Consider the following 227,723-nt stretch of genomic DNA (forward strand, 5'->3'; position numbering starts at 1 on the left):
GTGCAGGAGTGGGCGCGGTGGGCGGGCAGCATCCCGCACACCATCGTGACCGGCCTCGGCGCACGCGTGCAGAGGAGCGTGGCATGACGACGAAGGTGCTGGTCATCGGCGGAGGGCAGAATCCCGAGCACGAGGTCTCCCTGGCATCCGCAGCGGCGGTGGCCGCGGCGCTGCGGATGGGCGATCACGACGTCACGTGCGTGACGATCGACCGCGACGGGATCTGGCGCGTCGAGGGGCGCCCGAACGGGGGATCGCCGGCCGAGTCGCTCGCGCTCGCGCTGCCGCTGCTCACCCGCACCGACGTGGTGTTCCCCGCCGTGCACGGTGCGTTGGGGGAAGACGGAGCGCTCGCGGCGCTGTGCGCGCTCGCCGGAGTGCGCGTCGTGGGGTCGGGGCTGCGGGCGGGGGCCATCGGCATGGACAAGTGGACGACCAAGCTCGTGGCGGATGCCGTGGGTCTCGGCACCGCCCGCGGCCGTCTGGTCGCCGCCGACGACATCGGCGACGTGGAATTCGAGGGGGAGGTCGTGGTCAAACCGGTGTCGGCGGGCTCGAGCCATGGAGTGGGCCTCGTCACGGAAGAGGGGCAGCTGCTCGCGGCGCTCGAGGAGGCGGCGGGCTTCGATCGGCGCATCCTCGTCGAGGAGGTCGTGCGGGGGCGTGAGATCGACGTGGCGGTGCTGCGCGAGAAGGGCGGCATCCGGTGGGCGGCGCCGCCGCTGGAGATCCACGCGACCGGGCTGTTCGACACGGCCACCAAGTACGACGGCAGTGCGCGGTTCACGGTGCCGGCGCAGCTCGATGCTGCCGAGGCGGCCGCTCTCAAGCGGGCGGCGATCGCCGTGTTCGATGCGCTCGGGTGCGATGGCGTCGCGCGCATGGACTTCTTCCTCACCGAGCGGGGGCCGGTGCTGAACGAGGTCAACACGATGCCGGGGCTCACCGCCGCCTCGCAGGTGCCGCGGATGTTCGCCGCGGCGGGCGTGACCTACGTCGACCTGGTCTCGCGACTCGTGCGCGCGGCCTCGTGACCGCGCCGGCGCCACGGGTCGGATGGCCGGATGTCGCGAAAGGCATCTGCATCCTGCTCGTCGTGCTCTGGCACGTGGTCACGAAGGTCGCGGTCGGTATCCCGGGCGCGGGGCCGGTGACGGATGCCTGGGTGATGCTCAACGCGCAGCTGCTGCCGCTGCGTATCCCGCTGTTCTTCCTGGTCTCCGGGATGTTCGCGGCGCGGGCGGTGTTCGCCGCGAGCGGTGGCTCCTGGCGGCGTCGGGCCGGGCGTCTCGCGCTGCTCTACCTCGTGTGGGTGCTCATCCAGACCGTCGTGCTCGCGCTCACGCCGGAGTTCGACACAGCCCGGGCGACCAGCGGGTGGGAGCTGCTCGCGCAGCTCACCATCAGTCCGACGAACCTCTGGTACCTGCTCGCGCTCGCCGTGTATCTCACGGTCGGGCGGCTGACGCGCGGGCTCCCGACCGTCGCCGTGCTGTCGGTGGCATTCGTGATCGCCGCGGTCGCCGGGGCGGGTCTCCTTCCTGATCTCGGCAACCTGTGGCAGCTGGTGCAGAACCTGTTCTTCTTCCTCGTCGGGCTGCGGCTGCGGGCGATCGTCGAGCGCTTCGCGAGGCTGAGTGGCGTGGGCGTCGCGGTCGCGCTCGCCGCCGGGTACGCAGGGGCACTCGCCGTCGTCTCGGTGCTCGGCATCCGGCTCGTTCCCGGTACATGGCCGCTGCTCTGCCTGGTCGCGGTGGCATTCGGGGTTTCGCTCAGCGTGCTCCTCGACCGGCACGTCGAGGTTGTCGCGCGACCGCTGCGGTGGATCGGCCGACGGACCCTGCCGATCTACGTGCTGCACATGATGCCGCTGGCACTGATCGACGCGGGGCTGCATGCTGCCGGGTGGCGGACGACACCGGTGCTCGAGGCCGTCGGCCCTCTCCTGCTGACGGCGGTGGTGGTCGCGATCTGTCTGGCCCTCCACGCGCTGCTCGTGCGCTGCGGTCTCGCGGCGCTGTTCGATCCGCTGCGGGTGACCGACCGGCTCACGGCCCGCATCCGTCGATGAACCCCTCGACAACCGCGGGGCGACGGCGGACCATGGAGTCATGGCGGCCTTCACAGCGGACAACGCATTCAGCGGTTTCAGCGTCGACGACATCGACGCGGCGAAAGAGTTCTACGGCACGGCCCTCGGCCTCGACGTCGAGGTCAACGCGATGGGGTTCCTCGACCTGCGGCTGCCCAGCGGCGGGTCGATCCTCGTGTACTCGAAGCCGAATCACACGCCGGCGAGCTTCACGATCCTGAACTTCCCGGTGGCGGATGTCGACGCCGCGGTGGACGAGCTCATCGCGCGGGGCGTGCAGACCAAGATCTACAGCGACGACGAGTTCCCCTCCGATGCGCGCGGCATCGTCCGCGGCAACGGACAGGGGCCGGACATCGCGTGGTTCCGCGACCCGGCCGGCAACGTGCTCGCGGTCATGCAGGCCTGATGCAGGCAATGCGCTGAGAGGTGACACTCCCGGGCGGAGAACTCCCCCTCGGGAGGTGATTCTCACGCAAAGCATCCGCCCGTGAGGGAGATGCCCGCCCGAGGCGTTCGCGAGCGGAGGCTGCTACAGCCGGTCCACACCCGTCACGGTCACGACGGCCTGACCGGCTTCGTCGGACGCGGCCAGGTCGATCGTCGCGGTGATGCCCCAGTCGTGGTCGCCGGCGGGGTCGTCGAAGATCTGCCGTGCGGTCCAGGAGGTGGCGCCCTCGGTGAGGATCAGCAGCTTCGAGCTGCGCGCATCCCCGCCGGTGAGGATCTCGTCGTGGTCGCCGTAGTACCCGTCGAGGGCGTCGGACCAGGCGTCGGCGCCGAAGCCCGGGTCGAGCTCGGCCAGCGCGGCCACGTCTTCTCGCGCCGCGAGCTGCACACGACGGAACAGTTCGTTTCGCACCAGGATGCGGAAGGCGCGGATGTTGCTCGTGAGGCGCTTCGGTGCGGGCGGCACGATCGGCTCGTCGGGGGCGTGCGGATCGAAGCGGCCGTTGTCGACGCCGGCGATCAACTCTTCCCACTCATCGAGCAGGCTGGAGTCGACCTGACGGACGAGTTCGCCGAGCCACTCGATGAGGTCGCGCAGATCCTCGTCCTTCAGCTCTTCCGGGATGGTCTGCGAAGCGGCGCGGTAGGCGTCGGAGAGGTAGCGCAGCACCACGCCCTCCGAGCGCGCGATCTTGTAGTAGGCGACATATTCCCCGAACGACATGGCCCGCTCGTACATGTCGCGCACGACCGACTTGGGGTGCAGCTCGAAGTCGCGGATCCAGGGCTGGGCGGCACTGAAGGTCTCGAAGGCCGCGGTCAGCAGCTCGTCGAGCGGCTTCGGGTGCGTGATCTGCTCGAGCAGTTCCATCCGCTCTTCGTACTCGATGCCCTCCGACTTCATCGCCGCGACCGCTTCACCGCGGGCCAGGAACTGCTGCTGGCTGAGCACGGGGCGCGGGTCGTCGAGCGTGGCCTCGACGATCGAGATCATGTCGAGGGCGTAGGAGCGGGTGCCCGTTCCAGCGGCCGGGTCCGGGTCGAGCAGCTCGAACGCGGCGAGGGCGAAGGGCGACAGTGGCTGGTTGAGTGCGAAGTTCGGCTGCAGGTCGACCGTGAGGCGGATGTCGCCCTCCGGAGTCTTCTCGACGATGCCGGATTCGCGGAGGGTGCGGTAGATGCCGATGGCTCGAAGCGCGAGCTCGCGCTGCCGTCTCCGCGGCTCGTGGTTGTCGTATACCAGGGAGCGCATATTGGCGAAGACGTCGCCGCCGCGGGCGATCACGTTGAGCATCATGGCGCTCGTGATCTGCATGTGCGAGGTCAAGGTCTCGGGTACCGCGTCGATGAGCTTGCGGAACGACGGCTCGCCCCACGAGACGAAGCCGTCGGGCGCCTTCTTGCGCACGATCTTGCGCTTCTTCTTCGGGTCATCACCCGCCTTCTTCACGGCAGCGACGTTCTCGCTCTCGTGCTCCGGAGCCTGGGCGACGACCGTTCCGGCGGTGTCGTACCCCGCTCGACCCGCCCGCCCGGCGATCTGATGGAACTCGCGGGCGTTCAGCTGCCGCATCCGGGTGCCGTCGAACTTCGTGAGTGCGGTGAGCAGCACGGTGCGGATCGGCACGTTGATGCCGACGCCGAGGGTGTCGGTGCCGCAGATCACGCGCAGCAATCCGCGTTGCGCGAGCTGCTCGACCAGGCGCCGGTACTTGGGCAGCATGCCGGCGTGGTGCACGCCGATGCCGGCACGCAGGAAGCGGGAGAGCGTTTTGCCGAATGCGGTGGTGAAGCGGAACTCGGCGATCAGCGCCGCGATCGCATCCCGCTGCTCGCGGGTGGCGACCTTCGTGCTCGACAGCGCCTGCGCCCGCTCCATCGCTGCGGCCTGCGAGAAGTGCACGACGTAGATCGGTGCCTGCCCGGTGTTCAGCAGGTCGTCGATCGTCTCGTGGATCGGGGTCGTCTCGTAGAAGAAGTGCAGCGGGACAGGGCGCTCGACCCCGGTCACGGTCGCCGTCTCGCGACCGGTGCGCCGGGTGAGGTCGGCGGCGAGCTCGGTGACGTCGCCGAGGGTCGCCGACATCAGGATGAACTGCGCCTGCGGCAGCTCGAGCAGCGGCACCTGCCACGCCCAGCCGCGGTCGGGGTCGGCGTAGAAGTGGAACTCGTCCATCACGACCTGCCCGACGTCGGCATCCGTACCCTGGCGCAACGAGAGGTTGGCGAGGATCTCGGCCGTGCAGCAGATGATCGGGGCGTCGGCGTTGACCGCGGAGTCACCCGTGACCATGCCGACGTTCTCGGCGCCGAACACGTCGACCAGTGCGAAGAACTTCTCGCTCACCAGGGCTTTGATGGGTGCTGTGTAATAGCTGCGGCGTCCCGCGACGAGGGCGGCGAAGTGTGCGCCGATCGCGACCAGCGACTTGCCGGTGCCGGTGGGGGTGGAGAGGATCAGGTTGTTGCCGGAGACGATCTCGATGACTGCTTCATCCTGCGCGGGATAGAGGCTGATGCCGGTCGACTCCGCCCACTCGACGAAGGCGAGGTAGACGGTATCCGGGTCCGCGGCGTCCGGAACGAGGGCGGGATCGAGCCGCGGTGGGGAAGTCATGGTCTCTCGATCATCCCATCCGCGAGGACAGGTCCGACGGGCCTAGGCCGAGGTGGCGGCGCGCAGGGCGATGCGGATCATGTCGCCGAAGGTCTGCTCGCGCTCCTGCGCCGTGGTCTCCTCGCCCGTGACGATGTGGTCGCTGACCGTGCAGATGGCGAGCGCGCGCCGCCCGTAGTACGCCGCGAGGGTGTAGAGCCCGGCCGCCTCCATCTCGACGCCCAGGATGCCGTGCTGCACGAACGGCTCCGTGAGCTCGGGGCGGGTGCTGTAGAACTGGTCGCTCGAGAACAGCTGCCCGACATGCACGGTCGACTCGAGGTCTTCCGCCTCGCTCGCCTCCACCGCCGCGCGCAGGAGCCCGAAATCCGCGACCGGCGCGTAGTCGAGTCCGTGGAAGCGCACGCGGTTGATGCCGGAATCCGTGGATGCGCCGTTGGCGATGATGATGTCGCGCACCTTGACGCGTTCGGTCAACGCCCCGCACGATCCGACCCGCACGATCGTCTGCACGTCGTAGGAGTCGAACAGCTCGTTCGCGTAGATCGCCATCGACGGCTGGCCCATGCCGGAACCCTGCACCGAGATGCGGTGCCCCTCCCACGTGCCGGTGAAGCCCAGCATGCCCCGCGTCTCGGTATACAGCTGGGCGTCGTCGAGGAACGTCTCGGCGATCCACTTCGCTCGCAGCGGGTCGCCGGGGAACAGGACGACGGGGGCGATCTGGCCGGGCTCTGCGGCGATGTGCGTGCTCATGGCCCCAGCGTAGCCAGCGACCCCATGCCTCAGCCGGGGGTTCCGGCGAGCCCCAGGGCGGTGATGAGTTCGTACGCTGCCGAGCGTGCCTGCACGATGACGGTGCCCACCTGGACGCCGGCCGCCGACACCGACAGGAGCAGCTGGCCGTACGGCGCGAGCACGAAGCTGAGCAGCGAGAGTTGGCTCTGCCCGATCGACACCGACACGACGGCCGACAGGCTCGGTTCCGCCCCGCCGGAGATGATCTCGGCCTCGGCCCTGGCGACGCCGAACAGCGAACCGTTGATCGCCGCCAGCCGCTCTCCCGTCTCGTCCGGGGTGCCGACGGAGGCGATGTGCAGGCCGTCGGCGGTCGAGAGGACAGCCGTCGTCAGCTCGGGGAAACGCTCTTGCAGATGACGTAGTCGGGTGAGCGCGGCCTGGCTGACGACGTTCGACCAGAGCGCCCAGTGGGCCGCGATCTCGGGATGCATGAGCACGGGGTCGCCCGCATAGGTCGCGTCGTCCCGGTGTGCGGCGTCGTTCGCGAGTGGGGGGTGGTCTGTTCGGTTGTGTGTGTTCACGACTCTTCTTCCGGAAGGTCAAGGGCCACGCAGGCGACTCGCATCACGCTGTCGCGATCGCGGGCGTCGGCGGCATGAACGCGGTTCGTGGGGATCCCGTATCGCGCCAGGACCTCGGCGAGCTCCTGGCGCACCGTGCTCAGCGCGTCTTCTGCGCAGTGGCTCACCGCGATGACCATTCGATGGCTGTCACCCGCGAACCGCGGTATCCAGGCGGCGGCGTCGGCGGCGAGGTGTGGCCGGTCGGCACGCAGCCAGAGCAGGATGCGCGTGTCTGCCGTTGAGGATCGGCGTCGGGCGGGCGCGAAGCGGTCTTGCCCCGGAACCCCTATGAGCGTGACGGCGATCTCGGGCGTGGGTTTCCACGCGCCGTAGTCGAGGCCCACCGTGGTGGTGGTCTTCTCGCCGTCGCCGTACTCCGCTGATCCGGCCGAGATCGGAACGTCGGTGTCGACCGGCGGGATGTCACTCAGTGCCCGGACGGCGGTCGTCTTCCCTGCCCCGACCGGCCCGGCGAAGATGAGCCGGTAACGGTTCGGCAGATTCACGTGCCGCCAGCGCGCGCGCCGCATCGGTGTCTCCACCGACGCGGAGCGCACCCACGAGATCTCCTCGAGGCCGTCGCTGCGCACGGCCTCCCTGGTCAAGCGTTCAGGGCCGCCACGTGGCGGTTGACGGCAGAGCGGAGAAGCGCGAGGTTGGTCGCCTGGCGGTCGGCAGCGAGATAGATGAACATCTCGGGGGTGATCATCTTGAGCAGGTGGAGCTGCGTGTCGAGCGTGAGCAGCATGTCTTCGAAGGTCGCGTCGAGACCGAGCGCCTCGATCGTGCGCATCTTGTTCTTGACGATCTCGCTGTTGTAGGCGCTGGCCACGTCGAGGTCGAAGTCCGGTCGGACCGAGCTCGAGGCGAGCGGCATCCCGGACTCCAGATCGACGACCGATGCGCCGATGAAGCCGTTGATGTCGTGCGCGATGTCGGCGATGAGTGTGTTCAGGTCGTCTTGCGTGGTCATGATGCTCCCCAGGTCGTGTCGCGCGCGGCAGAGACCGCCCCATGCGATCACCCCAGAGCCCCCGCGACTCATAAAGTGTATAACGTTACTGGCTCAAAATGCGGAATCGTGGCGGGACACGCCTGCCGGTCACCGAGGCGGATGCCGGGCCCGCCCGTTCCGAAGGAGAACTCACGCAATGAAGGAGCGGATGCCGGAGGGTCTCCTTCAGAGCGTGAGATCTCCTTCGCGCCAGGTGGGTGGCAGCACGCAGCAACCCTGAACCAGCTCAGCCTTCGAGGCGCCGCACGAGCTCGCCGATCCACAGCGGGGCGAACGGCGAGGTGCAGCCGGGGGCGGTGGGGTAGTCGGCCAGGACCTGCAGGCGCTCGCCGATCTCCAGCGCCCTCGCGCGGTACTCCGGGTGGTAGATGCCGATGTTGGCGAGGGTCTCGTTCATCGCCCACTGCAGGCGCGACGGAGCATCCTTCATATCGCGCTCGATCAGGTCGAGCAGATGCGGCAGGTCCAGGCCGTCGGCGTCCTTCATCACACGCACGGTCGTGAGCGACCAGGCGGCCGCCGCCACAGTGGGGTCGGCGTCGTCGAACCAGCGCAGCCGCAGCTCTTCCGCGAGCGGGGTCTTCTTGGCGACGTAGTTGACGAACCAGTCGTTGACCTTCGGCGGACGGGTCTCTCGCAGCATGGCGTCGAGCTCGTCGGCGGTGAAGTCGCGGGGGCGGCAGATCAATAGCGCCAGCAGTCGCGCCGGGGTCTCGCCGGTCGCCCACAGCTCCTGCGCGAGCGGCTGGTCGGTCTTGATCCGCTTCGCGAGCGCGCGCATCCGGCTGAGGTTGATGCCGTGGTCGTCGCCGCGTTTCTCGTTGGCGGCGCGCATCTTCGGATCTTCCAGTGCGGCGAGCTCGCCCAGCGCCTCCGCGACGGTCATGTCGGACATGCCACCAGCGTAGGCGGAGTCGGTCAGTCCTCGTCGAGCAGTTCGCCCCGGATGCGGCGCAGGTCTTCCATGAGCGAGCCGATCAGGATCCAGTGCTGCGACGACGGCGGCCGGATCACGAGTGGCGCGGTGAGCGCGGGGATCGCGCTGGTCATCGTGTCAGGCTCGGGCGACGCCTCGGCGATCTGCACGGCCAGGCGCACGTCGTGCCCGGCTCGCCGCAGCTGCTCGGCGATCGCGGTGACGGCGGGCTCTTCACCGATCGTGTCGTCGTAGTGGTCGAAGTACGCGCGGGTCATGCCGATCGTCTGGGTCACGATGGGCGACAGACGCTCGAGCAGCTCCCGCATCTCCTTCAGCTCGCTGCGGTGGGTCGAGCGCCGCGGGTTCAGGGTGAGCGACTCCTCGCCCGCGGCGATGGAGGCGTCGGCGGCATCCTTCATCGGACGCAGCAGTCGCACCTCCAGCATCAGCTCCTGCAGCTGTGCGGCCGTCTGCGGCTGCGGCAGCGCGACGGCCAGGCGGTCGAGGCTGGCGGCGAGCTCCCGCCCGAGCAGTCCGACGGCGCGCCGCGCGGGGGCGACCAGCACCGGAGGCACGATCAGCGCGTTCACGACGATGCCTATCACCACGCCGATCAGGGTCTCGACGATGCGCGCGAACGCATACTCGGGGCTGGACGATCCGAGCGCCAGCACGAGCATCGCCGAGATCGCGACCTGGTTGCCGGTTCCGGGGGAGGCCCGGAAGATCCACGCGACCAGCATCGCGACGACGATGGCGAGCAGCACGATCCAGCTCGGCGACCCCAGCAGCAGCCCGAGCGCGACGGCGATCACGACGCCGGCGATCACCCCGATGCTGCGCTCGAGCGCCTTCGACAGCGACTGATTCACGCTGGGCTGCACGACCAGGAGCGCGGCGATCGCGGCGAACACCGGGAGCTGCGCGGGGAACACCCATCCCGCGATGAGCCACGCGGCGATCGTCGCTGCGGCCGACTTCACGACCTGCAGCAGCGGAGAGCGCTGGGAGGCGCGGATCGCGGCGGGGATGCGCATGTCCTCAACGGTAGTCCCGTGGTGTCGCGGATGATCGTCGTCCGACGATGCGGCTGTCAACCCCGTCGCCGATCCTCGTCGCAGCGGGCTGAATGGGACGACACGAACGACGAGAAGTGAGGAGCATCACATGGTGCAGATCATCGAGACCATCGACGTCGACGTCCCCGTGCGCACGGCGTACAACCAGTGGACGCAGTTCGAGAGCTTCCCGAAGTTCCTCGACGAGGTCGAGTCGATCACTCAGATCGACGACACCCACACGCATTGGAAGGTCAAGGTCGGCGGCGCGACCCGCGAGTTCGACGCCGAGATCACCGAGCAGCACCCGGATGAGCGCGTCGCGTGGAACAGCACCGGCGGCGAGACCGAGCACGCGGGAGTCGTGACGTTCCACAAACTCGACGACACGTCGACCCGTGTGACCGTGCAGCTGGACTGGGCGCCGGAGGGCCTGCTCGAGAAGCTCGGCTCCCTCGTCGGCGCGGGCGGTCACGCCGTCAAGAAGGACCTGCAGAACTTCAAGGAGTTCATCGAGGGTCGCGGCGTCGAGACCGGATCCTGGCGCGGCGACGTCGACGCCTGACGCGAACCGCACGTGAGGCCCGGATGCAGCTCCTGCATCCGGGCCTCGCTGCGTCATCGTTGTACGATCGCGCCATGACGAAGACCACATTCAAGCCGGGTGACGAAGTCATCACTCCGCGTTCGCGGGGAAGGGTCATCGACATCTGCGCGACGCCCTCCGGGCAGTTCATCTTCGGCATCGAGGACGAGACCGGAGAGGTCACCTACTTCACCCCCAAGGCTCTGCAGCACGCCTGACGGGCCGGCCAGGGCTCGAGTCGCGAGGCCGGGTGCGCGGGATCTTCCGCGCGTCCGAGGGGAGTGCTTGCATGGGCTCATGGAGCGGGACGAGAAGCTGCGCGGCGAGACGAGGGCCGTCTGGGCGACCGCGGTCTGCTTCGTCGTCGGTGCCGTCGCGGGCATCCTTCTCCTGGGCGGGGATGCGCGCCCGCTCACCGGTCCCGGGTCGGTGGCGCTGCCGGTGGCGGCGATCGCCGGGATCGTCGCCGCAGCCGCGTTCCTCGTCAGCACGCTGAGGCACCGTCGCGCGGAGACCGGACCGATGCCGCGCTGGCAGGCTGTGGTCTCCGACCTCTCGACCGTCGCGCTCACCGTCGCTTTCGGAGCGGTCACCGTGATGGGGGTCCTGCTCACGGCCGAGATCCTCGCGGTCGGCCTCCAGGGTCTGCAGCTCGCGGCGGTCGGCGGCGGCCTGCTCGCGGGCGTCGCCTCGGCCGTCGGTGGTCGCTTCGCGTTCGGTGCCGGCATCGGTCTGCGCACCGCCGACCTCTCCGCGCTCCTGTTCGGATTCCTCGTGATCGGCACGCTCTTCGCCATGGTCACCTCGGCCGACCCGCGCTGGTGGGAGCAGAACTTCTCGCAGCTCGGGTCGGGCTGGGCCTTCAACGGCACGCTCGTCGTCGCGGGCCTCCTGATCGCGGCCGTCGGCTCGTACATCGGCCGCGACCTGCACCGGATGCTCGGCGACTCCGCTCTGCGGCGCATCGCCGTGGTGGTCGCGCTGTGGGCGGCGACCGGTGTCGCGCTCGCGGCCGTCGGTCTGCTGCCGCTGCACCGGGCGCCCCTTCCGCACGACATCGCCGCGCTCGCGACGCTCATCCTGTTCCTCGGATCTGCGGCCGCGACCGTGGCCGCCATCCCCGCTCCTCCCCGTGCGCTGCTGATCACGTCGATCGGCGTCGCCCTGCTCATCGTGGTGGCCGTCGTGCTGTGGGTGCCGTTCGGCCTCTACTCGGCCACGGGGGTCGAAGCCGTCGTCGTCGGGCTCGGACTGCTGTGGATGGCGACGCTCGTGCGGGTGCTGGCGATCCTCGTGCCGGCGCAGTCCCGCCCCTCGGCCCGTCGGTCGCCGCTGCGCGCCGAGTCTCCGCAGGCCTAGGCATCGCGATCCCTAGACCGCGGCATCCCTAGACATCGGCGGCAGAAAGATAGGGAATCCGTCCGATGTCGGCGGGGCACCTCAGAGCGGAGTGTAGGGATACCGCACACCGCCGAGGAGATCCCATGTTCGAGCACACGTTCTTCACCGAGCAGTACACCGGCTACCAGCAGGAGGAGATGGAACGCGCAGCCGCGCGGCGGCGCATGCTCGTCGAGCACGCCGACCAGATCGTTCCCCGTTCCCCCGGGGCGGTGCGTCGGACGCTGACGCGCATCTTCCGTGGATCGACGGCCAGCACTGTGGGTGCACGCGACGCGGGCCGCAGCGCCACGAACGCGCGTCCCGGCGTGGGACACGCGGCCTCGGAGCGGGCGAGCTCCGGATGCGAGCCGACAGCGGCACCCGCACGGTGAGCATCGTCGTCGCGGAACGCGCCCCCGGTGTCGGTGGAGGGTGGGACGATGAATCCATGCCTTCCTCCGCACCGAGCGCCGCGATGGTCGGCCGTGCGGCCGAGCTCTTCGAGGTGCGCCGGCTGTTCGAGGGTGTGCGCGAGGGCGTTCCGGCGGCGCTGCTCGTCGAGGGCGAGGCGGGGATAGGCAAGTCCCGGCTGCTGCGCGAGTTCACCACCGAGATCGAGCACACCGCCGACGTCCATGTGGGCTGGTGCCTCGACCTCGGGGCCTCCCGCACTCCCTATGGCCCGCTCACCGGCATCCTCCGCTCGATCGTCACGCGCATGGGCATCGAACGGGTGCGTGAGTCGGTCGGCGTGGGCGCCGAGGCGCTGGGGATGCTGCTGCCCGAGCTCGTCGACGCTCCGACCGATCGCGAGCGCACCAGCCCCGAGCGCCTCCGCGACGCCATCGCCTCGCTCATCGAGGCGGCAGCCGAACGGGCCCCGCAGGTTCTCGTGGTGGAGGACCTGCACTGGGCCGACGATTCGACGCTCGCCATCCTCTCTTTTCTCCTGCGCGCGCTCGACCGCGGGCGCATTCTGCTTCTCCTCACCTGCCGGAGCGATGACGTGAGGCGCGGGGATGCCGTGAGTCGCTTCATCGGCGAGGCCACGCGCGCGCGTCTGCTCGAGCGCCTCACGCTCGCCCGGCTCGACGAAGCCGCGGTGCGGGAACTGGCCGAGCAGATCACCGGCAGTCCGCTCTCCGAAGCCGCCTTCGACCGCATGCAAGAGCGAGCGGAGGGCGTGCCGTTCTTCGTCGAAGAGATCGCGGGATGCTCGAACGGCCCTCTTCCCGACGGCCTCCGCGACCTGCTGCTGGCCCGATTCGATCGGCTCGGCGACGCTGCGCAGCATGTCGTCAAGGTCGCCTCCGGTGCCGAGCGACCGCTGTCGCATCCGCTGATCACCCGTCTCGTCGATGTCCCGGAGCAGCAGCTCGACGAGGCGATCCGCGAGGCGACGCGCAGCGGCATCCTGGTCGTGGTCGACGACGACTACCGCTTCCGGCATGCCCTCCTTCGTGAGGCTGTGCACGACGATCTGCTCCCGGGTGAGCGCGCCCGGCTGCATCGCGCCTATGCCGAGTCGCTCGAGGCCCAGGGGGCGGGCAGGGACACCGGCGACGCTGCCGCGCTCGCGTACCACTGGCAGCTGGCGCAAGACGACCGCAAGGCGCTCGTCGCCGCCGCCGATGCGATGCGCCACGCGAAGTCGCAGTACGCGTTCGCGACCGCCGCCCGCTTCGGTGAACTCGCGCTGGAGCTGTGGCCGCTGGTCCCCGATGCGGCTGCTGCGGCGCGCGTCGAACGCCTCGATCTGCTTCTCGTGCTGGGGTCGATCCTCCGCAACGCGGGCGACGGTGAGCGGGCGCTGGCCGTCGCGAACCTCGCGCTCGCCGAGGTCGACCCCGAAACCGTCGATCCGCGTCTGCACGCGCGACTTCTGCGCAACAAGGCGCTGTATCTGGTCAACCTCGGGCGTCTCGGCGCGATCCCGCTGCTGCAGCAGGCCCTGGCCATCGCCGAAGAGCACGTCGACGACGAGGTCTTCCGCGCCGAGCTGCTCAACCAACTCGCGAGTCGCCGCATGATCGCGGGCGACCGTGAAGAGGCGATCCGCCTCGCGGATGAGGCCGAGCGCGGGGCCGCAGGGGCGCAGTCCACGGATCAGCTGTCGATCGCGGCGAACGTCCGCGGCGGCTCTCTCGCGCACCTGGGCGAGGTCGAGGCGGGCGTGCGCGAGTACGAGCGCGCACGGGAACTCGCGACGGGTTCGAACGCCGAGATGCGCTACCGCGTCAACTATTCCGATCTGCTCACTCTGCTCGGCCGCTACCGTGAGGCCGTCGAGGTCGCCGAAGAGGGGCTGCGCCGGGCGCGCGAGCTCCGCGTCGAGCGCACGTCGGGGTCGATCATGGCGCAGAACATGGTGGTGCCGCTGCTCGAACTGGGCGAGATCGACCGGGTCGAAGAGATGCTGTCGCGCGACTTCGTGCAGGGCACTCTGCGGGTGTTCCGCATGTACATGAGCATGACCCATGTGCGGGTGCTGGCCTGGCGCGGCCGGTCATCCGAGGCGGCGGAGATGCTGCAGAGGTGGCTGCCGGCGTTCGAGGAGACCGGCATCTCGGAGCGGCAGATCTGGTACGACCGGGTCATGATGACGGTCGCGGTCGCCGAGAGCGCGGGCGACCTTCGCGGTGCGCTCGACACGATCCTCGAGATGCTGCGCGATGAACGGCCGGCACTGCTGCACCAGCGGCGACTGATGCTGCAGGGCGGGGCACTCCTCGCCGAGCTGCGGGCAGAGGGGTCCGAGGTCGCCGATGCGGCCGAGGTGATTCGCACCGCCTGGCTCGCGCAGCCCGCGCAGCTGCAAGACGACGCCTGGTCGACGATCCTCGTGGCCCTGCTCGACCCGCAGTCCGACTCGCTCGATGCGGCGCTGCTGTGTGCCGACGGCGACGACGTTCCGGTCACCTTCCGCGTCGTGCTCCGGCTCGAGCAGGCGCGGATGCGGGTGCACGACGGCGACCGTGCGGGTGCGTCGACCGTGCTGGCCGAGGCGGCCGAGATCGCCGAGGCCCTGGGGCATGCGCAGCTGCAGGCCGCCGTCGCCCGTTTCGCGACCGATGCGGGGCTCGGGCTCCGCCTCGTCGCGGAGCCTTCCGCCGGCACCGACCCGCTGACCGCGCGGGAGAAGCAGGTGCTCGAGCTCATCGCCGAGGGGCTGAGCAACCGCCAGATCGGCGAGCGGCTGTTCATCAGCGTCAAGACCGTGAGCGTCCATGTGTCCGCCGTACTGCGGAAACTCGGGGTCAGCACACGCACCGAGGCGGCTCTTCTGCAGAAGAATCCGTCGCACAGTGCTTCTGGTCAGCCTGCCGTGGTAGCGTGACTGTGCGCGCGTCTCGGATGTTCCGATTCGGCGTAGGCCGTGTAAACGGCTAAGTCAACAGAAAGTAGAAACACATGGCCACTGGCACTGTGAAATGGTTCAACGCGGAAAAGGGCTTCGGCTTCATCGCTCCCGATGACGGCTCGGACGACCTTTTCGCCCACTACTCGGCTATCGCCGGCTCCGGTTTCAAGGAGCTCCGCGAGAACCAGAAGGTCGAATTCGACGCTGAGCGTGGCCCCAAGGGCATGCAGGCGGCGAACATCCGCGCTCTCTGAGCGCGCGCTGACTTCCTGAAGCCGGCCGGATCCTCACGGATCCGGCCGGCTTTTTCTGTGCCCGCAGCTGCGCGGGGTACCGGGACTCGAAGTGAGGTCGCCCTAACCTCCGTGTTAGATTAGGCCAGGCTTACCAAAGGCTGGGCGCACCTCTTGCGCCGCCCCCTCACCCCGAACCCCGAAGGGAACGCCTGTGCGCACCTCTCGAATCCTCGCCATCGGCGCGGCCGCTGCACTCGCAGTCGGCCTCTCCGCCTGCGCCTCCTCCGCGCCGGAATCGACCGGGACCGCCGGTGGCAACCCGGCCTCGGCGGATGCCTTCCCCGTCACGGTGGAGCACGCCTACGGCGAGACCACCATCACCGAGAAGCCCGAGCGCATCGCGACCGTCGCCTGGGCGAACCACGAGGTGCCGCTGGCGCTCGGCATCGTCCCGGTCGGCATGAGCAAGGCCTCCTGGGGCGACGACGACGACAACGGCGTGCTGCCGTGGGTCGAGGAGAAGCTCGACGAGCTGGACGCCGAGACGCCGGTCCTGTTCGACGAGACCGACGGCATCGACTACGAGGCTGTGGCCGACACCGAGCCCGACGTGATCTTGGCCGCCTACTCCGGTCTCACCCAGGAGGAGTACGACACCCTCTCCAAGATCGCCCCGGTCGTCGCGTTCCCGGAGGTCCAGTGGGGCACCTCGGTCGACGACATGATCGAGATGAACTCGAAGGCACTCGGCCTCGAGGATGAGGGCGAAGCGTTGATCGACGAGCTGCACGCCGACGCCGAGGCCGCGCTCGAGGCGAACAGCGAACTCAAGGACAAGAAGGTCCTGTTCGCGTACCTCGACCCGGCCGACCTGAGCCAGATCGGCTACTACACGGCGATCGACACGCGCCCCGGTTACCTGCACGACAACCTCGGTCTGCCGTTCCCATCGATCGTGGAAGACACCGCAGACACCGAGAAGTTCGACCTGACGGTCAGCGCGGAGGAGGTCGCGAAGTTCGCCGACGTGGACGTGTTCGTCACCTACGGCGACGACGCGCTCATCGCTCAGCTCCAGGCCGACCCGCTGCTGTCGAAGATCCCGGCCATCGCCGAGGGGCGCATCGCGATCCTCCCCAACGCGACGCCGGTCGCCGCATCCGCGAACCCGTCGCCGCTGTCCATCCCGTGGGGCCTCAGCGACTACCTCGCACTCCTGGCTGCGCCGCTGTCGAAGTAACCGTTCGATCCGCATCAGCGGAGTGAATCCCCCGTGACCTCAGCAACCGTCATCGCCCCCGCACCGGGAGCCGCAGACCTGCGGCGCCCGGTGCTGGTGCGCACCCTCTGGCTGCTCGTGGGGCTCGTGGTCCTGGTCATCCTCAGCATCCTGTCGATCTCGTTCGGCGTGCGCGCGGTCTCGTTCGACGACATCGTCGCGGCCCTCGGCGGCCACACCGACACGATCTCCCAGGCCGCGATCGTCAAGCGCATCCCGCGCACGGTCCTCGCCCTCCTCGTCGGCGCCGCGCTCGCCCTCTCCGGTGCCACGATGCAGGCCGTGACCCGCAACCCCATCGCCGATCCCGGCATCCTGGGCGTCTCGAACGGCGCCTCGCTCGCGGTCGTCTGCGGCATCGCCTTCTTCGGGCTCAGCAACCCCTACGGGCAGATGGGGTTCGCGATCGCGGGGGCCGGGATCGCCGCCGTCTTCGTCTACACGGTCGGCTCCCTCGGACGCGGGGGCGCGACGCCGCTCAAGCTCGCCCTCGCGGGGGCGGCGACCTCGGCGGCCTTCGCCTCGCTGATCAGCGCGGTGATGCTGCCCCGCGTCGACCTGCTGCAGACGTTCCAGTCCTGGCAGATCGGCGGCGTCGGCGGTGCGGAGTGGCCCCGCATCGCGCTCACCGCACCGGTGCTCGCGGTCGGCGCCCTCATCTGCTTCCTGAGCTCGCGCGGCATGAACTCCCTCGCCCTCGGCGACGACATGGCCAAGGGCCTCGGTGAGCACGTGTTCCGCACGCGCATGATCTCGGCGCTCGGCGCGGTGATCCTCGCGGGAGCCGCGACGGCCATCGCCGGGCCCATCGGCTTCGTCGGCCTCATCGTCCCGCACATGTGCCGGATGCTGGTGGGCACCGATCACCGCTGGCTGCTGCCGTTCTCGGCCATCGCCGGTGCCGCGCTGCTGACCGCGAGTGACATCATCGGCCGCGTGATCTCGCCCTCGTCGGAGGAGATCCAGGTCGGCATCATCACCGCCATCATCGGCGCCCCGTTCTTCATCTGGATCGTCCGTCGGCAGAAGGTGCGTGAGCTGTGAGCACGACCGAGCACACCGAGCACACCCTCGACCGCGCCGACGAGCCGGCATCCGCGCGGATCGCACGCATCGTCGCGGGACGTCGCGCGCGCCACCGCCGCCACGCGATCGCGACGATCGTGCTCGGCATCCTGTTGCTCGTGCTGTTCACGGTCGCCCTCATGGTGGGCAACACGTTCTACCCGCTCGACGAGGTCATCCGCGTGATCCTGGGCGAGACCGTGCCCGGAGCGTCTTTCACCGTCGGCGATCTGCGGCTGCCCCGGGCGATCCTGGCCGTCCTCACCGGCATCGGCTTCGGCATGGCGGGCGTCTGCTTCCAGACGATGCTGCGCAACCCGCTCGCCTCTCCCGACATCATCGGCATCTCGAACGGCGCCGGGGCGGCCGCGGTCTTCGGCATCGTCGTGCTGTCGGTGAACGGGCCGGTGGTGTCGCTGCTCGCCCTCGGCGGTGCGGTCGTGACGGCCTTCGCGATCTACCTGCTCTCGATCAAGGGCGGCTTCGCCGGCACCCGCCTGATCCTGATCGGCATCGGCGTCGCCGCGATGCTGCAGAGCGTCATCTCGTACATGCTGTCGCGCGCCGCGAACTGGGACATCCAGACCGCGATGCAGTGGCTGACCGGAAGCCTCAACAACGCGTCGTGGGAGCGGGTGCTGCCGATGGCGATCGCCGCGGCCGTGATCGTGCCGCTGATGCTGTCGCAGGGCCGCGCGCTCGGCGCCCTGCAGCTCGGGGACGACTCGGCGGCCGGACTCGGGATCCGGGTCAACGCCACGCGCCTGCTGCTCATCCTCGGAGCGGTCGCGCTGCTCGCATTCGCGACGGCGGCCACCGGTCCTATCGCGTTCGTCGCGTTCATGGCCGGACCCATCGCCGCCCGCATCACGGGGCCCGGTGCCAACCTGCTCCTGCCGTCGGCGTTCGTCGGGGCCGTGCTCGTGCTCGGCGGCGACCTGATCGGCCAGTTCGCCTTCGGCACCCGGTATCCGGTGGGCGTCATCACCGGCGTGGTCGGCGCTCCCTACCTGATCTACCTGCTCATCCGCACCAACCGCTCCGGGGGTTCGCTATGACCGTCTCGCACAGCCTGTCCGCCGAAGGCGTGAGTCTGGCCTACGGCGACCGCACCGTCGTCGACGGCCTCGACCTGCAGATCGCCCCCGGCCGCATCACGACCATCGTCGGGGCCAACGGATGCGGCAAGTCGACGCTGCTGCGCTCGCTCGCCCGCCTGCTGTCGCCGACCGAGGGCCAGATCGTGCTCGACGGAAAGTCCGTGCACGCCCGGCCCACCAAGGAGGTCGCCCGCATCCTCGGCCTGCTGCCGCAATCGCCCGTGGCACCGGAGGGCATCGCGGTGGCCGACCTGGTCGGGCGGGGACGGCACCCGCACCAGAAGATGCTCGCGCGGTGGAGCACTCACGACTACGAGGTGGTGGCGGATGCCCTCGACGCCACCGGCATCACCGACCTGGCCGACCGCAGCGTCGACGAGCTCTCCGGCGGGCAGCGGCAGCGCGTCTGGATCGCGATGGCCCTCGCGCAGGAGACCGACATCCTGCTGCTCGACGAGCCGACGACCTTCCTCGACGTCGCGCACCAGGTCGAGGTCCTCGACCTGCTCACCGACCTGAGCGTCTCGCGCGGCACCACCATCGTCATGGTGCTGCACGACCTCAACCTCGCGGCCCGCTACGCCGACGAGCTGGTCGCGATGAAGGACGGCCGGGTGCACGCGACGGGCGCCCCGCAGGACATCGTCACCGCACAGCTCGTCGAAGAGGTCTTCGGCCTCGCCAATCAGATCACCATCGACCCGGTCTCCGGCAAGCCGATGGTCACACCCATCGGGAGGCATCATGTCCGCTGAGACGACCACCACCGAGCGTCCGACCTACATCCTCACCCGCGCCGAGGTGCGCGCCGTCGTCCGCGTCTCGCCCTCGTTCGTGCGCGTGACATTCGGTGGCGACGACCTGTTCGAGTTCGGCACGCCCGGCGAGGTGTTCGACAGCCGCATCAAGCTGGTCTTCCCGCCGGCATCCGGCATCCTCCCCGAACTCGATCGAGCCTCGGACAACTGGTGGCAGTCGTTCCTCGCGGTGCCGGAGGAGGAGCGCGGCTCCATGCGCACCTACTCCGTGCGCGAGCTGCGGGTCGATCCCGAGACCGGCACCGAGGTGGACGTCGACTTCGTGCTTCACCTCGAGCCGGGGCTCACCGGACCCGCGTCGCTCTGGGCGAGTCAGGCCGCGGTCGGGCAGGAGCTCTACCTGGTCGGACCGCGGCGGGGCGTGGACGTGGATGCCCACGGCGGCGCCGAGTTCGCGCCGGGCACCGCGGCATCGGTCGTGCTCGCCGGCGACGAGACGGCGGCTCCCGCCATCGCCCGCATCCTGGAGGACGCGCCCCGCGACCTGCGCGGAGTGGCCTTCATCGAGGTGCCGTCGCCCGCCGACATCCTGCGCATCGACGTGCCGGCCGGTGTCGAGGTGCACTGGCTGCCGCGCGACGCGGGTGACCCGCACGGTCTGCGCTTGATCCCCGCGGTGCTCGGCTACCTCGGAGACGCCGACGCCGCCGAGGAGATCCGGGTGAAGGACATCGACGGCGAAGATCTGCTCTGGGAGACGCCGGACTACTCCGGCCTCGGGGAAGAGATCGACCGGGCGGATGCTCCGGCCGAGCGCTACTTCTGGATCGCGGGGGAGAGCGGCGTGGTCACTACCCTGCGCCGCCACCTCGTCAAGGACCTCGGCGTCGACCGCGGGCAGGTCGCGTTCATGGGCTACTGGCGCCGCGGCGTCGCGATGCGGGGCTGACATGACGACGACAGCGCCCCACGCCCTGCAGGGCGAATCCCTCGTGCTCGGATACGGCCGAGCCCGGGTGGTGCACGACGTCTCGCTGCGCCTCGCGCCCGGACGGGTCACCGCCCTCATCGGACCGAACGGCAGCGGCAAGTCGACCGTCCTGCGCGCCCTCGCCCGCCTGCACCGCATCGAGGCGGGGAGGGTCCGCATCGGCGGCGACGAGACGCGTGACGCGGCCGCCCTCTCGGCGAAGGAGTTCGCCAAGGCCGTCGCGATGCTCTCGCAGTCGCGGCCGCATCCGTCCGGGATCGAGGTCTCCGACGTCGTGGCGTACGGCCGCCATCCGCACCGGGGCCGTTTCTCTGGCGTCAGTGACGCCGACCGCGCCGCCGTCGCGCGGGCGCTCGAACTGACCGGACTCCGCACGATGGCCGCCCGCCCCGTCGACCAGCTCTCGGGCGGCGAACTGCAGCGCGTGTGGCTGGCGACCGCGCTGGCGCAGGAGACGGGCGTGCTGCTCCTCGACGAGCCGACCAACCACCTCGACCTGCGCTACCAGGTGGAGACGCTCGACCTGGTGCGCGAGCTCGCCGACGACCACGGCACCGCCCTCGGCGTCGTGCTGCACGACCTCGACCACGCGGCATCCGTCGCCGACGACGTGGTGCTGCTGCACGCCGGTCGAGTGCACGCGGCGGGCACCCCCGCCGAGGTGCTCACGGGCGAGAACCTCTCGCACGTGTACGGCCTGCGGATCGACACCGAGATCGACGAGGAGACCGGCCTCGTGCGTGTGCTCCCGCGCGGTCGTCACCACGGTCGGCACCGCGCCCGCGCAGCATCCTGAACCCCCTCACACCTCCCGGAGGAAGAACCGAATGAAGAAGAAGCCCCTCGCCCTGATCGCCCTCGGCGGCGCGCTCGTGATGGCCCTGGCCGGCTGCGGCACCACCCGGGCCCCCGCCGCCTCCGACTCCGATGCCTCGGCCTCGACGAGCGCGGGCTGCGGCGACGACACCACCGCGACCTCGACGGGTGCCGTGTCGGTCACGGACGACCTCGGCCGCACGGTCGAACTCGACAAGCCCGCCGAGCGTATCGCGGTGCTGGAGTGGCAGCAGATCGAGGATGCGCTGTCGCTGTGCGTCACCCCGGTCGCGGTCGCCGACGCCGAGGGGTACAGCACGTGGGTCACCGCGGAAGAGCTCCCGGAGGGTGTGACCGATGTGGGCACCCGCCAGGAGCCGAACCTCGAGACGCTGTTCGGCACCGAGCCCGACCTGGTGATCGTCGAGGTCAGCGCCGCGGACGACCCCATCGTCTCCCAGCTCGAGGCCTACGACGTGCCCGTGCTCGCGACCATCGGTGCGGATGCCGCCGACCCCATCGCGAAGATGCTCGGCACGCTCGACCTGATCGCCCAGGTGACCGGCCGCGAGGAGCGCGCCGAGGTCGTCGCCGACGAGTTCCAGGCGCACCTCGACTCGGCATCGGCCGAACTCGCGGATCTCGACCTGCCCACGAAGGAGTTCGTGTTCTTCGACGGCTGGGTCGACGGCGGCAACGTCGCGCTGCGCCCGTTCGGTCAGGGCTCACTGGTCGGTGAGATCGGCGAGAAGCTCGGTCTCGAGAACGCCTGGACCGGCGAGGTCGACCCCACCTACGGCCTCGGCCAGACCGATGTCGAGGGCATGACGACGGTCGGCGACGCCAGCCTGTTCTACACCGGCACCGAAGACCCCGAGTCGGAGAGCTTCATCGACGCGCTGCAGGACAACCCCGCCTGGACCTCGCTGCCCGCCGTGGCCGATGACCGCCTGACCGCGTTCCCCGCCGGGATCTGGACGTTCGGCGGACCGCGCTCCACCCAGCAGATCATCGACGGCTACGTCGAGGTGCTCTCGAAGTGACGGAAGCCCTTCGCCTCGACGACGCGGCGGCCACGACGGAACCGGCGCGCCCGGCTCCCGGCGTCGCGCCCGACGGGGCGGAGGGACGCCGGCCGGGCGCTCTGCTGACGGGCATCGGGGTGCTCGTCGCCCTCGCGGTCGTGCTCGTCGCCGTCGCCTGCTGGCATCTCACCCAGGGCACGAGCGGCGCCGTGTTCGCCGATACCGAGGTGCTGTGGGGGTCTCGGGTTCCACGCCTCGCCGCGGGCATCGCCGTGGGGGTGGCGCTCGGCGTGGCCGGCATCCTCCTCCAGTCGCTCGCCCGCAACGCTCTGGCCTCGCCGGACACGCTGGGCGTGACCGCGGGAGCCTACCTCGCAGTCACGGCCCTCGCGGCGTTCGGCATCGCGGTGCCGGTGTGGGCCTCGGGGGCTGTCGCGTTCGCCGGCGGCCTCATCGCCGCGGGGATCGTGCTCGGCCTCGCCGGTGGCGCGGGGTCGTCGACCACGCGGCTGATCCTCGCGGGCACGGCGCTGGCCCTCGCGTTCCAGGCCGGCACCTCGACCCTGCTCATCCTCTTCGACGAGGAGACCAAGGGTCTGTTGGCGTGGGGAAGCGGCAGCCTGTCGCAGCTGGGGCTGACCGCGTTCCTGCAGGCGGCACCGGTCGTGGTCGTGGTGACGGCGGCGGCCCTGCTGCTCGCGCGGCGGTTCGACATCCTGGCGCTCGGCGACGACACGGCATCCTCCCTGGGTGTGCCGATCCGCTCGACGCGGGCCATCGGCATCCTGCTCGCCGTCACGCTCACCGCGGTGTCGGTGACGCTCGCGGGGCCGATGGGCTTCGTCGGGCTGTGCGCGCCTGTGCTCGCCCGCCTGCTGACGCGGGTGGTGCCGAGTCTGAACCGCCACCTGCTCCTGATCCCGGCGGCAGGTCTTCTCGGCGCGATCGTCGTGATCCTCTCGGATGCTCTGCTGCGGGCGATCATCGGGGCCGAGGCGGCGATCCTCATCCCGACCGGTGTCGCGACCACGCTCCTCGGAGCGATCGTGCTCGTGCTCATGGCGCGGCGCCTGCGCGATGCCGGGCCGACGCGAGAGCCTCCGCGGGTGCGGTTCGGCGTGCGCAGCCGACTCCGCTTCCGCATCACCATGGCGATCGTCGTGCTGGGGGTGATCGGGGTACTGGTCCTCGGCCTGCTCGCCGGGCACACCTGGCTGCTCACCGGCGACATCGCGCTGTGGCTGCAGGGTGAGGCTCCGCCCGCGATCGCCTTCGCGCTGGACGAGAGGGCGCCGCGCATCGTGGCCGCGGTCGTCGCCGGTGGGGCGCTCGCGCTGTCCGGCGCCATCATCCAGGGGGTCAGTCGGAACCCGCTCGCCGACCCGAGCATCCTCGGCGTCACGGGCGGCGGCGGCCTCGGCGCGGTGCTCGTGATCACGAGTGCCGTCTCCTCCACCGCGGGCATGATCGCGGGTGCCATCGCCGGTGCGCTGTTGGCCTTCGCCCTCGTGTACCTGCTGTCGTGGCGCGGCGGCTTAAACGCCGACAGGTTCCTGTTGATCGGCATCGGCGTCTCGTACTTCACTGTGTCGCTCACGACCTTCTTCCTGCTGAGGTCGAACCCCTGGGACACCCCGAAGATCTACACCTGGCTGTCGGGCACCACGTACGGCCGGGTGTGGGAGCAGGTGCTGCCGCTGGCGATCGTGCTGGCCATCGCGCTGCCGTTCGTGGTGATGAGCCGTCGCGAGCTCGACGTGCTGTCCCTCGACGAGGACACCCCGCGCCTCGTCGGCATCCGCCTCGAGCCCGTGCGCCTGACGCTGCTGGTCGTGGCGGCGGTGCTCGCTGCCCTCAGCGTGACGGCGATCGGCGTGATCGGCTTCGTCGGACTCGTCGCCCCGCATGCGGCACGGGCCCTCGTCGGCGCCAGGCACGCCAGGGTGATTCCGGTCGCGGTGCTGCTGGGCGGTCTGCTCGTCGGAGTCGCGGACACCATCGGGCGTACGGTCATCGCGCCCGCGCAGCTGCCGGCCGGACTCGTGGTCGCGCTGATCGGAGCCCCGTACTTCGTCTGGCTGCTCTGGCGATCGCGCGACGCCTGAGGGCGGCCCGGGACGCCGCAGCGACGAGCCCGGCATCCGTGTGGATGCCGGGCTCGTCGGCGCGAACGGGGTTACTTGGCGAGGAAGTCCTTCAGCGCGGCGTTGACCTCGTCGGCGTGGGTCCAGAGCAGGCCGTGCGGGGCGCCCTCGACCTCGACGTAGTCGGCATCCGGCACCGCCTGGTGGAAGCGGCGCGCGGTCGCGTCGATCGGGAGGATGTTGTCCTTCGTGCCGTGCAGGATCAGGGTGGGCTTGGCCGCGGCACGGACAGCCTCGACGTCGCCACGGAAGTCCTCGATCCAGGCCGAGACGACCGCGTAGGCGGCGACGGGTGCGCTGCCGATCGCGACGTTCCAGCTGCCGGTCACGGCCTGCTCGCTGATGCGCGAGCCGAGGTTCTCGTCGAGGTTGTAGAAGTTCTTGTAGAAGTCGGTGAACCACGCGAACCGGTCGCCCTTCGCCGCGGCCTCGATGCCGTCGAAGACCTCCTGCGGCACGCCCTCGGGGTTGTCGTCGCGCTGCACCAGGAAGGGCTCGAGCGAGGCGAGGAAGGCGAGCTTCGCGACGCGGTCGTGGCCGTACTTCGCCACGTAGCGGGCGAGCTCTCCGGTGCCCATCGAGAAGCCGACGAGCACGACGTCGCGCAGGTCGAGGGTCTCGAGCACGGTGTTCAGGTCGGCGGCGAACGTGTCGTAGTCGTAGCCGGCGTTGACCTTGGAGGAGCCACCGAAGCCGCGGCGGTCGTAGGTGATGACGCGGTAGCCCTGGGCGAGGAGCTCGCGGGTCTGACGCTCCCAGCTGTGGCCGTCGAGCGGGTAGCCGTGGATCAGGACGACGGGCTGACCGGAACCCTGGTCTTCGTAGTAGAGCTCGATCGGGGTGCTGTTCTCGTTTCCGACGGTGATGTAACCCATGATCCTGGTCCTTTCGGTTGCGGTGAGAACGACCGTTCTCTCTCGATATGAACAATCTAGAGAACGTTCGTTCTCATGTCAAGTAAACTTCTGGGTATGACCGAAGACGACGCCAGCGAACGCATCCTCGCCGCTGCCGAGGAGCTCTACTACCGCAAGGGATTCGCGGCGGTGGGCATGGACGAGCTGCGGTCGGCGGCCGGCGTGTCGCTGCGCCGCCTCTACTCCCTCTTTCCCGCGAAGACCGACATTGTCACCGCCGTCCTCGCCCGCAGGCACGCCCAGTGGGAGTCGGGGCTGTCGACGGCGGTGACGGATGCCGGCGACGACCCGCGCGCCCGCCTCCTCGCGGTCTACGGGTACCTTGAGAACTGGTTCTGCGCCGACGACTTCCGCGGCTGCGCGTTCATCAACGCGTTCGGCGAGCTCGGCGGGACGAACCCCGAGGTCGCCGAGATCGTGCGCACGCACAAGGCGTCGTTCCAGGAGTACATGGCGGGCCTGGTCGCCGACACGGGCGCGCCCGCGGCGCTCGCCGCACAGCTGTCGATCCTCGCCGAGGGGGCACAGAGTACGGCGGCGATCTCGAAAGACCCCTCCGTGGCCGTGCAGGCGCGCGGTGCGGCCGAGGTCCTGATCGACGCGGCCTTCACCCGGGCCTGAGGTTTTTCCTAACCTGGTTAGCGAAAACCTCGGCGGGTGTCAACCCCGATGCGCACCGGCCGTCTCACGCCGTATGGTCGCGACCATGGACTCACGAACGAAGGGCATCGGCCGGCAGAGCCTGATCATCGCGGCGGCATCGTTCATGCTGATCGCGGCCGCCGTGGGCGCAGGAGCCTTCGGCGGAGCATCCGTCGACGACCTGCAGGACGGCGCGCTCTCGGCGCAGGGGTCATACCTCGCGCCCGCCGGCCCCGCCTTCTCGATCTGGTCCCTGATCTACATCGGGCTCATCGCGTACACGGTGTGGCAGGCGCTTCCCGCACAGCGGCAGGATGCTCGCCAGCAGGCCGTGGGCGGATGGATCGCTGCGTCGATGGTGCTGAACGGGCTGTGGCTCGTGACTGCACGGTATCTGACGCTCTGGCTCACGGTCGTGGTGATCGCGCTGCTGCTGGCCGTGCTCGCCCGGGTGATCGTGGTGCTGGGGCGCTTCCCGGCACGCAACCTCGCCGACCGCATCCTCACCGACGGGGCGAACGGTCTGCACTTCGGCTGGGTGACGATCGCGACGGTCGCGAACACCGCGGCCTGGCTGACCCAGATCGCGCCCGAGAGCTGGGCACAGGCGGCGGATGCCTGGGCGATCGCCGTGCTGGTCGTCGTCCTGGTGATCGGTGCCGCTGCCGCGTGGGCGACAGGTCGCATCGCCCCCGCTCTCGCGACGGCCTGGGGTCTGGCCTGGCTCGCGGTCGGCCGTCTCACCGGGGAGCCCGAGAGCACCCCCACCGCGATCACCGCGGTCATCGTGGCCGTGCTGCTCGTCGTCGTCGGCATCGTGGCGGTGGTGCGACGCCGTGCACGCGCAGCTCAGAGCACGAGCCGGTAGCCCATCCCCGCCTCGGTGAGCAGATGCACCGGCGCGGCCGGCTCCTGCTCGAGCTTCTTGCGCAGCTGCGACATGTACAGCCGCAGGTAGCCCGAGTCGGAGACCTGCTCGCTGCCCCAGATCTCCTTCAGCAGATCCTGCCGGGTGACCAGGGCTCCCGGATGCCGCGACAGGTGCTCGAGCATCCGCCACTCGGTCGGCGTCAGGTGCACGCGGGTGCCGGCGCGGGTGACCGTCTTCGTCGCGAGGTCGACCACGACGTCGCCGAACACCACCGTCGACTCCCCGTTCGCCGGCATCGACCGGCGGGAGAGCGCCCGCAGCCGGGCGAGCAGTTCGTCGATCTGGAAGGGCTTCGTCACGAAGTCGTCGGCGCCGGCATCCAGCGCCTCGACCTTGTCGGCAGACCCGGTGCGGCCGGAGACCACGATGATCGGCACGTTCGTCCATCCGCGCAGCGCCTGGATGACCTCGATGCCGTCGAGCCGGGGCATGCCCAGGTCGAGCATGATGAGGTCGGGGTGCGTCTGCGCGGCGGCGGCGACCGCGGCGGCACCGTCGGCCGCCACGACGACCTCGTATCCGTGGGCGGCGAGAGTGATCCGCAGCGCCCGCACCATCTGCGGGTCGTCGTCGGCGATGAGGAGCTTCACTCCGTCTCCTCCGTGTCGTGATGCCCTGCGCCGAGCGGCAGGGAGATGACCATGGTGAGGCCCCCGCCGGGGGTGTCCTCGGGTGTCAGGGTACCGCCCATGCCCTCGGCGAACCCGCGCGACAGGGCGAGCCCGAGCCCGAGGCCCGTGGTGTTGTCGGTGTCGCCGAAGCGCTGGAACGGCTGGAAGATGCGGTCCCGCCGCTCGGGCGAGACGCCGTCGCCGCGGTCGATCACCCGGATCTCGGCGCGATCGCCGAGGGTGCTGGTCGAGACGATCACGCGGCTGCCCTCGGGCGCGTGGCGGTGCGCGTTGGCGAGCACGTTCACCAGCACCCGTTGCAGCAGCACCGGGTCGGCGAACACCGGCGGCAGGTCGGGGTCGAGGGCGAGCTCGACGTCGGCCGGGCCCAGCCCGAGTTCGTCGATGGCGGCGAGCACCGTGCCGGCGGCATCCATCCGCGACGAGGAGACCGCGAGCACCCCGGCCTGCACGCGACTCACGTCGAGCAGGTCGGTGACCAGGGTCGACAGGGTGGCGAGGCTCTCGTCGGCGGTGGCGAGCAGCTCCGCACGGTCGGATGCCGAGAGCTCGTGCGCACCACGGAGCCCGCCGATCGCCGCGACGGCCGAGGCCAGCGGGCGCCGCAGATCATGGCTCACGGCCGACAGCAGCGCGCTGCGCACCTGGTCGGTCTCGGCCAGGGCCTCGGCCTCGCTGGCGGTCGCCCGCAGGTCGGTGTGCTCGAGCGCGGCCGACAGCTGTGCGACGATCGCGTCGAGCAGCCGACGCTCGGGCCCGGCCAGCGGTTCGCCGTTCAGTTCGAGCACCGCGCGCGGGCCGCCGCCGGGGCGTGAGCCGACCGGGATGTTCGTGGCGCGTCCGTCGGCGACCGGCTCCCCGTCGCTCGCGAGCACGTCGCCGTCGGGGGAGAGCACACGCACGCCGCTGAGCCCGAACGCCTCCCGGGTGCGGCTGGCGAGGGCCAGCACCGCGTTGTCGCCCCGCAGCACATTGCCGGCGACAGCGGCGAGCAGCTCGGCTTCGGCGGTGGCGCGCTGCGCGGTGCGGGCGCGTCGGGCCGCCTGGTCGACGATGATGCTCACCAGGATCGCGATGAGCACGTACAGGGCGAGGGCGAGCACGTGCAGCGGATGCGCGATCGTGATGGTGAACAGCGGCGCGACGAAGAGGAAGTCCAGTGTGACGCCGGACAGCACCGCGGCGAACACGGCAGGACGGATGCCGCCGATGAGGGCGACCACGACCACGAGCAGCTGATACGCGAGCACCTCGGCCGTGATCGACTCGGGGCTGCGGAAGGTGAACATCAGCCACGACAGCAGGGGTCCGAACACGAGGGCCACCGCGAAGCCCAGCAGCTGCCGCCGCCAGCCGAGTGCCCCGCCGGTCATCCGTGGCAGGGCGAGTCGCCCGCCCGCGGCGGCGTGGGTGACGATGTGCACGTCGATGTCGCCCGAGCGACGGATCACCTCCGATCCGATGCCGGGACCGGTGAGCGCGGCGGCGAGTCGACTGCGACGGCTGACCCCGATGACGAGCTGCGTGGCATCCACTCCCTGTGCGAACTCGACCAGGGTGGCGGGGATGTCGTCGCCGACCACCTGGTGGTAGCTGCCGCCGAGAGACTCCACGAGGGTGCGCTGCGCGGCGAGGGCGCCCGGGGTCTCGTTGCGCAGTCCGTCCTGGGCCGAGATGTGCACGGCCAGCAGCTCTCCACCGGCCGAGCGGGCGGCGATCCGCGCACCGCGACGCAGCAGGGTCTCGCCTTCGGGGCCGCCGGTCAGCGCCACGACCACACGCTCTCGCGCCTGCCAGGTGCCCTCGATCCCCTGCTCGGCGCGGTAGGTGCGCAGGGCGCTGTCGACCTCGTCGGCGAGCCAGAGCAGGGCGAGCTCGCGCAGTGCGGTGAGGTTGCCGAGGCGGAAGTAGTTCGACAGGGCGGCATCGATCCGTTCGGCCGGGTACACCAGCCCCGCGGAGAGTCGATCCCGCAGCGACTGGGGCGCCAAGTCGACGACCTCGATCTCGTCCGCGGCCCGCACCACGGCATCCGGGATCGTCTCCTGCTGCGCGATGCCGGTGATCTTCTCGACCACGGCGTTGAGCGACTCGATGTGCTGCACGTTGACGGTGGTGACGACGTCGATGCCGGCGGCCAGCAGGTCGTCCACGTCTTGCCAGCGCTTCGGATGCCGCGAGCCGGGGGTGTTCGTGTGTGCGAGCTCGTCGACCAGGGCGATCTCGGGAGCCCGGGCGAGCACGGCGTCGAGGTCGAGTTCGGTCAGGGCGACGCCGCGGTGGTCTTCGACGCGGCGGGGCACCTCCGGCAGCCCGACCGTCTGCGCGAGGGTGGCCGCGCGCTCATGGGTCTCGACGATCGCGATGACGACGTCGTGTCCCTCTTCGCGCAGGCGCCGCCCCTCGGCGAGCATCTCGAACGTCTTGCCCACGCCGGGAGCGGCGCCCAGCAGCACCCGGAGGCGGCCGCGACGGGGGTGCTCCGGTGCCGGGCGATGCGTCCGATCTGCGCTCATTCGCCCTCCTGGTCGTCCAGCGCGAGGTTGAGCTCGGCGACGTTGATGCGCTCCTCGCCGAGGAATCCCAGATCCCGCCCTTGAATCCTAGACTCCACGAGGTCCTCGACCTGCTGTTCCGGGAGCCCGCGCGCCTCGGCCACGCGCGGCACCTGCAACAGGGCGTAGGCGACGCTGATGTGGGGGTCGAGGCCCGATCCGGAAGCCGTGACCGCGTCGGCCGGCACCTCGGACACCTTCACACCCTCGCGCTCCGCGATCGCGGCCTGGCGGTCGGCGATGGACGCGACCAGGTCGGGGTTCTCCGGGCCGAGGTTGCTGCCGCTGGAGCCTGCGCCGTCGTAGCCGTCGCCGGCCGCGGAGGGGCGGGACTGGAAGTACTCCGGCAGGGCCTCGCCGTCGGCGTTCGTGAACGGCTGGCCGATCAGTGAGCTGCCTCTGTCGTCGGGGAGGGGTGAGCCGTTCGCCTGCCAGGGGAGGGCGAGCTGCCCGATGCCCGTGACCAGGAGCGTGTAGCCGACACCGAGCACGAGGGTGAGGACGAGCATCGCGCGGATGGCGACCCCGGTGGTGCGGGCCGCGGTGCGTGTGGAGGACATGTCTGGATTCCTTTTCCGAGCCGGGTCAGAAGCCCGGGATGAGGCTGACGACGAGGTCGATGATCTTGATGCCGATGAACGGGGCGATCACACCGCCGAGTCCGTAGATGAGCAGGTTGCGCTGCAGGATCTGCGAGGCGCTCGCCGGGCGGTACTTCACGCCGCGCAGGGCGAGCGGGATGAGGAACACGATCACGATCGCGTTGAAGATGATCGCGCTGGTCACGGCGGACGCCGGCGAGTGCAGCTGCATGACGTTGAGCGCCGCGAGTCCGGGGAACACCCCCATGAACATCGCCGGGATGATCGCGAAGTACTTCGCCACGTCGTTCGCGAGCGAGAACGTGGTGAGAGCGCCCCGGGTGATGAGCAGCTGCTTGCCGATGCGCACGATGTCGATCAGCTTGGTCGGGTCGGAGTCGAGGTCGACCATGTTGCCGGCCTCCTTCGCGGCCGAGGTGCCGGTGTTCATGGCGACGCCGACGTCGGCCTGCGCGAGCGCGGGGGCGTCGTTCGTGCCGTCGCCGGTCATCGCGACCAGGCGTCCGCCCTCCTGCTCGCGGCGGATGAGGGCTAGTTTGTCCTCGGGCGTCGCCTCGGCGAGGAAGTCGTCGACCCCGGCCTCCGCAGCGATCGCCTTCGCGGTCAGCGGGTTGTCGCCCGTGATCATCACCGTGCGGATGCCCATGCTGCGCAGCTCGTCGAACCGCTCGCGCAGACCGTCCTTGACGATGTCTTTGAGGTGCACGACCCCGAGGACGCGGCCTTCCGCGCCGGGGGTCGTCACCGCCACCACGAGCGGGGTCCCACCGCTTTCGGCGACGGTGTCGGTGCGGGTGGTGAGCTCCGCATCCTCGGCGTCGAGCCCGAGCCACGCCCGCACCGCGGAACCTGCGCCCTTGCGGATCTGCGTGCCGTCGGCGAGGTCGAGTCCCGACATGCGGGTCTGCGCCGTGAACGGCACGACCACGGCATCCTCCGGAGCGATGACGCGGATGCCGCGGGCGGCGGCGAGCTCGACGATCGAGGCGCCCTCCGGGGTGGGGTCTGCGAGCGACGACAGTGCCGCGACCCGCAGCAGCTCGTCCGCATCGATGCCCGGGAGAGGCAGGACCTCGTGCGCACGGCGGTTGCCGTAGGTGATGGTGCCGGTCTTGTCGAGCAGCAGCGTGGTGACGTCGCCCGCGGCCTCCACGGCGCGCCCCGACATGGCCAGCACGTTGCGCTGCACGAGTCGGTCCATCCCGGCGATGCCGATGGCCGAGAGCAGTGCGCCGATGGTGGTCGGGATCAGGCAGACGAGCAGGGCGATGAGCACCGGAATGCTGACGGGCGACGCGGCGTACGAGGCGATCGGGTTGAGGGCGAGCACCACGACCACGAAGATGATCGACAGGCTGGCGAGCAGGATGTTCAGCGCGATCTCGTTCGGGGTGCGCTGGCGGCTGGCGCCTTCGACGAGGGCGATCATCCGGTCGACGAACGTCTCACCGGGCTTCGAGGTGATGCGCACCACGATCCGGTCGGACAGCACGCGCGTGCCGCCGGTGACGGCGCTGCGGTCGCCGCCCGACTCGCGGATCACCGGGGCGCTCTCGCCCGTGATGGCCGACTCGTCGACGGTCGCGATGCCCGCGATGATGTCGCCGTCGCCGGGGATCAGCTCGCCGGCTGCCACGATCACGACGTCATCGCGCTGCAGTTCGGCGGACGAGACCTCGAGGGTCTCGGCGCGCTCGGCGACAGCATCCGAAGCCGCGTCGTATCCGACCACCCGGCGGGCCATCGTGCTGGTGCGGGTCTTGCGCAGGCTCGCGGCCTGCGCCTTGCCGCGGCCTTCGGCGACCGACTCGGCGACGTTCGCGAACAGCACCGTCAGCCAGAGCCACACCGCGATGCCCCAGGTGAACGGCGCGGGGACAGGAGTACCACCCGAGTCGGCCGGACCGCCGAGGAACGGCTCGGCGATCGCCAGCACGGTCGCGAACGCGGCACCGACCCAGACCAGCAGCATCACGGGGTTGCGGACGAGGGCTGCGGGGTTCAGCTTGCGCAGGGCGCCGGGCAGGGCCGCGACGAGCTGCGACCAGCCGAAGGAGCGCGTCGGCTGCGCGGGGGCGGATGCCGCAGCATCCTGCTGTTCGGACGGGGATTCAGAAGGCGTGGTGATGAGGGTCATGGTCAGACGAGTCCTTCGGCGAGGGGTCCCAGTGCGAGCACGGGGAAGTAGGTGAGGGCGGTCACGACGACCGTCACGGTGAGGAGGAGGCCGACGAACTGCGGCCGGTGGGTGGGCAGCGTGCCCGAGGTGGCGGGCACCCGCTCCTGGGCCGCGAACGATCCGGCGAGAGCCAACACGAGCACGATGGGGAGGAAGCGTCCGAGCAGCATCGCGACGCCGAGAGCGGTGTTGAACCACGGGGTGTTGGCGGTGAGTCCGGCGAAGGCCGAGCCGTTGTTGTTCGCGGCCGAGGTGAACGCGTAGAGCACTTCGCTCATGCCGTGTACGCCCGGGTTCAGGATGCTGGTGGCCTCCACGTCTTCCCGGATGCCGGGGATCGCGAAGCTCAGGGCCGTACCGCCGAGGACCAGTGCCGGGACGACGAGGATGTAGAGGCTCGCGAGCTTGATCTCCCGCGGACCGATGCGCTTGCCGAGGTACTCGGGGGTGCGTCCGACGAGCAGTCCGCCGACGAACACGGCGATGATCGCGAGCACGAGCATGCCGTAGAGGCCCGAGCCGACGCCGCCGGGGGCGACCTCGCCGAGCATCATGTTCAGCATCGGCATCATGCCGCCGAGTGCCGTGTACGAGTCGTGCATCGAGTTGACCGCACCGGTCGAGGTGAGCGTGCTGGCGCTGCCGAACAGCGTGGAGCCGAGGATGCCGAAGCGCACCTCCTTGCCCTCCATCGCCGCTCCGGCGAGCTCGGGTGCGCTGCCGCGGCCGGCCAGCTCGAGCGCCGAGAGGGCGAACGTCGAGATCAGGAAGATCGTGCCCATGACCGCGGCGATCGCGTAGCCCTGTCGGTGGTCGCCGACCATACGGCCGAACGTGCGAGGGAGGGAGAACGGGATGACGAGGATCAGCAGCACCTCCAGCAGGTTCGTGAACCCGGTCGGGTTCTCGAACGGATGCGCGGAGTTGGCGTTGAAGAAGCCGCCGCCGTTGGTGCCGAGGAGCTTGATCGCCTCCTGCGAGGCGACCGGTCCGCCCGGGATGGTCTGGGTGCCGCCCGACACGGTGGTGACGTCGGTGAAGCCCGCGAAGTTCTGGATCACGCCGCCCGCGAGGAGGGCCACCGCACCGATCAGGGCGATCGGGAGGAGGATGCGGCCGAGACCGCGGATCAGGTCGACCCAGAAGTTGCCGATGGTCGCCGAGCCCCGGCGCGCGAGGCCGCGGATCAGCGCGATCGCGATGGCGAGTCCGACCGCCGCCGAGACGAAGTTCTGCACCGTGAGGCCGGCGAGCTGCACGGTGTAGCCCATGGTCTGCTCGGGCGAGTACGACTGCCAGTTGGTGTTCGCGACGAAGGATGCCGCGGTGTTGAATGCGAGTCCTTCGGGCACGGCGGGCAGCCCCAGAGACTGCGGCAGGAACGCCTGCAGCCGCTGCAGCCCGTAGACGAGCAGCAGCCCGACGACCGAGAACGCGAGCACGCTGCGGGCGTAGGCGCGCCAGGTCTGCTCGGAGGAGGAGTCGACGCCGATCAGCCGGTAGACGCCGCGCTCGACGCGCAGGTCCTTCGCCGAGGAGTACACCCGGGCGATGTAGTCGCCGAGCGGGCGGTAGAGCAGCACGAGCACGACCACGACGGCCGTGAGCTGCAGGATGCCGAACCAGATCGCCGCGCCCATCAGAATCGCTCCGGGGCGACGAGCGCGACCACGAGGTAGACGACGGCCGCGACGGCGACGACGGCCGCGATGATCTCGAAGACGATCATGCGCGGTCCACCGCCTTGGCGACCAGGGAGACGAGGGCGAACAGCGCGAGAGTCAGCGCGATGTAGATGATGTCGAGCACGGATCCGATACAACTCCCGTGCGCGGGCGGATCCGTCGATCCTCACGGTTCCCCTACACCCCCGCCGAGGATGCATACGGGTTGCTCACGGTTCGGCCCTATGCTCACGAGGTGGGGATCAGGAAGCTGCGGATCGGGGCCGGGACGTGGGTCGTCGGCGCACTCGTCGTGGTCGCCCTCGTCTGCGTGCTCACCGGGTTCCTGCCGCGCTCCGATGCCGGGGCGCTCGGCGAGCGGACCGCCCCCGTTCTGGGTTTCGTCGTCGCGATCACGATCGTCGCCGAGCTCGCCCGTGACGCGGCCGTGTTCGACGTCGTCTCGCAGCAACTCGCCCGCTGGGGTCGAGGACGGGTGCTCGCGCTGTGGGCGCTGGTCGTGGCGCTCGCCGTGGTGAGCACGGTGTTCCTGTCTCTCGACACGACCGCCGTGATCGTCACTCCGGTGGTGGTCGTCCTGGCGCAGAGCATCGGCGTCTCACCCCTTCCGTTCGCGCTGGCGACCGTGTGGCTCGCGAACACGGCATCGCTCGCGCTCCCGGTCTCGAACCTCACGAATCTGCTCGCCGCCCCGGCCATCGGCGACGGGCCGGGGGCGTTCTTCGCGCTGAGCTGGGCGCCCACGCTCGTCGGCATCCTCGTGCCCGTCGCGATCCTCACCATCATGCATCGGCGCACGGTCTTCGGCGCGTATGAGACGCCGGTGCCACGGCGTCCCGCCGATCCGGCTCTGTTCTGGAGCGCCACCGGCGTCCTTCTCGTCCTGATGCCGTTGCTCGCTCTCACCCACGATGTCTGGATCCCGGCCGCGGCCGCTGCCCTCGCGCTGATCAGCCTGTTCGCGGTGCGGCGACGGCGGGCGCTGCGCCTCTCGCTCGTCCCGTGGCAGGCGCTCGCTCTCGCGGCGTCGCTGTTCGTGCTGGTCGAGTCTGCGCACGCGCAGGGGCTCTTCGGCTTCCTCACCTCGCCGACGGCGACCGGCGACGCTCCCGGTGACCTGTTCCGACTGGCCGCGCTCGGGGCCGTGAGCGCCAACGCGATCAACAACCTCCCGGCATATCTCGTGCTCGAACCCGCGGCCGGTGACCCCGTCGCGCTGATGGCGCTGCTGATCGGCGTGAACATCGGCCCGCTCATCACTCCGTGGGCCTCGCTCGCGACCCTGCTCTGGCACAACCGGATCGTCGCGCTGGGGGTGACGATCCGGTGGAGCCGCTTCCTGCTGTGGGGAGTGGTGGCCGCTGTGCCGACGGTGCTCGCCGCCGTGCTCGTGCTGTGGCTCGTCTCGGGCTAGCCACGCGACCGGGGGAGCGGGTGCCTGTCGGTCAGGCGGTCGCGAGCGAATCCAGGAACACGCGGGTCTGTGCCGCCAGCTCGGGCGACTCCGTGTGGTGGAGGTAGTGGCCGCCGTCGATCCCGACGACCTCGCCACGGTCGACACTCGCGGCCTGCGCCTCGTGCAGCTCCCGCCAGCCGGAGACCTCGGCATCCTCGTCGACGATGAACAGCAGCACGGGAAGGTCACTGGGGAAGGTCGTGCCGCTGACGGCGGCGAAGTTCGAGGAGGCACGATCCATCTCGTCGAGCAGCGTCGGTGCGGCCGCGTTCCGGGCGCTGAGCACCCGCATCCGGTCCTTCGTCTCGTCGTCGTACGGCAGGCCCTCGTAAGGATCGGGAGCGATCGCGCTCAGCACCCGCGTGACTCCGAGCCCGGAGAGCGTGGCGATGGTCGACGTGGGGATGGGATCGTCCCACCCCGGCTGGTCGGGCACGCTGCTGTCGATGCCGATGAACGCCGTGACCTCGTCGGAGTAGGCGGCGGTGTAGGTGAGGGCGTAGATGCCGGAGATCGAGTGCCCCATCAGCGCATACCGGTCGATGCCCAGCTCCTGCAGCGCCTCGTGCACCTCGCGGGCGATGTTTTCGCCGGTGCGTGGGACATCGGTCTGGTCGCTGAGCCCGGTGCCGAAGGGCTCTACCGCGACCACCCGGTAGTCGTCCTGCAGCTCGGCGATCAGCGGTTCGAAGTCGAGCGCGGGCGCGGCCGTGCCGAGTCCGGGCAGCAGCACGATGGTCTCGTCACCCTCCCCGGCCACGACGACGTTCATGGACTTGCCGTCGACCGTCACCGGCTCGCCGTACGGCGTGAATGCGGTTGTCTCGACCTGCATCGCGATCACGTTGCCGATCGCTGTGGAGGCGATGGCGAGCACGGGCACCGCCACGATGACTCCGAGGGTGGTGAGGACGACTTTCCAGGGCTTGCGCATGAGGCTCTTTCTCGATCAGCGGATCGGGTTCCGCGTCTGTACCCAGTCCATCCGACCGCCGGATTCCGCGGAAGTGTCGCCCCGTCACGACCTGGGGTGACTAGCGTCACGGCAGCTCGAGGTCGGCGCGGCCTGGCAGGATGTCGAGCATGAGTGTGATCTACGACTACTTCTCCGCCGCATCCGACGAAGAGGCCGTGAGGGTCCTCGACGTGGAGGGCGGGCCGACCGCGACGGACTCCGGTTTCGACGCCGGCACGCTCGGCGGTATCGATCCCGTCGTGCAGCTCGGCACGCTCGAGGCGCTGCTCACGGGCACCCCGTACGACGACGTGACCGAAGACCCCCGCGCCGGCCACAACCTCGCGATGAGCGAAGACTACGACCGGATCGTCATCACGGTGACGGATGCTTTGGCATCGGCGCTCGCCGCAGCCGACGACGCGCGCCTGGCCGAGGTAGCCGAGCCGTGGTCGCAGACCGAGGAGCTCGAGGGTGCAGATCCGGCGCAGTTGGCCGCGTTCGCGCGCGACCTCGCCGCTCTCGCGCGTCGCGCCGCCGCATCCGGCCACCGCGTGTACTGCTGGGCCTGCATCTAGAGACCGATCACGGTCGTTCCCCGCTGACCCGCCGCATCTCCGACGCGAGTGCGCTGTTCGTCTCGGCGAACCGCGCGGTGATGTTGTCGCGCACCTCGGGCGGCTTGTTCTGGCTGAGCTTGGCGCGCGCGTCGAAGCGCGCGACGCGCATCCGCAGGCCGACGGTTCCCTTCGCTGCTCGACGGGTGCCCGGCTCGTCCTCCGACAGATGCCGACCGTGGTCCTGCCCGTTCTCGAAGTGGTCGGTCAACTGCGTGAGCATGGCGTAGTTCTCCTCCTCGCTGAGGATCTCTGGGGTGCCGTAGAGGTGCGCGGTCACGTGGTTCCACGTGGGGACCAGGTCGCCCGGCGCATACAGGCTCGGTGAGACGTAGTCGTGCGGCCCCTGGATGATCACGAGAACCTCGTGCCGACCGAGTTCGTGGAGCTCATCGTCGGGCCGTCCGAAATGGCTGGCGATCACGATGCCCTCCTCGTCCTCGATGAGCAGCGCGGGGTAGTGCGAGGCGACGAGTCCGGTGCTCGTCGGGGAGACGAACGCCGCCCACGGGTTGCCGCGGATGAGGCGCTTGACCTCGTCGGGGTCGGTCATCAGATAGCGGGGTGCGTGGCGCATCAGGACTCCTCTTCTCGGGGCGGCCGTTCGGTTCGGGGGCGGTCTTTCAGGCGGGTGCGCACCGCGAGTGCGGCGCAGGCGATGACCGCGAGACCTCCGACGGCGGTGGCCCAGCCGATCGGCTCGTGCAGCAGGAGGGCGGCCCACGCGATGCTCATCACGGGCTGGACGAGCTGGATCTGGCTCACCTGCGCCATCGGTCCGATCGCGAGTCCGCGGTACCAGGCGAAGAATCCGAGGAACATGCTCACCGCGGCGAGGTAGGCGAAGGCGAGCCACTGCACGGGGCTCGCCGCGGGTGGCTGCTGGATCGCCGACACCATGGTCAGGACGCCCATGAGTGGGGCGGCGGCGATCAGCGCCCACGACACCGTCTGCCAGGAGCCGAGCTCGCGGGCGAGCAGACCGCCCTCCGCATAGCCGATCGCTGCGGCCAGCACGGCTCCGAACAGCAGCAGGTCGGCAGTGGTGAGGGATCCGAGTCCGCCGTTCTGCAGGGCGGCGAACACGACGGCGGCGACCGCGCCGACGATCGCGAAGATCCAGAAGGAGCGGTTCGGGCGCTCGCCGGTGCGGACCACCACGGCGACGGCGGTCGCGGCGGGCAGCAGGCCGATCACGACGGCGCCGTGACTGGCGGGGGTCGTGGTCATCGCGAACGAGGTGAGCAGCGGGAATCCGGCCACGACTCCGCCGGCGACGATGGCCAGTCGCCCCCACTGCACTCGTGTGGGGATGCGCTGCCGTGTCGCGGCCAGGGCGATGCCTGCGAGGAGGGCGGCGACGACCGCGCGCCCTGCGCCGATGAACAGCGGGGAGAGGCCGTCGACGGCGATCCGTGTGAACGGGAGGGTGAACGAGAAGGCGGTGACGCCGAGTAGCCCCCACCAGAGGCCGGCGCGCGTCGATAGCACTGTCGATCCCGGAGCGATAACGCTACTCTCTACTTTCATGAGTCAGGATAGCAGTGACCGGATCGTCGCCGGTGTCCGCGCATGGGTCGCCTCGGCATCTCCGGGGGCGCGCGTGCCGTCGAACCGGGCGCTCATGGCGGAATACGGGGCGAGCCCGGTCACGGTGCAGAAGGCGATGCAGCAGCTCGTCCGGCTCGGGCTGGTGGAGTCGCGTCCGGGCGCCGGCACCTTCGTCCGCGCGATCCGCGCCGCCCGCTCGGCGGACTACGGCTGGCAGACCGCAGCGCTCGGCACGGCGCCCTCGGGACTCGTGGGCCTGTCGTCCACGCAGCGCACGGTCTCCCCGGAGGCGATCGGGCTCCACTCCGGCTACCCCGCGGTCGAACTGCTGCCGGCGCGGCTGGTGCGGCAGGCGCTCGTGCGCGCCGCGCGCACCGATGAAGCACTGACCCGCTCGCCCGCCGCGGGGCTGCCGGAGCTGCAGGCCTGGTTCGCGGGAGAGCTCGCCGCCACCGCACCCGCCGGCGTCACACCCGCATCGGCGCGGGATGCCCTCATCATCTCGGGCAGCCAGAGCGGGCTGAGCTCGATCTTCCGTGCGGTCGTGGGCCCAGGACAGCCGCTGCTCGTCGAGTCACCCACCTACTGGGGTGCGCTGCTCGCCGCCGCGCAGGCGGGTGTCGTGCTGGTGCCGATCCCCTCCGGGCCCCAGGGCCCCGATCCGGATGACGTGGAGCGGGCGTTCGCGCAGACGGGAGCCCGAGCGTTCTACGCGCAGCCGACGTTCGCCAACCCGACCGGCGCGCAGTGGTCGACCGCGACGGGGGAGGCCGTTCTCGAGACCGTGCGCCAGCATGGGGCTTTCCTGATCGAGGATGACTGGGCGCACGACCTGGGGATCGATGCCGAGCCGCGACCGATCGCCGCATCCGACGACGACGGCCATGTCGTGTACCTGCGCTCCCTCACCAAGAGCGCCTCGCCCGCGCTGCGCGTCGCGGCCGTGATCGCCCGGGGGCCTGCGCGGGAGCGGATCCTGGCCGACCGTGCGGCGGAGTCCATGTACGTGAGCGGGCTGCTGCAGGCCGCCGCGCTCGACGTGGTCACGCAGCCTGCCTGGCGCACGCACCTGCGCGGGTTCCGCGAGCACCTGCGCGCGCGCCGCGACTTGCTGGTCTCGAGCCTGGCCGAGCACGCCCCGTCGGCGCAGGTCGAGGGCATCCCGGCAGGCGGCCTGAACCTGTGGGTGCGGCTCCCCGAGGGGACGGATGTCGCACAGGTCGTCCGCGACTGCGAGGTGCGCGGTGTGATCATCGCCCCCGGGTCCGAGTGGTTCCCCGCCGAGCCCTCCGGCTCGTACGTGCGGCTCAACTACGCGAATGCCGACCCCACCCGCTTCGCCGAGGCCGCCGGCATCCTCGGTTCGGTTCTCGCCGGAGTGTGACGAGAGCTGCGGCGTCTACTCCTGCGGCGGACCCCCGGGCCGGTGCGCGCGGCGTCCGTTCACGACCACGGGGCGACCTGCGCGTTGCTGACCCGGCAGCGGACGGGAGCGGCGGCCGTAGATGAGCTCCGACGAGTCGAGCAGCCAGGGCACGAGGGTGATCGACACCCCGTGGACGAGCATCAGCTGGTTCGCGAGCCGGCGGGCGCGACGGTTGTGCAGGAACGACTCCCACCAGTGCCCCACGATGTACTGCGGCAGGTATACCGTCACGACGGAGGAGCCGTGCTTCTCGCGGTACTGCTTGATGAACTGGGTGACCGGCTGCGCGAACGAGCGGTACGGCGACTCGACGATCACGAGCGGGATGGGCACGAGGTGGTCGGCCCACTCCTGCTGCAGCGTGGCGGCGTCGTCGGAGGCCACGGCCACGTGCACCGCGAGGGTCTTGCCGTGCTTGGCCGCGATCGCATAGTCGATGGCCTTCACGACGGGCTTCTGCAGTCGGTTGACGAGCACGATGGCGAGGTCGCCGGTCGCGCCGAACTTGGTGGTGTCGTCGATCGCGATCTCGTGTTCGACGTCGCGGTAGTACCGCTTCACGCCCAGCATCAGGAAGGCGAGGACGGGGATCGCGAAGAACACCAGGTAGGCGCCGTGCGTGAACTTGGTGATCGTCACGATGAGGAGCACGAGCACGGTCATCACCGCGCCGGCCGAGTTGATGACGAGACCGATCTTCGCCGAGCGGCGGTCGGATGCCGATGCCCCGTCGATACCGGATCCTGCCTTGCTTTCGACCGGCCCGCGCAGCACACGCCGCCAGTGCCGCACCATGCCGATCTGGCCGAGCGAGAACGACACGAAGACGCCGATGATGTACAGCTGGATCAGGGTGGTCAGCTTTGCCTGGAACACCACGAGCACCGCGATCGCCGCGATCCCGAGCAGGATCATGCCGTTCGAGAACACCAGGCGGTCGCCGCGGGTGTTGAGCGACTTCGGGGCGTAGCCGTCGCGGGCGAGCACGGCGCCCAGCAGCGGGAACCCGTTGAAGGCGGTGTTCGCGGCGAGCAGCAGCACGCACGCGGTCGCGGCCTGCACGATGAAGAAGGCGATGCTGCCGCCGCCGAACGTGGCCGAGGCGATCTGCGCCATCAGGCTCGGTTGCGGGTTCGTGCAGTCGAACCCGATCAGGTCGCACGGGTTCTCGGCGTAGTGCACGCCGGTGATGAGGGCGAGGGCGGTGAGTCCGGCGAACAGACAGGCGGCGATCGACCCCATCAGGACGAGCGTCGACTGGGCGTTGCGCACCTTGGGCGCCCGGAACGCGGGAACCCCGTTCGACACGGCCTCGACGCCGGTGAGGGCGGAGCATCCGCTCGAGAACGCGCGCAGGATCAGCAGGATCACCGCGGCCTGGCTGAGACTCTCGGCCTGCACGGAGAAGTCCGCACTCGAGGCCACGGGAGCATCGCCCAGGAAGGTGCGGATCAGGCCGGTGACGATCATGATGCCGACGGAGGCGATGAAGACATACGTCGGGATCGCGAAGACGAGAGACGCCTCGCGAACCCCGCGCAGGTTCACGACGATGATGAGGATCACGAAGCCGACCGCGAGTTCCACGCGGAACGGGTCGAGGCCGGGCACCGCCGAGATGATGTTGTCGACGCCGGATGCGACCGACACGGCCACGGTCAGCACGTAGTCGACCAGGAGGGCCGCGGCGACGATCACGCCGGGGATCTCGCCCAGGTTCTTCGACGCGACCTCGTAGTCGCCGCCGCCCGAGGGGTAGGCCTTGATGAGCTGCCGGTAGCTGAGCACGACCACGATCAGCAGCACCACGACCGAGATCGCGACGAGCGGCGTGAAGGAGAGGAAGGTGAGCCCGCCGATCAGCAGGATCATCACGAGTTCCTGCGGCGCGTAGGCCACGGAGCTCAGCGCGTCCGACGCGAAGATCGGCAGTGCCATGCGCTTGGGGAGCAGCTGATCGTCGACCTGCTGGCTCGTCAGCGGTTCCCCGATGATGATGCGCTTCGCGCGCGGGGGCGCGTCCGCGCTCTCCCTGTTTTCGTTGGACACGTCCGGCGACACTACGCCTGCTGACGGCATCCTCACGCGATCCTCACGGAATCCCTACGGTCGGATGCGGGTCCCTCACGGAATCCTTACGGCCGCGGCTACACTGGCACGCTGTGGAAGATCAGGTGCTGCTCGGGTTCATCGCCATCGCGATCGGAGTGGCTTTCGGCATCCTCCTGTTCGTGCCGTTCGTGGCGATCAGCTACCGGCGGCGCGGGCGGCTCGGCCTCGGGCGCACTCTGCTCTGGCTGTCGGCCCTGATCTACTTCTGGGCGATCTGGACGTACACCCTGCTTCCCCTGCCCGACCCGGATACGATCCGCTGCGTCGGGGCGATCACCGATCCGATGTCGGTCGTGCGCGACGTGCAGAAGGCGTTCGCGGCGCCGGGCAACCCGCTGCGGCAGCCGGCCCTGCTGCAGCTGGTGTTCAACGTGCTGCTGTTCCTGCCGCTCGGCTTCTTCGTGCGGGTCCTCGCCGGTCGCGGCATCCTGGTGGCGCTCGCCGCCGGATTCGGACTGTCGCTGCTGATCGAGACGACGCAGCTGACCGGGGTGTGGGGTGTCTACCCCTGCGCGTATCGCTTCTTCGACGTGGGTGATCTGATGACGAACACCCTCGGTGCTGTCGTCGGCTGCACCCTCGCTCTCGTCGTCCCGCGGTCGCTGCGCGGCGCGGAGGCGCGCCCCGACGCCGACCTTCCCCGTCCGGTCACCCGCGGTCGCCGCGCCCTCGCGATGCTGTGCGACTTCCTCGCCTACGGATTCCTGAGCATGGGCGCCGGCGTGACCGTGCAGGTGTGGCTGGAGTTCGTCGTGAAGGATCGGGCCGCGGTGCTCGACGGCACTCTCTCTTCCGCGGCGGCCACGATCGTCCCGTCCGCACTGTTCCTGGTGCTGACCCTGATCGGCGGGCGTTCGATCGGTGACGTCGCCGTGCAGCTCCGGTACACGGGGTCCCGGCTGCCGGCGCCGTTCGCGCGCCTCCTGCGCTGGGCGGGCGGTCTCGGCGGGATCAGCGCTCTTCAGCTGCCCGGCGGGATCTTCGGATTCGCGTCGGCCGTGCTGTTCCTCGTCGCGGTCGTCCTGCTGTTCACGACCCGCTCCGGGCGTGGCCTGCCCGGCGTCCTCTCCGGGCAACAGCTGGTCGATGCGCGGACGGACGTCGCCTCCCCGCTCCCCGGAGTCCGCCGCATGTGAGTCGTGAGGACATCGGGTATCCACAGCGGTTTCCGATCACGAACGCGTAACGTCGATGCCATGTCGACCGTTCACGTCACCGAGGACACGATCAACCAGGCCCGCGAGCTGCGTGACGAGCTGCAGCGGTTCCTGCGCGAGTACGAGTTCGGGATGCGCGAGGTCGAGACCAAGATCTCGATCCTCCGTGACGAGTTCACGCACGATCACGCGTACAACCCGATCGAGCACGTGAAGAGCCGTCTGAAGTCGCCGGACAGCATCGTCGAGAAGCTCGCCCGCAAGGGCATCGACGAGCCCGACTTCGACCGCATCCGCGCCGAGATCACCGACATCGCCGGCGTGCGTGTGACCTGCAGTTTCGTCGCCGACGTGTACCGCCTGTTCGATCTGCTCACCGCGCAGGACGACGTCACGGTGCGCACCGTCAAGGACTACATCGCGCACCCGAAGGACAACGGCTACAAGAGCCTGCACGCCATCATCGAGGTGCCCGTGTTCCTGTCGACCGGCGCGCTGGCGGTGCCGGTCGAGGTGCAGTTCCGCACGATCGCGATGGACTTCTGGGCCAGTCTCGAGCACAAGATCTATTACAAGTTCTCGAACCAGGTGCCCTCGCACCTCGTCGACAGCCTGTCGGATGCCGCGGATGCCGCCTCCGAACTCGACAGCCGCATGGAGCGCCTGCACCGCGAGGCGCACGGCGTGCCCCAACGTCAGCTCGCTCCGCCGCCGCCCCCTGCGCCGCGCGCGACACCGCCCGCCCCCGTCGACCCTCGGGTCGTCGGGGTCTAGCCCCGCGGCGCCTGTCTACGTCGTCGCTGCTCGCGCCCGCCGCGGCCAACCGCACTTCCCGCGCACGTTTCGTGGCAGTACGTCCGGCTGGAGCGCGATTCACCGACGGAAGTGCGATTCACGCTCGCACGAGCGGGCCGCCTCAGCCCTCGGTCTCCCGCCGCTCAGCCGAGCTCTGACGGGTGGGTGAGCCGCCACCACTCGGACGGCGGGTCGACGTTCCCCTTGATCTCGACCGGGGCAGTGACGGTGTGCGGGCCGGCGGTCCAGGTGACGCTCCCCACGACCGAGCCGTCGCGGTAGGTCGGCGGGGTCTCGATGTCCATCGTCGCGACGATCGGAGTGTCCGACCAGGTGAAGACCGCTGCGTCCTCGCCGATGACCAGCTGGGCGGTGGAGCCCCAGGGTGTCGTGATCGTGCCGACCTCCTGTCCGGATGTTGCGACGGGCACCTCGTGGAAGCCGGTACGGATGCTGTCCAGGGTGGCGAGCACGCTGCCGTTCACGGACTCGCGCGTCGGTCCTCCGAGGATGACGCCGGTCACCGCGAGTGGTTCGTCGGCACCCACGACGAGAGTCGCGGTGTACAGCAGGCTGTACGTGCCGTGGCCCAGGGTGCCCGTCTTCATCCCCGTGATCCCGCTCGTTCCGAGCAGGCCGTTGGTGTTGTACAGCTGGCCGGCGCCGGGGAGGGAGATCGACGGGGTCGCGACGATCTGAGCGATCGTCGGATTCGCCGCGGCCAGCTTCCCGATGGCCAGGAGGTCGGCAGTCGTGCTCGTATTGCGCGGGCTGATGCCGGTGGGCTCGGTGATGGTGGTGCCTGTCAAGCCGTGGGCGGAGAGCCAGTCGCGAGTCGCGCCGAGGAACGCGTTCTGCGATCCGAAGATGTGGGAGGACAGTGCCTCGGCGTAGTTGCTCGCCGAAGGGATCAGCATGGCGGCCAGGGCATCGTGCAGTGACATCGAGGTGCCTGTGGGCATGGGGGCGATGGTGGCGCCCAGCACGTAGTACCGGTCGTAGAGGTCGTTGTCGGACTCGCTGAAAGTGATCGTGGGCCCGGGGTCGTCAGCGGAGGCGAGCGGGACGGCGTCGAGGATGACCAGCGCGGTGATGAGCTTGGTGATGCTCGCGATGGGGAGAGGTTCGCCGGTTCCGCTCGACGACCAGATTCCGCTCGCCCCCTCACCCAGGTATTCGTCCGCGCCGGAGATGCTGATCGCCGAAGCGCCCGCGGGAACCGCCGCGATGGACGCGGCACCGCCGACCGGCACCGGGGGTATCTGCGTCGTCACCGCCGGCGGTTTCACCGGCGCGGTGAGAGCCCACGCGATGTACCCTCCGGTCGCAGCCAGCAGCAGCACCACGCAGGCGGCGGTGATGAGAAGCCCCCGGCGTCGGCCTCGCCTGTGGGCCTCCGGATCGAGATCGCGAGAGGAAGCGAACTCCTGCTCGCGGGTTATCAAATCCGCGAAGTCGGAGAGATCGTCCGTGGGTTGATTCGGCGCGGTCAACGACAGGGCCCGTCACCGATGGCGTACGGCATGAGCACGAGGTACCTCCAGGAAAGTCCGCTCCGACCTCGAGGCAGAGCCCTTCCGAGGAACCATCCCGTCATCATGGCGGACATCCGATGCGCGGCGCTATCGGCCATTCGGGGGACACGCGCTCTCTCGCGCCGCGCCGGCCGCGGAGATCCGCACTTCTGTCGGCCATTTCCCGCCCGAAAGTGCGACGGGAGCGCGTTTCTCCGACGGGAGCGCGACCCCGTCAGCCGAGCCGAGCCCGCGGGTTCAGCCGAGGAACTCCCGCGCCGCGGCCGACAGTGCCGTGACGCCGACTTCGATCGTCGGGTGGATCTCGGGGGCGAAGAACGGGGAGTGGTTGGTCGGGATGTCCTTCTCGAGGCGCCCGGCCGCGCTCGCCTCGGCGAAACGGACCGGGTCGATGCCGCCCCAGAACCAGAACACCAGCGGCGCTCCGGCATCCCGCGCGAACCACGAGACGTCCTCGCTGCCGGTGAACATGCCGGGGTCGATGACGGATGCTTCGCCGAGGGCACGCTGCAGTGCTGCGGTCACCCGCGCCGTGGCATCCTCGTCGTTGATCGTGGCGGGAAGGGTGTGGTCGGTGCGGATCTCGGGCTCCCGCTCGGCGCCGGACGCCGCGGCTTCGGCGCGCACGATGCGCTCGACGCTCGCGAGCACCTTCTCGCGCGCCTCTTCGTTCGGGTAGCGCAGGCTGAGTTCGAGCTTCGCCTCGGCGGGGATGATGTTGTTCTTGAGCCCGGCGTGGATCGAGCCGACCGTCACGACGGCCACGCCCTGCGGGTCGATCTCGCGCGATGTGATGGTCTGCAGGCGCATCACGGTCGCCGCGGCCATGACCACCGGGTCGATCGTGGCGTGCGGGCGGGAGCCGTGACCGCCGCGCCCGTGCAGCGTCACGGTCAGTCCGTCGGATGCCGCCATCTGGGTGCCGCTGCGCACGCCGATGATGCCGGCGGGCAGCGGGGTGACGTGCTGCCCGAGCACGATGTCGGGCTTCGGGTAGCGGTCGAGGATGCCGGCGTCGAGCATCGCCCGTGCGCCCGCGCCGTACTCCTCAGCCGGCTGGATCACCACGACGAGAGTGCCCGACCACTGGTCGCGCTCGGCGACGAGCTTCTCGACGGCGCCGATCATCGCCGTGACGTGCATGTCGTGGCCGCAGGCGTGCATGACGGGGACGGTCGTCCCCGCAGGGTCGACGCCGTGCGCGGTGCTGGCGTACGCGAGCCCGGTCTGCTCCTCGACCGGCAGCGCGTCCATGTCGGCGCGCGCCCACACGACCGGCCCGTCGCCGTTGCGCAGCACGCCGATGACGCCGGTGACGCCCACACCTTCTTCGACCTCGAGACCGAGATCGCGCAGATGCTGGGCGGCGATGCCGGCGGTGCGCGTCTCCTGGAACGAGAGCTCCGGATGCTGATGCAGGTCGATGTACAGCGCTTCGAGGTCGATCGTCATGGCCCGAGCCTAGCGGTGACGCCCGGTCGGATCAGGGGTGGCTGTAGGTCGACAGCTCCGGCCCCGGATGCAGCACCGCGTTCACGATCGCCCGGATCGCGAACTCGCTCGCCCCGCCCAGCTCGACGGTTCCGGGGTGCAGGAGCCACTGCAGCTGCAGCCCGTCCATCACGGCGAGGATCGCGGCCGCCGCGTCGGCGATCGTGTCGGGATCGCGCACGCCCTCCTGGGCGCACAGCTCGTGGAAGGCGGCGGTGACCTCGCGCCGGAGGGTCGTGTACCGATCCTCGAAGTACTCGCGGCCGGGGTGGTCGTCGGTCACGGATTCCGACGAGAGCACGGTGTAGGCCTGCACGATGCCGGGGCGCCGCTCGTTGGCGTAGGCCGTGCGCACCAGGTGCAGGAAGAGCTCGGGGCCGCCGGGGATGTGCTTCTCGGCGAGTTCGGCGACGTCTGTCTGATCGCGGTACGAGAGCACCTCGAGCAGCAGCTTCTGCTTCGACCCGAAGTGATGGAGCACCCCGGCATGGGTGATCCCGACCTGATCGGCGACATCGGCGAGGGTGCCGTTGGTCGAGCCCTTGTTGCCGAAGATCTCGACCGCTGCCTTGAGGATCTGCTCGCGTTTCGCGAGGGTCGCCGGGCGCACGCGGACGGTCTGGTCGCTGTCTGCCACCGCGGCCTCCTCTCTCTCGCAAGCCGTGCTTGCGAACCAACTTACTCCTCGGTAACCTCACGGAAGCTTACTTTCTCGACAGTAAGCAAATCACGAAGGCCGGCGGACCCCCATCCACCGGTGACACAGCACAACGACCGTGCCCAAGGAGAAGCAATGAAGCTCAGAAAGTCTCTGATCGCGGCGACCGCGATCACCGCCCTCGGAATCTCGGCCCTCGCCGGATGCTCCGCCGGAGGGAACGACGACTCCGGCAGTGCTGCCGGCGGCGCCGCCCTCACGATCGCGAAGCCCGACGGCGCGATCACCACCGAATCCAACAACCCGTTCGTCGGCGACTCGTCCGCCTCGAAGTACGGCTACGGCAAGGTGATCTTCGAGACCCTCGCCCTCGTGAACCAGACCGGCGACCGCGGAGTCACCCCCTGGCTCGCCGAGAGCATCGAGTGGAACGACGACTACACCGTCCTCACGGTCGTGCCGCGCAAGGATGTCACCTGGAGCGACGGCGAGCCGTTCACCGCCGACGACATCGTCTACTCGTACGAGCTCGCCTCCACGCCCGCGCTCGACACGGCCGGCCTCCAGCTCGACAGCGCCGTCGTCGAGGGTGACAACGTCGTCCTGACCTTCGCCGCGTCGAAGTACGTCAACCAGGCCCGCGCCCTGCACGTGCCGATCGTCCCGAAGCACATCTGGGAGAACCTCGACGACCCGGCCACGAACCCCGTCAAGGGCGACGACCTGGTCGGCACCGGTCCCTACGTGCTGTCGAACTGGTCGACCGAGTCGGTCACCCTCGACGCCCGCGACGACTACTGGGGCGGCGACCTCTCGGTGCCCCAGCTGCACTACGTCTCGTACGGCGACAACACCGCGCTGACCACCGCTCTCGCCAACGGCGACGCCGACTGGGCGCAGGCGTTCATCCCGCAGATCGAGGAGCAGTTCCTGTCGGTCGACCCCGAGCACAACAAGTTCTGGGCAGCTCCCACCACCGGCTCGGCGACGCTGTTCATGAACCTGCAGCAGAAGCCGTTCGACGACCCGGCCTTCCGTCAGGCGCTCGCCTGGGTGATCGACCGCGACGCCTACGTCGACATCGCCCGCGAGGGTGCCAGCGAGGCCGTCTGGTCGGTGACCGGACTGTCGTCGATCCTCGAAGACGAGGTGCAGCCCGAATTCAAGGACGTGGACTACTCGGTCGATGCCGAGAAGGCCCGCGACCTGCTCGAGACCGCCGGCTACACCTGGAAGGACGACGCGCTGATCGACCCCGACGGTGCGCCCGTCTCGTTCACGCTCTCGGTCCCCTCGGGGTGGAGCGACTGGAACACCGCGCAGGAGCTCATCGCCGAAGACGTGACCGATGCCATCGGCGCCGAGGTCAAGATCGACATGCCCGACTGGGGCGGATGGGCGGACCCGCGCGACAACGGCACCTTCTCGGCGATCATCCACTGGCTCGAGGACAGCGGCACGGCCTACGGCCTCTACACCTCGACCATGGACCCGCGCTGGATCTCGGACGGCAAGGCCGGCTTCAACTTCGGTCGCTTCGACGACCCCGAGGCCACAGCGGCGCTGAACTCCTACGCGAACGCCTCGTCGGATGAGGAGCGCACCGCGGCACTCGACACGCTGCAGACGATCTTCTCCGAGCAGGTGCCGGCCATCCCGCTGGGCGCGCACCCGCTCCTGGGCGAGTTCAACACCCGCAACTACGTGGGCTGGCCGTCGGAGGAGGACCCGTACGCGTCCGCCGACCCGACGCAGCAGAACATCGTGCAGATCCTCACGAAGCTGAAGCCCGCCGAGTAAGCACCATCCTGCAGGGGAGCCCGCGGCCCGCAGCGGCGCGGGCTCCCCGATCAGGTCGACGAAGGACACCCCCATGCCAGACCCCCTGCTCAGCGTGCGCGACTTCTCGGTCGTGTACGACGTCGATCCGCCCGTCGAGGCGGTGAAGAACGTCACCCTCGAACTGCAGCGCGGCGAGATCCTCGGACTCGCCGGCGAGAGCGGATGCGGCAAGACCACGCTCGCCTACGGGGTGCAGCGACTGCTGCGTGCCCCGGCCGTCATCACGAGCGGCAGCGTCACCTTCCACGATGCGACCGGTGTCGACATCGACATCAATGCGCTCGACGTGGATGCCATGCAGCGGTTCCGCTGGGACAAGGTGTCGATGGTGTTCCAGGGGGCGATGAACGCCCTGAACCCGGTCGCGACGATCGGCTCGCAGCTGGAGGACGTGTACGAGATCCATCGCCCCGACATGAACCGCAAGCAGCGGCGGGCCGAGGCCGAGGAACTGCTCGAGATCGTGAAGGTCGGCCGCCAGCGCATCCGCTCCTTCCCGCACGAGCTGTCCGGCGGCATGCGCCAGCGCGTCATGATCGCGATGGCCCTCGCCCTGCGGCCGCAGCTCATGGTGATGGACGAGCCGACCACCGCGCTCGATGTTCTGGTGCAGAGGGAGATCCTGAAGCAGATCTCGCAGCTGCGGCACGAGTTCGGCTTCTCGGTGATCTTCATCACCCACGACCTTCCTCTCCTTCTGGAGATCAGCGACCGGATCGCGATCATGCGCGAGGGCGAGATCATCGAGCTCGCCACGGCCGAGCGCATCTGGACCCAGCCCGAGCACGAGTACACGAAGACGCTGCTGTCGTCGTTCCCCCGGCTGACCGGGGAGAGAGGGGTGCTGGTGCGATGACCACCCTCGAATTCCGGAACGTCACGAAGGCGTACAACGTCCGCGGCGCCGGCCAGATCAAGGCGCTCGACGACGTGAGCTTCACCCTCACCTCGGGCCAGACGATCGGCCTGGTCGGCCAGTCCGGCAGCGGCAAGTCCACGATCGCGAAGATCCTCACCCAGCTCGAGACCCCGACCAGCGGCGAGGTTCTACTCGACGGCACGCCGATCCCCCGTCGCGGCAAGGGGCTGCGGAAGTACCGGCAGCAACTGCGCATGGTGTTCCAGGACCCGTTCGCCTCGCTCAACCCGTACCACTCGATCCGGTATCACCTGGAGCGCCCGATCCGCCTCGACGACGTGGTGCCGAAGAAGGAGACCGAGGACGAGGTGCGTCGACTCCTCGACCGTGTGCGGCTGGATGCCGATGCCGTGATCGACCGTCGCCCGCACGAGCTCTCCGGCGGGCAGCGGCAGCGCGTGGCGATCGCCCGCGCCCTGGCCTCCCGCCCCTCGCTCCTGCTCGCCGACGAGCCCGTCTCGATGCTCGACGTCTCCATCCGCCTCGGCGTGCTGAACCTGCTCGCCGACCTGCAGCGGGAGGAGGGGCTCGGCGTGCTCTACATCACGCACGACCTGGCGACCGCCCGCCACTTCAGCGACGAGATCATGGTGCTCAACCAGGGACGTGTCGTGGAGTACGGCGCCGCCGACGATGTGATCCTCAATCCGCAGGACCCGTACACGCGCGAGCTGCGATCCGCTTCCCCCGACCCGGACAAGTTCTTCGCACAGGCAGCATCGACCGGAGGCGCACTGTGAGCACCGCGTTCCCCCAGCTCGACGACAACGACCTCGTCTCCCGCGACGCGCTCGAGGTCGGCACCACCGCGACCACGGCCGAGCGCGGAAGCCGCAAGGTCCCGTGGCGCTTCTTCGCCGGACGCGCGGGCTTCTACCTGTTCACGCTGTGGGCGGCCATCACGATCAACTTCTTCCTGCCGCGCCTCATGAAGGGTGACGCGGTCAGCTCCTACCTCGCGCGCAACCGCAGCGTGAGCCCCGAGGCCGAGGAAGCGCTGCGCATCCTGCTCGGAATCGACACCGACAAGTCGATCTGGCAGCAGTACATCGAGTACTGGGGGATGCTGCTGCGCGGCGACCTCGGCATCTCGACGCTGCACGGCCTGCGCCCGGTCGCCGAGGTGCTCGCCGCGGCCCTGCCGTGGACGCTGGGACTCGTCGGCATCGCGACGATCATCTCGTTCACGATCGGCACGGTCGCGGGTGCGATCGTCGGATGGAAGCGCGGCAGCAGGCTCGACGCGATCATCCCCGTGACGACCTTCTTCAACACGATCCCGTACTTCTGGCTCGGACTCATCGCGATCGCGATCTTCTCGTCGACCCTGAAGTGGTTCCCCTCGTCGCACGCCTACGACAAGGGGCAATCGCCGGAGTGGAGCTTCGACTTCATCGGCCAGGTGATCATGCACGGCACCCTGCCGGCGCTGACCATCGTGGTCGCCTCGCTCGGTGGCTGGGTGCTCGGCATGCGCAACATGATGCTGACCGTGCTCGACGACGACTACATCACCGTCGCGCAGGCGAAGGGCATGCCGAACAAGCGGGTGCTCTGGGGCTATGCCGCCCGCAATGCGGTGCTGCCGCAGATCCAGAGCTTCGCGCTGTCGATCGGCTTCATCGTCGGCGGCACGATCGTGATGGAGATGGTCTTCAGCTACCCGGGTGTCGGCAAGCTCCTGCTCGACGCGACCAACGCCAAGGACTTCGCCCTCATGCAGGGCGTGTTCCTCGTGATCACGCTGTCGGTGCTCGTGGCCAACATCCTCGCGGATGTCGTCTACGCCTACCTCGACCCGCGCACGCGCCAGATGGAGTCCTGACATGACCGTTCCCACCACCGCAGCGAGCACCGCGCCCGACGGATCGGCCGTCGTCTCCGGCATGCCCGAGACCGCCACTCTGCGCACCCCGCCGAGCGATGTGCCTCCGCGCAAGACGTTCTGGTCCCAGCTCGCCCAGGCGTTCGCGATGTTCCGCAACCCCAAGTCGATCGCCGGGCTCATCATCCTCGGGGTGTTCGTGCTCGTCGCGATCCTCGCCCCGTGGATCGCCCCCTACGGGCCCACCCAGAAGGACCGCACGGCGCTCCGCCAGCCGCCCTCCTGGGAGCACTGGCTGGGCACGACGCACATGGGGGAGGACGTGCTGAGCCAGATCATCTACGGCACCCGCGGCGTGATCGTCGTCGGCTTCCTCGCCGCCTTCATCGCCACGATCATCGCCATCACGATCGGTGTGATCGCCGGCTACGTGCGCGGCTGGAAGAGCGAGTCGCTCTCGGCGCTGACCAACGTGTTCCTGGTGATCCCCGGCATCCCGCTGATCATCATCATCGCGTCGCAGTTCGAGAACCCACCGCTGATCGTGATCGCCGCGGTGCTCGGGCTCACCGGGTGGGCGTGGGGTGCGCGTGTGTTGCGCGCCCAGACGATGTCGCTGCGCAACCGCGACTTCATCCAAGCTGCCCGGGCCAACGGAGAGCCGCTGCGCCGCATCATCACGGTCGAGATGCTGCCGAACCTCATGGCGCTCATCGCCTCGAGCTTCGTCGGCACCGTGACCGCGGCCATCCTCGGCCTCACCACGCTGGCCTTCATCGGCGTGATCCCGGTGAGCAACCTCAACTGGGGCACCATCCTGTTCTGGGCACAGCAGAACGGCGCGTTCCCGCGGCTGTGGTGGTGGTACGTGCCCGCCGGGCTGTGCATCGCGATCATCGGCGTCGCCCTCTCGCTGATCAACTTCGGCATCGACGAGTACGTCAACCCGCGCCTGCGCTCCGCCGGAGAGCGGGCCAGGGCGATGAAGAAGAAGGGGCTGAACGTGAACGACGCCGTCACGGCCGTCCGCAGCGTGCCCCTGCCGCAGAAGAGCCCCGATCCCGTAACGTCGGCGGCCTCGCCCGACACCTCCGACTCCTCGAAGACCTCGACCCAGAACACGAAGTGATGACCTCTCAGACCCTGACCACCGTTCTTCCCTACCAGGACCCCGCCCTCTCGATCCCCGAGCGCGTGGCCGACCTCCTCAGCCGGATGACGCTGGAGGAGAAGGTCGGGCAGATGCTGCAGCTCGACGCGCGCGACGACCTCGACGACCACATCGCCCGGCGGCACGCCGGCTCGATCCTGCACACCTCTCCCGAACGCATCCTGCAGGCCAACGAGCTGACGGCGCAGACCCGGCTCCGCATCCCGCTCCTCGTGGCGGAGGACTGCATCCACGGGCACTCGTTCTGGCCGGGGGCCACGATCTACCCGACCCAGCTGGGCATGGCCGCGTCGTGGGATGCCGATCTGCTCGAGCGGGTGGCCCGCGCGACGGCGGAGGAGGTGGCGATCACCGGCATCCACTGGACGTTCTCGCCCGTGCTGTGCATCGCCCGCGACCTGCGCTGGGGTCGCATCAGCGAGACCTTCGGCGAAGACCCGTTCCTGATCGGTGAGCTGGCATCGGCGATGGTGCGCGGCTACCAGGGCGACGGCCTAGACGACCCGACCGCGATCCTCGCGACCGCCAAGCACTTCGCCGGATACTCCGAGACGCAGGGTGGGCGCGACGCGAGCGAGGCCGACATCTCGCGGCGCAAGCTCATCTCCTGGTTCCTGCCGCCGTTCGAGCGCGTCGCCCGCGAGGGATGCCGCACGTTCATGCTCGGCTACCAGACCACCGACGGCGTGCCGATCACGACCAACGACTGGCTGCTCAGCGACGTGCTGCGCGGCGAGTGGGGGTACACCGGCACGCTCATCACCGACTGGGACAACGTCGGACGCATGGTGTGGGAGCAGCGGATCCAGCCCGACATCACGCACGCGGCCGCTGCGGCGGTGCGGGCCGGCAACGACATGATCATGACCACTCCCGCCTTCTACGAGGGGGCACTGGATGCCGTGGCCCGCGGGATGCTCGCCGAGGACGCCTTCGACGCCGCAGCCGCCCGCATCCTCACGCTCAAGTTCGAGCTCGGACTCTTCGAGAACCCGCGGTTGCCGGGCGACGAGCTGGATGCCGTGGTCGGCAGTGTCGCGCACGCCGAGCTGAACCTCGAGACGGCCCGCCGCTCGATCGTGCTGCTGGAAAACGACGGGGTGCTGCCGCTCGACGCCGCCGCGCCACTGAAGATCGCGGTCACCGGCCCGCTCGCCGACGACGCGCAGACGCAGCTCGGCGACTGGGCCGGCGGCTCGGGTCAGGCCGGGTGGCTCGACGGACAGCCGCGCGAGATGATCACGACCGTGCTCGACGGGCTGCAGGCGATCGACGGCTGGACCGTCACCCACGCCCGCGGTGCCGAAATCCTCACGCTCCAGGAAGACCCCAAGGGGGCCTTCTTCCCCGATCACCAGCCGCGACCCCCGGTGGTGAAGGCCTGCGAGCCGGATGCGGAGCTGATCGCGGAAGCCGTGGCTGCGGCATCCGACTCCGACGTGGTCGTGGCGGTCGTGGGTGACCGGATCGAACTCGTCGGCGAAGGGCGGTCGACCGCGACGCTCGAGCTGATCGGCGGGCAGAACGCGCTGATCGACGCGCTCATCGCGACCGGGAAGCCGGTCGTCATCGTGCTGCTCGCCTCGAAGCCGCTCGTGCTGCCGGCATCCGCATCCCGGGCCGCCGCCGTGATCTGGGCGGCCAACCCGGGGATGCAGGGTGGGCGCGCGCTCGCCGAGATCATCTCGGGGGCCGTCGAGCCGTCGGGCCGGCTGCCGATCTCGTTCGCCCGCCACGTCGGCCAGCAGCCGACGTACTACAACCAGATCCGCGGACAGCACGGCGACCGCTACGCCGACCTCACGCAGTCGCCCGCCTGGGCGTTCGGCGAGGGGCTGTCGTACACGACGGTCGAGTACTCCGACCTGGAGCTGGAGGAGGCGGCCCTGGGGGAGTCCGACACCATCGTCGGGCATGTCACGGTGGCGAACACCGGCACGCGGCCGGTGCGCGAGACGGTGCAGGTCTACGTGCGCGACTCCGTCACGAGTGTCAGCTGGACCGACAAGGAGCTCAAGACCTTCCGTCAGGTCGACATCGCGCCAGAGGAGTCCGCCCGCGTGCGCGTCGAGTTGCCCGTGGCCGACTGCACGATCGTGGATGCCGCGGGCAACCGCATCGTCGAGGCCGGCGCGTTCGAGTTGCTGGTGGGTCCGAGCTCGCGCGACGACGTGCTCCTCTCCGCCGACTTCGAGGTGCGCTGACCCGGCCGCATTCGTCTTTCGGGGTTGCCCCGAAGGTGCACCCGCGTTCCGGTATGCAGGCCGAGCGCGCGACATCGACACCTAACCTTGGACGATGAACTCGCTCGTGCTGCAGGCGTGGGGAGACGAGTCTTACCGGACGGCGGGTGTGGAGCGTCCTTCCTACCTTCTCGGCGCTGCGGTCGCAGATGCCTCACGCTGTGAAGACATGCGTGCCCGACTACAGCGTCTTCCTCGACGTGGACCGAAACTCCATTGGCGAAACCAGGACAGGCGCGCCAGGGACGCATCTATCGCGACGATCGCGGATTTCGACGCGGGGGCTTCGGATCGATCACGCGCAGCCCAGCGAAGAGCCGATGGTCTGGATTGCCGATCAGGTACTCGGTGCGCTGGGGGAGAAGATATCCGGCGGCAGGAGCGACTGGTTCGATGCCGTGAGCTCATCGACGACCATCGAACAGATCGAGCTCTAGACGCGCGAAAGCCGGGTCCCGTCCAGAGGGGCGGGGGTCCCGGCTTCTACTTCCCTACCCCCAGCGGGGGCGGGCTGCGACCATTCTACGTCTTTCACAGGCGTAGTGCTCCGTCGATCTACGAAGCCTGCTCCTCAGTCCTGCAGCCGCTGCGGACCGACGCCCTGCGTCGCGAGGGCGTCGTCGGGGTTGAGCAGTCCGCACGCCTTCATCGACAGGCAGCCGCAGCCGATGCATCCGGTGAGTTCGCGTTCGAGGCGCTCGATGCCCTCGCGGCGCTTCTCGAGCTCGCGCTTCCAGCGGCGTGAAGCCTTCTGCCAGTCGGCGTGGCTCGGGGTCTCGGTCAGCGGCACGTCGGCGAACGCGGACTGCACGTCGGACAGCGGGATGCCGAGGCGTTTGGCGACCGTGATGAGCGACACGCGGCGCAGCATGTGCCGGGCGTAGCGGCGCTGATTGCCGGGCGTGCGGGTCGAGGCGATGAGGCCGAGGGTCTCGTAGAAGTGCAGGGCGGAGGCGGCGACGCCGGTGCGTCGGGTCATCTCGCCGATCGTCAGCGGCTCGTCGGGTGCGTGCGGGCTCATCCGGAGACCTCTTCCTCGATTTGACCTCAAGTGTACTTTAGGTTTTACGGTTGTCCTGTGGCCCCGAAAAGGGCCGATCTACCCGAACGAGGACAGCGTGACCCGAACGAAGACCCCGCGATGACCTATGTGATCGCTCTGCCGTGCGTCGATGTGAAGGACAAGGCCTGCATCGACGAGTGTCCCGTCGACTGCATCTACGAGGGTGAACGGTCGTTGTACATCCACCCCGACGAGTGCGTGGATTGCGGCGCCTGCGAACCGGTGTGCCCGGTCGAGGCCATCTACTACGAAGACGACGTGCCCGACGAATGGCAGGACTACTACAAGGCGAACGTCGAGTTCTTCGACGAGATCGGCTCGCCCGGAGGCGCCGCCAAGACGGGGATGCTCGCCTTCGACCACCCGATCATCGCCGCGCTCGCACCACAGGGGGAACACGCATGACCGTCGCCGAACCGCGCATCGCCATCGTCGGAGCAGGGCCGGCCGGCATCTACGCCGCCGACATCCTCCTCGGACTCGCCCCGACCGCGTCGATCGACCTGTTCGAGAAGCTTCCGGCCCCCTACGGCCTGGTCCGCTACGGCGTCGCGCCGGATCACCCGCGCATCCGCAAGATCACCGATGCCCTGCACGACGTGCTCGTGAACCCGCGCATCCGGCTGCTGTGCAACGTCGAGATCGGCGTCGACGTCGCGATCGAAGACCTCCGAGCAGCATACGACGGCGTCATCGTCGCAACAGGCGCCGACCTCGATGTGCACCTCGACATCCCCGGTATCGACCTGCCCGGATCCTTCGGCGCGGCCGATTTCGTGTTCTGGTACGACGGGCATCCCGATGCGCCGCGCACCTGGCCCCTTGAGGCGGAGTCGGTCGCGGTGCTCGGGGCGGGCAACGTCGCCCTCGACGTGACGCGCATCCTCGCGAAGCACGCCTCGGCGCTGACCCACACCGACACTCCGGATACCGTGCTCGATCAGCTCGCCGCCAGCCCGCTGCGCGACGTGCACCTGTTCGCCCGGCGCGGTCCTGCTGACGTGCGGTTCTCGGCGATGGAGCTGCGCGAGCTGGCCGAGCAGGACGACGTCGACGTGATCGTCGACCCGGATGAGCTCGCCCTGGACGAGCACGCCGAGCGGATGGTCGCGCAGTTCTCCCAGCGTCGCATCATCGTGCGCACCATGACCGAGTGGGCAGCTCTCGACCCCGCGAGCCGCACGGCTTCACGCCGCATCCACCTGCACCTGCGCCAGCGTCCCGTGCGCCTCCTGGGCACGGACCGCGTGACCGGCATCGAGATGGAGCGCACGGCATCCGACGAGCTGGGCCGGATGGTCGGCACCGGCGAGCTGCTGCGTTACGACGTCGGAGCCGTGTACCGGGCCGTGGGCTATCGTTCGACACCCGTTCCCGGGATGCCGTTCGACGCCGATCTCGGAGTAGTTCCGCACGCCGAGGGGCGGGTCGTGGATGCGGCGGGCGCACCGATCCCGCGACTGTACGCGACCGGCTGGATCAAGCGCGGGCCGGTCGGACTCATCGGCTCGACCAAGTCGGATGCCGCGCAGACCGTGCGTCACCTCGTCGACGACCTCGCCGACGCCGAGCCGATCGCGCCCGGGGAGGACCCGCTCACCCACGTCGACCACGCCGTCGACTTCGACGGCTGGCTGCGCATCGATGCGGCCGAACGCGGTGCCGGTGCGGAGCGCGGACGAGAGCGGACGAAGCTCGTCGATCGCGCGGAGATGCTCGCGCACGCGAAACTGACGCAGATGACGGAGGCCGTCCGATGACCGCGACACCCGTACCCACGCCGGTCGGCGAAGGGCTCAAGGCCGCGTTCCGCACGCATCCCGCCGGCGTCGCGATCATCACCGCAACCACTCCGGAGGGCCCCGTCGGGCTCACGGCGTCGAGTGTCGCCTCCGTCGCGGTCGACCCCGCGGCGATCGTGTTCTCGGTCACTCGTGCGACCGGCTCTGCGGGCGCGATCCTCGGAGCCGACACGTTCGTCGTCCACCTCATCGACGACGAGCACTCCGCCCTCGCACAGAGCTTCGCGGTCAGCGGCTCCGAGCGCTTCACGCCCGAGCAGGGGTGGTCGGCGCTGGAGACGGGGGAGCCGCACCTCGCCTCGGCGCGGGCCGCCCTGCGCTGCCGCACCCTGCAGACCGTGGCCGTCGGCTCGTCGACGGTCGTGATCGCCGAGGTCCTCGAAGTTGTGGCGGGGCCGCAAGGACGCCCGCTCGTGTACCTCGACCGCCGCTTCCACGCCCTCCCGCACGACACCCACCACTGAACATCATCGAAAGGAAGACGCCATGTCCACTCTCTACACACTCCCCGAGCTGCCCTACGACTACTCGGCACTCGAGCCGCACATCTCCGGCAAGATCATGGAGCTGCACCACTCCAAGCACCACCAGGCCTACGTGACCGGTGCGAACACGGCACTCGAGCAGCTCGCGACGGCCCGCAGCGCGGGTGACCTCGCGAACGTCAACAAGCTCGAGAAGGACCTCGCGTTCAACCTCGGCGGCCACATCAACCACTCGGTGTTCTGGCAGAACCTCTCGCCCGAGGGCGGCGGCGCTCCCGAGGGCGAGCTCGAGGCCGCGCTGGTCGACGCGTTCGGATCGATCGACGCCTTCCGCGCGCACTTCACCGCGACGGCGCTGGGTGTGCAGGGGTCGGGCTGGGCCGTGCTGGCCTGGGACAGCGTGAGCGCCCGCCCCGTGATCTTCCAGCTGTTCGACCAGCAGGGCAACGCGCCCCTCGGCGTCATCCCGCTGCTGCAGCTCGACGTCTGGGAGCACGCCTACTACCTCGACTACCTCAACGTGCGTGCCGACTACGTCAAGGCGTTCTGGAACCTCGTGAACTGGCCCGACGTGCAGCGCCGCTTCGAGGCCGCGCGCACCGCGACCCAGGGCCTCATCGTCGCGAGCTGATTCCCGAGGTCGACCCGGCCTCATACGTACGACCCGGCCCCCTGCGGACGTCCGCAAGGGGCCGGGTCGCACGCAAAGGGCCGGGTCGGCCCCACGGGTCGACCTAGATCAGCCGGGCGGTGGTCCCGCGCACGTTCAGCTCGTACGGCAGCGCCGAGGGGATGTGCACCTCGTCGGGCGTGGTGAGCTTCGCCAGCACGGCATCCGCGGCCCGCTCACCCTGCCCGAGCGGGAACTGGTCGACGGTGGTCAGGCGGAAGAACTCGCCGAGCTCGTGCCCGTCGATGCCGACGATCGAGAGGTCATCCGGCACGCTGAAACCCAGGTCGCGGGCCGCGAGCAGCGCCCCGATCGCCATCTCGTCGGATGCCGCGAACACCGCGGTCGGTCGGGGGCCCGGGCGTCCGAGCAGCTGCTTCGCCGCGCGGTAGCCGCCCTCGACCGTGAAGTCCGCCGGCTCGAGGAGGGCGTGGTTCAGGGGGATCCCGGCCTTCGCCAGTGCCTTCTCGAACCCGAGGCGGCGGTTGGTGGGGATGTGGAAGTCGATGTCGAACTCGGGGTTCGCGCCGATGTGGGCGATGTCGGTGTGACCGAGGCTGATCAGATGCTCGGTGGCGAGCTGGGCGACCGCCACGTCGTCGACCGTGAGGGTGTCGAGCTTCGGGTTCGGGCCGCCGATCGCGATGACCGGCAGGCCGAGATCGAGCAGGTGCTGCGTCTCGTCGGCGTCGAGCTCGATCGCCACGGCGATGACGGCATCCACGCGCTGCCGCCGCAGGAACGTGTCGAACACGTGCCGACGTACGTCCTTGTCGGCGGTGATGTTGTAGAGCGTGATGTCGTAGCCGGCGCGCATCAGCGCGGCCGAGACGCCCGACAGCACGGTGCTGAAGAACCATCGGTCGAGGAACGGCACCACGACCCCGACGTTGCGGGTGCGCCCGGACGCGAGGCTCGACGCGCGTGACGAGACGACGTAGCCGAGCGACTGCGCCGCGGCTTGCACCCGCTCCCTGGCGGATTCGGACACGTGGCCGCGGCCGCTGAGTGCGCGCGAGACGGTCGCGGTGGAGACCCCGGCGAGCCGGGCGACCTCATCGATGCTGGCCATGTGTTCCTCTGAGAAGTCGTTCCGGTCGCGGTTCCTGAGGCCCGAAGTGTGCGAGCAACAGGATCCGCGACCGGAACGGGGGTTCGGCCGGTCAGACCGTGGTGTACCAGACGGCGGTGTCGACCGGGATCGACGAGCCGTCGAACGGCTGGCTCTTCAGCATCACGCTCGCGTCGGCCGGCAGCTCGATCGGCTCGGTGCCGAGGTTCGCGACCACGTGCACGTCGCCGCGACGGAAGGCCACTGCGTCAGCGCCGGCATCCTCCCAGACCAGCGAACCGGCACCGAAGCCGTGCTCACGACGAGCCGCGAGCAGGCGCTTGTACAGGGCGAGCGTCGAGCCGGGGTCGACTTCCTCCACGTCGCGGGCGTAGGTCGCCCACTCGGTCGGCTGCGGGAGCCACGACAGGCCGGTCTCGTTGAAGCCGAAGGCCGGAGCCTCCGCTTCCCAGGGCAGCGGCACGCGGCATCCGTCGCGCCCGTAGCGCTTGCCCCCGGTGCGGAACCAGGTCGGGTCCTGACGGAACTCGTCCGGGATCTCCATCGCTTCGGGCAGACCGAGCTCTTCGCCCTGGTACAGGTAGGCCGAGCCGGGGAGCGCGAGCATGAGGGTGGTCGCCGCGCGGGCGCGGGCCAGGCCGATCGCGGTGTCGGGCTTGTTCGGAGTGTTCGGTCCGATGCCCTCGCCCTGGGGGTTGTCGGCCGTGAGCGCGAGGCGCGAGGCGTGCCGCACGACGTCATGGTTCGAGAGCACCCAGGTGCTGGGCGCTCCGACGCCGCCGAACTCGTCGAGCGACTCGCGGATGACGTCGCCCAGTTCCTTCGCGTTCCACGGCGTCATCAGGTACGGGAAGTTGAAGGTCTGGTGCATCTCGTCCGGACGCACCCAGAGCGCGGTCTGCTTGAGCGTCGGCATCCAGGCCTCGCCGCACAGTGCACGGTCGCCGTCGTACTCGGCGAGCACCTTGTGCCAGTCGCGGTAGATCTCGTGGACGCCATCCTGGCCCCAGTACGGCACGTTCGACTCTCCGCCGCCCATGGAGTCGGCGTCGGTCGGCGGGGTGTAGTCGGGGAGGCCCTCGGTCTTGATCATGCCGTGGGCCACGTCGACCCGGAAGCCGTCGACGCCGCGGTCGAGCCAGAAGCGCAGGATGGAGCGGAACTCCTCCTGCACCTCTTCGTTGTTCCAGTCGAAGTCGGGCTGCGTGGCGTCGAAGATGTGCAGGTACCACTGGCCGGGGGTGCCGTCGGCCTCGGTCACCCGCTGCCACATGCCGCCGCCGAACACCGACTCCCAGTTGTTGGGCGGGAGCTCGCCGTTCTCACCACGGCCGTCGCGGAAGATGTACCGCGCGCGCTCCGGGCTGCCCGGTGCCGCCTTGAGGGCTTCCTGGAACCACACGTGCTGGTCGGACGAGTGGTTCGGGACCAGGTCGACGATCACGCGGATGCCGCGGTCGTGGGCCTGGTTCAGCATCTCGTCGAAGTCGGCGAGCGTACCGAACAGCGGGTCCACGTCGCGGTAGTCCGCCACGTCGTAGCCGGCGTCGCGCTGCGGGCTGGTCATGAAGGGGCTGAGCCAGATCGCGTCGACGCCGAGTTCCTGCAGCGAGTCGAGGCGGCTGGTGATGCCCGGGAGGTCGCCGATGCCGTCGCCGGACGCGTCCGCGAAGGATCGGGGGTAGATCTGGTAGATGACGGCGCTGCGCCACCACTCGGAACCGGGGGCTGCGATCTGCTCAAGCTGTGCCATGCGAACAGGCTACTGCAAACGCTTACAGTCTTGCCAGAGCGGGCATCGAATCGGTTCGATCCGGAGCGTGCCGTCGCGGCTCAGAGCGCAAGGATGCCGCGCGATGGAGAGGGGAAGCGGGCCCCGGCCTGCACCGAGGTGAGGAGTTGGGCGTCGATGGCGTCGAGCGCGATCCGGACGGCGCCCATCGCCACCGACTCGTCGCCCAGGGTGGAGAGCACGACCCGCGGGGCGTGCGGCTGGAGCTCGTCGATGTGCGAGCGGATCGCGTCGAGGATGATCTCGCCGCCGCGAGAGATGCCGCCGCCGAGCACGATCAGCTCCGGGTCGACGGCCAGTGACATCGCCACGACCCCGGTCGCGATGCTGGCGGCGAATCCGTCCAGCGCGGCGAGCGCGTGCGGGATGCCGTCGCGCGCGGCGAGGAACATGGCTTCCCGGGTCGGCTCGACCCCGGTGCCGGCGAGCGAGTCGACGTGTCGAGGCGCTTCTGCCCACCCGAGCTGGGGTAGGGCGCCGACCAGGCCCGAGCCTCCGCTGTGACCGCGGTAGAGGGAGCCGCCGATGAGGATCCCGGCACTGGTGCGGTTGCCGGAGAGGACGTAGACGACGTCGCGCGCGTCCTGCGCGCTGCCACGCCAGTGCTCGGCGATCGTGCCGAGGTTGTTGTCGCTCTCGACCCGCACGGGCACGCCCCAGCGCGTCGAGAGCGTGTCGGCCAGGTCGAGGCCGAGCCAGCCGGGGAGGCCGTTGCCTCCGTACCGGGTGACGGTGCCCGACGCGTCGATGACGCCGGGCGAGCCCACGCCGGCGCACCAGACCGCCTCCATATCGAGACCCGCTTCGGCGAGGCAGGCCTCCACGACGGTCGTGGCGAGTGCGAGCCGGTCGGCGGCGCTCGCATCCTCGTCGATCGACACTTTGTGCGAGGCGCGCGGCTGGCCTTCCAGGTCGGCGACGATGCCGAGGATCTTGTGCACGCCGATGTCGAGTCCGACGACGTGGCCCGCTTCAGCGGCGAAGCGGTAGCTGCGTGCGGGGCGCCCGGGCCGCGCACTGGCCGGGGCGTCGGCGGGGGTCACCCAGCCGAGCTCGACGAGGTCGCGCACCACGTCTTCGGCTGCCGTGCGCGAGATGCCCAGCTGGTCGGCGAGGCCGGTCACCGTGTGCTGTCCGTCGCGGACGCCGAGGAGTGCCGCATGGGTGTTCATGCGCCTCAGCAGTGAGCGGTCGCCGGAGCGTGGTGTCGTCGTCATGGTCTCCCGTACTCGAGGAGCGGATTCTCACGTCAAGTTTGGTTAGTCATCGTAGCGCGCTGTGAGCCGCAGGATCGGATCGGCGCGACCCGGGTCGAATCCAGCTCTTGACAGGGTTCTTTCGCATCCTCTAATTTTAATGCCAACTTGGATTATTATATGGAAGTCGTCATCCAGGAGTGCCGAGGCCATCACCGCTCGTGCACGATGCTCCACACCCTCGCACCCGAGCAAAGGACCAAGCAGACAATGAATCGTCAGCGAAAGACCGCGAGCGCCGTCGCCGCCGTCGCCGTTCTCTCCCTCAGCCTCACCGCATGCGCATCCGGCGCAGGACCCGCCGACGGCGGTGAAGCGAGCATCGACTACGTGATCTGGGACGCCAACGCCCTCGAGCCGTACAAGGACGTGATCGCCGCCTTCAACGAAGAGCATCCCGAGATCACGGTCAACATCCAGGCCCTCCCCTGGGACCAGTACTGGACCAAGCTGCAGACCCAGGCCTCGAGCAAGACCCTGCCGGACGTCTTCTGGATCAACGAGCCCAACGCCGGCCTGTACGCCACCAACGGCGCACTCGCTCCCGTCGACACCGCAGACGGGATGGACCCCGCGAACTTCCCGGACGCGTCGATCCAGAGCTACACCTTCGACGGCGAGCTGTACGCCGCGCCGACCGGCTACGCCACGATGGGCGTCTGGTACAACACCGCGCTCTTCGATCAGGCGGGCGTCGCATACCCGGCCGACGGGTGGACGCAGGAGGATTTCGTCGCCGCGGCGACGGCCATCAGCACCGCGCTCGGCTCCGAAGGCGTGTTCGGCGCTGCCGCCGCCCCATGGACCGGTCAGGAGACCTCCTACAACACCATCTACCAGTCCGGCGGTGAGGTCATCTCCGAAGACGGCACCACCTCGGGCTACGACGACCCCGGCACGATCGCGGGCGTCAAGCTCTGGGTCGACCTCGCTCAGGCGGGAGTCTCCCCGTCCGTCGCGCAGATCACCGACACGCCCATCCCGCAGTACTTCACCTCGGGCAAGCTGGCCATGATGTGGTCCGGCCCGTGGAACGCGAATTCTCTGAAGGACAGCGAGATCGCCGATACTGTGGCGGTCGCTCCGCTGCCGACCGGAGAGTCCGACCTCGTCACCACGATCCAGGGCGGCGCCGACGCCGTGTCGGCCTACTCGGAGAACAAAGAGGCCGCGCAGACCTTCCAGGCCTTCCTCGCCTCGAAGGAGGCCCAGGAGCTCTACGGAGCCGCGGGCCTCGGCATCCCCGCCTTCAACGGCGTCGCCTCGAGCTTCACCGACGCCTTCCCGCAGTGGGACCTCTCGCTGTTCAGCGACCAGGCCGCGCACGCGGCTCCGTACCCCGTGTCGCTGAACACCGCGGCATGGAACACGCTCGAGAACGAGTACCTCACCAAGGCGTGGAGCGGCGAGCTCACCGTCGAGGAGGCCTGCAAGCAACTGGCCGCCGCGATGAACGAGGTGCTCGCCGCCGAGAAGAAGTGATGACCACCACCACAGCGAGTCGCGGGCGGGTGGTGGCTCCGGCCGCCACCCGCCCCGTGCGGCGCTCGCAGAAGTACGACGGAGTCTGGCCGTGGATCTTCCTCGTGCCGATCCTCGTGCCCCTGGCCGTCTTCTTCATCTGGCCGCTGCTGCGCACGTTCTACTACAGCTTCACCACCTGGGGCTTCTTCGGAGACGTGAGCTGGGCGGGAATCGACAACTACGTCCGCCTGTTCAACGATCCGGACTTCGCGCTCGCGCTCGGCAACACCGCCATCTACACCGCGATCGTGATGCTCAACGTGCCGATCGCCGTGTACCTCGCAGCGCTCATCAACCGGCCGGGTCTGCGGTTCAAAGGTCTCTACCGCACGCTGTACTTCCTGCCGGTGGTCACGATGCCGGTCGCGGTCGCGATCGTCTGGCGGATGCTCTACAGCGGGGACTTCGGTCTGATCAACGCCTTCCTCGGACTCTTCGGAATCCAGGGGCCGTACTGGCTCTCGACGCCGGGGCTCTCCCTCGTCGCGGTCGCCATCGTCGGCATCTGGCTCTCGCTCGGCTTCAACATCATCGTGTTCAGCGCGGGCCTCTCCAGCATCCCGCCGGACCTGTATGAGGCGGCGTCGATCGACGGGGCGAGTCCCGCGCGGCAGTTCCGCAGCATCACGCTTCCGCTGCTCACCCCGACGATCTTCTTCATCAGCGTGCTGACCTTGATCGGCGGCTTCCAGGTCTTCGATCTGATCTTCGTGATGCTGGGCACCGGTCCCAACGCCGCCCGATCGCAGACCCTCGTGTACTTCTTCTACAACGAGGGCTTCCTGCAGAACGACAAGGGGTACGCGACCGCGATCGGCGTCGTGATCATCGTGATGATCGCGATCCTCACCGCCATCCAGTTCCGTCTTCAGAAGAAGTGGGTGCACTATGAGTGACCGTCTCGCGCAGAGCCGGCGGGGTCGGCGTTCCGGTCGGCAGCTCGGTGCACATGCCGTGCTCCTGATCGGTGGCGTGGTCATGGTCTCGCCGTTCATCTATCAGGTGCTGGCGACCTTCATGACGAACGGGCAGATCACCTCGGTGCCGCCCACGCTCTGGCCGACGCAGTGGAACCTCGACAACTACGTGGGTGTCTTCGCTCAGGTCCCCTTCCTCCGCCAGATGCTGAACACCGTCATCATCACCGTTCTGACCACGGTCGCGACGCTCATCCTCTGCGCGCTCGGGGGATACGCGTTCGCGCGGATGCGGTTCTTCGCCAAGGGTCCGCTGTTCGCGATCGTGCTCTCCATGCTGATGGTGCCGGGAACGCTTCTGCTCATTCCGCAGTACCAGACCGTGCAGAGCTTCGGCTGGCTCAACTCCTTCGCGGGCATCGTCGTCCCCGGATTGGTAAACGCCTTCGGGATCTTCATGATGCGGCAGTTCTTCCTCGGACTGCCCAAGGAGCTCGAAGAGGCGGCACGGCTCGACGGTGCGAACCCCGGCCAGGTGTTCTGGCAGGTCATGCTCCCGCTGGCGAAGCCGGGGCTGAGCGCCCTCGCGATCCTCACCGCCCTCGCGTCCTGGTCCTCCCTGCTCTGGCCGCTCGTCATCGTGAACAGCCAGGACATGATGCCGCTCGCCGTCGGGCTCGCATCGTTCACGGGAGAGCACGGCTCCGAGTACCCGTCGATGCTCGCCGCGGCGCTCATGGCGATGCTGCCGATCATGATCTTGTTCCTCGTGATGCAGCGTCGCGTCATCGAGGGCATCGCCTTCTCCGGTCTCAAAGGCTGAGACCGACCTTCCGAAAGGACAGCTCGATGAAGAGACGTACGTTCCTCGGTGTCATGGCCGCACCCCTGCTGATCGCCCTCGTGGACGGCAACGCCCGACCGGCATCCGCCTTCGCGGGCATCGGGGCCGCGTCGGTGCATCCGCTCACGACGACGGCGGCGCGGTCGACGTTCCGGGTGGGGACCCATCGCGGCGCTCCCTGCCTCTTCGTCGACGATGCGCCGCGGTTCCCGATGTATCTGTTCGAGCAGGAGGTGTCGGTCGCCGATGGGCAGACGTTCACCGACGCCGGGGTGGAGTTCTACTCGTTCATCGAGAAGGACACCTACCTCGACCTCGGCTGGACCGGCGCGGGCACGCAGAACTTCACAGTGATCGACCGCGTGATGCAGACGTTCGAGGATCATGTGCCGAGCGGCTATGCCATGCCGCGGGTGCACCTGTGGGCGCCTGACTGGTGGCTCGACGCCCACCCCGACGACCTGGTCGACTATGCGATCGACCCCGGAACGGCCGACATCCCCCGCGACGCCTCCTTCGCCTCTGCGACCTGGCGCACGGAGGCGGGTGCCAAGCTCCGCACGATGGTGCGGCACATCCTGGACGGACCGCAAGGCGACCGGACCATGGGCATCACGCTCGCCGGCGGACTCTACGGCGAGTGGCTCTGCTACAACGCGGAGTACCTGCCCGACACGAGCGAGCCCATGCGCACCGCCTGGATAGGGCATCTCAAGGCGAAGTACGCGAACAGCGTCGCGCAGCTCCGTGCCGCGTGGGGCGACCCGGCCGTCACCTTTGACACCGTGGTGATTCCGGGCACAGGGGAGCGACGGGAGACGGCGAACGGGCTGTTCCGCAATCCGGCCGCGTCGCGCCGCGTGCTGGACTACTACGAGAGTCATCACCGTGTCGTCGTGGAGGCTATCGATCACTTCGCCTCGATCGTCAAGGACGAGAGCGACGGCACGCTTCTCACGTCCGTCCTCTACGGCTACACCCCGGACCAGGGGTACATGCCGCAGGAGCAGCACCACCGCGCCGTGGCCGCACTGCACCGGCTCGACTCCGTCGATCTGGTCACCTCGCCGCACTCCTACTATCGGCGTGCTCCCGGTGACGACGGCGCCTACCGCACCTATACCGAGAGCCTCGCGCTGCATGGCAAGCTCTTCATCGACGAGGCAGACGACCGCACGCACCTCGCGACGAGCCCCATCCTGTTCATCTACGCGACCACCATGGCCGAATCCCTCGGCATCATCCGTCGGGCTTTCGGTCAGGCTGTGACCCACGCTACGGGCATGTGGTACATGGATCACTCCTCGGGACTCTGGTACGCCGATCCTGCATTCGGTGCGGAGTTCGCGAACCTCAAGCACTGGGGCGACTACTCGATGAACGTCTCGCGCGCCCGGTCCTCGGAGGTCGCCGTGATCAGCGTGCCGACCGCCGAGCTCGTGCTCGGCGGCGAGACCGACACGACGGCCAAGCTCTACGAAGGGCCGTCTCTCGGCAGCCGCCAGGGCATCGGCGAGCTGAGCCGCGCGGGAGCGCCCTTCGACCGCTTCACGATCGACGACCTGGTCGACGGGCTGGTCCCCACGCACTACAAGGTCTACGTGTTCCCCGACGCCTTCCGCCTGAACGCCGCCCAGCGGGTAGCGATCACCGCGCTCAAGTCCGGTGGCCGCACGCTCGTCTGGGGCTGGGCACCCGGGTACGCGGGAGACTCCGGCCTCTCGAAGGCCGACGTCGAGGCGCTCACCGGGTTCAGCCTCACGCAGGTCAACGCTCCTGCGGCGTCACCACCCGACCCGAGCACACCGCTGGACAGCGAGGACTTCGAGTCCGGCAGCTTCGCGGGCACGGGGTACTCGGCCGGGGCGGGCGGTGCGACAGGGACGATCATCGCGACGGCGGGCGAGGTGATCGGCGGGACGCGATCAGTCAAAGGCAGCGCACCGGCCAGCACCGACTGGCACGAGTACCTCTACACGAAGGCCGCGTCGATCCCGCTCGAAGCCAACGCGACCTATCGGGTGAAGTTCCGTGGCCGCACGATCACTGCCCCGGGTGCCGGCGCATACTTCTATTTCGTCGCCCGCACCGGCACCGGCGGCGTGCCGCAGGATGTCGGTTCGAATCAGTGGAGCGATGCTCCCGGATCGGTCTACACGAAGGAGTTCGAGTTCACGCTCAAGAACTACAGCGACTACTACCTGATCTGGGGCATCCACGACGGGGGCGCGATCACCGTCGACGACATCACGATCACGAAGGTCAAGAACGCGGGGCTCGCGCCGATGAGCTACCACCTGGACTCGGCCGCGTTCCCCGGCGTCACGGAGACCTTCGGAGGCGAGATCGCCCTCGAACCGCTGTTCCTCCCGAGCGGGAGCGGATTCACCACGCTCGCCCGCTCGGCCGAGAGCACACCGCGGCCCGTGATCGCGAGGAAGACGCTGACCGGGTGGACCTCGGTGCTCGCCAGCACTCCGCCGATCCCGTCTCCGGTGCTGCGCAAGCTGTACAGCGACGCGGGGGTGCACGTGTACACCGGAGGCGACGACAACCTCGAGGCCAACGCCGCCTGGATCAGCCTGCATGCGAAGACCGCGGGGACGAAGACCGTCACTCTGCCGACCGCGGGCCCGCTCTACGACACGGGGAGCGAAACGCTCCTCGGTCTGTCCACGACCACGGCAACCTTCACGATGGCGAAGGGTGACACGGTGCTCCTCACCCGGAGCAACCCGCTGGTCACCGGTGGAGTCGTCTTCGGCTTCGAGACGGGGTCCTTCGCCACCAGCCACTTCACGGGAGGGTTCGGCGGATCGTACGGCACCATCACCAGCACCCCGTCGCAGGTCGTCTCGGGCAGCCACTCCGCCTACGGGGCGGCGCCTGCAACGACCGACTGGTACGAGTTCCTCTACTCGAATCCCGCGACGATCGCGCTCAGCCCGGATACCTCGTACACCGTGGAGTTCGTCACCAAGACCGGCGCGCTCCCCGGGAGCGGCGGTCACTTCTACTTCCTCGCGCGATCGCAGGCGACAGGAGCGCCGAGCGACCGGGGTGTGACGAGCTGGACCGATCCGGTCGGGACCGTGCAGAAGAGATCCGTCACGTTCACGACCGGCAACCACACCGACTACCGCCTCATCTGGGGCCTGCACAACGGAGGGGCGCTCTCTGTCGATGACATCCTCATCTCACGCAATGACTGACCGCGGATATCGGCCGACACCGATCCTGATCGAGACCGATCTCTGCGACGACGTGGACGATGCCGGGGCGATCGCGGTCGCGCACGCCCTCGCCGACCGCGGGCTCGTCGAGATCCTCGGCATCGGCATCAACACCTCTGGCCACTGGAGCCACAGTGCCGCCCGCGTGCTGAACGACTACTACGGCAGGGCCGAGATCCCCGTCGGGATCCGGCATCCGATCACCGACGAGATCGGGCCGGAAGACTACGCGCGGGCGATCAGCAGGATGCATCCGCATGCCGCGACACCGGACGTGATGCCGGACGCGGTCGCGGTGCTCAGGGAAGCCCTCGCCGGAGCCGATGACGGCACGGTGACGGTCGTCTCGATCGGCTACTTCGGAAACCTGGTCGCGCTGCTGGACACCCCCGCCGACGCTCTCAGCGCTCTGAGCGGACGCGAGCTCGTGGCCGCGAAGGTCGCACGCGCCGTCGTGATGGGCGGTGTCTTCGGCACGCGCGCCCGGCCCGACCTCGGTGCGGAGCCGCTCGCGGAGACCAACTTCGCGCACGAACCGGGACACACCGCACGGTTCCTCGCGGAGTGGCCGAGCCCGGTGGACTTCGTGGGATGGGAGACCGCGGCCGACGTCATCACCGGTCGTACGCTCTCGGCCACCCAGGGTGACGACAGCCCGGTGGCGATCGCGTACTCCCTGCACAGCGGCAAGGGGATCGGACGCCCGAGCTGGGACCTGCTCGCGGTGATGCTCGCCGCCGGTGAGCTCGACGGACGCGTCGCCTGGAGCGGACCCGGCACCGTGTCGCTCGACGAGGCGGCGGGCACCCTGTGGGCCCCCTCTGCGAGCGGACGCCACCGGTATGCGGTCACCGTCGTCGGTCCGGAGGATCTTTCCGGACTCATCGACGACCACTTGGGACGCCCGCCACTCGCGGGTGCCTGGGGTGCCATCCGACAGGAAACGGAGCTCGACGCATGGCACTGAGGATCGCGGTCGCGGGCGCAGGATCCCGCGCGGAATTGGCCACCTTCCTTCCCCGGTTCGGAGCGGAGATCGTGGCGGTCGCCGACCCTGCTGCGCGAGGCCGGGAACGCGCGGGCTCGCTGTTCGGACCCGACGTCCTGGTCGTCGAAGACCATCGTGCACTCATCGACCTCGACCTCGATGCCGTCTTCGTGCTGACGCCCGACCATACGCACGCCGAGGTCGCCGTCGACCTTCTCCAGGCCGGCATCGCCGTGTATCTCGAGAAGCCGATCGCGACGCGGCTCGACGATGCCGATCGCATCCTCGAGACCGCCTTCCGCACGCGCACTCGCCTCGCCGTCGGTCACAACATGCGCCACATGCCGATGGTGCGACTGTTGAAGCGGCTGATCGACGAGGGGACGATCGGCGAGGTGAAGACCGTGTGGTGCCGGCACTTCGTCGGCCACGGCGGTGACTTCTACTTCAAGGACTGGCACGCCGAGCGGGCGAAGACGACCGGGCTGCTGCTGCAGAAGGGCGCGCACGACATCGACGTGATCCACTGGCTGGCGGGAGCCCCGAGCCGTGACGTGGTTGCGATGGGCGACCTCATGGTCTACGGCGACGTCGAGGATCGGCGCGACAACTCCGACCGGATGATGGGCACCCTCGCGAGCCTCGACAACTGGCCGCCGCTCGCGCAGACCGAGCTCAACCCGGTGATCGACATCGAGGACGTGTCGATCATGACGATGCGTCTCGGCAACGGGGTACTCGCCAGCTACGAGCAGTGCGCGTTCTCGCCCGACTACTGGCGCAACTACACGGTGATCGGCACGGAGGGACGCCTGGAGAACCTCGGCGACTCCGACGGCGGCGTGGTGCGGTTGTGGAACAGGCGATCCGAATACAACGGCGCCGGGGACAGGGACTACGAGATCCCTCTCGGCGAGGGCACCCACGGTGGGGCGGATGTCGCGATCGTCGAGGAGTTCCTGGGGTTCCTCCGTGGAGAGCGCCAGCTCGAGACGTCTCCCTCCGAGGCCAGGGACAGCGTCGCCGCGGGCATCGCGGCAACCGCGTCGTTGCGCGCGGGGGCGATGCCGCAGCGGGTTCCGGAGCTCGATCCGCAGGTGAAGGCGTACTTCGACGGCGGACAGGTGAGCGCCCGCGAGGCGCGTCGATGAGCACGGCATCGTGATCGACGGCGGGGCGAACTCGACGCTTCGTGGCGTGAGCGAGCGTGGTCACGAGGGGAGCCGCCGGGCTCATGCTCGGCCGGGGTGACGAGGTCATCGCCGTGCCCGCCCATCGGGTCGAGGTCGTCGGGCGACGGGGAGCGGTCGCCTCGATCCCGACGCGGTCGCAGGTGGAGGAGCTGCTCGCACAGTCGTGACGCGGGAAGTCGAGTCGACCTCCTCCCCGCGCTGCCGCACCGCAGGAGTAGCCTGACGGCATCCGATGAGTGGAGGCTGTCATGGTTCCCGAGATCAACTATTGGGCGGTGCTGCTGGCCACCGCGTCGAGCATGATCGTCGGCTCGATCTGGTACGCCCCGAAGGTGTTCGGCACCCGCTGGTCGAAGCTGGCGAACGTCGACATGGACCGTCCCCCGGCCACGGCGATGTGGCCCATCATCACCACGGTCATCGTCAGCTTCATCACGGCGTGGGTGCTCGCCGGGGCATCCGCCATCGCCTGGCATTTCTACGGCGGCGCGTTCTTCTGGGGCACCATCGTCACGGCGGTCACGCTATGGGCCGGCTTCACGGCCGCGCGTTTCATCACCCACGATGCGTTCGAGGGCCGCTCGACGAGGCTGACCACGCTGAACATCGCCCACGAGCTGGTCACGGTCGTGGTGATGGCCGTGATCATCGGCGTCTGGCCGCCGGCACTCGGCTAGGTCGTCGAGTGCCGGCAGCCTCCGCGGAGGTCAGCCGATGTTCGCCGTGATGGCCGCGAGGTGGGCGGCGGACTCCTCGACCGACGACGGGCGCCCGGTGATGCCGGGTCGCTGCTGCCACGGCCGCGGACCGTCCAGCGGGCGGTACTCCACACCCGCGGCTTCCAGGCGGGCGAGGTGTTCGACCAGCCGGGGCTGGAACTCGGCGAAGTCGCGTTCGCCGTCGGTCCACAGCGCCTCGGCGAGAGCGCAGAGCCGCGGGAAGGCCCGGTAGTCGAGGCCGCGCGCCGAGTCGATGTGCTCGGTCCACAGGTTCGCCTGACCGCCGATGACGTGGCGGGCTTCTGCGGCATCGAGTTCGGCGGGAACGGGATCGAACGAGTACACGGTCTCGAGCGTCGTCACCGTGCCCACCGGGATCGGCTCCGTCGGCAGCGCTGATTCGCGGTAGTCCAGGTAGACCGTGTCCTCGGGGCAGGCGACGACGTCGTGCCCGGAGCGGGCCGCGGCCAGCGCACCGACCCGCCCCCGCCAGGAGAGCACGCTCGCCCCGGGGACCAGTCCGCCCTCGAGGATCTCGTCCCAGCCCAGCAGCTTCTTGCCCCGAGAGCGCAGGTGGTCGGCGATCCGCCCGATGAACCAGCTCTGCAGCTGCTCCTCGTCGTGCAGGCCGAGCTCCCGCATCCGCTCCTGCGTGCGAGGATCCTCGCGCCACTGCACCTTCGGACACTCGTCGCCGCCGATGCAGACGTACTCCGAGGGGAACAGGTCGATGACCTCGTCGAGCACGCCGGTGAGGAAGTCGATAGTCGTCTCCTCCGCGTTGAAGATGACGGGGTTGATGCCCCACTTCGTCCACGGCGCATCCGGTGCGTTCTGTCCGACTCCGAGATGCGGATAGGCGGCCACCGCCGCCTGTGCGTGCCCCGGCAGCTCGATCTCGGGGATGACGGTGACTCCGCGATCCGCCGCGTAGGAGACGATCTCGCGGATGTCGTCCTGCGTGTAGAAGCCGCCGTGGGGTCGACCGTCGCCGGGGGAACCGTGCACGGCGCCGACCTGGCTCTCCGGACGCCACCCGCCGATCTCGGTGAGCAGCGGGTAGCGGTCGATCGCGATGCGCCAGCCCTGGTCGTCGGTCAGGTGCAGGTGCAGCGTGTTGAGACGGTGCATGGCGAGCAGGTCGATGAAGCGCCGCACCTCGCGTGCCGGAGTGAAGTGCCGGACGACGTCGAGCATGGCACCGCGCCACGCGAACTTCGGTGCGTCGCGCACGTGCGTCGCCGGCGCCGCCCACCGCGTGCCGCGCACAGGGGAGTGTCGATGGATCGCCGGCGGGAACAGCTGCAGCAGCGCCTGCACCGCCCAGTGCCCGCCGCGGGCGTCGGCGGCCGAGAGGCGCACGCCCGCCGTCGTGATCTGCAGATCGAAGCCCTCCGATTCGAGCGCGGTGTCGAGGTCGAACCGGATTCCTGAGTCCTGCTCGCGCGGTCGTTCCTCGGTGCTGTCGTCGACCGTGAGCGGGAGGACGAGGCCGGTCGCGGCACGCAACTGCTCCTGAAGACGCAGGGCCGGCTGCAGGAGCGTGGCGTGCGTCGAGACCGTCGTGAGGGGCGTGAGTTCGAACTCCCCTTCGGTCGAATTCCGGCTCTGAGCTCGGGGAAGGAGAGTCGGCGAGGGCATGTGGTCTGAATGCATGAGAGGAGATCCTGAATTCGTTGGTTTCATGGCCTAATAGTTAGTAAATAAAGTGACCTAATTGCAGAACCCTAATCGCGGTCGATTTGGAAACAACACCGTCATCGCGCAGAAATATAACAGTTCCACATCTCGCAAGGAAATGATTGACAAGGGATATGAAACAGAGGTGTACTAACTTTCACCCGCCAAGCACATCGACGTGACAATTGCGGTTCCCATTCACCAAGGAGAGTTCTGTGGCAATCAAGAAGTTGGCAGCGATCGGCGCACTCGGCGTCGTGACCGCTCTCGCGCTGAGCGCATGTTCCGGTTCCGCCGGTGCCGGGCAAGGCGCCGCACCCACCGACGGCAAGGTCCCCGACGTCGACGGCAAGGGACAGAAGCTCACCGTCTGGGTCATGGACGGCGACTACACGCCCGAGACTCTCGATGCGATCAACGCGAAGTTCACCGAGGAGACCGGGGCCGAGGTCAACCTCCAGGTGCAGACCTGGGACGGGATCACCACGAAGATCACGACCGCACTCGCGACCGACACCCCTCCGGATGTGCTCGACGTGGGCAACACCCAGGTCGCCAGCTACGGCGCCAACGGCGGTCTGCTCGACCTCACGCCCTACAAGGACGACCTCGCTCAGGGGCAGACCTGGCTCGACGGACTCGTCGACCCCGCGACGATCAGCGGCAGCCTCTACGGCGTTCCCGGCTTCGCGGGCGCCCGTGCCGTCATCTACAACAAGACCATGTGGGCCGAGGCCGGTGTGACCGAGGCGCCGACCACGTACGAGGAGTTCACGGCGGCGCTCGACAAGGTCAAGGCCGCCAACGCGCAGACTCCCGACTTCTCGGCGTTCTATCTTCCGGGTCAGTACTGGTACGCGGGGCTGCAGTTCGTGTGGGACGCGGGCGGCGACATCGCCAGCGAGAAGGGCGGCGAGTGGACCTCCGGGTTCAGCACCGATGAGTCCCTCGAAGGGCTCGAGGCCTTCCAGACCTTCCAGAACGCGTACTCGTCGAAGGCCTCCTCGACGCTCGACACGATCGAGCCGAACCAGAGCCAGATCTTCGCCGACGGCAAGACCTCGGCGATCCTCAACACCAACACCAGCGCCATCCTCAAGATCGACCCGGAACTCGAAGACGACCTCGGCTCGTTCCCCTTCCCGGGCATCTCGGGCGAGACGCAGCCGGTGATGCTGGGTGGCTCGGACTGGGCGATCCCGGTGAAGTCGAAGAACAGCGATCTCGCGCTCAACTGGGTCAAGATCGCCGCGAGCCCCGAGATCCAGCAGGACTACGTGTTCGGCGTCGACGGCTGGATCCCCAACAGCACCGAGGGGATCGAGTTCGCCCAGGAGTCGCTGGATGACGTGAAGGTCAGCTTCTTCACCGCCGCGCTCAACTCGAAGGCGACACCGGCGAACGCGAACTGGACGACGATCGAGAGCAACAAGGACGTCAACGGCCTGTTCTCGTCGATCGCCTCCGGATCGAAGTCCGTCGAGAAGGCCGCCGCCGACTTCGACGCCGCCGCCGACAAGGCGCTCAACACGAAGTAGCGCGGCCGGTGCCGTGCGATCGTGCATGACCGATCGCACGGCACCTCCCGCGTCCGACGACGACCGCGTCCCCGGCGACACCGTCGTCCCGACACCACGAAAGGCGAGTCCTTGGTCGACACCGCTGTTGCCTCACCCCCGACCCCCACGACCACTCCGCCGCGCGCGCCCCGGCAGAACGGGCAGAAGGGCCTGCGCCGATCGACCGCTCCGTTCTGGCTGCTGACGCCCGCGGGCCTGATGATCCTGTTCGTCACCCTGCTCCCGATCGGGTTCCTGGTCTTCACGTCGTTCACCGACTACAACCAGCGCACGCTCTTCACCGGCGCCTTCTCGTTCGTCGGACTCGACCAGTACGCCGCCGTGCTCGCCGATCAGGAGTTCTGGTGGTCGCTCCTGCGGACGGTCCTCTTCACGACCGCTCTGGTCGGGGGCAGTGTCATCATCGGTGCGGGAATGTCCCACCTGATGACGCGACTCCCCTCGTCGCTGCGCTACCTCACGACGGTCGTCCTGATCCTCGCCTGGGCGATGCCGAACGTGGCCTCCTCGATCGTCTGGTCCTGGCTGTTCCAGCCGCAGTACGGCGTCATCAACTGGATGCTGACGCAGACGGGTCTCTTCGGAGACATGACGAGCGTCGACTGGGCGTCCGACCCCACGCTGGCCTGGGTGTGCATCTGGCTCCTCGTCGTCTGGCAGGCCGTGCCGTTCATCGCCCTCACCCTCTACGCCGCCGAGACGCAGGTGCCGCCCGAACTCAAAGAGGCCGCGCGTCTGGACGGAGCCTCCGAGTGGAACATCTACCGGGTCGTCGTGCTCCCCTCGATCGCACCGACGATGCTGCTGGTGACGATGCTCTCGATCATCTGGGACTTCAACGTGTTCAACCAGATCTGGCTCATCTCCGAGGGAGGCCCGGACGGGGCGACATCCACCCTGGGTGTCTTCACCTACACCACCGCCTTCTCGGGCAACCTGCAGATCGGGGCGGGATCGGCCATCGCGGTCGCGTCGACGCTCATCCTCGTGGCGCTCAGCGCCCTCTACATCCGCAACCTCGTGCGTTCGGGAGAAGACCTGTGACCCTCACCACCACCCGGACGCGCCGCCGCCGGCGCCGGCCCTGGATCAGCAGCACCATCGCGATCCTCTTCTGCATCGTGTGGGCGTTCCCCGTCTACTGGATGGTCAACACGGCGTTCAAGCCGCGGTCCGAGATGCTCAGCAGCACCCCGCACTTCCTTCCGGAGTCGCCGACGCTCGACAACTTCTTCACGGCGATCGGCAAGGGCCAATTCCTCGTCTATCTGCAGAACTCGGTGATCGTCGTCGCCGGCGCGGTCATCTTCTCGATCGTGCTCGGACTGTTCGCCGCCGCGGCCCTCTCGCGCTTCCGGTTCCGTGGACGGCGGCCGATCCTGGTGCTCATCCTCATCATCCAGATGCTGCCCGCCACCGCGCTGCTCATTCCGCAGTTCCTCATCTTCAACTCGATGGGGCTGCTCGGAACCTATTGGGGCCTCATCTTCGCCTATGTCGCGGGCGTCCTGCCCTTCTCGATCTGGGTCATGCGCGGATTCTTCCTCGCCATCCCGATCGAACTCGACGAGGCCGCGCGCATCGACGGCGCGTCGACCTGGCAGGTGCTGACGAAGGTCCTGTTCCCGCTCGTGATGCCCGGCATCATCTCGAGCAGCGTGTTCGCGTTCATCGCCGCCTGGAACGACTACATCGTGGCCTTCACGTTCATGAAGGACCAGGCCAACTACACGCTGCCGGTCTGGCTGAACTCCTTCACGGTCTCGGTGGGTGGCGAGATGGGCACCGACTACGGCGGGCAGATGGCCGCGGCCACCCTGTTCGCGCTGCCGGTCGTGGTGTTCTTCATGATCATCCAGCGGAACCTCGTGACCGGCATGTCGGCCGGCGCGGTCAAGGGCTGACATCGTGCACCTCATCGGAGAGAGAAGCGTCATGGACAGATCATCGGGAACACCCCTGCGACGTGTGCTCATCTCGGCCGTCGTGGCCGCTGCGATCGCGGTGAGCATCGCTCCCGCAGCCTCGGCCGCTGCCGCGACGGCCGAGGACGACTGGTTCGTGAGCCCCGACGGGAGCACCGACTATGCCGCGTCCGCCGCGGCGGCCTACGAGTTCCTCGACGGGCGGGTCGACGAGTACTGCAGCGCCGACGGGATGTGCCTGCCGCGCAGCTACCGGGGCGGATTCTTCTCGACGCCGACCTGGGAGTTCACGTCGTCGTTCCTCTACGACGACGCCCTGACCGTGATGGCGTATGCCGCGCGGGCGCTGCCCGACGACATCCGCCGCGCGCGCTCGATCGGCGATGCGATGCTCTTCGTCCAGGCGAACGACCCCGACTACAGCGACGGACGGACCCGCGCCTCGTATCAGCCGGGAAGCCTCCGCGACGGCGCAGTGGAGATCGGCTCCCCGGCCTCGTTCACCGGCAACCAGGCGTGGGTGGGGATGGCGCTCGCCCGCCTCTTCGACGTCACCGGGGAGCAGAAGTACCTCGATGGCGCCGTGCGCCTCGGCGACTGGATCGAGACGAACACCGCCGACACCGTCCGGGCGCCGTTCGGCTACACGGGCGGGCAGGATGCCGCGGGCACGTCCTTCACGTTCAAATCCACCGAGCACAACATCGATGTGACCGCGTTCTTCACCCAGCTCGCGACCCTCACCGGCGACACCGTATGGGCGGACCGCGCCGCGATCGCCGAGGGGTTCATCGCCGCGATGCAGGCGGACGAAGACGGGCACCTCTGGACGGGGACGAACCCCGACGGTGTCACGACGAACTACTACCCGACGCCCGAGGACCCGCAGGCCTGGAGCTATCTCGCGACTCTCGACGACCGGTACTCGTCGTCGTTGACCTGGACGGTGGACAACCTGCACGCGGTCGACGGCCCCTACGAAGGGCCGGCCTTCAGCAGCGCCGACGTCTCGAAGGTGTGGTTCGAGGGCAGCGGTCAGCTCGCTCTCGCGCTGCGCGCTCGGGGCGGCGAAGGCGATGCCGGGTACGTGCAGAAGATCCTCTCCAGCGTCGAGCTCGCGCAGCGCCAAGCGGTGAACGGCGACGGCAGAGGCATCGTCGCGTCGTCGAGCGATGGTCTCGACACCGGATTCGGCGACCTCTACTACGCGAGCCTGCACACCGGTGCGACCTCCTGGTATCTGCTCGCCGTCACCGGCTACAACCCGTTCCGCCTGGCCGTCGACGCGGAGCCGCCGACCACCCCCGGCACCGGGGCGCCGACCGGCGCGCCGGCGGATGCCGAGGGCGGTGGCGAGGCTCTCGCCGAGAGCGGATCCGCGGCCCCGGTGGGCCTCATCGCCGCAGCGGCCGTCGTGACGGGGATCGGCGCCGTACTCCTGCCCCGGCGTCGACGTGCGCGTGGCTGAGGACGCCCCGAACATCTCGGCCGGAATCCGGACGAGGGAGGATGGAGCCGTGGCAGAACTCCGCATCACGACCAAGGCCCTCCCCGAGCACGGCCGCGTCCGCAATCGCGCGATGCTGCTGCAGGCGCTGTTCCACGAAGGACCGCGCAGCCGGGCCGACATCGCTCGCCTGTTCGCACTGAACAAGGTGACGGTGTCGGCGATCGTCGGCGAGCTCATCGAGCAGGGCATCCTCGTGGAAGCGGGGCATTCCGCCGCTGTGCGCGTGGGCAAGCCTGCGACCCTGGTGGCCATCGACGACGACTCGCGGTCGATCATCAGCCTCGACCTGTCGGATGAGCAGGCGTTCCGGGGAGCGGTGATGAACCTGCGCGGACAGGCCTCGACGCTCACGCGATTCGACGGTGAAGTCGATCGACGCGACGCCGCCGCCACGATCGCCCGGGTCATCGCGATGGTGGAAGAGCTGATCGGCGAGGCGCCGGCGCCCGTGCTCGGCATCGGCGTGAGCAGCCCCGGCCTCGTGGATCGGGATGGTGTGGTCCGGTATGCGCCGCACCTCGGCTGGTTCGACGCCGACGTGCGGGGCGCTCTGCACGAACGCTTCGGGGTGCCCGTGCACATCGTCAACGACGCGAACGGCATGGCGCTCGCCGTGCACACGTTCCGCGAGAACGACGGTCGGAGCATCCTGATCCTCACCATCCAGCGGGGTGTCGGGGCGGGACTGATCGTCGGCGAGAAGCTGATCGTCGGTGAGGACTTCGCCGCGGGGGAGATCGGGCACGTGGTCGTGGCCCCGCACCGGGAGAAGGCCTGCGCGTGCGGCCGGCACGGATGCCTGGAATCGATCGTCGCGATCCCCGAGCTTCGTCGGCGGATGGACGAGGGGGAGTCGCGGGAGAGTGTGGTGCAGGACGCCGCCGACGCGATCGCCGCGGCCGTCGCGCCCATCATCGCCGTGCTCGGTGCCACCCGCGTGGTGCTCGCCGGTCCCGAAGACGTCCTCGACGACGACTTCGCCGCCGCGGTGCAGCGATGCCTCACCGCTCGTACCCTCCCCGCCACCACGCGGCCGATCGGTGTCGACATCGGCTCCGACGGCGGGCTGCTCGGCCTGCAGGGGGCGGCCGTCGCGGTACTCTCGGCGGAGCTGGGCATCTCGTGACCACGGGGGTCGGATGCCGTCATGAGCGGGGGCGTGCCTGATGGGGTCGAGGAAAGCGGATGCGATCGTGGCGAGCCGCGGCACGGAGAAGGCGCTTCCGGAGCACACCCGTCAGGTGAACCGCTCGCTGATCCTGCGGACGCTGTTCCACGGAGCAGCGATGAGCCGTGCCGACCTCGCCAGGGTCACCGGACTGACCAGGGTCAGCGTCTCCCGGATCGTCGATGACCTCATCGCCGAGGGGCTCGTGCTCGAGCACGAGCCGAGCTCGGGAGGGCGCGTCGGCAAGCCGAGCACGTCCATCGCGCTGAACCCGCACGCCTATCACGTGGTGACCCTCGACCTCTCGGCGTACGCCGAACTCACCGGTGCCATCATGAGCCTCGACGGCGAAGTGGTGCACTCGATGAGCGTGCCGATGGACGGGGCGACCGGACCCGCACTCCTCGAGAAGGTGTGCGCGCTGGCCTCGGCCCTCGTGAAACGCTCCACCGTCCGCGTGCTCGGCGTGGGCGTCGGGTCGCCCGGCGTCGTCAACGCCGAGGGAGTGGTGCGGGAGGCGGTCGCGTTCGACTGGCACGACCTCGACGTCGGCTCGGCGATCGCCGCGGTGGTCCCCGTGCCGGTGCACATCGCCAACGATGCCAACGCCGCCGCCCTCGCCGCCCGGACCTATGGTCAACCCGCCGTCGACGACCTCGTCCTCGTGCGGATCGGACAGGGCATCGGCAGCGGCGTGGTCGTCCAGGGCACGCTCGTCACCGGTCATCGGTTCACCGCCGGAGAGATCGGTCACGTCCTCATCGACGAAGACGGCGCGCGGTGCCGGTGCGGTCGCCGCGGATGCCTGGAAGTGGTCGCTGCCGTCCCGTACATCCGGCAGCTGCTGGCCGAGCCCGGCGCCTCCGCGACCGAGGTCCTCGGTGCGGCGGGGCGGGCCCTCGGACGGGTGCTGACTCCGGTCGTCACGGCTCTCGGGCTCGAGCAGGTCGTGCTGTCCGGCCCGGAAGACATCGTGGGCGGCGTGTTCCTCGAAGAGGCCAAGACGACGATCGAGAAGCAGACGCTGGCGATCGTCACCGATGCCCTCGACATCCGCGTGGCCGTGCGCGGCGACGACATCGTGCTGCTCGGCGGCACTGCTCTCGTGATCGCCGAGGAACTCGGCATCCGCTGAGCCGAGCCTCGCACCCGCGTGAGGCGCGAGAACAGGCGGAGAAACTAGACCTTCGCCACTTCTGCGGGGGCCCTCGCTGTGCGAATGTTCCTAACGTGGCCGTCCGGCCGCCCACGGACCGCACGCGGACCGTGGTCCTGCCAGAGGGGTTTCCGATGTCCGGTTCGTCGCGCCGAAGGATGCCGGCGGTACTCACCGCCGCGCTCGTCGCCGCGGTGTTCGCGGCCGCCGTGCCCGCCGTCTCGGGTGCCTTCGCCGCCGCTGACGGTTCCACGTCCGGGGAGGGCATCCCGGATCCTTCGCGCTCGGTCACGCTGGCCTACGAGTTCCTCGACGCGCGCGTCGATCAGTTCTGCGACGGCGAGGGCCGCTGCCTGCCGCGCAGCTACGAGGGGGGATTCTTCACCACGCCGAGCTGGGACTTCACGCCGTCGTTCGTCTACGACGACGCCTTGGTGGTCATGGCGTACACCGCCCGCGGTCTGCCGGACGACATCCGACGTGCGCGGACGATCGGCGACGCCCTCCTCTTCGTGCAGGAGAACGACCCCATCGGCGATGGGCGCACCCGCGCGTCGTACGAGCCGCATGGCATCCGGCAGGGGCGAGTGGAGATCACGGGCCCTGGGACCTTCGCCGGCAACCAGGCCTGGGTCGGGATGGCCCTCACTCGACTCGCGCACACGACCGGAGACCCGCGGTACCTCGAGGGGGCGCTGCGCGTCGGTCAGTGGATCCAGGACAACACGGCCGACATGGCCCGGGCGCCGCACGGCTACACCGGCGGCCAGCTCGAGGACGGCACGTCACTGACCTGGAAGTCCACGGAGCACAACAGCGACGTGGCCGGGTTCTTCACCCAGCTGGCACAGCTCACCGGCGATACGGTGTGGGCAGATCGGGCGGCCGTCGCCGCGAGTTTCGTCGCGGCGATGCAGAGCGCCGACGGCCACGTGAACACCGGTACCGGCCTCGACGGCTCGACGATCAACACCCGGCCCATCCCCCTCGACGCGCAGACATGGAGCTCGCTCGCCACCGGCGACCCGCGTTACGGGGCGGCACTGGATTGGACCCTGGAGAACCTGATCGCAACCGACGGCCCCTACACCGGACCGTCGATCAGCGAGGTCGACGTGTCGAAGGCGTGGTTCGAGGGCAGTGGACACCTGGCGCTGGCTCTCCGGCTGCGCGACGGTGCGGGTGATGCCGAGACGGCGGAGACACTGCTGGACAGCATCCGTCTGGCCCAGCGCGATGCCCCGAACGGCGACGGCAAGGGGATCGTCGCGACCTCGAACGACGGCCTCGACTCGGGCTTCGGCGATCTCTACTACGCGAGCCTGCACACCGGCGCGACGGCGTGGTACCTGCTCGCGTCGGCGGAGGACAACCCGTTCGTGCTGCCGGTCGACCCGGCCTCTTGAGGACGAGCCGCCCCCGTGCGTGCAGACGCAAGGGGCTGGTTCGAACCGAAGGGGGTGGGTCGGGTTAGGCGGCGACGCGGGCGACGGCGGCGATGGCGCTCGTGAAGAAGTCGAGTCCGTCGACACCGCTGCGCATGGCGGCTGCGGTGTCGGGGCCGAAGCCGGCTTCGGTGGCGTGCTCGGGGTGCGGCATGAGGCCGACCACGTTGCCCGCTTCGTTCGTGACACCGGCGATGTCGCGGAGCGACCCGTTCGGGTTCACGCCGGCGTAGCGGAACGCCACGAGACCTTCGCCCTCGATGCGGTCGAGGGTCTGCTCGTCGGCGATGTAGCCGCCGTCGGCGTTCTTGAGCGGGATCACGATCTCCTGGCCGCTGCGGAACGCGTTCGTCCAGGCGGTGTCGGAGTTCTCGACCGTGAGGCGCTGGTCGCGGCGCACGAAGTGCTGGTGGTTGTTGCGGATCAGTCCGCCGGGCAGCAGGTGCGCCTCGACGAGCATCTGGAAGCCGTTGCAGATGCCGAGCACGGGCATGCCCTTGGCGGCGGCATCCTTCACCTCGGACATAATCGGCGAGAGCGCGGCGATCGCGCCGGCGCGCAGGTAGTCGCCGTAGCTGAAGCCGCCGGGGAGGACGAGCGCGTCGACGCCCTCGAGATCGTGCGAGCCGTGCCACAGGGCGACGGGCTCGGCGCCGGCGATGCGCACGGCGCGCTGCGCGTCGCGGTCGTCGAGCGAGCCGGGGAAGGTGATGACGCCGATGCGCGTGGTCACTCCGCGACCTCGATGCCGACGACGTCTTCGATCACGGAGTTGGAGAGCACCTCGTCGGCGATCCGACGGGCCTCGGCGAGGACCTCGTCGGTGACCTCGCCCTCGACGGTGAGCTCGAAGCGCTTGCCGATGCGGACGTCGGTGAAGCCCTCGACGCCGAGACGGGCGAAGGCGCCGGAGACGGCCTTACCCTGCGGGTCGAGCAGTTCGGGCTTGGGCATGACGTCGACGACGATGGTGGGCATGACGGCTCCAAGAGTCGCGGGCGGAGGGGCGCACCCAGTCTACCGTCCCGAGGGGAGCTGCCTACGCGGAGTGGAACACGGTGTGCAGGTCGCCGACGGCCTCGCGACCGCCGAGGCCGTCGATCTCGAACAGCACCGAGATGCCGACGACGTGGCTGCCGAGGCGCTCGACGAGTTCGCGTCCGGCGGCGAGCGTGCCACCCGTGGCGAGCACATCGTCGATGAGCAGCACCCGGGAACCGGCGGGCAGGTCGTCGTGCATCTCGATGGTGGCGGTGCCGTACTCGAGGGCGTAGTCGACGGATGCCGCGGGGCGGGGCAGCTTGCCCGCCTTGCGGATCGGGATGAGGCCGACGCCCGCGGCGATCGCGGCGGCGCTGGCGAGGATGAAGCCGCGCGCCTCGATGCCGGCGATCACGTCGAACTGGCCGGCGAAGGGCTCGATGATCGCCTCGGTCGTGACCCGCAGGGCCTCGGCATCGGCGAGGAGCGGCGTGATGTCGCGGAAGATGATGCCCGGCTGCGGATAGTCCGGCACGTTGCGGATCAGGGTTTCGGCGCGGACGAGGGCAGGAGACAGGGCGGCTTCGGGCACCGGACAAGGGTACGCCGCTCGACCTGATCTGGACGATTCGCCGACCGGGCGACGATCAGCCGAGGTTTCCGCGGCATCCCTCCGGTGGGTCGTCACCACCTCGGCCGATCGTCACCAACCTCGGACGATCGTCGCAACCGGCACGGCTTGACACCGTGGGAGCGCTCCCATAGAGTGACTGCTCAGTTCGTGGGAGCGCTCCCACGACGTCCCGAAAGCAGCAAGACCGCACGACCCCCACCACAAAGGAGTGAACCGTGAACACACGTGCCCGCCACCGGATCCTCGCGATTGCCGCCGTGGCATCCGTCTCCGCCCTCGCCCTCGCCGGTTGCGCCGGCAATGCCGACGGCGCCCCCGAAGGCAGTGCCGACGAGGATGTCACGCTGACCGTCACCACGTTCGGCACCTTCGGCTACGACGACCTCTACAAGGAGTACGAGAAGGCGCACCCGAACGTCAAGATCGAGGCGACCAACATCGACACCGGCGGCAACGCCCGCACCGACGCCTTCACCAAGATCGCCGCCGGCTCCGGCCTCAGCGACGTCGTCGCGATCGAAGAGGGCTGGCTCGGCGCCATCATGGACGTCTCCGACACCTTCGTCGACCTGCGCGACTACGGCATCGAAGACCGCAAGGCCGATTGGGTCGACTGGAAGTACGGTCAGGCGACGGATGCCGAAGGCCGCGTCATCGGCTACGGCACCGACATCGGCCCGAGCGGCATCTGCTACAACGGTGCCGCATTCGAGGCCGCCGGTCTGCCGAGCGACCGCGAGTCCGTTGCCGAGCTGCTCAACGGCGACTGGGAGAACTACTTCAAGGTCGGCGCCGACTACACGGCCAAGACCGGCAAGGCCTGGTACGACCACTCCGGCTTCGTCTGGAACGCCATGGTCAACCAGCTCGACGAGGGCTACTACACGACCGACGGAAAGCTGAACGTCGAGGACAACGCCGAGCTCAAGGAGCGCTTCGAGCTGCTGGGTGCGGCGACCGAGGGCGGCCAGTCGGCTGCACAGACGGCCTGGGACTGGAACGGCGGCAAGTCGTTCGTCGACGGAACCTTCGCGACCTTCGTGTGCCCGGGCTGGATGCTCGGTGTCGTGCAGGGTCAGGTCGAGGCCGGCGGCGGCGACGCCTCCACCGGCTGGGACTTCGCCGACGTGTTCCCCGGCGGCGCAGCCAACTGGGGCGGCGCCTTCCTGTCGATCCCGGAGTCCTCGCAGCACAAGGAGGCGGCCGCTGAGCTCGCCGACTGGCTGACGCAGCCGGAGCAGCAGGTGAAGCAGTCCGCCGCCGCGGGCAACTTCCCCTCGACGATCAAGGCGCAGGAGACCCTGGCCGCCGACGCGACGCCGAACGAGTTCTTCAACGACGCTCCGACCGGGGCGATCCTCGCCGAGCGTGCCAAGGGTGTCGTCGCCCAGTTCAAGGGTGCCGATGACTCGGTGATCCAGGAGAACGTCTTCGGCCCGGCTCTCAGCAGCCTCGACCGCGGCGAGACCGACACGCAGGGTTCCTGGGACCAGGCGATCAAGCTCCTGAACGAGCTCGTCGACTGACCCATCCTTCCGATTCGACAGGCTCAGCGGCCCGCGCCGGGTCGCTGAGCCTGTCGGAGCACCGCCCGGTCGGACCGTTCGACGGGCTCAGAGCCCCGGTTCGTGGACAAGGAAACGCACATGACTCTCACCGCCCCGCCTGCGGAGCAGCAGCGCACGGCATCCGGTTCGGCACCGGCCGCCCCGCCGAAGCGCCCCTGGCGCCACCGCGTCTCGCGGTTCGACCAGAACGCCTCCCCGTACTTCTACATCTCGCCGTTCTTCCTGCTGTTCGGGCTGGTCGGCCTGTTCCCGCTGCTCTACACCGTGTGGGTGGCCGTGCACGAGTGGGACCTGCTCAAGGGCGAGGGCGACTTCGTCGGCGTGGGCAACTTCGTCGAGATCCTCGGCGACGCCATGTTCTGGAACTCGATCGGCAACACCCTGAGCATCTTCCTGCTCTCCGCGATCCCGCAACTGGCGGTCGCGCTCGTGATCGCCTACCTCCTCGACCGGGGGCTCCGCGCCCCGACCTTCTGGCGGATGAGCGTGCTGATCCCGTTCGTCGTCACCCCTGTCGCGGTCGCCATCATCTTCTCGAGCATCTTCAACGAGGCCGACGGCCTGGCCAACAACCTGCTCAACCTCATCGGCATCGCCGACCAGGAATGGAAGCACAACACCGCCCTGTCGCACATCGCGATCGCCGTGATGGTGAACTTCCGCTGGACCGGGTACAACGCCCTGATCCTCCTCGCCGCCATGCAGGCGGTGCCGCGCGACCTGTACGAGTCGGCCGCCCTCGACGGCGCAGGCGCCGCCCGCCGCTTCTTCTCGATCACGATCCCCACGATCCGTCCGACCCTGATCTTCGTGATCATCACCGCGACGATCGGCGGGCTGCAGATCTTCGCCGAGCCCCGCCTGTTCGACGTCTCGACGGCGGGCGGCATCGGCGGCAGTGACCGGCAGTTCCAGACCACGGTGCTCTTCCTCTGGGAGCTGGCGTTCTTCCGCCGCGACCTCGGCGAGGCCTCCGCCGTCGCCATCCTGCTGTTCCTGCTGATCGTCGGCATCGGAGTGATCAACTTCCTCATCTCCCGGCGCATCTCCACCGGCGACGGCCCGAAGAACCGCGCCGAGCGCCGGCGCACACGCACAGCTGCCGCGGCCGCCGCCACGGCTGCCGCGTCCACGACGATCGCCACCACCACCGAGGAGAACGCGCGATGACCGCCACCCAGGCGCTGAGCGTCCCCGAGAAGATCCGCCGGCGTCGTGCCGTCGGGGGCAACGCCGGCATCGGCAGCCGCCCCGGATTCCTGACCTACGGGCTCCTCGCCGCGTTCATCATCGGCAGCGTCTACCCGCTGTGGTGGTCGGTGGTGGTGGCCAGCGGCACGAACGCCACCCGCGGCGAGACCCTCCCGCTGATCCCCGGCGGCAACTTCCTGGCCAACGCGGCCAAGGTCTTCGATGCGATCCCGTTCTGGCTCGCGCTGGGCAACTCGTTCCTGATCTCCGGCATCATCACGATCTCGGTCGTCACGTTCTCCACCCTCGCCGGCTACGCCTTCGCGAAGCTGAAGTTCAAGGGTCGCGACGGAATGATGATCTTCGTGATCGCGACCATGGCGATCCCGACGCAGCTGGGCATCATCCCGCTGTTCATGCTCATGCGGGAGCTCGGTTGGACCGGCTCGATCGGCGCCGTCATCGTGCCGACCCTCGTCACCGCGTTCGGGGTGTTCTTCATGCGGCAGTACCTCGTCGACGTCATCCCGGACGAGCTGATCGAAGCCGCCCGCATGGACGGCGCGAACCAGTTCCGCACGTTCCTGACCGTCGGGCTCCCCGCGGCCCGACCGGCCATGGCCATCCTCGGACTCTTCACCTTCATGACGGCGTGGACCGACTACCTGTGGCCGCTGATCGTGCTCTCCCCGCAGAACCCGACCCTGCAGACGGCGCTCAGCCAGCTGCAGTCGGGCTACTACATCGACTACTCGATCGTGCTCGCCGGTGCGGTGCTCGCGACCCTTCCGCTGCTCGTGCTCTTCGTGGTCGCGGGTCGGCAGCTGGTCAGTGGCATCATGGCGGGCGCGGTGAAAGGATGACCCCTATGACCCGCTCCTTCCCCGAGAACTTCCTCTTCGGCGCTGCGACCGCGGCGTACCAGATCGAAGGGGCGGCGTTCGAGGATGGACGCACGGCATCGATCTGGGACGCGTTCGCCCGCGTACCCGGCGCCGTGATCGGCGGCGACAACGGCGACGTGGCCTGCGACCACTATCACCGGTACCGCGACGACGTCGCGCTGATGACCGAGCTCGGGCTGCAGACGTACCGCTTCTCGACGTCGTGGTCGCGGGTGCGGCCGGACGGCGGCGCCGTGAACCCCGCCGGAGTCGACTTCTACGAGCGCCTGGTGGACGAGCTGCTCGGTGCCGGCATCCTGCCCTGGCTGACGCTGTACCACTGGGATATGCCGCAGGCGCTGCAGGATGCCGGTGGCTGGGCGAACCGCGACACGGTCGACCGGTTCCTCGAGTACGCCGGCACCATGCACGACGCGCTCGGCGATCGGGTGAACGTGTGGACGACGCTCAATGAGCCCTGGTGCTCGTCCTTCCTCTCCTACACCGGAGGGGAGCACGCGCCGGGACACACCAGCGTCGCCGAGGGGCTGCTCGCCTCGCATCACCTGCTGCTCGCACACGGCAAGACCGTGCAGGAGCTACGCGGACGCGACGCCTCGCTCAACCTCGGCATCACCCTGAACCACACGGTCGCCGACCCCGCCGACCCGCAGAACCCCGCCGACGTCGACGCCGCCCGCCGCGTGGACGGGCAGTTCAACCGCTGGTTCCTCGACCCGATCTACCGCGGCAGCTACCCCGCCGACATCGTCGAGGACATCCGCGCGGTGGATGCCGACGCCGTCGCCCAGTTCGAGGCCGCGGCCCACGACGGCGACCTCGAGACCATCTCCCAGCACATCGACACGCAGGGCGTGAACTACTACCACGGCGACTTCCTGTCGGGCACGGCTCCCGCCGAGGCGCCGGTCTCCGGAGGGCCCGCCACCGAGCGCGCCGGCCGCAGCCCCTACCCGTCGAGCGACGGCATCCACTCGGTCGAGCGCGGGCTGCCGCGCACGGCGCAGAACTGGGAGGTGCAACCCGAGGGGCTCACCCGGGTGCTGCAGCGGGTCTGGAGCGAGTACGCCGAGCCCGCGGGCACCGTGCTGTACATGACCGAGAACGGCGCCGCCTACGACGACGTCGTGGTGGTCGAAGACGGCGAGACGCGCGTGCACGATGCCGACCGCACGGAGTTCCTGCGCCTGCACCTCGGTGCGGTGCTCGATGCCGCGGAGTCGGGTGTCGACGTGCGGGGCTACTTCTACTGGTCGATGTTCGACAACTACGAATGGGCCTGGGGTTACGACAAGCGCTTCGGCATCGTGCGCGTCGATTACGACACCCAGGAGCGGAGCCTCAAGGACTCCGGTCGGGAGTACGCGCGCATCATCGCGGCCCGGTCGCTGTAGCCGCAGGGCTGTCGAATCGCGCGAATGGTCCTCTCCACGGACCGGATGGGACCATTGCGCGATTCGAAGCGCGAACGTCGGTGAGAATAGGGCGATGGAAGAGTGCGTACGTTGATGTCGCCCCGAGCGACCATCGAAGAGGTGGCCTCGGCCGCCGGTGTCTCCCGGTCGACCGTGTCGCGGGTCGTGAACGGGTCGACGGCGGTGAGCCCGGAGGCGCTCGCCGCGGTGCGCGCCGCGATCGACGAGCTGAACTACGTGCCCAACCGTGCGGCCCGCTCCCTCGCCTCGCGGCAGACGCACGCGATCGCCCTGATCGTGCCGGAAGACACGAACCGCTTCTTCGGCGACCCGTTCTTCGCCGCGATCGTCGCCGGCATCACGGGCGCCCTCGGCGGATCCGACTACCTGCTCAACCTCCTCATCGCGAGTGACGACCCGGGCGACAAGATGACGGGCTTCGTGCGCAACGGCGGCGTCGACGGGGCGTTGATCGTGTCGCATCACACCAGCGACGCGTTCATCGACCGGGTCGCGGATGCCGTGCCGGTGGTCTACGGCGGTCGGCCCGTACGCCGGCTCGAGGGCGACTACGTCGTCGACGTCGACAACGTCGCGGGCGCCCGCACCGCGACCCGTCGACTGATCGACATCGGACGCACGCGGATCGCGACGATCTCGGGCCCGCTGACCATGGTCTCCTCCGGCGACCGCATCCAGGGTTTCCGGGCCGCCCTCGCCGAGGCCGGGCTGACGCCGTTCGCCGAGGAGCAGGGCGACTACAGCGAGGCCAGCGGAGCGGATGCCGTGCGGCGCATCCTCGAAACAGGTCGACCGGACGCGATCTTCGTCGCCAGCGACCTGATGGCGCGCGGTGCGCTGACGGTGCTGCGCGCCGCCGGTGTGCGGGTCCCCGAGGACATCGCCCTGGTCGGGTTCGACGACTCGTCCGTGGCGATCACGACCGATCCGCAGCTCACGACGATGCGCCAGCCGATGTATGCGCAGGGCGAGACCATGGCCCGGGTGCTGCTGTCGCGTCTCGCGGGGCAGGACCCGCCGCAGACCACCATCCTGCCGACCGAGCTCGTGGTCCGCGCCTCGGCCTGAGCGGGTCTCGGCCGGGCCGGAAGGAACACGGGCGCGCCCCTGACGCCCCCTCCTGGCCAGGGACGCACCCGTGCGTCTGGGCTGCACGACTTCGGAGATCGGCGGCGAATCGCCCAGCGAAGGGCGGATGCCGCGGCGCGGCGCCTCGGATCTCCCCAGTCGTGCCCGGCTGAGCGAGTCAGCCGAAGTTCGAATCCAGTCATAGGTTGAATGGATGTTCAGTGATTAATCTATACGGCAGGGGGAGCATCGGAAAAGTCCGGCCGGCTGAACTCAGGAGGTGGATGCCGCGTGGCACGCTCCGACGAGCAGAATCGGCAGGCCAGGCAACGCGCCAGGGAGACCATCCTGGAGGCCGCCATCGAGGTCTTCAGCGAACGAGGAGTCGCGGGCGCGAGCATCGCCGCGATCACGAAGCGGGCGGGCGTCGCCCAGGGCCTCGTGAACTACCACTTCGGCGGCAAGGAACAGCTCGTCGCCGCCGTCATCGACCGATGGTTCGAGACCGTGCTCGGCTTCGCGCGAGTGGAGGGCACCCCTGACGAGATGCTCGCCGCCGTGATCGACGGGGCCCTCACGGCCACCGCCTATGCGATCCCCCTGCAGCGGGCGGTGCTGGCGATGCAGCAGCAGCCGGCCACGCACCGACTGTTCGCCGAATCGGAGGCTCGGCACGAAGTGCGCGCCACCGCGGCGGAGGATGCCGTGCGGCAGCTGTTCCGCGCGCGCGGCGCCGAGGATCCGGCCCTCGAAGAGGTCATGCTCCGCAGCACCCTCGAGGGTGTCTTCGTGAAGTTCGCCGTCTTCGGCGACACGTATCCGCTCGAAGACGCCCGGCGCTGGGTGCACCTCCGCTACGGGCTCCCTGCGCCGACGACGCCCATCGCTCCGCCGGTTCCGCTCCGCGACGGCGAACCGCGCCCGCGTGCCACGGCGGCCCTGGGGTCGGAGCAGCAGGGGTGATCGCATGACGTCGATCGACCTGAACTCGGACCTCGGCGAGAACGTCGCCGACCGGATCGTCAGCGATGACGCGAGCATGCTGCGCCTCGTCACGAGCGCGAACGTGTCGTGCGGGTTCCACGCCGGCAGCCCCGAGGGCATCCGTGAGACGCTCGCCGCCGCCGTGGAGGGCGGCGTCGTGATCGGGGCGCATCCCGCCTATCGCGACTACGAGAACTTCGGGCGCACCCGCCTCGACGTCGACTCGGCCACGCTCCAGGCGCATGTCGAATACCAGCTCGGAGCGCTGATGGGACTCGCCGCCGCGGTGGGCGGCACGGTCGCCTACGTCAAGCCGCACGGGGCGCTATACAACACCATCGCGCGCGATGAGCGGCAGTCGAAGGATGTGGTGGCGGCGATCTGCGCGATCGACCCGAACCTGGTGCTGCTGGGACTCTCCGGGGGCGTCGTGCTCGACGTCGCCGAGCGGGCCGGGCTCGCCGTCGCCGCCGAGGCCTTCGCCGATCGGGCCTATCAGCCCGACGGGCAGCTCATGTCGCGCACCGAGGCAGGTGCCGTGCTGCATGACCCGGCCGCGGTGGCGGAGCGCATGGTGCGCCTCGCTGCCGACGGTGTGATCCGGGCGATCGACGGAACCGACGTGCCCGTGGTGGCGCAGTCGATCTGCGTGCACGGCGACAGCCCCGGATCAGTGGCGATGGCTGCCGAGACCAAGCGGATGCTGCAGGACGCGGGCATCACGATCGCACCGTTCGCGGGCTCCCGATGAGGCGACCGGCGCAGGTCGGCTGATGCGCATCCTCACGGCATCCGATCGCGCTCTGCTCGTCGAGGCGGCCGACCTCGACGAGGCGATGCGCCTGAACCTCGCATGGGAGGGGCTGTCGGGCGTCGTCGAGCGCGTCCCCGGAGCCCGCGCGGTGCTCGTGCGGTTCGACCCGCTGCGCGTCTCGGCCACCGAGCTCGCGCACACGCTGGCGGCGACGGAGGTCGACGCCACGCGCCCGCCCCGCACCGGGGAGGTCACGATCCCCGTGCAGTACGACGGTGAAGACCTCGACGAAGCGGCATCCGCGCTCGGCGTCTCGGCAGAGGAGCTGGTGAACCGCCACCTCGCCGCGGACTGGCGGGTCGCATTCTCCGGGTTCGCCCCCGGATTCGGGTACGTCGTGGGCAGCGATCCGCTCTTCGACGTGCCGCGCCGCTCGTCTCCGCGTACACGCGTGCCCGCCGGGTCGGTCGCACTCGCCGGACCGTTCACCGGCGTCTACCCGCGCGAGAGCCCCGGTGGCTGGCAGCTGATCGGTCGCACGGATTCCGTGATGTGGGACATCGACCGCGATCCGCCGGCCCTCCTCGCTCCCGGCACTGCGGTGCGGTTCGAGCGGGTGCGGGCGGATGCCCGGCTGAGCCGAAACGGAGACCATCGCACGCACGCACGGCGCGTCATGCGGCAACGCGCCGACGCGGATGCGGATGGTCCGGGTTTCGGCACGGCATCCGCGGTCGAGGTCGTCCGGCCCTCGCTGCAGCTGCTGGTGCAGGATGCCGGGCGCCCGGGGTTCGCGGCGCTCGGGGTCTCGGCATCCGGAGCCGCCGACCGGCGCGCGATGCGGGATGCGAACCGTGCCGTGGGGAACGCGGACGTGGCCGCGGTGCTCGAGAGCGTCGGGGGAGCGGTGCTCTGGTTCCACGGGGCGGGTGTCGCGGCGGTCACGGGGGCGATCGGCGCGCTCGCCCTGATCGGAGCTGAGGGATTCGCTCGTCCGATTCTCCACGGCGAGCCCTTCGCCACGTTCGACGGCGACGAGCTGACGCTCGGCCATCCAGATCGCGGTCTGCGGTACGTCATCGGGGTCCGCGGCGGAGTCGATGTGTCGCCTGCACTGGGCAGTCGTGCGTCCGACACCCTTGCGGGACTCGGTCCGGAGCCGCTCGCCGCCGGGGCCGTCCTCCCGATCGGCGAGGCCGCTCCGCACGCGGTCGAGCCTGGCGCCGTGCCGCGCGACCTCCCGGCCTCCGGCGATGTCGTCGAGCTCGAGATCACGCTCGGTCCGCGCGACGACTGGTTCACGGCGGATGCCCTCGAGGTGCTCACGGCCCAGGAGTGGACGGTCACACCGCGCTCCGACCGGGTCGGCATCCGTCTTCAGGGCGATGCCCCGCTGGAGCGTTCCGTCGACGGCGAGCTGCCCAGCGAGGGAGCGGTCACCGGTGCGATCCAGGTGCCACCCGACGGGCAGCCGGTGCTCTTCCTCCCCGACCACCCGCTCACCGGCGGGTACCCGGTCATCGGCGCCCTCACCGACCGCAGCCTCGACCTCGCAGGTCAACTGCCGCCGGGCGTGCGCCTTCGATTCGCCGTGCAGGTGCGCTCGGACAGCTGAGTTCCGCCGCCGATCGGTTCACAACTCCGCAGAAACTGTATCGATCCGGAGTGGTACGGCCGTACGGAGGTGTTCGGGCCGGGTTCTGAGGAGTTGTGAACGCGATGCGCGTCCCGCTAGGCGGGGTCGCCGCCGAGCGGGCCGACCGCCTCGAGCGGCTTCGGGTCGTCGGCGCCGGTCTTGCGCAGACGGGCGATCAGGTTGCCCAGGTGGTAGATCAGGATCGCCGCGACCGTGGCGATGACGATGCCGCCGAGTTCGAAGCCGGACGCCTCGTCCTTGATCATGAATCCGCCGACGGCCATGATCAGGGCCACGGCTGCGGTGTACTGGTTGACCGGGCGCGAGAAGTCGACGCGGTTGTCGACCCAGATCTTGATGCCGATGACGCCGATGAGGCCGTACAGCGCCGTGGTCACGCCGCCGAGCACTCCGGCGGGCACCGAGTTGATGACCTCGCCGAACTTGGGCGAGAGGCTGAGCAGGATCGCGGCGATGCCGGCGACCCAGTAGGCGGCCGTGGAGTACACGCGGGTGGAGGCCATCACGCCGATGTTCTCGCCGTAGGTCGTGGTGCCCGAACCGCCGAAGAATCCGGCGAGGGTGGTCGAGACACCGTCGGCGATCAGCGCCTTGCCGGTCTGCTGGTTCACGCTCGCGTCGCCGGTCATGGTCGCGACGCCGCGAACGTGTCCGACGTTCTCGGCGATCAGCACGAGCACGACCGGGAGGAACATGGCGAGGGCGGTGAGGGTGCCGGGCTCGGTGAAGTTCGGGAAGGTGAAGGTGGGGAGGCCGACCCAATCGGCCTTCTCCACGGCCGAGAAGTCGAGCTCGCCACGGAACGCCGCGAAGATGTAGCCCGCGATGACGCCGAGGAAGATCGAGATGCGTCCGAGGAATCCGCGGAACACGACCGCGAAGAGGATCGTGATGGCGAGCGTGAACGTCGCGGTCACGGGAGCGTCGGCGTAGTTGTCGTGCGCGGCGCCGGCGAGGTTGAACCCGATGAGGGCGACGATCGTTCCGGCGAGCACCGGCGGCAGGAAGCGGTCGACCCACTTGACACCGACCGTGTGCACGACGACGCCGATGATCGCGAGCAGCACGCCGACGGCGACGATGCCGGCCAGGGCGGTGCCCATGTTCGCCGAGGCGGTGGCTGCCGTGACCGGCGCGATGAACGCGAACGACGAACCGAGATAGCTGGGCAGCTTGTTGCGCGTGACCAGCAGGAACAGGATGGTGCCGACACCGCTGAACAGCAGGGTCGTGGCGACCGGGAAGCCGGTGATGATCGGCACCAGGAACGTCGCGCCGAACATCGCGACGACGTGCTGGAGTCCGATCGCGATCGTGGCGGGCCAGTTCAGGCGCTCGTCGGGACGGACGACGGCGCCGGGCTCGACCGTGCGGCCGTTTCCGTGCAGCTTCCACAGGGCCATGCGGGCTCCTCAAGGTTCGGGGGATGGCAGGAGTGCCGGAGCAACACTATCGATTCCTGAGTTTTTCCTGAGCGCTTCTACCAGGGTAGACGCGAAGGTAGAATGGTAGACATGGGCCTCAACATCAAGAACGAGACCACGCATGAGCTCGTGCGTCGACTCGCGGCGTTGACCGGTCAGAGTCAGACGAGTGCCGTCGAGGATGCGGTGCGGCGGCGTCTCGCCGAGTTGGAGCAGCAGCAATCGGCCGACGAAGAGGAGCGTCGTCGCCGTATCCGTGCGGTGATCCGCCGGGCGCAGCAGCTTCCCTCCACCGGGCGCACGACCGAGGAGATCATGGACGAGCTCTACGACGAGACGGGGATGCCGCGATGATCGTCGACTCCTCGGCGTTGGTCGCGGTGCTGATGGCTGAGCCGGAAGCCGACGAGATGAGCGACCTGTTGGAGTCGCGGCCCTTCGCCTTGTCCGCGGCCACGCTCGCGGAGTGCACGATCGTCCTCCGCAGCAAGGGCGGCGAAGCGAAGGCGCTTGCGCTCGACGAGCTTCTGGAGGTGACGCGATCAGAGGTCGTTCCCGTCGATGAGGTGCAGGCGCGCCTGGCGGGCAGGGCATACGCCCGCTACGGCCGAGGGTCAGGGAGCCGCGCTCGCCTGAACTACGGCGACTGCTTCTCCTATGCGCTCGCGATCACCCGCGACGAGCCGCTGCTGTTCAAGGGAGACGACTTCGTCCACACCGACGTGCGGCTCGTCGAGTAGGCCGGTCCGGTCCGGTCAGGTCCGCGACGGGCCCGCGGGAGATCGGGGGTCAGGCGCCGAGGCGTTCGATCAGCTCGCGGTAGCGGTCGGCGGTGCGCTCGACGACATCGGCGGGGAGGGCCGGCGGCTCGCCCTGCTTATCCCAGTTCGCGGCCATCCAGTCGCGCACGATCTGCTTGTCGAAGCTCGCCATGCGCGCGCTCGGGGTGGTGCCGGTGCGCCAGGCCTCGGCGTCCCAGTAGCGCGACGAGTCGCTCGTGAGCACCTCGTCGGCCAGGCGCAGGGTGCCGTCGGCATCCGTCCCGAACTCGAACTTGGTGTCGGCGAGGATCAGGCCCTTCTCCTCGGCGATCTCGGCGGCACGGGCATAGATCGCGAGCGAGGTGTCGCGCAGCTCGGCCGCGCGCTCCGCTCCGACCAGTTCGACGGTGCGCTCGAACGTGATGTTCTCGTCGTGCTCGCCCATCGGCGCCTTGTAGGCCGGGGTGAACAGGGGCTCGGGCAACCTGTCGCCGTTCTGCAGGCCGGCGGGCAGCGGAATGCCGCACACCGTGCCGCTCTCCTGGTACTCGGCCCAGCCGGAACCGGTGATGTAGCCGCGCACGACGCACTCGATCGGCAGCATCTCGAGCGACTGCGCGAGCATGGCGCGGTCGGCGACTTCCTCGGGCAGCTCGCCCTCGGCGATGTGGTTGGGGAAGTCGGAGAGCTGCGCGAACCACCAGCGGCTCAGTCGCGTCAGCAGGGCCCCCTTGTCCGTGATGCCGGGGGAGAGCACGAAGTCGAAGGCGCTCACGCGGTCGGAGGCGACGACGAGGATGCGCGTGTCCGCCGGATCCTCGGAGGCGTACAGGTCGCGGACCTTGCCCGAGTAGATGTGCCGCCAGCCGGAGATGCTCTGTGCCGTGCCTTCTGAAGGAGTGCTCACCCGCCCATTATCCCGGTTCGCACGGCCACCGCATGCCGTGGGTCCGAGGCGTCGGTGGTGCAACCTAGCCTGGTCGCATGACCGCCGACATCCTCACGCCGCGCCTGCGCCTGTCGCTCCCGACCGCCGCCGATCTCGACACGCTGTTCGCTATCTCGACCGATCCACGGGTCTGGACCCACTACCCCACACTGCGGCACATCGACCCGGAGGAGACGGCTTCGATGATGGCGCGCTGGGAGAGAAGTCGGGAGTCGGAGGGGCTCGGGCCGTGGTCGGTCCGAGCGCGCGATACGGACGAGCTGATCGGTTACGGCGGGTGCACGCTGCTCGGCGGCGAGGTCTGGAATCTCGGGTACCGGCTGTCTGCCGATCACCACGGCAGGGGGTACGCCACGGAGCTCGCGTTCGCCGCGCTCGAACAGGCCCGACTGGCCGATCCCGACCGCCCGGTGATCGCCTATCTCGTCGAGCACAACCGGGCTTCGGCGCGAGTCGCCGAGAAGGTGGGCCTCGCACTCGTGCACAGGACTCCGGATGCGGGAAACCCCGATCCATCCGTGTGGCGACTCGTCTACGCGGATCGTCCGCTCACGGAAGCGCAGCTCGCCGCGGCATCTCTGTAGCCGGTAAAGGTCTCCGCCGCCGAAGCCATCTGTTCGGCATCTTGAGAAGGGCGTATAGTCCACATGGACTATTTGAGCGCGACACCCGGGGAGGGGCCATGCAACGACTGACCCCGATGGGGGCGATGATCCTCTCCCTGCTGCGCGAGGGCGACATGCACCCCTACGAGATGGTGCGACTGATGCGGGTGCGCCGCGACGATCGGCTGCTGACCCTCACGAACGGCACGCTCTATCACACGGTCGGCCGGCTCCAGCGGGCGGGGCTCATCGACGAGGTCGGCAGTGACCGCGAGGGGAATCGCCCCGAGCGCACGACATACTCATTGACCGACGCCGGCCGGGAGACCCTCATCGCCTGGCTGCGACGCGAGCTGTCGACGATCGATCGTCCCGCCGAGTTCCGGATCGCGCTCGCCGAGGCGCACAACCTCGAACGCGGCGATGTGCTCCAGTGTCTGCGGTCGCGTCGCGTCGCCCTCGACGACGAGCACGTCGCGTATCGCGATGGACTGATCGGAGCGAGACGCGATGGCGTGCCCGAGCAGGTGCTCGTGGAGTACGAGCGGCAGGAGGTGCTGCTCGAGGCCGAGCTGCGCTGGGCCGACGCGCTGATCGCCCGCCTCGAAGCCGAAGACCTGCCGTGGGGACCCGCGGCTTTCCCGAACTCAGACCGCTACCGCGCTCAGCGAAAGGCTGCACAGCAATGACCGATTCCCCTCGCGACGGAGACCGCCCGCCGGTGTCCGCGCCCTCGAGCTCCGGTCCGTCGACCGGCACCTACTCCGTCGGTCACAAGCCGACGAGCCCCTGGCCGGCGCTCTGGGCGCTGGTCATCGGATTCTTCATGATCCTCGTCGACACCACGATCGTCTCGGTCGCGAACCCGGCCATCAAGGCCGCACTCGACCCGAACACCAACAACCTCGACAACGTGGTGTGGGTCACGAGCGCGTACCTGCTCGCCTATGCCGTGCCGCTGCTCATCACCGGGCGTCTTGGTGACCGGTTCGGCCCGAAGAACATCTACCTCATCGGCCTCGCGATCTTCACCCTCGCCTCGCTGTGGTGCGGGCTCTCGAACTCGCTCGAGGGCCTGATCGTCGCGCGCGCCGTGCAGGGGCTGGGCGCCGCATTCATGACGCCGCAGACCATGGCCGTGATCACCCGCACCTTCCCGCCCGAGCGCCGCGGCGCCGCCATGGGCCTCTGGGGTGCGACGGCCGGTGTCGCGACGCTCGTTGGTCCGCTCGTCGGCGGACTGCTCGTCGACGGCTTCGGTTGGGAGTGGATCTTCTTCGTCAACATCCCCGTCGGCATCGTCGCGTTCGTGCTCGCCTGGCGTCTGGTGCCGAAGCTGGCCACCCACCCGCACCGCTTCGACATCGTCGGCGTCGTCCTGAGCGCTGTGGCACTCTTCCTGATCGTGTTCGGACTGCAGGAGGGCGAGAAGTACGACTGGGGCGTGATCTGGGGTCCCATCTCGGTGTGGAGCCTGATCATCGTCGGCCTCGTCATCCTCGGGCTGTTCATCGTGCAGCAGGCCAAGACCCGCAGCGAACCGCTGGTTCCGCTCGAGCTGTTCCGCGACCGCAACTTCTCGGGAGCGAACGTCGCCATCGCCGCGGTCGGCTTCACGGTGACGAGCATGTCGCTGCCGATGATGTTCTTCCTGCAGTCCGCCCGTGGACTCACCCCCACGGAGGCCGCGCTGCTGTTGATCCCGATGGCGGTGCTGTCGGGCGCGCTCGCTCCGGCGGCGGGCAAGCTCCTCGACCGGGTGGATCCGCGCATCATCCTGATCCCCGGCCTGCTCTGCGTCGCCGGCGCACTCGTCTGGTACTCGGCCCTGATCAACATGGACACCCCGATCCTCATGTTCCTGCTGCCGTCCGCGCTGATGGGCATCGGCAACGCGGGCATGTGGGGGCCGCTCGCCACCACCGCGACGCGCAAGCTGCCGCCGCGCCAGGCGGGTGCCGGTGCCGGCATCTACAACACCACCAGGACGATCGGATCGGTCATCGGCTCGGCATCCATCGCCGCGTTCATGCAGTCTCGCCTCGAGGCGAACCTGCCCGGTCTCGCCGATGCGCCGGCGGGCTCGACCGGGGGAACACTGCCGCCGCAGGTGGCCGACGGCTTTGCCGCAGGAATGTCGCAGGCGATCCTGCTGCCGGCCTGCGTCATGGTGATCGCGCTCGTCGCCTCGCTGTTCCTCGGTCGCTACGACAAGGCGGATGCCGCGGTGCCGGCGGCCGCGCGGCCCGAGTAGTCGAGTTCGGGAGGGTGCCGTGTCCGGCGGTTTGCGGATGCGGCGCCTTTCTGCTGTCATCGGGCGATGACGATCGCTCTCGCTCGACCGACCATCGACCTCTTCGACTCCTGGGCTGCTGCCGTGGCCGAGTTCGACGGCGGGCACATCGACGGTGGCGGTTTCGAACAGGGATTCACGCCAGACCGGGTCGCGTGCGAGGCGTTCGTCGCGAAGGCGGAGCTGTACGCCACTCCGGGCGCGGTGTTGCCCGAGGGGCACGTGGCGTGCGACTTCTTCTGGATCACCGAGGGCGACCGCGTCGTGGGGTTCATCGCGTTCCGCCGTGAGCTCAACGACTGGCTGCGTCGCTTCGGTGGCCACATCGGCTACGCGACGATCCCGTCCCGGCGTCGGGAGGGAATCGTGCGCGAGGCCCTCCGTCTCGTGCTCCGGTTCGCGAAGTCCGAGGGATACGACCGCGTGATGCTCACCTGCGACGATGACAACATCGGCTCCATCCGCACGATCGAAGGGGCCGGCGGCGAGCTGGAAGACGTGGTCGCGGCTCCCGAGCCGGGGCAGCCCCGCGTGCGGAAGTACTGGATCGAGTTGTCGCCGGCCTGAGCCCGGATCCGCCCTTCTGCGCGGTTCCTGGCAGACCCGTCGAGGCGGGCGCGCGGCGGGGCGGCGACTAAGGTGGATGCTCGGCGATCGTCCGGTCGCTGCTGTCGACCCGAGGAGCACACGTCGTGATCCGAAATCCATCCGCCGCGACGGGCCGCCTGCGCCGGTCCGTCCGCACCGTCGGCGCAGCAGCGCTGGTCGCCTTCATCGCCGTCGGCGCGCTCCTGGCCGGAGCCGCCCCCGCCACCGCCGCGGACGACGAGAAGTACGTCATCGGCACCGACACGACGTTCGCGCCGTTCGAGTTCACGAATGCGGACGGCGACCTCGTCGGCATCGACATGGATCTGCTCCGTGCGATCGCGAAAGACCAGGGCTTCGAGGTCGAGATCCGCCAGCTCGGATTCGACGCCGCCGTGCAGGCGCTGCAGTCGAACCAGGTCGATGCCGTCATGGCCGGCATGTCGATCACCGAGGAGCGCGAGAAGACGTTCGACTTCAGCGAGCCCTACTTCACCAGCGGTATCCAGCTCGGCGTGCTCGAGGCGAGTGACATCCAGTCCCTCGACGACCTCGACGGCAAGGCTGTCGCCGTCAAGACCGGCACGCAGGGGCAGACCTTCGCCGACGAGAACAAGGACGCGTACGGCTTCAAGGTCACCCCCTACCAGGACACGACCGACATGGTGGATGCCGTGAAGGCCGGCCAGGCGGTCGGCTATTTCGAGGACTTCCCGGTGCTGGCCTACGGCATCCAGCAGGGTTCCGGCTTCCGTCTGATCGGCCAACCTGAGCTGGGTGGCGAGTACGGCTTCGCGGTCAACAAGGGGCAGAACCCCGAGCTGATCGAGATGTTCAACGAGGGTCTCGCGAATCTCAAGGCCTCGGGCGAATACGACAAGATCGTCGACACCTACCTCTCCGGCGGTGAGGAATCCGCCCAGCCGACCGACATCATCTCCGTCGCGGTGCAGTACTGGCCGGCGCTCATGGAGGGTCTGTGGCTCACGATCCTCGCGACGATCGTCGCGATCGTGGCCGCCTTCATCCTGGGCCTCATCTTCGGCTTCGGCCGGGTCTCGAAGATCGCACCGTTCCGCTGGATCGCCACCGCCTACGTCTACATCTTCCGCGGCACCCCGATCCTCATCCAGGCGTTCTTCGTGTTCTTCGCGATCCCGCAGCTGATCCCCGACCTCACGTTCAACCCGTTCGTCGCCGGTGCGATCACGCTCTCGCTCAACACGGGCGCGTACATGACGGAGATCATCCGTGGCGGCATCCAGGCGGTCGATCCCGGTCAGAACGAGGCTTCGCGTTCGTTGGGCCTCAGCCACTGGAAGACGATGCAGAAGGTCGTGCTCCCGCAGGCGTTCCGCATCATGATCCCGTCGTTCGTGAACCAGGGCATCATCACCCTCAAGGACACGTCGCTGATCAGCGTCATCGGCCTCGCGGAGCTGACGTTCGTGTCCCGCCAGATCATCGCCTCGACGTACCTGTCGGCGCAGGTGCTGACGATCGTCGCCATCATCTACTTCATCGTGATCACGCTGTTGACGCTGCTCGCGAACCGCCTGGAGAGGACGTTCAACGCATGAGCAAGATCGTGGTGCAGGACCTGCACAAGTCGTTCGGCGACAACGAGGTGCTCAAGGGCATCAACCTGGCGGTGGAAGACGGCGAGGTCGTCGCCGTCATCGGTCCTTCGGGCTCCGGGAAGTCCACCCTGCTGCGCTGCCTCAACAAGCTCGAGGAGCCGACGTCGGGGCATGTCATCATCGACGGCGTCGACCTGACCGACAAGAGCGTGAAGCTCGACGAGGTGCGTCAGCGCATCGGCATGGTGTTCCAGCACTTCAACCTGTTCCCGCACATGACGGTGCTCGAGAACATCACCCTCGCGCCGGTCGAGTGCGGCAAGATGACGAAGGCTCAGGCGCGCGAGCGGGCGCTGGCTCTCCTCGAGCGCGTCGGCCTGTCGGAGAAGGCGGATGCGAAGCCGGCATCCCTCTCCGGTGGTCAGAAGCAGCGTGTGGCGATCGCCCGTGCGCTCGCGATGGACCCCGAGATCATGCTGTTCGACGAGGCGACGAGCGCCCTCGACCCCGAGATGGTGGGCGAGGTGCTGCAGGTCATCCGCGACCTGGCCGAAGGCGGCATGACGATGGTGCTGGTGACGCACGAGATGGGCTTCGCCCGCGAGGTCTCCGGCCGCACGGTCTTCATGGACGGCGGCGTCGTGGTCGAGGAGGCCCCGCCCGCCGAGCTGTTCGGCGCCCCCAAGAACGAGCGTCTGAAGGACTTCCTCTCGAAGGTGCTCTGACCCCGGCGCTCGCGCGCTCGCGCCGCTCGCCCGCGCCCGCTCGCTGACGCCGAGTGCACGGGTTCGCGCCGAGTGCACGGCTTGTACACGTGAACAAGCCGTGCAGTCGGCAGCATCCCGTGCACTCGACGGGGTGGAACGCGCGGCTACTCGCGAACGGGGGCGGGTGCGGGGGCAGCATGCCGGCGGATGGTCGCGCTGACCAGAGCCGCGACCGCGCAGAGACCCGCTGCCGCGAACCACGCGAACGTGTACTGGCCCGTGTGGTCGCGGACGACCCCGGCGAGCACGGACGCGATACCCGCGCCGATCTGGTGCGCCGCGAACACCCAGCCGAACACGAGCGGTCCCTTGTCGCCGAAGACCTCGCGGCACAGCGCGATCGTCGGCGGCACCGTGGCGACCCAGTCGAGGCCGTAGATGACGATGAACACGATGATGCTCGGCTGCACCTCGGCCGAGAGCAGGCTCGGGAGGAACAGCAGGCTCACCCCGCGTAGTGCGTAGTACGCCGCGAGCAGGATGCGGGGGTTCACACGGTCGGTCAGCCACCCGGAGAACACGGTGCCGACGATGTCGAAGATGCCGACGACCGCGAGCAGGCCGGCGGCGGTCGTGGTCGCCATCCCATGGTCGTGCGCGCTGGGGATGAAGTGCGTGCCGATGAGTCCGTTGGTCGTCGCCCCGCAGATCGCGAACCCGATCGCCAGCGCCCAGAACGTCTTCGTGCGCGCGGCCTCTCGCAGCGTGGTCAGCGCGAGCTTCGCGGCTCCCCAGGCCGTTCCGCGGGGAACCGGTGTCGCCGCCACGGTGGGCGCGGCTTCGCCGTAGCGCGCGACGCCGAGGTCGCTCGGGCGGTTGCGCAGGAAGATCCAGACGAGGGGCATGACCGCGAGCGCGCCGCCCGCGATGATGAGCGAGGCCCCGCGCCATCCGATGTCTTCCGCGGCGACCGCGATCACGGGGAGGAAGATGAGCTGTCCGGTCGCGCTGCCGGCCGTGAGCACGCCCGAGACCAGGCCGCGGCGGGTCGCGAACCACGTGTCGGTGATCGTGGCGGCGAACACCAGCGCCATCGATCCGGTGCCGAGGCCGATCAGCACACCCCAGGTCAGGATGAGCTGGCCGGGAGTGGCGACGAAAACGCTCAGTGCCGCGCCCGCGCCGATCACGAAGAGTGCGACGACCGTGACCGCGCGGATGCCGAAGCGCTGCATGAGCGCGGCGGCGAACGGGGCGATGAGGCCGTAGAGCAGGAGGTTGATCGAGACCGCGAGCGAGAGTTCGGCGGTGCTCCAGCCGAACTCCTCTTCGAGCGGCACCATGAGTACGCCGGGGGCTGCGCGGAAACCGGCGGCACCGATGAGGGCGATGAGGGCGACGAGCGCCACCGTCCACGCGGGGTGGAAGCGGCGCTGCCGGGACTCGAGGGGCTCGGCGGTCGGCTCGTCGACCGATTCGGCGGTCATGCCGCGTGCCCGGCGAGAAGTGCGAAGGGCTCCCCGCCCATGCTGCGTCGTGCCCAGCGGGTGCTGTCGGCGTCGAGCGGCGCTGCGCAGGTCGCGCACCAGTCGACCGAGTCCGAGACGTCGCCGCACCGGCCGCAGCTGACCGTCAGACCCCAGGCGCCATCGGGGTCGGTGATGCGGGCGAACCGCGCGTAGGCGTGCAGGATCGGGAGCGTCTGGCGTCCGGCATCCGTCAGCCGGTAGCCGCTGCGAGCGTCGTCGGGGTCTTCGCGCACGACGAGGTCGGCCTCACCCATCGAGGTCAGTCGCCGGGAGAGCACCGAGTCGGCCGCGCCGGTGGCATCGCGCAGCTGGTCGAAGCGGGTGCGACCCGAGAAGAGCTCGCGCAGGATGAGGAGCACCCACGGGTCGGCGAGCACGTCGGCGGAGCGGGCGATCGGGCAGGTCGAGGACGACCAGTCGGAGCGAAGCGGCATCCGCCCACTTTCTTGAAGAAAGCTCGCCACGTCAACCGCGAACCCGCACGTTGGCAGGATTCGCGCTGGGACTCGGCCGAAATCGCGCGCTCGCCGCGCTGGCCGCGCTGGCCGGTGCCGAGTGCACGGGATGCTGCCGAGTGCACGGGGTGTTTGCGTCGCGAAGCCGTGCACTCGTCGCGAAGCCGTGCGCTCGGCGAGGTGGCAGGGTCGCGAAGCCGTGCACTCGTCGCGAAGCCGTGCACTCGGCGAGGTCGCAGGGTCGCGAAGCCGTGCACTCGCGCGCAGAGGCGGGAGGCGGGCGCGCGGAGGCTAGTCCGCGACGCGCGCGGCGATGTCGGTGCGGTAGTGCGAGCCGTCGAGGCGGATGCGGGCGATCGCGTCATACGCACGGTCGCGCGCGGTGCGGAAGTCGGAGGCCACGGCCACCACGTTCAGCACACGGCCGCCCGTGGCGATGAGCGATCCGCCGGGAGCATCCGGGCTCGCGGTCGCGGCGTGCACGAGGCGGACGCCCTCGACAGCCGCGGCATCCGCGAGGCCCTCGATCGGGCGTCCGGTCTGCGGCGACTCGGGGTAGCCCTCGCTGGCCAACACGACCGTGATCGCGACGTCGTCGCTGAACTCGGGCTCCGGCTGGTCTTCGAGGGTGCCGGATGCCGCGGCGAACAGCAGCTGCGACAGCGGGGTGACCAGGCGGGGCAGCACGATCTGCGTCTCGGGGTCGCCGAAGCGCGCGTTGAACTCGATCACGCGCACACCCGCCGGGGTCAGGATGAGTCCCGCGTAGAGGAGCCCGATGAACGGCGTGCCCTCGGCGTCGAGCTGCCGCACCACGGGGAGAGCCACGTCGCGCGTGACCTCTTCGACGAAGGCCTGCTCGCTGCCGAACTGCTCGGCGAGCCACGGCAGTGGCGAATATGCGCCCATGCCGCCGGTGTTGGGTCCGGCGTCGCCGTCGAGCGCGCGCTTGAAGTCCTGCGCGGGGCTGAGCGCCCGCACGGTGTCGCCGTCGCTTAGGAAGAACAGGGAGACCTCGGGGCCGGAGAGGAACTCCTCGATGAGCACCGGGCCCGCGGGGAGGTACTGCTGGGCGTGGGCGAGAGCTTCGGCGCGGTCGGACGTGACGATGACGCCCTTGCCGGCCGCGAGGCCGTCGGCCTTGACCACGTACGGGGCGCCGAGATCGTCGAACGCGGCCTCGACCTCGGTGGTGCTGGCGGCGCGGACAGCGCGTCCGGTCGGCACGCCGGCGGCATCCATCACCCGCTTGGCGAACGACTTCGAGCCCTCGAGCTGGGCGGCGGCCTTGCCCGGTCCGAACACCGGGATGCCGCGGACGCGCAGGGCGTCGGCGACCCCGGCGACGAGCGGGGCCTCCGGGCCGACGACGACGAGGTCGATCGCGTGCTCGTGGGCGAATGCGGTGACCGCTCCGCCGTCGAGAGGATCGACCGAGACGGGGGTCGCGTCCTGCGCGATGCCGGCGTTGCCGGGAGCGACGAAGATCTCGTGCTCCGTCTGCTCGGCCCGCAGGGCGAGGATGATCGCGTGCTCACGGGCACCGGAACCGAGGACGAGAATCTTCACCCGTCCAGACTACCGAGGGGGAACCGACGACGCAGACCGCCTCAGACCTCGACGGTCCGCTCCACCGTGGCGTCCCAGGGCACCGTCCAGCCGGTGGCGTCGAAGAGGGCGTCGAGCACCATCGCGGTGAAACCCCACACGATCGTCCCGTCGACGTCGAACGCCGGTCCGCGGAAGGTGCGGCCCATCCGGGTGAGCGTCGAGGTGAATCGGGTCGCGGGGTCGAGCAGCTGCGCGACGGGCACTCGGAACACCTCGACCGTCTCGGCGTGGTCGACGGCCACGACCCTCGACGGCGACTGCCACCAGGCGAGCACCGGTGTGACGAGGTGGTTGCTCGCGGCGAGAGGGATCACGGGCAGCGTGGCCAGGATCTCGACGCCGGCCGGATCGAGCCCGGTCTCCTCTTCGGCTTCGCGCAGCGCGGTGGCGACCAGATCGGCGTCATCGGGCTCCACTCGGCCGCCGGGGAAGGAGACCTGTCCGGGATGGGACGAGAGGGTGGGCGCTCGCCGCTGCAGCAGCACGTCGAGGTCGCGGGCGACAGCGGCATCGGCCGTCGGGGCGGGGACGCGGTCCAGCACCCCGAACAGGATGAGCACCGCGGCGTCGTGCGCGTTGTGCGGGTCGGCGAGCGGCGGGATCCGTACGCCCCACGAGTTGTCGGCGACGGCGGCGAGCAGCTCGGCGCGGGCGCCCTGCGGATGCATGCTCATGCGTCCGAGCTTAGGACGCGTCGGGCGTTCGTGGCTCGCGTTTCCCGGCCCCACCGAGCGCTGCGAGCACGCGGCGGGCGACGCCGCCGAAAGGTGTGGTTCACGCCATCGACAACGGCAGCGACAACGACAACGGCAGCGACAACGACGAAGCGGGGGCGGGGTCGCTGCGCAGTCGCGCGTGCAGTTCGACGTCGAACCGCTCGGCGCCGTACCGGAGCTTCTCGCGTTCGACCCCCTCCGCCCGGAAGCCGGATGCCGTCGCCACGCGGCACGAGGCGGGGTTGTTCACGCGGTGGCCGAGTTCGAGTCGATGAAGCCCGTGCCGGAACGCCCAGTCGGACACCGCGAGCACAGCGCCGTTCGCATACCCGCGGCCGCGGGCGGCGGGTGCGAGCCAGTACGAGATCCAGGCCGTCTCGTGGCGGAGCTCGATCGCGGTCGCTGCCACGTTGCCGATGGCGACGCCGTCTTCCACGATCGCCCAGTTCCTCGCCCGCTCCTCGAACAGCAGCGATTCGTCGATGTAGGCGCGCGCCGCCGCGGGCGAGGTGAGCTCGGCGGATCCGAACTGGGTGGCGAGGTCGGGTGCCGTCTGCCACGCCCGTTGCAGAGCTTCCGCGTCGGCGGGCATCCAGGGGGCGAAGGGTGATGCTCATGCCTCCATGATCCCCGTTTCGTGGGGTCCGCGTCGCCGACGCGGACGCGCGCCGAAGGTAGGCTCGCGGGATGAGGCGATGGCGGGGATTCGCGCTGGGCGCGGTGCTGATGGCGGTGCTCACCGGGTGTTCCGCGACGCCTGAGGTCGACCCCGACGCCGTGCAGGATTGGATGGCGACGCAGGACTCCCGTGAGGTCGCCGGGTCTCTCGCGACGCTCGCCGGATTGGCGTCGCCGCTCTCGGATGTCGTCGGCGAAGGCGGGGTCACGGCCGCGTTCGATGAGCCGACGGCGATCGTCTCGGTGCTGTTCGCGTGCTTCGGTCCCGAGACGATGAGCGCCGACATCGCCCTGAGCGGATCGGATGCCGGCGGCTCCGTGACGTCGCAGACGATCCGCACCGACGATCTGGTCTGCGACGGCGAGCCGCAGCGGATCGATATGGGCTTGGATGCCGCGACCGAGGTCACGGCGAACGGGCTGGGTCGGGACGCGGTCGGGGCCTGGTCGGTCGTCGTCGTGGGGGAGAGCTGAGCGATGGCCAGGAAGATCGACATCATCGACGGGCGTTCAGCGCTGGATGCCGTTCGCGACGCGGATGCCGCCGGCACGAAGCCGCAGCGGACCGACCTCGCCACCGCCGTGCGCTACCTGCTGCAGCTGCTCGACGAGAAGGCGCCGGGCAACAGCGTCGAGGTCCGAGTGCCTCCGTTCGGCGCGGTGCAGGTGATCCAGGGCCCTCGCCACACGCGCGGCACACCGCCGAACGTCGTCGAGATGGATGCCGCGACCTGGATCGCGGTGGCCACGGGCGCGGAGGCGTGGACGGATGCCGCGGCCGGCGGTCGCATCCATGCCTCCGGCACGCGCGCGGATCTCAGCGACGTGCTCCCGGTTCGTCCGTAGCGCGAGCGCACGCAGAGGCGACGGCGGTCCGCCCGACGATCGCGCGTGAGCGCTCGACCGGCGCCTCCGGGTCAGGCTCCCCTGCGGCGCGCGATCTCGTCGGCCAGCTGCTGCACGCGGCCGGGGTCGGCATCGCGGGCGAGGGCGACGTAGTGGTCGAGGACGGTCGGCCGGTAGCGCACGGGCATGCTCTGTCCCGGTGCCAGTCGGGTGAGCTCGGTGATCGTGAGGTCTTCGTCGGCGATGCCTCGGAACGAGTGGCCCTCAGCCGTCTCCACATCGAGCATCAGGACCACGCGGGGGCTGCCGTCACTGCTGACCTCGCGCCAGTCGACGAGAACGCCGAGCGCGAGCACGCCCGCGCGCAGTTCCGCGTTGCGCGTGCGTGCGTCTCCGCTCAGGAGCGGGTTCGGGGCGACGCCGGGGAAGTCGGGCCCGACACCGAGCGACTCCCGACTCAGGTCGGGCCGGAGCTGCTCCACGAGGTCGCTGAAGCTGAGCTTCTGCTTCTTCTTCTTCCTCGAACCGAACATCCCGACCCCTCCCTCGCGCCGCTGCCGGCGCCTCCGCCGTTCCTTCGCAATCATCGCGATTGTATGTCGCCGGCCATCCCGGCACCCGGAGGGGTACGGGTCATGCCCGGTCGTGGAGGGTGATCTGGTAGCCGTCGGGGTCGGAGAAGGTGAAGGTGCGACCGAAGGGGCCGTCGATCGGGTCGGCCACGATGGTGTGGCCGTCGGCGACGAGTCGATCGTGGATCGCCTGGACGTCGGTGGCGTGCAGCCAGATCGCGGCACCGATTCCCGGTTGCGCGACGTCGGTCAGGTCGGTGCCGGGCGCGATGTCCCGGAGCGCGAACGCGATCGGCGTCGTCTGGAACACGACGGCGTGCGGGGGGCCCGCCGGCGAGCGGACGAGTCCGAGGTAGCTCTCATAGAACGCCTGCGAGGCGGCGAGGTCGCGCGCCTGGAGGGAGAGGAAATCGGGGCCGGTGACGGGCATGAGGAGAGTCCTTCGTTTTATGTCAGTTTTCTGACATGAGTAAGCGTATGTCAGACTACTGACATGAGTCAAGATCGCGCCGGCATCGAGCTCGACACGTCGCTGGGCTACCTGCTGAAGGAGGCGTCCAGCGCTCTCCGCACCTCGATGGAGGAGGTGCTGCGCCCGCTCGGCATGACCATCACGCACTACTCCTGCCTCGAGCTGCTCTCCCAGCGCCCCGGCCTCTCGAACTCCGAGCTCGCGCGCGGCGCGTTCGTCACCCGCCAGTCGATGAACGTGCTGCTCCAGGCCCTCGAGCGGGACGGCTTCGTGACCAGGCCCGCCGAGCCGCCGGTCGGGAAGGCCCTCCCCGCCCGCCTCACCGACCGTGGCCGGCAGAGTCTCGCGAAGGCGACGGCCGCCGTCCGTTCGGTCGAGGTCCGGATGCTGTCGGGCATGACCGAGGCCGAGCAGGCGGGCGCGCGGAAGATCCTGCGGGGCATGATCCGCTCCCTGCGCGACGAGGAGTAGTCCGGCGCGCGTGGCCGGGACGCGACTCAGCGCCGAGCGACCACCAAAGGCACCCCCGTGGTCGGATGCGGGAACACGTCGACCGCCTGGCCGTAGACCTGCTCGATCCGCGCGGCCGTCAGCACCTCGGCCGCCGTGCCCGTCGCCGCGACCCGGCCGTCGGAGAGCAGCGTGACACGGTCGGCGTGGGCGAGTGCGGCATTGAGGTCGTGCAGCACGATCGCCACGGCGATGCCGGCATCCGCCCGCCCACGGATCAGCCGCATGACGTCTTCATGATGCTTGAGGTCGAGTGCGGCGGTCGGCTCGTCGAGCAGCAGGATGCCGGTGCTCTGGGCGATCACGCGGGCGAGCGCGACGCGGGCGCGCTCGCCGCCGGAGAGCGAGGGCACCGCGCGGGCCTTGAGCGCCGTCACCTCGGTCTGCGCCATGGCCGCAGCCACCAGCTCGTCATCATCGTCCGCCGCCGGCGTGCGCGCCCAGGGCGTCCGACCCATGCGCACCACCTGCTCGGCGCTGAAGGGGAAGGTGACCGCGTTCTCCTGCAGCAGCACGGCGCGCTCCCGGGCGAGGAGGCGCGGCTTCACCTGCGCGATCGGCTGATCGTCGATCTCGACCGTTCCCGCCTGCGCGGTCACATCGCCGGCGAGCACCCCGAACAGGGTGGACTTGCCCGCCCCGTTCGGACCGACCAGGGCGTGGATCTCGCCGCCGTGGATCTCGATGGAGGCGTCGTCGAGGATCGTCCGCCCCTCACCGACGCGCACCGTGAGCCCCGCGCCGCGGAGCCGCACGGTCATGCCCAGCCTCCCGAACGGCGGCGCGTGCGCACGAGCAGCCACAGGAAGAACGGGCCGCCCACGAGCGAGGTGATCATGCCGATCGGCAGGTCGGCGAGCGGAACGGCGGTGCGCGCGACGAGGTCGGCGACGGCGATGAGCAGTGCGCCGCCGAGCGCCGAGGCGATCACGAGGGGCAGGTGGGCGGGGCCGATCAGCATGCGCATCAGGTGCGGCACGATGAGTCCGGCGAAGCCGATGATCCCGGCGAAGGCGACCGCCGCGCACACCAGCAGCGCGACCGTCACGATGACCACGATCCGCAGCAGCTCGACATTGACGCCGAGGTGTCGCGCGGTGCGCTCGCCGAGGGCGAAGAGGTCGAGGCTGGGGGCCACGATCAGGGCGACCACGACGCCGATCAGGACGAGCGGCGCGACCAGCTGGATGTTCGACCACAGGGCGCCGTTCAGCGACCCGAGCTGCCAGAACACGATCTGCTCGCGCGTCGACGTCGTGCCGAGGAACGTGAGGAAGGCCAAGCCCGCGCCGGCGATGGCGTTGATCGCGATGCCCGTGAGCAGCAGCGTCACGACCTCGGTGCGGCCGCCGGATCGGCTGATGAAGTACACCGAGAACACGGCGATCAGGCCGCCGGCGAACGCGAATGCGGGCGTGGTCCACATCCCGAAGGTCGCGAGTCCGAACGTGATGCTCGCCGCCGCGCCGAGTGCCGCACCCGACGAGACGCCGACGACGCCGGCATCCGCGAGTGGGTTGCCGAAGATCGCCTGCATGAGCACGCCCGAGACGGCGAGGGCCGCGCCGACGAGGAGGCCGAGCACGATGCGCGGCATCCGCAGGTTGAAGATCACGCCGTAGTCGGTGGATGCCGCGGGCGCCCAGGCGGTGTCGATCCCGACGCCGCGCAGCAGCACGCCGACCAGCGCGGTGGGGGACAGGTCGTACTGCCCGCTCGTGATCGAGACGACGCAGGTGATCGCGAGTGCGACGACCAGGCCGACCGTCACCAGGGCGAACCGGAGTCTCCGGTGCCTGGTCGGCGTCGGAGTGACGACCTCGCCGGTCACTTCGCGGGCTCGGGGGCGTACAGGGCGCGGGCCAGGGCGCCGATCACATCGGCGGTGCGCGGGCCGAAGCTGAGGATCTCGCTGTCGGCCATGTCGATCACCCGACGGTGCGCTCCGGCTGGTGTCTCGGCGACGGCCGGGATCCGCTCGATCAAGCCGTCGATGCCCCCGACCGACTCGAGTCCATCGGTCATCATCACCAGCACATCGGGCTGCGCGGCGACGAGGGCCTCGGCGGTCATCGGCTTCATGCCCTCCCAGCCGATCTCGGCCGCGACGTCGACCCCGCCGACCGCGTCGATGAGGGAGTCGGCGCCGGAGTCCTCGCCGAAGATGTAGTAGACGTTGGCGCTACCGCGCACGTAGAGGAAGAGCATGCGCGCGCGATCGGACTCGTCGGCGGGCACGACCTCGGCGATCTCGGCGAGCGTCTCGTCGACCGAGGCGTCGAGCCGCGCGATGAGCGCCTCGCCGCGGCTCGGCACCCCGAGGGCTGTGGCGATCTCGGTGACCAGCTCGTCGGTCGTGTCCAGTCGCCGATCGCTGGAGATCACCACGACCGCGATGCCCGCGTCGCGCAGCTGCTGACGGACCTCTTTCGGACCGATCGTGGTGTCGGTGAGGACGACGGTCGGCGCGAGCTCGAGGATCGCCTCGGCGTTGAGCGTGTGTCCGGTCTTGGTGACGACCGGGAGGTCTTCCGTTCCGGCGAAGACGGTGGATGCGTCGCGGCCGACCACCTGATCGCCGAGTCCGAGGGCGAACACGGTCGACGCGATCGTGCCCGAGATGTCGATCGGGAGGATGCGGTCGACGTCGGTGATCTCGATCTCGCGGCCCTCGCTGTCGGTCACGGTGACCGGGAGCTTCGGCGCGGTGTCGTCGTCGACGGCTTCGATCGCGCGGCTGGAGAGGCACGCGGTGGAAGGGCCCTCATGCCCGCGCACGTCGTCGATCAGATCGAGCGAGGCGAGGGGAGCGGACGCCTGCGGGCAGGTGTCTTCTGCGGCCGCGGGTGGTGCGGCGTTCGCTCCCGGCTCGGCGCACGCAGTGAGACCTGTGGCGAGAGCGGCGACGAGGAAGACGGCAAAGACGCGACGCATTAGGCAAGGCTATCCTAAAACTTGACGCGCGCTGATTCGCACCTCTACGCTCAGGAATGGCGGCTTGCTTAGCCAAGCCTAACCAACATCCGACCCTTCGCCCGACTGCATTGCGGCACCGCCGGCGCGCGTGCTCTTCTGCGTGCCCGGAGCCGTGGAGAAACGTGAACGCCACAGCCACAGCATCCTCAGGGAGCACCCGCATACGCGTGCTGCTCGCTGCTTTCGTGTCCTTCCTCCTCGTCGCCGCCGGTGCGGTGATCGTTCCGCCCGCGCATGCCGCCGGTGCCACGGTCACGGCGACGGTCGCCTCCACGGCCACGTCCGGCGTGAGCGTGCAAGTGCAGGCGAGCGGCCTGCCCGAGGTCGAAGGCGCCTACGCGGCCCTCATCGTCAAGGGCACGGAATCCGGCCTCAGCGGCGGTGGCGGATACGCGGCGTTCGTGATGCCGACCGTCGCCGGAGGGGCGAGCACGTTCACGCTCGACGCTCCTGCCGGCTCGCTCGATCGGACGAAGTCCTACGAGGTGCTCGTGTGGCAGAAGCACTCGAACCCGAACGAGACGACGATCTACGGACGCGGCGACGTCGCGATCTCCGCGGGGCAGTGGGACGCCGTGTTCGGTCCCGTGCCCACCGACCCCGGCACCGACCCGGGGACGGACCCCGGAACCGACCCGGGCACTGACCCGGGCACCGATCCTGGAACCGATCCCGGAACCGATCCCGGAACCGACCCCGGAACGGACCCGGGCACCGACCCGGGCACCGATCCCGGAACTGACCCGGGAACGGACCCCGGCACCGATCCGGGCACGGACCCCGGCACCAACCCGGGTGAGACGCCGTTCTCCCCGGCGATCGAGGTGTTCCTGGCTGACGGCACGACCCCGGCCGGCACCTCTGCTCTCAAGGCCGGCGACAAGATCGTCGTGAAGGGCTCGGGTTACGACCCGGCGGCCAACGTCGGCGGGCGCGGTGTTCCGATCCCGAAGGACCTGCCGCAGGGCACCTACGTGGTGTTCGGCAACTTCGCCTCGACGTGGCAGCCGTCCACCGGTGCCGCGTCGTCGACCCGCTCGGTCGGAGCGCAGGTGTGGGCGCTGTCCGAGGGTGTACTGAACCAGGTTCCTTCGCAGTATCAGGGTGCGATCCGCTCGCAGTGGGTCGACATCGCGGATGACGGCACGTTCCAGGCGACCCTCACTCTGAAGGACGCGACAGCGACCCCCGGTTCCTACGGCGTCTACACCTACGCAGCGGGCGGCGTGGTCAACGCCGACCAGGAGCAGAGCGTCGCCCTGACGTACTCCGAGACCGCTCTCGCCTCCGCGTCTGTGAAGACCGCGACCGCGAAGGACGGGCTGACCGTCACCGCATCCGGCTCGAAGCTGGGCGCGATCACCGGGGCGTACGCCGCGGTGATCGAGACGGGCACCGAGGCGAACGTGACCGGCAGCGGCGGGTTCCTCGCGATGCAGTACGTGCGCTCGATCACCGGTGGCGCGTTCACCGTCGACCTGACGGCGGCCGCCGACACGCTGGACCGCACGAAGTCCTACGAGCTCATCGTCTGGAAGCAGCACTCGAACCCCGACGCGAGCACGATTTACGCCCGCGCAACAATCGCCATCACCGACGCGCAGTGGGAGACCCTGCAGCCCGCGCCGCTCACTCCGGCGATCGAGGTGTTCCTGGCCGACGGCACGACGCCGGCCGGCGCCTCTGCCCTCAAGGCCGGCGACAAGGTCGTCGTGAAGGGGTCCGGTTACGACCCGGCGGCCAACGTCGGCGGGCGCGGTGTTCCGATCCCGAAGGATCTGCCGCAGGGCACGTACGTGGTGTTCGGCAACTTCGCCTCGACGTGGCAGCCGTCCACCGGCGCCGCGTCGTCGACCCGCTCGGTCGGAGCGCAGGTCTGGGCGCTCTCCGAGGGTGTCCTGAACCAGGTTCCCGCGCAGTACCAGGGGGCGATCCGTTCGCAGTGGGTGGACATCGCCGCCGACGGGACCTTCGAGGCGACCCTGACTCTGAAGGACGCGGCAGCGACCCCGGGTGCGTACGGCATCTACACGTACGCAGCGGGTGGCGTGGTCAACGCCGACCAGGAGCAGAGCGTCGCCCTCAACTACGGCGACACTGCGGGCCTCACCGCCACGGTGAAGGCGGCGACGGCGAAGGACGGTCTGACCGTCACGGCGGAGGCATCGAAGCTGGGCGCGATCACCGGGGCGTACGCCGCGGTGATCGAGAAGGGCACCGAGGCGGATGTCACGGCCGGCGGTGGCTTCCTCGCGATGCAGTACGTGCAGAAGATCACCGGCGGCGCGTTCAGCGTCGACCTGACGGCGGCCGCCGACACCCTCGACCGCACGAAGTCCTACGAGGTCATCGTCTGGAAGCAGCACACGATGCCGGATGCCGGCACCATCTACGCCCGTGCGACCGTGCCGGTCAGCGATGAGCAGTGGAACGCGATCTTCCCGGAGGGCCCCGCCCTCGGCGCGACCGTCAAGACGGCAACGGCGAAGGACGGTCTGACCGTGACGGCCGCGGCCTCGAAGCTCGGTGACATCTCCGGCGCGTACGCCGCTCTGATCGAGAAGGGCACCGAGGCGGATGTGACGGCTGGCGGTGGCTTCCTCGCGATGCAGTACGTGACGAAGATCACGTTCGGCTCGTTCGCGGTCGATCTCACGACGGCGGCGAAGAACCTCGATCGCACGAAGTCGTACGAGGTGATCGTGTGGAAGCAGCACACGATGCCGACCGCCGACACGATCTACGTGCGAGGTGACGTGACGATCACGGACGCCAAGTGGCGCACGCTGTTCGGCGAGAAGCCCACCGACCCGAAGCCGCCGACGACGCCGACGACTCCGCCGGCGAGCGTTCCTGGCGGATCGCTCCGCTGGGCGATCTCGTCGAAGTTCGCGAGCTACATCACGGGCGGCATCGCGCAGGGCGCGATCTCGGTCTCCGACGGCGCGACGCGCTCGGGTAGCCAGTTCCAGTTCGGGCAGACCGTCGGGGGAGACTTCGACGTGAAGACCGGGCTCGGCAGCGTCGTCTACCGCGGATCGGTGCGCTTCACGGGACACCACGGGGTGCTCGACGTGACCGTGTCGAACCCGCAGATCCGCATCACCTCGGCGGGAGCGGCGACGCTCTTCGTGACGAGTGGCGGTGCCCAGGTGCCGTTCGCGACGCTCGACCTCTCGCGGGCCGCGCGCGTCTCGGCAAACGGTGCCGTCACGTACACCGCCGCTCCGGCGTCGCTGACGGCGGCCGGTCGTGACCGGGTGCTGTCGGGCTACTCGACCGACCTGAACCCGGTCACGTTCACGATCGGCTCGGTCGCGGCAGCGCCTGCCGGGAACACGGGCACCGTGGCTGCGGCCGCCGTGAAGGCGAAGACGACCCTGCCCGCGGCACCGCCGGCATCGGACGGCATCGACGTCGACGCGGAGAACCTCGCTGCGCTCGAGTCCGGGCAGTCGGCCACCATCACCGCATCCGGTTTCCAGCCGAACGAAGAGGGCATCAAGGTGGTCGTGTATTCGACCCCCGTGCTTCTCGACACGGTGACCGCGGATGCCGCGGGCCTCGCGACCTGGTCGGGCACGCTGCCCGCCAGCCTCGAAGACGGTGCGCACACGCTCACCCTGCAGGGCTCGGTCGACCGCGGTCTGGCGTTCACGCTCACCCGCGCGAAGACCGTGATCGGTGCGTGCACGGTCGACGGGGCCTCGCTGCAGTGGGGCTACAAGGAGTCGTTCCGCACGTACATCGAGGGCATCGCGAAGGGTGGCTGGACGCTGACCGACGTAGAGTACCGTTACCCGGACTACGTGTGGGAGAACGGCGCCGGATCCTTCGATGACGAGACCCTCACCGGAGTCATCACCTATGGCGGCAGCATCACGTTCACGGGCCACGACGGTGCGCTGAACACGACGCTCGCGAACGCGCGGCTCGAACTCGCCGGAGACAAGGGCTACCTCGTCTTCGACGTGAGCGGCACCACGCAGGGTGGCGAGAACGTCGACCAGAAGGCCGTCCGCCTCGCAGAGTTCGCTCTCGGTGATGCCGCGGTCGTCGACGGCAAGCTCTCGCTCGACGCCCTCCCGGCCACTCTGACCGAGGCGGGGGCTGCCGCGTTCGGCACCTACGCCGCCGGCGAGGCGCTCGACCCGGTGACGGCGGTCATCCCAGTCGACGCCGAGTGCGGCGTCGCGGTGGAGGAAGAGGCCGAGGTCGACTCCGAAGCCACCACCGCCGTCACCGCGGTAACCGAGCCGGCAGACGAAGACGGCGCCCCGGTATGGCCGTGGATCGTCGGCGGCCTGGTTGTCGTGGCGCTCGCGGCGACCGGCGGTGTGCTGATCGCCCGGCGCAACCGCAAGGACGAGACGGCCGAGACGACGACCGAGGTCTGAGTCGAGGCAGAAGACGGAACGGCCCTCCCCGCGGCGGACGCGGGGAGGGCCGTTCTCTGCCGTCCGCCGACCCGGTTCCCGCCATCCGCCGACGGTGGGACAATGGAGGTATGGCCCCCACCGACTCCCACCAGACCGTCGAAGCGACCGTGCGCCGTGTGCCGCGGTACGGCGTGCTCATGGGCATCGGCGTCGTGCTCGGCATCATCGCCGCCGGCATCCTCACCTGGACCGGCAGCTTCGACGAGTCGCAGGCTCTCGATGTCGTCTACCCGCCTGGTCAGGTCTTCGGGTTCCTGCTGCTGTGGACCGCGCCGATCGGTCTCGCCCTGGGCGGAATCGCGGGCCTCGTCATGGAGCGCATCGCCCGCCGTCACGACCGCGTCGTGCAGGTCGACCGCGAGACCGTCGTCGAGGACTGACCCCTACGCCAGCTCGGCGATCACCGGGCGGATGGCGGTGTCGAACGCCACGACGTCGCGGCGCAGACCGTCGGTCACGGCGACCGAGAGGTCTCCGATCCACCAGATGCCGCGCTGCGACAGCGGCAGCACCTGCACGTTCAGCTCGAACGAGTGCGCGCGACGGCCGACCTCGCGCTCGAACTCCGCGATCGCACTCGCATAGGCGCGGTAGGCATCGCCCCCGGTGTGGCTCTTCATCGAGCTCACGTACCGGTCATGTGCGGCGTGCGCGTACAGGAGTGCGGATGTCGCCTGCGGGGCGATCGCGGTGGTGAGCTCCTCCGCGCCGGTGGCGGGCAGGGCCACGAGGGTGTCGAAGCCGTCGATGAGCTCGAGCGGCACGTCCGACGGATGCGCGCGCGGCTCGACCGTCATGTCCCAGTAGTTCCGCCACTGCTCCTCGACGGCGGGGGAGGCATCGGCGGCGTCCGGCGCGCGCACGGCGAGATCGCGAAGGGCGGGAAGGTCCTCCGGCGCCCGGATCCCGAGCTGCTGGCGCAGCGCGAGCGCGACGAGCACCGGAACGCTCGCGTCTTCGCGGATGAGCCACTGCGGCTTGTCGGCCATGGCCCCATCGTAGGCGGGGAGGGGGTCCGGATCCGAGGTCGTCTCTCGCGGAGAGTCGGACCGCCTGCGGGCGGTAGGCTGGGGGCGTGGCTGCCTCCCCCACCAATCCCTATTCCGAAGCCGGCGTCGACACCGCTGCAGGTGATCTTGCCGTCGAGCTGATGAAGTCTTCCGTGCGCGCGACGCACGGCCCCGAGGTGCTCGGCGGTGTCGGCGGGTTCGCCGGCCTGTTCGATGCCAGCGCGCTGCGCGACTTCCGTCGCCCGCTGCTCGCGACCAGCACCGACGGCGTCGGCACGAAGGTCGCGATCGCGCAGGCGATCGACAAGCACGACACGATCGGCCAGGACCTGGTCGGCATGGTGGTCGACGACATCGTCGTGGTGGGCGCGAAGCCGCTCTTCATGACCGACTACATCGCGTGCGGCAAGGTCGTCCCCGAGCGCATCGCCGACATCGTCCGCGGTATCGCTCAGGCGTGCTCGGCCACCGGCACCGCGCTGGTCGGCGGCGAGACCGCGGAGCACCCGGGCCTGCTCGGCCCGCGTGACTACGACGTCGCCGGCGCGGCCACCGGTGTGGTCGAGGCGGATGCCATCCTCGGTGCGGATCGCGTGCAAGACGGCGACGCCGTGATCGCGGTCGCCTCCAGCGGACTACACTCCAACGGCTACTCGCTCGTGCGCCACATCGTCACCCGTGCCGGCATCGGCTACGGCGACAACGCCGCCGACTTCGGCACCACCTGGGGTGAGGCTCTGCTCGAGCCGACCCGCCTCTACACGCTTCCGCTGCTGCGACTCATCGAGCAGCTCGGCGCTTCTGCCGGGACCGGAGGCGTCCACGCCCTCAGCCACGTCACCGGCGGCGGCATCGCGGCGAACCTCGCGCGCGTGCTCCCGCAGGGCAGCTGGGCCGAGGTCGACCGCAACAGCTGGTCGCCGAGCCCCGTCTTCCGGGTGCTCAGCGACATCGCCGGCTCCACGCTGGAGTCCGCGGAGGGCACCTGGAACCTCGGCATCGGCTTCCTCGCCGTGGTCGCCGCAGACAAGAAGGATGCCGCGATCGCGGCGCTGAACGCCGAGGGCATGCCCTCGTGGCAGGTCGGGACCGTCGGCTTCGGCCCGCGTCCGACCGGCGAATTCGAGCAGGGCGCCAAGGGCGTCGACGGTGGAGCAGTGCGCCTGGTCGGCGCCTACGCGGACGGAGCGAAGTAAGAGCCCATGTGCGGCATTGTCGGAATGGTGGGCTCTGCCCCGGTCAATCAGGACATCTACGACGCACTCCTGCTGCTGCAGCACCGCGGCCAGGATGCGACGGGTATCGCCACCGCCGAGGCGAACGGCGTGATGCACAACGCCAAGGCGCAGGGCATGGTCCGCGAGGCGTTCCGCACCCGCGACATGCGTGCGCTGCTCGGCAACGTCGGCCTCGGTCACGTGCGGTACGCGACCAAGGGCACGGCCTCGAACGAAGAGGAGATGCAGCCGTTCTACGTGAACGCGCCGTACGGCATCATCCTCATCCACAACGGCAACCTCACCAACACGCGTGAGCTCACGGCCGACATGGCGAAGCGCGACCGCCGTCACCTCAACTCGTCGAGTGACACCGAGCTGCTGCTCAACGTGCTCGCCGGTGAGCTGCAGAACACGACCTCGACCGTCGACCTCGACCCCGAGCGGGTGTTCGAGGCTGTCGCCCGCACGCACGAGCGCATCGAAGGCGCCTATGCCGTGATCGCCGTGATCGCCGGCTACGGTCTGCTCGCCTTCCGCGACCCGTTCGGCATCCGTCCGCTGATCCTGGGTCGTCGTCCGTCGACCGTCCCCGGCGCGGAGGGCAAGGACGAGTGGGTCGTCGCCAGCGAGTCGCTCGTGCTCGAGAACGGCGACTACGACGTCGTCCGCGAGGTCGAGCCGGGCGAGGCCGTCTTCATCACCACCGACGGCGAGCTGTTCTCCAAGCAGTGCGCCACGGCCGCGACGCTCGCGCCCTGCGCCTTCGAGTACGTCTACCTCGCCCGTCCCGACTCGGTCATGAACGGCATCTCGGTGTACGAGTCGCGTCTGCGCATGGGCGACCGCCTCGCCGACACGATCGCGAAGCACGTGCCGATGGACAAGATCGACGTGGTCATGCCGATCCCCGACTCCTCGCGCCCGGCCGCGATGGAGGTCGCGCGCAAGCTCGGCATCGAGTACCGCGAGGGCTTCTACAAGAACCGCTACGTCGGCCGCACCTTCATCATGCCGGGGCAGGCGGTGCGCAAGAAGAGCGTGCGCCAGAAGCTCAACGCCATGTCGACCGAGTTCCAGGGCAAGAATGTGCTGCTGATCGACGACTCGATCGTGCGCGGGACGACCTCCAAGGAGATCATCCAGATGGCGCGGGATGCCGGTGCCGCCTCGGTCACCTTCGCATCCGCGGCTCCGCCGGTGCGGTATCCGCACGTCTACGGCATCAACATGCCGTCGCGCCACGAACTCATCGCCCACGGGCGCACGATCCCCGAGATCGCCGAAGTGCTCGGCTGCGATCACCTCGTCTACCAGGAGGTCGACGACCTCAAGGCAGCGATCATCGAGGGCTCGGTCCTCACCGATCTCGACATGAGCTGCTTCGACGGCCGCTACGTGACGGGCACGGTCTCGGACGAATACCTCGCCTGGGTGGAGGGGTCACAGACCTCATGACGATGCCGAGCGCACGACCGCTGTGGCACGGTCGGGCTCTCGCACTCGCGGGGATCGTCCTGGTGGCTTTCTCGCTGCGGTCGGCAGTGGCCTCCCTGTCGCCGGTGATCGATCATGTCGCCGCGGACTTCCCGGTCTCGCCGCTGGTCGTCGGTCTGATCGGCGCCGCGCCCCCGGTGTGCTTCGCCATCTTCGGGCTGCTCACCCCGCTGCTCGAGCGGCGATTCGGCCTGGAGCGGATGGCGGTCGCCGCGATCACGCTGATGGCGCTGGGCATGCTGCTGCGAGGATTCGCGGTGGACTCGACGAGCCTGCTCGCCGCGACCGTGGTCGTTTTCGCGGGCGTGGGCTCGGGCAACGTGCTGCTGCCGCCGCTGGTGAAGAAGTACTTCCCGGATCGTCTCGGGATCGTCATGACGATCTACTCGACCACGTTGGCCGTGTCGACGTTCCTGCCCCCGCTGGCGGCCGTTCCGGTCGCCGACACCCTCGGCTGGCGGGTGTCGCTCGGGATGTGGGGCATCGTCGCGGGGATCGCGCTCGTGCCGTGGGTGGCGCTGCTGCTCAAGAACGGGTCGCGTCGGGACGAGCCGGTGAAGGCCGAGCTCCTCGTCCCCGATCCCACCGACGGGGTCGACGACTTCCGGGATGCGGTCGCGACCGTGACGGGCCCGATCTCCAGCGCGCCGACGAACCGGCGGCACTTCGCTCGCCTCTGGCGACTGCCGCTGGCCTGGGCTCTCGCCGTCGTCTTCGGTACCTCGTCGACAATGGCCTACGTGTCGTTCGCGTGGATGCCGACGATGCTCGTCGACATCGGCGGGGTGACTCCGGCGACGGCCGGACTCCTGCTCTCCCTGTTCGCACTGATCGGCCTGCCCTGCTCGCTGCTGGTGCCGATTCTCGTGGTCCGCTTCCAGGCCACGCGCCCGCTCTTCTTCGTCGCCGTCATCGGCGGTCTCGTGGGGCTCACCGGGCTCCTGCTGGTCCCGACGGTCGCGCTGCCGCTGTGGGTGAGCATCTTCGGCCTCACGGCCATCATGTTCCCGCTGAGCCTCGTGCTGCTGAGCATCCGGGCCCGCACCTCGGAGAGTGCCGTCGCGCTGAGCGGGTTCGTGCAGAGCATCGGCTACGCGATCGCCGCGACCTTCCCGTTGCTGGTCGGGCTGCTCCACGAGACGACCGCCGGTTGGCAGATCCCGCTGCTCGTCATCGCCGGTGTGCTCATCGTCTCGATTCCCGCGGGCATCGTCGCCGGGCGTCGCCGTACGGTCGAGGACGAGTGGGAGCGCCGGCACGGACGCTGGTGACCTCCGGGGTCAGCGGGTCGAGCGCGGAGGTGCGGTGGACGAGCGCACGATGAGCTGAGGATCGGTGGACGGAACCTCGCCGACCGCCTCGTGCCCCTCGATCTGGGCGATGACCCGGAGAGCGGCCGCCCGCCCCATCGCCTCGAACGGCTGGCGAACGGTCGTGAGCGCGGGAGAGGCGTAGGCGGCGAGGGCGATGTCGTCGACGCTCACCACCGAGACGTCGTCGGGCACGCTGCGGCCGGCCTCGTGCAGTGCCCGGATCAGACCGAAGGCCATCTCGTCACTGCTGACGAACACCGCGGTGACCTCGGGGATGGCCGCGATCGTGCGGCCGGCGCGGTAGCCCGACTCGGGAGTCCAGTCGGCGGGGATGACGGGCGGCGGCGCGATGCCGCGATCGCGCAGTGTCTGCTCCCAGGCCTCGCTGCGCTGCTGCGTCTCTGTCCAGTAGTCGTCGCCCGACACGTGCCAGACGGTCGAGTGTCCGAGGTCGAGGAGATGCTCCACGGCGAGACGGGCGATCGCGCGCTGGTCCACGGCGAGCGGGGCGTCCTCGTCGAGTGAGGTGCGCTCGCTGCGGGTGGCCGGGGTGCGCTCGGTGCGGGCCCGCATCGCGGGACTGTCGAGTTCGACCGGCACGCCGAGGATGATGCCTTCGGCGCCCTGACGTTCGAGTCGATCGAAGGCCTCCAGGAAGGATTCGGCTGATGCATGATCGGCGACCGCCGCCGTGGTCACCGTGTACCCGTTCGCCGCGGCCGCCTGCTGGATGCCGACGCCGAGAGCTGCGGACGAGTAGCGGTCGGTCGAGACCACGATCACGCCGAGCACGCGTGTGCGGCCCGAGGCGAGGGAAGCGGCGGCGGCGTGCACGCGGTATCCGAGCTCTTCGACCGCGGCCATCACTCGCCGGGCGGTGTCGGGGCGGACCGTGCCCTGTCCGGACATGACGCGCGAGACGGTCTGCGTCGAGACGCCGGCCAGCTGGGCGACATCGACCTGGCTGGGCGCGCGGTCGTCTTTGGGGCGGCGTGGTGACATGTGATCAATGGTAGCGATCAATCGGCGGAATATCAGGAGGCGGTGGCCGTGGTGATGCGATAATGTGAACGCAAACACTCGTGCTTGGAGCGCTATGCCTGACCTTCTCGCCTCGGCTCTCGACGGCTCTTTCGCTGCCGTCGACGCCCCGGACGCCGCGTCGCCGATCGACGCGCCCACGCTGACCTGGCGAGACGGGGAGATCCTCCGTGAGGGGGTCTCGCACCGCATCCTCGCCGGTTCGATCCACTACTTCCGCGTGCATCCGGACCAGTGGGAGGACCGGCTCCGGCGACTGGCGGCGATGGGCGCGAACACCGTCGACACGTACGTCGCCTGGAACTTCCACGAGCGCGCCGAGGGTGACATCCGCTTCGACGGTTGGCGAGACCTCGAGCGCTTCATCCGCCTCGCGGGGGAGGTCGGTCTCGACGTGTTCCTGCGACCCAGCCCGTACATCTGCGCGGAGTGGTCCAACGGCGGCATCCCGTTCTGGCTGTCGGGGCGCGTCGCGGCGCTGCGCACCAGCGACCCCGCATTCCTCGCCGCGGTCGACGCCTGGTACGACGAACTCATTCCGCGGCTCGTCCCGCTCCAGGCCTCGCAGGGCGGACCGATCGTCGCCATCCAGATCGAGAACGAGTACGGGTCGTTCGGCAGTGATGCCGCGTACCTCGCTCATCTGCGTGACGGGCTGCGCCGTCGCGGACTGATCGAGATGCTCACGACGGCCGACGGCATCACGGGCGACATGATCGAGCACGGCAGCGTGCCGGGAGCGATGGCCACCTTCACCTTCGGCACCGGTGTCGCCACGGCCGTGGAGCTGCGCCGCCGTGGCGATGCGCTCATGTGCAGCGAGCTGTGGGGCGGATGGTTCGATCATTGGGGTGAGCGGCACCATGTGCGATCCGCCGCCAGCGCCGGGGGGACCGTCGACGAGCTCCTGGCCGCCGGCGGATCGGTCAGTCTCTACATGGCGCACGGAGGGACGAACTTCGGGCTCTGGAACGGTGCGAATCACGACCGGGTGCTGCAGCCGACCCTGACGAGCTACGACTCGGATGCGCCGATCGGCGAGGACGGCACCCTCAACGAGAAGTTCCACGCCCTGCGCGCCCTGTTCGCGCCGTTCCATGCGGGCGGGCTGCCTCCGGTTCCCTCCCCGCCGCGTCGACAGGCCGCGGCGTCCGCCACCCTGCATCCGCGCGCGTCGCTGCTGGACCTCGTCGCGAGCCTTCCGGTGGCCGGCCCGGTCACGCCGCGACCGCGCACGTTCGAGGAGCTCGGCGCCGAGGACGGTCTCGTCGCCTACGAGGCCGAAGTGTCGTACCCCGCCGATGCGACGCTCACGATCGACGGGCTGCACGACCGCGCCGTGGTGTTCCTCGACCGTCGACCGCTCGGGGTCCTCGAGCGTGACGGCGAGACGACGCTGGCGCTTCCCGGTGCCGCGGGTTCGGGTCGCCTGACGATCGTCGTCGAGAGTCTCGGGCGCATCAACTACGGTCCGTACACCGGCGAGGGCAAGGGCATCATGCGTGGCGTGATGATCGGCCGCCGCCTGGTGAACGGGTGGACGCATCGCCTCGTCCCGCAGGAGGTTCCGACCTCTGTCGCGGGGGCGGATGACGGTGCGTCCGAGGGTGTGGCCATCGCCTCCTTCGACATCGCCGAGCCCCTCGACGCGTGGCTGGCCTTCCCTGGCGGATCGAAGGGGATGGTCTGGTTGAACGGATTCCTCCTCGGCCGGTACTGGAAGGTGGGTCCGCAGGAGACGCTCTATGCGCCCGCGCCCCTGTGGTGCGTCGGACGCAACGAGATCGTGGTGCTCGACACCGACGGCCTCGGTGCGACGGTCGAGATCCGCGAGGAGCCCTCCTTCGGCGAGACCGAGGAGTTCATCGGCTCCTGAGCCTCGCGCTCGTACTGCCGGGTGCACGCTCGTAGTGCCGAGTGCACGGCTTGTTGTCGAGTGCACGGCTTGTTGCCGCGCGTAGCCCGTGCGCTCGCGAGCAACCCGTGCGCTCGCGGGCCGGGAGCGGGTGCGGGGCGGCGGATGCTCGTGGGTGACTTTCGGCCAATGTTTGCGCTCGCTGCATCTGGATGCTTGATTCTGCGGGATTCACCCCTCTAGAGTGATAGCGCAAACATCGATGTGAATCGATGGCATCCATCTGCGACGCATCGGGGCGTCTGTTCTCCCGAGCGTCGCTCCGCTCGAGAGGCAAGACGTGTCGAAACCTTCCCGACCGCCCCGCACCGCCGTTGCCGTCAGCTCGCTGCTGGCGACGGCGCTCGCGTTCGGCGGTGTGTTCGCCCAGGCGCCCTCCGCGCAGGCCGCCGACCTCATCCCCGTGCCCAAGTCCGACTACCGCCTGCACGCGGTGTCGAGCGAGTCCGATCCGTATCCGGCGCCGCCGTCACTCGACGGCACCGCGCTCGGCGCGTTCGACGGTGACTTCGGCACGCAGTGGACCTCCCGGTACTCCGTCAACGCGCCGTTCCCGCACTGGATCTCGGTCGACCTGCAGCGGTCGCTCTCGGTGAAGGCCCTCGACTACTCGGTGAAGCGGGGGCAGAGCGTGGCCGCGAAGACGGTCGAGGTCTACGTGACGGACGATGCTGCCGTCGCACTGACCTCGCCGGCGGAGGGCGGGTGGGGGTCGGTTGCCGCAACGGCGACACTGCATGCCCCGACCGCGAACGACGAGAAGCAGCGCATCGCGCTCGACGCCCCGAAGGACGGCCGCTACGTGGCCCTGCTGGTGATCGACGCACAGGGAACGACCGGCGGGGGTGCGGGCGAGATCGAGATCCTCTCGGACGAGGAGCTTCCGCCGATCGTCACCGAACCCGAGAACCCCTCGGCGGGCGAGACGATCGAGATCACCCGGGGTGGGACGACCGCGACCGTGGCGAAGGCCTTCCCGCAGATCACCGGCTACCGCGTCGGCAGCGCGACGTTGGGTGGACAGCGCACGTCATCCGAGAAGTGGGCGGTCAACGGCACCGCCTATGCCGCCGCGACCACGGCGACCGCGACGGCCGACGGTGTCGACTACGTCTCGGTGCTCGACGGGATCGACGTCACGATCCGCAGCACGATCCGCGTCACCGATGAGGGAACCGTCGAGTTCGAGGTCACCGGCGTCGAGGGCTCGGCCGCTGTGAACACTCTGGGCCTGCCGGACAACGCCTTCCTCTCCGCCAGCGCGTCGGATGCCGGATCGGTCCTCGACCGCACCGTGATCAGCCCCGACAGCACGAAGAACGCCGACGAGCACATCGCGGTGAACGGCTCGACGCCGATCGGCCAGAAGGGCGCGGCCTTCGCGTTCCTCGGCAACGGCGCGCTCGTGGGCAGCGTGATCACCAACGCGACCACGCAGGCCTCCGGGGGAACTGCATCCTGGAACACCCGCTTGACCACGCGCGTGACCGAGGCGGCAGGGCGCACGGCCGAGGTCGGCTCCAGCGCCTGGCTGATCCACCCGACCACCGCGGTCGACGATCGGGTCACGACGTTCGAGCTGCCCAGGGTGACGGTGCTCTTCGCCGCCGACCGCAATGACGACTCCGCGGTCGACTGGCAGGACGCCGCGATCCGCTACCGCGAGGTCGACACCCCGCGTCTCGGTGCCGATCGGGTCGCCGAGCGCGTCGTCAGCCGCATCCCCTTCAACTTCGCCTCCAGTGCCACGAACTACTTCGACCTGGTGCTCGACAACACCAAGCGCATCGCGAACCAGACCGACGGTCTCGGCCAGTGGGTGCTCAACAAGGGCTACGGCAGTGAGGGTCACGACTCGGCGAACACCGACTACGGCGGGAACTACAACGAGCGTGCCGGTGGGCTCTCCGACCTGAACAACCTCGTCGACGAGGGTGCGAAGCTCAACGCCGACATGAGTGTGCACGTCAACGCCACGGAGATCTACCCGCAGGCGAACGCCTTCGACTCCGCGATCCTCGACGGCACGGCGCCCTACAAGCCGGGTTGGAACTGGCTCGACCAGTCGTACTACATCAACCAGCAGACCGACCTGGGCACCGGGCGCGTGCTCGATCGCTTCCAGCAGCTGCGCGACGAGGTCCCCGGCCTCAGCGGCGTGTACATCGACGTGTACTACTCCAACGGCTGGGTCGCCGAAGAGCTCGCGGACGAGCTGAACGGCATGGACCTCGAGGTCGCGACCGAGTGGGGCGACAAGTTCGTCGACAGCACGGTCTGGTCGCACTGGCCGAACGATCTCGCGTACGGCGGCAAGGACAACAAGGGCATCAACTCCACCATGGTGCGCTTCATCCAGAACGGTCAGGCCGACGTCTGGAACGACGACGCCCTGCTCGGCCAGCAGCGGCTGATCGACGCCGAGGGCTGGGTCGGCAACCGCAACTGGGACGGCTTCGTCGACAACATCTGGAAGCAGAGCCTGCCGACCAAGTTCCTGCAGCACTTCGACCTGCTCACGTACGAGGCGGGTGCCGAAGCGACATTGACCGACGACGTGGCGGTGCGGATGGACGGAGACACCAGGGTCGTCACGATGGAGGGGGCGACGGTGCTGCGAGGCGACTCCTACCTGCTGCCGTGGCAGTCGCTGGAGTCGAATCAGGATGCCGGCTCTCCCGTCGATGCCGACAAGATGTACTTCTACTCCGCATCGGGCGGAGAGAAGACGTTCGGTCTCACCGAGGCCTTCCGCGGCAACACCGCCTTCGACGTCTTCGAACTCGGTGACCAGGGACGCGTCAAGGTCGGCACCGTGAACGCGGCCGGCGGCGAGCTCACGCTCAGCGGCGACAAGGGCACGGCTTACATCGTGGTGCCGCAGGGCGGCGCGCAGCGGGCGGCCGTCGAGTATCACGATGCCGGCCTCGACGACCCGGGGTTCAACTCCGGTTCGCTCGATGTCTGGAACCCCCAGGGCGATGTGACGATCGAGCGCACCGACCTCGGCAGCGCGAAGAACGAGTCCCGTGGCGACAACGTCGCCGTGCTCGGGGCATCCGCATCGTCGATCTCGCAGACCGTGACCGGGCTCACCCCCGGCCAGCGGTACGCGTTCTCGGCGCAGGTGCAGATCGACCCGACCGCGACCCGTGACGTGAGCGTCTCGGTCGACACGGGACCAGGTGCGGTGACCCGCACCTGGAACCTCTCGCCCACCTACAACTACATGCGCGCGGATTCCAAGGCAGGTCAGTACTACCAGCGCGGCTCGACGTCGTTCCTGGCTCCAGCATCCGGTGAGGTCAGGGTCTCGATCGGTGCCGTAGCGGGCGACGCGAAGGTCCGCATCGACAACGCCCGTGTCTCGGCCGACACCACGACGCCGTTCGCGACCGGCACGGTGTACTCGAACGACTTCGAGGGTAACGAAGCCGGATGGGGGCCGTTCGTGAAGGGCGACGCCAACGGCATCGACGATCCGCGCACGAGCATCTCCCGCCGCCATGACCCGTATGCGAGCAGCGACTGGCGCAACACCGCCAAGCCGTTCGACTCGGGGCCCCTCGCCGGGCTCGCGGTGGACACGACGCTCACGGGCGACCACTCGCTCATGTCGCACTCCGAGAACAACGGGGTCGTCTACCGCACCGACCCGACCCTCGTGCCGCTCCAGGCGGGGCACTCCTACCGCATCGGCTTCGACTACCAGGTCGGCGCGAGCGGGGCGTACCGCTGGCTCACGGGAACGGATGCCGTGGCGGGTGGCAAGGTCACCTCGACCACGCTCAGCCGCACCGGGATCACGCAGGCGCTGGAGACGGCCGAGTTCTCGCAGGACGTGATCGTCGGATGCGGCGACTACACCTGGGTGGGGCTCGAGCGCGTCGGCGGACCGGACGTGGACTTCGTGTTGGACGACTTCACCGTCACCGACCTCGGCCCCACGACGGGTGGCACTCCCTGCGCGACCGTGTCCGGCGAAGCCGGCGTCCTGAGCCCCGGTGCGCAGACCGCGTTCACCACCACCTTCACGAACAGCGAGTCCATTGCCGTCGAGAACATCGGCGTGCAGCTCGAGGTGCCGGAGGGCTACGTGGTCGAGGTCGCCGACGACTCGACGAACCTGTTCGACGAGGTCGCGGCCGGCGACAGCGTGCAGACCACCTGGCTGGTGACCGCGCCGGCGGAGGTTGCCGGTTCGACCGTCGGCATCGGGATCGCCGCGACGTACCTCGCGGACTGCGATGTGCGCACGGTCAGCACGACCCAGGAGGTGTCGGTGTCCTCGCGGGCCCGTATCCCCAACGCGCAGATCACGGCGTCGGCGAACTCCGAGGAGACATCCGGGGAAGACGGCGCGGCCGCGAACATGCTCGACGGCGACGCCGGCACGTTCTGGCACAGCCGGTGGAGTTCGGCGGCGACGTCGTACCCGCACGTGCTGACGTTCGACCTCGGTGACGCGGAGCTGGTCGACGGCATCTCGTACCTGCGCCGTGGGGCCAACCAGAACGGTCCGATCAAGGGCTACGAGGTCGCGGTGTCGACCGACGGCCAGGCGTACACTCCGGTCGCGACCGGGGAGTGGAAGAACGTCGCCGAGTGGCAGGACGTGGACTTCGCGGAGACCACGGCCCGCTACATCCGTGTCACCGCCACCTCGTCGATCTCGGGCACGCAGTTCGCCGCCGTCGCCGAGATGGCCGTGTACGGCACCTCGGCCGCGCAGGACGGGCACGCCCCCGAGACGCGTCCGACCGACGACCTGAGCGAGTGCGACCCGGCGACGGATCCGAAGCTCGGACTCGACGCCGACTCGGTGCGTGCCGGCGAGACGGTCGGCATGGAGCTCACGGGCTTCGCACCGCAGTCGACGGTCTCGGTCTGGCTCGACGACGAGAAGCTGACGGATGCCGCGGTCGATGCGGAGGGCGCCCTGACGACGCGACTGCTGATCCCGGCGAAAGCCTCGGTCGGAAAGCACCGCGTCATCGTGCAGGATGCGGCGGGCGCAGAGCTCGCCAGCGCACCGTTGAAGGTCAAGAAGGCCAAGCCGGGGAAGGATGCGCGCATCACGGCATCCATCGGCTCGGTCGCGGCCGGAGCGAGCGTGACCGTGCAGCTGAGCGGCTTCGACCCCGACGCTCTGGTGCAGCTCTGGCTGCACTCCGAGCCGGTGCGCATCGGCGAGGTGACGGTATCGGCTGAGGGTGATGCGGTGGCCACGGTCACGATCCCTGCGGCGACGCCGGCCGGAGCGCACGCCCTCGTCGCGACCGATGCTCAGGGCGCCGAGCTGGCGCGGGCGGACCTCACGGTCACGGCCGGTGCGGCCGGCAGTGGGGGAAACCTCGCGACGACCGGTGCTGACGGAGCGATCTGGGCGGGAGCGGCGGTCGTCGGTCTGGCCGCGATCGCCCTCGGCCTGGTCCTCTGGCTGCGCAGGCGCCGCCTGAGCTGACCCCGCTGACGCACGACGGCCCGGAGGATTCCCTCCGGGCCGTCCGTGCTGTGCCCCCGCCGCACCAGCGTCCGCGACGCCAGGGACACCGCACCGCGTTGCCCACCGCGGGTCATCTCGCCGAGTGCACGGCTTGTCCTCGAGGGCACGGCCCAGACGCGCGAGCAGCCCGTGCGCTCGGCAGTAACCCGTGCACTCGCGAGCTTCCGTGCGCTCGCACACGAAGAAGTCCGCCCTCGGCGCAGTGCCGAGGGCGGACGGGAGAGGGCGGACGGGCGTGGCGGAGGGGGCTCAGCCCTTCACGGCGCCGGCGGCGAGGCCGGAACGCCAGTACTTCTGCAGGGCGAAGAACAGCAGCACGAGCGGGATGACTCCGAGCAGGGCGCCGAGCATGACAGCCCCCTTGTCCGGCGCGAAGTAGCTCACCATGCCGTAGAGGCCGAGGGTCACGGGCTTCAGGTCCTGACTCGAGATCATCATGAGCGGCAGCAGGAAGTTGTTCCACGTCGCCACGAAGATGAACAGGAAGATCGTCACCATCGCGGGGCCGAGCAGGCGCATCACGATCGTGAAGAAGATGCGTGCCTCGCCGGCGCCGTCGATGCGGGCGGCCTCCAACAACTCGGTCGGCACCGACGACTGTGCGTAGACCATGCCGAGGAAGACGCCGAACGGAGACACGGCCGAGGGGATGATGATCGCCCACATCGTGTTCGTGAGCCCCAGGGCCTGGAACTCGATGTACAGCGGCACCGTCAGCAGGGCCACGGGGAGCAGGAGCCCGGCCATGATCACCCCGACCGCGATCTTCTTGCCGGGGAACGCGAACTTCGCGATCGCGTAGCCGGCCATCACGGCGAACAGGGTGCCGATGACGCCCGCGCTCACGGAGTACAGCATCGAGTTTCCGACCCACCGCCAGAACAGGCCCTGGGTCCAGTTCATCAGGCTGTCGTAGTTGGTGTCGAGGTTCCAGTCGGCGAACCAGAAGCCGAAGGTCGACGTGAGGTCGGTGTTGTTCTTCGTCGACGCGACGATCAACCAGTACACCGGCACGAGGAAGTAGAGCGTCGCCACGACCAGCGCGATGATGCCGAACACCCGCGTGAGCGGGCTCGGTGCGATCGAGGGCGGCGGAGCATCCACGTCGGGCGCACGGCGGGGACGTCGACGCGTGGATGACTCGGTTGTGATGAGGCGCGTGGTGGTCATGCGTCGCCCTTTCGTCGCTGCAGCAGCGCGTACACGATCGCGAGCACTCCGGCGATCAGAGCCATGAGCAGGGAGTAAGCGGATGCCGGGCCGCTGCCGGATGGCGAGATCTCGCCCATCATCGTGTTGTAGGTGAGCATCATGGGGGTGAAGTCCTTGCCCATCCACGAGTTCGCGGCCTGCAGCACGACCGGCTCGTTGAAGAGCTGAATGGTGCCGATGATCGAGAGCAGCACGGCGAGCAGAGCCGCACCCCGCACCAGGGGCACCTTGATGCGCATCGAGATCTGGAAACCGGATGCTCCGTCGAGGCGGGCGGCCTCGTACAGGTCACGGGGCACGGCCTGCAGCGCCGAGAGGAAGATGAGCATGTTGTAGCCCGTGTAGGTCCAGGTGGTCATGTTCGCCATCGAGAAGAGGATCGTCCCGGGTGCCATGAAGTCGGTGCCCTCGGGGAGGAACGGCAGGAAGGGCGACACCTCCGGCGTGTAGAGGTAGAGCCACATCATGGCCGCGATGATGCCGGGGACCGCGTAGGGGAGAAAGAAGGAGAGCCGGAAGAGCGTCGGGCGGCGCACGATGAACGAGTCCAGCAGAAGGGCGAGTCCGAGGGCGACGACGATCATCACCGGGATCTGCAACGCGGCGTAGAGGACGACGCGTCCCATCCCGGTCCAGAAGGCCCCGTTGGTAGCGGCCATGACGAAGTTCTCGAGACCGACGAACGTGTCGACGAGCTCGCCGCCGCCGTACAGCCCGTCGCCGGACGGCACCTGCGCAAAGAACGAGGATCGGATCGACACGAGGATCGGCACCAGGAAGACCACGACGAAAAGCACGGCGAACGGCGCCATGAACAGCCATCCCGTGAGGCCTTCGCGTCGGGTCCCGAACCGGCGTCGGCGGGCGGGATCCGTCGGGATGCGCGGTGTCGGCGCCGGCGCCGCATCTCGCGTTTCGGTCACTGTGACCATGGTGTCGCCTCTCGATGTCAAGACGACGGCGGAGTGCACGATTGCGCGTGCACTCCGCCGTCGATCATCCGATGATGCCTTCTCGTGCGATCACTTCGCGACCGGGAGCCCGAGGTCCTCCAGCGAGGCGACCGCCGTCTCCTGGGCCGTGGTGAAGATGTCGGCGACCGATGCGGTGCCGGCGACGGCCGCTGCGGCGGTCTCGTTCATCTTCGATAGCGTCGAGAAGCCCGGTGCGTACGGGAAGTCCGGGTTCAGGTTCTCGGTCGCCGTGCCGAGCTCGGCGAGCACATCCTGACCGCCGAACTGGCGCAGCATCTTCTCGGGGGTCTCCACATCGCCCTTGGCGGCGACGACGAGGCCCTGCGACGCGAGGTCGTCGACCTGGGTGTTGAACCAGTCGTTGAACTCCATGGCTTCGGCGGGGTACTTGCAGCCCTTCATCACCGAGACGCCGGAACCGCCGTCGGGGCCGCTCAGGGCACCGGCGCCGAAGTCGGGGAGCTGGGCGACGCGCCACTGGCCCTCGGCCGGTGTGCCGTCGAGCGAGTCGAGGAGGAATCCAGCCTCCCACGCCGCTCCGACGTGGCCGATGAGGCTGCCGTCGTTGAGCGCAGCGGTGAAGCCTTCGCCCCAGCGCTCGGTGGCGAGAGTCTGCTTGCCGTCGAGCAGCCCCTGCCAGAACGCGGCCACGCGCTCGGAGCCGGCGCCCTCGGCGTCGACCTTCCACTCGTCGCCGGCGGTGCCGAACCAGGTGTCGCCGGCCGCTGCCGACTGGGCGGAGAGCCAGTTCTGCGCCTCATCGGGCGTGAAGGCGGTGACGTACTTGCCGGCGGCCGCTGCCGTGGCGGAGTCGGTCGTGAGGTCGTCGAGCGTCTTCGGCGCGTCGAGGCCCAGTGCCGTGAACTCGGTCTCGTTGTAGAAGTACACGAGGGGTCCGGTGTCCTGCGGGAGGCCGACGATGGCGTCGCCGACCTTCATGCCGCTGAAGGCTCCGGCGGAGAAGTCGTCTTCGTACTTCTTGGCCTCGTCCGCGACGTCCTGCAGCAGTCCCTTGACGAACAGCTGCGGTACCTCCGAGTAGCCGGTCTGCGCGAGGCAGGGGCCGTTGCCGGCCTTCACGTCGGTCTCGAGCTTGAGGATCATGTCGCTCGACTTGCCGTCGAACTTCGTGGCCTTCACCTGGATGTCGGGGTGGTCGGCGTTCCACCGGTCGACGATCTCCGACGCGGGGGTCATGCCCTCGCCGTCGGGGAGACGGTGCAGGTATTCGATCGTGATGGGTTCGCCGCCGCCGGCGCCGCTGTCGCCGGAATCGCCGGTCGAGCAGGCTGCGAGGCCGAAGGCCGACACCGCGCCGACCGCGACGATCGCGGCTGTGCGGGTGAAGCGAGGGGTGATTGCCATGCTGTTCTCCTCTTTGAGGTCATGTTCTGCGGATCGCCCTGGGCGGGGGCCTGACGCCGAGGCGTCATCGATCACATGCACATCAAATCAGAAAATGTTTGCGCTCACAAGCCTGGGCCAGCCAGGACTGAGCCGAAACTGAGTCGGTCTAAGGGAGCGCTGACATTCCGATGCGCGGGCGTCGACGACGGTCAGTGCGCGTGGACCTCGTCGTCGACGCGGATCACGCCGCCACCCTGCCTGACGCCGTCGTCCGAACGCTCCCACCCGGGAAGCAGGAGCCGTCCGAGGGTCGGCTCCTGCTGTGCGAGTGCTCCGGTGAGGGTGGTGAGCACCTTGGCGTCCCGCACCCCGGTGTCGGGGTTCGCGTGGGTCGCGAGACAGCGCACGATGGGACCGGCCGCCCGGAAGTACAGGTCTCCGATGCGCACCTCGCCGCTCCAGTCGAGCTCGCTCCAGGGGCCGATGTCGTCGATCACGACGTTGGAGCGGAATCGTCGGTCATCGACGCGCATCCCGAGGGCGTCGCCCAGCGCCTGAACGCTGCTTCGGCTGTGCACCGACACATAGCCCCGGGGGCGATCCTGGAACCGGGAAGTCTCGCCGTCCCCGACGAGCACGAGCGGGAGGCGGCCGGGTCGTCGGAGACGACGACCATCGGGGGTGCCGAGGACGAAGTCGGTGACGGCCTCCACCAGCTCGCTGCGCCCGTCGTCATCGATCGCCGCCTCCACGAGGACGCCGTCGCCGTGCTCGATGCGGATTCGCCGCGTCTCGTCGTCGTAGCTCGTGCGCAACGCGGCGAGTGCGGGGAAGTCCTGCAGTGAGAGTCCCTGGGACTTCGGCCAGTAGTCGAGGCCGTCTCGGTCCTCGGGCTCCGTGGCGTCCGAGAAGCGGAACGCCAGGACGCGGTCGCCGGCGACCCTGCCGTCCGGCTGCACGGTCAATGCATCGCGATGCTCGGGAGTGAACCCTTTGATCGGGTGGCGGTACAGTGCGACGACGCGGGCCATGAGGAGATCCTCTCAGCTGCCGACGCCCACTCATGACGGATGAGGATCCGGCGTCTCTACGGGGATCCTCATCCGGACACGACGAAACACCCGCACGTGGTGCGGGTGTTTCGGAGTAGAGAGGGCGGTTAGGCCTTCTCTAGCTCGTCCTCGTCTTCGTCTTCATACTCATCGGCCCACTTGTCGACATAGGCGTCTTCGTCGGTCGGGTGAGCCAGCTCGCGCTCGAGCGCGGAGTAGTTCACCGACGGACTGTACGCCTTGAGTTCGCGGGCGATCTTGGTGTGTTTCGCCTTCTGACGGCCACGGCCCATGCGCGAGACCCCCTCACGAGTTAAGCTGCGGGCGGTGAGGCCCGAGGCATTCACGACACCGGCGAGAAGCCGGTAAGAGTAGCATTCAGAATAGCACGCGGGGAAGACGCTCTGGCCGAGGCCAGACTGGTGAAGGGAACGATCTTCATGACCGACAACACCTCCACTCCATCCGATGAGGCCGCACAGAACGTGGCGCTGCAGAAAGCCGTCATCGTCGGCATGCAGTTGGACCAGGATCCCCATGTGATCCACGAAGCGGTTCGGTATGCGCGGCTGCTCGGTGTGCCGCTCGTCGTGGCGCACGTGGACGTCACGCGATTCGTCACCTATGAGGATCCGGACGGCTACGTGCACTCGGCACCGATCGACATCAACTTCGACGCGGGCGCCGCGGAGTTCGAAGCGGTCGAGGCTGCTGCCGCGAAGCTGCTGGCGGGGACGGACGTCACATGGACGGCGCGTCAGCTCGTCGGCGATCCGGCGCTGGCGATCAAGCAGCTCGCCAACAAGCTCGATGCGCAGCTCATCGTCGTCGGCACGCGCAAGCGCGGCATCGGGGAGTCGATCCGCGAGTTCTTCACGGGCTCGGTCGCGGCGCGGCTCGCGCACCGGCAGCACCGCTCCATCCTGGTCGTCCCGCTCGGCGAGTCGGTGCCCGACGAGCAGAAGGAGATCTGGCCGGAGTCCTAGAGGACGCGGCACATGCAGAGGGCCCCGTCGGCGTTTCGTCGACGGGGCCCTCTGCGTGTTCAGGACTCGGAGCTGCTCAGCGAGACGGTGACTCCGCGGGCCGCGTTGTCGAGTGCATCCTCCAGCTCGGTGACGACCGACGGAGACAGCGTGCCGCCCTTCGCGAGGTGGGTGCGGAGGTCGGTGCGGACCCGCGCCCGGAAGGCATTGATGACGGCATCCGCTCGGTGCATCTCTTCTCGGCTGACGAGCCGGGAGTCGTCGGTCGCCGTGCGGGGGCGGTTCTTGGCCGCCGTGCGCTCGCCCTTCTCTGCGGCAGCGAGATCGGCACGGAGGCTCTTCATCGCGTCCTGGACGCTCTGTCGCACCTCGCTCGCGATCAGCCGCACCGAATCGGTGAGCCCTGCCTCGATGCCGGCCAGGTCTCCCTCGCGCGACGCGAGCTCGGCTCGACCGGCCTCGGTGATCGCATAGATCGTGGTGCGGCCGTCGACGGTCTTCGTGACCAGCCCCTCCTCCTCGAGCTTCGCGAGGCGGGGATAGATGGTGCCGGCGCTGGGCGTATACGTGCCGCCGGTACGGTCGGTCAGCGACTGGATGATGCCGTAGCCGTGCTGTGGCGCCTCGGCGAGGAGCGACAGCAGGTACAGGCGCAGGTCGCCGTGGGAGAAGACGGCGGGGCTCATGCTTCCCACTCCTCGTCTTCCGTGATCGAGGCCGGCGTGCGACGGAGGACGGTGACGCCGCCCGAGACGGAGTTCGCGCGCAGGTCGACGAATCGTCCCGAGAGCTCGCCCTTCGTGCCGTTGTAGTTGCTGGGACCGGTCGAGCTGCGCTCGACGCCGTCGATCAGCAGTCGACCGCTCAGTGTGCGGACGACGTAGTTCGCGGCCAGCGACTCGTCGAGGCGCACGGTGGTGCCGCCGGAGACGGAGTTGATGTTGATGGTGTTCACATCTCCCGCGGCATCCACGAGCGTCGAGCCCGAGACGATGTCGACGGTCGCCTTGCGGATGGCGCCCGTGACGGCCACGTCGCCCGAGACGCTGTTCGCGCTGATCGAGCCGGTGAGGCCGCGCACCTGCACGTCGCCCGAGACCGAGTTGACGGTGAGGTCGCCGATCAGGGTGTCGACGATGATGTCGCCGGAGACGGTGTTGAGGCGGGCGTCATTGCGGAGCCCCGAGACGAGGGCGCCGGCGCTGACGACGCCGAGGTTCAGGGCGATCGCGCGGGGGACCGCGACGCTCACCTCGGCGCGGGGGCCGCCGGAGCCGAAGTTGCGGAAGACCTCGAGGAAGTTGTCCCAGCCCAGCTGCGGGTGGTCGATCTCGACCTCGCCGTCGTGGGACTCGATGCGGAGGTCTTTGTTGGTGACGCCGTGCACCTCGATGCGGATGCCCGGTTCGTCGTGGGCGATGATGTCCACCTGTCCGCCGACGAGGCCCACCTTGAGGCGGGTGACGGACTCGATGTCGATGACGCGTTCCTCGCCGGGGGCGATGAGCCACTTCTCGGTCATGTGTGCTTCTCCTGTGTGTAGGGTCACGATATATCGTGTGTGGCCACTGTAACACGATATATCTCGATGTTGTCAACCCTCCGTGCGAAGTTCGGATGCAACCGTCATGTGAGAGGGGGTGGTCGCCGCAGGGGCCGCGCGTCCGTCCAGGCCCCGTGGTGGTCGACCGGTAGTCTTCGACGGAAGGACTTCGAGGGGAGAAGACGTGGCCGGGCGATCGACGAAGCAGCCCATCGCCGACCGAATGTACGAGGTGCTGCTGCATCAGTTCATGTCGGGAGAGCGGGCGGCAGGGCAGAGCCTGAACATCGGAGCCCTGTCGCGTGAACTGGACGTCAGTCAGACCCCCCTGCGTGAGGCGCTCGCGCGCCTGGAGCACACCGGACTCGTCCAGCGCGAGGCTTTGCGGGGCTACCAGGTGGCCCCGGTCATGACGCGCGAAGAGGTGGAGCAGCTGGGGGAGGCCCGCGTGCTGCTGGAGCCCCGCCTCGCGTACGAGGCCGCTCTGCGCACGACGCCCGAGTTCCTGGAGGGGCTGCGTGAGGCCGTCGAGGACTTCCGCCGCTCGGCCGATGTCGCCGACACCGAGACCGAGGGCTTCGACCTCTACTGGCGCAGCGACGCACGATTCCACATGATGATCGCGGCGCAGTCCGGCAACGCCTTCCTGGAGTTGTCGTACGCCGCGCTCGGTGGGCAGATCCAGCGGTTCCGACTGTTCTCGAAGTTCGGACGCACGGGGGCCGTCAGTGCGGCGCCGGAGCACGACGCTGTCTACGAGGCGATCAAGGCCGGCGACGCGGACGGCGCGGCCGAGGCGATGCGCCACCACATCATCGGTGCGACCGAGAGGCTTCTCGAGGGCTGATCGGCCTGTCGGTCCCCCCAGTTCTGCGCTATACTATTTTTTGTGATGGCGCAGAATGAGGGACCCATGTCGACGCCGACGACCGGATCAGCGGGATCGTCGGGATACGTCGCGCGTCCACTCGTCGAGGGCTTCCCCGGAAAGTCGAGCTCGCACGGGGCCTTCGGCTGGAGCAGTCTGTGGCTGCTCGACGACGGCGTGCACCGCGTGCTCATCGACGCAGGCCAGCCCGCGTACATCCCCCTCATCCACACCGGCCTCGCACGCCTGGGGCTGACGACGGATGACGTGACCGACGTGCTGCTGACCCATATGCACTGGGATCACGTCTCGAACTTCCCGATGTTCGCCCACGCGACCACGTGGGTCAGCGAGAAGGAGCTGCGCTGGGCGGCGGATCAGCCCGCCGGCACGCCGTTCATCCCCGACCTGCACGTGCAGGAGCTCCTCCGTCGCACCGACCGTGTCGAGCGCATGACCGCAGGGCAAGAGGTGCTTCCCGGCATCCACGCCATCGACAGCGCGGGTCACACCCCGCACCACCTCGCCTTCTACCTCGACCGTGCGGAGGAGAAGCGTGTGTTCGCGGGCGACGCCGTGAAGAACGTGTATGAGCTCGCCTCGGGGCGGGTCGATTCCACGCTGGACGCCGAGGCCAGTGCCGTGACGATCGCCGCGATGCGCTCGCTGCTGACCGATACCGGGGCGACGCTCGTGCCCGGACACGATGTGGAGCTGCACTGGGACGGACGCACCGCGCTGCGCCGGCATCCGCAGCGGGCGGAGATCGGGTTCTTCGCCGACGCGTCGACGGGTGAAGAGGACCGCAGCATCGGCTGAGCGCCGATGCTGCCGGAGAGGATGACGATGACGACAGTGCTGTACACCGGCGGGACCGGACGGATGGGTCGGGTGATCCGCGAAGGACTCGCCTCCCGCTACGACCGCGTCGTGCTGTTCGCGCGCTCCGACGCCGACGAGCCTCTGTTCCCCGGGGAGCAGGTCGTGATCGGCGACCTCGGCGACCTCGACGCCCTCACCGCGGCTGCCGAAGGTGTGGACGTCATCGTGCACCTCGGCGGCATCGCCGACGAGGCCTCGTACGACAGCATCCGCACGGTCAACATCGACGGGACCTACCACGTCTACGAAGCCGCGCGACGGGCCGGTGTGCGCCGCGTCGTCTACGCCAGCTCCAACCACGTCGTCGGCTTCCACCCCGCCAGCGAGGTCTTGGACGAGAGTGCGCCGCTGCGCCCCGACACCTTCTACGGGGTGTCGAAGGCATTCGGCGAAGCGATCGCCAGCCTGTACCACGACAAGTGGGGCGTCGAGTCGGTGCTCGTGCGCATCGGCACCTTCCGTCCGGCGCCCGAAGACAGACGTCAGCTCGGCCTCTGGCTCAGCTGGCGCGACGGCATCGAACTGTTCCGTTGCGCGATCGAGAGCGCTCCCGTGGGCTGCCAGGTCGTCTACGGCTGCTCGGCGAACACCGAACGCTGGTGGAACGGCGACGCGGGCTGGGCGGCCATCGGCTACGTGCCCCGCGACGACGCGGCCGACCACACCGACGCGGTGGACTTCAGCGCCCCCGCACCCACCTTGCACGGCGGCGCATTCGCCGCCCCCGACTACGAAGGAGGGATCTGGTGACGAAGACCGATTCCCACGACGTGCTGATCACCACCGCATTCCTCGAGCCCGGCGACGAGGTCGATCGGATGCTGCGCGAGGCCGGCCTCACGACGCGGCACGAGCCCGAGCTAGCCCTGCTGGACGCCGACGACCGGGCCGGCGCACTTGCCGGAGCCCGCGCCATCATCGCCGGCACGCGGCCGCTGGGTGAGGAGGAGTTCGCGCTCGCCCCCGCACTGCAGATCGTCGTACGCACCGGCGTCGGGTACGACAGCGTCGATGTGAAAGCCGCGACCGCGTGCCAGGTGCCCGTGTGCGTCACCCCCGGCGCCAACCGACAGGCCGTCGCCGAGCACGTCTTCGCGCTGGCGCTGGCCTGCGCCCGCCGCATCCCCGAGAACGTGAGCAACCTGGCCGCGGGCACGTGGCAGCAACTCACCGGACGAGAGCTGCAGGGGTCGACCCTCGGGATCCTCGGCCTGGGCTCGATCGGCAAGGCGGTGGCGACGATCGCCGCGGGCTTCGGAATGCACATCGTCGCGTACGACCCGTACTTCGATGAGGACTTCGCCGCGGCCCACGGCATCCGTCGTCTCGATCTGGACGACCTGCTGCGCGAGGCCGACTTCGTGACCCTGCACCTCTTCCTCGACGAATCCACGCGGAACCTCATCGACGCCGCCCGGTTGGCGATGATGAAGAGCGATGCGGTGCTCATCAACACCGCACGCGGGGGAATCGTCGACGAGGACGCGCTGGTGGACGCGGTGCGAGAGGGCCGCCTCGGCGCCGCCGCGCTCGACGTCTTCGCGGACGAACCTCTGAGCGCGTCGAGCCCGCTCCTGCACACCCCCGGGATCCTCGCCACGACGCACGTCGCCGGTGCGACCCGGGAGGCACGCGGCGAATCGGGCCGGATGGCGGCCCGCAACGTGATCGCCGCCCTCAGCGGCGCGGCCCCGGAGTTCGTGGTCAATCCCGACTACGACGCGGTGTCCGCATGATCATCGAGACGTCGTCGGGGCCGGTGCGCCTCGCGGCCAACCTGAAGTGGATGTTCACCGAGGTGCCGTTCGTCGAGCGGTTCGACGCGGCGGCCGAGGCCGGGTTCACCGCGGTGGAGTTCGCGTCGCCGTATGAGCTCGCGCCGACCGAGGTGCGGCGTCTTCTGGACGATGCGGGCCTGACGCAGATCCTCATCAACACCCCCGCCGGTGCAGCGGGCTCGCCCACCGCCTCGGGCGCGGCGTACGTGCCCGGAGCGGAGCAGGAGTTCCGCGACGGCGTGCTGCGCGCGCTGGAGTTCGCGGACGTCTTGGGCGCCGGCGTCGTGCATGCGATGGCCGGCATCAAGCCGGCGGATGCCGACGCGGACGCGGCGTTCGCGACGTACGTGTCGAACATCTCCTGGGCCGCCGAACAGGCGCGCGGGACGGGTGTGCGCCTGGCGCTGGAGGCGATCAACAAGCGCGATCAGCCCGGCTACGGCCTGGCATCGATGGAGACCGCGGCGACGGTCGCGAAGGAGGTCGACCCCGAGGTCGTCGGCGTCCTGTTCGACGTCTACCACGCGCAGGTCGACCGCGGGAACCTCATCGAACGGTTCGAGCAGCTGCGTCCTGTGGTCGCGCACGTGCAGATTGCCGACAACCCCGGCCGCGGCGAACCCGGCACGGGCGAGATCGCCTACGAGCGCGTGCTCGCCCGGATCGCGCAGAGCGGCTATCCCGGGTGGATCGGCTGCGAGTACGCCCCCGTCGCGGGCACCCGTGACGGACTCTCCTGGATCGAGAGGACCATCCGATGACCGACCCGAAGATCGCGCTCATCAGTGCCACCCCACTGGCGATCGCCCCGGCCGCGACGGCCATCACGGCTGCCCTTCCCACGGCGACCGTGTGGAACCTGCTCGACGATCGTCTGCTCGCCGACGCGCACGTCGAGGGGGGCATCACCGCGCCGCTGGCCGCTCGCATGGACAGCCTCATCGAGCTCGCTCTGGCGGGCGGAGCGGACGGCGTGCTGCTCACCTGCTCGCAGTTCGGGATCCGCGCCGACCGGCGTGATCGTGAGGCCGACGGCGTCACCGTGCTGTCGGCAGACGGTCCGCTGTTCGCCGAGGCCGTCGCGGCCGCCCCCGCGCGGGTGCTGCTGGTCGCGTCGCTCGCGTCGTCCGCGAGCGACAGCACGGCGCGGCTGACCGACGCCTTCGTCCAGAGCGGATCATCGGCGCACGTGCACCCGCTCGTGGTCCCGGCCGCGGCTGTGCCGCTGGCTGCGCCGGACCTGATCGATGCCCTCGCCACCGCGATCGCCGACGTCGACGAGCCCTACGACCTGATCGTGCTCGCGCAGTATTCGCTCGCCGCCGCCGCTGCGTCTCTCGCGGACCGCTTCGGCGTGACCGTCCTCGACGGGCCCGCCGCTGCTGCGCGCCAGTTGACCGCGGCGCTGCAGGAGGGGCCCCGATGATCGGCGTCATCGCCGACGACGTGACCGGGGCCACGGATGTCGCCGCGGCGCTGCGACGTGCGGGTCTGCGCACCCTCCTCGCGCTCGGCACGGACATCGACGACACCGCGGTCTCGGCCGACGCCATCGTCATCGGCCTGAAGACGCGCTCCCTTCCCGCCGCAGAGGCCGTCGCACAGAGCCTCGCCGCGCTCGCGGTGCTGCGACAGCGGGGAGCCGACCGCATCTACGTCAAGTACTGCTCGACCTTCGACTCCACCGCCGAGGGGAACATCGGACCGGTTACCGAGGCGGTCGCCCGCGAGCTCGGTGTCGACCTGGTCGTGACGACTCCTGCCGCACCGCTGCACGGGCGCACCGTGTACCGCGGGCACCTCTTCGTCGGCGACACCCTGCTCGCGGAGACCCACATGCGTGATCACCCCGTGACGCCCATGCGCGACTCGTCGGTGCTGCGGCTGCTCGCGGCGCAGAGCGCGGAAGCGGTCGCGACGCTGCCCCTGGATGTGGTGCAGCAGGGTGCCGACGCGGTCCGCGAGGCCCTGGGCCGCGCCCGCGCAGAGGGCGCACTCCAGGTGGTGGCGGATGCCGTCACCGATGCCGACCTCGCCATCCTCGCCGAGGCCGTCGACGGCGACGCGCTCGTCGCCGGATCCGCCGGACTCGTCGGAGCGATCGCGCTGCGGGAGACGGCGAGCGGCACCGCAGCGCCCGTGCCGCCTCCAGGGCGCACCGCGATCATCGCGGGCAGCTGCTCCCGGCGCACCCTCGAGCAGATCGACCGCTTCGTCGCCTCTGGAAGCCCCGCCTTCCGCATCGCGGCCGAACCCGGCGACACCGCCGAGCAGCTCGCCGCACGCGCCGTGGAGTGGTGGGACCGCCAGCCCGACGATACCGCCGCTCTCCTCTACTCCTCCAGCCCCGCCTCGGAACGTCGCGACGACGTGCCGGGTGCCGGCGAGCTGTACGAGCGGACGGCGGGTCTCATCGCCGCCCAGCTGTCGGATCGCGGGGTGAAACGCCTGCTCATCGCCGGGGGCGAGACATCGGGCGAGGTCATCCGCGCGCTCGGCACCACCGTCGCCGTCGTGGGGGAGGAAGTCGCGCCGGGTGCGCCGTGGATCCACGACGAGCGGCGTGACGTGCATCTGATCCTCAAATCGGGGAACTTCGGCGATGAGGATCTGTTCGTGGATGTCGCTCGGCAGGGGGTCGCCGCATGAGCGCCGCCGCCCGCCGCGCGATCGAGCGTGTCGCGCACTCCATCCATCGCCGTGGCCTCACCCACGGCCGCACCGGGAACCTCGCGGTGCGGGACGGCGATCACGTCCTGCTCACCCCGACGGGTGTCAGCCTCGCCGACATCGAGGCGGACCAGCTGTCGGTGGTGGCTCTCGACGGCACGCACCTCGAGGGCCCGAAGCCGACCAAGGAGGCGTTCCTGCACGTCGCGATGCTGCGGGTGCGTCCTGACCTGAACGCGGTCGTGCACACCCATTCGGTCTACGCGGCCGCCGTGTCGTGCCTGGCCGACGTCGACCCGGATGCTCCGATCCCGCCCCTCACCGCCTACTACGGCATGCGCGTTGGGGCGCTGCGGATGCTTCCCTACTTCGCTCCGGGCGATCCTGCCGCGACCGCCGCCGTGGAAGAGGCGGCGCGCGTCACTCACGCTCTGCTGCTGCGCAACCACGGACCCGTCGTCGCCGGCGCCGACCTGGATTCGGCGGTCGACGCCCTGGAAGAGCTCGAGCACACCGCGCAGCTGTTCTTCGTCACCCGCGGTCTGGCCACAGCCCCGCTCACCCCTGCGCAGCTGCACGAGTTCGCGGCGCCCTCCGAAAGGTCTCCCTCATGATCACCCTGTACAGCGGCCTCGTCGTGAAGAAGCCCCTCGTCGAGCAGATCATCCCGGCGTTCGAGAGCGCCACGGGCACCCGCGTCGACGCGACGTTCGAGCCCACGACCGTTCTGCTCGACCGCATCGCCGCGGGGGAGCGCCCCGACCTGGTGCTCGGGGTCTCGTCGTCGGTGACCGACCTCGCCGAACAGGGGCTGGTGGACCCTGCCCAGGTCGCCGAGATCGCGGTCTCGTCCGTGGGCTTCGCGCGGCTCGAGGGGGCGCCCGTGCCGACCGACGATTCGGCGGCGGCCTTCCTCGACTATCTGCTCGCGGCCCGTGCGGTCGCATACACGCTGAGCGGGGCGAGTGGAGTGCACTTCATGAAGGTGCTTCGGGAGCGCGGTCTTCTCGAGCGCATCGACGAGCGGGCTGTTCGCTGCGAGTCGGGTCTCACCGTGGAAGCGCTGCTCGACGGCCGGGCGGATGTCGCGGTCCAGCAGGTCAGCGAGCTGCGTTCCGTCGTCGGCCCGCAGATCGTCGAACCGATCCCGCACGAACTGCAGTCCTATGGACGGTTCGCGATCGGCGCGCGCCCCGGAGCCGGGGACGACGCGGCGCGATTCGTCACCCTCCTGACCGAGAAGTCGACGCAGGACGCGTTCGCCGCGTTCGGGCTGTCGCGTCCCTGACCCCCTACCTGGAGAGCATTCATGAGAAAAGTCATCGTCGACACCGACACCGGCGTGGATGACGCGCTGGCGCTGATGCTGCTGGCCGCCGATCCCGAGGTCGAGATCCTGGCCGTCGTCAGCGTCTTCGGGAACACCACCGGCGAGCGCGCCGCCGACAACGCCCGCTACGTGCTGGACACCTGCGGACGCACGGATGTGCCCGTGTACCGGGGCGCGGACGTGCCGCTCATCCAGGAGCTGCGGATGAACCCCGGCATCCACGGCGAGGACGGCTTCGGTAACACCGGGCTTCGTCCGGCGCAGTCTGTGGATCCCGAGCCGGTCGGCGTCGACGTCGTGCTCGACCTGGTCGATCGGCATGAGGGCGAGATCGACTATCTCGCGCTCGGCCCGCAGACCAACCTCGCCGCCGCTCTCGAGAAGCGGCCCGACCTACTGCAGCGACTCCGCTCGACCACCATCGTGGGGACGCTCGGGCCAGCGCTCTATCACGACACCGCGCCGTGGGAGGATCGTCGGTTCCGGGTCTCGCGCGACCCCAACGTCTCGTTCGACATCGACGCGGCGCGCATCGTGGCAGCCCACGAGGGAGACGTCACCTGGTGCGGGCCGTACGTCACCCGTCAGGCCCTCGTGCCCGAGGACTTCTTCCTCGACATCGCCTCGTCGACGGGCTTCGCGCCCGCGCAGCTGATCACCGCGATCAGTCGGGACTATGCCGGCTTCTACTCGCGCTCGTACCCGCAGCCGGAAGGACGCCGGGTCATGGGTATCAACGACAGCATGGCGGTGGCGAGCCTGCTCTACCCCGAGCTCGTGACCGGTGCGGTCATGCGTCCGCTGGAGACATTCCTCGACCAGGAGACCGGCGACCGCTACCTCGCCGGGGTGCACCCGGTGAAGGACGAGACGCGGCCGATCCATCGTGTCGTCTTCGACATGGACTTCGACGGCGTGCTCGAGCGGATCGGCGAGGTGCTGCGGCGCCCGCTTCCGTGGCGCTGAGCCCCGCGGCGATTCAGTCGTAGGAGCGCGCGCGCACCCACGGCATCGGCAGCAGATCGGCGGCGGTCACCCACACCGGGTGGCCGCCGTCGTCGGCGAGTGTGCGGATGCCCGGGGCGATGGCGGGCACGAGTTCACGGCACACGCCGCAGGGGTTGAGGATGACCGTGGTTCCGTCTTCCCGCAGCCCCACCGCGACCATGGCCTCGATGTCCTGCTCGCCGCCGATCCTGGCGTTCGCGAGGGCCGTGCTCTCGGCGCAGACGCTCACTCGCGGGGAGCGGAGGCTGAGGCCGAGATAGATCTGTCCTGACGCTCCGCGGGCGGCAGCCGCGACGCGGTGCAGGTCGGCGTCGTGCGTGCGGACGAGGAGTTCGGAGGCGGCGTCGACGAGGCGGCGGTCGGTGTCGTTCAGCGGTGAAGTCACGATGCACTCTTTCTGTCGCGAAGGCGATTCTTGCTATACTATAGTCGTCAACGGGACGATCCCCTCCCTCCCGAGGGCAGAGCAAAGGAGCTCCATGAGCACTGAAGAAGTAGTGGCAGCCACGGCGCCGCAGCAGCTGACGAGCAAGGCCAGCAAGACAGAGCGCCGCAACCTCCGGGCGCTCAGCTGGGGCCACGCGCTCGAGTGGTACGACTGGGCGATCTTCGGGCTCCTGTCGGTCTACCTCGGTGCGGCGTTCTTCCCCTCCGACAGCCCGCTCGCCTCGACCCTGAACGCGCTCGCGGTCTTCGCGGTCGGCTTCGTCGCCCGCCCCCTCGGCGGTGTCGTCTTCGGCTTCGTCGCCGACCGCTACGGCCGCCGGAAGATCATGATCTTCGCCGTCGGAGCCGTCGCGCTGGGCAGCTTCATCATCGGCATCCTCCCCGACTTCCAGACCATCGGCGTTCTCGCGCCGATCATCGTCGTCGCCGCACGCCTCCTCCAGGGCCTCTCCGCTGGTGTCGAGGCGCCGCTCGGAACGGCATACGCCCTTGAGCTGGTGCCCAACCGTCCGGGTTATGTCGCCGGGTTCTTCGCCTTCTTCAACAACCTGGGCAACCTGCTCGCACCGCTGTCGATCTTCTTCATCAGCCTGCTGCTGGGACCGGAAGCCCTGGCGGCCTACGGCTGGCGCATCCCGTTCCTCGTGGGCGGAGCGTTCGGTCTCATCGTCCTCTGGCTGCGCCGCACGCTGCCGGAAACGCTCGACACCGCAGCCATCCGCACGGTCGGCGCGATCCCCACGAAGAACAACTCCGTGTGGCGCGATGTGCGCAAGTACTGGCTGAGCGTGCTCGCCACGGTGTTCATCGTGGGCGCCATCCAGGCGTACAACTACACCTGGATCGCCGGTCTGCCGAACCTCGCCAACGGCACGTTCGGAGAGGACCCCACCGCGGTGTTCGCCATCACGACCGGCATGGGCATCTTCCTGACGCTCGGCGCCTACGGTCTGAGCCGCATCCTCGACCGGTTCCCGATGTCCCGGTGGTTCGTCGTCGCCCGTCTGCTGGCGATCCCGACCATCTTCCTGGCGCTGCTGTACTCGCAGCCGGGGGTCGGAACGCTCGCCGGCGTGATGTTCGGCGGCGCGATCGTGCTGCTGCTCAACATGACGATCTTCGTCGTCGTGTCCAACTCGCTCCTGCCGCAGCACATCCGTGGCACCGGTCTCGGGCTCGGATACGGTCTCGGCGTGGCCATCTTCGGCGGCACCGCGTCGTACCTGCTGCTGTGGCTGCAGAGCCAGGGGATGATGTGGATCTTCCCGATCTACATCGCCACCCTGTGTGCGATCAGCGTCGTGCTCTACGTCCTCGCCAAGAACCGCAACGGCCTCTTCGTGGGCAAGTGACCGTCTGATGGATATCTGGCGTGAGATCGTCGGCTGGGCCGGCAGTGCTCTCCTGATCATCTCGATCCTCCAGCCGACGATCTCTCGCCTCCGGTGGCTGAATCTCGGAGCATCGGCGATGCTCATGGCCTACAACCTGATGCTCGGCAGCGCGCCCATGGTCGCGCTCAACATCACCCTGATCGCGATCAACTGCTGGTACCTGTTCGTCTACATGCGTTCCGCCCGTGCCGCACGGGCGGAGCCGGTGGTCGCGGAGGGGCTCAGTGAAGCGTCCGAACGGCCTGTGAGCCGCTAGGACATGACAGAAAGCATGGATATGGAACGACTGATCATTGACACCGACCCCGGGATCGACGACGCCGGAGCGCTGTTCTGGGCGCTCGCCTCGGACGCCTTCCACATCGAGGCGCTGACCACGGTGTTCGGCAACGTCGATGTCGACACCGCCACGGCGAACGCCCGCAAGATCGCGGCGCTCGCCGGTCGTCCCGACCTGCCCATCTGGAAGGGCGCGAGTCGGCCGCTGGTCGGCGAGCCGAACTTCGCGGAGCACATCCACCGCCCCGGCGGCGTGGGCTACTGGGAGTACCCGGACCCGGATCCCGATGCCGACGTCGAGTCCGACGCCGTGCGCCGCATGATCGAGACGGTCATGGCGGCACCGGGCGAGGTGACCATCATGGCACTCGCTCCGCTGACGAACGTCGCGCTGGCGATCAAGCTGGAGCCGGAGTTCGCGCGCTCGGTGCGTCGCATCATCTACATGGGTGGGGCGGCCCTCACCTGGGGCAACGTGACCCCGGTCGCGAGCGCGAACATCTACAACGACCCCGAGGCGGCCGAGATCGTCATCCAGTCCGGGGCTCCGCTCACGCAGGTCGGTCTGGATGTGTCCCGCAGCTTCTCGCTCTCGCCCGATCACATCCGCACCCTCTGGGAGTCGCGCTCGCCGATGGGTGTGGCGCTCTGCGAGATGATCGGCTACCCCGACCGTCAGGACGACCGCGACGACATGCCGGAGTGGAAGACCGAGGGCATGCACCTCAACGACGTTCCCTGTGTCGCCTATGCGCTCAACCCCGAGTGGTTCACGGTGCGGCGGCTGCGCGTGGACGTGGAGCTGAACGGCACGCACACCCGCGGTCAGACGGTCGTGCAGATGATCGACCGGTGGCAGGGAGTGCCGAACGTCGACGTGCTCTTCGACATCGACGCGCAGGCGGTCGCCGACGCGCTGACGGCCTCGGTGACCGCGTTCGGAACCGCCGTCGACTGACGGGCGTCTCTCGAACGGCCTCACCCTCGGAATCGGGGGTGGGGCCGTTTCGCGTGTGGGGGCCGATGCTGACGGTGACGCATCGTCAGCTCTAGAGTCGAGTGATCGCCACCCCTGCCACCCGAATTCGAGGACAATCGACGATGAGCACGATCTCGGGAGTGAGATACCGCGTGCGATGGGTGCGTTGCCTCGTGGCTCTCGGGGTTTCGAATGCGACGATCGGCGCTCTGCTGGGATTGATGTACTGGCTGTATTCGTTTGGATTCGACTGGGGAAGTATCGCGGAGTCCGGCGACGGCGGGGCTGTGTGGAGCTCAGTCCTGGCGAGTGCCGTCTTCGGACTTCTCGTGCCCACGGGGTTGAGTCTCTTGTCGCTGGTTCCGCAGCCGAGATCACCTCGTTCGTGGCCGATGCGAGTAGCCGTGGGGCCTGTGGCCTGTTCCCTTCTCAGTTTTATCTTCGTCTGGTACTTTCCCGCTGTGCTCGCATTCGTCGCGCTGGCAGCGGTCGGCGGCGGTGCGCTCAGCATCTTGGCTGTTCGGCTGGTCAACGGCGTGCGCACCGAAGTCGATTGTGAACCTTACTGATGAGGGGCGTGCGTTGATGAACCCGCTTATGCCCGCGGTCGGAACACTTGTCGTCTGCTTCGGCATCGCCGTGATCGTGTTCCGTAAGCGTGTGGTGAAGAGCATCGAGCGCAAGGCGAAGAAGATCGGCAGTCCGATGATCTCTAAGTCGACGAAGTCGGACGGAACTGGGCGCTTGTCCCTGATTTTAAGAAACCTGAGCCGACGTACTCGATTGGGGCGCAGTTCTGTGCTGTCGTGTGTGTCGGAGCGGAAAAACCGGTTGAGGGACCGGGTCTCACTGTAAGTTTGCAGATTGGACCCAAGGCGGGTATATCTTTCTACTCAGCGCAGTCGACGGAAGCGGGTGGAGGCCCGATGATCGTAGGGGGCTGTTCCGCTTCTGCGGGACCGGTCGGAGCTGGATTTAGCGGTGCCATCGGTGTAATCCCCATGAGCGCCAACGACGGTGCTTATCAGATGCCGTACAGCGTTGAGGCGAGCGTTCAGCGCGGCGGAGGCGCTGGATGTAGCGGAGGGATTGCGTGGACGTTCTAGTCGGAGGAGGTACAGAATGTTCGTCATTGGAATACTGATCGTCGGCTTCGGCATCGTCTTAATCGTCATGCGAAAAAGTGTGCGAAAGAGCATACTTCGAAAGGCGGAGAAAATTGGCAGCCCGATGATCTCGAAATCAGTAAATCGGACGGGACCAGGCGCATTGTAGAAGTCGGCGTTGTCTTTATAGCTATCGGCGTGTGGGTGATTCTGGAGGCACTCGGTGTTCTCTAGTTGACTGATTCCGCTGTGAATCAGCTCACATGGCACGCACACGGGTTTCCTCTTCCAATCGAATGATGAGTTCTCGAGATGCAGTTCTTTCCACCCGGTGAACTGGACACGTCTTTCGAACCTCTCTGGGTGCTTCGACGGGAGTAACCGAGTGAGCATTCGCAGAGATTGGTGATGATCAGATGCACGTCCATGGAACGCTGGCCTCGGCCCCTCGAGCTTTAGGCCTTGACTGGTCGACGGAATCCCTCGATCAGGGGTCTCGTGTTTCGAGACGAGTGCTGTCAAGACTCGACCGCGAAGCACTCCATGCGTATGCAATCGTGCCAGAAGGTCGTGTGAGCCTTGAGGCTTCCCCCTTTTCGCAGTCTGCGCGGCTTGGCGATGCAGATAGCGTGCTACGACGGATTTTCCGGGGATTGCCCGCGGTCTCGGATGGAATTCTCATTGTTGATGATGACTTATCGCGTCGTGGCGACGCGGGGCTCGATGGTGTCTCCTTCGTCGACGACAGGGTTATTCGTTGGGAAGGCCTGCAATCACCTCCCGAAGATCTGACCCGTCTGATTCGGAGAGGAGCCTCGGGGTACCCGTTGAATGCGTTCACATCGGGCAACAGGCAAGGTCACACTCTTCGTCCTTCCGTCGGTTCGCTCTCCGACTCGGATGTTCTGCTGCTCGCAAGCGAGGTGCAGGTCGTCATCCACTCCGTCTACGATGCAGAATCTTTCCTGCTCTTGGTTCTCGACGAAGAGGTCAACGCGTTCCTGGATTCACTCATATGACCTCGACCGCCGAGTGTCCGGCTGGAATCTGGTCGTACTCGTATCGTTTTGATCGCCCCATCGGAACGACCAAGCATGACGCCGACTTCTTCGCTTAGCGTCTCTAAGCTGATTCGAAGCGGCGAAGCCGACCTGGGAGCAGCAGGCTTCTAGCCTTTCGGCGCTTATGGAGAAGTCGCGATGAAGTCGAGCAGGACAAGAGCGTTCCCCCTCATGCTCCTGCTGCTTGGTGCCGTGTTGGTGACGGCTGCGATCTTTGCGTTGTTACGCTACGGATCGGTCGGCGGTTGGGAGGTATCTCCCTGTAGAGCCAGACCATGTCACGCCCCTGCTCGGCACCTTCACGATTTTCGCGGCCGGGGGAGTGCCGGTCGCGCTGATGTGCTGGTCTCTCGAGCGACCGGTGAGTGGCGGATCATCGCGAGTCAGCCGCAACCGCATCCGCCATGTCCTCATCCCCAACGCCTTGGCGGCTGTCGTGGGTATCTTCCCGATCTATCTGCTCGTGTGGGATTGGTATCAGGCCTTCGCGGTCGTCGGCGCACTCGCCGTTCTCGGAAGCGTCATGTGCTTCGTCGCCCTGTCGGTCGGAGACAAGGTGCGGCTGAGGACGGCCGACCCCGACGATGCGATCGAGCACCGGTGACCGCCTCCCCGGGACCGCACTCGACACGGGTTCCGGATAGATCTCTCCACGGCGAGTAGGTATGCGAACTCTCTGCCCGGCGCCACTGGCCCACTGTCGGCCGTTACCGTTAATTACACCTGGACTTCGACGGTGAGTTGGGAATAAGGCGCGGATGAAAGACTGGGTGTCAGTTGCAGCAGCAACTGCAGGACTCGTGATGGTGCTGACAGGATGCGGTCCGCAATCTGAAGCTCACGACCTGACGAGGAAAGACATCGTCGGAGTGTGGAGTCTCCAGGCAGATCGCAGCGACGCAACGATCTCGATGAACGAGGACGGTACGTTCGTGGCTCGTTCGTGGCCGGAAAACCTGCTCTGCCAAGAGACGGGAGCCCTCAAAGTCGATGATCTAGAGTGGGAAAATCTGAGCACGATCCATGGCACGTGGCAGTCCGGGGAAGACTTCCCCTATCTGCTCTTTCTGACGTCGGACGAAGAGTCGTGCGGGAACGCGAGCTGGATATTCAAGGTGTGGGAGTTTGGGGAAAATGACTTCCGATTCCAGGTGTTTCTCGACGGCGTGAGGGACCCGGAAGCCGCGGGCGACGACCAGAGCGTCTGGATATCGAAGGTCCCTGCCGACTGACGACAGCAGCGTGAGTAGACGATGATGACTGCATGACTTCCTCGGCCCGGACGGGGCGTGATGCGGCGAACTGACATGACGATGGAGTGGTCTTCGGCCGCTGCAGGCGGCACCCCTCATGCGAGAGAGACATCTACATGGACAGAAACGATCGCTGGGCAATGACCGGCCTCGTGCAACGCGTCGTCCGAGCTGCCTGTGTGGGTCGTGAGGCCTATACGCGAACATCCGGATTCACTGCCCGGCGCAGCCGGGTCCTTTCCGCCGCCCCTGTCGACTATTCGTGGACTTCGCCGGGCGAGTTGGGAATGAAGTGCCGCTGAAGCGTGCGGCGTCCGCAGCGGCGCTGGCCGCCGGTCTGGTGATGGTGCTGTCTTCGTGCGGCGCGTTGGCGCCGGCCGACGATCTGACGACGGAAAACGTCCTAGGCGAGTGGAAGCTGGGAGCGGGCGGTAGCACAGCGACGATTTCTATGCACCAGGATGGGGGTTTCGTTGCGCGCTCGTGGCCCTCCAACCTGCTCTGCAGCCCTTCGGGAGCTACAACGGTCGGTGATCTTGAGTGGGATGATCTGCTCACTATCCGCGGCACATGGCAACAAGGGACGGATTTTCCGTCCTTGCTCATCTTGATGCCAGATGAAGGGATGTGCAGCGGCGCCTCCTGGGTATTCGATGTGTGGGAGTACGGGACGGGCGACTACCGGATCCAGGTGTTTCTCGACGGCGTGAGGGATCCGGAATCCGCAAGCGACGACCAGAGCGTCTGGATATCGAAGGTCCCTGCCGACTGACGACAGCGGCCTGAGTGGACGATGATGGCTCCATGACTACCGCTGCCCGGAGAGCTCGCGTGACGCGGTGGCGTGACTCGACGATGCATTTGTCTTCGGCAGGAGGACTGTGAAGTGGATGTGATCGACGACGGGACCATCGTTCCGAATCTGATATTCGGTTCGGTAGCTTTCGTCAGCGGCGTGCTCATCCTCGTATTTCGCAGGAGAGTAAACGCTTGGGTGTTCCGTTCTCAGAAGGTCGTCCTGGGCGAACGTGTGGCGCGCGCCTCCGCGGGGCGACAGCGGCCGTGGATGATGGGCGTCGTGGGCGTTTTCGTCGCCTTGATGGGCGCCTTCATGGCGTTCGGCGGCGTTGCCGCGCTGGTGCAAGTGTAGGAACCGTGAGTGGCACGAGGTGGCAGCGCTCCATCCTCCGCCGTCGCTGCTCCAAGTGCACGGGAAGCTGTCGAATGCACGGCTTGTCGGCGTAGACAGTCCGTGCATTCGTCGGTAGTCCGTGCACTCGGGAAGGAGTGGCGAGCGGGCGGGAGCGCGAGGGCGCGAACTCCCGCTTGACCTTGACGCAACGTCAACTTCTAGAGTCGAGATATCGAACAGGAAGAAGGCGACATGGAACGGGACGACTGGTCCATCCAGGAGATCGCGCGGCTGGCGGGAACCACGAGTCGCACGCTGCGGCACTACGACGACATCGGACTGCTGCCGCCATCGCGCATCGCGCCTAACGGCTACCGCCACTACGACGGGCAGGCGCTCGTGCGGCTGCAGCGCATCCTCCTGTTGCGGGAGCTCGGACTCGGGCTGCCGCAGATCGCGGAGGTGCTCGAACGGGAGCGCGGCGAGGCATCCGCCCTCGAGACCCATCTCGCGCTGCTGCGCGAGGAGCAGGCCCGGCTGGCGCGGCAGATCGCGTCGGTCGAATCGACCATCACAGCATTGAGAGGAGGTGAGAACCTCATGGCAGAGAACATGTTCGACGGCTTCGACCACACCCAGTACAAGGAGGAGGTCGAGGATCGTTGGGGCAAGAAGGCCTACGCCGACAGCGACCGCTGGTGGCGCGGGATGACGGATGCCGAGCGCGCCGACTGGCAGCAGCGCGTGTCCGACCTCGGACGCGACTGGATCGCCGCGGCAGAGAGCGGCATCGACCCGGCATCCGCCGAGGCTCAGGATGTTGCGCGACGCCACGTCGAGTGGCTCACGGGCATCCCGGGTACGCCCGCCGCCGTCCCCGGCGGCGACGTCAAGGCGTACGTGATCGGGCTCGGCGAGATGTACGTTGCGGATCCGCGCTTCGGCGCGAACTACGCGACGTCGTCCGGCGGCACCCACGGCGCGGAGTTCGTCCGCGACGCGCTCCGCATGTATGCGGAGGGCAACCTCTAGGCGTCGTTCTTCGGCGCCGAACGGCCCCCTTGCGTGCGAACCACCCCTTTGTGGACGTACGTAAGGGGGCCGTTCGCACATAAAGGGGCTGGGTCGGGATGGGACGAGTGGGCGTGACTTAACTGTATTCCGAGATTCCGAGATGCATCTTCTTTCGACGACCTCATGCCTGCTTACGATGCTTGGGCCGTCGACAGTCTACATATTCATCGACGGACCCAATTGATAGTGATGAAAGAAGGTCAGATGATGCAAATAGCACTGCGAGGCGTCGCGGAAGCACTCCTCAACCGAGACTCGGTCGAGATTGATAGCAGCGCGCCATTGACGGTCGAGTCTCTGTTCCGCAGCCTCGGTGAGATGGACGTCGATGTCAAACATGCATTCATCGCGCCGGAGACGGGCGAAGTGCGACGCTACGCTCGAGTTCTCGTGAACGGAAAAGCCGCTCGACTCGACGACGAAATCCATCCGGATGCAGACGTCAAGGTATGTGCCGTACACGCTTGTGACGGCTGACGCGAACTCAGTTTTGTGGCGGCCGACTTCCAAAGTCGGTCGCCACGAACGCAAATTACTGCCTGATCGGAGGAACAGATGCAATTCAAGGACGAGCGCTACAACCGGCAAGAGATGATGCCTCAGATCGGCACAGAAGGGCAACGGCTCCTTCGTAGGGCCAGCGTCGTCTCCGTTGGGGCCGGAGGGGTGAAGTCTCCACTTCTCTACTATCTTGCCGCCGCCGGCGTTGGGCGGATACACATCATAGATTTCGATCGCATCGAGACCAGTAACCTCAATCGCCAGATCCTCTATCGCAGCCACGATGTGGGAAGGCTCAAGGCAGAAGTCGCCGCAGAGGAGCTTCTGGAACTCAACCCGGAGATCGAGGTCACGTTCTCAACCGAAAGGGTCGACGACGAGAACGTCGAGAGATTGCTTGCCGGCTACTCGGTGATCCTTGAGGGCGGTGACGGCCCTGAGCAGAGATTGCTCTGCAACTCGTTCGCGATCCAGACGTCGACACCGATGGTTCATGTCAGCGCACAGTACGGCTACGGCTATGTCTTCACAATGGCATCGCCGGGGGACCCGTGCCTGCAGTGCGCCTTTCCGGACCTGCCCGAGAACCGGCGTGGTCCGGTACCTGTGTGGGGCGTCTCCACGGGATTGGCGGGAGTTCTTGGTGCGAATGAGGTGCTGAAGATCATCCTCGGCAAGGGGGACCTTGCGAGCGGCTATCTCTTTTCCTTCTCCTGCTTCAAGAATGACTTCATCAAGGTTCCGATCGACCGGATACGAGGGTGCCCCGCATGCGGGAGCCGGTGAGCCCGGAAGCGAGCTCCATTGAGCGTGCAGCCCTTTTCGGCACCGCCGTTGACGCGGTGGGTACCGGAGCCTTCGTAAGTGCCGCCGCTCTCTTCTTCACACTCCAGAATGGGGTGAGTCCGATTGCTGTGGGCGTTGGGCTCACGGCCTCAGCGGTCGCCGGCGCGCTGGCGTCCGTTCCTGTTGCGCATTTTGCCGATCGTTTCGGTCCGTTCCGAGTCTTTGCGATCTCTTACTCGCTTCGGGCAGCAGGCGTGATCGGTTGGCTCGCGGTCAGCGGAGATCTTGCCTTCTTGGTCTACTCAGTGGTATTCGGTCTTGTCGACCGCTCTGCGGCTTCGTTGACACGGAGCATAGTAGCCGCACCCTTGTCCAAAGATGATGCCGTGCGCGTCTTCGGCCGGATGGCGCTCCCGGGCAACATCGGGTACGGCGTGGGCGCTGGCTTCAGCGCGTTAGTTCTTTTCCTCGAACTGCCGCTCTCCCTCGTCGTGGGTGCAAACTCGTTATCGTTTATTTTGGTCGTTCTTGTCTATCGACCTGCATTCCAAGGCAAGAACTTGGTGGGTGCGCGCGTTCGTCCATCTTTGCTCGCCTCACGATCGTCGATGATCTCAGCCTTTGCTTCACGGCGCAGGGTAAGGGTTACGTGGGAGAATTTTGTTTTCTCCTTCCATCGGACGCTCCTCAACGTGTACCTCCCGCTTTTAGTGGTGTCGCGCTGGCCAACGCTGTCGTGGATTGTTCCCCTTGCGTTCATCGCGAACGCAACGTGCGTCGCGCTCGTTCAGGCACGAACGAACGCCTGGGTGGTTCGCGGGTACAATCACGCCATCGCTTGGGCCACGTCTGGGATCATCCTCGGCCTATCCATCTTGGTACTGGCGACGGCCGCGCCGCGCTCCAATGGTGGAATCGGCATTGTGCTTTTGTCCGCCTTGATCCTGCTCCAGATTGTCGCGGAAATTCTGCATTCTGCAGCGCTCGCCGTCTATATGGTGAAGCTGAGTCGCGGTAGTGCGCTGACGACGGACATGAGTGCGATGAATGTGGGAGGACAACTGCAGAACATCGTAGGTCCGGTGATCTTCGGAGCACTCGTGGGGCCAACGACCTGGATGCTCGGGGTCGTTGTCGGCGCGGGTGTGCTCGTGACGGGCCTTCGAGCTTCGTCCTCGTCTCGGCGGCGATGGTTCGAAAGTGAGGAGGATGCAGTTGAGCAATGATGCCGGCGAACTGGCGGACTACTGGGACTGGGCGCATGCGATTCGTGACTGGCCCCGAGGGGCGGAACTGCCGATCGTTCAGCATGTTCTTGAGGAGGTTTCCGATCGCGACCAGATTCTGTACATCGGCGTGGGTGACGGGCGCAATTTCTTGAGGCTTGCCGATAGTGGTCTTGATATCTATGGTTGCGACGCGTCTCGCGTAGCTGTCGATCGGCTTCTGTCTGTCCATCCCTCGCTTCGCGGTCGACTGCTCCACAGAAAGTTCCCGGAGATGGCCGAGGATCGGGCGGGATTTGATGTCGTCATCGCGTCGCGTGTGCTCATACGCCCGGACTTGGACGGATCCCACGCAGACCTCTCTGCAATTCGTAGCGTGCTTCGTCCCGAGGGGCGGTTGTTTGCAGAGTGGACGGCGGCTGGTACCGATCCGTGGCCGGGATGGGGGTCGGCGGCATTGGACGCTCGTGGCAACCTCAGGCTCGACTACCCTTCGGAACGGGTCCAGAAGATCTATCTCTCGTTTCTGGGCTGTGTGGAACTCGTGGAGAGTGCGGGGTTCACCGTTGACCGCGGGCCGGTCCCTATAGATCTTCCGCGACACCGCTACCCGGGCGGGATCGTTCGGGATTGGGTTCTCTCCGCGCGCGCCAATCCTCAGCCCTGAATCGCACTATGCCGAGCGGCCCCCTTACGTGCGAACCACCCCGTTGTGGACGTGCGTAAGGGGGCCGTTCGCACACAGAGGGGCCGCTCGGCGGGAAGGGAGAGGGGCCGCTCGGCGGGAAGGGGAGGGGAGAGAGGGCGTAGCGAACGGCGGGTCGGCGTGCAAGGGGGAGCCCCTGGCGCAAAGGCGGGCGTAGGGTCGTGCCATGAGTCGGCGGCACAGGGACAGGGATGCATCGCCGCTGTTCCTCGTCGCGACCGCGGCCTACACCGCGAACTGTGCACTCGGCGCCTCGGTCGCCGCCCGGCTCATCGACACCAGCCGCTTCCGCTGGCTGCATCATGCGCTCTACATCGTCACCTGCACAACCGTCGCCGCGGCTGTCGCGGTCGGCTGGTCCCGCGGTCCCCGCACGGCCGGTCGCCGAGCCGCCCTCGCACTGCTCCCCGCGGCCGCACCCCTCGCCGCGATCCCGTACCTCGGCAGCCACGGCCGCCGGCATCCACTCGTCGCGCTCGCCGCGGCCCCCTTCATCGTCGCGGGACTCGTCGTCTCGCGCCTGCCCGCCGACCGGAAGTGACCGCATGGAACTGCTCGACGCCATCCGCCGCCGCAAGACCACGAACGGGCCGTTCCTGCCCGACCCGGTCTCGGAGGAGCATCAGCGCATCCTCCTCGAAGCCGCGGGCCGCGCGCCCTCGCAGCTGAACAGTCAGCCGTGGCGGTTCGTCGTGATCGAGAGCCGCGACACGATCGAGCAGATCGCCCGCATCTCCGGAGAGAGCATGACCGAGGCGATGTCGAACGGCACGTTCTTCGAGCGCTACAAGCCGTACTTCCGCTTCAGCCAGGCCGAGATGGAAGAGAAGCGCAGCGGGATGCTGTTCGACAAGCTGCCCGCCGCCCTCCGCCCGTTCACGAGCCAGGTGTTCACCAAGCGCGGCCAGACGCTCATGAACACGTTCGGGGTGCCCAAGACCCTCGGCTCCGAGAACCGCAAGCTCGTCGCGGGGTCGCCGCTGCTGATCGGCGTCATGCTCGATCGCAGCGAGTACCGGCCGGGGCAGCTGTCGTCGTTCTACTCGGTGTTCAGCATGGGCGCGGCGATGGAGAACATCTGGCTCACGACGGTCGAGCTCGGCATGGGCATCCAGTTCATCTCCTTCCCGATGGAGGTTCCGGGGCGCTGGGACGAGATCGTCGAGCTGCTGCGCGTGCCCGACGACCTCGAGCTCATGGCAGTCTACCGGCTGGGCTACCTGCCGCCCGAGCAGCGCCGACCCGCGATCGACTGGTCGAGCAGCCAGCGCAAGCTCGTGTCGCAGTACGTGTTCCGCGAGAACGGAGACACGCCTCAGGAGGGGTGGGACGACGGCCCGACGACCGGCCCGGTCACTCCCGGCCCGAGCGCGGCAGGCGACTGAGGTCCTTCACCGCCGGACCCTCGATGCGGGTCCCGTCGGCCGCGAACCGTGAGGCGTGCAGCGGGCAGTCCCACGTGCACTCGGCATCGTTCCACTCGAGCACGCCGCCCAGGTGCGTGCACACCGCGCCGACCGCGCGCGTCACGCCGTGGACCGTCGAGACGCCGACCGGACGACCGCCCCGGTTCGCCACCACACCCTCGCCCTCGGCAGGCTTCGCGACGGGGCCCGAGCGGCTCTCGGCATCCGCCCATCCGCCGGCGAGCGCGGCCGCGACCTTCCCACCCTCGACGGCTCCGCGCCCGAGGTCGGCGGGCATGGTCATACGCGTGCCGATGGTCGTCATCCAGGTCGGCCGGTCGCGCCACGGCGTGCCGAGGATCTCGGCGGTGAGACGCTGTGCGGCGGCCGGCGCGTTCGATAGGCCCCATTTGGCGTAGCCCGTCGCGAACCGGATGCGGCCGAGACCGCGGGGCATCGCACCGACGAACGGGATCAGGTTGTGCGACTCGTAGTCCTGCGCCGACCACCGATGCGTCTCCTCGGCGCCGGGGAAGTGCAGCTGCGTCCAGGCGACGAGGTCGTCGACCGCGGCCTTCTCGCTGTCGGACCTGCCGACCGGGTGGCCGTTGCCTCCGACGACGAGGTGAGCCTCGCCCCCGGGGCCGTCGGCCGCGCTCACCGGACGGACCGAGCGAGTCGGGCCGTCGACCGAGAGGAACATCCCCGCGGGCACATCGCCCTGCACCCGGAACGATACGCAGTACGACCGCAGCCCGTGCGTCTTGGCGAAGTACAGCCCGCGGTCGGTGATCGGGGTGCCGGTCGCGAGCACGATGTGGTCGGCGAAGATGGGCCCCGCCGTGGTGTCGACGCGACCGGGCAGCGCGCGGGTACCGGTGGCGCGGACGCCGATGTGCAGCGTGCCGCCGGCGCTCAGCAGCTCGTGGGCGAGCGCGACGGTCACGGCGACCGGGTCGATCGCGATCTGATCGTCGAGGGCCACGGCGGCGGCCACCGGGAACGGCGTCGACGGCACCGTCGTGGCGGCCAGCATCCGTGTCGGCAGCCCGGCCTCGCGGGCAGCGTCGTGCTGGTCTCGCACGTCTCCTGCGCCGTCGGGACCCTGCGCGTAGGAGTGGTCGGTGTGGCGGGTGAACGGCACGTCCGCGCTCTCGGCGAAGGCGGTCAGCCACTCCATCCCCGATCTGTTGGCGTCGACGTACGCGCGCACGAGTGACGCCGGGTGGTGGCGCCGGATCGTCGCGAGCCGCGACCCCTGCAGGAGCGACAGCTTGCCGGTGTTCGCACCGGTCGCGAGCTCGGCGATGCCACCCGCGTCGATCACGGCCACATCGAGCCCGGCCCGGGTGAGCATGACGGCGGTCGTGAGGCCGGTGATGCCGGCGCCGACGACCACGACGTCGTGTCGCGCACCCTCCTCGAAGGGCGATCCGGTCGGCGGCGACTTCTCGAGCTTCCACAGAGGGGTCATGCGCACAGTCAACGGCGTGCGGTGCCCGGCATCCACGCCCTTGACATCGCCGCGGCACACTGTCACGCGCGACTACAGTGGCGACGTGACCCTCCGCCGCATCCTCCTCGTCGCCGCCGGCGGCACAGTGGGCACGGCGGCACGGCTCGGCCTGGGGCTCGCTCTCCCGGACGCCGGTGGTGTACCCGTCGCGGTGCTCGTCGCGAACGTGCTCGGTGCCCTGCTGATCGGTGTGCTGGCCGCGCGGATTCCCGCCTCCACGGATCTGCGACTGCTGCTCGGCACCGGGGTGCTCGGCGGCTTCACGACGTACAGCGCCTTCATGACGGGGAGCGTGCAGCTGTGGGCGGATGCTCCCGTGCTCGCGTTCGCCTATGCCGCGGGCAGCCTCGTGCTCGGACTCGGCGCGGCAGCTCTCGGGCTGCGCATCGCCCGCCCGCGCGCCGGAGCGACATCGTGAGCCCGCTGCTGTTCGTCGGCGCTGCGCTCGCCGGGGGTGTCGGTGCGGTGCTGCGATACGTCGTCGACCTCGGCGTCGCCCGGCTGGCCGGTCGCCGGTTTCCGTGGGGGATCCTGCTGGTGAACCTCTCCGGATCCTTCGCGCTCGGCATCGTCACGACCGCACTGCCGGATGCCGCGTTCCTGCTCGGCGCCGGGCTGCTCGGCGGGTACACGACCTTCAGCACCGCGATGCTCGACACGGTCGCCCTGTGGCGCGACGGCGAGCGCCCGGCATCCGTCTTCAATGCCGTCGGGATGCTCCTGCTCGGCCTGCTCGCGGCGGGCCTCGGGCTGGCTGTCGGCTCGTTGTTCTGAACGCTCTCAGCGTCCTCACAATCCGGAAATGTACAAACGTACATGTACGGATGTCCAGGGGGTTCGGATGGGTGATGGGTCGCGTCGTCGACGTGACCCTGAAGCGCGCCGTCGCGAGATCGTGACCGCGGCCGCCGAGCTCATCGTCGAAGTGGGCGCCGAGGCCGTCACCCACCGCAAGGTCGCCGCCCGCGCGGGCGTTCCCCTCGGCGCGACCACCCAGTACTTCGACACCCTCGACGACCTCCGCTCGGCCGCCTTCCGCGCGCTCGCCGACGAGGTCGATGCGCGCCTCGACGGCGTCCGGCAGACCATCGCCGACCGCGGGGACAGCCCCGCCGTGATCGCCGCGCTCGTGTTCGAGAGCCTCGACGACCACCATGCCGTGCAGGCCGACCGCGCCGTGGTCACCGCGGCCGTGCACGACCCCCGGCTGCGCGAGCTCGCACGCCATCTCTCCGACCGGCTCGTAGAACTTCTCGAGCCGACCTATGGCGAAGACCGCGCCCGAGCGGCGATGGTCTTCATCGACGGCGTCATGTGGAGCATGCAGATCCGCGACGCCCATCTCGAACAGTCCTTCATCGAGACCGCACTGGCGCGGATCCTCGGAGATTCCGTCTCCACTCCCCCCGCAGCGACAGCCACACCCTGACACCGAGGAAACCGCCTTGTCGAAACTCGCCATCCTGAGCCTCAAGAACCGCGCGCTCATCGCCCTGATCACCATCGTCGCGGCGGTGTTCGGCGGGCTCGCGCTCACCAACCTCAAGCAGGAGCTGATCCCTTCGCTCGAGCTGCCGGCGCTCGTCGTGATGACGACGTACCCCGGTGCCTCACCCGAGGTGGTCGAGAACGACGTGTCGACGCCGATCGAGTCGGCGATCCAGGGAGTGCCGGGGTTGGAGTCGACCACGGCCACCAGCACCACGAACGCCTCGATCGTGCAGGCGATGTTCGCCTACGGCACCAACCTCGCCACCGCCGAGCAGAAGATCCAGCAGGCGATCAACCGCGTCTCCTCGCAGCTGCCGGAAGACGTGGCCCCGCAGGTGCTGTCGGTCTCCATCGACGACTTCCCGGTGATCCAGGTGGCCGTCACCGGATTCGAGGATGCCGACAACGCGCAGGCCGAGCTCGAATCCGTCGCGATCCCCGAGCTGGAAGACGTCGATGGCGTGAACGCCGCCGAGATCGTCGGCGGTGTCGGGCAGCGCATCAGCATCACGCCCGACCCCGCCAAGCTCGCCGCCGAAGGCCAGAGCACGCAGGCGATCAGCAACGCGTTGCAGCAGAACGGCACGCTCTTCCCCGGTGGTGACATCACCGAGAACGGTCAGACGCTCACGGTGCAGACCGGAGCCAAGATCACCTCGGTCGAAGAGATCGCGGCGCTCCCGCTCGTCGGCACCACCTCGACCATCGGCGATGTCGCCACGGTCGCGCAGGAGTCCGACCCGGTCACCTCGATCTCGCGCGTCGACGGCAAGGACGCGCTCTCGATCTCGATCACCAAGCTCCCCGCCGCGAACACCGTGGAGGTGTCGAACGGCGTCATCGCCGCGCTCGACACGATCAGCGACGCGTTCCCCGACGCCGAGTTCACGATCATCTTCGACCAGGCGCCGTTCATCGTGCAGTCGATCGAGACGCTGGCGACCGAGGGCCTGCTCGGCCTGGTGTTCGCGGTGATCGTGATCCTCGTGTTCCTGATGTCGATCCGCTCCACGCTCGTCACCGCCATCTCGATCCCGACCAGCGTGCTCATCACCTTCATCGGGCTGCAGGCGTTCGGCTACTCGCTGAACGTGCTGACCCTCGGCGCGCTCACGATCGCGATCGGCCGCGTGGTCGACGACTCCATCGTGGTGATCGAGAACATCAAGCGTCACTACGTCGGCGATGCCGACAAGGGTGATGCGATCCGCCTCGCCGTGCGCGAGGTCGCCATGGCGATCACGGCATCCACGATCACGACGGTCGCGGTGTTCCTGCCGATCGTCTTCGTCGGCGACATGGTCGGCGAGCTGTTCCGACCGTTCGCCATGACCGTGACCATCGCGATGGTCGCCTCGCTCCTGGTGGCCCTCACCATCGTCCCGGTGCTCGCGTACTGGTTCCTGAAGCCGGGCAAGGAGCTCGTCGACGAGCACGGAAACGTCATCGACCCCGAGCACCCGGATGCTCCGCCGACGCAGCTGCAGCGCGTCTACCGGCCGATCCTCGGCTGGACCCTCAAGCACTCCGGTGTCACGGTGATCCTCGCCGTCGTCGTGCTCGGCGCCACGCTCGCCGCCGCACCGCTCATGAAGATCAACTTCTTGAGCGACTCCGGCCAGAACACCATGACCGTCACGCAGGACCTCGGCCCGACCGCGAGCCTGCAGGCGAAGTCGGATGCCGCGGTCGAGGTCGAGGACGCACTCCTCGGCATCGACGGCATCGAGCACGTGCAGGCCTCGATCGGCACCAGCGGCTCGGCCCTCAGCGACGCCTTCTCGGGCGGAGCGGGTGTCACCTACTCGGTGCTCACCGACGGCGACGCCGACCAGGAGAAGCTGCGCGCCGACGTGCAGGACGCGATCGACGGACTCGGCGACGACGTGGGCGAGGTGTCGGTCGCGGCATCCGCCGGCTTCGGCTCGAGCGACATCGAGATCACGGTCACGGCATCCAACGCCGACGACCTGCAGACCGCGACCACCTCGGTCGTCGAGGAGCTCGACGGACGCGACGGCGTCGGCCAGGTGACCGACAACCTCGCCGCCTCGCTGCCGTACATCGCCGTGGTCGTCGACCGGGAGGCAGCCGCCCAGCGCGGTCTCTCCGAGGTCGCGGTCGGCTCGATCGTCTCGAACACCATGCGTCCGCAGCAGGCCGGATCGGTCGAGATCGACGACACCGCGCTGACCATCTACATCGTCACGCCGGAGCCACCGACCACTGTCCAGGCGCTCAAGGAGCTCGCGATCCCGACCCCGCTCGGCGTCGTGCAGCTGCAGGACATCGCGACGGTCGAGCAGCGCAACGGCCCCACCTCGATCACGACCGAGCAGGGTCGCCGCACCTCGACGGTCACCGTGCCGCCGGCATCCGACAACCTCGCCACCGCCACGCAGTCGGTGACCGAGGCGCTCGCCGCAGCCGACCTGCCCGACGGAGCCTCCGCCGAGGTCGGCGGTGTCGCCTCGCAGCAGGCCGACTCGTTCTCGCAGCTCGGACTCGCGATGCTCGCGGCGATCCTGATCGTCTACGTGGTGATGGTCGCGGTCTTCAAGTCGCTGCGCCAGCCGCTGCTGCTGCTCGTCTCGGTGCCGTTCGCGGCGACCGGCGCGATCCTGCTGCAGATCGTCACGGGCGTGCCGCTGGGCGTCGCCTCGCTGATCGGTGTGCTGATGCTCATCGGCATCGTGGTGACGAACGCGATCGTGCTCGTCGACCTCGTGAACCAGTACCGGGAGAAGGGTCTGTCGACCATCGAGGCGGTGAAGGCCGGTGGGGAGAAGCGTCTGCGTCCGATCCTCATGACGGCACTCGCGACCATCCTCGCGCTGACGCCGATGGCTCTCGGCATCACCGGTCACGGCGGGTTCATCTCGCAGCCGCTCGCGATCGTCGTGATCGGCGGCCTGCTCTCCTCGACCGTGCTGACGCTGATCGTGCTGCCCACCCTCTACAACCTCGTCGAGGGTGCCAGAGAGCGGCGGGCCGCGCGCAAGGCCGGTGGGTCGGATGCCGAGGGAGCGCCGAAGCCGGATGCTCCCGTCGACCCCGACACGTCGGGTGCCGCTGTGGCTCCGGCCGGATCCGTGCTGATCGACGCGTCCGGCCTGCCGCACGCGCCGCAGCTCACGCGGCGCGAGCTGCGCGACCGCGGGGAGTAGTTCCCGTCCGGCGGGCGTGCGGTCTCGCCCGCCGGCTGTTCACAACTCAGGAAAATGGCCCCGGATCCGCAGTCAGCTGCGTGATCCGGGGCCTTTTCGCTCGAAGTTCCTGAATTGTGAACGGGCCCGACCCTGCGATGAGTCGGAATCGGTCAGCCGAGGGCGATGCCCCAGTGCAGGGTCCAGGTCTCGTCGGGGGCGAGACGACGGATGCCGAGGCCGCTGTTCAACGCATCGGCGGGCGCGGTCATCGGCTCGATCGCGACCGCGAGGCTCTGCCCCGGGTAGGCGGGCGTCGTGTACACCTGCACGTAGTCGAAGCCCTCGCCCTGCCACAGGGTCACGCGGCGGCCGTCGGGTGCCGTGAGCGAGTGCCGCACTCGGCCGTCGGCGTCGCGAGCGAGGTCGGTGAACCCGGTGTCGAGGGTGACGTCGCCCAGCCGCGCCCCGTCGCGCAGGGTGGCTTCGGCGGGACGGGTGCCGGTGGGGAGCATCCGCTCGTCGGTCGTGAACGCCGTCTGCGCGGGGACACGCAGCACCAGGTCATGCGGGTCGACGTCGCCGATCGTCACGAAGGGATGCGTGCCGAGGGCGACCGGTGCGGGCGTCGCCGAGCGGTTGGTGAGCGTGTGCGTGACCTCGATGCCGTCGGGCGTGAGCGTGTAGGTCACGGCGGTCTCGATCAGGTACGGGTAGCCGGTCTGGGGCACGATCGTCGCCCGCAGCACGGCTTCGGCGTCGGTGTGCGACACCTCGTACGCCGTGAAGCGCAGCAGGCCGTGACTCGCATTGTTCAGCTTCGGCTCGGTGATCGCGAGCAGGCGCGAGGTTCCGTCGTCATCCCACCGACCGTCGCGCACGCGGTTCGGCCACGGGGCGAGGACCACGCCGGAACAGGCGGGCGTCGGCTGATCGAGCGGGTATGGAGGGACGAGGTCGACGCCGCCGATGCGCAGCGACCGCAGGGACGCGCCGACCTGCGCGATCTGGGCGGTCGCATCGCCGAGTCGGAGGGTGATCTGGGCGCCGGTGGGGGATGCGGAAGTCACTTCGACATCGTACGGCCACCCCCGCGTCGGCACTCTCTCAGGCGCGTCGGCTACACTTGTGCGGTCGGCTTCGGACACCCGCGCGTTGGCGCGGACGTTTTATGTGTGTGAAGTGTGAGTCCAGGGGCCGATGGTGAGCGTCGCTCGACGCTAATCAACCATCACATGAATGGCCCCGGCCGCTGACAGTCCGGAACCCCGCTGGTCGCATCCGACCACGCGCAGGGTGCTCGCGCGTGTGCGCGGCGCTGTTCTCGTGCGAGAACACAGAAAGACAACGCAATGCCCAAGAACAAGAAGCCCCGCGGCGGACGTCCCGCCGCCAACTTCGAGCCGCGCTACGGCGCCAAGAAGACCTCCTTCCACGACCGCCACAACGGCGGCCCCGCCCGTGACGGTGCGCGCGACGAGCGTGGTGCCCGCGCGGATGCCGGCGACCGCCGCTCCGCCCCCGCCGCCGGCGGCTACGACCGTCGTCCCGGCAGCCGCAGCGCCGGTCACCGTGGCTACCGCCCGGCCGAGGCCGAGTCGGGTGCGCCCAAGCAGCGCTGGAACGCCTCCGAGCGTGCCGGCCGCGACGAGGCCCGGGGCATCCGCAACCGCGCCGAGTCCGGACGCCGCGAGGCACCGCACCACCGCAACGACGACCGCTCCGAGCGTCCTCGCTACAACGACCGGCCCAGCGCCGGCGGCCGCTTCGACGACCGTCCGCGTCGGGACGACCGTGGCGGACAGCGTCCGAGCGGACAGCGCCCGACCGGTCCCGGAACCTACCGCGACGAGCGCGGCGGCGACCGCCCCCGCTTCGACCGCGACGACCGCTCGCGTCGTGACGACCGTGGCGCCGGCACCCAGCGCCAGGGCTTCCGCGACAACGACCACCGCGACGGCGCACGTCCGGTTCGTGACGACCGCCGCGGTGGCGGCGAGCGTCCCCGGTTCAACAGCGACCGTGGTGCCGAGCGTCCCCGGTTCGACCGCGACGAGCGTCCGCGTCGTGACGACCGCGGCGGCGACCGTGCCCGGAGCAACGACCGTGGCGCCGACCGTGGCGGCGAGCGTTCGTTCGACGCCGACCGCGCCCGCCGTGCCTTCGACCGCGACCGCACGCAGCGTTCGTACGAGGGTGGCCGTGACGAGCGTTCGCGTCCGTCGACCGGTGGTGCGTACCGCACCGAGCGTCCGCGCCCGCTGACCTCCGACACCCGTGGGCGCCCGGCGCGCAACGAGCGCCCGAGCCGCAATGACTGGAACGCCACCAGCCGGCCCGAGTCGACCGGAGCGAAGTTCACCCCGGGCGACGACGTCGTGCACGAGCGCCTCGAGGCGAAGTCCGTCGCGGCCGTCGAGGTCGACGGTGTGACCTTCGGCGACCTCGGGCTCGGCTCGAACATCGTCGACACCCTCGTCGGCATGGGCGCGGCTTCGCCGTTCGCGATCCAGGCCGCCAGCATCCCGGCCGTCCTCGCCGGGCGCGACGTGCTCGCCCGTGGCCGCACCGGCTCCGGCAAGACCATCGCCTTCGGTGCGCCGCTCGTCGAGCGCGTGCTGCAGTCGCAGGCCGGCAAGCGCCGTGAGTTCGGACGCTCGCCGCGTGCGATCATCCTCGCTCCGACGCGCGAGCTCGCGCTGCAGATCGACCGCACCATCCAGCCGATCGCCCGCAGCGTCGGCCTGTTCACCACGCAGATCTACGGTGGTGTCCCGCAGGGTCGCCAGGTCGGTGCGCTGAAGAAGGGCGTCGACATCGTGATCGGTACCCCCGGTCGCGTCGAAGACCTCATCAACCAGGGCAAGCTCGACCTCTCGGACTGCCGCATCGCGGTGCTCGACGAGGCCGACCACATGTGCGAGCTCGGATTCGTCGAGCCGGTGCAGCGCATCCTGCGTCACACCGCCGACGGCAGCCAGAAGCTGCTGTTCTCGGCCACGCTCGACCGCGAGGTCGCAGCGCTCGTCGACGAGTTCCTCGTCGACCCGGCCGTGTACGAGGTCGCCGGTGAGGACCAGGACTCCAGCACGATCGAGCACCGCGTACTCGTGATCGAGCACCGCGACAAGGCCGACATCCTCACGTCGCTCGTCGACCGTGCCGGCAAGACGCTGGTCTTCGCCCGCACCCGCGCCTACGCCGACATGCTCGCCGAGCAGTTCGACGATGCCGGCATCCCGGCCGTCTCGCTGCACGGTGACCTGAACCAGGCCAAGCGCACGCGCAACCTCGAGCGTCTGACCTCGGGTCGCGTGAACGTGCTCGTCGCCACGGATGTCGCCGCCCGCGGCATCCACGTCGACGACATCGACCTGGTCGTCCAGGCCGACGCTCCCGACGAGTACAAGACGTACCTCCACCGCTCGGGCCGTACCGGCCGCGCCGGTCGTTCGGGTCGTGTCGTCACGCTGATCACGCGTCAGCGTCAGCGTCGCATGACCGAGCTGCTCGACCGCGCCGAGATCGACGCGCCGTTCGAGAACGCGCGCCTCGACGACGACGTGATCGAGGAGATCGCCGGTCGCGTGCCGACCGCGGCCGACCTCACCGCCTGAGTCTCGCTCGCCAGAGGCCCCGTCCCGCTTCCGCGGTCCGGGGCCTCTGTCGTGTCCGCGCCCCGCGTTGTGTCCGCGCCCCGCGTTGTGCGCGTCGAGTGCACGGGATGCTGCCGAGTGCACGGCGTACCCGCGTGAAGAAGCCGTGCGTTCGGCGCGAAGCCGTGCACTCGGGGTGCAGTCGGGGTGCAGTCGGCGTGCACTCGGCGTGCAGGCGCGAGCGCGCGCACGAGACCGAATGGGGAGTTGTGCCCATCGGCGGCTCACGCGTTTGTGCATACGATGGAGTAATGCGTCGAAACCGGGGGATCGTTCGTGGTGTCGCTCTGCTGCTGGGTGGGGTGATCGCCGTGACGGCGCTCGCCGGGTGCACGCGGAAGAGCGAAGACCTCGAGGAGCAGGTCGCGAAGGATCCGGCCGTCTCCTCGATCGAGAAGGCGGAGGACGGCAGCTACCTGATCTCGCTCGAAGACTCGGTCGCACCCGCGGATCTCCCCGAGGCCGCTGCGCGATTGAACGACCTCGCCGAGTCCGTGACCGATGATGACGTGGTGCTCAAGGTGCGCACCGGTGCCTGGCAGTGGACGGTCGCCGGGGATGACGACGAGGTCGCCGAACTCGCACAGGCGGTGGGCGAGCTGACCGGAGTCGACGGCATCCTGCAGGGTCGCGTCTGGTCGTCCGACGATTCGCTGGGCGTCGAGGCGGTCGCCGAAGCAGGGGTCGACCCGACCGCGACGATCGAGCCGCTGGCGGATGCGGCGGCGGCCGGTCCGCTCACGGACGGGGTGTCGATCAAGGTCTCGGACGTGCACGAGCGTTCGTCGGTCGAGACGCAGGATCCGGCGGCGCTGAAGGCCGCGGTCGAGACGGTCGCGGCGGTGGCCGCCGTCGCCCCGATCCAGAAGTACACGCTCGACGACGACTCGCTCGCGCTGCGGATGCGCACGGTCGAGGGTGCCGTGGCGGCGACGCCCGCAGTCGACGCCTTGACGTCGGGCGAGGCACGGCTCCGTGTCAGCCTCTCCAGCGGGATCATGACCGCTCCGGCGCTTCAGCAGGAGCTCGGCGCCAGGCTCAATGCGATCCTCACGCCGATCGCCGGTGTCGTGGGCGCCTCGATCGGCACTCATGGGCCGCGCGCTCTGCATCTTTCGGTGACCACGACCGATGCCGAGACGGCCGCGACGGTGCAGCAGGCCCTTCTCGCCACGCCGGACCTCCAGGAGTTCAACTCCCTCCAGCTGTTCGTGTTGAAGGAAGACGAGCCGGGCTCGCGCGTCACGGCGAAGACCATGAGCGAGGACGGATACGTCGCGAACTTCGATCGTGCGCTCGGACTCGCCGATGCCGAGGGAGTGCGCTCCGTCGCGCTGGGGCCGCTGGAGCTCGATGTCGTGCTCGACCACGGCGCCGACGTCGCCGCGCTGGTCCCGGCGATCAAACATGCCGCGCTGCGGGATCAGGAAGCCGAGATCTTCGGGTCGACGAGCTGGGCGCCGGAGACCGATCGTCCTGCGTACGCGTTCACGGTCACCGGCAAGCTCCACCCGAACCTCGTGAAGGGTGGGGGCGACGACGCGCAGGAGTTCGTCGACGCGTGGAACGCCGCCCCCGATCTCTGAGCGCGGTCGGCGGGATCGGCGGAGGGGAGCCCCGGTCACGCGTCGGAGAGGGTGAAGCGGGCGGTGCCGGCGACGCCGAGCGCGATCGACCAGGCGAGCAGTACCAGGGCCCCGGTGAACGCCGTGAGCACGGCGTCGTCCGGCGCGAACAGCTGCGACCCGGCACGGGTGGGCAGCCACCGAGTGTGTTCCCCGAGCGCGGTCAGCGCGAACGGCAGTATGTAGACGACGACGAGCATCGACACCAGCGCCGGCACCAGATGGCGCAGGACGAGCGTCGCCGCGTGGGCGAGAAGCCCGATCAGCACCAGATAGACGATCGCGCCGCCGAGGCGGGCGAGGTCCTCCGCCGTCGCGGCCACACCGCCGGCATCCGAGGCCCGGTGCGTCAGCTCGGCGGACAACCACGCCACAGCGACCGACAGCGTCCCGACGAGGAACAACATGACCATCGCCGCGCACGTCTTCGCCACGATCACCCGCATCCGGCGAGGCACCGCGATGAGCGTGGTGCTGAACTGACGCCCGGCGTACTCGTGCGCCACCGGCACGACCCCGAGCAGGATCGCACCGGCCTGCGCATAGGGCATGGCCTCGAGCACCGCGTCGACCGCCGACGCCGCACCCCCTCGCTCGGCGTGCACCCCCGCGAGCGCCGCGGCGATGAGTGCGCTGACGAGGATCATGCCCGCGGCGGCATATGTCGTGAGCGGAAGCGTCCGCAGTTTGGAGAGCTCGGCCCCCAGTGCCCGCCGCATCAGGCGTCTCTCCGCGTGAAGACGATCGTTCCGGCGCCCACGGCTGCCACGGCCCACGCGGCCATGACGAGCCCGCCCGGCACGGCGTCGAGGCCGCCGGGGAGCACGAGTTCCGCGTCGAAGCCGAACAGGTTCCGTCCCGCCATGTCGGGGAGCCAGTGGGCGAGCGGGGTCAGGTTCGTGAGCAGCAGGGAGATCGAGACCACCGAGCTGTTCAGGATGAGGATGATCAGCGGGAGCGTGCCGCTGCGCGTGATCAGCGTGATGCCGAACGCCAGGAGGGCGGTGAGGGTCCAGTAGACCGTCGTGCCGACGATCCGCCACATCGCCTGTTCGACGGGGACGGCCTCGGGCGCGACCTCGCCGAGGAGCAGTTGCGCGATACCGAGGCAGGACGGGAAGGCCACGGCCGCGGTCAGGACGGTGATCGCCACGACCGCCGTGAGTTTGGCCAGGACCAGCCGGACCCGACCGGGGCTCGTGACGAGCGTGCTGGTGATCTGCCGGGACCCGCCGGCATCCGGGCTGTTCGGCGTGTATTCGCTGCTCACCGCCAGCACGCCGACGACGATCGCTCCGATCGTGCCGAGCGGAGCCGCGGCGAAGGCGGTCTCGAAGACGGAGATCGGACCGAACAGGTCGGCTTCTCCTTCGTCGAGGGCGGCGACCGCCTGCGTCGCGTTCAGAGCCGTGATCGCGACGGTGCCGAGGACACTCGCGAGCACGCCGGCCCATACCCCTGGGAGTGTGAGGATCTTCACCGTCTCGGCGGCGATGGTGCGCAGGAGCCTCATCGCGAGGTGCCGCCGTTCGGCTCGGCGGAGTCCTCGCCGCCGGTCAGCGCGAAGAAGGCCGCTTCGAGATCGGCGTGCCCTCGGGTGATCTCGTCCACGGTGCCTGTCGCCACGATTCGACCGTGCGCGATCACGACCAGGTCGTCGGCGACTCCGGCGACTTCGCCCATCAGATGACTCGACAGGAGCACGGTCCCGCCGGCATCCGCCTGGCCGCGCAGCAGCTCGCGCATCCACCGGATGCCCTCCGGGTCGAGTCCGTTCACGGGTTCATCGAGGATGAGCATCGGCGGCTCGCCCAACAGCGCCGCCCCGAGCCCCAGACGCTGCCCCATGCCGAGCGACAGTCGCCCCACTTTGGTGCGCGCCGCGTCGGCCAGACCGACCTGTTCGAGCACCTCGTCGACGCGGCGACGGCGGATGCCGCCCGCCGTGGCGATCCAGGAGAGGTGGCCCCGCGCCGTCCGCGAGCGGTGCGCACCGGACCCGTCGAGCATCGCCCCCGCCGTCCGCAGCGGATCGCGGAGGTCGCGGTAGGCGTGGCCGTCGATGAGCGCGCGTCCTGCGGTCGGCCGGTCGAGCCCGAGGAGGATGCGCAGGGTGGACGACTTGCCCGCCCCGTTCGCTCCGAGGAAGGCCGTCACGCGGCCCGGCCGTGCCTCGAAGGCGACGCCGTCGAGCACCGTGCGGGAACCGTGTCGTTTCGTGAGTGATTCGATCGTCAGCATCCCTCGATCCCAGCGGTCCGCGTCGTCCGGGGCATCGGCCCGCAGGCGGGAAGCCCGGCCGATGCTCCGACCCCGGTCCCTCCACCCCTGGTCTGATGTGTGTCGCGTCGAGGGTGCCTAGACTCGGGCGGATGGATACTTCGCCCCGCCCGACCTGGCGCTCGCGCACGTGGATCGCCGCCGGGGGCATGATCGCGTTGCTGGTCGCTCTCCTGAGTTTTCTCGGACTCGACGGCCCGCAGAGCGTGGCGGTCGTGGTGACGGCCGCCGGACTCTTCGTGGTGGGCGTACTCGTCTGGGCGACGGTCCGCTCGCAGCGGCAGCGTCGGGAGTACGAGCGCAGCCTCACGGAATGGGCGGCGGACCGGGCAGCGCAGCAGGAACGGCTGCGGATCGCCCGCGAGCTGCACGACCTGGCATCGCACGGACTCGGTCTGATCACGATGCGGGCCGCCGCCGTCGCCCCGCTCGAGGGGACCGCCGGCGACGCCGAGCGGCGAAGCGCCCTCGTCGACATCGAGGAGGCGGGGCGCTCTGCGATGTCGGAGCTGCGGAGGATGCTGACCGTGCTGCGGGAGCCGGGAGACGAGGTGCCGCTGCATCCGCCGGCACGACTCTCGGACGTGCCGGGGATCGTCACCGCCGCGGAGGCGTTCGGTGTGCGCGCGAGCCTGCGGATGGAGGATCTGGGCGAGGCGCCGCTCGCCGTGCAGGCCGCCGCCTGCGCCACGATCCGGGAGGCGCTCGCGAATGTCGGACGCCATGCCGGTCCGGTGCCGGCGAGCGTGGCGGTGGAGCGGGACGGGAACGCCGTCCGTGTCGTCGTCGCCGACGAGGGGCCCGCGCGGGGATGGAAGTCGCAACCCGGCGCCGGACACGGTCTGCGGGGCATGCGCGAGCGGGTGGGTGCGCTCGGGGGAACGCTGCTCGCCGAACCCGTGGAAGCGGGATTCCGCGTCGAGGCGCGCCTGCCGTTCGAGGAGGGAGCGTGAGCGACGGGATCCGCGTCCTGATCGCCGACGATCAGGCCCTGCTGCGGCACAGCCTCGCCCTGATCATCGCCGGTGCCGAGGGGCTGACGGTGGTGGGCGAGGCCGCCGACGGCGCGGGGGCGGTCGAACTGGCACGTGCGATCGCGCCGGATGTCGTGCTGATGGACATCCGGATGCCGGGGCTCGACGGCATCAGCGCGACGCGCGCCATCACGACGGCTCTGCCGGGAACCCGCGTCCTCGTGCTCAGCATGCTGGAGCTCGACGAATACGTCGACGGCGCCCTGCGCGCGGGAGCCAGCGGGTTCCTGCTCAAGGACGTGCGCCCCGAGCAACTGATCGAGGCCATCCGCCGCACACACGACGGGGAGTCGCTGTTCGCGCCGAGCATCCTCGTCCGCCTCGTCGAGCACTTCCTCGACAGTGGGAATCGACCGGCGGGTCGCCCGCTCGCGACCCTCACGGCGCGGGAGACCGAGGTGCTCACGCTCGTCGGCAGAGGGCTCGCGAACGCAGAGATCGCCGCAGCGCTCATGATCTCGATGGCGACGGTGAAGACGCACATCGGCAGCCTGCTGTCGAAGCTCGCGGCACGGGACCGCGCGCAGCTCGTGATCGCCGCGTACGAGCAGGGGCTCGTGGGCGGTTGAGCTCGCCGCGGCTGAGGCTCGCGCCGGTCAGGCGAGTTCGTGCACGTGCACGGTCGAGGTCAGGCTCGTGCCGTTGAGGTCGAGGTAGATCACTCCCTCGGTCACCGTGAGGGTCATCGTGTTGCGGCGTTCGATCAGGGCCGCGGCCGCGTCGATGAACCCGGGGTCGAAGCTGTACACGCGGATGTCCTTGCGGCGATGGATGCGCTTGTCCGCCCATTGCGCCATCACCTTCGCGGGATCGCGGTGCGTGTAGACGACAGTGCGCTCGGCCAGGCGGCTGCCGTAGTGCAGTCGGTCGGCATCGGGCGCCCCGATCTCTACCCAGGCGGTGATCAGCCCGGTCATGTCACGCACGAGCACCGCCGGCTCCTCGGTCAACGAGATGCTGCCGCCGAACGTGATGCCCTCGGCGAACTCGAGCCCGTAGGCGAGCACGCGGGTGAGCATGTACGCGTCGGTCTCGGACGGATGCCGCGCCACGCGCAGCGAGTAGTCCTCGTAGATTCCGCGGTCGGTGTCAGCGAGCTGCACCTCGAATGTGTGGACTGTCGAACCGATCGCCATGATCCCCGAGCCTACGCGGGTGCGGGAGGGGCGACCGACCTGGTGAGAGGGGCGGCCCGGGATCAGAACAGCATCGGCTGCGCAGCCGCGGCGGCGCTGGGCGTGAAGCGCACCGCTGCCGCGTTCGCCGCTCCCGACTGCACGTGGCCCTGCCCTGGTCGGAACCCGCGGCGGGAGTAGTCGTCTTCGTGGCGGCCGTCGAGCCCGTGCATCCGGATGAGGGGGCGAGCGCGTTTCGCGAGCCACTGCCGGTATCCCTTGGGAGCCTCGGCCGAGGCGCCGGGATAGAGCCCGCGGTACGACGACACCAAGTCGGGCCGGTTGGCGCCGAGCCACTCGAAGAACCACGGCTTCACGCCCGGTCGCAGGTGCAGTGCTCCGTAGATCACGGTGCGCGCTCCCGCCTCCTTGATGCGCACTAGGGCACTGTCGATCGCCTCGAGCGAGTCGGTCATGTGCGGCATGATCGGCATCAGGAACACGGTCACCGGGAACCCGGCATCGGCCAGGGCGCGAACGGTGTCGAGGCGGGCCTGGGTGGTCGGGGCTCCGGGCTCGATGGCCTTCTGCAGCTCGTCGTCGTACATCGCGATCGACATCTGCACGTCGACGGGCACGCGCTGCGCGGCCTTCACGAGCAGGGGGATGTCGCGGCGGATCAGCGTGCCCTTGGTGAGGATCGACATCGGGGTGCCGGATGCGGCGAGCGTCTCGATGATGCCGGGCATGAGCTTGTAGCGCCCCTCGGCCCGCTGATACGGGTCGGTGTTCGTGCCCAGTGCGACCGTCTCGTGCTGCCAGCTGCCGCGCCGCAGCTCTTTCTCGAGCACCTCGACCACGTTCACCTTGACCACGATCTGCGAATCGAAGTCCGACCCACCGTCGAGGTCGAGGTACTCGTGCGTACCGCGGGCGAAACAGTAAACGCATGCATGCGAACATCCACGGTACGGGTTGATCGTCCAGGCGAACGGCATGCGCGAAGCGCCGGGCACATGGTTCAGAGCCGACTTCGACAGCACCTCATGGAACGTCATCCCGGCGAACTCGGGGGTGGTCACCGACCGCAGCACGCTCGACCGGTCTTCGAGTCCGGGCAGCGCCGCTGCATCTGTCTCGCCGAGCTTCTGTCCCTGCCACCGCATCTGAACATTCGAACAAAACATCGACTCGATGTCAATCCGGAATGGTAACTATCTTCGACGGATCAAGCCTCAGGGGAACGTCGCGTCGAGCGCAGCGCTCAGGTCTGCCAACAGGTCGTCCGTGTCTTCGAGGCCGACCGAGAGCCGCAGGTGGCCGAACTTCCGGAAGGGTTCGGGATAGGTGGCGACGCGGCCGCCCTCGGTCCCGGTGTGCACGATCAGCGAGTCGTCGTGGCCGAGCGAGAAGCCCGAGGTGATCAGCCGCAGGTTCGCCACGAACGTGTTCTGCACGTCGGGGGAGCCCTTCACGGCGAACGCCATCATGCCGCCGAAGCCGCGTCCATCGAACTGGCGGACGGCGAGCGCGTGGTCGGGGTGGGAGTCGAGACCGGGGTAGGCGATGTACTCCACCCGGTCGTCGGCGGCGAGCATCTCGGCGATGCGGGCGGCCGAGTCGAAGTGCTGCCGCAGCCGCAGGGGGAGAGTGACGGTGCCGCGCTGGATCTGCCAGGCGTTGAAGGGCGAGATGATGCCGCCGACGTCGACCATCGCGTCGGCCTTGATGGGCTGGATGAGCTCGTGGCTGCCTGCGACCGATCCCCCCATCGCGTCGCCGTGTCCGTTGAGGTACTTCGTGAGGGAGTGCACGACCAGATCGGCGCCGTCCTGGATGGGGCGGTAGAACGGCGGCGGCGAGAACGTCGAGTCGACCATCAGGATCGCGCAGGCGGAGTGCGCGATCTCGGCGATCGCCGCCACGTCGGCGACCTTGGTGGTGGGGTTCGCGATCGCCTCGATGCACACCAGGCGCGTTTCCGGGCGCATGGCCGCACGGACGGCATCGAGATCGCCGATGTCGACGAAGGTGGCCTCGAGCCCGTAGCGCTGGGGCAGCAGTTCGGTCCACAGGCGCCAGGTCGCCTCGTACACCACGTCGCTCACGATCACGTGGTCGCCGACGCGCATGTGGGTGAAGAAGACGGCGTGCAGTGCCGCGACGCCCGAGGCGAGGGCGACGGCATCCTCGGCGCCGTCGAGCGCGGCGAGCTTCTGCTCCAGTGCCGACTGGTTCACGCCGGTGTTGCGCGTGTACAGCCCGGGGGCGGTGGCCGACCAGCTGATCTCGCTCGGATCGTCGGGGAGCTGATACGAGTTGGCCATCACGAGCGGGGTGCGAAGCGCCATCGTCGAGTCGAGCTGGTTGCCCGCATGCACGGCCAGGCTGAGGTCCGACAGGGTGAGGGGATCCTTGCGGTCGGGGCGAGTGCCCATGGTGACTCCTTCGTTCCTGCACCGCTCGTGGTGCGATTCCACTCTAAGGTGCATAATAGACACACGCAATTGTGAATGATGCACGTTGCAGCGTACCCCCAGGAGGTCTCGATGGAGCGGCTCCACCTCGATCAGATCGATCGCAGCATCCTCGCCGCGCTCACCGAAGACGCCCGCGTGCCCCTGGTCGCACTCGCATCCCAGGTGCATCTCTCGCGCAACGCCGTGAAGCAGCGGATGGAGCGCATGGAGCGGCAGGGCGTGATCGGAGGGTACACCGTCACGCCGGGGCACGCCGGCGGCTCCCCCGTCTCGGCGATCGTGCTCGTCTACCGCACCGACCGGATGCGTGGCGGCGCGGTCATCGCCGAGATCTCGCAGATCCCCGAGGTGCGGCGGTGCGACGTGCTGTCCGGCGACTTCGATCTGCTCGTCATGCTGGAGGCCGACTCGATGGACCGCATCGGCGAGATCTGGGAGATGCTCGCCGCTGTGCCCGGCGTCGCGAACACGGTGACGGCCGTGTCGCTGACCCGCGTGATCGACCGCGCCTGAACCTCGGGGAGGGGCGGGGTATCCCCCTGGACCCCCGCCCTCCCCGAGGAGTTCTCAGGTGGTGATGCAGGTCACCTTGGGCTGGGTCATCTCCTCGTACGCGAAGCGCACGCCCTCGCGCCCCATGCTCCCGTACTTGGATCCGCCGAACGGCATGCTGTCGATGCGGTAGTCGGAGGAGTCGTTGATCATCACGCCTCCGGCATCCAGCGCCTCGGCGACCCGCAGCGCCCGGCCGATGTCCGTCGTGAAGACCGCGGCGTGCAGCGCGTAGTCGACACTGTTGGCCTCGGCGACGGCCTGATCCTCGGAGTCGAACGGTGCCAGGGCCACGACCGGGGCGAACGCCTCCTCGTTCCAGAGCTCGCACGAGAGCGCCACGTTCTCGACCGCGGTCGGCCAGTACACCGAGCCGTCCCTGCGGTGTCCGGCGAGCACCCGCGCGCCCGCGCTCACCGCATCGTCGACCATCCGCTCGGCGCGCACGGCCGCTGCCTCCGAGATCATCGGCCCGACGTCGGTGGCCGGGTCCGAGGGGTCGCCGGCGCGCAGCGTCGAGGTGCGCGCCGCGAACCGGTCGCGGAACTCGGCGTACACGGAGCGCTCGATGAGGATGCGCTGGGATCCCACGCAGTTCTGCCCCGCGGCCCAGAAAGCGCCGGACACGCAGGCCTCGACGGCCTCCTCGATGTCGGCATCCGCGAAGACCACGACGGGCGCGTTCCCGCCGAGTTCCATGGCGAGCTTCTTGAGCCCCGCGGTGCGAGCGATCGCCTCGCCCGTCGCGAACCCGCCCGTGAACGAGACCATGCGGATGTCGCGCACCGCGACCAGCGCCTGCGCGACCTGGCGGTCTCCGTGCACGACGGTGATGATCTCGTCGGGGAGCCCGGCTTCGAGCAGCACGTCGACGAGGAAGCGTGCGGCCAACGGGGTGAGCTGGGAGGGTTTGAGGACGACGGCGTTCCCTCCCGCGATCGCAGGGCCGAGCTTGTGGGCGACGAGGTTGAGTGCGTCGTTGTACGGCGTGATCGCGAGGATCACCCCGAGCGGTTCCCGCGTGTACCAGCCGCGGCGGTTGCCCCCGCCCTCGTAGGCATCGAAGGGGATGACCTCGCCGTCGAACGCCCGAGCGGTCTCCGCCGAAAGGGAGATCGTGGTGACCGCTCGACGCACCTCCTTGCGGGCCTGAGTGATGGTCTTGCCCGCTTCGCGCACGATGAGGGCGGCGGCCTCGTCGGCACGTTCCTCGAGGATGCGCGCCGCGCGGTCGAGGATCGTGTGTCGAGCGAACCGGGTCAGCTCCCGCGAGAGCGAAGCGCCGAGTCTCGCGCGCTCCATGATCGGCTCGACGTCTTCCACCGTGTGCTGCGCCAGCTCGCCGATGGTCTCGCCGCTGTACGGGTCGAGCACCCGGAGTACGGCGGTGCCGGTCGTCGGAGCATCCATGATCGCCACGCTCACCGGACCGCTCCGGCGTACGACTTCTGGTGGGCGTCGATCGCGATGATGTCGGAGAGGAGCGCGTACGCCGTCTCGATGCGCCCCGCGCCGGGACCGGACACCGTGACCGTGCCGAGCAGGTCGGTCGTGAAGGCGACGGCGTTCGTGGCCCCCGAGACGGCGGCGAGCGGGTGGTCGGCGCCGAGCGCGAGGGGCTGGACGGATGCCGAGATCACCCCCGACTCGTCGCGGGAGACCGTGCCGATGAGCTTCCAGTGCTCGCCCGCCGCCGCTGCGGCGATCACATCGCTCGCGGTGACGCCGCTGATCCCGGTGCGCGGCACGTCGGCGGTCGTGAGCTGCGCGCCCAGCACCTCGTTCGCGAGGATCACGACCTTCAGCTGCACGTCGGACCCCTCGATGTCGGCGGTCGGGTCGGCCTCGGCGTATCCGAGAGCCTGAGCCTCGGCGACGGCGTCTGCGAGCGACTTCCCCTCTTCCATGCGCCCCAGCACGAAGTTGCTCGTGCCGTTGAGGATGCCCTGGATGCGGGTGATGCGCAGTCCCTTGAGGGTCTCGCCGGCGAGTCGGAGCACCGGAGTCCCGCTCATCACCGAGCCCTCGTACTCGAAGCGGGCTCCGTTCTCGGCGGCGAGGCGGTTGAGCGCGGCGCCCGCGAGCGCGACCGGGCCCTTGTTCGTGGTGGTCACGCTCTTGCCGCTCTCGAGGGCGGCGCGCACGTGCGAGATCGCCGGCTCTCCGTCGACCGGGTTCGTGAACGTCGCTTCGGCGATGACATCGGCCGTGGTGTTGCGGATCACGTAGTCGTTGCGGGGCTCGGCGTGGCCGCCCGGCATCCCGGCGAACGTGTCGGCGCCGGTCATCGCGAGCGCCGCGTCGAGGTCGATGCCGTCGCTCTGCATGAGCGAGCCGAGGCGGAGGTCGGTGATCGCGACGACGCGCAGGCCGAAGCCGAGGTCGTCGACGAGCGCCGCACCGCGGTCGCGGATGATCTCGGCCAGGGCGCGGTTGACGCCTCCGAAGCCGATGAGGGCGAGGTCGTGGTGAGTCACCGTTGTCTCCTTCTTTCCATGAGCTGTCGCCGGCGACGCCGTGCGGACACGGATCCATCGTCGGCGAGGTGGGTGTCCGTGCGCGCCTGTCGGATCGGCCGCCGATACTGCCGGAATGGCAGCGCCTCCGCCGCATGGTCGGCAGTGGTCACGGGGGCGAAGAAATCCGCGGCGGGGTCTTGTGGGCCGGATCGCGGAGCGGATAGTGTCCCCGCATCCGACCAACAAAATGCGTCATTGGCACATAGATGTGAATATGATGCACATATCAAACCCGATTGAGAGTTCCGATGACGCCTCTTCCCGGGGAGAAGTCCCTCCCCAACGTCCTGCCGAACACGACGGCGACGCAGGTGCCGCTCCGCCGCCTCCAACGGACCATGGACGCCCGGCATCTGATCATGATCGCGCTGGGCGGCGTGATCGGATCGGGCCTGTTCCTCAGCTCCGGCTACACGATCTCGCAGGCGGGACCTCTCGGCGCGATCATCGCGTATCTGATCGGCGCGTTCGTGGTCTACCTGGTCATGGCCTGCCTCGGTGAACTCGCCATCGCGTATCCCGTCTCCGGCGCCTTCCACATCTACGCCTCACGATCGATCGGGCCGGCGACCGGGTTCACGACGGCGTGGCTGTACTGGCTCTGCTGGGTGGTGGCACTGGGGTCGGAGTTCACGGCGTCCGGCATCCTCATGCAGCGCTGGTTCCCCGGGGTGCCGGTGTGGCTGTGGTGTCTGATCTTCGCCGCCGTGCTGTTCCTGCTCAACGCGATCTCGGCCCGGGTGTTCGGCGAGGCGGAGTTCTGGTTCTCGCTGGTCAAGGTCGTCGCGATCGTCGCGCTGATCGTGCTCGGCGGTGCGGCGATCTTCGGGTTCACGCCGCTGTCGGCGGAGCACCCTCCGGCGATCCTGTTCAGCAACTTCGAGACCCCCGGAGGGCTCTTCCCGAACGGGTTCAGCGGTGTGATCGTCACCGCGCTCGCCGTGTTCTACGCCTTCAGCGGCTCCGAACTCATCGGCGTCGCGGCGGGCGAGACCAAGGACCCGGCCAAGAACATCCCGAAGGCACTGCGTTCCACGGTGCTGCGACTGGTGGTGCTGTTCGTCGGCGCGATCGCCGTGATCGCCGCGATCCTGCCCTACGAAGACGCCAGCGTCACCAGCAGCCCGTTCGTCGACGTCTTCCAGTACGTGGGGGTGCCGTACGCGCCCGACATCATGAACTTCGTCATCATCACGGCGCTCCTCTCCGCGGGCAACAGCGGGCTCTTCTCCTGTGCCCGCATGCTCTTCTCGCTCGCGGAGGAGGGCCACGCGCCGAAGGCGTTCACGCGACTCACGAAGCGCGGCGTCCCCCTCATCGCGCTCAGCGTCAGCATCCTGATCGGCCTCGTGTCGCTGCTCACGAGCGTGATCGCCGCCGGCACCGTCTACCTGGTGCTCGTGTCGATCGCCGGATTCGCGGTCGTCGCGGTGTGGATGTCGATCGTCGCCTCGCAGTTCTTCCACCGCCGCAAGTTCGTGCGCGAGGGCGGAGACGTGTCGGCTCTCGCCTACCGGACGCCGCTGTACCCGGCGTTGCCGATCGTGGCGTTCTCGCTGCTGCTCCTGTCGGTCATCGCGATCGCGTTCGACCCGAACCAGGTGGCGGCGCTGTACTTCGGCATCCCGTTCGTCGCCGCGTGCTACCTGTTCTTCTGGTGGCGGCACGGTCGCAAGGGGAAGCGCGACGTCGTGCAGGATCACGAGGCGGAGCCCGTCGACGCGTGACAGCCTCCCCACCGGCGGGCGGATGGGTCGAGATCGACCGCGACGCGATCAGCCACAACGTCCGCACGATCCGCGCAGAACTCGGCCCCGAGGTCGGGTTCTGCGCGGTCGTGAAGGCCGACGCCTACGGGCACGGCATCGACATCGTCGCGCCGGTGCTCGGCGAGCAGAAGCTCGGCCTGATCGGACTGGCATCGAATGAGGAGGCGGCGGCCGTGCGCGCGAGCGGCTTCGCCGGTCGTCTCCTGCGCGTGCGGCCCGCGGGGCGGGACGAGGTCGACGACGGCATCCGCTTCGGCATCGAGGAGTGGATCGGCGGGGCGGAGCATGCCGGGATCGTGGCCGGGGTTGCCGCCGCTCGGGGTGTGCGCATCCGTGCGCACGTCTCGCTCAACTCCACCGAGCTCGGGCGGGACGGGCTGGAGGTCGGTGAGCCCCGGGGAGTGCATGCGGCTCGGGGCGTCCTGGCGGATCCGCGTCTGGATGTCGTCGGCGTCTGCTCCCACTTCCCCTGCGAAGACGAGGCCGACGTGATGGCGGGCGCCGCACGCTTCGACGAGCAGTCGCGCGCGGTCGCCGACGTCTCCGACGGCGCGGTGGCCCGGCACTGCGCGACCACCTTCGCGGCGCTGCGCCTGCCGCAGTCCCGGTTCGACCTCGTCCGTATCGGCGCCGGGCTCTACGGAGACACCGACGCGTTGGGAGGATCGCTCCGACCGGCGATGCGGGTGGTGTCGCGGATCGCGGCGATCAACTCGTATCCGCGGGGGAGCACGGTCGGCTACGACCGCTGGCACCGGCTGGAGGCGGATGCGCGTCTCGCGCTGATCCCGCTGGGGTACGCCGACGGCGTGCATCGCAGCCTGAGCGGCACCGGCGAGGTGCTCATCCGTGGTCGCCGTGCGCGCATCGTCGACCGGATCGCGATGAACAGCTTCCTCGTGGACGTCTCCCATCTCGAGGCGACGACGCCGGGAGACGAGGTCGTGCTGTTCGGCGCGCAGGGCGACGAGGCGATCACCGCGGCCGACGTCGAGCGGGCCCACGGCAACATCGCCGCCGACCTCTACGTCGCCTGGGGGAGGCTCCTCCCGCGCCGTGCGGTGGGGGCCTCCGGATAGGATGGCCGGGGTCTGGGCCGACAGGAGAGGAGGGGTCGTCGTGGCTTCCTCCTCGCTCGTGCAGGGCCTGAGTCTGCTCGATGCGGCCGTCGAGCAGGAGCGCCGTGCGCGACCGGGTCTCAACGCCTCGCGGCTCGCCGACACCACCGACATCGAGCGGAGCCGTGTCTCGCGACTCACGCGCGAGCTGCAGTCACGGCAGTTCCTCCGCCGGGACGATGATTCGCTGTTCTGGGCGGGGACCGAGTATTTCCGCACGGCCGCCGTGCTGAACGCGGCCTGGCTCCGCGAATCCAGGGTCGCCCTGCGCACGCTCGCCTCGCAGCTCGGAGTCAACGCGCTGATCACCGTGGCCGACGGTGCGCGCGGCGTGCTGCTCCGATACGAGCGATCTGCCGACGGGGGCGACCGCTCCATCCGTGCCGGGCTGGTCACGCCGATCTGGTGCACGGGAGCGGGCCGCGCGCTGCTGTGGGATCACACGCCCGAGCAGCTGGCAGTGGTGCTCGACGGGGTGCAGTTCATCGGCGTGGGCGGTCCGACCGCCCCGCGTTCCGTGGACGAGGTGGGCGTCGTGCAGGAACGCGACCGTGCCGAAGGGCTCATCTCGGCCGCGGAGGAGTACGACGAGGGGATCGACGAGTTCGCCCTCCCGATCCGTCGGGGTGGCGAGGTCATCGCCTCGCTCGCGGTCCGAGGGCGCCATCGTGCGCAGGGTGCCACGCGCGAGACCCGTGCCCTGCTCGCCCGGTTCGCGGGCGAGCTCACCGCAGCGGCCGACGCGTCGGTCTGACGCCCCGCGGGTCAGCGCTCGACGGATGCGGGTGCGCCGAGCCGGCGGGAGAGATCGGCGGCCGCCCGCGCGCATGCCGCACCGCACTCCGCGACCCGCTCGTGCATCGCGTCGCGGGTGCCCACGACCTGAACCGCGGCGATGACCTCTCCGCGGAAGTCCCACACGGGTGCCGCGACCGAGTAGAGGCCCGGTTCCGCCTCCTGGTCGACGATGGTGAAGCCGCGCTCGCGATCCGCGCCGAGCCGCGCGAGCACGTCGTCGACCGACACCGGGGTGTTCGGCCCCTGGGCGGTGAAGTCGGTCGAGCCGAAGACCGCGCGCACCTCGTCGTCCGAGGCATCCCACAGCGTGGCGCGCCCAGCATCGCTGCAGTATGCCGGGTAGGAGCGTCCGATCCAGGAGCCGATCATGCGGGAGTCCGCGGGCAGGCTCTCGAGCGTCGTGAGGGTCGCATCGCCCTGCAGCTCACTGAGGAAGGTGGCCTCGCCGAGCTGCGCCGCGAGGGAGTCCAGCACCGCGAGCCCGTGCGTGTGCATCCGGTGCGCGGTGAGTTCCTGCGCGGCGGCGTACCAGGACCAGGTGAGCGCGTACGAACGGTCGGGCCGACGCTCGACCAGACCGGAACGGGCGAGGGTGGCGAGGGTGCGGGACACCTGGGAGCGCTCGCGGTCGAGGGCGTGGGCGATCTCGCCGACGGTGGTGCCGCTGCCCTTCTCGATGAGCGCACTCAGAGCCGTGAGCACGTCGAGTCCTCGGCCCATGCTGCTCGATGGTGCGGGGGCGAGCGGGGCGGACGGCATGGGTCGAGGGTACCGTTGTGGCCGTCACGGTGGTGCCATCCACGCAGCGCGGGAGAGAATGGACCAATGCCCTTCTCGCCGCACGCTCAGCATGCGGCTCCGCGGTCCCCGATCCGCGGACCCGCACTGCCGATCGGCGTCGCCGTGACCGCGCTCGGGATGATGCTCTCGATCGCCTCCGTTCCTGCGACGTCGCCGGATGCTGCCGCGATGCCGGAGCCGGTCGCCGTGATGCAGGTGCCGACCGTGCAGGTGGGGGCGACGACCGCAGCCGACCCGTGCTCGGACCCCGCCGTGCAACAGGCCGTCCAGGCCGGTGACGACGCGGCCGCAGTGGCCGGTTTCGGTGGTGGAGCGGCTTTCCGCGAGGCCGTGGTGGCGGGCAACGCCCCCTGCGTCTCGCTCCGCGATCCGGCGCGGGTCTGGGTCGTGGTGAACAAGAGTCTTCCGCTGAAGCCCGCGGACTACGAGCCCGGGGCGCTCGACTCCGTGCCGCTGCAGATGACGACGCCCTCGGGCCGGGTGCGGACCGACGTCGCGGTCGCCGTCGGGCAGATGGCTGATGCGGCGGAGGCTGCCGGGGTAGGCCGCATCGGCGCGAACAACGGCTATCGGTCGTACGGGCTGCAGGTCACGACCTACGACTCCCACGTGCAGTCGCAGGGTCAGGGGCAGGCGGATGCCGGGTCGGCGCGCCCCGGCCACAGCGAGCACCAGACCGGACTGGCCCTCGACGTCGTCGCGTGCGGCAGCGGCTGCGGCGGTCTCGACGGCTTCGGCGGCACCGCGCAGAGCGACTGGGTCGCGGCCCACGCGTGGGAGTACGGGTTCATCGTGCGGTACGAGCAGGTGGGTACGCCGGTGACCGGCTACGCGCCCGAGCCGTGGCACCTCCGCTACGTCGGGGTCGACCTCGCCGCGGCCTATCACGACGGCGGATTCCACACGCTGGAGGAGTTCTTCGGGCTCCCGGCGGCCCCCGACTACGCGCACTGAGGCATCGGAGAAGGCCCCGGTTGCGGCATCCGACAACCGCGGTACCCAGTGTCACGTCTTATGGGATGCATTCTCACAACGTCCTGTCCGCGGCGGTGCCCGACACGTAGAATCGCCGGAGCAACGATGCACGATACGTTCAGGAGGACGGCATGGAACGCGACATCTACGACGAGGATCACGAGGCATTCCGGGACCTGGTCAAGGACTTCGTCAAGCGCCACGTGACGAACGAGGCCATCGAGAAGTGGGACGCCGCGGGTGAGATCGACCGGGCGACCATGCTGGCTGCCGGCGAGGCAGGACTGATCGGACTGTCGGTCCCCGAGGAGTTCGGCGGCGCCGGAATGCTGCAGGACTACCGCTTCCGCACGGTCGTCATGGAGGAGGTCATCGCCGCGGGCGCCGGCTCGCTCGCAGGCGCCTTCGGCATCCAGGACGACCTGGCCGTGCCGTACCTCGTGCACATGGGAACGCAGGAGCAGAAGGAGAAGTGGCTGCCCCGGATGGCCACGGGTGAAGTGCTCGGCGCACTCGCCATGACCGACCCGGGAGCGGGTTCGGATCTGCGCGGCATCAAGACCAACGCCAAGAAGGTCGACGGCGGCTACATCCTCAACGGCGCGAAGACTTTCATCTCCTCGGGCACGACGGCCGACGTCGTCGTGACCTTCGTCAAGACCGGTGAGGGCAACCGTCCTGACGCCTTCAGCCTGCTGCTCGTCGAGAAGGGCATGGAGGGCTTCGACCAGGGCAAGAAGCTCAGCAAGATGGGCTTCCATGGCTGGGATACGGCCGAGCTCAGCTTCACCGACGTGTTCGTCCCCGACGAGAACCTCATCAGTGGCAAGGAGGGTCAGGGCTTCATCCAGCTGATGCTGAACCTGCCCCTCGAACGTCTCTCGATCGGCGTTGCCGCGGCCGCAGCTGCGCAGGCCGCTCTGGACTGGACCGTCGCCTACACGAAGGACCGGGAGGCGTTCGGCGAGCGCATCGCCGACTTCCAGAACACCCGCTTCCGGCTTGCCGACATGGCGGCGACCACCGATGCGATGTGGGCGTACATCGACCGCGCGCTGCTCGCCTACAAGAACAGCACGCTCACCGCCGAGGACGCGGCGAAGGTCAAGTTCTGGGCTACCGAGCGCGAGTGGGAGGTGCTCGACACGGGCGTGCAGCTGCACGGTGGCTACGGCTACATCATGGAGTACCCGATCGCCCGCGCCTTCACCGATGCTCGGGTGCACCGCATCTACGGCGGCACGAACGAGATCATGCGCGATCTCGTCGGCCGTCAGATCGCCGGCAAGCGCTGACGCACGTCTCGAAGAGGCCCCGGATGCTCTGGCATCCGGGGCCTCTTCGCGTGCAGCCGGGGACGCTGCAGCGCTCGAATGCTCGAGGGAGGGCGGGTGGTACCGACGGTGCTACCGAAGTAGCATTGCCGCATGTCCACTGCAAAGGTCAGCCTCAGTCTGAGTGAGAGTGACTTGGCGTTCCTCGATGCGCAGGCCCTCGAAGGCGGGTACCCCTCGCGCTCGGCCGTGGTGCACGCGGCGGTTCGCCTTCTTCGTGAGAGCCGTCTCGCCGACGCGTACGCCGAGGCCTACGCCGAGGGATACGACGACGAGTGGGATGCCGCGGCCTCCGACGGCCTGGCCACCGCGTGAGCGACAGCGCGGTCTCCCTGCTCCGTCGTGGTCAGATCGTCCTCGTCTCGTTCGACCCCACGGTCGGGTCCGAGGCTCGCAAGACGAGGCCGGCCGTCCTCGTGAGCAACAACACGGCGAACGCGGTCGCCGTGCGACGCCCGCAGGCCACGGTCACTGTCGTGCCGGTGACGTCGAACGTCACGCGGGTGCTGCCGTTCCAGGTGTTGCTGCCCGCCGCCGCCACCGGGCTGGATCGCGATTCGAAGGCTCAGGCGGAGCAGGTGCGGACCATCTCCACCGCACACATCATCCGTCCGCTCGGCTGGGTGCCGGCCGAGCAGATGGGGGAGATCGATGAGGCGCTGCGGGTGCACCTGGCGCTCTGAGGCTTGGATCAGGGCGAACTTGTACCGGACTGCGCCGCGCTGACCGGGCTGCACCGGAGTCGGCTTGCACTCCGGGCGAACACCCAATGTGTCAAAACCCCTGACCAGGGACGTTAAACAAGCGCTGAGAGCAGGGGTCGGAGAATTTCCTGACTTGTCTCTTCAAGGGATACAAGTATCGGTCCATGATCGATACATGTCCGGACAGGAGAGTCCGGCTCGGGAACGCAGATGTTCCCGCACCCGCTCACCGAAGAGGCCGGAATGTCCACTCTCAGCCTGCCGCTGCTCGACCGCACGTCGACGGCTCCGATCTGGTTCCAGATCATGCGCGCCATAGAAGCCGAGATCGCCCAGGGCGCCTGGGGGCCGGGTGATCGCCTGCCCAGCGAGAACGAGCTGAGGGAGCACTTCTCGGCCTCGCGCACCTCGATCCGCGACGCGCTGTCCCGGCTGGAGAGCGCCGGCATCATCTCCCGACAGCAGGGCAAGGGCGCCTTCGTGGAACGAGCCCAGGGGCCGTCGGCCTGGACGCTCCCCTCGGCCCCGAGCCTCCTCGGCGAGTACAGCGAGGACGGCCGCAGCGCCCTGAGCTCGGAGATCCTCCGTGCCGGCATCGAGCCGCTTCCCTCGTGGGCCGCAGCGGTCGTCGGACGCGACTCTCCCGACGGCACGGGCTTCGTGCTGGAGCGCGTGCGCGCCGTGGGCTCGCGCACTGCCGTACACGTGATCAACTATCTGCCGTCGCGCTTCGCCGGGGTGCTGCCCGACCTCCGAGACCCTCGCGCGAGTCTCTACGCCGCGATCAGGAACGTCGCCGGCGTCCGCATCGCCCGCATGCACCGGACGATCGAAGCCGTCGCCGCCGATCGGGCGCTCGCGGGTCTGCTCGAGGTCGAGCCGGGGCATCCGATCGTCGTCGTCGAGGCCGTCGCCTACGACCAGAGCGGCCAGCCCATCGACTTCTCCCGCGCCTCCGTGCGCACCGATCGCCTCCGAGTCAGCGTCGACACCGGCTTCGACGCGGGAGGCATCTCGACCGAGACCGCCTCCGGCCGCTACCCGTCCGCCCTGCGCTGACCCATCCACTCACGAACATCGGGAGCCCTGCACATGACCGACCACCGCATCCTCGTCATCGGCGACAGCTACATGACCGCCGAGATCTTCACCCGCGCGTTCGCGCAGCGGGGCCTCGCCGTCGACGCGACGACGATGACGATCACGACGCCGACGTGGGACACCTCCTCGATCCGGGAGTACGAGGGCGACCCGGCGGAGGTCGCGAGCCTCGGCCGCGGCTACGACGTCATCGCCTTCCACGCGGCGCCCGTGACCGCCGACGTCCTGGCCGCGCTCCCCGACCTGCGCCTCGTCGGCTGCGCACGCGGCGGACCCGTCAACGTCGATCTCGACGCGGCGCGCGAGCGCGGGGTGCGAGTGACCACGACGCCGGGGAAGAACGCGGATGCCGTCGCCGACCTCACGATCGGATTCCTGATCTCCCTGGTGCGCAACGTGCCGGCGTCGCTGCGCGACGTGGACGAGCGGGTCGCCGACGGCCGTCCGCTCGCCGAATCGACCTTCGAGGGGGCCCGCTGGTTCGGCCGCGAGGTGAAGGGACTGCGACTCGGTCTCATCGGGTACGGCAACGTCGCCCGCCTCGTCGCGGCTCGGGCGCGGGCGCTCGGCGCGTCCATCACCGCGTACGACCCCTTCGTCGACCCGCCCTCGGTGGCGGATGCCACGATCGCCTCCGACCTCGACGCGCTGCTCTCCGCCAGCGATGTCGTCAGCGTGCATGCGCGGGCCACCGATGAGAACCGCCACATGATCGGTGCCGCACAGATCGCCCGCATGCCGGAGGGGTCGTTCCTCATCAACACCGCGCGGGAATCGCTCGTCGACGAGCACGCGCTCCTCGAAGCGCTGCGCAGCGGCCACCTCGCCGGAGTCGCCCTCGACGTGAACGAACCCGATGGGCCGTGGCGGGAGCTCGTCGCGGAACCGAACCTCATCCTCACGCCCCATCTCGCCGGGGCGACGAACGAGACCCTCGTGCGCGGCGCCGACATGCTCGCTGCCGAAGTCGAGAGCTTCCTCACCGACGGGAGCCTGCGATGGGAACGCTGACGGACGTCTTCCTCGCCATCGACGCCGGCACCGGATCGGCGCGAGCGCTCGCCTTCGACATCGAGGGCCGACTCGTCACCCGGGCAGCGCGCGAGTGGACGCACACCGCCGTACCGGGCCACCCCGGCGGCACGGTCTTCGACACCGAGAGCGGTTGGAAGGCCATCGCCGCCGCCGTCTCGGAGGTCGTGGCACATCTGGACGGGCGGCGCATCGCGGCCGTGGCAGCGTCGAGCATGCGGGAGGGCTTCGTCCTGTACGACGCCGCGGGCCGAGAACTCTGGGCCTGCCCGAACACCGACGGCCGGGCGCGCGCCGAAGCCGACGAACTCGTCGCGGAAGGCGTCGCCGACGAGGTGTACCGCACGGCGGGGGACTGGGTGTCGATCACGGCCCCGGCCCGGCTGCGGTGGATCGCCCGCCACCAGCCCGACCTCTTCGCACAGGCGCGCCATTTCGGGATGCTGAGCGACTGGGTCACGACGCGCCTCACGGGGGAGTTCGTCACCGAGCCGACCAGCGGCTCGAGTTCGGCCCTGTTCGACCTGCGGTCGAGGAACTGGTCGGACGAGCTCGCGGGGCTCGTGGGCGTGGACCGCAGCATCCTCCCTCCCGTGATCGAATGCGGCGAGGTCGTGGGTGCTGTCACGCCCGCTGCGGCTGCCGCCACCGGACTCCCGGTGGGCACACCCGTCGTCACCGGCGGTGCCGACACCCAGCTCGCGCTCCATGGCATCGCGGCCCGCGAAGGCGTGCCGACGATCGTCGCCGGCACGTTCTGGCAGACCACGGCCGTCACATCGGAACCTCTGATCGACCCCGAGCGGCGACTGCGCACGCTCTGCCACGTCGATCCGGGTACCTGGATGGTCGAGGGGATCGGCTTCCTCTCCGGTCTCGCGATGCGCTGGTTCCGCGATGCGATGTGCCCGGATGCCGCCGAGCTCGGACGCGCAGCCGGAACGTCCGCGTTCACGGTCATGGAGGAGTGGGCCGTGGCGGTTCCGGCAGGCGCCAACGGCATCGTCGCGACCATGGCGAATGTGATGCAGGCGGACGCCTGGCATCACGCGGCCCCCGCGTTCGTGGGATTCGACATCAACGACGCGGCGCGATCGTCACGGGGAGCATTCGTCCGCGCGATCGAGGAATCAGCCGCGATCGTGGCCGGCGCGCACCTCGAGATCCTCGCCTCCCTCACCGGCGGCCGAGCGATCGCCGAAGGATCGGTCACCTTCACCGGCGGCTCGAGCGCGGGCGCTCTCTGGCCGCGGGTGATCGCCGGAGTGACCGGACTAGACACCCGCGTGACCCCTGCGCCGGAAGCCACCTCGTACGGCGCCGCCCGCCTGGCCGCGCGCGGTGTGGGCGCCGCCCTGCCGCCGATGGGCGACCCCGACCGCATCGAGCGTGTCGATCCCGACGAGCACGAGCAGTACCGCGCGGTGACCGAGCGCTGGCACCGCGTGTATCGCGACATGCTCTCGATCTCGGGCCCCGACCTGCTCCCGCTCTTCACCCCACCGGGTGCCGCCCGCGGCGCCCACGACCTTTCCCCCACCCGACTCTCGCCCGTCGGCCACGCCGGCTGACGACCACCAGAAGGAGACACCATGGCAGACCTCGAAGGCAACGCCGCAGCGAAGAAGTTCCACTCCGAGACACCGGCCGTGCGCTTCTCGCAGAACATCCGCGGGGCCGCGAACCTCGACTGGGGCATGCAGAACCGCCTCTCCCGCATCCTCGACCCCGACACCGGCCGCACCGTCATGCTGGCGTTCGACCACGGATACTTCCAGGGACCGACGTCCGGCCTCGAGCGCATCGACCTGAACATCGCTCCGCTCGCCGAACACGCGGACGCCGTGATGTGCACCCGTGGCGCGCTGCGCACCTCCGTGCCGCCGGCCACCCGCGCCGGTCTCGTGCTGCGCGCCTCGGGCGGGCCGTCGATCCTCAAAGACCTCTCCGATGAATACACCGCGATGGCGATGGCGGATGCCGTGCGCATCAACGCCGACGCCGTGGCCGTGCAGGTCTTCGTCGGCGGCGAGCACGAGAGCCGCAGCATCCGCAACCTCACGACGCTCGTCGACGAGGGCTACGCCGCCGGCATCCCGGTGCTCGGTGTGACGGCGGTCGGCAAGGAGCTCGTCCGCGACTCCCGCTACCTGGGCCTCGCCACCCGCATCATCGCGGAGCTCGGCGCCCAGCTCGTCAAGACCTATTACTGCGACGAGGGTTTCGAAGACGTGGTCGCGGGCTGCCCCGTTCCGGTGATCATGGCCGGGGGGAAGAAGCTCCCCGAGCTGGATGCCCTCACGATGGCGTCGAACGCGGTCCGCGCGGGCGCCGCCGGCGTCGACATGGGGCGGAACATCTTCCAGAGCGCGGATCCTGCGGCGATGATGCGTGCGGTGCGGGCGGTCGTCCACGACGACGCCGCTCCCGCCGACGCGTACGAGCTGTTCCGCGAGGCCACCGAGACGCGGGTGCTCGCATGAGTGCCGACGTGCTCCGGGCCGCCGACGCCGCACTCCGGTTCGGCGACTGGGGGCCGGGTTACCTCGCCCAGAGCGACGACGCCGCGTTCGGCGTGGTCGTGCTGCGGCCGGGCGACGAGTTCGGCAATCACCTGCACGAGCACCACACCGAGTCGTTCGTGGTGCTGGAAGGACGCGCCGAGATCTGGCTCGATCGCGACACCTGCAAGGTCGTCTCGGTCGGTGACGTGCTCCGCGCCGAACCGCACGAGGAGCATTTCGTGCGCAACCCGTTCGACGAGACGTTCCGAGCTGTCTTCGTGAAGACCCCCTGGGTCGATGGCGACAAGGTCGATCGCCCCTGGACGCCGGACCCCGAATCCGCATCCTGACCGCTTCACCCCCTCACCCGAAGAAGAACATCGAAAGGACAGCACCATGAGTGTGCAACGACGCTCCTCATCCCTCGCGCGCTATGCGCGTCGCTCCCTGCCCGTCATCGCCCTGGCTTCCGTCGCAGGCCTCGTGCTCGCGGGCTGCTCCGGCGACGCCGGCGGATCCTCCGGCGACGGTGGTGACAAGACCCTCAAGGTCCTGATCGCCGCCCCGCAGGAGGGGGCCGGCAAGATCCTCGAGGCCGACTTCGAAGCCGAGACCGGTGTCGAGGTCGAAGTCGAGGTCGTGCCCTACGACCAGATCCAGACCAAGGCGGTCCTCGACGCACAGTCCGGAACCAACAACTACGACGTCATCCAGTACTGGTACACGTCGGTCGGCGCGCTCGCCGACGCCGGCGCGCTCGCCGACATCACCGACTGGGTCGAGTCCGACGAAGACATCGACTCGTCCGACTTCATCGAGGCGATCTTCGGTCCGTATTCGCAGTACGAGGGAGGCACCTACGGTCTACCGATCGACGGCGACACGCACGTGCTCTTCTACAACAAGGCGATCTTCGAGCGGAACGGCGTCGAGGTGCCCACGACCTGGGACGAGTACGTCGCGGTCTCGAAGAAGATCACCGATGCCGAGAAGGCGGACGGCGTGTACGGCAACGCCCTGCTCGGCTCGAAGAGCGCGTTCAACATCGGATCGACCTTCTTCAACCGGCTCGCCACGATGTCACCCGATCCGATCGACCCGCAGATGCCCCAGCTCGACACCGAATACGCGGTCGCGGCAGCCCAGTCGATGCTCGACGCCGCCCCCTCGGCCCTGCCGAGCCCGCTGGAGATCGGGTTCGAGCAGGCGCTGCCGCAGTTCCTCTCGGGGTCCGTCGGCATGATCGAGTTCTGGACCGACCTCGGCGTCTTCGCGCAGGATCCCGAGCAGTCCAAGATCGTCGACGGCTGGGGTGTCGCGCCGCTGCCGATCGGGCCGGAAGGCAAGATCTCCGGAGCGCTGAACGCCGGGTGGGCGATGGGGATCAGCCCCACCGCGAGCGACGAAGACCTGGCTAAGGACTTCGTGGCCTTCGCCTCGTCGAAGGAGACGAACGAGAAGCTGATCACGACCACCGGCTCCGGAGTCGATCCCACTCGCACCTCGACGCTGGAGAGCCCCGAATACGTCGAGTTCGCTCCCGAGGTGTCGGCGGTCGCCGCGCAGGTGCTGCCGAACGCGCAGTCGTGGCCCACGTCGCCGCAGGCACCGGAGATGATCCAGTCGCTGAGCGACAACCTCGCGCTCATGCTCCAGGGGAGCCTGACCGCCGAACAGGCGATGCAGCAGACCTGGGACTCCTGGCAGTCCCTGGCCGACTGATCTCCTCGTCGAACCCGAAAGGACCGCTCATGTCGCAGCCCGTCACCCACCGACGCGTCTCCCGACGTGCGTCGTGGACGGGGCGCGCCCTGCTCGCCCCCGCCGTCATCGCGATCGTGATCATCGCGATCTACCCGCTCGGCTACATCATCGCCGCCTCCTTCTCGGAGTCGTCGCTGGGACGACCGTTCTCGGAATGGGTCGGGTTCGACAACTTCGCGGCGCTGCTGGGGGACGGGGTCACCCTCCCGTCCCTCGGCAGGTCGCTCCTCTTCGCCATCCCGTCGGCGCTCATCGCGCTGATCGCCGGGCTGGCCGTCGCGCTCTCGCTCGATGCGGCCGTCAAGGGCGGGCGCATCATCCGCGTGCTCCTCCTGCTCCCGCTGATGACACCGCCGGTCATGGCCGGGGTCATCTGGAAGCTCATGCTCGCCCCCACGGGCGGGCTGCTCAACAACATCGGGCAATCGCTCGATCCGGGCTCCGAGCCGTTCCTGTTCCTCGGGTCGAGTCCCGCCGCGATGATCTCGGTGATCACGGTCGACGCCTGGCAGTGGACGCCGTTCTGCGTCCTGCTGGTGTTCGCCGCACTGCAGACGCTGCCCACCGAGGTGTACGAGGCCTCTCAGGTCGACGGCGCCGGCGTGTGGCAGACCTTCTGGCGCATCACCCTCCCGCTGGTGCTGCCGAGCCTGATCACGGTGCTCCTGCTGAAGCTCGTCGTCTCGTTCAAGGTCTTCGACCTCGTGTTCATCATGACCAGCGGCGGGCCGGGGTTCGACACCACCGTCAGCAGCTACGAGATCTACCGCACCGGTCTGCAGACCTTCGATGTGGGGGCGGCGGCCGCACAGACCATCGCCTTCCTCGTCCTGGTCACCATCGTCATCCTGCCGCTCAACGCCGTGCGGCAGCGCCTGCACAAGGAGAGTTGATCATGTCGCTCATGCTCCGCGCATCCGATCGCCTCGAGGAGAGCGCGACCGAGACGCTCATCGTTCCCTCCGCCCGCCGCCGAGGGCGCTCGAAGGTGCGCACGTCGAGCACGTCGCGCCCCGGGCGTCCGTCTGCACTGGTCACGGCGGTGAAGTGGGTCGTGATCGCCGTCGCGATCACGCTCGCGCTCCTTCCCGTGCTGTACATGGTCGGCATGTCGTTCAAGAGTCCGGACGACATCCTGTCGACGCGCATCCTCCCCTCGCGTCTCGCGTTCGAGAACTGGACTGCGGCGTTCGAGAACTGGCCGATCCTCACGTACCTGCGCAATTCGTTCGGTGCGGCGATCATCGCCGTGCTGGTGTCGCTCCTCGTGTCGATCCCCGCGAACTATGCGATGGCCCGGCTGCGCGCCGGCGGAAAGCAGACGCTCGGACTGATCGTCTCCGCCTACGTCGCCCCGCCGGTCGTCGCGATCATCCCGCTCTTCGTGCTGGTGCGCACGGCGGGGTTGATGGACTCGGTTCTCGGGCTCGGGATCGTCGAGGGGCTGCTGCTCACGCCGGTCGCCGTCTGGCTGCTGGACGGTTTCTTCCGTGCGATCCCGTTCGAGATCGACGAGGCCGCGCAGATCGACGGATGCGGACCGCTCCGCACGCTCTGGTCGGTGATCCTGCCGCTCACCGCGCCGGGCATCGTCGCGGTCTCGATCATCGTGTTCATCCTCGCGTACAACGACTTCCTGATCCCGCTGCTGCTCACGCAGAGCGTCGATTCGCAGACGCTCCCGGTCGGCATAGCCCTGATGCAGGGTGGCCGCGAGGTGATGTTCGGTCAGATGGCGGCCGCGAGTCTGTCGGGGTTGATCCCCATCTATCTGCTGGCGCTCTTCCTGCAGAAGTGGCTCGTCGGTGGGCTGACGCAGGGGAGCGTGAAGTAGCGAGGTTATCGGGGGTTCTGTGATGACCTGTTGTGCCTGTTGTGCCTGTTGTGGCGTTCGTGGATAGCTTCGAAGCTGGCGAGTCCTGTGGAGGAGAGGTCGCGAGCGTACTGTAGCGGGATTCGGCAGAATTCTGGCATCCGATGCGAACAAAGCTGCGAAGTTAGTGTGTTGGTCGGTTAGAATGAAGCATGTCCACTTTGACCGGGTTGCGCGAGGCGATGAGTGCCCTCGGCGAGGCGTGGGCGGGTGCGGGTGAGGCGGGGGATCTGTCCCGGGCGCAGTTGATCGCGGTCAGTGACGCGATGGGTGCGCTGCAGCGGCGGGTGGATGCGATGCATGTTGAGGTCGCCGCGCGCCTCGCCTACGAGTCGCGGCCGGAGTTGGGGTCGGAGAGCCTGGCGAAGCAGCAGGGGTTCCGCACGGCGGCGGCGTTGATCGCCGCGGCCACGGGGGTTTCCACGGGCGATGCGGCCCGGTTGGTGAAGGTCGGCGAGGCGACAGCGCCGCGTGCGGACTTGTTGGGGGCGCGGTTGCCGGCACGGTATCCGGTGGTGCGGGAAGCGCTGCGCGCGGGCGTGCTGGGCGCGCAGGCGGCGGCGATGATCATCGGAATGCTGGACCGGTGCCGGGTTGCCGGGGTGGAGCGGGTCGCGGAGGCGGAACGCCTGCTGACCGAGGCCGCGGTCGGGTTGGCGCTGGACCATGTCCGCCGGCTCGTGGTGCGGGTGGAGGCGTGGTTGGACCCTGACGGTGTCGAGCCGAAAGAAGAGGAGCGGCGGGGGAAGAGGGCGTTGACGATGTTCGAGCGTGGCGGGATGCTGCACCTGAACGCGCGCCTGGATGCCGAGACCGCCGCCCCGATCATTGCCGCGATCCGCGGGTTCGTGACCGCCGCGTTCGCCGCCCGGAACGACGCCCCCGACCCTGACGCCCCGGATGCGGACCGGCGCACGGTCCCGATGATCCAGGCCGATGCGCTCGCGGTGTTCTGCGCGCACGTCCTCGGCTGTGAGAAGCGGGTCCCGGTCGCCGGGGCAACCGTGATCGTCCGGATGCGTGTCGAAGACCTCGAATCCGGCACCGGGTCGGCGACCGTGGATGGTCTGGATCAGCCGGTCGGTATCGGAGCGGCACGGCGGATGGCCGCCGGCGGTGGGATCATCCCCTGCGTCCTCGGAACGGACAGCGAAGTGTTGGACTGGGGGCGGGAGAAACGCCTGTTCACCCGCGCACAGCGCCTCGCCCTCGTGGAACGCGATGGCGGGTGTGCGATGTGCGGGCTCCCACCGGAGATGACCAAAGCGCACCACATCCGCTGGTGGAAACGCGACCACGGACCCACCGACCTCAGTAACGGGGTGTTGCTGTGTGAGACCTGCCACCACCGCATCCACGACAACGGATGGGCCATCCGCATCGAAGGGCGCGGGCAGGGGCACGGAATCGGGGGACGCGTGTGGTTTCTTCCACCCCCGCATGTCGACCCCACCCGCACCCCACGACTCGGCGGACGCGCCCGCTTCGACATCGCCGCATGAGACACGCCTGCGCGGATGGGGCACCGGCACCGGCACCGGCCTCGGCCGGCATCACCTCAGGAGCGCTGCGAACGGCGCCCTCCGACGCCGGCCTTCCGGAGCCGGTCGGCGATGACGATACCGAGGGCTGTTCCGCCCACGCAGCTTGCCATCGTCACCGCGAAGAACGCGACCTGCGCGAAGAGGGTCATCGAGCCGAGATCGAACCATGCCCACGCCGAGATCGGGTAGACGATCCCCACCGCGACGGCGCCGACGTAGTGCATCCAGGTGCCCCAGTAGCGCCAGAGCACGAACAGGAACGGCAGCTCGGTGAACGCCGCCCACCAGAGGTTGGTCAGCACGCTGCCGAACCCGTAGCCCGAGAAGGGCACGAGCACGAGACCGGCGATCAGAGCCACGAGCAGTCCGACGAGCGGACGCCGCAGCAGCCGCAGCGCGATCACCGACGGCAGCAGCCACAGCCCGGCGAGCGCCATGCCGACGAAGGGCAGCGGGCCGGTCAGCAGCGTCGAGAGCCAGTTCATCGGCGCGAGCAGCACCGCTCCGGCGACACCGAGGGCGGCACAGGTCAGCAGGATCGCGGTGGGAAACCGGAACCGCCGACCGGGGCCCGACCGACGAGCAGCAGCATCCACCCCGCTCATACCAGCGGCTCCGCTGCCGCCTCGCGAGCGGCCTTCGACGCGGGTGAGGCTGCGCCGATCTTCCAATACCCGCAGAAGCTGACCGCGTTCTTGTCGACACTGCGCTCGCCCACCAGGTGCTTGCGAGCGCCGGAGGCGAGCGCCTGCTCGCCGGCCGCATACGCGTGGAACGGGGCATCCGGCAGCGCGGTGCGCCCTAGCGCCTGCAGCGCCAGCGCACCGGGGGCGACATCGTGAGGCCGCACGATCCAGACGACCTCGAGACCGGACGGATGCGGGAACTCCAGGGCATCCTCCTCGGTCGGCACCTCGACGATCGCGGTGCCGGTGGCATCCGCGGGCAGCGACGCACTGATCGAGGCGATCGCCGGCAGCGCCGTCTCGTCGCCGACCAGCACCACGCGGTCCGTGCCGCGCTGCGGGTTGAAGGTGAGCCCCTCGTCGATGATCAGCACGTGCTCGCCCGGCTGGCAGGTCTCCGCCCAGCGCGACGCCGGACCGGCCGTGCCGTCGGCCGCCGAACCGTGCAGCACGAAGTCCACGTCGATCTCGGCGCCGGCCGTCGCCGTCGCCGCACGATAGGCGCGCACGGTGTAGTTGCGCATCACGGGCCGTTCGCCGTCGGGGATGCGCAGGAATTTCAGATACCCGAACATCTTGTTCGCCTTGGCGGGCACCCGCTCGAGGCCGGCGTCGCCGCCGATCGGCAGGAACAGTCGGAACCACTGGTCGAAGCCCATCGGGCGGAACTTCTCGATCTCGCCGCCGCCGAGCGTCACGCGGATCCAGTGCGCCGAGAGACGCTCCGAGCGCAGCACCGTCAGATGGATGAGCTCGGTCGTCTCGGGTTTGACCATCTTGCTGTATGCCATGGGGCGCCTTTCAGGGAAGCTGCCAGGGGAAGAAGGCGACGAAGATGGCGGCGGACGCCAGCAGTGTCGTGAGGGTGAAGACCGTGTCCCGCGGGCGGAACGGCACGAGATGCCGCTCGGTGCGGGTGGAATGTGCGCCGAAGGCTCGGGAGTCCATCGCGAGGGCGACGCGCTCGGCATGGCGGATGGCGCCGGCGAGGAGCGGCACGATGTAGCCCCAGCCGCGCGCGATACGGGCGAACGGTCCGCGCCCACCGTGGTACCCGCGCACCCGGTGCGCGGCGCGGATCACGGCCAGCTCATGTCCGAACCTCGGCACGAACCGGAATGCCGCGAGCGCCGTGTAGCCGACGCGGTAGGGCACCCGCAGCTGCTGCACGCTCGCCCGCACGAGGTCGGGGCCGCTGGTGGTGAGCCCGCCGACGAGGGCGAGCGCCATGATGGAGCCGAGTCGGAGCGCCGTCGCCGCGCCGATCACCAGAGCACCGCTGTACAGCGTCCAGTCGCCGACCTGCACCAGTGGTGTGCTGCCGTCGACGAGTCCGGCATCCACCCACAGCGAGAACCCGACCGCGACCAGGAGCATGCCGGCCGGGAGTCCGAGCAACAGCAGAGCGAGCAGACGTCGGGTGAGGCGGGCGCCGACCAGGATCAGCGCGTACGCGAGCACCAGGAACGCGGCCGGGGTGGCGAGATCCCGGACGAACACGAGTAGCACCATCGCCGGGGCGAACCCCGCGACCTTGGCGAGCGGATTCAGGGCATACAGGAACTGCCGGGGCGAGGTCGCCGTCATCCGGGCGTACGGGTCGAAAGCGCGATCTCCTGCGGTGGGAGTGCTGCGGGTGGCGCTGCCCGTGACGTCGGCGCTCACCGGGTCACCTCGAGTCCCGCGGATGCCAGCACACGCTGCAGCGCGGGCATGCGGAGCCCGGCGTCGGCGAACAGCTGCGGCTCACGGAACAGCGCTGCGGTGGCACCCGCCGCCCGCACCCGCCCGTCGGCGAGGATCACGACGTGCGTGCTGTGCTCCGCGACGAGCTGCAGGTCGTGTGTGACGATCACGATCGTCGTGCCTTCGGCGCGGAGATTCTGCAGGATATCGAGAAGCTCGGCGGCCCGCGCGCGGTCCTGCCCGAACGTCGGCTCGTCCAGCGCGAGGACGCGCGGTCGTGTGATCAGAGCCGTTCCCACAGAGAGGCGTCGCTTCTCGCCACCCGACAGGAGGAACGGGTGCACGTCGGCCTTGTGCTCGAGTCCGAACCGCGCGAGCATCTCCGCGACGCGGGCGGTGATTTCCGCATCCGGCACATGCCGCAGCCGCAGCCCGTGCGCCAGCTCGTCGAAGACGGTGTGCGCGATGAACTGGTGCTCGGGGTTCTGGAACACGAAACCGATGCGCGCGGCGAGGTCGCGGGGGGAAGCAGTACCGGGATCGATGCCGTCGACCGACACCTGACCCCGCGGGGGCGGCACGACACCCGCGAGAGCCTGGATCAGCGTCGTCTTGCCGGCACCGTTCGCGCCGACGATGGCGGTGAGGCTTCCCGGCTCGAGGTCGAGGTCGATCCCGTGCAGGATCTCGGTCCGTCGGCGGCGCACGGTCAGCCCGCGGGCGCGGATGACCGGCTCGGGCCGGCTGGCGTCTGCGCGTTTCGCGTCGCTGCCCTCGTCGGTCGTCGAGCCAGCCGAGCCAGCCGAGCCAGCCGAGCGAGCGGAGCGAGACGAAACGCCCTCCCGCTCTAGCGCGTGTGCGAGCTCATCCGGAGTCAGCGGCAGCGGATCGAACGAGAGGCCCTGACCCCGCAGCCGGAGCGCGGCCAGCGTCGCTGCCGGCAGCCAGACGCCCATCCCGACGAGTTCGTCGGCATGCGCGCGGATGACCTCGCCCGCCGGCCCGTCGAACACGACTCTGCCATCGCGGTCGAGCACGATGGTGCGCGTGACGAAATCCATCGCCGCGTCGAGGTTGTGCTCGACGAGGAGGATCGCGCGGTCTCCGGCGGAGACCACATCGGCCAGTGCGGCATAGACGTCGTCGATGCCCTGCGGGTCGAGGTTGGCGGTCGGCTCGTCGAGCACGATCAGGGGCGAGCCCATCGCGAGCGCGCAGGCGATCGCGAGTCGCTGCCGTCCGCCGCCGGACAGGTGATCCGGGTTCTCCTCACGCCGATCCCACAGTCCCACCCGGCGCAGTGCTGCTTCGACGCGGCCCCGTACGACGTCGAGTGCGAGCAGGAGATTCTCCGGCCCGAACGCGACCTCGTCGTAGACGGTGCCCGTGACGATCTGCGAATCCGGGTCCTGGAAGACCATCGCGACGTGCGTGCTCAGAGTGGCGGGCTGCGCGGCGGCGGTGTCGATTCCGCCGGCCTCGACGGTGCCGAGCATGGTCGCCGGCAACGCGTGCGGGATCAGGCCGTTGAGGGCGAGCGTGAGGGTCGACTTGCCGGATCCGGAGGGTCCGAGCAGCAGGACGACCTCTCCGGGGTGGATGTCGAACGTCACGTCGCGCGGCGAGGGGTGCGCGGCATCGGCGTGGGTGAGAGAGAGCTCACGCACGCTCAGCAGGGGCGCGGATGGGCGCACGGCGGAGTCCCGGGTCGACGGATCGTACCCGTCTAACTTAGCTGAGCCTTACCTGATCCGCCATCGAGCGGAACCGACCGGCACCGAGGCGACCGGCGCCGATGCAGTCAGCGCCGAGCGACCCCGGCCCTGCGCAGTGCCGAGCCGATCGCGAGCCCCACCGCGGTCCACGCGATCGGGCCGAGCACCGAGATCGCGAGGTACAGGATCTGCGCCCACGGCGGCATGACCGACAGATGCGCGGCGAAGAACACCACGACCGCGACGACGACGCCGATCACGGCGGCCGAGATGAAGAAGCGCCACGGCCCCCAGGCGCGATAGCGGGTGAGGGCGGCGACGCCCTCCTGGATGAGGCCGAACAGCAGGGCCGTGCCGATGAACCGCAGCGCCCACGCCGGGTTGAAGGCACTCGCGATCAGTGCCGCGAACACGTGCGTGATCAGGGCGACGAGGGGGAGCCGCAGCACCTCCTGGGCGATGATCCCCGGCAGCACGTGCGAGCCGAGCACGAGCCCGTAGAGGAAGAGGAGGGGGCTCGCCAGCAGCACGGGAGTCACCCATCCGGCGATGCCGGCGAGGATGCCCGTGGCCACTCCGATCGCTGCGCAGACGAGCAGTACTCGAGTCGACAGGACGGGGGTGCGGGCCACCTCTCCAGCTTACTGTCGACCTATCGGGAGGGAGGCCGTGGATAACCCTGGTCGATCGGCGAAGGCCGGGTGGTCGATCGACCAGTTCTCTCTTCGGCGGCGAACAGCGGGACTATGTTGGCCGCGGTGCAGCAACGAGGTTGCACCGTGATCATCGGGAGCACCACATGGGTCGAACACCCCTCCGGATGGCAGCAGCCACCACCCTGGCGACTCTGTTCATCGCATCGACAGCAACCACCGGTTACGCGGCGACGCCCACGGGGACGCACCCCGTCCCCGTCGCCGGCACGCCCGGGCATTACATCGTGGTCATGAAGGCAGACCCGCTCGCCAGCTATGAGGGCGACGTCAAGGGCCTGAAGGCCACGAAGCCCGCCGAAGGCGAGCAGCTCGAGACGCAGTCGAAGGACTCGCAGCGATACGTCGAGCACCTGCAGACGCAGCAGACCGACCTGATCGGCGACGTGGGCGTCACGCCCGACAACACCTATCAGGTCGCGCTCAACGGTTTCAGTGCCGACCTCTCCGGTGAGCAGGTCGACGCGCTGCGTGCGTCGAAGGATGTCCTGGGTGTCTACCCCGATGAGGTCCGGCACCCCGACGCGCAGACGTCCACCGACTTCCTCGGACTCGGCGACGACCGCAAGGGCCGCGGCGGAGTGTGGCAGCAGACCGGCGGCGTCGAGAAGGCCGGTGAGGGCGTCGTGGTCGGCGTGATCGACACCGGTATCGCTCCCGAGCACCCCTCCTTCGAGGGCAAGAAGATCAAGAAGCAGAAGAAGCAGCAGAGCCGGCACAAGGGCAACCAGCCCTACACCGACGGCACCAACGTGTACTTCGACAAGTCCGACGGCGGGCAGTTCCAGGCGGCCATGGTCGAAGGCCAAGACTGGGACACGAGGGACTACTCCTCTAAGCTCATCGGCGGACAGTACTTCTATGCCGGGGCCGAGGCCGCCGGCTTCGACTTCCAGTACGACTACCTCTCGCCGCGTGACGGCGACGGCCACGGCTCGCACACCGCGAGCACCGCGGCGGGCAACTTCAAGGTCGATGCCGCCATCGAGGACGTCGACTTCGGGACGATCTCGGGCGTTGCACCCGGTGCGAAGGTCGCGGCCTACAAGGCCTGCTACGTCGGACCGGACACGACCGTCACCACCGACGACATCTGCGCGCTGAGCGACCTCGTCGCCGCGATCGATCAGGCGGTCGCCGACGGCGTCGACGTGATCAACTACTCCATCGGCGGAGGGGCCGCGAGCACCGTGTTGTCGCCGGAGGACCTGGCGTTCTTCAACGCCGCGGCCGCGGGCGTCTTCGTCGCGACGAGCGCCGGCAACGACGGCCCCGACCCGGTCACGGCCGACCATGCTTCGCCCTGGTACACGACCGTCGCCGCATCGACCATCCCGACCTGGGAGGGCACCGTGCAGTTCGACGGGTTCGAGCAGGCCGGAGCATCGGTGAGCGTGCCGTTCGGCGAGACCGTTACCGGCCCGTCGATCGCCGCGGTGGATGCCGCCGCGGCCGGAGCCGTCGACCCGCAGCTCTGCCTCGCCGGCACCCTCGACCCCGCGAAGGTCACAGGACACATCGTGGTCTGCGACCGCGGCGGCAACGCGCGCGCCGAGAAGTCGCAGGTCGTGAAGGATGCCGGGGGCATCGGCATGGTCCTCGTGAACGTGCCCGGTGGTGCGGACTCGCTCGACAACGACTTCCACGCTGTGCCGACGGTTCACCTGAACGCCGTGCACCGCGCCGCCGTCCTCGCCTACGTGCAGGGCGGCGTCGACCGTCCGATCACCCTCGTCGGCGAGAACACCACGGGCGTGACCACCCCCACCCCGCAGATCGCGGGCTTCTCGAGCCGCGGACCGATGCTGGCCGACGGCAGCGATGTGCTGAAGCCGGATGTCGCGGCCCCCGGCGTCGCGATCCTCGCGGCGACGAACAACGGACCCGACGAGGAGCCGACCTTCGGCATCCTCTCCGGCACGTCGATGGCCTCACCGCACGTGGCGGGTCTCGGAGCGCTGTACCTCGGTGAGCACCCGAAGGCGACACCGGCGGAGATCCGGTCGGCGATGATGACCACCGCCTACGACACCGTGCTGCCCGACGGTTCGAAGAACACCGACCCGTTCGAGCAGGGTGCCGGTCAGGTCGACCCGAAGCGGTACCTGAACCCCGGTCTGCTGTACCTCAACGGGGTCAAGGACTGGGCAGCGTTCCTCGACGGGAAGGGCCTGTCGGACTTCCCGGGGATCGAGCCCATCGACGGCAGCGACCTGAACCAGGCCTCGATCTCGATCGGCTCGCTGGCCAGCGCGCAGACCGTCACCCGCACGGTCACCTCGACCGAGAAGGGCACCTTCACCGCGAAGGCCTCCGTCCCGGGCGTGAACGTCAAGGTCACCCCGCAGCAGCTGAAGTTCGACAGGCCGGGTCAGACCAAGACCTTCACCGTCACGTTCGACAACAAGAGCGCGCCGGTCGAGGAGTGGGCGACCGGTTCGCTCACCTGGAAGAGCGCGAAGAACTCGGTACGTTCGCCGATCGCGGTGTTCCCGGTCACGGCGGATGCTCCGGCCGAGGTCACGGGCACCGGCGTCGACGGCAGCGCGTCCGTGCAGATCACCCCCGGCCTCGACGGCGACCTGGCCCTGAACCTCTCGGGCCTCACCGCCTACGAGCTGCTCAGCGACCCGGACAACCCGGTCGAGGGCCACTCGGGCGACGAGAACTCGGGTGACGCGAACAAGGACGTCGCCTGGATCGTGGACGTCCCGGAGGGCACCACGCTCTCCCGGTTCGACCTCGACTCGTCGGACGACGACGGCAGCGACCTCGACCTCACCGTGTACCGCGTGGTGAGCCCGGACGACCTGCGGTACTACGAGAACTGGCAGTCGGCGACCGGCTCGGCGGACGAGCAGGTCACGGTTCCGGCACCGACCGCCGGCACCTATCTGGTGGTGGCGAACGTGTACGCGACGACGGGGCCGATGACGTGGGACATGTCCTACGCCAACGTGCAGCCCGGCGGCGAAGGCGCGTTCACCGCGACGCCGAATCCGATCGCCGCCGTCCGCGGTGCGAAGACGAGTTACGACCTCAGCTGGACCGGCCTGACCGCCGGCGCCCGCTATCTCGGACTCGTCCAGTACGGAGACTCGGACGTGCGCACGGTCGTGACGGTGACGACGCCGGACGCTCCGGCGAAGCAGGCCCCGCCGACGGATGCCCCGGAGACGAATGCGCCGGAGACGGATGGGCCGGAGAGCGAGGCCCCGGAGACTCCCGCACCGACCCCGGCACCGGAGACCCCGGCACCGGAGACCCCGGCACCGGAGACCCCGGCACCGGAGACGCCGAAACCGGAGTAGCCCCCACAGCACAGCGCCCCGCGGTCTCCCTTCCGCGGGGCGCTGTGTGCGCGCACGGGCATCCGTTCATCGCGTGATCTGCGCCGCTCGTCGCAGCATCCGCTTCCTCCCCCGCATCCGGCCCACGCGCTTTCCTAACGTGGGGGAACGCAACGTCGCGTATCCCGAGGAGACTCCCATGACCGCACCGGGCATCGAACCCGTCACCGACCCGAAACTCCCTCCCGTCGCCCTCAGCGAGGAGCATCACGAGAAGGCGAACCGCTGGACTCTGCCGAAGATCATCCTCTGGGCGGCGATCGCCCTGCTGGGTGCCGTCGCGTGGACCATGCTCGCGATCGTCCGCGGCGAGACCGTCAACGCGATCTGGTTCGTGTTCGCCGCGGTCTGCACGTATCTGATCGGCTACCGCTTCTACTCGAAGGTGATCGAGAAGTACATCACCCGCCCGGACGACCGACGGGCCACCCCCGCCGAGGTCCGCCAGGACGGCAAGGACTACGTCCCCACCGACCGGCGCGTGCTCTACGGCCACCACTTCGCCGCCATCGCCGGCGCCGGGCCGCTCGTCGGCCCCGTGCTCGCGGCGCAGATGGGCTTCCTCCCCGGCACGATCTGGATCATCGTCGGCGTCGTGCTCGCCGGCGCTGTGCAGGACTACACGGTCCTCTTCTTCTCGATGCGCCGCGGCGGCCGCACGATCGGCCAGATGGCTCGTCAGGAACTCGGCAAGATCGGTGGCACCGCCGCGATCATCGCCTCGCTGCTGATCATGCTGATCATCGTCGCGATCCTCGCCCTCGTCGTGGTCAACGCGCTCGGCGAGAGCCCGTGGGGCGTCTTCTCGGTCGCGATGACCATCCCGATCGCGCTCTTCATGGGCGTCTACCTGCGCTACCTGCGCCCCGGCAAGGTCACCGAGGTCTCGATCATCGGCTTCGCACTGCTGATGGCCGCGATCATCGGCGGCGGCTGGGTCGCGGGCACCGAATGGGGTCAGGCGATCTTCCACCTCGACCGCACCACCATCGCGTGGGGCATCATCATCTACGGCTTCATCGCCGCCGTGCTCCCGGTCTGGCTGCTGCTCGCTCCGCGCGACTACCTGTCGACCTTCATGAAGATCGGCGTGATCGTCATGCTCGCCGGCGCCATCGTGCTGGTCCGCCCCGAGATCACGGTTCCCGCGGTCAGCATCTTCGGCGAGAACGGCATGGGTCCGGTGTTCGCCGGTCCCCTCTTCCCGTTCCTGTTCGTCACGATCGCCTGCGGTGCGCTCTCGGGCTTCCATGCGCTGATCGCGTCCGGAACCACACCGAAGCTCATCGAGAAGGAGCGCCAGACGCGCTTCATCGGATACGGCGGCATGCTCATGGAGTCGTTCGTCGCGATCATGGCCCTCGTCGCCGCGATCTCGATCGACCAGGGCATCTACTTCGCGATGAACGCGCCGGCCTCGGCGACGGGCGGAACGGTCGAAGGGGCCGTCGCCTTCGTCAACTCGTTGGGCTTGTCGGGGGTGAACCTCACGCCCGAGATGCTCACCGGCACGGCCGAGGCAGTCGGCGAGGAGTCGATCGTGTCCCGCACCGGTGGCGCCCCGACCCTGGCGCTCGGACTCGCGCACATCATGCAGCAGGCCCTCGGCGGTCAGGCGCTCATGGCGTTCTGGTACCACTTCGCGATCATGTTCGAGGCGCTGTTCATCCTCACCGCGGTGGATGCCGGCACCCGCGTCGCCCGCTTCATGCTGCAGGACTCGATCGGCGCCTGGTTCCCCAAGTTCCGCGACGTCTCGTGGCGCCCCGGCGTCTGGATCTGCACCGCGATCATGGTGGCCGGCTGGGGAGCGATCCTCATCCTCGGTGTGACCGACCCGCTCGGCGGCATCAACACCTTCTTCCCGCTGTTCGGCATCGCGAACCAGCTGCTCGCCGCGATCGCGCTCGCCGTGGTGCTGGCCATCGTCGCCAAGCGCGGCCGCAGCTACTTCAAGTGGCTGTGGATCATCGCGCTGCCCCTGGCGTTCACCGCGGTCGTCACCATCACGGCGTCGTTCTACAAGATCCTCTCCCCGGTCCCCGCCATCGGCTACTGGGCGAACCACTTCAAGTACGTGGCCGCCCGCGACTCCGGCGACACCGCGCTCGGTGGGCCCGAGGTGCTCGACGCGGTCATCCGCAACACGGCCGTGCAGAGCACCCTGTCGATCATCTTCGTCACCCTCGCGATCATCGTGATGGTCATGGCCGTGATCGTCACGGTCAAGGCGATCCGCAACGGCGGCGGCGAGAACACCGAAGACGAGCCGGTCGCCTCGCGCCGCTTCGCCCCGGCCGGGTTCCTGCCCAGCACCGCGGAGCGCGAGCTCGAGAAGCAGTGGGAGCCGATCCTCGCCGACGAGCGCAAGGCGTCGTCCCACTGAGATGGCCGACACTATGAGTCGGACGGATGCCGCGACCACCCTCCTGCGCGCTCTACTGGGCGCCGTGGGCCGGGTGGGCCGCGGCATCCGCTGGTACATGACGAACCTGATGGGCGACAGCGCCTACGCGACCTATGTCGCCCATCAGCGCCGCGTGCACCCCGACGAGGAGCCGATGACCGAGCGGCAGTTCTGGCGGGAGCGGATGGACGACCAGGACCGCAACCCCGGTGCCCGCTGCTGCTGACGCGCCGTGCACGGCTCCGTAGGCTGATCTCATGACCGACGTCGTTCTCGCCGCAGTGCTCGGCGTGCTCGGCGGCGTCGTCCTGACGCTGCTGCTGCTGTTCGCGCGGCGTCTCGCGCGCGGGGCAGCCGACCTCGGCAGCGATGCGGAGCAGGCGGCGCTCACCGCGCTGCACCAGGCGAGCCTGGCCGCTCCGCACCTGCGCGCCGGTCTCGCCGCACCCGATGTCGTCAAAGCCGCACGCCACCTGCGTGTGCTGCTCGGCAGTGCCGCGGTGGCGATCGTCAGTGCCGACGACACCGTCTCGTTCGACGGCTCGTCCGACGGGCTGGAGTCGGCGGCGATCCGCATCGCCGCGCAGGTCAGGGCCTCCGGGCGTCGACAGGTGTTCCCCGCGTCGGGACGCGACGACGACCTCGAGGCCGTCGGGGCTCCGATCCGCGTCGACGGCCGCGTGGGCGGCGTCGTCGTCGCGTTCGCGGCACCCGTCGGGGCGGCGCTCGTGCGGGCCGCCGAAGAGGTCGCCGACTGGTGCGCCGCGCAGGTCGAGCTCGGGGTGCTCGACTCATCGCGGACCCAGCTCGCCGAGGCGGAGCTGCGGTCGCTGCGGGCGCAGATCTCCCCGCACTTCATCTACAACGCCCTCACGGCGATCGCGTCGTTCATCCTCACCGACCCCGAGCGTGCCCGCGAGCTGGTGCTCGAGTTCGCCGATTTCACGCGCTACTCGTTCCGGCGACAGGGGGAGTTCACCACGCTCGCCGAGGAGCTGGGCAGCATCCACTCGTACCTCGAACTGGAGCGCGCCCGCTTCGGGGATCGGCTGCGGGTGACCCTGCAGATCGCGCCGGAGACCCTCGCGACCGTCATCCCCTTCCTCTCGGTACAGCCGCTCGTCGAGAACGCGGTGCGCCACGGACTCGAACCGGGTGAGGGCGGCGGGGAGATCCGCATCGTCTCGCGCGACGACGGCACGCACACCGAGATCACCGTCGAGGATGACGGCGTGGGCATGGACCCCGAAGCCCTGCGCGCCACGCTCACCGCGAGCGACGACGGCGTGCACGTCGGCCTCCGCAACGTCGACACCCGGCTGCGCCAGCTCTACGGCGCGGACGGCGGTCTGGTGGTCGAGACCAACAGCGGCGCGGGTACCCTGGTGCGCATGCGGGTCCCGAAATCTCAACCGCAGCACGATCCGGACACCGACTGATGACGATGCCCACGAACAGCGCACCCCCGATCGACGTCCTCGTCGCCGACGACGAGAGCCCCGCGCTGGACGAGCTCGTGCATCTGTTGCGCACCGATCCGCGCATCGGCGAGATCCTCACGGCGTCGTCGGGTGCCGAGGCGCTGCGGCTGATGTCGGAGCGCGCGGTGCGGATCGCCTTCCTCGACATCCACATGCCGGGGCTCAGCGGCACCGAGCTCGCGCGGGCACTGCTGACTCTCGCCGTGCCGCCGGCGGTCGTGTTCGTCACGGCCGACGACGCCAAGGCGGTGGAGGCGTTCGAGCTGCGAGCCGCCGACTACCTGCTCAAGCCGGTGCGGGCCGCGCGGCTGCGTCAGGCGGTCGACCGTGTGGTCGAGGTCGGCGGCGACACCGCGGCATCCGGCGACGACGAGGTGCTGCCGGTCACGGTCGGCTCCGCGGTGCGGTTCGTGCGCCGCAGCGACGTGACCTGGGTGCAGGCGCAGGGCGACTACTCCCGGCTGCACACCGGCGACGGCGCGGGGCATCTGGTGCGCATCCCGATCTCCGAGCTCGAGACGCGGTGGACGGATGCCGGGTTCGTGCGCATCCACCGCTCGTCGCTCGTGCGCATCTCCGCCGTGACCGAGGCTCGGCTCTCCGGCGCGGAGGCCGCCGTCTCGATCGGTGGGCTCTCACTTCCGGTGAGTCGGAGGATGGTGCCGGCCGTGCGCGAGGCGTTGGTGCGCGGCGAGGGCGCGGGATGACCGAGAAACCGAAGCGGGTCCGCGTCACCGCCGACCTCCCCGACCGGCGCCCGATGCCCCTGACCCGCGGCATCGCACTGCCCGGTGCCCCCGTGGATGAGGCGGATGCCGTCTACGCGCGGGCCCTGATGCGCAGCCAGCTCCGCCTCGCACTGGGGACCGTCGCCGGGTTCGTGGTCGTGGTCGTCGCACTGACCCTGGCGATCGCGCTCATCCCTGAGATCGGGCGGATCCTGGTGTGGGGCCTGCCGCTGTCGTGGCTGCTGCAGGCGTACGCGTTCTACCCGATCATCGTCGTCTTCGCCGTGCTCTACGTGCGCACGGCCGCCCGTAACGAGCGCCGGTACCGGGCGCTGCGAGACCGCGAATGAACGCGGTGCTCGACCTCATCGGGGTCGCGCTGGTCATCGTCGCGACGCTGCTGATCGGCGTCTACGGACTGCGCATCTCGCGCACGACGGGCGACTTCTTCGTCGCCTCGCGCACGGTGCGACCGGTGTGGAACGCGTCGGCGATCAGCGGCGAGTATCTGTCGGCCGGCACGTTTCTCGGGCTGTCGGGCCTCGTGCTGCTCGACGGCGCCCGCGGGTTCTGGTTCCCGATCGGCTATGCCGCGGGCTATCTGCTGGTGCTCGCATTCGTCGCCGCCCCGCTCCGGCGCAGCGGCGCGTACACGATCCCCGACTTCATCGAGGCCCGGCTCGAGTCGACCTCGGCACGGCGGGTGACCAGCATCGCGGTGCTCGTCATCGGCTGGCTGTACATCGTGCCGCAGCTGCACGGCGCCGGGCTCACCCTGCTCGTCGTGGCCGGCCTTCCCGAATGGGTGGGCGCGGTGACCGTCGCGGTGCTCGTGGCGGCGGCGGTCGCGGCGGGCGGCATGCGGGCGATCACCTACGTGCAGGCGTTCCAGTACTGGCTCAAACTCACCGCGCTCCTGGTGCCCGTGGTCTTCATCGCCTTCGCCCTGAGCGGGGGGCCGCACGACTTCGATCCGGCGCTCGTGTTCCCCGTCGAGGCCGGTCCCTCCGGCTTCGACGTGTACGAGACGGCCTCCCTCCTGCTGGCACTGCTGCTGGGCACGATGGGCCTGCCGCACGTGCTGGTGCGGTTCTACACGAGCCCGACCGGGGTGTCTGCCCGCCGCACGACCGTGATCGTGATCGGCATGGTGAGCGCGTTCTATGCGGTGTCGAGCACGATGGGGCTGCTGGCCCGCATCGCCGCTCCCGACCTCGCCGTGCCGGGTGTGGCGGACACGGTGGTGCTGCTGCTGCCCTCGCGGGTCTTCCCCGGGGTGGTCGGGGAGCTGCTGACCGCGCTGATCGTCGCCGGAGCGTTCGCCGCGTTCCTGGCGACCTCGGCCGGACTCGTCGTGTCGCTCGCGGGGGTGATCAGCCAGGACGTGTTCTCGGGCTCGGTGCGCTCGTTCCGCCTGTCGGCGGTGCTCTGCGCCCTGGTGCCGCTCGTGATCGCGCTGCTCACGGCGCCGGCGGGGCTCGGATCGAGCGTCGGCGTGGTGTTCGTGGTGGCGGCGTCGACGCTGTCGCCGGTGGTGCTCCTCGGCGTGTGGTGGCGCGGGCTCACCGCTCGAGGTGCGGTGGCCGGGATGGTGTCGGGCGGATTGGCCGCGGGTCTCTCGCTGCTCGTGCACGCGGCGGTCGGGGGAGTCGGCGTCGCCGCGCCGTACCTCGCGCAGCCGGCCGCCTGGACGATCCCGCTCGCCACGGCCGTGACGGTCGTGGTGTCGCTCCTCGACCCGCGGGGGCCGTCGCCGCGCACCGACCGCTTCCTCGCGCGGGTGCACACCCCGGAGCGCGGCTGAGTCAGGGCGGCAGAGTCAGGACCGGTGGTCAGGGCCGGGGAGTGCGCAGCGTCCAGGCCGGCCACCAGCCGTCAGGGAGACGCGCGAGGAGGTCTTCGGCATCGTCCAGCTCCTCAGCCGGGAAAGACGGGTCGGGTTCGCCGCCGCCCGACCGTCCGCCCCCGTCAGGGGTGCGCAGCTCGGTATGCAGCCAGCGTCGCTGCCCGACGGGGAAGACCTCCCGCAGTCCTCCGGCGGCGATCGCGAGCAGGGTCTCCTCGAGCTGGTCGGCGACACTCTCGGCGGTCTCGTCGCAGGCATCGCAGGTGCAACTGGGCGCGTATTCCCGGGTCAGGGCTCCGGACTGGATGAAGACGGATTCGGCCGTCCCGGTGAGGGTGATCTGCGCCCCTGTGGTGGGGCGCAGGTGCCAGATGCGTGCCCCCGACTCGTCGGACCGTCGGTCGACATCGACGTCGTACCAGGTCTCGAGGTGGTCGACCAGGGCATCGACGACGCCTATCACCGGGGCGAACCGTTCCGGATGGGTCACCCGTGAGTAGGCGTCTTCCGGAGGCGAGCCACCGGCCCAGCGGGATCCGTAGCGGATGACACGGCCGGACTCGTCGACGAACTCCGGGATCGCGAGCGCCGGGCGCGTGAACGGCACCGGGGCGACGACGAAGTCGATGTCGACCTCTTCGCGCCGCAGGGCGTCGAGCTCCTCAGCGTCGCGGTCGGCCTGCGGCCAGGACGCGAGCATCTCCCGGAACGGCTCGCGCTGCTCCGGGTGCTCGATGATCCCCCTCAGCAGGCCGGCGACCGGGACCGAGATCGTCGAGGTGCCCACCTCGGGTTCGCTCGTGAAGCGCCACCTCGCCGCCGGATGCGCCACAGCGATCGCGTTGCCCAGGAACCGTTCCGCCGCCTCCGCCGTCTCGGGAACATCGAGGAGTTCGGGATGTGCGGCCACGAAGTCCCAGAGGGCGCCGAAGTCGGCGGCGAGGGCGGCGGGGTCCGCGCCGGCATCCCGCGCGAAGGTCTCGAAGAGCGCGAAGCCCTCCACGAATCGCGGGGGCGCGACCGGCTCGGGGCTCGGCCAGATCAGCATGGCGGACATGGCGTCCGGCATCGGCGCGAGCGCGCCGGGGAAGGTGTTCGACGTCGACATCGGACTCAGAGCTTCCGGCTGCGCGGCATGAGCCGTACGTCGGGGAGCGGCGGGGCCGGGATGCGCACGTCGTGACCCTCGACCGCGCCGAAGCGGGGCGATGCCGCTCCCGTCGCGGACTCCGCCTCCCACTCCTCGCGCGCGGCGACGATCTCGTCATGCGAGCGGCCGGCGAAGTTCCACCACATCACGATGTCGTCCTCGAAGGGCTCGCCGCCGAGCATGAACAGCAGTGCACCATCGCGGCTGGCCACCTCGACCTCGTCGCGGGAGTCGCCCAGATAGAGCAGACCATTCCGGTCGAGTGGATGCTCCGCCACCACGGCATCGCCCTCGACGAGCATGAGGGCGTGCTCCCAGTCGGAGCGCAGCGGCAGTCGCACGCGGGAGCCGGGGGCGAGCACGATCTCTGCACCGACGATCGGAGTGTGCACCGTGGCGGGCGAGCGCACGCCCGCGAACTCGCCGAGCACGACCGTGGCCTCGGCATCCGCTCCATCGTCAGCCGGGAGGGCGACGGAGGGCAGCTCGGTGTGGCGCTCGAACCCGGCCGCGCCGTGGCGGGCGGAATCCGGCAGCACGACCCAGAACTGCAGGGCGTCGAGGGGCACCGGACCCTCGCCGATCGAGTACTCGGAGTGCGAGATGCCGTTCCCGGCCGTCATCAGGTTGAGCTGACCGCGGCGCAGGTCGGCGTCGCTGCCGAGCGAGTCGCGGTGGCGGATCTCGCCGACCAGCGGCCAGGTCACCGTCTGCAGCCCGATGTGCGGATGCGGCTCGACCCGCATCTTCGTGTCGGCGGGCCCGAACCGGTCGAGGAAGCACCAGGCGCCGATCGTCGGCAGGTTGCGGTGCGGCAGTGCCCGCAGCACGTTCATGCCGCGTACCCCGCCGAGCGGCACTTCGCGCGGCTCGAGGATGAGGCGGCGCTGCCCGATCATTCCGCTCGGCCCGTCGGGTCCTCACCCGCGGATCCGGCATGTCCCGCGGGGGTCTGCGGCCAGCGGATCTCGGCGCCCGGCACCTCGTGCGTCTCGAGATACTTGGCGATGTAGGGGCAGAGCGGGACGATCGCCTCACCGCGCTCCGTGGCATCCGCCAGTGCTGCCGCTGCGAGCTTCCCCGCCAGCCCGTGGCCCTGGAACGCCGGGTCGACCTCGGTGTGGATGAAGCGGATGCTCCCGGGGCGCAGGTCGAAAGCCGCGAAGCCCGCGAGCACGTCGTCGGAGCGGATCTCGTAGCGCGACTCTTTGTCGTTGCGAGTCACGGTGATGTCGGTCATCGGATGCTCCTTCGAACGGGGTGCCTCCAACCTACGCCCGCCGCGCGGGGTGGGCTCCTGTGGATGAGGCGCCGCCCGCGTCGGCGGGGGTCGTTACGCTGGAGGGATGCCGCAGACTCCCCGTGACCCGTACGCGGATCTGCCGTACGCCGACGAGCCCTACGACGACGGATGGGAGTCGTCCGCTCCTCCGGAGCCCATGGACTGGGAGCCGCAGGGCTCGGGCTACGAGCCGCCGCTCGATTGGGGACAGGGGCCGGTCACTCCGGTGGCCCCGGCTCCCTCCGCCGGCCGTGCGCCCGCCGTGCGCCACGCCACCCCGAGCCGCTATCCGACCGCGCGCGAGGCGCTGCACACGGTCTTCGGCTACGACGAGTTCCGCGGCGACCAGGCCGACATCGTCGAGCAGGTCATCTCGGGCGGCGACGCCGTCGTCCTGATGCCCACCGGCGGCGGAAAGAGCATCACCTACCAGGTGCCCGCACTCGTGCGTGAAGGCACGGGGCTCGTCATCAGCCCCCTCATCGCGCTCATGCACGACCAGGTCGACGCGCTGCGGGCCAACGGCGTCAACGCGGCCTACCTCAACTCCACGCAGGCGATCGACGAGCGTCGCGAGGTCGAGCGGGCCTACGTCGCCGGCGAGCTCGACCTCATCTACGTCGCCCCCGAGCGTCTGTCGAACGCGCAGACCACGGCGCTCCTCCAGCGCGGAACGCTCAGCGTGATCGCGATCGACGAGGCGCACTGCGTGTCGCAGTGGGGCCACGACTTCCGCCCCGACTACCTCACCCTCGGCGACCTGGGCGAGCGGTTCCCCGGGGTGCCGCGCATGGCGCTCACAGCCACCGCGACCGCGGCGACGCACAAGGAGATCACCGAGCGGCTGCGCCTCGACACCGCGAAGCACTTCGTCGCGAGCTTCGACCGCCCGAACATCCAGTACCGGATCGTGCCCAAGGTCGACCCGCGCAAGCAGCTGGTCGCCTTCATCAAGGCGCAGACCCCGGCGAGCGACGACGGCGCGCAGCCCGCGGGCATCGTCTACGCGCTCAGCCGCAAGTCGGTCGAGCAGACGGCGACCTATCTCGCCGCGCAGGGTCTCGACGCGCTGCCGTATCACGCGGGTCTTCCCGCCGAGGTGCGGGCGGCCAACCAGGCGCGCTTCCTCCGCGAAGACAGCGTGGTCATGGTCGCGACCATCGCGTTCGGCATGGGCATCGACAAGCCCGACGTGCGCTTCGTCGCGCACATCGACCTGCCGAAATCCGTCGAGGGGTACTACCAGGAGACCGGTCGTGCCGGCCGTGACGGCGAGCCCGCGGTGGCGTGGATGGCGTATGGACTCGGCGACGTCGTGCAACAGCGCCGCCTCATCGACCAGAGCCCCGGCGACCGCACCTTCAAGATGCGGATGGGGCAGCACCTCGACGCCATGCTCGCGCTGTGCGAGACGGTCGAGTGCCGACGACAGAACCTGCTCGGGTACTTCGGCCAGGAGTCGCAGCCCTGCGGCAACTGCGACACCTGCCTCGACGACACCGAGACGTTCGACGGCCTCGTACCCGCGCAGAAGCTGCTCTCGACGATCGTTCGGCTCAAGCGCGAGCGCAACCAGTCGTTCGGCGCCGGGCACCTCATCGACATCCTCCGCGGCGCCTCCACCGAGCGCATCCGGCAGCAGGGGCACGACAAGCTCGCGACGTACGGCATCGGCAACGACCTCTCCGACCAGGACTGGCGCAGCGTCGTGCGGCAGCTGCTGGCCCGCGGTATCCTGGTCGCCCAGGGCGACTACGGCACCCTCGCCCCCGGTGAGCAGGCGGCGGGAGTGCTGCGCGGCGAGACCGCGGTGCCGCTGCGCAAAGACACGATCGGGCGTCCGACCTCTTCGTCGCGGGCGCGCAAGGCGAGTGCCGCCGACGCGCTGGATGCCGGCGACCGCGGGCTGTTCGAGGCGCTGCGCGCCTGGCGGGCCGAGACCGCTCGCGAGCAGGGTGTGCCCGCGTACATCGTGTTCGGCGACGCAACGCTGCGTGCGCTCGCCGAGCATCGGCCGGCATCTCTCAAGGATCTCGACGGCATCACGGGCATCGGCGCCAAGAAGCGCGAGGCCTACGGCGAGGGCGTGCTGGCGGTCATCGCCGCCGCCTGACCGCCGCGGCCCAATGGCATAGACCCATAGCGTGCGGTCGGGAGAGCGGCAAGAACACCTAAGTACACTGGGTACACAAGAGTTCACAGAAGGGCAGCGATGATCGGCGTGAATCCCTTCCGCCCGACAGCCGGAGCCGAGCCTCCGCAGTTGATCGGTCGTGCCGGGATCCTCGATGAGTTCCGCTACGGGCTCCGCATCCGCTCCGGGGCGCCGGGGCTGCTGACCATCTTCACCGGCGCGCGAGGCATCGGCAAGACCGTCATGCTCGGTGAAGCCGAGGACGCGGCGCTCACTCACGGCTGGATGGTCGTCTCGGAGACCGCGACCCGTGGCTTCCTGGGTCGCATCGGCGAGGCGATGCGCGCCGCCGCAGAAGAACAGGGGCAGGGTCCGGCCGGAAGGCGGATCACCGGTATCGGCGCCGCAGGCTTCTCCATCACGACGCAGCTCCCTCCCGAACAGCAAGCAGGATGGCGACAGGTCGGCGAGAAACTTCTCCGACAGCTCGACGAGAACGGAACCGGGCTGGTCATCACCCTGGATGAGATCCACGGGGCAGACCGGGATGAACTCGCTCAGCTCGCAGCCTCGGTCCAGCATTACATCCGCGATGGTCTCCCGATCGCGCTCCTCTTCGCGGGCCTCCCCGCGGCGGTGTCCGATCTCCTCAACGAGGGGGTCGCGACCTTCCTGCGGCGGGCGGATCGGATCGATCTGCACGCTGCAGCCATCGACGAAGTCGAGAACTCATTCGCAGACATCTTCGCCGTCTGGGACACGCCACTCGATCCTGTGCTGATCAGGGCTGCGGCGGAGTCGACGGGCGGCTATCCGTTTCTGATCCAGCTGATCGGTTATCACCTGTGGCAGGTGGCCGAATCGACGGATCGACCGCTCGGCGCCGAGGACGTCGACCTGGCGCTGTCTGCCGCACACCGCAGAAATGCCCGTGTGGTCATCGAGGCTGCACTGTCCCCTGTCTCCCCGAAGGACCTCGACTTCCTCAGAGCGATGGCCGAAGACGATATCCCTGCGACCGCGGCAGACATCGGCCGTCGCCTCGGTGATAAGAAGAACACGGTCGGCAACTACCGCGCGCGGCTCATCGCTGCGGGCCTGATCCAACCAGCGGGCCACGGTCGCGTCGACTTCGCGATCCCCGGACTGCGGGAACATCTCCGCACTCGTTGAGCCTTTGTCGCGGTCGCCCTGTCGCGAGGCGACAACGGAACGCCGGCATATGCCCGCACGGGGTTGGAGGATGCTCACAGCGGAGTTCGCCCGGGTTTGTCGCAGACCTACCATGGGGACACCCCTACTTCCCTGGAGGAATGCCATGGTCGACGCTGCCGTCCGTCCTTCGACGACACCCGATGAATCGCCCGCGACCGCGCTCGCCCCGCAGCTCGACGTCGCCCGAGTCAACGACGCCCTGATGGGCACCTGGGGCGACGTGCGCCGCCAGGCGCGCGAGATGATCAAGGACTCCGCGTTCTGGCGCAAGGACGAGCTCGGCAAAGACGAGCACCGCGAGCGTGTGCTCAGCCAGCTGCACCTGCTGGTCGAGAACAAGGCCGTGCACCGTGCGTTCCCCAAGTCGCTCGGCGGCGAGGAGAACAACGGCGCCAACATCGCCGGCTTCGAGGAGCTCGTGGTCGCCGACCCCAGCCTGCAGATCAAGTCGGGCGTGCAGTGGGGGCTCTTCGGTTCGGCCGTGCTGCAGCTCGGCACCGCGGAGCACCACGAGAAGTGGCTCCCCGGGATCATGGACCTCTCGATCCCCGGCGCCTTCGCGATGACCGAGATCGGCCACGGCTCGGATGTCGCCGCCGTCGGGACGACCGCGACCTACGACGCGGCGACCGAGGAGTTCGTCATCAACACCCCGTTCCGGGCGGCCACCAAGGAGTACCTCGGCAACGCCGCGCTGCACGGTGTCGCGGCGACCGTCTTCGCGCAGCTGATCACCAACGGCGTGAACCACGGCGTGCACTGCTTCTATGTGCCGCTGCGCGGCGAGGACGGCGTCGACCTCCCCGGCATCGGCCGCGAGGACGACGGTCTCAAGGGCGGCCTCAACGGCATCGACAACGGACGACTCTCGTTCGACCAGGTGCGCATCCCGCGCACGAACCTGCTCAACCGCTACGGCGATGTGGCCGTCGACGGCACGTACTCCAGCGCGATCGACAGCCCCGGCCGTCGCTTCTTCACGATGCTCGGCACGCTCGTGCAGGGGCGCGTGTCGCTCGACGGCGCGGCATCCTGGGCTTCCGCGCTCGGCCTGCACATCGCGATCACCTACGCCACCCAGCGTCGCCAGTTCGACGGCGCGGACGGGCAGGAGGTCGTGCTGATGGACTACGGCAAGCACCAGCGCCGTCTGCTGCCGCGCCTGGCGACCACGTACGCGCAGATCTTCGCGCACGACGAGTTCCTGCAGAAGTTCGACGGCGTCTTCTCGGGTCGCACCGACACGCCCGCCGACCGTGAAGACCTCGAGACGCTGGCCGCCGCTCTCAAGCCGCTGTCGACCTGGCACGCTCTCGACACGCTGCAGGAGGCCCGCGAAGCCACCGGCGGTGCCGGCTTCATGTTCGAGAACCGTCTGGTGGGCCTGCGCGCCGACCTCGACATCTACGTCACGTTCGAGGGCGACAACAACGTCCTGCTGCAGCTGGTCGGCAAGCGTCTGCTGACCGATTACGCCAAGCAGTTCCAGGGCAAGGATGCCGCCGCGCTCGCCAAGTTCGCCGTCGGGATGACCGCGGGCAAGCTGTTCCACGGCGCCGGACTCCGTCAGCTGGGCCAGGCCGTCTCCGACTTCGGCCAGGTGAGCCGTTCGGTCGAGCGGGGGCTGCGCGAGGAGCAGCAGCACGATCTGCTCGCCGGACGCGTGCAGCAGATGGTGGCCGACATCGCCTCCCGCCTGCGCCCCGGCGCGAAGGACAAGGCCCTCGGCGCCCGCCTGTTCAACGAGAACCAGGCCGAGCTCATCGAAGCCGCCCGCGCGCACGGAGAGCTGCTGCAGTGGGAGGCGTTCACCGACGCCGTGCACCAGATCGACGACGCCGACACCAAGAAGGTGCTCACGTGGCTGCGCGACCTGTTCGGTCTGCAGCTCATCGAGAAGCACCTTGCCTGGCACCTGATCAACGGACGCCTGTCGACCCAGCGCGCCGCCGCCGTGTCGAGCTACATCGACCGGCTGTGCGCGCGGCTGCGCCCCCATGCCCTCGACCTGGTGAACGCGTTCGGCTACGAGCCCGAGCACGTGCGGGCGCCGATCGCGAGCGGCATCGAGAAGCAGCGTCAGGACGAGGCCCGCGCCTACTACGCCGACCTCGCCGCCACCGGCAAGGCCCCGATCCAGGAGAAGGCGCTCAAGAAGAAGCAGCGCTGACGGGCCGTCGACCGGGCGCCGGTCAGGAGGACCACTTCGTGAGGTCGATACCGCGTTCGACGGCCAGCGCCTGAAGGTGCTCGGCGGAATCCGTCTCGACGCAGACGCACGCCTGCAGCCCCGCGGTGTCGTCGTCGCGCAGCAGGTAGTAGCTGGTCGCGTCGGTCAGCAGTTTGCCCTCGGCGTCGCGGAACAGCCAGCGCACCTTCACCAGCACGAGTCGATCCGACAGCTCGTTCGCGTCGAGGAGCTCGTGCCCGACGGAGGCGAGGCCGAGTTCCCGGTACAGGGGATAGGACTGCTTCAGCCCCGCGACCATCTCCTCCCGGGTGTCCAGGACGCCGGAGACCCGGTCGTCGGCGATCATGCCGGGGGTCGACCACAGCTCGACGGCGGCTTCGGCGTCGAACTCCGTCAGGGATGCCGCATAGCGCGCGAGGTACTGTTCGATCCGGTCGGTGTGGATGCTCATGATGTCGAGGGTACGGACGGTTCGCATCGACCGTCAGGGGCCTTGACGGCAGCGGGTGCGTAGGGTGGATCGAACCTCAGAAGAAGGAGTCCCCGTGACCCGCGTCAATGCCTACGCCGCACCCCGCGAAGCCGCCCCGCTGGAGAAGACCGTCATCGAACGGCGCGAGCTCGGCCCGCTCGACGTGCTGATCGACATCGCGTTCGCCGGCATCTGCCACTCCGACATCCACACCGTGCGCGGCGACTGGGGTCCGCAGAGGTACCCGCTCGCTCCGGGGCACGAGATCACCGGGACGGTCGCCGCGGTGGGCGATGCCGTCACCCGGCACGCGGTCGGCGATCGCGTCGGCGTCGGATGCCTGGTGAACTCGTGCGGAGAGTGCCGCAACTGCCTGCGCGGCGAGGAGCAGTACTGCACCGAGGGCGCGGTGCAGACCTACGGCAGCACGGACCGCGACGGCACCGTCACGCAGGGCGGCTACTCCGAGCAGGTCGTGGTGACCGAGAAGTTCGTCCTGCGCATCCCGGATGCCCTGCCGCTGGATGTCGCCGCGCCCCTGCTGTGCGCCGGCATCACGACCTACTCGCCGCTGCGGCACTGGAACGTCGGTCCCGGCACCCGCGTCGCGGTCGTCGGCCTCGGCGGCCTCGGGCACATGGGTGTGCAGATCGCGCACGCACTGGGCGCCGAGGTGACTGTGCTCTCGCAGACCCTGAACAAGAAGGACGACGGTCTGCGGCTCGGCGCCGACCACTATCGCGCCACGAGTGACCGGGACACCTTCCGCGAGCTGCGTTCCTCGTTCGATGTGATCCTCAACACCGTGAGCGCCGTGATCGATGTGCGCTCGTACCTGAGCCTGCTCGACGTCGGGGGCGCGCTCGTCTGCGTCGGCGCGCCCGCCGAGCCGCTGTCGGTCGGGGTCATGTCACTGATCGGCGGGCGGCGATCGCTCGCCGGCAGCAACATCGGCGGCATCCGCGAGACGCAGGAGATGCTCGACTTCTGCGCCGAGCACGGTCTCGCCGCCGAGATCGAGGTGATCCCGGCCTCCGAGATCAACGCCGCCTACGAGCGCGTGCTCGCATCCGACGTGCGGTACCGGTTCGTGATCGACGCGGCCACCTTCGCCGACTGACGTCGGTGGGGGCCGATACGTTGACACGATGACCTCTCTTCTCACGGGCCCAGATGCCCGCGACCGCTGCGCCTGGGTGGGCGACGACGTCGAGTACCGCCGCTACCACGACGAGGAGTGGGGTGTGCCCCTGCACGGCGACCGCGCCCTGTTCGAGAAGATGGCGCTCGAGGGCTTCCAGGCCGGACTTTCGTGGATCACGATCCTGCGCAAGCGTCCGCGGTTCCGAGAGGTGTTCGCCGGGTTCGAGCCCGAGGCGGTGTCGGAGTTCGATGACGCCGATGTCGAGCGGCTCATGGCGGATGCCGGCATCATCCGCAACCGCGCCAAGATCCTGGCCACGATCGGCAACGCCCGCCTGGTGCGCACGATGGCGGAGGGCGAGCTCGACGAGCTGATGTGGTCGTTCGCACCGGCGGCATCCGGCGCCCGTCCGGCGTCGTTCGCTGAGGTTCCGGCGGTCACGCCGGAGTCGACGGCGATGAGTAAAGAGCTGCGTCGACGCGGGTTCCGCTTCGTCGGGCCGACCACCATGTATGCCCTCATGCAATCGGCCGGGATGGTCGACGATCACATGGCAGGATGCTGGCGCGCGTAACGGAGGGTGATGGGGATATCTGCCCATCGAGTGATATTCCGCGACGCGGTTAGGATGTACGAGTGCTCAGCGACCAGTCGGGCCTGCGCATGAGTAATCGGAGAGTGTGACCCTGGGGGGGAACCGGGCATGAAGGCCTTGTCATGGATGCGCGCGCGACCCAAGACGCTGGCGTCCGCCGCCGGCGTCACCGTCGGCGTCATCGCCATCACGACCATGGCCTTCACCTATGAGGGGTTCCCGACCACCAAGGTCGACCTGAACGACGGCGGCGTCTGGATCACCAAGACGTCGAGCCTGCTCGTCGGCCACTTCAACAACGAGTCCACGATCCTCGACGGCGGTCTGCGCACCACCAGCGAGAACTACGACATCCTCCAGGCCGCGGCCAACGTGCTCGTCGTCGACCAGAGCGCGTCCACCGTGACCGCGATCGATCCGGCCCGGGTCTCGCTCGGCGACTCCACGATCATCCCCTCGTCGGCCAAGGTCGCGATGGGGGCGAACACCGCGGCCATCCTCGACGAGAAGTCCGGCGACCTCTGGGTCGTGCCGGTCAAGGGCATCGCCTCCTTCGAGATCGAGGCGGCCGAGCCGGTCGTCGAACTCGGCGAGAACTCCGACGTCACGGTGGCCCAAGACGGCACCGTCTTCGCCCTCTCCGGCGAACGCGGCGAGGTCGTCACTGTGCCCGTCGACAACGAAGGTGCTCCGGGAGAGACGTCGACCTCGTCGGTCGGCGAGCTCGACCTGTCGGTGCGCCCCACCATCACCGCCGTCGGACGCACACCTGTCGTGTTCGACGAGGCGGCCGGAGTCGTCACGACGCCGGGAGGCCTCCGCACCGAGGTCGAGGGCGCGGCGGATGCCGTGCTGCAGCAGGCTTCGGCCGAGACCGACGCCGTCGCGATTGCCACCCCGACCGCGCTCGTGCGCGTGCCGCTCGACGGCAGCGAACCGGAGCAGACCTCCGCGGGCGGCGAGGGCACGGCTGCGGCACCGGTCTGGCTCCGCGGCTGCACGTACGGGGCCTGGGCGGGGTCGGCGACCTTCATCCGCGAGTGCCCGGGTGACAGCAACGACGTGAACGCCCCGATCGACGGCGCCGAGGAATCCGCCAGCCTGACGTTCCGCGTCAACCGCGACGTGATCATCCTCAACGACGCGGTGGGCGGCGCCGCCTGGATGGCCAACGAGAGCCTGCAGCGCGTCGACAACTGGAACGACCTGACGCCGCCCGAGGGCGAGACGGAGAACCAGGAGGACTCGACCGAGGAGACGGTCGAGACCACACTCCCGGAGCGCAGCGAGGAGAACACGCCTCCCATCGCCGAAGACGACTCGTACGGCGTGCGCCCCGGCGCCACGACGCTGCTCCCCGTGCTCGACAACGACAACGACCCCGACGGCGATGTGCTCGTCGCGGCGCTCGCCGAAGCGCAGCCGTCCATCGGGACCGTGCAGCCGATCAACAACGGCGGCTCGCTGCAGATCACCGTCGGCGAGAAGGCCTCCGGCACCGCCAGCTTCACCTACGAGGTCGATGACGGACGCAAGGGCAAGGACACCGCGGTCGTGACCCTCGCGGTGCACGACTGGAACGAGAACGCCGGCCCCACGTCGAAGCGGAAGACCTCGCTCGCGGTCGAGACCGGCGGCACGATCTCGTACAACATCCTCCCGGACTGGATCGACCCCGACGGCGACGACATCTACCTGAAGGAGGTGCTCGCCGCCCCCGGCGACGAGGTCGACTTCAGCAAGGACGGTCAGATCACCTACAAGGCGACCGCGAGCCTGCAGGGGCGCAAAGACGTGCAGGTCACCGTCGCCGACGCTTTCGGAAAGCTCGGCACCGCGACCATCGCCCTCGACGTGCGCCCGCAGGGCTCGACGAACCCCAAGACCAACGCCGACCACGTGATCACACGCGCCGGCGAGCAGGTCACCGTCGCCCCGACCGCGAACGACACCAGCACCTCCCGCGAGCAGCTGCGTCTGAGCCGGGTACTCGACACCCCCGGGGCGACGATCGTCCCGAACACGCCCAACAAGACCTTCTCCTTCATGGCCGAGAAGCCGGGCGTCTACTACGTGCAGTACCAGGTGACGACCGGTCCGAAGAACGGCGAGGGCATCGTCCGCGTCGACGTGATGCCGGAGTCGGAGACCGATCTGCCGCCCATCGCCGTCCGCGACGTGGCACTTCTCCCCACCGGCGGCGACGTGCTGCTGGGCGTGCTCAACAACGACACCGACCCCGCCGGCGGCATCCTCGTCGTGCAGTCGGTGTCACTGGAGCCGAGCAGCGGCATCTCGGTCTCGGTCCTCAACCACGAGACGCTGCGGATCACGGATCAGGGCGCCCTCGAAGAGCAGGTGCGCGTCAAGTACCGCATCTCGAACGGGTCCAAGTCGGCCGAGGGCGAGGTCGTCGTCATCCCGATCCCGGCCCCGGACGAGCTCCTGCAGCCGATCGCCAACCCCGACACGGCGACCGTCCGCGTCGGCGATGTCGTGACGATCCCGGTGCTCGACAACGACACGCACCCCAGCGACGACGTCATGCACGTCGAGCCCGAGCTCATCGAGCCGTTCGTCGACCCCGAAGACGGCGAGGCCTTCGTCTCGCAGGACACCGTGCGTTTCAAGG

The 227,723-nt window shown here is 69.1% G+C and carries 212 protein-coding genes (1 of these 212 running past the window's edge); 141 read left to right on the forward strand and 71 right to left on the reverse strand.

Annotation, left to right across the window (positions count from 1 at the left end; translation table 11 throughout):
• Positions 1-83: 83 nt before the first annotated feature.
• From HCX50_RS01735 to HCX50_RS01745, 3 genes are read left to right on the forward strand one after another with little or no spacing between them, the layout of a single operon-like run.
• On the forward strand, positions 84-1,034 hold the full coding sequence (locus HCX50_RS01735; protein WP_091032807.1) for a D-alanine--D-alanine ligase family protein: 951 nt from the start codon (positions 84-86) through the stop codon (positions 1,032-1,034).
• Positions 1,031-2,071 carry an acyltransferase family protein gene (locus tag HCX50_RS01740; protein ID WP_167632789.1) on the forward strand — a complete coding sequence of 347 codons (1,041 nt, stop codon included), beginning with the start codon at positions 1,031-1,033 and terminating at the stop codon, positions 2,069-2,071. The genes HCX50_RS01735 and HCX50_RS01740 overlap by 4 nt, the downstream gene beginning before the upstream one ends.
• A 40-nt stretch (positions 2,072-2,111) precedes the next feature.
• Positions 2,112-2,501, forward strand: coding sequence for a VOC family protein (locus tag HCX50_RS01745; RefSeq protein WP_167632790.1), 390 nt, complete (start codon positions 2,112-2,114; stop codon positions 2,499-2,501).
• 123 nt (positions 2,502-2,624) lie between these two features.
• Here HCX50_RS01745 and HCX50_RS01750 read toward each other — a convergent pair whose 3' ends face one another.
• The 7 genes from HCX50_RS01750 to HCX50_RS01780 form a co-directional block, all read right to left on the reverse strand.
• The gene (locus tag HCX50_RS01750) at positions 2,625-5,159 is read right to left on the reverse strand and encodes a DEAD/DEAH box helicase (protein ID WP_167632791.1); all 2,535 of its coding nucleotides are present in this window, start codon (positions 5,157-5,159) and stop codon (positions 2,625-2,627) included.
• A gap of 42 nt (positions 5,160-5,201) precedes the next feature.
• Positions 5,202-5,915 carry a purine-nucleoside phosphorylase gene (gene deoD, locus HCX50_RS01755; RefSeq protein WP_091032800.1) on the reverse strand — a complete coding sequence of 238 codons (714 nt, stop codon included), beginning with the start codon at positions 5,913-5,915 and terminating at the stop codon, positions 5,202-5,204.
• Between the two features lie 29 nt (positions 5,916-5,944).
• Positions 5,945-6,481 carry a roadblock/LC7 domain-containing protein gene (locus HCX50_RS01760; protein WP_091032798.1) on the reverse strand — a complete coding sequence of 179 codons (537 nt, stop codon included), beginning with the start codon at positions 6,479-6,481 and terminating at the stop codon, positions 5,945-5,947.
• Positions 6,478-7,128, reverse strand: a complete 651-nt coding sequence (locus HCX50_RS01765) for a GTP-binding protein (RefSeq protein WP_167632792.1) — start codon at positions 7,126-7,128, stop codon at positions 6,478-6,480. Before HCX50_RS01765 ends, HCX50_RS01760 begins: the two co-directional genes overlap by 4 nt.
• Positions 7,125-7,496, reverse strand: coding sequence for a hypothetical protein (locus tag HCX50_RS01770; RefSeq protein ID WP_091033288.1), 372 nt, complete (start codon positions 7,494-7,496; stop codon positions 7,125-7,127). The genes HCX50_RS01765 and HCX50_RS01770 overlap by 4 nt, the downstream gene beginning before the upstream one ends.
• Positions 7,497-7,764: 268 nt before the next feature.
• On the reverse strand, positions 7,765-8,433 hold the full coding sequence (locus HCX50_RS01775) for a DNA alkylation repair protein (protein ID WP_167632793.1): 669 nt from the start codon (positions 8,431-8,433) through the stop codon (positions 7,765-7,767).
• Between the two features lie 23 nt (positions 8,434-8,456).
• The gene (locus HCX50_RS01780) at positions 8,457-9,494 is read right to left on the reverse strand and encodes an FUSC family protein (protein ID WP_167632794.1); all 1,038 of its coding nucleotides are present in this window, start codon (positions 9,492-9,494) and stop codon (positions 8,457-8,459) included.
• Positions 9,495-9,624: 130 nt separating this feature from the next.
• Here HCX50_RS01780 and HCX50_RS01785 point away from each other — a divergent pair, with 130 nt between their 5' ends.
• From HCX50_RS01785 to HCX50_RS01850, 14 genes are all read left to right on the forward strand, one after another.
• Positions 9,625-10,080 carry an SRPBCC family protein gene (locus HCX50_RS01785; protein WP_029261433.1) on the forward strand — a complete coding sequence of 152 codons (456 nt, stop codon included), beginning with the start codon at positions 9,625-9,627 and terminating at the stop codon, positions 10,078-10,080.
• Between the two features lie 74 nt (positions 10,081-10,154).
• Positions 10,155-10,319 (forward strand): hypothetical protein, encoded by a 165-nt coding sequence (locus HCX50_RS01790; RefSeq protein ID WP_167381581.1) that lies wholly within the window; start codon positions 10,155-10,157, stop codon positions 10,317-10,319.
• A gap of 79 nt (positions 10,320-10,398) precedes the next feature.
• Positions 10,399-11,460, forward strand: coding sequence for a DUF998 domain-containing protein (locus HCX50_RS01795; RefSeq protein WP_167632795.1), 1,062 nt, complete (start codon positions 10,399-10,401; stop codon positions 11,458-11,460).
• Positions 11,461-11,585: 125 nt separating this feature from the next.
• Positions 11,586-11,876: a hypothetical protein gene (locus tag HCX50_RS01800; protein ID WP_167632796.1), complete on the forward strand. Its 291-nt coding sequence runs from the start codon at positions 11,586-11,588 to the stop codon at positions 11,874-11,876.
• A 56-nt stretch (positions 11,877-11,932) separates the two neighbouring features.
• On the forward strand, positions 11,933-14,821 hold the full coding sequence (locus HCX50_RS20000; RefSeq protein WP_167632797.1) for a helix-turn-helix transcriptional regulator: 2,889 nt from the start codon (positions 11,933-11,935) through the stop codon (positions 14,819-14,821).
• Between the two features lie 74 nt (positions 14,822-14,895).
• The gene (locus HCX50_RS01810) at positions 14,896-15,099 is read left to right on the forward strand and encodes a cold-shock protein (RefSeq protein WP_017831237.1); all 204 of its coding nucleotides are present in this window, start codon (positions 14,896-14,898) and stop codon (positions 15,097-15,099) included.
• Positions 15,100-15,292: 193 nt separating this feature from the next.
• Positions 15,293-16,321: an ABC transporter substrate-binding protein gene (locus HCX50_RS01815; RefSeq protein WP_167632798.1), complete on the forward strand. Its 1,029-nt coding sequence runs from the start codon at positions 15,293-15,295 to the stop codon at positions 16,319-16,321.
• Between the two features lie 33 nt (positions 16,322-16,354).
• Complete coding sequence (locus HCX50_RS01820) at positions 16,355-17,404, forward strand: FecCD family ABC transporter permease (RefSeq protein WP_167632799.1); 1,050 nt, start codon at positions 16,355-16,357, stop codon at positions 17,402-17,404.
• The gene (locus tag HCX50_RS01825; protein WP_167632800.1) at positions 17,401-18,483 is read left to right on the forward strand and encodes an iron chelate uptake ABC transporter family permease subunit; all 1,083 of its coding nucleotides are present in this window, start codon (positions 17,401-17,403) and stop codon (positions 18,481-18,483) included. The genes HCX50_RS01820 and HCX50_RS01825 overlap by 4 nt, the downstream gene beginning before the upstream one ends.
• A complete protein-coding gene (locus HCX50_RS01830) occupies positions 18,480-19,280 on the forward strand; it encodes an ABC transporter ATP-binding protein (RefSeq protein ID WP_091032774.1) in 801 nt (266 codons plus the stop codon). Before HCX50_RS01825 ends, HCX50_RS01830 begins: the two co-directional genes overlap by 4 nt.
• On the forward strand, positions 19,270-20,232 hold the full coding sequence (locus tag HCX50_RS01835) for a siderophore-interacting protein (RefSeq protein ID WP_167632801.1): 963 nt from the start codon (positions 19,270-19,272) through the stop codon (positions 20,230-20,232). The genes HCX50_RS01830 and HCX50_RS01835 overlap by 11 nt, the downstream gene beginning before the upstream one ends.
• A gap of 1 nt (position 20,233) precedes the next feature.
• Positions 20,234-21,070: an ABC transporter ATP-binding protein gene (locus tag HCX50_RS01840; RefSeq protein ID WP_167632802.1), complete on the forward strand. Its 837-nt coding sequence runs from the start codon at positions 20,234-20,236 to the stop codon at positions 21,068-21,070.
• A 31-nt stretch (positions 21,071-21,101) separates the two neighbouring features.
• The gene (locus tag HCX50_RS01845) at positions 21,102-22,133 is read left to right on the forward strand and encodes an ABC transporter substrate-binding protein (RefSeq protein WP_167632803.1); all 1,032 of its coding nucleotides are present in this window, start codon (positions 21,102-21,104) and stop codon (positions 22,131-22,133) included.
• Positions 22,130-24,220 (forward strand): Fe(3+)-hydroxamate ABC transporter permease FhuB, encoded by a 2,091-nt coding sequence (locus tag HCX50_RS01850; protein ID WP_167632804.1) that lies wholly within the window; start codon positions 22,130-22,132, stop codon positions 24,218-24,220. The genes HCX50_RS01845 and HCX50_RS01850 overlap by 4 nt, the downstream gene beginning before the upstream one ends.
• Positions 24,221-24,291: 71 nt before the next feature.
• On the opposite strand, the gene HCX50_RS01855 is transcribed toward HCX50_RS01850, so the two are convergent.
• Positions 24,292-25,134, reverse strand: coding sequence for an alpha/beta fold hydrolase (locus HCX50_RS01855; protein WP_167632805.1), 843 nt, complete (start codon positions 25,132-25,134; stop codon positions 24,292-24,294).
• 96 nt (positions 25,135-25,230) lie between these two features.
• Here HCX50_RS01855 and HCX50_RS01860 point away from each other — a divergent pair, with 96 nt between their 5' ends.
• Positions 25,231-25,797 (forward strand): TetR/AcrR family transcriptional regulator, encoded by a 567-nt coding sequence (locus HCX50_RS01860; RefSeq protein ID WP_091032757.1) that lies wholly within the window; start codon positions 25,231-25,233, stop codon positions 25,795-25,797.
• 85 nt (positions 25,798-25,882) lie between these two features.
• Entirely contained in the window at positions 25,883-26,686 is an 804-nt protein-coding gene (locus HCX50_RS01865; RefSeq protein WP_167632806.1) for a tryptophan-rich sensory protein, read from the forward strand.
• Here HCX50_RS01865 and HCX50_RS01870 read toward each other — a convergent pair.
• From HCX50_RS01870 to HCX50_RS01895, 6 genes are read right to left on the reverse strand one after another with little or no spacing between them, the layout of a single operon-like run.
• Entirely contained in the window at positions 26,668-27,339 is a 672-nt protein-coding gene (locus tag HCX50_RS01870; RefSeq protein WP_091032752.1) for a response regulator, read from the reverse strand. The genes HCX50_RS01865 and HCX50_RS01870 overlap by 19 nt on opposite strands.
• The gene (locus HCX50_RS01875; protein WP_167632807.1) at positions 27,336-29,897 is read right to left on the reverse strand and encodes an ATP-binding protein; all 2,562 of its coding nucleotides are present in this window, start codon (positions 29,895-29,897) and stop codon (positions 27,336-27,338) included. The genes HCX50_RS01870 and HCX50_RS01875 overlap by 4 nt, the downstream gene beginning before the upstream one ends.
• Entirely contained in the window at positions 29,894-30,496 is a 603-nt protein-coding gene (gene kdpC / locus HCX50_RS01880) for a potassium-transporting ATPase subunit KdpC (RefSeq protein WP_167632808.1), read from the reverse strand. Before kdpC ends, HCX50_RS01875 begins: the two co-directional genes overlap by 4 nt.
• A 25-nt stretch (positions 30,497-30,521) precedes the next feature.
• Positions 30,522-32,675 carry a potassium-transporting ATPase subunit KdpB gene (gene kdpB / locus HCX50_RS01885; protein WP_167632809.1) on the reverse strand — a complete coding sequence of 718 codons (2,154 nt, stop codon included), beginning with the start codon at positions 32,673-32,675 and terminating at the stop codon, positions 30,522-30,524.
• 2 nt (positions 32,676-32,677) lie between these two features.
• Positions 32,678-34,357: a potassium-transporting ATPase subunit KdpA gene (gene kdpA, locus HCX50_RS01890; protein WP_167632810.1), complete on the reverse strand. Its 1,680-nt coding sequence runs from the start codon at positions 34,355-34,357 to the stop codon at positions 32,678-32,680.
• The gene (locus HCX50_RS01895; RefSeq protein WP_091032739.1) at positions 34,357-34,446 is read right to left on the reverse strand and encodes a potassium-transporting ATPase subunit F; all 90 of its coding nucleotides are present in this window, start codon (positions 34,444-34,446) and stop codon (positions 34,357-34,359) included. Before HCX50_RS01895 ends, kdpA begins: the two co-directional genes overlap by 1 nt.
• 206 nt (positions 34,447-34,652) lie before the next feature.
• Here HCX50_RS01895 and HCX50_RS01900 point away from each other — a divergent pair, with 206 nt between their 5' ends.
• Entirely contained in the window at positions 34,653-35,816 is a 1,164-nt protein-coding gene (locus HCX50_RS01900; protein WP_167632961.1) for an SLC13 family permease, read from the forward strand.
• A gap of 31 nt (positions 35,817-35,847) precedes the next feature.
• On the opposite strand, the gene HCX50_RS01905 is transcribed toward HCX50_RS01900, so the two are convergent.
• Positions 35,848-36,792, reverse strand: coding sequence for an alpha/beta fold hydrolase (locus tag HCX50_RS01905; RefSeq protein WP_167632811.1), 945 nt, complete (start codon positions 36,790-36,792; stop codon positions 35,848-35,850).
• Positions 36,793-36,941: 149 nt separating this feature from the next.
• Between HCX50_RS01905 and HCX50_RS01910 the strand changes: the two genes are divergently transcribed.
• Complete coding sequence (locus tag HCX50_RS01910) at positions 36,942-37,391, forward strand: hypothetical protein (protein WP_167632812.1); 450 nt, start codon at positions 36,942-36,944, stop codon at positions 37,389-37,391.
• 7 nt (positions 37,392-37,398) lie between these two features.
• On the opposite strand, the gene HCX50_RS01915 is transcribed toward HCX50_RS01910, so the two are convergent.
• Together HCX50_RS01915 and HCX50_RS01920 are read right to left on the reverse strand one after the other, a co-directional pair.
• A complete protein-coding gene (locus HCX50_RS01915; RefSeq protein ID WP_167632813.1) occupies positions 37,399-38,007 on the reverse strand; it encodes an FMN-binding negative transcriptional regulator in 609 nt (202 codons plus the stop codon).
• Positions 38,007-38,960: a DMT family transporter gene (locus HCX50_RS01920; protein ID WP_167632814.1), complete on the reverse strand. Its 954-nt coding sequence runs from the start codon at positions 38,958-38,960 to the stop codon at positions 38,007-38,009. The genes HCX50_RS01915 and HCX50_RS01920 overlap by 1 nt, the downstream gene beginning before the upstream one ends.
• Here HCX50_RS01920 and HCX50_RS01925 point away from each other — a divergent pair.
• Positions 38,959-40,365 (forward strand): aminotransferase-like domain-containing protein, encoded by a 1,407-nt coding sequence (locus tag HCX50_RS01925; protein ID WP_167632815.1) that lies wholly within the window; start codon positions 38,959-38,961, stop codon positions 40,363-40,365. The genes HCX50_RS01920 and HCX50_RS01925 overlap by 2 nt on opposite strands.
• A 15-nt stretch (positions 40,366-40,380) precedes the next feature.
• On the opposite strand, the gene HCX50_RS01930 is transcribed toward HCX50_RS01925, so the two are convergent.
• Positions 40,381-42,486 (reverse strand): APC family permease, encoded by a 2,106-nt coding sequence (locus tag HCX50_RS01930; protein ID WP_205828728.1) that lies wholly within the window; start codon positions 42,484-42,486, stop codon positions 40,381-40,383.
• Positions 42,487-42,569: 83 nt separating this feature from the next.
• Between HCX50_RS01930 and HCX50_RS01935 the strand changes: the two genes are divergently transcribed.
• On the forward strand, positions 42,570-43,655 hold the full coding sequence (locus tag HCX50_RS01935) for a VanZ family protein (protein ID WP_337748958.1): 1,086 nt from the start codon (positions 42,570-42,572) through the stop codon (positions 43,653-43,655).
• Positions 43,656-43,715: 60 nt separating this feature from the next.
• On the forward strand, positions 43,716-44,450 hold the full coding sequence (locus HCX50_RS01940) for a GTP pyrophosphokinase (protein WP_167632817.1): 735 nt from the start codon (positions 43,716-43,718) through the stop codon (positions 44,448-44,450).
• A 164-nt stretch (positions 44,451-44,614) separates the two neighbouring features.
• Here the strand turns inward: HCX50_RS01940 and HCX50_RS01945 are convergent, their stop codons facing one another.
• From HCX50_RS01945 to HCX50_RS01955, 3 genes are all read right to left on the reverse strand, one after another.
• A complete protein-coding gene (locus HCX50_RS01945) occupies positions 44,615-45,817 on the reverse strand; it encodes a D-alanyl-D-alanine carboxypeptidase family protein (protein ID WP_337748960.1) in 1,203 nt (400 codons plus the stop codon).
• Between the two features lie 426 nt (positions 45,818-46,243).
• Positions 46,244-47,458 carry an amidohydrolase gene (locus HCX50_RS01950; RefSeq protein WP_167632819.1) on the reverse strand — a complete coding sequence of 405 codons (1,215 nt, stop codon included), beginning with the start codon at positions 47,456-47,458 and terminating at the stop codon, positions 46,244-46,246.
• A gap of 31 nt (positions 47,459-47,489) precedes the next feature.
• Positions 47,490-48,134 (reverse strand): TetR/AcrR family transcriptional regulator, encoded by a 645-nt coding sequence (locus tag HCX50_RS01955; RefSeq protein ID WP_105710705.1) that lies wholly within the window; start codon positions 48,132-48,134, stop codon positions 47,490-47,492.
• A gap of 156 nt (positions 48,135-48,290) precedes the next feature.
• Here HCX50_RS01955 and HCX50_RS01960 point away from each other — a divergent pair, with 156 nt between their 5' ends.
• The 7 genes from HCX50_RS01960 (at position 48,291) to HCX50_RS01990 (ending at position 56,592) form a co-directional block, all read left to right on the forward strand.
• Positions 48,291-49,955 (forward strand): ABC transporter substrate-binding protein, encoded by a 1,665-nt coding sequence (locus HCX50_RS01960; RefSeq protein ID WP_167632820.1) that lies wholly within the window; start codon positions 48,291-48,293, stop codon positions 49,953-49,955.
• A 73-nt stretch (positions 49,956-50,028) separates the two neighbouring features.
• The gene (locus tag HCX50_RS01965; protein ID WP_091032712.1) at positions 50,029-50,853 is read left to right on the forward strand and encodes an ABC transporter ATP-binding protein; all 825 of its coding nucleotides are present in this window, start codon (positions 50,029-50,031) and stop codon (positions 50,851-50,853) included.
• Positions 50,850-51,656 carry an ABC transporter ATP-binding protein gene (locus HCX50_RS01970; protein ID WP_167632821.1) on the forward strand — a complete coding sequence of 269 codons (807 nt, stop codon included), beginning with the start codon at positions 50,850-50,852 and terminating at the stop codon, positions 51,654-51,656. Before HCX50_RS01965 ends, HCX50_RS01970 begins: the two co-directional genes overlap by 4 nt.
• Positions 51,653-52,741, forward strand: coding sequence for an ABC transporter permease subunit (locus HCX50_RS01975; RefSeq protein ID WP_167632822.1), 1,089 nt, complete (start codon positions 51,653-51,655; stop codon positions 52,739-52,741). The genes HCX50_RS01970 and HCX50_RS01975 overlap by 4 nt, the downstream gene beginning before the upstream one ends.
• A 1-nt stretch (position 52,742) precedes the next feature.
• Positions 52,743-53,870: an ABC transporter permease gene (locus HCX50_RS01980; RefSeq protein WP_091032704.1), complete on the forward strand. Its 1,128-nt coding sequence runs from the start codon at positions 52,743-52,745 to the stop codon at positions 53,868-53,870.
• On the forward strand, positions 53,870-56,116 hold the full coding sequence (locus tag HCX50_RS01985) for a glycoside hydrolase family 3 N-terminal domain-containing protein (RefSeq protein WP_205828729.1): 2,247 nt from the start codon (positions 53,870-53,872) through the stop codon (positions 56,114-56,116). Before HCX50_RS01980 ends, HCX50_RS01985 begins: the two co-directional genes overlap by 1 nt.
• 212 nt (positions 56,117-56,328) lie before the next feature.
• A complete protein-coding gene (locus HCX50_RS01990; RefSeq protein WP_167632823.1) occupies positions 56,329-56,592 on the forward strand; it encodes a hypothetical protein in 264 nt (87 codons plus the stop codon).
• 134 nt (positions 56,593-56,726) lie between these two features.
• On the opposite strand, the gene soxR is transcribed toward HCX50_RS01990, so the two are convergent.
• Positions 56,727-57,176, reverse strand: coding sequence for a redox-sensitive transcriptional activator SoxR (gene soxR, locus HCX50_RS01995; protein WP_167632824.1), 450 nt, complete (start codon positions 57,174-57,176; stop codon positions 56,727-56,729).
• A 120-nt stretch (positions 57,177-57,296) separates the two neighbouring features.
• Here soxR and fdxA point away from each other — a divergent pair, with 120 nt between their 5' ends.
• Genes fdxA through HCX50_RS02015 form a run of 4 tightly spaced genes read left to right on the forward strand, consistent with a single transcriptional unit; the run spans position 57,297 to position 60,136 of the window.
• Positions 57,297-57,623, forward strand: a complete 327-nt coding sequence (gene fdxA / locus HCX50_RS02000) for a ferredoxin (RefSeq protein ID WP_167632964.1) — start codon at positions 57,297-57,299, stop codon at positions 57,621-57,623.
• Positions 57,620-58,978, forward strand: a complete 1,359-nt coding sequence (locus HCX50_RS02005) for an FAD-dependent oxidoreductase (protein WP_167632825.1) — start codon at positions 57,620-57,622, stop codon at positions 58,976-58,978. The genes fdxA and HCX50_RS02005 overlap by 4 nt, the downstream gene beginning before the upstream one ends.
• Positions 58,975-59,484 (forward strand): flavin reductase family protein, encoded by a 510-nt coding sequence (locus HCX50_RS02010; RefSeq protein ID WP_167632826.1) that lies wholly within the window; start codon positions 58,975-58,977, stop codon positions 59,482-59,484. Before HCX50_RS02005 ends, HCX50_RS02010 begins: the two co-directional genes overlap by 4 nt.
• Before the next feature lie 22 nt (positions 59,485-59,506).
• A complete protein-coding gene (locus tag HCX50_RS02015) occupies positions 59,507-60,136 on the forward strand; it encodes a superoxide dismutase (RefSeq protein WP_167632827.1) in 630 nt (209 codons plus the stop codon).
• A gap of 103 nt (positions 60,137-60,239) precedes the next feature.
• Here HCX50_RS02015 and HCX50_RS02020 read toward each other — a convergent pair whose 3' ends face one another.
• The 3 genes from HCX50_RS02020 to HCX50_RS02030 all read right to left on the reverse strand — a co-directional run bounded on the left by HCX50_RS02020 (position 60,240) and on the right by HCX50_RS02030 (position 64,256).
• Positions 60,240-61,247 carry a LacI family DNA-binding transcriptional regulator gene (locus HCX50_RS02020; RefSeq protein WP_167632828.1) on the reverse strand — a complete coding sequence of 336 codons (1,008 nt, stop codon included), beginning with the start codon at positions 61,245-61,247 and terminating at the stop codon, positions 60,240-60,242.
• Between the two features lie 91 nt (positions 61,248-61,338).
• Positions 61,339-63,000, reverse strand: a complete 1,662-nt coding sequence (locus HCX50_RS02025; RefSeq protein WP_167632829.1) for a glycoside hydrolase family 13 protein — start codon at positions 62,998-63,000, stop codon at positions 61,339-61,341.
• A gap of 80 nt (positions 63,001-63,080) precedes the next feature.
• Positions 63,081-64,256, reverse strand: coding sequence for an ROK family transcriptional regulator (locus HCX50_RS02030; RefSeq protein WP_091032677.1), 1,176 nt, complete (start codon positions 64,254-64,256; stop codon positions 63,081-63,083).
• A gap of 249 nt (positions 64,257-64,505) precedes the next feature.
• Here HCX50_RS02030 and HCX50_RS02035 point away from each other — a divergent pair, with 249 nt between their 5' ends.
• The 8 genes from HCX50_RS02035 to HCX50_RS02070 all read left to right on the forward strand — a co-directional run bounded on the left by HCX50_RS02035 (position 64,506) and on the right by HCX50_RS02070 (position 73,671).
• Complete coding sequence (locus tag HCX50_RS02035; RefSeq protein WP_167381578.1) at positions 64,506-65,777, forward strand: ABC transporter substrate-binding protein; 1,272 nt, start codon at positions 64,506-64,508, stop codon at positions 65,775-65,777.
• Positions 65,777-66,715 (forward strand): carbohydrate ABC transporter permease, encoded by a 939-nt coding sequence (locus HCX50_RS02040; protein ID WP_091032672.1) that lies wholly within the window; start codon positions 65,777-65,779, stop codon positions 66,713-66,715. Before HCX50_RS02035 ends, HCX50_RS02040 begins: the two co-directional genes overlap by 1 nt.
• Positions 66,708-67,559 carry a carbohydrate ABC transporter permease gene (locus HCX50_RS02045; protein WP_091032668.1) on the forward strand — a complete coding sequence of 284 codons (852 nt, stop codon included), beginning with the start codon at positions 66,708-66,710 and terminating at the stop codon, positions 67,557-67,559. The genes HCX50_RS02040 and HCX50_RS02045 overlap by 8 nt, the downstream gene beginning before the upstream one ends.
• Positions 67,560-67,585: 26 nt before the next feature.
• Complete coding sequence (locus HCX50_RS02050; RefSeq protein ID WP_167632830.1) at positions 67,586-70,792, forward strand: hypothetical protein; 3,207 nt, start codon at positions 67,586-67,588, stop codon at positions 70,790-70,792.
• Entirely contained in the window at positions 70,785-71,780 is a 996-nt protein-coding gene (locus HCX50_RS02055) for a nucleoside hydrolase (protein WP_167632831.1), read from the forward strand. Before HCX50_RS02050 ends, HCX50_RS02055 begins: the two co-directional genes overlap by 8 nt.
• Entirely contained in the window at positions 71,771-72,952 is a 1,182-nt protein-coding gene (locus HCX50_RS02060; protein WP_091032660.1) for a Gfo/Idh/MocA family protein, read from the forward strand. The genes HCX50_RS02055 and HCX50_RS02060 overlap by 10 nt, the downstream gene beginning before the upstream one ends.
• Positions 72,953-73,008: 56 nt before the next feature.
• On the forward strand, positions 73,009-73,161 hold the full coding sequence (locus tag HCX50_RS02065; RefSeq protein ID WP_167632832.1) for a hypothetical protein: 153 nt from the start codon (positions 73,009-73,011) through the stop codon (positions 73,159-73,161).
• A gap of 81 nt (positions 73,162-73,242) precedes the next feature.
• On the forward strand, positions 73,243-73,671 hold the full coding sequence (locus HCX50_RS02070; RefSeq protein ID WP_167632833.1) for a DUF1761 domain-containing protein: 429 nt from the start codon (positions 73,243-73,245) through the stop codon (positions 73,669-73,671).
• Positions 73,672-73,701: 30 nt separating this feature from the next.
• Here the strand turns inward: HCX50_RS02070 and HCX50_RS02075 are convergent, their stop codons facing one another.
• Complete coding sequence (locus tag HCX50_RS02075) at positions 73,702-75,354, reverse strand: beta-N-acetylhexosaminidase (protein ID WP_167632834.1); 1,653 nt, start codon at positions 75,352-75,354, stop codon at positions 73,702-73,704.
• A 254-nt stretch (positions 75,355-75,608) separates the two neighbouring features.
• On the opposite strand from HCX50_RS02075, the gene HCX50_RS02080 reads away from it, so the two are divergent.
• The 7 genes from HCX50_RS02080 (at position 75,609) to HCX50_RS02110 (ending at position 84,138) form a co-directional block, all read left to right on the forward strand.
• Positions 75,609-76,931: an extracellular solute-binding protein gene (locus HCX50_RS02080; RefSeq protein WP_167632835.1), complete on the forward strand. Its 1,323-nt coding sequence runs from the start codon at positions 75,609-75,611 to the stop codon at positions 76,929-76,931.
• 111 nt (positions 76,932-77,042) lie between these two features.
• Positions 77,043-78,017 (forward strand): carbohydrate ABC transporter permease, encoded by a 975-nt coding sequence (locus tag HCX50_RS02085; protein ID WP_205828730.1) that lies wholly within the window; start codon positions 77,043-77,045, stop codon positions 78,015-78,017.
• Entirely contained in the window at positions 78,014-78,877 is an 864-nt protein-coding gene (locus HCX50_RS02090) for an ABC transporter permease subunit (RefSeq protein WP_205828731.1), read from the forward strand. The genes HCX50_RS02085 and HCX50_RS02090 overlap by 4 nt, the downstream gene beginning before the upstream one ends.
• Before the next feature lie 31 nt (positions 78,878-78,908).
• Positions 78,909-80,366, forward strand: coding sequence for a hypothetical protein (locus HCX50_RS02095; protein WP_205828732.1), 1,458 nt, complete (start codon positions 78,909-78,911; stop codon positions 80,364-80,366).
• Between the two features lie 49 nt (positions 80,367-80,415).
• Positions 80,416-81,534 (forward strand): ROK family transcriptional regulator, encoded by a 1,119-nt coding sequence (locus tag HCX50_RS02100; RefSeq protein WP_167381575.1) that lies wholly within the window; start codon positions 80,416-80,418, stop codon positions 81,532-81,534.
• Between the two features lie 40 nt (positions 81,535-81,574).
• Positions 81,575-82,711 carry an ROK family transcriptional regulator gene (locus HCX50_RS02105; RefSeq protein ID WP_167632836.1) on the forward strand — a complete coding sequence of 379 codons (1,137 nt, stop codon included), beginning with the start codon at positions 81,575-81,577 and terminating at the stop codon, positions 82,709-82,711.
• Positions 82,712-82,866: 155 nt separating this feature from the next.
• Entirely contained in the window at positions 82,867-84,138 is a 1,272-nt protein-coding gene (locus HCX50_RS02110; RefSeq protein WP_167632837.1) for a hypothetical protein, read from the forward strand.
• Positions 84,139-84,202: 64 nt separating this feature from the next.
• On the opposite strand, the gene purQ is transcribed toward HCX50_RS02110, so the two are convergent.
• The 3 genes from purQ to HCX50_RS02125 all read right to left on the reverse strand — a co-directional run bounded on the left by purQ (position 84,203) and on the right by HCX50_RS02125 (position 85,750).
• Positions 84,203-84,910 (reverse strand): phosphoribosylformylglycinamidine synthase subunit PurQ, encoded by a 708-nt coding sequence (gene purQ / locus HCX50_RS02115; RefSeq protein ID WP_167632838.1) that lies wholly within the window; start codon positions 84,908-84,910, stop codon positions 84,203-84,205.
• A complete protein-coding gene (gene purS, locus HCX50_RS02120) occupies positions 84,907-85,155 on the reverse strand; it encodes a phosphoribosylformylglycinamidine synthase subunit PurS (protein WP_017204254.1) in 249 nt (82 codons plus the stop codon). The genes purQ and purS overlap by 4 nt, the downstream gene beginning before the upstream one ends.
• A 61-nt stretch (positions 85,156-85,216) precedes the next feature.
• Positions 85,217-85,750: an adenine phosphoribosyltransferase gene (locus HCX50_RS02125; RefSeq protein WP_029263067.1), complete on the reverse strand. Its 534-nt coding sequence runs from the start codon at positions 85,748-85,750 to the stop codon at positions 85,217-85,219.
• A gap of 257 nt (positions 85,751-86,007) precedes the next feature.
• Between HCX50_RS02125 and HCX50_RS02130 the strand changes: the two genes are divergently transcribed.
• The 8 genes from HCX50_RS02130 to HCX50_RS02165 all read left to right on the forward strand — a co-directional run bounded on the left by HCX50_RS02130 (position 86,008) and on the right by HCX50_RS02165 (position 95,313).
• Positions 86,008-87,318, forward strand: coding sequence for an ABC transporter substrate-binding protein (locus HCX50_RS02130; RefSeq protein ID WP_029263068.1), 1,311 nt, complete (start codon positions 86,008-86,010; stop codon positions 87,316-87,318).
• 120 nt (positions 87,319-87,438) lie between these two features.
• Entirely contained in the window at positions 87,439-88,530 is a 1,092-nt protein-coding gene (locus tag HCX50_RS02135) for a carbohydrate ABC transporter permease (protein WP_167632839.1), read from the forward strand.
• Positions 88,527-89,414 carry a carbohydrate ABC transporter permease gene (locus tag HCX50_RS02140; protein ID WP_091032633.1) on the forward strand — a complete coding sequence of 296 codons (888 nt, stop codon included), beginning with the start codon at positions 88,527-88,529 and terminating at the stop codon, positions 89,412-89,414. Before HCX50_RS02135 ends, HCX50_RS02140 begins: the two co-directional genes overlap by 4 nt.
• Positions 89,415-89,419: 5 nt before the next feature.
• Positions 89,420-90,850 (forward strand): GH1 family beta-glucosidase, encoded by a 1,431-nt coding sequence (locus HCX50_RS02145; RefSeq protein WP_205828733.1) that lies wholly within the window; start codon positions 89,420-89,422, stop codon positions 90,848-90,850.
• Between the two features lie 114 nt (positions 90,851-90,964).
• Positions 90,965-91,960, forward strand: coding sequence for a LacI family DNA-binding transcriptional regulator (locus HCX50_RS02150; RefSeq protein ID WP_091032631.1), 996 nt, complete (start codon positions 90,965-90,967; stop codon positions 91,958-91,960).
• Positions 91,961-92,251: 291 nt separating this feature from the next.
• Positions 92,252-92,923, forward strand: a complete 672-nt coding sequence (locus HCX50_RS02155) for a TetR/AcrR family transcriptional regulator (protein WP_337748969.1) — start codon at positions 92,252-92,254, stop codon at positions 92,921-92,923.
• Positions 92,924-92,927: 4 nt separating this feature from the next.
• Complete coding sequence (locus tag HCX50_RS02160) at positions 92,928-93,695, forward strand: LamB/YcsF family protein (protein ID WP_167632841.1); 768 nt, start codon at positions 92,928-92,930, stop codon at positions 93,693-93,695.
• Positions 93,696-93,717: 22 nt separating this feature from the next.
• The gene (locus HCX50_RS02165; RefSeq protein ID WP_167632842.1) at positions 93,718-95,313 is read left to right on the forward strand and encodes an urea amidolyase family protein; all 1,596 of its coding nucleotides are present in this window, start codon (positions 93,718-93,720) and stop codon (positions 95,311-95,313) included.
• A gap of 116 nt (positions 95,314-95,429) precedes the next feature.
• On the opposite strand, the gene HCX50_RS02170 is transcribed toward HCX50_RS02165, so the two are convergent.
• Complete coding sequence (locus tag HCX50_RS02170) at positions 95,430-96,758, reverse strand: uracil-xanthine permease family protein (protein WP_091032623.1); 1,329 nt, start codon at positions 96,756-96,758, stop codon at positions 95,430-95,432.
• Positions 96,759-96,869: 111 nt separating this feature from the next.
• Here HCX50_RS02170 and HCX50_RS02175 point away from each other — a divergent pair, with 111 nt between their 5' ends.
• A complete protein-coding gene (locus HCX50_RS02175) occupies positions 96,870-97,133 on the forward strand; it encodes a type II toxin-antitoxin system VapB family antitoxin (RefSeq protein ID WP_167632843.1) in 264 nt (87 codons plus the stop codon).
• Positions 97,130-97,519, forward strand: a complete 390-nt coding sequence (locus HCX50_RS02180) for a type II toxin-antitoxin system VapC family toxin (protein ID WP_091032617.1) — start codon at positions 97,130-97,132, stop codon at positions 97,517-97,519. Before HCX50_RS02175 ends, HCX50_RS02180 begins: the two co-directional genes overlap by 4 nt.
• A 49-nt stretch (positions 97,520-97,568) precedes the next feature.
• Here HCX50_RS02180 and HCX50_RS02185 read toward each other — a convergent pair whose 3' ends face one another.
• Positions 97,569-98,447: a phosphoribosylaminoimidazolesuccinocarboxamide synthase gene (locus HCX50_RS02185; RefSeq protein ID WP_091032614.1), complete on the reverse strand. Its 879-nt coding sequence runs from the start codon at positions 98,445-98,447 to the stop codon at positions 97,569-97,571.
• A gap of 77 nt (positions 98,448-98,524) precedes the next feature.
• Between HCX50_RS02185 and HCX50_RS02190 the strand changes: the two genes are divergently transcribed.
• From HCX50_RS02190 to HCX50_RS02215, 6 genes are all read left to right on the forward strand, one after another.
• Positions 98,525-99,073, forward strand: a complete 549-nt coding sequence (locus HCX50_RS02190) for a GNAT family N-acetyltransferase (protein ID WP_167632844.1) — start codon at positions 98,525-98,527, stop codon at positions 99,071-99,073.
• Between the two features lie 98 nt (positions 99,074-99,171).
• On the forward strand, positions 99,172-99,783 hold the full coding sequence (locus tag HCX50_RS02195) for a PadR family transcriptional regulator (protein ID WP_167632845.1): 612 nt from the start codon (positions 99,172-99,174) through the stop codon (positions 99,781-99,783).
• Positions 99,780-101,348: an MFS transporter gene (locus tag HCX50_RS02200; protein ID WP_205828734.1), complete on the forward strand. Its 1,569-nt coding sequence runs from the start codon at positions 99,780-99,782 to the stop codon at positions 101,346-101,348. Before HCX50_RS02195 ends, HCX50_RS02200 begins: the two co-directional genes overlap by 4 nt.
• 66 nt (positions 101,349-101,414) lie before the next feature.
• A complete protein-coding gene (locus HCX50_RS02205) occupies positions 101,415-101,954 on the forward strand; it encodes a GNAT family N-acetyltransferase (RefSeq protein WP_167632846.1) in 540 nt (179 codons plus the stop codon).
• Positions 101,955-102,079: 125 nt separating this feature from the next.
• Entirely contained in the window at positions 102,080-103,555 is a 1,476-nt protein-coding gene (locus tag HCX50_RS02210) for an ABC transporter permease subunit (RefSeq protein WP_167632847.1), read from the forward strand.
• A complete protein-coding gene (locus HCX50_RS02215; RefSeq protein ID WP_091032599.1) occupies positions 103,552-104,280 on the forward strand; it encodes an amino acid ABC transporter ATP-binding protein in 729 nt (242 codons plus the stop codon). Before HCX50_RS02210 ends, HCX50_RS02215 begins: the two co-directional genes overlap by 4 nt.
• 146 nt (positions 104,281-104,426) lie before the next feature.
• Here HCX50_RS02215 and HCX50_RS02220 read toward each other — a convergent pair whose 3' ends face one another.
• The 5 genes from HCX50_RS02220 to HCX50_RS02240 form a co-directional block, all read right to left on the reverse strand.
• The gene (locus HCX50_RS02220) at positions 104,427-105,749 is read right to left on the reverse strand and encodes an MFS transporter (protein ID WP_167632848.1); all 1,323 of its coding nucleotides are present in this window, start codon (positions 105,747-105,749) and stop codon (positions 104,427-104,429) included.
• On the reverse strand, positions 105,746-106,225 hold the full coding sequence (locus HCX50_RS02225) for a winged helix-turn-helix transcriptional regulator (RefSeq protein ID WP_167632849.1): 480 nt from the start codon (positions 106,223-106,225) through the stop codon (positions 105,746-105,748). Before HCX50_RS02225 ends, HCX50_RS02220 begins: the two co-directional genes overlap by 4 nt.
• A gap of 312 nt (positions 106,226-106,537) precedes the next feature.
• The gene (purD, locus tag HCX50_RS02230; RefSeq protein ID WP_091032590.1) at positions 106,538-107,815 is read right to left on the reverse strand and encodes a phosphoribosylamine--glycine ligase; all 1,278 of its coding nucleotides are present in this window, start codon (positions 107,813-107,815) and stop codon (positions 106,538-106,540) included.
• 41 nt (positions 107,816-107,856) lie between these two features.
• Positions 107,857-108,531: an NUDIX hydrolase gene (locus HCX50_RS02235; RefSeq protein ID WP_167632850.1), complete on the reverse strand. Its 675-nt coding sequence runs from the start codon at positions 108,529-108,531 to the stop codon at positions 107,857-107,859.
• A gap of 100 nt (positions 108,532-108,631) precedes the next feature.
• Positions 108,632-109,165 carry a GNAT family N-acetyltransferase gene (locus HCX50_RS02240; protein WP_167632851.1) on the reverse strand — a complete coding sequence of 178 codons (534 nt, stop codon included), beginning with the start codon at positions 109,163-109,165 and terminating at the stop codon, positions 108,632-108,634.
• Positions 109,166-109,260: 95 nt separating this feature from the next.
• Here HCX50_RS02240 and HCX50_RS02245 point away from each other — a divergent pair, with 95 nt between their 5' ends.
• Together HCX50_RS02245 and HCX50_RS02250 are read left to right on the forward strand one after the other, a co-directional pair.
• Positions 109,261-109,725, forward strand: a complete 465-nt coding sequence (locus HCX50_RS02245; protein WP_167632852.1) for a hypothetical protein — start codon at positions 109,261-109,263, stop codon at positions 109,723-109,725.
• 3 nt (positions 109,726-109,728) lie between these two features.
• Positions 109,729-110,097, forward strand: a complete 369-nt coding sequence (locus HCX50_RS02250; protein ID WP_167632853.1) for a sterol carrier family protein — start codon at positions 109,729-109,731, stop codon at positions 110,095-110,097.
• A gap of 71 nt (positions 110,098-110,168) precedes the next feature.
• Here HCX50_RS02250 and HCX50_RS02255 read toward each other — a convergent pair whose 3' ends face one another.
• Both HCX50_RS02255 and HCX50_RS02260 read right to left on the reverse strand, forming a co-directional pair.
• Positions 110,169-110,630, reverse strand: a complete 462-nt coding sequence (locus HCX50_RS02255; RefSeq protein ID WP_167632854.1) for a hypothetical protein — start codon at positions 110,628-110,630, stop codon at positions 110,169-110,171.
• A 100-nt stretch (positions 110,631-110,730) separates the two neighbouring features.
• Complete coding sequence (locus tag HCX50_RS02260) at positions 110,731-111,099, reverse strand: VOC family protein (RefSeq protein ID WP_167632855.1); 369 nt, start codon at positions 111,097-111,099, stop codon at positions 110,731-110,733.
• A gap of 63 nt (positions 111,100-111,162) precedes the next feature.
• On the opposite strand from HCX50_RS02260, the gene HCX50_RS02265 reads away from it, so the two are divergent.
• Positions 111,163-111,612 (forward strand): MarR family winged helix-turn-helix transcriptional regulator, encoded by a 450-nt coding sequence (locus HCX50_RS02265; protein WP_029263090.1) that lies wholly within the window; start codon positions 111,163-111,165, stop codon positions 111,610-111,612.
• A 26-nt stretch (positions 111,613-111,638) separates the two neighbouring features.
• Here HCX50_RS02265 and HCX50_RS02270 read toward each other — a convergent pair whose 3' ends face one another.
• The 3 genes from HCX50_RS02270 to HCX50_RS02280 are packed head-to-tail and all read right to left on the reverse strand — an operon-like array spanning position 111,639 to position 114,585.
• A complete protein-coding gene (locus tag HCX50_RS02270) occupies positions 111,639-112,412 on the reverse strand; it encodes a heme ABC transporter ATP-binding protein (RefSeq protein WP_167632856.1) in 774 nt (257 codons plus the stop codon).
• Positions 112,409-113,482 (reverse strand): FecCD family ABC transporter permease, encoded by a 1,074-nt coding sequence (locus tag HCX50_RS02275; RefSeq protein WP_091032574.1) that lies wholly within the window; start codon positions 113,480-113,482, stop codon positions 112,409-112,411. The genes HCX50_RS02270 and HCX50_RS02275 overlap by 4 nt, the downstream gene beginning before the upstream one ends.
• Positions 113,479-114,585 carry a heme/hemin ABC transporter substrate-binding protein gene (locus HCX50_RS02280; protein WP_167632857.1) on the reverse strand — a complete coding sequence of 369 codons (1,107 nt, stop codon included), beginning with the start codon at positions 114,583-114,585 and terminating at the stop codon, positions 113,479-113,481. The genes HCX50_RS02275 and HCX50_RS02280 overlap by 4 nt, the downstream gene beginning before the upstream one ends.
• A gap of 164 nt (positions 114,586-114,749) precedes the next feature.
• On the opposite strand from HCX50_RS02280, the gene HCX50_RS20145 reads away from it, so the two are divergent.
• Positions 114,750-119,024: an HtaA domain-containing protein gene (locus HCX50_RS20145; RefSeq protein ID WP_167632858.1), complete on the forward strand. Its 4,275-nt coding sequence runs from the start codon at positions 114,750-114,752 to the stop codon at positions 119,022-119,024.
• A 110-nt stretch (positions 119,025-119,134) separates the two neighbouring features.
• On the forward strand, positions 119,135-119,446 hold the full coding sequence (locus HCX50_RS02290; protein ID WP_091032565.1) for a hypothetical protein: 312 nt from the start codon (positions 119,135-119,137) through the stop codon (positions 119,444-119,446).
• 3 nt (positions 119,447-119,449) lie between these two features.
• Here the strand turns inward: HCX50_RS02290 and HCX50_RS02295 are convergent, their stop codons facing one another.
• Positions 119,450-120,055 (reverse strand): zinc-binding alcohol dehydrogenase, encoded by a 606-nt coding sequence (locus tag HCX50_RS02295; protein WP_167632859.1) that lies wholly within the window; start codon positions 120,053-120,055, stop codon positions 119,450-119,452.
• A gap of 86 nt (positions 120,056-120,141) precedes the next feature.
• On the opposite strand from HCX50_RS02295, the gene purM reads away from it, so the two are divergent.
• Genes purM through HCX50_RS02310 form a run of 3 tightly spaced genes read left to right on the forward strand, consistent with a single transcriptional unit; the run spans position 120,142 to position 124,061 of the window.
• The gene (gene purM, locus HCX50_RS02300) at positions 120,142-121,272 is read left to right on the forward strand and encodes a phosphoribosylformylglycinamidine cyclo-ligase (protein ID WP_091032559.1); all 1,131 of its coding nucleotides are present in this window, start codon (positions 120,142-120,144) and stop codon (positions 121,270-121,272) included.
• A 6-nt stretch (positions 121,273-121,278) separates the two neighbouring features.
• Complete coding sequence (purF, locus tag HCX50_RS02305) at positions 121,279-122,751, forward strand: amidophosphoribosyltransferase (RefSeq protein ID WP_091032557.1); 1,473 nt, start codon at positions 121,279-121,281, stop codon at positions 122,749-122,751.
• Positions 122,748-124,061 carry an MFS transporter gene (locus HCX50_RS02310; protein WP_167632860.1) on the forward strand — a complete coding sequence of 438 codons (1,314 nt, stop codon included), beginning with the start codon at positions 122,748-122,750 and terminating at the stop codon, positions 124,059-124,061. The genes purF and HCX50_RS02310 overlap by 4 nt, the downstream gene beginning before the upstream one ends.
• Positions 124,062-124,070: 9 nt before the next feature.
• Here HCX50_RS02310 and HCX50_RS02315 read toward each other — a convergent pair whose 3' ends face one another.
• On the reverse strand, positions 124,071-125,105 hold the full coding sequence (locus HCX50_RS02315; protein ID WP_167632861.1) for a LacI family DNA-binding transcriptional regulator: 1,035 nt from the start codon (positions 125,103-125,105) through the stop codon (positions 124,071-124,073).
• Between the two features lie 94 nt (positions 125,106-125,199).
• Between HCX50_RS02315 and HCX50_RS02320 the strand changes: the two genes are divergently transcribed.
• Positions 125,200-127,020: a glycoside hydrolase family 35 protein gene (locus HCX50_RS02320; protein ID WP_167632862.1), complete on the forward strand. Its 1,821-nt coding sequence runs from the start codon at positions 125,200-125,202 to the stop codon at positions 127,018-127,020.
• A 319-nt stretch (positions 127,021-127,339) separates the two neighbouring features.
• Positions 127,340-132,523, forward strand: coding sequence for an endo-alpha-N-acetylgalactosaminidase family protein (locus tag HCX50_RS02325; protein ID WP_167632863.1), 5,184 nt, complete (start codon positions 127,340-127,342; stop codon positions 132,521-132,523).
• A gap of 291 nt (positions 132,524-132,814) precedes the next feature.
• Here HCX50_RS02325 and HCX50_RS02330 read toward each other — a convergent pair whose 3' ends face one another.
• From HCX50_RS02330 to HCX50_RS02350, 5 genes are all read right to left on the reverse strand, one after another.
• The gene (locus tag HCX50_RS02330) at positions 132,815-133,735 is read right to left on the reverse strand and encodes a carbohydrate ABC transporter permease (protein WP_167632864.1); all 921 of its coding nucleotides are present in this window, start codon (positions 133,733-133,735) and stop codon (positions 132,815-132,817) included.
• Complete coding sequence (locus HCX50_RS02335) at positions 133,732-134,709, reverse strand: carbohydrate ABC transporter permease (protein ID WP_205828735.1); 978 nt, start codon at positions 134,707-134,709, stop codon at positions 133,732-133,734. The genes HCX50_RS02330 and HCX50_RS02335 overlap by 4 nt, the downstream gene beginning before the upstream one ends.
• A 90-nt stretch (positions 134,710-134,799) precedes the next feature.
• Entirely contained in the window at positions 134,800-136,116 is a 1,317-nt protein-coding gene (locus tag HCX50_RS02340) for an ABC transporter substrate-binding protein (RefSeq protein WP_167632865.1), read from the reverse strand.
• Between the two features lie 191 nt (positions 136,117-136,307).
• On the reverse strand, positions 136,308-137,129 hold the full coding sequence (locus HCX50_RS02345; protein ID WP_167632866.1) for an MOSC domain-containing protein: 822 nt from the start codon (positions 137,127-137,129) through the stop codon (positions 136,308-136,310).
• Positions 137,130-137,257: 128 nt separating this feature from the next.
• On the reverse strand, positions 137,258-137,443 hold the full coding sequence (locus HCX50_RS02350; protein ID WP_029263716.1) for a DUF3073 domain-containing protein: 186 nt from the start codon (positions 137,441-137,443) through the stop codon (positions 137,258-137,260).
• A 147-nt stretch (positions 137,444-137,590) separates the two neighbouring features.
• Here HCX50_RS02350 and HCX50_RS02355 point away from each other — a divergent pair, with 147 nt between their 5' ends.
• On the forward strand, positions 137,591-138,136 hold the full coding sequence (locus HCX50_RS02355) for a universal stress protein (RefSeq protein WP_091033267.1): 546 nt from the start codon (positions 137,591-137,593) through the stop codon (positions 138,134-138,136).
• Positions 138,137-138,195: 59 nt separating this feature from the next.
• Here the strand turns inward: HCX50_RS02355 and HCX50_RS02360 are convergent, their stop codons facing one another.
• Positions 138,196-138,822 (reverse strand): PadR family transcriptional regulator, encoded by a 627-nt coding sequence (locus tag HCX50_RS02360; RefSeq protein WP_167632867.1) that lies wholly within the window; start codon positions 138,820-138,822, stop codon positions 138,196-138,198.
• Positions 138,819-139,658 carry a DUF4097 family beta strand repeat-containing protein gene (locus HCX50_RS02365; protein WP_091032539.1) on the reverse strand — a complete coding sequence of 280 codons (840 nt, stop codon included), beginning with the start codon at positions 139,656-139,658 and terminating at the stop codon, positions 138,819-138,821. The genes HCX50_RS02360 and HCX50_RS02365 overlap by 4 nt, the downstream gene beginning before the upstream one ends.
• 205 nt (positions 139,659-139,863) lie before the next feature.
• On the opposite strand from HCX50_RS02365, the gene HCX50_RS02370 reads away from it, so the two are divergent.
• The 10 genes from HCX50_RS02370 (at position 139,864) to HCX50_RS02415 (ending at position 148,173) form a co-directional block, all read left to right on the forward strand.
• Positions 139,864-140,526: a GntR family transcriptional regulator gene (locus HCX50_RS02370; protein ID WP_308162074.1), complete on the forward strand. Its 663-nt coding sequence runs from the start codon at positions 139,864-139,866 to the stop codon at positions 140,524-140,526.
• Positions 140,527-140,592: 66 nt separating this feature from the next.
• Positions 140,593-141,366, forward strand: a complete 774-nt coding sequence (locus HCX50_RS02375) for an MBL fold metallo-hydrolase (RefSeq protein ID WP_091032536.1) — start codon at positions 140,593-140,595, stop codon at positions 141,364-141,366.
• Positions 141,367-141,393: 27 nt separating this feature from the next.
• The gene (locus HCX50_RS02380; protein WP_091033260.1) at positions 141,394-142,179 is read left to right on the forward strand and encodes an NAD-dependent epimerase/dehydratase family protein; all 786 of its coding nucleotides are present in this window, start codon (positions 141,394-141,396) and stop codon (positions 142,177-142,179) included.
• On the forward strand, positions 142,176-143,165 hold the full coding sequence (locus HCX50_RS02385; protein ID WP_167632868.1) for an NAD(P)-dependent oxidoreductase: 990 nt from the start codon (positions 142,176-142,178) through the stop codon (positions 143,163-143,165). Before HCX50_RS02380 ends, HCX50_RS02385 begins: the two co-directional genes overlap by 4 nt.
• Positions 143,162-143,968 carry a hydroxypyruvate isomerase family protein gene (locus HCX50_RS02390; protein ID WP_167632869.1) on the forward strand — a complete coding sequence of 269 codons (807 nt, stop codon included), beginning with the start codon at positions 143,162-143,164 and terminating at the stop codon, positions 143,966-143,968. The genes HCX50_RS02385 and HCX50_RS02390 overlap by 4 nt, the downstream gene beginning before the upstream one ends.
• Entirely contained in the window at positions 143,965-144,633 is a 669-nt protein-coding gene (locus HCX50_RS02395; protein ID WP_167632870.1) for a hypothetical protein, read from the forward strand. The genes HCX50_RS02390 and HCX50_RS02395 overlap by 4 nt, the downstream gene beginning before the upstream one ends.
• Complete coding sequence (otnK, locus tag HCX50_RS02400) at positions 144,630-145,856, forward strand: 3-oxo-tetronate kinase (RefSeq protein ID WP_167632871.1); 1,227 nt, start codon at positions 144,630-144,632, stop codon at positions 145,854-145,856. The genes HCX50_RS02395 and otnK overlap by 4 nt, the downstream gene beginning before the upstream one ends.
• Positions 145,853-146,491 carry a class II aldolase/adducin family protein gene (locus HCX50_RS02405; RefSeq protein ID WP_167632872.1) on the forward strand — a complete coding sequence of 213 codons (639 nt, stop codon included), beginning with the start codon at positions 145,853-145,855 and terminating at the stop codon, positions 146,489-146,491. The genes otnK and HCX50_RS02405 overlap by 4 nt, the downstream gene beginning before the upstream one ends.
• On the forward strand, positions 146,488-147,165 hold the full coding sequence (locus HCX50_RS02410; RefSeq protein ID WP_167632873.1) for a substrate-binding domain-containing protein: 678 nt from the start codon (positions 146,488-146,490) through the stop codon (positions 147,163-147,165). Before HCX50_RS02405 ends, HCX50_RS02410 begins: the two co-directional genes overlap by 4 nt.
• Before the next feature lie 21 nt (positions 147,166-147,186).
• Positions 147,187-148,173, forward strand: coding sequence for a nucleoside hydrolase (locus tag HCX50_RS02415; protein WP_167632874.1), 987 nt, complete (start codon positions 147,187-147,189; stop codon positions 148,171-148,173).
• 13 nt (positions 148,174-148,186) lie between these two features.
• Here HCX50_RS02415 and HCX50_RS02420 read toward each other — a convergent pair whose 3' ends face one another.
• Positions 148,187-148,600, reverse strand: a complete 414-nt coding sequence (locus HCX50_RS02420; protein ID WP_167632875.1) for a hypothetical protein — start codon at positions 148,598-148,600, stop codon at positions 148,187-148,189.
• Positions 148,601-148,694: 94 nt separating this feature from the next.
• Between HCX50_RS02420 and HCX50_RS02425 the strand changes: the two genes are divergently transcribed.
• The 16 genes from HCX50_RS02425 to HCX50_RS02500 all read left to right on the forward strand — a co-directional run bounded on the left by HCX50_RS02425 (position 148,695) and on the right by HCX50_RS02500 (position 161,544).
• Positions 148,695-150,014, forward strand: coding sequence for an MFS transporter (locus HCX50_RS02425; protein ID WP_167632876.1), 1,320 nt, complete (start codon positions 148,695-148,697; stop codon positions 150,012-150,014).
• A gap of 7 nt (positions 150,015-150,021) precedes the next feature.
• Entirely contained in the window at positions 150,022-150,312 is a 291-nt protein-coding gene (locus HCX50_RS02430; protein ID WP_167632877.1) for a hypothetical protein, read from the forward strand.
• A 21-nt stretch (positions 150,313-150,333) separates the two neighbouring features.
• Positions 150,334-151,293 (forward strand): nucleoside hydrolase, encoded by a 960-nt coding sequence (locus tag HCX50_RS02435; protein WP_167381572.1) that lies wholly within the window; start codon positions 150,334-150,336, stop codon positions 151,291-151,293.
• Positions 151,294-151,436: 143 nt separating this feature from the next.
• Positions 151,437-151,883 carry a hypothetical protein gene (locus HCX50_RS02440; RefSeq protein ID WP_167632878.1) on the forward strand — a complete coding sequence of 149 codons (447 nt, stop codon included), beginning with the start codon at positions 151,437-151,439 and terminating at the stop codon, positions 151,881-151,883.
• Positions 151,884-152,992: 1,109 nt separating this feature from the next.
• Entirely contained in the window at positions 152,993-153,439 is a 447-nt protein-coding gene (locus HCX50_RS02445; protein ID WP_167632879.1) for a hypothetical protein, read from the forward strand.
• A gap of 403 nt (positions 153,440-153,842) precedes the next feature.
• Positions 153,843-154,085: a hypothetical protein gene (locus HCX50_RS02450; protein ID WP_167632880.1), complete on the forward strand. Its 243-nt coding sequence runs from the start codon at positions 153,843-153,845 to the stop codon at positions 154,083-154,085.
• 154 nt (positions 154,086-154,239) lie between these two features.
• Positions 154,240-154,713 carry a hypothetical protein gene (locus HCX50_RS02455; protein ID WP_167632881.1) on the forward strand — a complete coding sequence of 158 codons (474 nt, stop codon included), beginning with the start codon at positions 154,240-154,242 and terminating at the stop codon, positions 154,711-154,713.
• 313 nt (positions 154,714-155,026) lie between these two features.
• A complete protein-coding gene (locus HCX50_RS02460; protein WP_167632882.1) occupies positions 155,027-155,506 on the forward strand; it encodes a hypothetical protein in 480 nt (159 codons plus the stop codon).
• A gap of 114 nt (positions 155,507-155,620) precedes the next feature.
• On the forward strand, positions 155,621-155,884 hold the full coding sequence (locus HCX50_RS02465; protein WP_167632883.1) for a hypothetical protein: 264 nt from the start codon (positions 155,621-155,623) through the stop codon (positions 155,882-155,884).
• A gap of 234 nt (positions 155,885-156,118) precedes the next feature.
• Complete coding sequence (locus HCX50_RS02470; protein ID WP_167632884.1) at positions 156,119-156,898, forward strand: MerR family transcriptional regulator; 780 nt, start codon at positions 156,119-156,121, stop codon at positions 156,896-156,898.
• A 165-nt stretch (positions 156,899-157,063) separates the two neighbouring features.
• Positions 157,064-157,417, forward strand: coding sequence for a MoaD/ThiS family protein (locus HCX50_RS02475; RefSeq protein ID WP_167632885.1), 354 nt, complete (start codon positions 157,064-157,066; stop codon positions 157,415-157,417).
• A 78-nt stretch (positions 157,418-157,495) separates the two neighbouring features.
• Complete coding sequence (locus HCX50_RS02480) at positions 157,496-158,227, forward strand: HesA/MoeB/ThiF family protein (protein WP_167632886.1); 732 nt, start codon at positions 157,496-157,498, stop codon at positions 158,225-158,227.
• The gene (locus HCX50_RS02485) at positions 158,212-159,453 is read left to right on the forward strand and encodes an MFS transporter (RefSeq protein WP_167632887.1); all 1,242 of its coding nucleotides are present in this window, start codon (positions 158,212-158,214) and stop codon (positions 159,451-159,453) included. The genes HCX50_RS02480 and HCX50_RS02485 overlap by 16 nt, the downstream gene beginning before the upstream one ends.
• Positions 159,437-160,120, forward strand: a complete 684-nt coding sequence (locus tag HCX50_RS02490; RefSeq protein ID WP_167632888.1) for a class I SAM-dependent methyltransferase — start codon at positions 159,437-159,439, stop codon at positions 160,118-160,120. Before HCX50_RS02485 ends, HCX50_RS02490 begins: the two co-directional genes overlap by 17 nt.
• A gap of 205 nt (positions 160,121-160,325) precedes the next feature.
• Complete coding sequence (locus HCX50_RS02495) at positions 160,326-160,700, forward strand: hypothetical protein (protein ID WP_167632889.1); 375 nt, start codon at positions 160,326-160,328, stop codon at positions 160,698-160,700.
• 4 nt (positions 160,701-160,704) lie between these two features.
• On the forward strand, positions 160,705-161,544 hold the full coding sequence (locus HCX50_RS02500) for a nitroreductase family protein (RefSeq protein WP_091032496.1): 840 nt from the start codon (positions 160,705-160,707) through the stop codon (positions 161,542-161,544).
• On the opposite strand, the gene HCX50_RS02505 is transcribed toward HCX50_RS02500, so the two are convergent.
• A complete protein-coding gene (locus HCX50_RS02505; RefSeq protein ID WP_167632890.1) occupies positions 161,513-163,039 on the reverse strand; it encodes an FAD-dependent oxidoreductase in 1,527 nt (508 codons plus the stop codon). The two genes, HCX50_RS02500 and HCX50_RS02505, sit on opposite strands and share 32 nt — an antisense overlap.
• An 85-nt stretch (positions 163,040-163,124) precedes the next feature.
• Here HCX50_RS02505 and HCX50_RS02510 point away from each other — a divergent pair, with 85 nt between their 5' ends.
• The 4 genes from HCX50_RS02510 (at position 163,125) to HCX50_RS02525 (ending at position 167,739) form a co-directional block, all read left to right on the forward strand.
• On the forward strand, positions 163,125-163,499 hold the full coding sequence (locus tag HCX50_RS02510) for a fluoride efflux transporter FluC (protein ID WP_337748970.1): 375 nt from the start codon (positions 163,125-163,127) through the stop codon (positions 163,497-163,499).
• Positions 163,496-163,855 (forward strand): fluoride efflux transporter FluC, encoded by a 360-nt coding sequence (locus HCX50_RS02515; protein ID WP_167632892.1) that lies wholly within the window; start codon positions 163,496-163,498, stop codon positions 163,853-163,855. Before HCX50_RS02510 ends, HCX50_RS02515 begins: the two co-directional genes overlap by 4 nt.
• 67 nt (positions 163,856-163,922) lie before the next feature.
• Positions 163,923-164,510: a TetR/AcrR family transcriptional regulator gene (locus tag HCX50_RS02520; protein ID WP_167632893.1), complete on the forward strand. Its 588-nt coding sequence runs from the start codon at positions 163,923-163,925 to the stop codon at positions 164,508-164,510.
• A 16-nt stretch (positions 164,511-164,526) separates the two neighbouring features.
• Complete coding sequence (locus tag HCX50_RS02525; protein ID WP_091032482.1) at positions 164,527-167,739, forward strand: efflux RND transporter permease subunit; 3,213 nt, start codon at positions 164,527-164,529, stop codon at positions 167,737-167,739.
• Between the two features lie 152 nt (positions 167,740-167,891).
• Here HCX50_RS02525 and HCX50_RS02530 read toward each other — a convergent pair whose 3' ends face one another.
• Positions 167,892-168,788 (reverse strand): aldose epimerase family protein, encoded by an 897-nt coding sequence (locus HCX50_RS02530; RefSeq protein ID WP_167632894.1) that lies wholly within the window; start codon positions 168,786-168,788, stop codon positions 167,892-167,894.
• A 282-nt stretch (positions 168,789-169,070) separates the two neighbouring features.
• Between HCX50_RS02530 and HCX50_RS02535 the strand changes: the two genes are divergently transcribed.
• Together HCX50_RS02535 and HCX50_RS02540 are read left to right on the forward strand one after the other, a co-directional pair.
• On the forward strand, positions 169,071-171,335 hold the full coding sequence (locus tag HCX50_RS02535; RefSeq protein ID WP_167632895.1) for a DEAD/DEAH box helicase: 2,265 nt from the start codon (positions 169,071-169,073) through the stop codon (positions 171,333-171,335).
• A 290-nt stretch (positions 171,336-171,625) separates the two neighbouring features.
• The gene (locus HCX50_RS02540) at positions 171,626-172,960 is read left to right on the forward strand and encodes a hypothetical protein (RefSeq protein ID WP_167632896.1); all 1,335 of its coding nucleotides are present in this window, start codon (positions 171,626-171,628) and stop codon (positions 172,958-172,960) included.
• A 35-nt stretch (positions 172,961-172,995) separates the two neighbouring features.
• Here the strand turns inward: HCX50_RS02540 and HCX50_RS02545 are convergent, their stop codons facing one another.
• The 3 genes from HCX50_RS02545 to HCX50_RS02555 are packed head-to-tail and all read right to left on the reverse strand — an operon-like array spanning position 172,996 to position 175,240.
• Positions 172,996-173,718, reverse strand: a complete 723-nt coding sequence (locus tag HCX50_RS02545; protein WP_167632897.1) for an ABC transporter permease — start codon at positions 173,716-173,718, stop codon at positions 172,996-172,998.
• Complete coding sequence (locus HCX50_RS02550; protein WP_167632898.1) at positions 173,718-174,512, reverse strand: ABC transporter permease; 795 nt, start codon at positions 174,510-174,512, stop codon at positions 173,718-173,720. The genes HCX50_RS02545 and HCX50_RS02550 overlap by 1 nt, the downstream gene beginning before the upstream one ends.
• Entirely contained in the window at positions 174,509-175,240 is a 732-nt protein-coding gene (locus tag HCX50_RS02555) for an ABC transporter ATP-binding protein (protein ID WP_167632899.1), read from the reverse strand. The genes HCX50_RS02550 and HCX50_RS02555 overlap by 4 nt, the downstream gene beginning before the upstream one ends.
• 131 nt (positions 175,241-175,371) lie before the next feature.
• On the opposite strand from HCX50_RS02555, the gene HCX50_RS19805 reads away from it, so the two are divergent.
• On the forward strand, positions 175,372-176,232 hold the full coding sequence (locus tag HCX50_RS19805; protein WP_237682286.1) for a sensor histidine kinase: 861 nt from the start codon (positions 175,372-175,374) through the stop codon (positions 176,230-176,232).
• A complete protein-coding gene (locus HCX50_RS02560; protein WP_337748971.1) occupies positions 176,229-176,882 on the forward strand; it encodes a response regulator transcription factor in 654 nt (217 codons plus the stop codon). The genes HCX50_RS19805 and HCX50_RS02560 overlap by 4 nt, the downstream gene beginning before the upstream one ends.
• Positions 176,883-176,909: 27 nt before the next feature.
• Here HCX50_RS02560 and HCX50_RS02565 read toward each other — a convergent pair whose 3' ends face one another.
• The 3 genes from HCX50_RS02565 to HCX50_RS02575 form a co-directional block, all read right to left on the reverse strand.
• On the reverse strand, positions 176,910-177,449 hold the full coding sequence (locus HCX50_RS02565; RefSeq protein ID WP_167632901.1) for a YaeQ family protein: 540 nt from the start codon (positions 177,447-177,449) through the stop codon (positions 176,910-176,912).
• 62 nt (positions 177,450-177,511) lie between these two features.
• The gene (locus HCX50_RS02570; RefSeq protein ID WP_167632902.1) at positions 177,512-178,594 is read right to left on the reverse strand and encodes an Rv2578c family radical SAM protein; all 1,083 of its coding nucleotides are present in this window, start codon (positions 178,592-178,594) and stop codon (positions 177,512-177,514) included.
• Between the two features lie 69 nt (positions 178,595-178,663).
• Positions 178,664-179,866, reverse strand: coding sequence for a trans-sulfuration enzyme family protein (locus tag HCX50_RS02575; RefSeq protein ID WP_167632903.1), 1,203 nt, complete (start codon positions 179,864-179,866; stop codon positions 178,664-178,666).
• 111 nt (positions 179,867-179,977) lie between these two features.
• Between HCX50_RS02575 and HCX50_RS02580 the strand changes: the two genes are divergently transcribed.
• Positions 179,978-180,421, forward strand: coding sequence for an Lrp/AsnC family transcriptional regulator (locus HCX50_RS02580; RefSeq protein ID WP_105710827.1), 444 nt, complete (start codon positions 179,978-179,980; stop codon positions 180,419-180,421).
• 54 nt (positions 180,422-180,475) lie between these two features.
• On the opposite strand, the gene HCX50_RS02585 is transcribed toward HCX50_RS02580, so the two are convergent.
• Together HCX50_RS02585 and HCX50_RS02590 are read right to left on the reverse strand one after the other, a co-directional pair.
• Positions 180,476-181,870, reverse strand: coding sequence for an aldehyde dehydrogenase family protein (locus HCX50_RS02585; protein WP_167632904.1), 1,395 nt, complete (start codon positions 181,868-181,870; stop codon positions 180,476-180,478).
• Between the two features lie 11 nt (positions 181,871-181,881).
• Positions 181,882-182,937, reverse strand: coding sequence for a homoserine dehydrogenase (locus tag HCX50_RS02590; RefSeq protein WP_167632905.1), 1,056 nt, complete (start codon positions 182,935-182,937; stop codon positions 181,882-181,884).
• A gap of 290 nt (positions 182,938-183,227) precedes the next feature.
• Between HCX50_RS02590 and HCX50_RS02595 the strand changes: the two genes are divergently transcribed.
• From HCX50_RS02595 to HCX50_RS02605, 3 genes are read left to right on the forward strand one after another with little or no spacing between them, the layout of a single operon-like run.
• The gene (locus tag HCX50_RS02595) at positions 183,228-184,706 is read left to right on the forward strand and encodes an amino acid permease (RefSeq protein WP_091032445.1); all 1,479 of its coding nucleotides are present in this window, start codon (positions 183,228-183,230) and stop codon (positions 184,704-184,706) included.
• Positions 184,703-185,827, forward strand: coding sequence for an alanine racemase (gene alr, locus HCX50_RS02600; protein ID WP_167632906.1), 1,125 nt, complete (start codon positions 184,703-184,705; stop codon positions 185,825-185,827). The genes HCX50_RS02595 and alr overlap by 4 nt, the downstream gene beginning before the upstream one ends.
• A gap of 40 nt (positions 185,828-185,867) precedes the next feature.
• Positions 185,868-186,620, forward strand: coding sequence for an IclR family transcriptional regulator domain-containing protein (locus tag HCX50_RS02605; RefSeq protein WP_167632907.1), 753 nt, complete (start codon positions 185,868-185,870; stop codon positions 186,618-186,620).
• Positions 186,621-186,631: 11 nt separating this feature from the next.
• Here the strand turns inward: HCX50_RS02605 and HCX50_RS02610 are convergent, their stop codons facing one another.
• A complete protein-coding gene (locus tag HCX50_RS02610) occupies positions 186,632-187,423 on the reverse strand; it encodes an IclR family transcriptional regulator (protein WP_167632908.1) in 792 nt (263 codons plus the stop codon).
• A gap of 66 nt (positions 187,424-187,489) precedes the next feature.
• Here HCX50_RS02610 and HCX50_RS02615 point away from each other — a divergent pair, with 66 nt between their 5' ends.
• From HCX50_RS02615 to HCX50_RS02675, 13 genes are all read left to right on the forward strand, one after another.
• Positions 187,490-188,419: a M15 family metallopeptidase gene (locus HCX50_RS02615; RefSeq protein WP_091032435.1), complete on the forward strand. Its 930-nt coding sequence runs from the start codon at positions 187,490-187,492 to the stop codon at positions 188,417-188,419.
• Between the two features lie 152 nt (positions 188,420-188,571).
• Positions 188,572-189,735, forward strand: a complete 1,164-nt coding sequence (locus HCX50_RS02620) for an acyl-CoA dehydrogenase family protein (RefSeq protein WP_167632909.1) — start codon at positions 188,572-188,574, stop codon at positions 189,733-189,735.
• Positions 189,736-189,867: 132 nt separating this feature from the next.
• Entirely contained in the window at positions 189,868-190,089 is a 222-nt protein-coding gene (locus HCX50_RS02625) for a ribbon-helix-helix domain-containing protein (RefSeq protein WP_091032430.1), read from the forward strand.
• The gene (locus HCX50_RS02630; RefSeq protein ID WP_337748972.1) at positions 190,086-190,457 is read left to right on the forward strand and encodes a type II toxin-antitoxin system PemK/MazF family toxin; all 372 of its coding nucleotides are present in this window, start codon (positions 190,086-190,088) and stop codon (positions 190,455-190,457) included. Before HCX50_RS02625 ends, HCX50_RS02630 begins: the two co-directional genes overlap by 4 nt.
• 264 nt (positions 190,458-190,721) lie before the next feature.
• Positions 190,722-191,537 (forward strand): GntR family transcriptional regulator, encoded by an 816-nt coding sequence (locus HCX50_RS02635; RefSeq protein WP_167632910.1) that lies wholly within the window; start codon positions 190,722-190,724, stop codon positions 191,535-191,537.
• A gap of 33 nt (positions 191,538-191,570) precedes the next feature.
• Positions 191,571-192,590 (forward strand): NAD(P)-dependent oxidoreductase, encoded by a 1,020-nt coding sequence (locus HCX50_RS02640; protein ID WP_167632911.1) that lies wholly within the window; start codon positions 191,571-191,573, stop codon positions 192,588-192,590.
• The gene (locus HCX50_RS02645; RefSeq protein ID WP_167632912.1) at positions 192,578-194,182 is read left to right on the forward strand and encodes an FGGY family carbohydrate kinase; all 1,605 of its coding nucleotides are present in this window, start codon (positions 192,578-192,580) and stop codon (positions 194,180-194,182) included. Before HCX50_RS02640 ends, HCX50_RS02645 begins: the two co-directional genes overlap by 13 nt.
• Before the next feature lie 21 nt (positions 194,183-194,203).
• Positions 194,204-195,094, forward strand: a complete 891-nt coding sequence (gene lsrF / locus HCX50_RS02650) for a 3-hydroxy-5-phosphonooxypentane-2,4-dione thiolase (protein ID WP_167632913.1) — start codon at positions 194,204-194,206, stop codon at positions 195,092-195,094.
• Positions 195,091-195,465: a cupin domain-containing protein gene (locus tag HCX50_RS02655; protein WP_091032415.1), complete on the forward strand. Its 375-nt coding sequence runs from the start codon at positions 195,091-195,093 to the stop codon at positions 195,463-195,465. The genes lsrF and HCX50_RS02655 overlap by 4 nt, the downstream gene beginning before the upstream one ends.
• Positions 195,466-195,511: 46 nt before the next feature.
• Positions 195,512-196,837 carry an extracellular solute-binding protein gene (locus tag HCX50_RS02660; RefSeq protein ID WP_167632914.1) on the forward strand — a complete coding sequence of 442 codons (1,326 nt, stop codon included), beginning with the start codon at positions 195,512-195,514 and terminating at the stop codon, positions 196,835-196,837.
• A 29-nt stretch (positions 196,838-196,866) separates the two neighbouring features.
• Entirely contained in the window at positions 196,867-197,772 is a 906-nt protein-coding gene (locus tag HCX50_RS02665; RefSeq protein ID WP_167632915.1) for a carbohydrate ABC transporter permease, read from the forward strand.
• A gap of 2 nt (positions 197,773-197,774) precedes the next feature.
• On the forward strand, positions 197,775-198,713 hold the full coding sequence (locus tag HCX50_RS02670; RefSeq protein WP_091032408.1) for a carbohydrate ABC transporter permease: 939 nt from the start codon (positions 197,775-197,777) through the stop codon (positions 198,711-198,713).
• A 191-nt stretch (positions 198,714-198,904) separates the two neighbouring features.
• Positions 198,905-200,254 carry an HNH endonuclease signature motif containing protein gene (locus HCX50_RS02675; protein ID WP_237682288.1) on the forward strand — a complete coding sequence of 450 codons (1,350 nt, stop codon included), beginning with the start codon at positions 198,905-198,907 and terminating at the stop codon, positions 200,252-200,254.
• 56 nt (positions 200,255-200,310) lie between these two features.
• On the opposite strand, the gene HCX50_RS02680 is transcribed toward HCX50_RS02675, so the two are convergent.
• The 5 genes from HCX50_RS02680 to HCX50_RS02700 form a co-directional block, all read right to left on the reverse strand.
• Positions 200,311-200,901, reverse strand: coding sequence for an ECF transporter S component (locus HCX50_RS02680; protein WP_167632916.1), 591 nt, complete (start codon positions 200,899-200,901; stop codon positions 200,311-200,313).
• Complete coding sequence (locus HCX50_RS02685; protein WP_167632917.1) at positions 200,898-201,773, reverse strand: siderophore-interacting protein; 876 nt, start codon at positions 201,771-201,773, stop codon at positions 200,898-200,900. Before HCX50_RS02685 ends, HCX50_RS02680 begins: the two co-directional genes overlap by 4 nt.
• Before the next feature lie 10 nt (positions 201,774-201,783).
• Positions 201,784-202,569, reverse strand: coding sequence for an energy-coupling factor transporter transmembrane component T (locus HCX50_RS02690; RefSeq protein WP_167632971.1), 786 nt, complete (start codon positions 202,567-202,569; stop codon positions 201,784-201,786).
• Between the two features lie 74 nt (positions 202,570-202,643).
• A complete protein-coding gene (locus HCX50_RS02695) occupies positions 202,644-204,362 on the reverse strand; it encodes an energy-coupling factor transporter ATPase (RefSeq protein WP_167632918.1) in 1,719 nt (572 codons plus the stop codon).
• Positions 204,363-204,469: 107 nt separating this feature from the next.
• Complete coding sequence (locus tag HCX50_RS02700; protein ID WP_091032400.1) at positions 204,470-205,015, reverse strand: ECF transporter S component; 546 nt, start codon at positions 205,013-205,015, stop codon at positions 204,470-204,472.
• A gap of 188 nt (positions 205,016-205,203) precedes the next feature.
• On the opposite strand from HCX50_RS02700, the gene HCX50_RS02705 reads away from it, so the two are divergent.
• From HCX50_RS02705 to HCX50_RS02735, 7 genes are all read left to right on the forward strand, one after another.
• Positions 205,204-208,407, forward strand: coding sequence for a S8 family peptidase (locus tag HCX50_RS02705; RefSeq protein WP_167632919.1), 3,204 nt, complete (start codon positions 205,204-205,206; stop codon positions 208,405-208,407).
• Positions 208,408-208,585: 178 nt separating this feature from the next.
• Entirely contained in the window at positions 208,586-210,832 is a 2,247-nt protein-coding gene (locus HCX50_RS02710) for a carbon starvation CstA family protein (RefSeq protein WP_167632920.1), read from the forward strand.
• A 1-nt stretch (position 210,833) separates the two neighbouring features.
• Complete coding sequence (locus tag HCX50_RS02715; protein WP_091032394.1) at positions 210,834-211,079, forward strand: YbdD/YjiX family protein; 246 nt, start codon at positions 210,834-210,836, stop codon at positions 211,077-211,079.
• Positions 211,080-211,110: 31 nt separating this feature from the next.
• Positions 211,111-212,292, forward strand: a complete 1,182-nt coding sequence (locus tag HCX50_RS02720; RefSeq protein ID WP_167632921.1) for a sensor histidine kinase — start codon at positions 211,111-211,113, stop codon at positions 212,290-212,292.
• Positions 212,293-212,297: 5 nt separating this feature from the next.
• A complete protein-coding gene (locus HCX50_RS02725) occupies positions 212,298-213,041 on the forward strand; it encodes a LytR/AlgR family response regulator transcription factor (protein WP_167632922.1) in 744 nt (247 codons plus the stop codon).
• Positions 213,038-213,412: a heavy metal transporter gene (locus HCX50_RS02730; RefSeq protein ID WP_167632923.1), complete on the forward strand. Its 375-nt coding sequence runs from the start codon at positions 213,038-213,040 to the stop codon at positions 213,410-213,412. The genes HCX50_RS02725 and HCX50_RS02730 overlap by 4 nt, the downstream gene beginning before the upstream one ends.
• Complete coding sequence (locus tag HCX50_RS02735) at positions 213,409-214,866, forward strand: sodium/solute symporter (RefSeq protein WP_167632924.1); 1,458 nt, start codon at positions 213,409-213,411, stop codon at positions 214,864-214,866. The genes HCX50_RS02730 and HCX50_RS02735 overlap by 4 nt, the downstream gene beginning before the upstream one ends.
• Positions 214,867-214,894: 28 nt before the next feature.
• Here the strand turns inward: HCX50_RS02735 and HCX50_RS02740 are convergent, their stop codons facing one another.
• The 3 genes from HCX50_RS02740 to HCX50_RS02750 are packed head-to-tail and all read right to left on the reverse strand — an operon-like array spanning position 214,895 to position 217,298.
• Complete coding sequence (locus HCX50_RS02740; protein WP_167632925.1) at positions 214,895-216,016, reverse strand: DUF6226 family protein; 1,122 nt, start codon at positions 216,014-216,016, stop codon at positions 214,895-214,897.
• A gap of 5 nt (positions 216,017-216,021) precedes the next feature.
• Positions 216,022-216,957 (reverse strand): pirin family protein, encoded by a 936-nt coding sequence (locus HCX50_RS02745; RefSeq protein ID WP_167632926.1) that lies wholly within the window; start codon positions 216,955-216,957, stop codon positions 216,022-216,024.
• Positions 216,954-217,298 (reverse strand): GNAT family N-acetyltransferase, encoded by a 345-nt coding sequence (locus HCX50_RS02750; protein WP_091032379.1) that lies wholly within the window; start codon positions 217,296-217,298, stop codon positions 216,954-216,956. Before HCX50_RS02750 ends, HCX50_RS02745 begins: the two co-directional genes overlap by 4 nt.
• A gap of 106 nt (positions 217,299-217,404) precedes the next feature.
• Here HCX50_RS02750 and recQ point away from each other — a divergent pair, with 106 nt between their 5' ends.
• The 3 genes from recQ (at position 217,405) to HCX50_RS02765 (ending at position 222,859) form a co-directional block, all read left to right on the forward strand.
• Entirely contained in the window at positions 217,405-219,453 is a 2,049-nt protein-coding gene (recQ, locus tag HCX50_RS02755) for a DNA helicase RecQ (protein WP_167632927.1), read from the forward strand.
• 99 nt (positions 219,454-219,552) lie between these two features.
• Positions 219,553-220,647 (forward strand): ATP-binding protein, encoded by a 1,095-nt coding sequence (locus tag HCX50_RS02760; protein WP_167632928.1) that lies wholly within the window; start codon positions 219,553-219,555, stop codon positions 220,645-220,647.
• Positions 220,648-220,792: 145 nt separating this feature from the next.
• A complete protein-coding gene (locus tag HCX50_RS02765) occupies positions 220,793-222,859 on the forward strand; it encodes an acyl-CoA dehydrogenase family protein (RefSeq protein ID WP_167632929.1) in 2,067 nt (688 codons plus the stop codon).
• Positions 222,860-222,881: 22 nt separating this feature from the next.
• On the opposite strand, the gene HCX50_RS02770 is transcribed toward HCX50_RS02765, so the two are convergent.
• A complete protein-coding gene (locus HCX50_RS02770; RefSeq protein ID WP_167632930.1) occupies positions 222,882-223,331 on the reverse strand; it encodes a hypothetical protein in 450 nt (149 codons plus the stop codon).
• A 94-nt stretch (positions 223,332-223,425) separates the two neighbouring features.
• Between HCX50_RS02770 and HCX50_RS02775 the strand changes: the two genes are divergently transcribed.
• From HCX50_RS02775 to HCX50_RS02785, 3 genes are all read left to right on the forward strand, one after another.
• Positions 223,426-224,472: an NAD(P)-dependent alcohol dehydrogenase gene (locus HCX50_RS02775; RefSeq protein WP_091032369.1), complete on the forward strand. Its 1,047-nt coding sequence runs from the start codon at positions 223,426-223,428 to the stop codon at positions 224,470-224,472.
• 28 nt (positions 224,473-224,500) lie between these two features.
• The gene (locus tag HCX50_RS02780) at positions 224,501-225,070 is read left to right on the forward strand and encodes a DNA-3-methyladenine glycosylase I (RefSeq protein ID WP_167632931.1); all 570 of its coding nucleotides are present in this window, start codon (positions 224,501-224,503) and stop codon (positions 225,068-225,070) included.
• Positions 225,071-225,199: 129 nt separating this feature from the next.
• Positions 225,200-227,723: the beginning of an Ig-like domain-containing protein gene (locus HCX50_RS02785; RefSeq protein WP_167632932.1), read on the forward strand. 3,566 nt of this gene lie beyond the right edge of the window; the window shows 2,524 of its 6,090 coding nt (coding positions 1-2,524); it begins with the start codon at positions 225,200-225,202; its stop codon lies off the right edge, out of view.

It is taken from the genome of Microbacterium sp. B19(2022) (assembly GCF_012030385.1).
GTDB lineage: Bacteria > Actinomycetota > Actinomycetes > Actinomycetales > Microbacteriaceae > Microbacterium > Microbacterium oxydans_B.

What these genes read in the sequence shown, in the direction of transcription:
- HCX50_RS01735 (WP_091032807.1), top strand. Translation starts at nt 84, where the DNA reads ATGACGACGAAGGTGCTGGTCATCGGCGGAGGGCAGAATCCCGAGCAC.
- HCX50_RS01745 (WP_167632790.1), top strand. Translation starts at nt 2,112, where the DNA reads ATGGCGGCCTTCACAGCGGACAACGCATTCAGCGGTTTCAGCGTCGAC.
- HCX50_RS01750 (WP_167632791.1), bottom strand. Translation starts at nt 5,159, where the DNA reads ATGACTTCCCCACCGCGGCTCGATCCCGCCCTCGTTCCGGACGCCGCG.
- deoD (WP_091032800.1), bottom strand. Translation starts at nt 5,915, where the DNA reads ATGAGCACGCACATCGCCGCAGAGCCCGGCCAGATCGCCCCCGTCGTC.
- HCX50_RS01770 (WP_091033288.1), bottom strand. Translation starts at nt 7,496, where the DNA reads ATGACCACGCAAGACGACCTGAACACACTCATCGCCGACATCGCGCAC.
- HCX50_RS01775 (WP_167632793.1), bottom strand. Translation starts at nt 8,433, where the DNA reads ATGTCCGACATGACCGTCGCGGAGGCGCTGGGCGAGCTCGCCGCACTG.
- HCX50_RS01780 (WP_167632794.1), bottom strand. Translation starts at nt 9,494, where the DNA reads ATGCGCATCCCCGCCGCGATCCGCGCCTCCCAGCGCTCTCCGCTGCTG.
- HCX50_RS01785 (WP_029261433.1), top strand. Translation starts at nt 9,625, where the DNA reads ATGGTGCAGATCATCGAGACCATCGACGTCGACGTCCCCGTGCGCACG.
- HCX50_RS01790 (WP_167381581.1), top strand. Translation starts at nt 10,155, where the DNA reads ATGACGAAGACCACATTCAAGCCGGGTGACGAAGTCATCACTCCGCGT.
- HCX50_RS01795 (WP_167632795.1), top strand. Translation starts at nt 10,399, where the DNA reads ATGGAGCGGGACGAGAAGCTGCGCGGCGAGACGAGGGCCGTCTGGGCG.
- HCX50_RS01800 (WP_167632796.1), top strand. Translation starts at nt 11,586, where the DNA reads ATGTTCGAGCACACGTTCTTCACCGAGCAGTACACCGGCTACCAGCAG.
- HCX50_RS20000 (WP_167632797.1), top strand. Translation starts at nt 11,933, where the DNA reads ATGCCTTCCTCCGCACCGAGCGCCGCGATGGTCGGCCGTGCGGCCGAG.
- HCX50_RS01810 (WP_017831237.1), top strand. Translation starts at nt 14,896, where the DNA reads ATGGCCACTGGCACTGTGAAATGGTTCAACGCGGAAAAGGGCTTCGGC.
- HCX50_RS01830 (WP_091032774.1), top strand. Translation starts at nt 18,480, where the DNA reads ATGACCGTCTCGCACAGCCTGTCCGCCGAAGGCGTGAGTCTGGCCTAC.
- HCX50_RS01835 (WP_167632801.1), top strand. Translation starts at nt 19,270, where the DNA reads ATGTCCGCTGAGACGACCACCACCGAGCGTCCGACCTACATCCTCACC.
- HCX50_RS01840 (WP_167632802.1), top strand. Translation starts at nt 20,234, where the DNA reads ATGACGACGACAGCGCCCCACGCCCTGCAGGGCGAATCCCTCGTGCTC.
- HCX50_RS01845 (WP_167632803.1), top strand. Translation starts at nt 21,102, where the DNA reads ATGAAGAAGAAGCCCCTCGCCCTGATCGCCCTCGGCGGCGCGCTCGTG.
- HCX50_RS01855 (WP_167632805.1), bottom strand. Translation starts at nt 25,134, where the DNA reads ATGGGTTACATCACCGTCGGAAACGAGAACAGCACCCCGATCGAGCTC.
- HCX50_RS01860 (WP_091032757.1), top strand. Translation starts at nt 25,231, where the DNA reads ATGACCGAAGACGACGCCAGCGAACGCATCCTCGCCGCTGCCGAGGAG.
- HCX50_RS01865 (WP_167632806.1), top strand. Translation starts at nt 25,883, where the DNA reads ATGGACTCACGAACGAAGGGCATCGGCCGGCAGAGCCTGATCATCGCG.
- HCX50_RS01875 (WP_167632807.1), bottom strand. Translation starts at nt 29,897, where the DNA reads ATGAGCGCAGATCGGACGCATCGCCCGGCACCGGAGCACCCCCGTCGC.
- kdpC (WP_167632808.1), bottom strand. Translation starts at nt 30,496, where the DNA reads ATGTCCTCCACACGCACCGCGGCCCGCACCACCGGGGTCGCCATCCGC.
- kdpB (WP_167632809.1), bottom strand. Translation starts at nt 32,675, where the DNA reads ATGACCCTCATCACCACGCCTTCTGAATCCCCGTCCGAACAGCAGGAT.
- kdpA (WP_167632810.1), bottom strand. Translation starts at nt 34,357, where the DNA reads ATGGGCGCGGCGATCTGGTTCGGCATCCTGCAGCTCACGGCCGTCGTG.
- HCX50_RS01895 (WP_091032739.1), bottom strand. Translation starts at nt 34,446, where the DNA reads ATGATCGTCTTCGAGATCATCGCGGCCGTCGTCGCCGTCGCGGCCGTC.
- HCX50_RS01905 (WP_167632811.1), bottom strand. Translation starts at nt 36,792, where the DNA reads ATGCGCAAGCCCTGGAAAGTCGTCCTCACCACCCTCGGAGTCATCGTG.
- HCX50_RS01910 (WP_167632812.1), top strand. Translation starts at nt 36,942, where the DNA reads ATGAGTGTGATCTACGACTACTTCTCCGCCGCATCCGACGAAGAGGCC.
- HCX50_RS01915 (WP_167632813.1), bottom strand. Translation starts at nt 38,007, where the DNA reads ATGCGCCACGCACCCCGCTATCTGATGACCGACCCCGACGAGGTCAAG.
- HCX50_RS01925 (WP_167632815.1), top strand. Translation starts at nt 38,959, where the DNA reads ATGAGTCAGGATAGCAGTGACCGGATCGTCGCCGGTGTCCGCGCATGG.
- HCX50_RS01920 (WP_167632814.1), bottom strand. Translation starts at nt 38,960, where the DNA reads ATGAAAGTAGAGAGTAGCGTTATCGCTCCGGGATCGACAGTGCTATCG.
- HCX50_RS01930 (WP_205828728.1), bottom strand. Translation starts at nt 42,486, where the DNA reads ATGCCGTCAGCAGGCGTAGTGTCGCCGGACGTGTCCAACGAAAACAGG.
- HCX50_RS01940 (WP_167632817.1), top strand. Translation starts at nt 43,716, where the DNA reads ATGTCGACCGTTCACGTCACCGAGGACACGATCAACCAGGCCCGCGAG.
- HCX50_RS01950 (WP_167632819.1), bottom strand. Translation starts at nt 47,458, where the DNA reads ATGACGATCGACCTCGAAGCGCTGTACATCGACCTGCATCAGCATCCG.
- HCX50_RS01960 (WP_167632820.1), top strand. Translation starts at nt 48,291, where the DNA reads ATGAAGCTCAGAAAGTCTCTGATCGCGGCGACCGCGATCACCGCCCTC.
- HCX50_RS01965 (WP_091032712.1), top strand. Translation starts at nt 50,029, where the DNA reads ATGCCAGACCCCCTGCTCAGCGTGCGCGACTTCTCGGTCGTGTACGAC.
- HCX50_RS01970 (WP_167632821.1), top strand. Translation starts at nt 50,850, where the DNA reads ATGACCACCCTCGAATTCCGGAACGTCACGAAGGCGTACAACGTCCGC.
- HCX50_RS01980 (WP_091032704.1), top strand. Translation starts at nt 52,743, where the DNA reads ATGACCGTTCCCACCACCGCAGCGAGCACCGCGCCCGACGGATCGGCC.
- HCX50_RS01985 (WP_205828729.1), top strand. Translation starts at nt 53,870, where the DNA reads ATGACCTCTCAGACCCTGACCACCGTTCTTCCCTACCAGGACCCCGCC.
- soxR (WP_167632824.1), bottom strand. Translation starts at nt 57,176, where the DNA reads ATGAGCCCGCACGCACCCGACGAGCCGCTGACGATCGGCGAGATGACC.
- fdxA (WP_167632964.1), top strand. Translation starts at nt 57,297, where the DNA reads ATGACCTATGTGATCGCTCTGCCGTGCGTCGATGTGAAGGACAAGGCC.
- HCX50_RS02005 (WP_167632825.1), top strand. Translation starts at nt 57,620, where the DNA reads ATGACCGTCGCCGAACCGCGCATCGCCATCGTCGGAGCAGGGCCGGCC.
- HCX50_RS02010 (WP_167632826.1), top strand. Translation starts at nt 58,975, where the DNA reads ATGACCGCGACACCCGTACCCACGCCGGTCGGCGAAGGGCTCAAGGCC.
- HCX50_RS02015 (WP_167632827.1), top strand. Translation starts at nt 59,507, where the DNA reads ATGTCCACTCTCTACACACTCCCCGAGCTGCCCTACGACTACTCGGCA.
- HCX50_RS02020 (WP_167632828.1), bottom strand. Translation starts at nt 61,247, where the DNA reads ATGGCCAGCATCGATGAGGTCGCCCGGCTCGCCGGGGTCTCCACCGCG.
- HCX50_RS02025 (WP_167632829.1), bottom strand. Translation starts at nt 63,000, where the DNA reads ATGGCACAGCTTGAGCAGATCGCAGCCCCCGGTTCCGAGTGGTGGCGC.
- HCX50_RS02030 (WP_091032677.1), bottom strand. Translation starts at nt 64,256, where the DNA reads ATGACGACGACACCACGCTCCGGCGACCGCTCACTGCTGAGGCGCATG.
- HCX50_RS02035 (WP_167381578.1), top strand. Translation starts at nt 64,506, where the DNA reads ATGAATCGTCAGCGAAAGACCGCGAGCGCCGTCGCCGCCGTCGCCGTT.
- HCX50_RS02040 (WP_091032672.1), top strand. Translation starts at nt 65,777, where the DNA reads ATGACCACCACCACAGCGAGTCGCGGGCGGGTGGTGGCTCCGGCCGCC.
- HCX50_RS02045 (WP_091032668.1), top strand. Translation starts at nt 66,708, where the DNA reads ATGAGTGACCGTCTCGCGCAGAGCCGGCGGGGTCGGCGTTCCGGTCGG.
- HCX50_RS02050 (WP_167632830.1), top strand. Translation starts at nt 67,586, where the DNA reads ATGAAGAGACGTACGTTCCTCGGTGTCATGGCCGCACCCCTGCTGATC.
- HCX50_RS02055 (WP_167632831.1), top strand. Translation starts at nt 70,785, where the DNA reads ATGACTGACCGCGGATATCGGCCGACACCGATCCTGATCGAGACCGAT.
- HCX50_RS02060 (WP_091032660.1), top strand. Translation starts at nt 71,771, where the DNA reads ATGGCACTGAGGATCGCGGTCGCGGGCGCAGGATCCCGCGCGGAATTG.
- HCX50_RS02070 (WP_167632833.1), top strand. Translation starts at nt 73,243, where the DNA reads ATGGTTCCCGAGATCAACTATTGGGCGGTGCTGCTGGCCACCGCGTCG.
- HCX50_RS02075 (WP_167632834.1), bottom strand. Translation starts at nt 75,354, where the DNA reads ATGCCCTCGCCGACTCTCCTTCCCCGAGCTCAGAGCCGGAATTCGACC.
- HCX50_RS02095 (WP_205828732.1), top strand. Translation starts at nt 78,909, where the DNA reads ATGGACAGATCATCGGGAACACCCCTGCGACGTGTGCTCATCTCGGCC.
- HCX50_RS02105 (WP_167632836.1), top strand. Translation starts at nt 81,575, where the DNA reads ATGGGGTCGAGGAAAGCGGATGCGATCGTGGCGAGCCGCGGCACGGAG.
- HCX50_RS02110 (WP_167632837.1), top strand. Translation starts at nt 82,867, where the DNA reads ATGTCCGGTTCGTCGCGCCGAAGGATGCCGGCGGTACTCACCGCCGCG.
- purS (WP_017204254.1), bottom strand. Translation starts at nt 85,155, where the DNA reads ATGCCCACCATCGTCGTCGACGTCATGCCCAAGCCCGAACTGCTCGAC.
- HCX50_RS02135 (WP_167632839.1), top strand. Translation starts at nt 87,439, where the DNA reads ATGACTCTCACCGCCCCGCCTGCGGAGCAGCAGCGCACGGCATCCGGT.
- HCX50_RS02140 (WP_091032633.1), top strand. Translation starts at nt 88,527, where the DNA reads ATGACCGCCACCCAGGCGCTGAGCGTCCCCGAGAAGATCCGCCGGCGT.
- HCX50_RS02145 (WP_205828733.1), top strand. Translation starts at nt 89,420, where the DNA reads ATGACCCGCTCCTTCCCCGAGAACTTCCTCTTCGGCGCTGCGACCGCG.
- HCX50_RS02150 (WP_091032631.1), top strand. Translation starts at nt 90,965, where the DNA reads ATGTCGCCCCGAGCGACCATCGAAGAGGTGGCCTCGGCCGCCGGTGTC.
- HCX50_RS02160 (WP_167632841.1), top strand. Translation starts at nt 92,928, where the DNA reads ATGACGTCGATCGACCTGAACTCGGACCTCGGCGAGAACGTCGCCGAC.
- HCX50_RS02165 (WP_167632842.1), top strand. Translation starts at nt 93,718, where the DNA reads ATGCGCATCCTCACGGCATCCGATCGCGCTCTGCTCGTCGAGGCGGCC.
- HCX50_RS02170 (WP_091032623.1), bottom strand. Translation starts at nt 96,758, where the DNA reads ATGGCCCTGTGGAAGCTGCACGGAAACGGCCGCACGGTCGAGCCCGGC.
- HCX50_RS02175 (WP_167632843.1), top strand. Translation starts at nt 96,870, where the DNA reads ATGGGCCTCAACATCAAGAACGAGACCACGCATGAGCTCGTGCGTCGA.
- HCX50_RS02180 (WP_091032617.1), top strand. Translation starts at nt 97,130, where the DNA reads ATGATCGTCGACTCCTCGGCGTTGGTCGCGGTGCTGATGGCTGAGCCG.
- HCX50_RS02190 (WP_167632844.1), top strand. Translation starts at nt 98,525, where the DNA reads ATGACCGCCGACATCCTCACGCCGCGCCTGCGCCTGTCGCTCCCGACC.
- HCX50_RS02195 (WP_167632845.1), top strand. Translation starts at nt 99,172, where the DNA reads ATGCAACGACTGACCCCGATGGGGGCGATGATCCTCTCCCTGCTGCGC.
- HCX50_RS02200 (WP_205828734.1), top strand. Translation starts at nt 99,780, where the DNA reads ATGACCGATTCCCCTCGCGACGGAGACCGCCCGCCGGTGTCCGCGCCC.
- HCX50_RS02205 (WP_167632846.1), top strand. Translation starts at nt 101,415, where the DNA reads ATGACGATCGCTCTCGCTCGACCGACCATCGACCTCTTCGACTCCTGG.
- HCX50_RS02215 (WP_091032599.1), top strand. Translation starts at nt 103,552, where the DNA reads ATGAGCAAGATCGTGGTGCAGGACCTGCACAAGTCGTTCGGCGACAAC.
- HCX50_RS02220 (WP_167632848.1), bottom strand. Translation starts at nt 105,749, where the DNA reads ATGACCGCCGAATCGGTCGACGAGCCGACCGCCGAGCCCCTCGAGTCC.
- HCX50_RS02225 (WP_167632849.1), bottom strand. Translation starts at nt 106,225, where the DNA reads ATGCCGCTTCGCTCCGACTGGTCGTCCTCGACCTGCCCGATCGCCCGC.
- HCX50_RS02235 (WP_167632850.1), bottom strand. Translation starts at nt 108,531, where the DNA reads ATGAGCATGCATCCGCAGGGCGCCCGCGCCGAGCTGCTCGCCGCCGTC.
- HCX50_RS02240 (WP_167632851.1), bottom strand. Translation starts at nt 109,165, where the DNA reads ATGCCCGCCGACGCGGAAGCTCTGCAACGGGCGTGGCAGACGGCACCC.
- HCX50_RS02245 (WP_167632852.1), top strand. Translation starts at nt 109,261, where the DNA reads ATGAGGCGATGGCGGGGATTCGCGCTGGGCGCGGTGCTGATGGCGGTG.
- HCX50_RS02250 (WP_167632853.1), top strand. Translation starts at nt 109,729, where the DNA reads ATGGCCAGGAAGATCGACATCATCGACGGGCGTTCAGCGCTGGATGCC.
- HCX50_RS02255 (WP_167632854.1), bottom strand. Translation starts at nt 110,630, where the DNA reads ATGTTCGGTTCGAGGAAGAAGAAGAAGCAGAAGCTCAGCTTCAGCGAC.
- HCX50_RS02260 (WP_167632855.1), bottom strand. Translation starts at nt 111,099, where the DNA reads ATGCCCGTCACCGGCCCCGATTTCCTCTCCCTCCAGGCGCGCGACCTC.
- HCX50_RS02265 (WP_029263090.1), top strand. Translation starts at nt 111,163, where the DNA reads ATGAGTCAAGATCGCGCCGGCATCGAGCTCGACACGTCGCTGGGCTAC.
- HCX50_RS02270 (WP_167632856.1), bottom strand. Translation starts at nt 112,412, where the DNA reads ATGACCGTGCGGCTCCGCGGCGCGGGGCTCACGGTGCGCGTCGGTGAG.
- HCX50_RS02280 (WP_167632857.1), bottom strand. Translation starts at nt 114,585, where the DNA reads ATGCGTCGCGTCTTTGCCGTCTTCCTCGTCGCCGCTCTCGCCACAGGT.
- HCX50_RS02290 (WP_091032565.1), top strand. Translation starts at nt 119,135, where the DNA reads ATGGCCCCCACCGACTCCCACCAGACCGTCGAAGCGACCGTGCGCCGT.
- HCX50_RS02295 (WP_167632859.1), bottom strand. Translation starts at nt 120,055, where the DNA reads ATGGCCGACAAGCCGCAGTGGCTCATCCGCGAAGACGCGAGCGTTCCG.
- purF (WP_091032557.1), top strand. Translation starts at nt 121,279, where the DNA reads ATGTGCGGCATTGTCGGAATGGTGGGCTCTGCCCCGGTCAATCAGGAC.
- HCX50_RS02310 (WP_167632860.1), top strand. Translation starts at nt 122,748, where the DNA reads ATGACGATGCCGAGCGCACGACCGCTGTGGCACGGTCGGGCTCTCGCA.
- HCX50_RS02315 (WP_167632861.1), bottom strand. Translation starts at nt 125,105, where the DNA reads ATGTCACCACGCCGCCCCAAAGACGACCGCGCGCCCAGCCAGGTCGAT.
- HCX50_RS02320 (WP_167632862.1), top strand. Translation starts at nt 125,200, where the DNA reads ATGCCTGACCTTCTCGCCTCGGCTCTCGACGGCTCTTTCGCTGCCGTC.
- HCX50_RS02330 (WP_167632864.1), bottom strand. Translation starts at nt 133,735, where the DNA reads ATGACCACCACGCGCCTCATCACAACCGAGTCATCCACGCGTCGACGT.
- HCX50_RS02335 (WP_205828735.1), bottom strand. Translation starts at nt 134,709, where the DNA reads ATGGTCACAGTGACCGAAACGCGAGATGCGGCGCCGGCGCCGACACCG.
- HCX50_RS02340 (WP_167632865.1), bottom strand. Translation starts at nt 136,116, where the DNA reads ATGGCAATCACCCCTCGCTTCACCCGCACAGCCGCGATCGTCGCGGTC.
- HCX50_RS02345 (WP_167632866.1), bottom strand. Translation starts at nt 137,129, where the DNA reads ATGGCCCGCGTCGTCGCACTGTACCGCCACCCGATCAAAGGGTTCACT.
- HCX50_RS02350 (WP_029263716.1), bottom strand. Translation starts at nt 137,443, where the DNA reads ATGGGCCGTGGCCGTCAGAAGGCGAAACACACCAAGATCGCCCGCGAA.
- HCX50_RS02355 (WP_091033267.1), top strand. Translation starts at nt 137,591, where the DNA reads ATGACCGACAACACCTCCACTCCATCCGATGAGGCCGCACAGAACGTG.
- HCX50_RS02360 (WP_167632867.1), bottom strand. Translation starts at nt 138,822, where the DNA reads ATGAGCCCCGCCGTCTTCTCCCACGGCGACCTGCGCCTGTACCTGCTG.
- HCX50_RS02365 (WP_091032539.1), bottom strand. Translation starts at nt 139,658, where the DNA reads ATGACCGAGAAGTGGCTCATCGCCCCCGGCGAGGAACGCGTCATCGAC.
- HCX50_RS02375 (WP_091032536.1), top strand. Translation starts at nt 140,593, where the DNA reads ATGTCGACGCCGACGACCGGATCAGCGGGATCGTCGGGATACGTCGCG.
- HCX50_RS02380 (WP_091033260.1), top strand. Translation starts at nt 141,394, where the DNA reads ATGACGACAGTGCTGTACACCGGCGGGACCGGACGGATGGGTCGGGTG.
- HCX50_RS02390 (WP_167632869.1), top strand. Translation starts at nt 143,162, where the DNA reads ATGATCATCGAGACGTCGTCGGGGCCGGTGCGCCTCGCGGCCAACCTG.
- HCX50_RS02395 (WP_167632870.1), top strand. Translation starts at nt 143,965, where the DNA reads ATGACCGACCCGAAGATCGCGCTCATCAGTGCCACCCCACTGGCGATC.
- otnK (WP_167632871.1), top strand. Translation starts at nt 144,630, where the DNA reads ATGATCGGCGTCATCGCCGACGACGTGACCGGGGCCACGGATGTCGCC.
- HCX50_RS02405 (WP_167632872.1), top strand. Translation starts at nt 145,853, where the DNA reads ATGAGCGCCGCCGCCCGCCGCGCGATCGAGCGTGTCGCGCACTCCATC.
- HCX50_RS02410 (WP_167632873.1), top strand. Translation starts at nt 146,488, where the DNA reads ATGATCACCCTGTACAGCGGCCTCGTCGTGAAGAAGCCCCTCGTCGAG.
- HCX50_RS02415 (WP_167632874.1), top strand. Translation starts at nt 147,187, where the DNA reads ATGAGAAAAGTCATCGTCGACACCGACACCGGCGTGGATGACGCGCTG.
- HCX50_RS02425 (WP_167632876.1), top strand. Translation starts at nt 148,695, where the DNA reads ATGAGCACTGAAGAAGTAGTGGCAGCCACGGCGCCGCAGCAGCTGACG.
- HCX50_RS02430 (WP_167632877.1), top strand. Translation starts at nt 150,022, where the DNA reads ATGGATATCTGGCGTGAGATCGTCGGCTGGGCCGGCAGTGCTCTCCTG.
- HCX50_RS02435 (WP_167381572.1), top strand. Translation starts at nt 150,334, where the DNA reads ATGGAACGACTGATCATTGACACCGACCCCGGGATCGACGACGCCGGA.
- HCX50_RS02440 (WP_167632878.1), top strand. Translation starts at nt 151,437, where the DNA reads ATGAGCACGATCTCGGGAGTGAGATACCGCGTGCGATGGGTGCGTTGC.
- HCX50_RS02455 (WP_167632881.1), top strand. Translation starts at nt 154,240, where the DNA reads ATGAAAGACTGGGTGTCAGTTGCAGCAGCAACTGCAGGACTCGTGATG.
- HCX50_RS02470 (WP_167632884.1), top strand. Translation starts at nt 156,119, where the DNA reads ATGGAACGGGACGACTGGTCCATCCAGGAGATCGCGCGGCTGGCGGGA.
- HCX50_RS02475 (WP_167632885.1), top strand. Translation starts at nt 157,064, where the DNA reads ATGCCTGCTTACGATGCTTGGGCCGTCGACAGTCTACATATTCATCGA.
- HCX50_RS02480 (WP_167632886.1), top strand. Translation starts at nt 157,496, where the DNA reads ATGCAATTCAAGGACGAGCGCTACAACCGGCAAGAGATGATGCCTCAG.
- HCX50_RS02485 (WP_167632887.1), top strand. Translation starts at nt 158,212, where the DNA reads ATGCGGGAGCCGGTGAGCCCGGAAGCGAGCTCCATTGAGCGTGCAGCC.
- HCX50_RS02490 (WP_167632888.1), top strand. Translation starts at nt 159,437, where the DNA reads ATGCAGTTGAGCAATGATGCCGGCGAACTGGCGGACTACTGGGACTGG.
- HCX50_RS02495 (WP_167632889.1), top strand. Translation starts at nt 160,326, where the DNA reads ATGAGTCGGCGGCACAGGGACAGGGATGCATCGCCGCTGTTCCTCGTC.
- HCX50_RS02500 (WP_091032496.1), top strand. Translation starts at nt 160,705, where the DNA reads ATGGAACTGCTCGACGCCATCCGCCGCCGCAAGACCACGAACGGGCCG.
- HCX50_RS02505 (WP_167632890.1), bottom strand. Translation starts at nt 163,039, where the DNA reads ATGACCCCTCTGTGGAAGCTCGAGAAGTCGCCGCCGACCGGATCGCCC.
- HCX50_RS02520 (WP_167632893.1), top strand. Translation starts at nt 163,923, where the DNA reads ATGGGTGATGGGTCGCGTCGTCGACGTGACCCTGAAGCGCGCCGTCGC.
- HCX50_RS02535 (WP_167632895.1), top strand. Translation starts at nt 169,071, where the DNA reads ATGCCCAAGAACAAGAAGCCCCGCGGCGGACGTCCCGCCGCCAACTTC.
- HCX50_RS02540 (WP_167632896.1), top strand. Translation starts at nt 171,626, where the DNA reads ATGCGTCGAAACCGGGGGATCGTTCGTGGTGTCGCTCTGCTGCTGGGT.
- HCX50_RS02545 (WP_167632897.1), bottom strand. Translation starts at nt 173,718, where the DNA reads ATGCGGCGGGCACTGGGGGCCGAGCTCTCCAAACTGCGGACGCTTCCG.
- HCX50_RS02550 (WP_167632898.1), bottom strand. Translation starts at nt 174,512, where the DNA reads ATGAGGCTCCTGCGCACCATCGCCGCCGAGACGGTGAAGATCCTCACA.
- HCX50_RS02555 (WP_167632899.1), bottom strand. Translation starts at nt 175,240, where the DNA reads ATGCTGACGATCGAATCACTCACGAAACGACACGGTTCCCGCACGGTG.
- HCX50_RS19805 (WP_237682286.1), top strand. Translation starts at nt 175,372, where the DNA reads ATGGATACTTCGCCCCGCCCGACCTGGCGCTCGCGCACGTGGATCGCC.
- HCX50_RS02565 (WP_167632901.1), bottom strand. Translation starts at nt 177,449, where the DNA reads ATGGCGATCGGTTCGACAGTCCACACATTCGAGGTGCAGCTCGCTGAC.
- HCX50_RS02570 (WP_167632902.1), bottom strand. Translation starts at nt 178,594, where the DNA reads ATGCGGTGGCAGGGACAGAAGCTCGGCGAGACAGATGCAGCGGCGCTG.
- HCX50_RS02575 (WP_167632903.1), bottom strand. Translation starts at nt 179,866, where the DNA reads ATGGGCACTCGCCCCGACCGCAAGGATCCCCTCACCCTGTCGGACCTC.
- HCX50_RS02580 (WP_105710827.1), top strand. Translation starts at nt 179,978, where the DNA reads ATGGAGCGGCTCCACCTCGATCAGATCGATCGCAGCATCCTCGCCGCG.
- HCX50_RS02585 (WP_167632904.1), bottom strand. Translation starts at nt 181,870, where the DNA reads ATGGATGCTCCGACGACCGGCACCGCCGTACTCCGGGTGCTCGACCCG.
- HCX50_RS02595 (WP_091032445.1), top strand. Translation starts at nt 183,228, where the DNA reads ATGACGCCTCTTCCCGGGGAGAAGTCCCTCCCCAACGTCCTGCCGAAC.
- HCX50_RS02610 (WP_167632908.1), bottom strand. Translation starts at nt 187,423, where the DNA reads ATGCCGTCCGCCCCGCTCGCCCCCGCACCATCGAGCAGCATGGGCCGA.
- HCX50_RS02615 (WP_091032435.1), top strand. Translation starts at nt 187,490, where the DNA reads ATGCCCTTCTCGCCGCACGCTCAGCATGCGGCTCCGCGGTCCCCGATC.
- HCX50_RS02620 (WP_167632909.1), top strand. Translation starts at nt 188,572, where the DNA reads ATGGAACGCGACATCTACGACGAGGATCACGAGGCATTCCGGGACCTG.
- HCX50_RS02625 (WP_091032430.1), top strand. Translation starts at nt 189,868, where the DNA reads ATGTCCACTGCAAAGGTCAGCCTCAGTCTGAGTGAGAGTGACTTGGCG.
- HCX50_RS02635 (WP_167632910.1), top strand. Translation starts at nt 190,722, where the DNA reads ATGTCCACTCTCAGCCTGCCGCTGCTCGACCGCACGTCGACGGCTCCG.
- HCX50_RS02640 (WP_167632911.1), top strand. Translation starts at nt 191,571, where the DNA reads ATGACCGACCACCGCATCCTCGTCATCGGCGACAGCTACATGACCGCC.
- HCX50_RS02645 (WP_167632912.1), top strand. Translation starts at nt 192,578, where the DNA reads ATGGGAACGCTGACGGACGTCTTCCTCGCCATCGACGCCGGCACCGGA.
- lsrF (WP_167632913.1), top strand. Translation starts at nt 194,204, where the DNA reads ATGGCAGACCTCGAAGGCAACGCCGCAGCGAAGAAGTTCCACTCCGAG.
- HCX50_RS02655 (WP_091032415.1), top strand. Translation starts at nt 195,091, where the DNA reads ATGAGTGCCGACGTGCTCCGGGCCGCCGACGCCGCACTCCGGTTCGGC.
- HCX50_RS02660 (WP_167632914.1), top strand. Translation starts at nt 195,512, where the DNA reads ATGAGTGTGCAACGACGCTCCTCATCCCTCGCGCGCTATGCGCGTCGC.
- HCX50_RS02665 (WP_167632915.1), top strand. Translation starts at nt 196,867, where the DNA reads ATGTCGCAGCCCGTCACCCACCGACGCGTCTCCCGACGTGCGTCGTGG.
- HCX50_RS02670 (WP_091032408.1), top strand. Translation starts at nt 197,775, where the DNA reads ATGTCGCTCATGCTCCGCGCATCCGATCGCCTCGAGGAGAGCGCGACC.
- HCX50_RS02675 (WP_237682288.1), top strand. Translation starts at nt 198,905, where the DNA reads ATGTCCACTTTGACCGGGTTGCGCGAGGCGATGAGTGCCCTCGGCGAG.
- HCX50_RS02680 (WP_167632916.1), bottom strand. Translation starts at nt 200,901, where the DNA reads ATGAGCGGGGTGGATGCTGCTGCTCGTCGGTCGGGCCCCGGTCGGCGG.
- HCX50_RS02685 (WP_167632917.1), bottom strand. Translation starts at nt 201,773, where the DNA reads ATGGCATACAGCAAGATGGTCAAACCCGAGACGACCGAGCTCATCCAT.
- HCX50_RS02690 (WP_167632971.1), bottom strand. Translation starts at nt 202,569, where the DNA reads ATGACGGCGACCTCGCCCCGGCAGTTCCTGTATGCCCTGAATCCGCTC.
- HCX50_RS02705 (WP_167632919.1), top strand. Translation starts at nt 205,204, where the DNA reads ATGGCAGCAGCCACCACCCTGGCGACTCTGTTCATCGCATCGACAGCA.
- HCX50_RS02710 (WP_167632920.1), top strand. Translation starts at nt 208,586, where the DNA reads ATGACCGCACCGGGCATCGAACCCGTCACCGACCCGAAACTCCCTCCC.
- HCX50_RS02715 (WP_091032394.1), top strand. Translation starts at nt 210,834, where the DNA reads ATGGCCGACACTATGAGTCGGACGGATGCCGCGACCACCCTCCTGCGC.
- HCX50_RS02720 (WP_167632921.1), top strand. Translation starts at nt 211,111, where the DNA reads ATGACCGACGTCGTTCTCGCCGCAGTGCTCGGCGTGCTCGGCGGCGTC.
- HCX50_RS02725 (WP_167632922.1), top strand. Translation starts at nt 212,298, where the DNA reads ATGCCCACGAACAGCGCACCCCCGATCGACGTCCTCGTCGCCGACGAC.
- HCX50_RS02730 (WP_167632923.1), top strand. Translation starts at nt 213,038, where the DNA reads ATGACCGAGAAACCGAAGCGGGTCCGCGTCACCGCCGACCTCCCCGAC.
- HCX50_RS02735 (WP_167632924.1), top strand. Translation starts at nt 213,409, where the DNA reads ATGAACGCGGTGCTCGACCTCATCGGGGTCGCGCTGGTCATCGTCGCG.
- HCX50_RS02740 (WP_167632925.1), bottom strand. Translation starts at nt 216,016, where the DNA reads ATGTCGACGTCGAACACCTTCCCCGGCGCGCTCGCGCCGATGCCGGAC.
- HCX50_RS02745 (WP_167632926.1), bottom strand. Translation starts at nt 216,957, where the DNA reads ATGATCGGGCAGCGCCGCCTCATCCTCGAGCCGCGCGAAGTGCCGCTC.
- HCX50_RS02750 (WP_091032379.1), bottom strand. Translation starts at nt 217,298, where the DNA reads ATGACCGACATCACCGTGACTCGCAACGACAAAGAGTCGCGCTACGAG.
- recQ (WP_167632927.1), top strand. Translation starts at nt 217,405, where the DNA reads ATGCCGCAGACTCCCCGTGACCCGTACGCGGATCTGCCGTACGCCGAC.
- HCX50_RS02760 (WP_167632928.1), top strand. Translation starts at nt 219,553, where the DNA reads ATGATCGGCGTGAATCCCTTCCGCCCGACAGCCGGAGCCGAGCCTCCG.
- HCX50_RS02765 (WP_167632929.1), top strand. Translation starts at nt 220,793, where the DNA reads ATGGTCGACGCTGCCGTCCGTCCTTCGACGACACCCGATGAATCGCCC.
- HCX50_RS02770 (WP_167632930.1), bottom strand. Translation starts at nt 223,331, where the DNA reads ATGAGCATCCACACCGACCGGATCGAACAGTACCTCGCGCGCTATGCG.
- HCX50_RS02780 (WP_167632931.1), top strand. Translation starts at nt 224,501, where the DNA reads ATGACCTCTCTTCTCACGGGCCCAGATGCCCGCGACCGCTGCGCCTGG.